This window comes from Streptomyces sp. KPB2 (genome assembly GCF_003950055.1).
GTDB classification, from domain to species: Bacteria; Actinomycetota; Actinomycetes; order Streptomycetales; family Streptomycetaceae; genus Streptomyces; species Streptomyces salinarius.
Genome location: NZ_CP034353.1, coordinates 3830091 through 4057488, shown reverse-complemented (window position 1 = coordinate 4057488; position 227398 = coordinate 3830091). Strand labels below are relative to the sequence as shown.

At 72.7% G+C, this 227398-nt stretch carries 213 protein-coding genes, 2 tRNA genes and 1 pseudogene (2 of these 216 only partly in view); 128 read left to right on the top strand and 88 right to left on the bottom strand.

The window, feature by feature from the left end; all coding sequences use genetic code 11:
- Positions 1-698, bottom strand: partial view of a serine hydrolase gene (locus tag D1J63_RS18000; RefSeq protein ID WP_125629965.1) — the 5' portion only. It extends 244 nt beyond the left edge of the window; 698 of the gene's 942 nt are visible here — the first part of the coding sequence; its start codon is at positions 696-698; its stop codon lies off the left edge, out of view.
- Between the two features lie 219 nt (positions 699-917).
- On the opposite strand from D1J63_RS18000, the gene D1J63_RS17995 reads away from it, so the two are divergent.
- Together D1J63_RS17995 and D1J63_RS17990 are read left to right on the top strand one after the other, a co-directional pair.
- Positions 918-1568: a GntR family transcriptional regulator gene (locus D1J63_RS17995; protein WP_102930331.1), complete on the top strand. Its 651-nt coding sequence runs from the start codon at positions 918-920 to the stop codon at positions 1566-1568.
- Positions 1565-2875, top strand: coding sequence for an MFS transporter (locus D1J63_RS17990; protein ID WP_125629963.1), 1311 nt, complete (start codon positions 1565-1567; stop codon positions 2873-2875). Before D1J63_RS17995 ends, D1J63_RS17990 begins: the two co-directional genes overlap by 4 nt.
- Before the next feature lie 111 nt (positions 2876-2986).
- Here D1J63_RS17990 and D1J63_RS17985 read toward each other — a convergent pair whose 3' ends face one another.
- Positions 2987-3811: a maleylpyruvate isomerase family mycothiol-dependent enzyme gene (locus D1J63_RS17985; RefSeq protein WP_125629961.1), complete on the bottom strand. Its 825-nt coding sequence runs from the start codon at positions 3809-3811 to the stop codon at positions 2987-2989.
- Between the two features lie 182 nt (positions 3812-3993).
- Between D1J63_RS17985 and D1J63_RS17980 the strand changes: the two genes are divergently transcribed.
- Both D1J63_RS17980 and D1J63_RS17975 read left to right on the top strand, forming a co-directional pair.
- Positions 3994-4791, top strand: a complete 798-nt coding sequence (locus tag D1J63_RS17980; RefSeq protein ID WP_125629959.1) for a carbon-nitrogen family hydrolase — start codon at positions 3994-3996, stop codon at positions 4789-4791.
- A 68-nt stretch (positions 4792-4859) separates the two neighbouring features.
- Positions 4860-5318 carry a DUF2867 domain-containing protein gene (locus tag D1J63_RS17975; RefSeq protein ID WP_125629957.1) on the top strand — a complete coding sequence of 153 codons (459 nt, stop codon included), beginning with the start codon at positions 4860-4862 and terminating at the stop codon, positions 5316-5318.
- 52 nt (positions 5319-5370) lie between these two features.
- Here D1J63_RS17975 and D1J63_RS17970 read toward each other — a convergent pair whose 3' ends face one another.
- The 4 genes from D1J63_RS17970 to D1J63_RS17955 all read right to left on the bottom strand — a co-directional run bounded on the left by D1J63_RS17970 (position 5371) and on the right by D1J63_RS17955 (position 9552).
- Complete coding sequence (locus tag D1J63_RS17970) at positions 5371-5865, bottom strand: LURP-one-related/scramblase family protein (protein ID WP_125629954.1); 495 nt, start codon at positions 5863-5865, stop codon at positions 5371-5373.
- Positions 5866-5941: 76 nt separating this feature from the next.
- Positions 5942-6193 carry a DUF6458 family protein gene (locus tag D1J63_RS17965; protein WP_061443540.1) on the bottom strand — a complete coding sequence of 84 codons (252 nt, stop codon included), beginning with the start codon at positions 6191-6193 and terminating at the stop codon, positions 5942-5944.
- A 114-nt stretch (positions 6194-6307) separates the two neighbouring features.
- Entirely contained in the window at positions 6308-7606 is a 1299-nt protein-coding gene (locus tag D1J63_RS17960) for a M18 family aminopeptidase (protein ID WP_125629952.1), read from the bottom strand.
- A 119-nt stretch (positions 7607-7725) separates the two neighbouring features.
- A complete protein-coding gene (locus D1J63_RS17955) occupies positions 7726-9552 on the bottom strand; it encodes an acyl-CoA dehydrogenase (RefSeq protein ID WP_125629950.1) in 1827 nt (608 codons plus the stop codon).
- 149 nt (positions 9553-9701) lie between these two features.
- Between D1J63_RS17955 and D1J63_RS17950 the strand changes: the two genes are divergently transcribed.
- The 3 genes from D1J63_RS17950 to D1J63_RS17940 all read left to right on the top strand — a co-directional run bounded on the left by D1J63_RS17950 (position 9702) and on the right by D1J63_RS17940 (position 12444).
- Positions 9702-10172, top strand: a complete 471-nt coding sequence (locus D1J63_RS17950) for an SseB family protein (protein WP_003975142.1) — start codon at positions 9702-9704, stop codon at positions 10170-10172.
- A gap of 143 nt (positions 10173-10315) precedes the next feature.
- A complete protein-coding gene (locus D1J63_RS17945) occupies positions 10316-11293 on the top strand; it encodes a pirin family protein (RefSeq protein ID WP_102930339.1) in 978 nt (325 codons plus the stop codon).
- A gap of 65 nt (positions 11294-11358) precedes the next feature.
- On the top strand, positions 11359-12444 hold the full coding sequence (locus D1J63_RS17940; protein WP_125629948.1) for an AI-2E family transporter: 1086 nt from the start codon (positions 11359-11361) through the stop codon (positions 12442-12444).
- On the opposite strand, the gene D1J63_RS17935 is transcribed toward D1J63_RS17940, so the two are convergent.
- Positions 12375-14540: a SpoIIE family protein phosphatase gene (locus D1J63_RS17935; protein WP_125629946.1), complete on the bottom strand. Its 2166-nt coding sequence runs from the start codon at positions 14538-14540 to the stop codon at positions 12375-12377. The two genes, D1J63_RS17940 and D1J63_RS17935, sit on opposite strands and share 70 nt — an antisense overlap.
- Positions 14541-14735: 195 nt before the next feature.
- On the opposite strand from D1J63_RS17935, the gene aspS reads away from it, so the two are divergent.
- A complete protein-coding gene (gene aspS, locus D1J63_RS17930) occupies positions 14736-16499 on the top strand; it encodes an aspartate--tRNA ligase (RefSeq protein WP_125629944.1) in 1764 nt (587 codons plus the stop codon).
- A 109-nt stretch (positions 16500-16608) separates the two neighbouring features.
- Here aspS and D1J63_RS17925 read toward each other — a convergent pair whose 3' ends face one another.
- From D1J63_RS17925 to D1J63_RS17915, 4 genes are all read right to left on the bottom strand, one after another.
- Complete coding sequence (locus D1J63_RS17925) at positions 16609-17544, bottom strand: hypothetical protein (RefSeq protein WP_125629942.1); 936 nt, start codon at positions 17542-17544, stop codon at positions 16609-16611.
- Entirely contained in the window at positions 17541-17906 is a 366-nt protein-coding gene (locus tag D1J63_RS37210) for a hypothetical protein (RefSeq protein WP_232249990.1), read from the bottom strand. Before D1J63_RS37210 ends, D1J63_RS17925 begins: the two co-directional genes overlap by 4 nt.
- On the bottom strand, positions 17843-18124 hold the full coding sequence (locus D1J63_RS37205) for a hypothetical protein (RefSeq protein ID WP_232249989.1): 282 nt from the start codon (positions 18122-18124) through the stop codon (positions 17843-17845). Before D1J63_RS37205 ends, D1J63_RS37210 begins: the two co-directional genes overlap by 64 nt.
- A gap of 68 nt (positions 18125-18192) precedes the next feature.
- On the bottom strand, positions 18193-19110 hold the full coding sequence (locus tag D1J63_RS17915; RefSeq protein WP_125629940.1) for a helix-turn-helix domain-containing protein: 918 nt from the start codon (positions 19108-19110) through the stop codon (positions 18193-18195).
- Positions 19111-19401: 291 nt separating this feature from the next.
- On the opposite strand from D1J63_RS17915, the gene D1J63_RS17910 reads away from it, so the two are divergent.
- Positions 19402-20277: a helix-turn-helix transcriptional regulator gene (locus D1J63_RS17910; protein ID WP_125629938.1), complete on the top strand. Its 876-nt coding sequence runs from the start codon at positions 19402-19404 to the stop codon at positions 20275-20277.
- On the top strand, positions 20274-20486 hold the full coding sequence (locus D1J63_RS17905; RefSeq protein WP_125629936.1) for a DUF397 domain-containing protein: 213 nt from the start codon (positions 20274-20276) through the stop codon (positions 20484-20486). Before D1J63_RS17910 ends, D1J63_RS17905 begins: the two co-directional genes overlap by 4 nt.
- Positions 20487-20501: 15 nt before the next feature.
- Here D1J63_RS17905 and D1J63_RS17900 read toward each other — a convergent pair whose 3' ends face one another.
- The 5 genes from D1J63_RS17900 to D1J63_RS17880 all read right to left on the bottom strand — a co-directional run bounded on the left by D1J63_RS17900 (position 20502) and on the right by D1J63_RS17880 (position 27544).
- The gene (locus D1J63_RS17900) at positions 20502-20867 is read right to left on the bottom strand and encodes a PH domain-containing protein (RefSeq protein WP_125629934.1); all 366 of its coding nucleotides are present in this window, start codon (positions 20865-20867) and stop codon (positions 20502-20504) included.
- 136 nt (positions 20868-21003) lie between these two features.
- Positions 21004-23691, bottom strand: coding sequence for an ATP-binding protein (locus D1J63_RS17895; RefSeq protein ID WP_125629932.1), 2688 nt, complete (start codon positions 23689-23691; stop codon positions 21004-21006).
- 9 nt (positions 23692-23700) lie between these two features.
- Positions 23701-24198, bottom strand: coding sequence for a hypothetical protein (locus D1J63_RS17890; protein ID WP_125629930.1), 498 nt, complete (start codon positions 24196-24198; stop codon positions 23701-23703).
- A gap of 196 nt (positions 24199-24394) precedes the next feature.
- Positions 24395-26011, bottom strand: a complete 1617-nt coding sequence (gene metG / locus D1J63_RS17885) for a methionine--tRNA ligase (protein ID WP_125629928.1) — start codon at positions 26009-26011, stop codon at positions 24395-24397.
- A 114-nt stretch (positions 26012-26125) separates the two neighbouring features.
- A complete protein-coding gene (locus D1J63_RS17880) occupies positions 26126-27544 on the bottom strand; it encodes a VWA domain-containing protein (RefSeq protein ID WP_125629926.1) in 1419 nt (472 codons plus the stop codon).
- Positions 27545-27828: 284 nt separating this feature from the next.
- Here D1J63_RS17880 and D1J63_RS17870 point away from each other — a divergent pair, with 284 nt between their 5' ends.
- Together D1J63_RS17870 and D1J63_RS17865 are read left to right on the top strand one after the other, a co-directional pair.
- On the top strand, positions 27829-29037 hold the full coding sequence (locus tag D1J63_RS17870) for an RNA-guided endonuclease TnpB family protein (protein ID WP_125629924.1): 1209 nt from the start codon (positions 27829-27831) through the stop codon (positions 29035-29037).
- Positions 29038-29345: 308 nt separating this feature from the next.
- Positions 29346-31427, top strand: a complete 2082-nt coding sequence (locus D1J63_RS17865) for a PhoX family protein (RefSeq protein WP_125629922.1) — start codon at positions 29346-29348, stop codon at positions 31425-31427.
- 41 nt (positions 31428-31468) lie between these two features.
- On the opposite strand, the gene D1J63_RS17860 is transcribed toward D1J63_RS17865, so the two are convergent.
- The 3 genes from D1J63_RS17860 to D1J63_RS17850 form a co-directional block, all read right to left on the bottom strand.
- The gene (locus D1J63_RS17860; RefSeq protein WP_125629920.1) at positions 31469-31864 is read right to left on the bottom strand and encodes an ADP-ribosylation/crystallin J1; all 396 of its coding nucleotides are present in this window, start codon (positions 31862-31864) and stop codon (positions 31469-31471) included.
- Between the two features lie 44 nt (positions 31865-31908).
- Positions 31909-32838 (bottom strand): hypothetical protein, encoded by a 930-nt coding sequence (locus D1J63_RS17855; protein WP_125629918.1) that lies wholly within the window; start codon positions 32836-32838, stop codon positions 31909-31911.
- Between the two features lie 83 nt (positions 32839-32921).
- Complete coding sequence (locus D1J63_RS17850; protein ID WP_232250421.1) at positions 32922-33449, bottom strand: hypothetical protein; 528 nt, start codon at positions 33447-33449, stop codon at positions 32922-32924.
- A 159-nt stretch (positions 33450-33608) separates the two neighbouring features.
- Here D1J63_RS17850 and D1J63_RS17845 point away from each other — a divergent pair, with 159 nt between their 5' ends.
- Complete coding sequence (locus D1J63_RS17845) at positions 33609-34772, top strand: PP2C family protein-serine/threonine phosphatase (RefSeq protein WP_232250420.1); 1164 nt, start codon at positions 33609-33611, stop codon at positions 34770-34772.
- Between the two features lie 190 nt (positions 34773-34962).
- Positions 34963-36045 (top strand): hypothetical protein, encoded by a 1083-nt coding sequence (locus D1J63_RS17840; protein WP_125629916.1) that lies wholly within the window; start codon positions 34963-34965, stop codon positions 36043-36045.
- Positions 36046-36101: 56 nt separating this feature from the next.
- Here the strand turns inward: D1J63_RS17840 and D1J63_RS17835 are convergent, their stop codons facing one another.
- On the bottom strand, positions 36102-36281 hold the full coding sequence (locus tag D1J63_RS17835; RefSeq protein WP_125629914.1) for a hypothetical protein: 180 nt from the start codon (positions 36279-36281) through the stop codon (positions 36102-36104).
- A 112-nt stretch (positions 36282-36393) separates the two neighbouring features.
- Between D1J63_RS17835 and D1J63_RS17830 the strand changes: the two genes are divergently transcribed.
- Complete coding sequence (locus D1J63_RS17830) at positions 36394-37743, top strand: helix-turn-helix transcriptional regulator (RefSeq protein ID WP_125629912.1); 1350 nt, start codon at positions 36394-36396, stop codon at positions 37741-37743.
- An 18-nt stretch (positions 37744-37761) separates the two neighbouring features.
- Here D1J63_RS17830 and D1J63_RS17825 read toward each other — a convergent pair whose 3' ends face one another.
- The 5 genes from D1J63_RS17825 to D1J63_RS17805 all read right to left on the bottom strand — a co-directional run bounded on the left by D1J63_RS17825 (position 37762) and on the right by D1J63_RS17805 (position 43523).
- A complete protein-coding gene (locus D1J63_RS17825) occupies positions 37762-38520 on the bottom strand; it encodes a hypothetical protein (RefSeq protein ID WP_241235581.1) in 759 nt (252 codons plus the stop codon).
- Between the two features lie 455 nt (positions 38521-38975).
- Positions 38976-40646 (bottom strand): glycoside hydrolase family 13 protein, encoded by a 1671-nt coding sequence (locus D1J63_RS17820; RefSeq protein WP_125629910.1) that lies wholly within the window; start codon positions 40644-40646, stop codon positions 38976-38978.
- A 140-nt stretch (positions 40647-40786) separates the two neighbouring features.
- On the bottom strand, positions 40787-41767 hold the full coding sequence (locus D1J63_RS17815) for a nucleoside hydrolase (protein ID WP_125629908.1): 981 nt from the start codon (positions 41765-41767) through the stop codon (positions 40787-40789).
- A 121-nt stretch (positions 41768-41888) separates the two neighbouring features.
- On the bottom strand, positions 41889-42965 hold the full coding sequence (locus tag D1J63_RS17810; RefSeq protein ID WP_125635562.1) for an aminopeptidase P family protein: 1077 nt from the start codon (positions 42963-42965) through the stop codon (positions 41889-41891).
- Positions 42966-43151: 186 nt separating this feature from the next.
- Positions 43152-43523: a DUF6479 family protein gene (locus D1J63_RS17805; protein WP_102929085.1), complete on the bottom strand. Its 372-nt coding sequence runs from the start codon at positions 43521-43523 to the stop codon at positions 43152-43154.
- 165 nt (positions 43524-43688) lie between these two features.
- On the opposite strand from D1J63_RS17805, the gene D1J63_RS17800 reads away from it, so the two are divergent.
- A complete protein-coding gene (locus tag D1J63_RS17800; RefSeq protein WP_125629906.1) occupies positions 43689-45317 on the top strand; it encodes a right-handed parallel beta-helix repeat-containing protein in 1629 nt (542 codons plus the stop codon).
- Positions 45318-45856: 539 nt separating this feature from the next.
- Here D1J63_RS17800 and D1J63_RS17795 read toward each other — a convergent pair.
- Positions 45857-46735, bottom strand: a complete 879-nt coding sequence (locus D1J63_RS17795) for a serine hydrolase (RefSeq protein ID WP_125629904.1) — start codon at positions 46733-46735, stop codon at positions 45857-45859.
- Positions 46732-47694 carry a LysR family transcriptional regulator gene (locus D1J63_RS17790; RefSeq protein ID WP_125629902.1) on the bottom strand — a complete coding sequence of 321 codons (963 nt, stop codon included), beginning with the start codon at positions 47692-47694 and terminating at the stop codon, positions 46732-46734. The genes D1J63_RS17795 and D1J63_RS17790 overlap by 4 nt, the downstream gene beginning before the upstream one ends.
- A gap of 85 nt (positions 47695-47779) precedes the next feature.
- Here D1J63_RS17790 and D1J63_RS17785 point away from each other — a divergent pair, with 85 nt between their 5' ends.
- Together D1J63_RS17785 and D1J63_RS17780 are read left to right on the top strand one after the other, a co-directional pair.
- The gene (locus tag D1J63_RS17785) at positions 47780-48868 is read left to right on the top strand and encodes a PHB depolymerase family esterase (protein ID WP_125629900.1); all 1089 of its coding nucleotides are present in this window, start codon (positions 47780-47782) and stop codon (positions 48866-48868) included.
- 17 nt (positions 48869-48885) lie between these two features.
- Positions 48886-50529: a penicillin-binding transpeptidase domain-containing protein gene (locus tag D1J63_RS17780; RefSeq protein ID WP_125629898.1), complete on the top strand. Its 1644-nt coding sequence runs from the start codon at positions 48886-48888 to the stop codon at positions 50527-50529.
- Between the two features lie 20 nt (positions 50530-50549).
- On the opposite strand, the gene D1J63_RS17775 is transcribed toward D1J63_RS17780, so the two are convergent.
- The 3 genes from D1J63_RS17775 to D1J63_RS17765 all read right to left on the bottom strand — a co-directional run bounded on the left by D1J63_RS17775 (position 50550) and on the right by D1J63_RS17765 (position 52510).
- A complete protein-coding gene (locus D1J63_RS17775) occupies positions 50550-50786 on the bottom strand; it encodes a twin-arginine translocase TatA/TatE family subunit (RefSeq protein ID WP_125629896.1) in 237 nt (78 codons plus the stop codon).
- Positions 50787-50964: 178 nt separating this feature from the next.
- Entirely contained in the window at positions 50965-51420 is a 456-nt protein-coding gene (locus tag D1J63_RS17770; protein WP_102928683.1) for a tellurite resistance TerB family protein, read from the bottom strand.
- Between the two features lie 73 nt (positions 51421-51493).
- Positions 51494-52510 (bottom strand): sporulation protein, encoded by a 1017-nt coding sequence (locus tag D1J63_RS17765; protein WP_125629894.1) that lies wholly within the window; start codon positions 52508-52510, stop codon positions 51494-51496.
- 293 nt (positions 52511-52803) lie between these two features.
- Here D1J63_RS17765 and D1J63_RS17760 point away from each other — a divergent pair, with 293 nt between their 5' ends.
- The 9 genes from D1J63_RS17760 to D1J63_RS17720 all read left to right on the top strand — a co-directional run bounded on the left by D1J63_RS17760 (position 52804) and on the right by D1J63_RS17720 (position 64188).
- Positions 52804-54210: a hemolysin family protein gene (locus tag D1J63_RS17760; RefSeq protein ID WP_125629892.1), complete on the top strand. Its 1407-nt coding sequence runs from the start codon at positions 52804-52806 to the stop codon at positions 54208-54210.
- Positions 54207-55232: a hemolysin family protein gene (locus tag D1J63_RS17755; protein ID WP_102928685.1), complete on the top strand. Its 1026-nt coding sequence runs from the start codon at positions 54207-54209 to the stop codon at positions 55230-55232. Before D1J63_RS17760 ends, D1J63_RS17755 begins: the two co-directional genes overlap by 4 nt.
- A gap of 205 nt (positions 55233-55437) precedes the next feature.
- A complete protein-coding gene (locus D1J63_RS17750; RefSeq protein ID WP_125629890.1) occupies positions 55438-57522 on the top strand; it encodes a TerD family protein in 2085 nt (694 codons plus the stop codon).
- A 76-nt stretch (positions 57523-57598) separates the two neighbouring features.
- Positions 57599-57958, top strand: a complete 360-nt coding sequence (locus tag D1J63_RS37200) for a hypothetical protein (RefSeq protein ID WP_232250537.1) — start codon at positions 57599-57601, stop codon at positions 57956-57958.
- 95 nt (positions 57959-58053) lie between these two features.
- Positions 58054-58569 carry a hypothetical protein gene (locus tag D1J63_RS17740; RefSeq protein ID WP_102928689.1) on the top strand — a complete coding sequence of 172 codons (516 nt, stop codon included), beginning with the start codon at positions 58054-58056 and terminating at the stop codon, positions 58567-58569.
- A gap of 136 nt (positions 58570-58705) precedes the next feature.
- A complete protein-coding gene (locus D1J63_RS17735; RefSeq protein WP_125629888.1) occupies positions 58706-59959 on the top strand; it encodes a histidine kinase in 1254 nt (417 codons plus the stop codon).
- Positions 59956-60633 carry a response regulator transcription factor gene (locus D1J63_RS17730; protein ID WP_125629886.1) on the top strand — a complete coding sequence of 226 codons (678 nt, stop codon included), beginning with the start codon at positions 59956-59958 and terminating at the stop codon, positions 60631-60633. Before D1J63_RS17735 ends, D1J63_RS17730 begins: the two co-directional genes overlap by 4 nt.
- 136 nt (positions 60634-60769) lie before the next feature.
- Positions 60770-61642, top strand: coding sequence for an ABC transporter ATP-binding protein (locus tag D1J63_RS17725; RefSeq protein ID WP_164712869.1), 873 nt, complete (start codon positions 60770-60772; stop codon positions 61640-61642).
- A complete protein-coding gene (locus tag D1J63_RS17720; RefSeq protein ID WP_125629884.1) occupies positions 61639-64188 on the top strand; it encodes an ABC transporter permease in 2550 nt (849 codons plus the stop codon). Before D1J63_RS17725 ends, D1J63_RS17720 begins: the two co-directional genes overlap by 4 nt.
- A gap of 848 nt (positions 64189-65036) precedes the next feature.
- Here the strand turns inward: D1J63_RS17720 and D1J63_RS17715 are convergent.
- The 3 genes from D1J63_RS17715 to D1J63_RS17705 are packed head-to-tail and all read right to left on the bottom strand — an operon-like array spanning position 65037 to position 68655.
- Complete coding sequence (locus tag D1J63_RS17715; protein ID WP_125629882.1) at positions 65037-67571, bottom strand: ABC transporter permease; 2535 nt, start codon at positions 67569-67571, stop codon at positions 65037-65039.
- A gap of 2 nt (positions 67572-67573) precedes the next feature.
- Positions 67574-68329 carry an ABC transporter ATP-binding protein gene (locus D1J63_RS17710; protein WP_125629880.1) on the bottom strand — a complete coding sequence of 252 codons (756 nt, stop codon included), beginning with the start codon at positions 68327-68329 and terminating at the stop codon, positions 67574-67576.
- Complete coding sequence (locus tag D1J63_RS17705) at positions 68326-68655, bottom strand: divalent metal cation transporter (protein ID WP_232250580.1); 330 nt, start codon at positions 68653-68655, stop codon at positions 68326-68328. The genes D1J63_RS17710 and D1J63_RS17705 overlap by 4 nt, the downstream gene beginning before the upstream one ends.
- Positions 68656-68852: 197 nt before the next feature.
- On the opposite strand from D1J63_RS17705, the gene D1J63_RS17700 reads away from it, so the two are divergent.
- A complete protein-coding gene (locus tag D1J63_RS17700) occupies positions 68853-70106 on the top strand; it encodes a sensor domain-containing protein (RefSeq protein WP_125629877.1) in 1254 nt (417 codons plus the stop codon).
- A 5-nt stretch (positions 70107-70111) separates the two neighbouring features.
- On the opposite strand, the gene D1J63_RS17695 is transcribed toward D1J63_RS17700, so the two are convergent.
- Complete coding sequence (locus D1J63_RS17695; protein WP_241235698.1) at positions 70112-71386, bottom strand: hypothetical protein; 1275 nt, start codon at positions 71384-71386, stop codon at positions 70112-70114.
- A 188-nt stretch (positions 71387-71574) separates the two neighbouring features.
- Here D1J63_RS17695 and D1J63_RS17690 point away from each other — a divergent pair, with 188 nt between their 5' ends.
- A complete protein-coding gene (locus D1J63_RS17690; protein WP_125629873.1) occupies positions 71575-72828 on the top strand; it encodes a molybdopterin-dependent oxidoreductase in 1254 nt (417 codons plus the stop codon).
- A gap of 334 nt (positions 72829-73162) precedes the next feature.
- On the opposite strand, the gene D1J63_RS37665 is transcribed toward D1J63_RS17690, so the two are convergent.
- The 3 genes from D1J63_RS37665 to D1J63_RS17670 are packed head-to-tail and all read right to left on the bottom strand — an operon-like array spanning position 73163 to position 75308.
- The gene (locus D1J63_RS37665) at positions 73163-73954 is read right to left on the bottom strand and encodes a class I SAM-dependent methyltransferase (protein WP_125629871.1); all 792 of its coding nucleotides are present in this window, start codon (positions 73952-73954) and stop codon (positions 73163-73165) included.
- A complete protein-coding gene (locus D1J63_RS17675) occupies positions 73951-74589 on the bottom strand; it encodes a DUF2064 domain-containing protein (protein ID WP_125629869.1) in 639 nt (212 codons plus the stop codon). The genes D1J63_RS37665 and D1J63_RS17675 overlap by 4 nt, the downstream gene beginning before the upstream one ends.
- A complete protein-coding gene (locus D1J63_RS17670) occupies positions 74586-75308 on the bottom strand; it encodes a glycosyltransferase family 2 protein (RefSeq protein ID WP_125629867.1) in 723 nt (240 codons plus the stop codon). The genes D1J63_RS17675 and D1J63_RS17670 overlap by 4 nt, the downstream gene beginning before the upstream one ends.
- Before the next feature lie 114 nt (positions 75309-75422).
- On the opposite strand from D1J63_RS17670, the gene D1J63_RS17665 reads away from it, so the two are divergent.
- Complete coding sequence (locus tag D1J63_RS17665; RefSeq protein ID WP_125629865.1) at positions 75423-76175, top strand: response regulator transcription factor; 753 nt, start codon at positions 75423-75425, stop codon at positions 76173-76175.
- A gap of 2 nt (positions 76176-76177) precedes the next feature.
- Positions 76178-77290, top strand: a complete 1113-nt coding sequence (locus D1J63_RS17660; RefSeq protein ID WP_125629863.1) for a HAMP domain-containing sensor histidine kinase — start codon at positions 76178-76180, stop codon at positions 77288-77290.
- A 599-nt stretch (positions 77291-77889) separates the two neighbouring features.
- Here D1J63_RS17660 and D1J63_RS17655 read toward each other — a convergent pair.
- Positions 77890-78894: an NAD-dependent epimerase/dehydratase family protein gene (locus tag D1J63_RS17655; RefSeq protein ID WP_125629861.1), complete on the bottom strand. Its 1005-nt coding sequence runs from the start codon at positions 78892-78894 to the stop codon at positions 77890-77892.
- A 213-nt stretch (positions 78895-79107) separates the two neighbouring features.
- On the opposite strand from D1J63_RS17655, the gene D1J63_RS17650 reads away from it, so the two are divergent.
- From D1J63_RS17650 to D1J63_RS17630, 5 genes are read left to right on the top strand one after another with little or no spacing between them, the layout of a single operon-like run.
- On the top strand, positions 79108-79494 hold the full coding sequence (locus tag D1J63_RS17650) for an LPXTG cell wall anchor domain-containing protein (protein ID WP_125629859.1): 387 nt from the start codon (positions 79108-79110) through the stop codon (positions 79492-79494).
- Entirely contained in the window at positions 79491-80111 is a 621-nt protein-coding gene (locus D1J63_RS17645; RefSeq protein ID WP_125629857.1) for a class F sortase, read from the top strand. Before D1J63_RS17650 ends, D1J63_RS17645 begins: the two co-directional genes overlap by 4 nt.
- A gap of 46 nt (positions 80112-80157) precedes the next feature.
- A complete protein-coding gene (locus D1J63_RS17640) occupies positions 80158-80649 on the top strand; it encodes an RNA polymerase sigma factor (RefSeq protein ID WP_125629855.1) in 492 nt (163 codons plus the stop codon).
- Positions 80633-81211 (top strand): hypothetical protein, encoded by a 579-nt coding sequence (locus D1J63_RS17635; protein WP_241235579.1) that lies wholly within the window; start codon positions 80633-80635, stop codon positions 81209-81211. The genes D1J63_RS17640 and D1J63_RS17635 overlap by 17 nt, the downstream gene beginning before the upstream one ends.
- Entirely contained in the window at positions 81208-81561 is a 354-nt protein-coding gene (locus tag D1J63_RS17630) for a DUF952 domain-containing protein (RefSeq protein WP_125629853.1), read from the top strand. Before D1J63_RS17635 ends, D1J63_RS17630 begins: the two co-directional genes overlap by 4 nt.
- Before the next feature lie 2 nt (positions 81562-81563).
- Here the strand turns inward: D1J63_RS17630 and D1J63_RS17625 are convergent, their stop codons facing one another.
- The 3 genes from D1J63_RS17625 to D1J63_RS17615 form a co-directional block, all read right to left on the bottom strand.
- Positions 81564-81893 carry an SCO5918 family protein gene (locus tag D1J63_RS17625; RefSeq protein WP_125629851.1) on the bottom strand — a complete coding sequence of 110 codons (330 nt, stop codon included), beginning with the start codon at positions 81891-81893 and terminating at the stop codon, positions 81564-81566.
- 61 nt (positions 81894-81954) lie between these two features.
- Complete coding sequence (locus D1J63_RS17620) at positions 81955-83547, bottom strand: DEAD/DEAH box helicase (protein WP_125629849.1); 1593 nt, start codon at positions 83545-83547, stop codon at positions 81955-81957.
- Positions 83548-83830: 283 nt separating this feature from the next.
- On the bottom strand, positions 83831-84034 hold the full coding sequence (locus D1J63_RS17615) for a cold-shock protein (RefSeq protein WP_003975209.1): 204 nt from the start codon (positions 84032-84034) through the stop codon (positions 83831-83833).
- 411 nt (positions 84035-84445) lie between these two features.
- On the opposite strand from D1J63_RS17615, the gene D1J63_RS17610 reads away from it, so the two are divergent.
- From D1J63_RS17610 to D1J63_RS17590, 5 genes are all read left to right on the top strand, one after another.
- Positions 84446-85204 carry a ferritin-like domain-containing protein gene (locus D1J63_RS17610; protein ID WP_125629847.1) on the top strand — a complete coding sequence of 253 codons (759 nt, stop codon included), beginning with the start codon at positions 84446-84448 and terminating at the stop codon, positions 85202-85204.
- Between the two features lie 155 nt (positions 85205-85359).
- The gene (locus D1J63_RS17605) at positions 85360-87708 is read left to right on the top strand and encodes an FG-GAP-like repeat-containing protein (RefSeq protein ID WP_125629845.1); all 2349 of its coding nucleotides are present in this window, start codon (positions 85360-85362) and stop codon (positions 87706-87708) included.
- 153 nt (positions 87709-87861) lie between these two features.
- The gene (locus D1J63_RS17600; RefSeq protein WP_102929291.1) at positions 87862-88482 is read left to right on the top strand and encodes a VOC family protein; all 621 of its coding nucleotides are present in this window, start codon (positions 87862-87864) and stop codon (positions 88480-88482) included.
- Positions 88483-88560: 78 nt separating this feature from the next.
- The gene (locus D1J63_RS17595) at positions 88561-89850 is read left to right on the top strand and encodes a phosphatase PAP2 family protein (RefSeq protein ID WP_125629843.1); all 1290 of its coding nucleotides are present in this window, start codon (positions 88561-88563) and stop codon (positions 89848-89850) included.
- Between the two features lie 140 nt (positions 89851-89990).
- Positions 89991-90419 carry an ATP-binding protein gene (locus D1J63_RS17590; RefSeq protein ID WP_125629841.1) on the top strand — a complete coding sequence of 143 codons (429 nt, stop codon included), beginning with the start codon at positions 89991-89993 and terminating at the stop codon, positions 90417-90419.
- Positions 90420-90437: 18 nt separating this feature from the next.
- On the opposite strand, the gene D1J63_RS17585 is transcribed toward D1J63_RS17590, so the two are convergent.
- The gene (locus tag D1J63_RS17585; RefSeq protein WP_125629839.1) at positions 90438-91832 is read right to left on the bottom strand and encodes a GAF domain-containing SpoIIE family protein phosphatase; all 1395 of its coding nucleotides are present in this window, start codon (positions 91830-91832) and stop codon (positions 90438-90440) included.
- 258 nt (positions 91833-92090) lie between these two features.
- Between D1J63_RS17585 and D1J63_RS17580 the strand changes: the two genes are divergently transcribed.
- Complete coding sequence (locus D1J63_RS17580; RefSeq protein WP_125629837.1) at positions 92091-92444, top strand: metalloregulator ArsR/SmtB family transcription factor; 354 nt, start codon at positions 92091-92093, stop codon at positions 92442-92444.
- A gap of 15 nt (positions 92445-92459) precedes the next feature.
- Here the strand turns inward: D1J63_RS17580 and D1J63_RS36745 are convergent, their stop codons facing one another.
- Positions 92460-92627 (bottom strand): DUF6126 family protein, encoded by a 168-nt coding sequence (locus D1J63_RS36745; RefSeq protein WP_164712868.1) that lies wholly within the window; start codon positions 92625-92627, stop codon positions 92460-92462.
- Positions 92628-92757: 130 nt separating this feature from the next.
- On the opposite strand from D1J63_RS36745, the gene D1J63_RS17575 reads away from it, so the two are divergent.
- From D1J63_RS17575 to D1J63_RS17525, 11 genes are all read left to right on the top strand, one after another.
- Positions 92758-93381 (top strand): carbonic anhydrase, encoded by a 624-nt coding sequence (locus D1J63_RS17575; protein WP_125629835.1) that lies wholly within the window; start codon positions 92758-92760, stop codon positions 93379-93381.
- 183 nt (positions 93382-93564) lie between these two features.
- The gene (locus D1J63_RS17570; protein ID WP_125629833.1) at positions 93565-94083 is read left to right on the top strand and encodes a hypothetical protein; all 519 of its coding nucleotides are present in this window, start codon (positions 93565-93567) and stop codon (positions 94081-94083) included.
- 107 nt (positions 94084-94190) lie between these two features.
- Positions 94191-95033 (top strand): DUF4097 family beta strand repeat-containing protein, encoded by an 843-nt coding sequence (locus D1J63_RS17565; protein ID WP_125629831.1) that lies wholly within the window; start codon positions 94191-94193, stop codon positions 95031-95033.
- Between the two features lie 94 nt (positions 95034-95127).
- On the top strand, positions 95128-96156 hold the full coding sequence (locus D1J63_RS17560; RefSeq protein WP_241235578.1) for an ATP-binding cassette domain-containing protein: 1029 nt from the start codon (positions 95128-95130) through the stop codon (positions 96154-96156).
- Positions 96153-96941 (top strand): ABC transporter permease, encoded by a 789-nt coding sequence (locus D1J63_RS17555; protein WP_125629826.1) that lies wholly within the window; start codon positions 96153-96155, stop codon positions 96939-96941. Before D1J63_RS17560 ends, D1J63_RS17555 begins: the two co-directional genes overlap by 4 nt.
- 268 nt (positions 96942-97209) lie before the next feature.
- Positions 97210-97299 carry a K(+)-transporting ATPase subunit F gene (gene kdpF / locus D1J63_RS17550; protein WP_037922167.1) on the top strand — a complete coding sequence of 30 codons (90 nt, stop codon included), beginning with the start codon at positions 97210-97212 and terminating at the stop codon, positions 97297-97299.
- Between the two features lie 7 nt (positions 97300-97306).
- Entirely contained in the window at positions 97307-98968 is a 1662-nt protein-coding gene (gene kdpA, locus D1J63_RS17545) for a potassium-transporting ATPase subunit KdpA (RefSeq protein ID WP_125629823.1), read from the top strand.
- Complete coding sequence (kdpB, locus tag D1J63_RS17540) at positions 98965-100995, top strand: potassium-transporting ATPase subunit KdpB (protein ID WP_241235577.1); 2031 nt, start codon at positions 98965-98967, stop codon at positions 100993-100995. Before kdpA ends, kdpB begins: the two co-directional genes overlap by 4 nt.
- 5 nt (positions 100996-101000) lie before the next feature.
- Positions 101001-101678 (top strand): potassium-transporting ATPase subunit C, encoded by a 678-nt coding sequence (locus D1J63_RS17535; protein ID WP_125629821.1) that lies wholly within the window; start codon positions 101001-101003, stop codon positions 101676-101678.
- Positions 101679-101739: 61 nt separating this feature from the next.
- The gene (sigJ, locus tag D1J63_RS17530; RefSeq protein ID WP_125629819.1) at positions 101740-102684 is read left to right on the top strand and encodes an RNA polymerase sigma factor SigJ; all 945 of its coding nucleotides are present in this window, start codon (positions 101740-101742) and stop codon (positions 102682-102684) included.
- Between the two features lie 157 nt (positions 102685-102841).
- Entirely contained in the window at positions 102842-104044 is a 1203-nt protein-coding gene (locus D1J63_RS17525) for an FAD-dependent oxidoreductase (RefSeq protein WP_125629816.1), read from the top strand.
- Positions 104045-104057: 13 nt separating this feature from the next.
- Here the strand turns inward: D1J63_RS17525 and D1J63_RS17520 are convergent, their stop codons facing one another.
- Together D1J63_RS17520 and D1J63_RS17515 are read right to left on the bottom strand one after the other, a co-directional pair.
- On the bottom strand, positions 104058-104834 hold the full coding sequence (locus D1J63_RS17520; RefSeq protein WP_125635552.1) for a polysaccharide deacetylase family protein: 777 nt from the start codon (positions 104832-104834) through the stop codon (positions 104058-104060).
- 106 nt (positions 104835-104940) lie between these two features.
- On the bottom strand, positions 104941-106527 hold the full coding sequence (locus tag D1J63_RS17515) for a PH domain-containing protein (RefSeq protein ID WP_125629814.1): 1587 nt from the start codon (positions 106525-106527) through the stop codon (positions 104941-104943).
- Between the two features lie 367 nt (positions 106528-106894).
- On the opposite strand from D1J63_RS17515, the gene D1J63_RS17510 reads away from it, so the two are divergent.
- Positions 106895-108238: a peptidase gene (locus D1J63_RS17510; protein ID WP_125629812.1), complete on the top strand. Its 1344-nt coding sequence runs from the start codon at positions 106895-106897 to the stop codon at positions 108236-108238.
- Positions 108239-108307: 69 nt separating this feature from the next.
- Here D1J63_RS17510 and D1J63_RS17505 read toward each other — a convergent pair whose 3' ends face one another.
- Positions 108308-109081, bottom strand: coding sequence for an SDR family oxidoreductase (locus D1J63_RS17505; protein WP_125629810.1), 774 nt, complete (start codon positions 109079-109081; stop codon positions 108308-108310).
- 67 nt (positions 109082-109148) lie between these two features.
- Here D1J63_RS17505 and D1J63_RS17500 point away from each other — a divergent pair, with 67 nt between their 5' ends.
- Both D1J63_RS17500 and D1J63_RS17495 read left to right on the top strand, forming a co-directional pair.
- On the top strand, positions 109149-109784 hold the full coding sequence (locus D1J63_RS17500; RefSeq protein WP_125629808.1) for a TetR/AcrR family transcriptional regulator: 636 nt from the start codon (positions 109149-109151) through the stop codon (positions 109782-109784).
- Positions 109785-110227: 443 nt separating this feature from the next.
- Complete coding sequence (locus D1J63_RS17495) at positions 110228-111058, top strand: DUF2182 domain-containing protein (RefSeq protein WP_125629806.1); 831 nt, start codon at positions 110228-110230, stop codon at positions 111056-111058.
- Between the two features lie 191 nt (positions 111059-111249).
- Here the strand turns inward: D1J63_RS17495 and D1J63_RS17490 are convergent, their stop codons facing one another.
- Positions 111250-111906 carry a DUF1326 domain-containing protein gene (locus D1J63_RS17490; RefSeq protein ID WP_125629804.1) on the bottom strand — a complete coding sequence of 219 codons (657 nt, stop codon included), beginning with the start codon at positions 111904-111906 and terminating at the stop codon, positions 111250-111252.
- Between D1J63_RS17490 and D1J63_RS17485 the strand changes: the two are divergent.
- Positions 111879-112556, top strand: a pseudogene (locus D1J63_RS17485) (hypothetical protein); the annotation flags it as partial. The gene D1J63_RS17490 and the pseudogene D1J63_RS17485 sit on opposite strands and share 28 nt — an antisense overlap.
- Before the next feature lie 149 nt (positions 112557-112705).
- On the opposite strand, the gene D1J63_RS17480 reads toward D1J63_RS17485, so the two are convergent.
- Positions 112706-113677, bottom strand: coding sequence for an SDR family NAD(P)-dependent oxidoreductase (locus D1J63_RS17480; protein ID WP_125629802.1), 972 nt, complete (start codon positions 113675-113677; stop codon positions 112706-112708).
- A gap of 55 nt (positions 113678-113732) precedes the next feature.
- Between D1J63_RS17480 and D1J63_RS17475 the strand changes: the two genes are divergently transcribed.
- Complete coding sequence (locus tag D1J63_RS17475; protein WP_125629800.1) at positions 113733-114155, top strand: MerR family transcriptional regulator; 423 nt, start codon at positions 113733-113735, stop codon at positions 114153-114155.
- A gap of 120 nt (positions 114156-114275) precedes the next feature.
- Here the strand turns inward: D1J63_RS17475 and D1J63_RS17470 are convergent.
- Positions 114276-114349, bottom strand: a tRNA-Gly gene (locus D1J63_RS17470).
- Positions 114350-114873: 524 nt separating this feature from the next.
- Here D1J63_RS17470 and dcd point away from each other — a divergent pair.
- A complete protein-coding gene (gene dcd / locus D1J63_RS17465) occupies positions 114874-115449 on the top strand; it encodes a dCTP deaminase (protein ID WP_125629797.1) in 576 nt (191 codons plus the stop codon).
- A gap of 43 nt (positions 115450-115492) precedes the next feature.
- Positions 115493-115990, top strand: coding sequence for a phosphoribosyltransferase (locus D1J63_RS17460; RefSeq protein WP_030401433.1), 498 nt, complete (start codon positions 115493-115495; stop codon positions 115988-115990).
- A gap of 70 nt (positions 115991-116060) precedes the next feature.
- Here D1J63_RS17460 and D1J63_RS17455 read toward each other — a convergent pair whose 3' ends face one another.
- From D1J63_RS17455 to D1J63_RS17435, 5 genes are all read right to left on the bottom strand, one after another.
- On the bottom strand, positions 116061-119294 hold the full coding sequence (locus D1J63_RS17455; RefSeq protein WP_125629795.1) for an FG-GAP-like repeat-containing protein: 3234 nt from the start codon (positions 119292-119294) through the stop codon (positions 116061-116063).
- A 190-nt stretch (positions 119295-119484) separates the two neighbouring features.
- A complete protein-coding gene (locus D1J63_RS17450) occupies positions 119485-120429 on the bottom strand; it encodes a Yip1 family protein (RefSeq protein WP_125629793.1) in 945 nt (314 codons plus the stop codon).
- A gap of 174 nt (positions 120430-120603) precedes the next feature.
- On the bottom strand, positions 120604-121839 hold the full coding sequence (locus D1J63_RS17445; protein ID WP_125629791.1) for an FG-GAP-like repeat-containing protein: 1236 nt from the start codon (positions 121837-121839) through the stop codon (positions 120604-120606).
- Positions 121840-121914: 75 nt separating this feature from the next.
- Positions 121915-123216 (bottom strand): VCBS repeat-containing protein, encoded by a 1302-nt coding sequence (locus tag D1J63_RS17440; protein ID WP_125629789.1) that lies wholly within the window; start codon positions 123214-123216, stop codon positions 121915-121917.
- A gap of 132 nt (positions 123217-123348) precedes the next feature.
- Positions 123349-125631: a (Fe-S)-binding protein gene (locus tag D1J63_RS17435; RefSeq protein ID WP_125629787.1), complete on the bottom strand. Its 2283-nt coding sequence runs from the start codon at positions 125629-125631 to the stop codon at positions 123349-123351.
- A gap of 400 nt (positions 125632-126031) precedes the next feature.
- Here D1J63_RS17435 and dnaK point away from each other — a divergent pair, with 400 nt between their 5' ends.
- The 8 genes from dnaK to D1J63_RS17395 all read left to right on the top strand — a co-directional run bounded on the left by dnaK (position 126032) and on the right by D1J63_RS17395 (position 135161).
- Positions 126032-127885 carry a molecular chaperone DnaK gene (dnaK, locus tag D1J63_RS17430; protein WP_102931236.1) on the top strand — a complete coding sequence of 618 codons (1854 nt, stop codon included), beginning with the start codon at positions 126032-126034 and terminating at the stop codon, positions 127883-127885.
- Positions 127882-128556 (top strand): nucleotide exchange factor GrpE, encoded by a 675-nt coding sequence (gene grpE / locus D1J63_RS17425; RefSeq protein WP_125629785.1) that lies wholly within the window; start codon positions 127882-127884, stop codon positions 128554-128556. Before dnaK ends, grpE begins: the two co-directional genes overlap by 4 nt.
- Before the next feature lie 42 nt (positions 128557-128598).
- The gene (dnaJ, locus tag D1J63_RS17420; protein WP_102931238.1) at positions 128599-129789 is read left to right on the top strand and encodes a molecular chaperone DnaJ; all 1191 of its coding nucleotides are present in this window, start codon (positions 128599-128601) and stop codon (positions 129787-129789) included.
- 5 nt (positions 129790-129794) lie between these two features.
- Positions 129795-130250 carry a helix-turn-helix transcriptional regulator gene (locus tag D1J63_RS17415; protein WP_125629783.1) on the top strand — a complete coding sequence of 152 codons (456 nt, stop codon included), beginning with the start codon at positions 129795-129797 and terminating at the stop codon, positions 130248-130250.
- A 261-nt stretch (positions 130251-130511) separates the two neighbouring features.
- On the top strand, positions 130512-131630 hold the full coding sequence (locus D1J63_RS17410) for a substrate-binding domain-containing protein (RefSeq protein ID WP_125629782.1): 1119 nt from the start codon (positions 130512-130514) through the stop codon (positions 131628-131630).
- 181 nt (positions 131631-131811) lie between these two features.
- The gene (locus D1J63_RS17405; protein WP_125629780.1) at positions 131812-132192 is read left to right on the top strand and encodes a hypothetical protein; all 381 of its coding nucleotides are present in this window, start codon (positions 131812-131814) and stop codon (positions 132190-132192) included.
- Between the two features lie 120 nt (positions 132193-132312).
- Complete coding sequence (locus tag D1J63_RS17400; protein ID WP_125629778.1) at positions 132313-132999, top strand: ABC transporter ATP-binding protein; 687 nt, start codon at positions 132313-132315, stop codon at positions 132997-132999.
- Positions 133000-133031: 32 nt separating this feature from the next.
- Positions 133032-135161, top strand: a complete 2130-nt coding sequence (locus tag D1J63_RS17395) for a hypothetical protein (RefSeq protein ID WP_125629776.1) — start codon at positions 133032-133034, stop codon at positions 135159-135161.
- A gap of 234 nt (positions 135162-135395) precedes the next feature.
- Here the strand turns inward: D1J63_RS17395 and D1J63_RS17390 are convergent, their stop codons facing one another.
- Positions 135396-136115, bottom strand: a complete 720-nt coding sequence (locus tag D1J63_RS17390; RefSeq protein ID WP_125629774.1) for a response regulator transcription factor — start codon at positions 136113-136115, stop codon at positions 135396-135398.
- Positions 136116-136432: 317 nt separating this feature from the next.
- On the opposite strand from D1J63_RS17390, the gene D1J63_RS17385 reads away from it, so the two are divergent.
- The gene (locus D1J63_RS17385) at positions 136433-137470 is read left to right on the top strand and encodes a LuxR C-terminal-related transcriptional regulator (RefSeq protein WP_102931240.1); all 1038 of its coding nucleotides are present in this window, start codon (positions 136433-136435) and stop codon (positions 137468-137470) included.
- On the opposite strand, the gene D1J63_RS17380 is transcribed toward D1J63_RS17385, so the two are convergent.
- Both D1J63_RS17380 and D1J63_RS17375 read right to left on the bottom strand, forming a co-directional pair.
- Entirely contained in the window at positions 137433-138416 is a 984-nt protein-coding gene (locus D1J63_RS17380) for a LuxR C-terminal-related transcriptional regulator (protein ID WP_125629772.1), read from the bottom strand. The two genes, D1J63_RS17385 and D1J63_RS17380, sit on opposite strands and share 38 nt — an antisense overlap.
- Before the next feature lie 26 nt (positions 138417-138442).
- The gene (locus D1J63_RS17375) at positions 138443-139426 is read right to left on the bottom strand and encodes a helix-turn-helix transcriptional regulator (protein ID WP_125629769.1); all 984 of its coding nucleotides are present in this window, start codon (positions 139424-139426) and stop codon (positions 138443-138445) included.
- A gap of 131 nt (positions 139427-139557) precedes the next feature.
- On the opposite strand from D1J63_RS17375, the gene D1J63_RS17370 reads away from it, so the two are divergent.
- The 4 genes from D1J63_RS17370 (at position 139558) to D1J63_RS17355 (ending at position 143664) form a co-directional block, all read left to right on the top strand.
- On the top strand, positions 139558-139725 hold the full coding sequence (locus D1J63_RS17370) for a hypothetical protein (RefSeq protein ID WP_164712658.1): 168 nt from the start codon (positions 139558-139560) through the stop codon (positions 139723-139725).
- A 5-nt stretch (positions 139726-139730) separates the two neighbouring features.
- A complete protein-coding gene (locus D1J63_RS17365; RefSeq protein WP_125629765.1) occupies positions 139731-140066 on the top strand; it encodes a hypothetical protein in 336 nt (111 codons plus the stop codon).
- 291 nt (positions 140067-140357) lie between these two features.
- Complete coding sequence (clpB, locus tag D1J63_RS17360) at positions 140358-142955, top strand: ATP-dependent chaperone ClpB (protein ID WP_125629763.1); 2598 nt, start codon at positions 140358-140360, stop codon at positions 142953-142955.
- A gap of 172 nt (positions 142956-143127) precedes the next feature.
- On the top strand, positions 143128-143664 hold the full coding sequence (locus D1J63_RS17355) for a YbjN domain-containing protein (RefSeq protein WP_102931246.1): 537 nt from the start codon (positions 143128-143130) through the stop codon (positions 143662-143664).
- Between the two features lie 83 nt (positions 143665-143747).
- Here D1J63_RS17355 and D1J63_RS17350 read toward each other — a convergent pair whose 3' ends face one another.
- Positions 143748-144938 (bottom strand): pyridoxal phosphate-dependent aminotransferase, encoded by a 1191-nt coding sequence (locus D1J63_RS17350; protein WP_125629761.1) that lies wholly within the window; start codon positions 144936-144938, stop codon positions 143748-143750.
- Positions 144939-145130: 192 nt separating this feature from the next.
- On the opposite strand from D1J63_RS17350, the gene D1J63_RS36740 reads away from it, so the two are divergent.
- The 20 genes from D1J63_RS36740 to D1J63_RS17250 all read left to right on the top strand — a co-directional run bounded on the left by D1J63_RS36740 (position 145131) and on the right by D1J63_RS17250 (position 166024).
- On the top strand, positions 145131-145424 hold the full coding sequence (locus tag D1J63_RS36740) for a hypothetical protein (protein WP_164712867.1): 294 nt from the start codon (positions 145131-145133) through the stop codon (positions 145422-145424).
- Positions 145425-145823: 399 nt separating this feature from the next.
- The gene (locus D1J63_RS17340; protein ID WP_164712866.1) at positions 145824-146360 is read left to right on the top strand and encodes a DUF2617 family protein; all 537 of its coding nucleotides are present in this window, start codon (positions 145824-145826) and stop codon (positions 146358-146360) included.
- A 110-nt stretch (positions 146361-146470) separates the two neighbouring features.
- Positions 146471-148306, top strand: coding sequence for a polyamine aminopropyltransferase (locus D1J63_RS17335; protein WP_125629759.1), 1836 nt, complete (start codon positions 146471-146473; stop codon positions 148304-148306).
- Positions 148307-148566: 260 nt separating this feature from the next.
- The gene (locus D1J63_RS17330; protein ID WP_125629757.1) at positions 148567-149727 is read left to right on the top strand and encodes a sensor histidine kinase; all 1161 of its coding nucleotides are present in this window, start codon (positions 148567-148569) and stop codon (positions 149725-149727) included.
- A complete protein-coding gene (locus D1J63_RS17325; protein ID WP_102929732.1) occupies positions 149724-150467 on the top strand; it encodes a response regulator transcription factor in 744 nt (247 codons plus the stop codon). The genes D1J63_RS17330 and D1J63_RS17325 overlap by 4 nt, the downstream gene beginning before the upstream one ends.
- Positions 150468-150519: 52 nt before the next feature.
- The gene (locus D1J63_RS17320) at positions 150520-151371 is read left to right on the top strand and encodes an SRPBCC domain-containing protein (RefSeq protein ID WP_164712865.1); all 852 of its coding nucleotides are present in this window, start codon (positions 150520-150522) and stop codon (positions 151369-151371) included.
- 47 nt (positions 151372-151418) lie between these two features.
- The gene (locus D1J63_RS17315) at positions 151419-152216 is read left to right on the top strand and encodes an aldose 1-epimerase (protein WP_125629752.1); all 798 of its coding nucleotides are present in this window, start codon (positions 151419-151421) and stop codon (positions 152214-152216) included.
- 10 nt (positions 152217-152226) lie between these two features.
- The gene (gene pyrE / locus D1J63_RS17310; RefSeq protein ID WP_125629750.1) at positions 152227-152775 is read left to right on the top strand and encodes an orotate phosphoribosyltransferase; all 549 of its coding nucleotides are present in this window, start codon (positions 152227-152229) and stop codon (positions 152773-152775) included.
- Between the two features lie 154 nt (positions 152776-152929).
- Complete coding sequence (fbaA, locus tag D1J63_RS17305; RefSeq protein ID WP_125629748.1) at positions 152930-153961, top strand: class II fructose-bisphosphate aldolase; 1032 nt, start codon at positions 152930-152932, stop codon at positions 153959-153961.
- Positions 153962-154035: 74 nt separating this feature from the next.
- On the top strand, positions 154036-155505 hold the full coding sequence (locus D1J63_RS17300; RefSeq protein WP_125629746.1) for an MFS transporter: 1470 nt from the start codon (positions 154036-154038) through the stop codon (positions 155503-155505).
- Between the two features lie 327 nt (positions 155506-155832).
- Positions 155833-156246: a DUF3151 domain-containing protein gene (locus D1J63_RS17295; RefSeq protein ID WP_125629744.1), complete on the top strand. Its 414-nt coding sequence runs from the start codon at positions 155833-155835 to the stop codon at positions 156244-156246.
- A 149-nt stretch (positions 156247-156395) separates the two neighbouring features.
- Positions 156396-157211, top strand: coding sequence for a tryptophan 2,3-dioxygenase family protein (locus tag D1J63_RS17290; RefSeq protein ID WP_102928623.1), 816 nt, complete (start codon positions 156396-156398; stop codon positions 157209-157211).
- Entirely contained in the window at positions 157204-158415 is a 1212-nt protein-coding gene (gene kynU, locus D1J63_RS17285; protein WP_125629742.1) for a kynureninase, read from the top strand. The genes D1J63_RS17290 and kynU overlap by 8 nt, the downstream gene beginning before the upstream one ends.
- A gap of 170 nt (positions 158416-158585) precedes the next feature.
- A complete protein-coding gene (locus D1J63_RS17280; RefSeq protein ID WP_125629740.1) occupies positions 158586-159488 on the top strand; it encodes an alpha/beta hydrolase in 903 nt (300 codons plus the stop codon).
- Positions 159489-159648: 160 nt separating this feature from the next.
- A complete protein-coding gene (locus D1J63_RS17275; protein ID WP_125629738.1) occupies positions 159649-160638 on the top strand; it encodes an alpha/beta hydrolase in 990 nt (329 codons plus the stop codon).
- Entirely contained in the window at positions 160631-161836 is a 1206-nt protein-coding gene (locus D1J63_RS17270) for an acyltransferase (protein ID WP_125629736.1), read from the top strand. Before D1J63_RS17275 ends, D1J63_RS17270 begins: the two co-directional genes overlap by 8 nt.
- Positions 161829-163241 carry a sensor histidine kinase gene (locus D1J63_RS17265; protein WP_125629734.1) on the top strand — a complete coding sequence of 471 codons (1413 nt, stop codon included), beginning with the start codon at positions 161829-161831 and terminating at the stop codon, positions 163239-163241. The genes D1J63_RS17270 and D1J63_RS17265 overlap by 8 nt, the downstream gene beginning before the upstream one ends.
- Positions 163238-163924 (top strand): response regulator transcription factor, encoded by a 687-nt coding sequence (locus D1J63_RS17260; protein WP_061443419.1) that lies wholly within the window; start codon positions 163238-163240, stop codon positions 163922-163924. The genes D1J63_RS17265 and D1J63_RS17260 overlap by 4 nt, the downstream gene beginning before the upstream one ends.
- A gap of 13 nt (positions 163925-163937) precedes the next feature.
- Positions 163938-165362, top strand: coding sequence for a histidine kinase (locus D1J63_RS17255; RefSeq protein ID WP_125629732.1), 1425 nt, complete (start codon positions 163938-163940; stop codon positions 165360-165362).
- Positions 165359-166024, top strand: coding sequence for a response regulator transcription factor (locus D1J63_RS17250; protein WP_102929861.1), 666 nt, complete (start codon positions 165359-165361; stop codon positions 166022-166024). Before D1J63_RS17255 ends, D1J63_RS17250 begins: the two co-directional genes overlap by 4 nt.
- A gap of 107 nt (positions 166025-166131) precedes the next feature.
- Here the strand turns inward: D1J63_RS17250 and D1J63_RS17245 are convergent, their stop codons facing one another.
- Entirely contained in the window at positions 166132-167271 is a 1140-nt protein-coding gene (locus D1J63_RS17245; RefSeq protein ID WP_125629729.1) for an endo-1,4-beta-xylanase, read from the bottom strand.
- A gap of 155 nt (positions 167272-167426) precedes the next feature.
- On the opposite strand from D1J63_RS17245, the gene D1J63_RS17240 reads away from it, so the two are divergent.
- Entirely contained in the window at positions 167427-168683 is a 1257-nt protein-coding gene (locus D1J63_RS17240) for a cytochrome P450 (RefSeq protein WP_125629727.1), read from the top strand.
- On the opposite strand, the gene D1J63_RS17235 is transcribed toward D1J63_RS17240, so the two are convergent.
- The 4 genes from D1J63_RS17235 to D1J63_RS17220 all read right to left on the bottom strand — a co-directional run bounded on the left by D1J63_RS17235 (position 168666) and on the right by D1J63_RS17220 (position 172137).
- Positions 168666-168932 carry a hypothetical protein gene (locus tag D1J63_RS17235; protein ID WP_125629725.1) on the bottom strand — a complete coding sequence of 89 codons (267 nt, stop codon included), beginning with the start codon at positions 168930-168932 and terminating at the stop codon, positions 168666-168668. The two genes, D1J63_RS17240 and D1J63_RS17235, sit on opposite strands and share 18 nt — an antisense overlap.
- Before the next feature lie 64 nt (positions 168933-168996).
- Positions 168997-169461 carry a cupin domain-containing protein gene (locus D1J63_RS17230; RefSeq protein WP_125629723.1) on the bottom strand — a complete coding sequence of 155 codons (465 nt, stop codon included), beginning with the start codon at positions 169459-169461 and terminating at the stop codon, positions 168997-168999.
- A gap of 133 nt (positions 169462-169594) precedes the next feature.
- Positions 169595-171214, bottom strand: coding sequence for an ABC transporter permease (locus tag D1J63_RS17225; RefSeq protein ID WP_125629721.1), 1620 nt, complete (start codon positions 171212-171214; stop codon positions 169595-169597).
- On the bottom strand, positions 171211-172137 hold the full coding sequence (locus D1J63_RS17220; protein WP_125629719.1) for an ABC transporter ATP-binding protein: 927 nt from the start codon (positions 172135-172137) through the stop codon (positions 171211-171213). The genes D1J63_RS17225 and D1J63_RS17220 overlap by 4 nt, the downstream gene beginning before the upstream one ends.
- Positions 172138-172225: 88 nt before the next feature.
- On the opposite strand from D1J63_RS17220, the gene D1J63_RS17215 reads away from it, so the two are divergent.
- Positions 172226-172726, top strand: a complete 501-nt coding sequence (locus tag D1J63_RS17215; RefSeq protein WP_176154466.1) for a MarR family transcriptional regulator — start codon at positions 172226-172228, stop codon at positions 172724-172726.
- 12 nt (positions 172727-172738) lie between these two features.
- On the opposite strand, the gene D1J63_RS17210 is transcribed toward D1J63_RS17215, so the two are convergent.
- Together D1J63_RS17210 and D1J63_RS17205 are read right to left on the bottom strand one after the other, a co-directional pair.
- Positions 172739-173167 carry a DUF6086 family protein gene (locus tag D1J63_RS17210; protein WP_125629717.1) on the bottom strand — a complete coding sequence of 143 codons (429 nt, stop codon included), beginning with the start codon at positions 173165-173167 and terminating at the stop codon, positions 172739-172741.
- A 79-nt stretch (positions 173168-173246) separates the two neighbouring features.
- Complete coding sequence (locus D1J63_RS17205) at positions 173247-174143, bottom strand: diacylglycerol kinase family protein (protein ID WP_125629715.1); 897 nt, start codon at positions 174141-174143, stop codon at positions 173247-173249.
- Between the two features lie 185 nt (positions 174144-174328).
- Between D1J63_RS17205 and D1J63_RS17200 the strand changes: the two genes are divergently transcribed.
- From D1J63_RS17200 to D1J63_RS17180, 5 genes are all read left to right on the top strand, one after another.
- Positions 174329-175612: an adenylosuccinate synthase gene (locus D1J63_RS17200; protein ID WP_003975310.1), complete on the top strand. Its 1284-nt coding sequence runs from the start codon at positions 174329-174331 to the stop codon at positions 175610-175612.
- Positions 175613-175743: 131 nt separating this feature from the next.
- Entirely contained in the window at positions 175744-176235 is a 492-nt protein-coding gene (locus D1J63_RS17195) for a DUF3515 family protein (RefSeq protein ID WP_125629713.1), read from the top strand.
- Between the two features lie 58 nt (positions 176236-176293).
- Positions 176294-176494 carry a hypothetical protein gene (locus tag D1J63_RS17190; protein WP_102929870.1) on the top strand — a complete coding sequence of 67 codons (201 nt, stop codon included), beginning with the start codon at positions 176294-176296 and terminating at the stop codon, positions 176492-176494.
- An 85-nt stretch (positions 176495-176579) separates the two neighbouring features.
- On the top strand, positions 176580-177464 hold the full coding sequence (locus D1J63_RS17185) for a sigma-70 family RNA polymerase sigma factor (RefSeq protein WP_125629711.1): 885 nt from the start codon (positions 176580-176582) through the stop codon (positions 177462-177464).
- Positions 177465-177502: 38 nt separating this feature from the next.
- A complete protein-coding gene (locus D1J63_RS17180) occupies positions 177503-177793 on the top strand; it encodes a hypothetical protein (RefSeq protein WP_102930194.1) in 291 nt (96 codons plus the stop codon).
- Positions 177794-177835: 42 nt separating this feature from the next.
- Here D1J63_RS17180 and D1J63_RS17175 read toward each other — a convergent pair whose 3' ends face one another.
- The 3 genes from D1J63_RS17175 to D1J63_RS17165 all read right to left on the bottom strand — a co-directional run bounded on the left by D1J63_RS17175 (position 177836) and on the right by D1J63_RS17165 (position 180848).
- Positions 177836-178486, bottom strand: a complete 651-nt coding sequence (locus D1J63_RS17175; RefSeq protein WP_125629709.1) for a hypothetical protein — start codon at positions 178484-178486, stop codon at positions 177836-177838.
- Between the two features lie 126 nt (positions 178487-178612).
- Complete coding sequence (locus D1J63_RS17170) at positions 178613-179341, bottom strand: GntR family transcriptional regulator (RefSeq protein WP_125629707.1); 729 nt, start codon at positions 179339-179341, stop codon at positions 178613-178615.
- A gap of 151 nt (positions 179342-179492) precedes the next feature.
- Complete coding sequence (locus D1J63_RS17165) at positions 179493-180848, bottom strand: aspartate aminotransferase family protein (RefSeq protein WP_102930192.1); 1356 nt, start codon at positions 180846-180848, stop codon at positions 179493-179495.
- A 193-nt stretch (positions 180849-181041) separates the two neighbouring features.
- Here D1J63_RS17165 and D1J63_RS17160 point away from each other — a divergent pair, with 193 nt between their 5' ends.
- A complete protein-coding gene (locus tag D1J63_RS17160; RefSeq protein WP_125629705.1) occupies positions 181042-183321 on the top strand; it encodes a serine/threonine-protein kinase in 2280 nt (759 codons plus the stop codon).
- Between the two features lie 27 nt (positions 183322-183348).
- On the opposite strand, the gene D1J63_RS17155 is transcribed toward D1J63_RS17160, so the two are convergent.
- Positions 183349-184113, bottom strand: a complete 765-nt coding sequence (locus tag D1J63_RS17155; protein ID WP_125629704.1) for an SLATT domain-containing protein — start codon at positions 184111-184113, stop codon at positions 183349-183351.
- A gap of 273 nt (positions 184114-184386) precedes the next feature.
- Between D1J63_RS17155 and D1J63_RS17150 the strand changes: the two genes are divergently transcribed.
- From D1J63_RS17150 to D1J63_RS17140, 3 genes are all read left to right on the top strand, one after another.
- Positions 184387-184734: a YbaB/EbfC family nucleoid-associated protein gene (locus D1J63_RS17150; protein WP_087808112.1), complete on the top strand. Its 348-nt coding sequence runs from the start codon at positions 184387-184389 to the stop codon at positions 184732-184734.
- A gap of 85 nt (positions 184735-184819) precedes the next feature.
- A complete protein-coding gene (gene recR, locus D1J63_RS17145; RefSeq protein WP_102932840.1) occupies positions 184820-185419 on the top strand; it encodes a recombination mediator RecR in 600 nt (199 codons plus the stop codon).
- A complete protein-coding gene (locus D1J63_RS17140) occupies positions 185412-186071 on the top strand; it encodes a DUF5063 domain-containing protein (protein WP_102932839.1) in 660 nt (219 codons plus the stop codon). Before recR ends, D1J63_RS17140 begins: the two co-directional genes overlap by 8 nt.
- Here the strand turns inward: D1J63_RS17140 and D1J63_RS17135 are convergent.
- Positions 186064-186699, bottom strand: a complete 636-nt coding sequence (locus D1J63_RS17135) for an ankyrin repeat domain-containing protein (RefSeq protein WP_125629702.1) — start codon at positions 186697-186699, stop codon at positions 186064-186066. The two genes, D1J63_RS17140 and D1J63_RS17135, sit on opposite strands and share 8 nt — an antisense overlap.
- A gap of 333 nt (positions 186700-187032) precedes the next feature.
- On the opposite strand from D1J63_RS17135, the gene D1J63_RS17130 reads away from it, so the two are divergent.
- The 6 genes from D1J63_RS17130 to D1J63_RS17105 all read left to right on the top strand — a co-directional run bounded on the left by D1J63_RS17130 (position 187033) and on the right by D1J63_RS17105 (position 193613).
- The gene (locus D1J63_RS17130) at positions 187033-188028 is read left to right on the top strand and encodes a hypothetical protein (protein ID WP_125629700.1); all 996 of its coding nucleotides are present in this window, start codon (positions 187033-187035) and stop codon (positions 188026-188028) included.
- 50 nt (positions 188029-188078) lie between these two features.
- Entirely contained in the window at positions 188079-188657 is a 579-nt protein-coding gene (locus tag D1J63_RS17125) for a Uma2 family endonuclease (RefSeq protein ID WP_125629698.1), read from the top strand.
- 198 nt (positions 188658-188855) lie between these two features.
- Positions 188856-190133 (top strand): aspartate kinase, encoded by a 1278-nt coding sequence (locus tag D1J63_RS17120; RefSeq protein ID WP_125629696.1) that lies wholly within the window; start codon positions 188856-188858, stop codon positions 190131-190133.
- Positions 190133-191221, top strand: a complete 1089-nt coding sequence (locus tag D1J63_RS17115) for an aspartate-semialdehyde dehydrogenase (protein WP_102932836.1) — start codon at positions 190133-190135, stop codon at positions 191219-191221. The genes D1J63_RS17120 and D1J63_RS17115 overlap by 1 nt, the downstream gene beginning before the upstream one ends.
- Positions 191222-191778: 557 nt before the next feature.
- A complete protein-coding gene (locus D1J63_RS17110; RefSeq protein ID WP_030183825.1) occupies positions 191779-192351 on the top strand; it encodes a SigE family RNA polymerase sigma factor in 573 nt (190 codons plus the stop codon).
- On the top strand, positions 192348-193613 hold the full coding sequence (locus tag D1J63_RS17105) for a hypothetical protein (protein ID WP_241235576.1): 1266 nt from the start codon (positions 192348-192350) through the stop codon (positions 193611-193613). Before D1J63_RS17110 ends, D1J63_RS17105 begins: the two co-directional genes overlap by 4 nt.
- A 10-nt stretch (positions 193614-193623) precedes the next feature.
- Here D1J63_RS17105 and D1J63_RS17100 read toward each other — a convergent pair whose 3' ends face one another.
- A complete protein-coding gene (locus tag D1J63_RS17100) occupies positions 193624-194481 on the bottom strand; it encodes an SURF1 family protein (RefSeq protein WP_241235575.1) in 858 nt (285 codons plus the stop codon).
- 144 nt (positions 194482-194625) lie between these two features.
- Between D1J63_RS17100 and D1J63_RS17095 the strand changes: the two genes are divergently transcribed.
- On the top strand, positions 194626-196518 hold the full coding sequence (locus D1J63_RS17095) for a prolyl oligopeptidase family serine peptidase (protein WP_164712864.1): 1893 nt from the start codon (positions 194626-194628) through the stop codon (positions 196516-196518).
- A 323-nt stretch (positions 196519-196841) separates the two neighbouring features.
- Here the strand turns inward: D1J63_RS17095 and D1J63_RS17090 are convergent, their stop codons facing one another.
- The 3 genes from D1J63_RS17090 to D1J63_RS17080 all read right to left on the bottom strand — a co-directional run bounded on the left by D1J63_RS17090 (position 196842) and on the right by D1J63_RS17080 (position 200532).
- The gene (locus tag D1J63_RS17090; RefSeq protein ID WP_125635546.1) at positions 196842-198728 is read right to left on the bottom strand and encodes an NAD(P)-binding protein; all 1887 of its coding nucleotides are present in this window, start codon (positions 198726-198728) and stop codon (positions 196842-196844) included.
- Between the two features lie 349 nt (positions 198729-199077).
- Positions 199078-200184: a helix-turn-helix domain-containing protein gene (locus D1J63_RS17085; RefSeq protein WP_241235574.1), complete on the bottom strand. Its 1107-nt coding sequence runs from the start codon at positions 200182-200184 to the stop codon at positions 199078-199080.
- 102 nt (positions 200185-200286) lie between these two features.
- Positions 200287-200532, bottom strand: a complete 246-nt coding sequence (locus D1J63_RS17080) for a zinc-ribbon domain-containing protein (protein WP_102932832.1) — start codon at positions 200530-200532, stop codon at positions 200287-200289.
- Between the two features lie 363 nt (positions 200533-200895).
- Between D1J63_RS17080 and D1J63_RS17075 the strand changes: the two genes are divergently transcribed.
- The 4 genes from D1J63_RS17075 (at position 200896) to D1J63_RS17065 (ending at position 204484) form a co-directional block, all read left to right on the top strand.
- Complete coding sequence (locus D1J63_RS17075; RefSeq protein WP_102932831.1) at positions 200896-201186, top strand: DUF3040 domain-containing protein; 291 nt, start codon at positions 200896-200898, stop codon at positions 201184-201186.
- A 72-nt stretch (positions 201187-201258) separates the two neighbouring features.
- Positions 201259-202800, top strand: a complete 1542-nt coding sequence (locus D1J63_RS17070) for a potassium/proton antiporter (protein WP_125629691.1) — start codon at positions 201259-201261, stop codon at positions 202798-202800.
- Between the two features lie 31 nt (positions 202801-202831).
- On the top strand, positions 202832-202981 hold the full coding sequence (locus D1J63_RS36735; RefSeq protein ID WP_164712863.1) for a hypothetical protein: 150 nt from the start codon (positions 202832-202834) through the stop codon (positions 202979-202981).
- Positions 202982-203266: 285 nt separating this feature from the next.
- Positions 203267-204484 carry a cation:proton antiporter gene (locus D1J63_RS17065; RefSeq protein ID WP_125629689.1) on the top strand — a complete coding sequence of 406 codons (1218 nt, stop codon included), beginning with the start codon at positions 203267-203269 and terminating at the stop codon, positions 204482-204484.
- A gap of 36 nt (positions 204485-204520) precedes the next feature.
- Here the strand turns inward: D1J63_RS17065 and D1J63_RS17060 are convergent, their stop codons facing one another.
- A complete protein-coding gene (locus D1J63_RS17060; protein WP_102932828.1) occupies positions 204521-205009 on the bottom strand; it encodes a TrkA C-terminal domain-containing protein in 489 nt (162 codons plus the stop codon).
- A 120-nt stretch (positions 205010-205129) separates the two neighbouring features.
- Between D1J63_RS17060 and D1J63_RS17055 the strand changes: the two genes are divergently transcribed.
- Positions 205130-205909 (top strand): MBL fold metallo-hydrolase, encoded by a 780-nt coding sequence (locus tag D1J63_RS17055; protein WP_125629687.1) that lies wholly within the window; start codon positions 205130-205132, stop codon positions 205907-205909.
- Positions 205910-205959: 50 nt separating this feature from the next.
- Here D1J63_RS17055 and D1J63_RS17050 read toward each other — a convergent pair whose 3' ends face one another.
- On the bottom strand, positions 205960-206868 hold the full coding sequence (locus tag D1J63_RS17050) for an endonuclease/exonuclease/phosphatase family protein (RefSeq protein WP_241235697.1): 909 nt from the start codon (positions 206866-206868) through the stop codon (positions 205960-205962).
- A 282-nt stretch (positions 206869-207150) separates the two neighbouring features.
- On the opposite strand from D1J63_RS17050, the gene D1J63_RS17045 reads away from it, so the two are divergent.
- A complete protein-coding gene (locus D1J63_RS17045; RefSeq protein WP_102930107.1) occupies positions 207151-207846 on the top strand; it encodes a response regulator transcription factor in 696 nt (231 codons plus the stop codon).
- Positions 207839-208933, top strand: coding sequence for a HAMP domain-containing sensor histidine kinase (locus D1J63_RS17040; RefSeq protein WP_125635540.1), 1095 nt, complete (start codon positions 207839-207841; stop codon positions 208931-208933). Before D1J63_RS17045 ends, D1J63_RS17040 begins: the two co-directional genes overlap by 8 nt.
- A gap of 28 nt (positions 208934-208961) precedes the next feature.
- On the opposite strand, the gene D1J63_RS17035 is transcribed toward D1J63_RS17040, so the two are convergent.
- From D1J63_RS17035 to D1J63_RS17025, 3 genes are all read right to left on the bottom strand, one after another.
- A complete protein-coding gene (locus D1J63_RS17035; RefSeq protein WP_125629683.1) occupies positions 208962-209537 on the bottom strand; it encodes an SLATT domain-containing protein in 576 nt (191 codons plus the stop codon).
- Between the two features lie 110 nt (positions 209538-209647).
- Positions 209648-210961 (bottom strand): PQQ-binding-like beta-propeller repeat protein, encoded by a 1314-nt coding sequence (locus tag D1J63_RS17030; RefSeq protein ID WP_125629681.1) that lies wholly within the window; start codon positions 210959-210961, stop codon positions 209648-209650.
- Positions 210962-211090: 129 nt separating this feature from the next.
- Complete coding sequence (locus D1J63_RS17025; protein ID WP_125629679.1) at positions 211091-211795, bottom strand: nucleotidyltransferase domain-containing protein; 705 nt, start codon at positions 211793-211795, stop codon at positions 211091-211093.
- 166 nt (positions 211796-211961) lie between these two features.
- Between D1J63_RS17025 and D1J63_RS17020 the strand changes: the two genes are divergently transcribed.
- Positions 211962-212618 carry a ScbR family autoregulator-binding transcription factor gene (locus D1J63_RS17020; RefSeq protein WP_125629677.1) on the top strand — a complete coding sequence of 219 codons (657 nt, stop codon included), beginning with the start codon at positions 211962-211964 and terminating at the stop codon, positions 212616-212618.
- A gap of 441 nt (positions 212619-213059) precedes the next feature.
- Here D1J63_RS17020 and D1J63_RS17015 read toward each other — a convergent pair whose 3' ends face one another.
- A complete protein-coding gene (locus D1J63_RS17015; protein WP_125629675.1) occupies positions 213060-213419 on the bottom strand; it encodes a zinc ribbon domain-containing protein YjdM in 360 nt (119 codons plus the stop codon).
- Between the two features lie 155 nt (positions 213420-213574).
- Between D1J63_RS17015 and D1J63_RS17010 the strand changes: the two genes are divergently transcribed.
- Genes D1J63_RS17010 through D1J63_RS16995 form a run of 4 tightly spaced genes read left to right on the top strand, consistent with a single transcriptional unit; the run spans position 213575 to position 216480 of the window.
- Positions 213575-213916 carry a metalloregulator ArsR/SmtB family transcription factor gene (locus D1J63_RS17010; protein WP_125629673.1) on the top strand — a complete coding sequence of 114 codons (342 nt, stop codon included), beginning with the start codon at positions 213575-213577 and terminating at the stop codon, positions 213914-213916.
- An 8-nt stretch (positions 213917-213924) separates the two neighbouring features.
- Positions 213925-215643 carry a SulP family inorganic anion transporter gene (locus D1J63_RS17005; RefSeq protein ID WP_197925340.1) on the top strand — a complete coding sequence of 573 codons (1719 nt, stop codon included), beginning with the start codon at positions 213925-213927 and terminating at the stop codon, positions 215641-215643.
- Complete coding sequence (locus tag D1J63_RS17000) at positions 215640-216041, top strand: pyridoxamine 5'-phosphate oxidase family protein (RefSeq protein ID WP_125629669.1); 402 nt, start codon at positions 215640-215642, stop codon at positions 216039-216041. The genes D1J63_RS17005 and D1J63_RS17000 overlap by 4 nt, the downstream gene beginning before the upstream one ends.
- Positions 216042-216099: 58 nt before the next feature.
- Complete coding sequence (locus D1J63_RS16995) at positions 216100-216480, top strand: ATP-binding protein (RefSeq protein WP_125635538.1); 381 nt, start codon at positions 216100-216102, stop codon at positions 216478-216480.
- 295 nt (positions 216481-216775) lie between these two features.
- Here D1J63_RS16995 and D1J63_RS16990 read toward each other — a convergent pair.
- The 3 genes from D1J63_RS16990 to D1J63_RS16980 form a co-directional block, all read right to left on the bottom strand.
- Positions 216776-216849, bottom strand: a tRNA-Pro gene (locus tag D1J63_RS16990).
- Positions 216850-216916: 67 nt separating this feature from the next.
- The gene (locus D1J63_RS16985; RefSeq protein WP_125629667.1) at positions 216917-217669 is read right to left on the bottom strand and encodes a Pr6Pr family membrane protein; all 753 of its coding nucleotides are present in this window, start codon (positions 217667-217669) and stop codon (positions 216917-216919) included.
- A gap of 151 nt (positions 217670-217820) precedes the next feature.
- Positions 217821-218750, bottom strand: a complete 930-nt coding sequence (locus D1J63_RS16980; RefSeq protein ID WP_125629665.1) for a metallophosphoesterase — start codon at positions 218748-218750, stop codon at positions 217821-217823.
- Positions 218751-218870: 120 nt separating this feature from the next.
- Here D1J63_RS16980 and D1J63_RS16975 point away from each other — a divergent pair, with 120 nt between their 5' ends.
- Positions 218871-219335 carry a GatB/YqeY domain-containing protein gene (locus D1J63_RS16975; protein WP_102929361.1) on the top strand — a complete coding sequence of 155 codons (465 nt, stop codon included), beginning with the start codon at positions 218871-218873 and terminating at the stop codon, positions 219333-219335.
- A gap of 13 nt (positions 219336-219348) precedes the next feature.
- On the opposite strand, the gene D1J63_RS16970 is transcribed toward D1J63_RS16975, so the two are convergent.
- The 3 genes from D1J63_RS16970 to D1J63_RS16960 all read right to left on the bottom strand — a co-directional run bounded on the left by D1J63_RS16970 (position 219349) and on the right by D1J63_RS16960 (position 222791).
- Complete coding sequence (locus D1J63_RS16970) at positions 219349-219639, bottom strand: LuxR C-terminal-related transcriptional regulator (RefSeq protein ID WP_240798742.1); 291 nt, start codon at positions 219637-219639, stop codon at positions 219349-219351.
- A gap of 176 nt (positions 219640-219815) precedes the next feature.
- Positions 219816-220322: a hypothetical protein gene (locus tag D1J63_RS16965; protein WP_125629661.1), complete on the bottom strand. Its 507-nt coding sequence runs from the start codon at positions 220320-220322 to the stop codon at positions 219816-219818.
- A gap of 201 nt (positions 220323-220523) precedes the next feature.
- Positions 220524-222791, bottom strand: a complete 2268-nt coding sequence (locus tag D1J63_RS16960) for a transglycosylase domain-containing protein (RefSeq protein ID WP_125629659.1) — start codon at positions 222789-222791, stop codon at positions 220524-220526.
- A 459-nt stretch (positions 222792-223250) separates the two neighbouring features.
- Here D1J63_RS16960 and wblA point away from each other — a divergent pair, with 459 nt between their 5' ends.
- Complete coding sequence (gene wblA, locus D1J63_RS16950) at positions 223251-223589, top strand: transcriptional regulator WblA (protein ID WP_176154443.1); 339 nt, start codon at positions 223251-223253, stop codon at positions 223587-223589.
- A gap of 28 nt (positions 223590-223617) precedes the next feature.
- Here the strand turns inward: wblA and D1J63_RS16945 are convergent, their stop codons facing one another.
- Complete coding sequence (locus D1J63_RS16945; protein WP_125629656.1) at positions 223618-224988, bottom strand: ArsA family ATPase; 1371 nt, start codon at positions 224986-224988, stop codon at positions 223618-223620.
- Positions 224985-225962, bottom strand: coding sequence for an ArsA-related P-loop ATPase (locus D1J63_RS16940; protein WP_125629654.1), 978 nt, complete (start codon positions 225960-225962; stop codon positions 224985-224987). The genes D1J63_RS16945 and D1J63_RS16940 overlap by 4 nt, the downstream gene beginning before the upstream one ends.
- 177 nt (positions 225963-226139) lie before the next feature.
- Between D1J63_RS16940 and D1J63_RS16935 the strand changes: the two genes are divergently transcribed.
- The 3 genes from D1J63_RS16935 to D1J63_RS16925 all read left to right on the top strand — a co-directional run.
- Positions 226140-226301, top strand: a complete 162-nt coding sequence (locus D1J63_RS16935; RefSeq protein WP_003975360.1) for a DUF4177 domain-containing protein — start codon at positions 226140-226142, stop codon at positions 226299-226301.
- Positions 226298-226765 (top strand): RidA family protein, encoded by a 468-nt coding sequence (locus D1J63_RS16930; protein ID WP_125629652.1) that lies wholly within the window; start codon positions 226298-226300, stop codon positions 226763-226765. Before D1J63_RS16935 ends, D1J63_RS16930 begins: the two co-directional genes overlap by 4 nt.
- A 165-nt stretch (positions 226766-226930) precedes the next feature.
- Positions 226931-227398: the 5' portion of an alpha/beta hydrolase gene (locus D1J63_RS16925; protein WP_125629650.1), read on the top strand. It continues 552 nt past the right edge of the window; 468 of the gene's 1020 nt are visible here — the first part of the coding sequence; it begins with the start codon at positions 226931-226933; its stop codon lies beyond the right edge, outside the window.

Below are 227398 nucleotides of genomic sequence, written 5' to 3'. Positions count from 1 at the left end.
CTCGCCGTGTACTTCTTGGTCTTCACGATGGTGCGGAAGGTGGAGTTCTTCATCGCACTGCTCGCGAGTTTCGTGAGGTCGCGCGGCGTGGAGTAGTTCTTGCCGTTGCCGATGCCGTCGAACGAGTCGAAGTGCGTGTTCTTCATGCCGAGACTCTTGGCGGTCGCGTTCATCTTGCCGATGAACGACTTCACCCGCGCCGCCCGCGTCCTGCCCGAGCCGAACTTGTCGGCCAGCGCGTACGCCGCGTCGCAACCGGACGGCAGCATCAGCCCGTACAGCAGCTGGCGGACCGTCACCTTGTCGCCGACGATCAGGCGGGCGGAGGAGGCGTTCTTCGACACGATGTAGTCGCTGTACGCCATCTGGATCGTCACCTTGGCGTCCAGGTTCAGCTTCGGCTGGGCGAGTACGACCTTGGCGGTCATGATCTTGGTCGTGGAGCCGGTGGAGCGCTTGGTGTCGGCGGCCTTGGTGTAGAGCGACTTGCCGGTCGCGTTGTTCATCACGAAGCCGCCCTTGGCGGCGATCGAGGGCGCGACGGGCGCCCGCACGGCCGCGGCGGGGGTGGGAAGGGCGCGCTCGGCCGCGGCTGCCTGCGCGGGTGCGGTGGCGAGGGCGCCGGTGGTCAGGACGGCGCCGCCGGTCAGGGCGACGGCGAGGGCCCTGCGCAGGCGGCTGCCCGAAATGGTGTTCATTGAGTTGATTACCCCGATTGTGGTGAAATCACCTGAAGTGCGGCCGAGTTGTGGTCGGTGGAGCTGTGGCCGCGTCAGTGCGACACCCGAAGGGGGCGGATGGTTGCACGGCGGGGCGGGGGGAGGTGCCGGGTTCCCCCCGAGGGGTGAGCGGGCGGGCCGGTGTCCGGATGCTGGAACGGATCCCTCTTGTGTCCCTGTTGTATCTATCCTGTCGGCATGACCACGGCAGTGAAGCAACCCCCCGCGGCGGACCGCGTCTACACCCACGTCAAGCAGGGCGTCCTGGAGCGCCGGTACGAGGGCGGGACGCTGCTCACCGAGGGGGAGCTGGCCGAGGCCGTCGGCGTCTCCCGCACCCCGGTGCGCGAGGCGCTGCTGCGGCTGGAGGTCGAGGGGCTGATCCGGCTCTACCCCAAGAAGGGCGCCCTGGTCCTGCCCGTCTCCGCGCAGGAGATCGCGGACGTGGTCGAGACCCGGCTGCTGGTCGAGGAGCACGCGGCCAGGAAGGCCGTACCCGCCCCGCCCGGGCTGGTCGAACGGCTGGAGGAGCTGCTCGCCCGGCAGAAGGAGCAGGCGGCCGCCGGTGACTTCGCAGCCGCCTCCGTCACCGACCGCTGCTTCCACGCCGAGATCGTCCGCAGCGGCGGCAACGAGATCCTCTCCCGCCTCTACGACCAGCTCCGCGACCGCCAGCTGCGCATGGGCGTCGCCGTCATGCACTCCCACCCCGACCGGATCGCCCACACCCTCGCCGAGCACGAGGAGATCCTCGACGCACTGCGCGCCGGGGACGCGGACGCGGCCGTCGGCGTGGTGGCCCGGCACGTGGGCTGGTTCTCGCACCTGGCACGGGGGGAGGTCCGATGAGTACGGCCACCTCGGCCGGCCGGGCCCTGCCCGGTGATCCCCCGGGCGGCCGGCGTGCCGTCGCCGTGTGGGGCATCGGCGTGTCCGTCTACTTCGTCGCCGTCATCTTCCGTACGTCCCTCGGGGTCGCCGGCCTCGACGCCGCCGACCGCTTCCACGTCAACGCCTCGGCGCTGTCCACCTTCTCCATCCTCCAGCTGCTGGTCTACGCCGGCATGCAGATACCCGTCGGCCTGCTCGTCGACCGGCTCGGCACCAAGAAGGTGCTGGGCATCGGCGTCGTGCTCTTCACGGCGGGACAGCTGGGCTTCGCCTTCTCCCCCTCGTACGGCATGGCGCTGGCCTCGCGGGCGCTGCTGGGCTGCGGGGACGCGATGACGTTCATCAGTGTGCTGCGGCTGGGCACCCGGTGGTTCCCGGCCCGGCGCGGGCCGATGGTCGCCCAGCTGGCCGGTCTGGTCGGCATGGCGGGCAACCTGGTCTCCACCCTCGTCCTGGCCCGGCTGCTGCACGGCATCGGCTGGACGGCCGCGTTCGCGGGCAGCGCGCTGGCGGGTGCCGTCGTCTTCGTCCTGCTGCTCCTCTTCCTCAAGGACCACCCCGAGGGGCACGAGCCGGAGCCGCTGCCGCACCAGGGGGCCGCGTACGTACGACGGCAGATCGCCATGTCCTGGCGCGAGCCGGGAACGCGGCTGGGACTGTGGGTGCACTTCACCACCCAGTTCCCGGCGATGGTGTTCCTGCTGCTGTGGGGGATGCCCTTCCTGGTCGAGGCGCAGGGGCTGTCCCGGGCCACGGCCGGCACGCTCCTCACCCTCGTCGTGCTGTCCAACATGGTGGTCGGCCTGGTCTACGGCCAGATCATCGCCCGGCACCACGCGGCGCGGCTGCCGCTGGCGCTCGGCACGGTGGGCGTGACGGCCGCGCTGTGGGCGGTGACGCTGGCCTACCCGGCCGAGCACGCGCCGATGTGGCTGCTCGTGGTGTTGTGCACGGTGCTGGGGGCGTGCGGGCCGGCCTCGATGATCGGCTTCGACTTCGCGCGGCCGGCGAATCCGCCGGAGCGGCAGGGGACGGCGTCCGGGATCACGAACATGGGCGGCTTCGTGGCGTCGATGACCACGCTGTTCGCGGTGGGGGTGCTGTTGGACGCGACGGGGGACGACTACGGCGTGGCGTTCTCGTCCGTGTTCGTGCTCCAGGCGGTGGGGCTGTCGCAGATCCTGCGGTTGCGCAAGCGGGCCGCGCTGCGGGAGCGGGAGCGGTTGGTGGCCAGCCGGGTGGAGACGGTGCACGTGCCGGTGTAGGCACCCGGCGGGCGTGCGGGCCGGGCTGGGGGCTGCCGCCCCCAGACCCCCGCTTCGGCCTGAACGGCCTCGTCCTCAAACGCCGGCCGGGCTGGAGATGATCACCGGCACTTACGGCGTCACCGTGAAGTTCCGCAGGATCGCCTCCGCCAGGTCCGGGTCGCCCTCCGTCTTGATGCGGTCCTTCGCCGCCTCCAGGGTCACGCGGCCGCAGGCCAGGCGGACGTACGTCTCCCAGTCGAGGGTGAGGGTGGCGGCGGGGCCGAGGGCCGGGGACGATTCGAGGGTGCCGCGGCCCTGGATGTCGACGCGGATGGTGCGCAGGAACTCGACAGGGCCGTGGACGTCGAAGACGACGGCCGAGCTGCGCGGCGCGTCCGCCCGGTCGGCGACGACCGCGGGAAGCGCGTCGAGCAGCACGTCACGGGCGACGTGTGCGCCGGGGGAGTCGAGGTTGCCGGGGCGGCCGAGGGCCGTGCGCAGGTCCTGTTCGTGCACCCACACGTCGAAGGCGTGGCGGCGCATCGCCTCCTGGAGGGTCAGCTCGGTGCCGAGCGGGCCGCGCACCTTCGTGCCGGGGTCCCGCGACTCGTTCCGCAGCTGCCGGTTGCGCCGGATGATCATGTACTCCAGCTCGGACGTCATCTCCGGTGCCGTGTGGTGGCGGCGGACGTCGACCTGCATCTCCATGTAGCGCTGGTGGTCGTTGGTGACGTGGTACAGGTCGCGCGGGAGCGTGTGGATGGGGCGGGGGTCGCCGAGCATCTCGGAGTCCCGGCCGAGGACGTGCGAGACGATGTCGCGCACCGACCATCCCGGGCAGGGGGTCCGGCGGTTCCACTCTGCCTCCACAAGCGGCTGGACCAGCTCGGATATCGCCTCGATGGAGTGAGTCCAGGCGTCGGCGTAGGGCTGGAGGGTGGGATGCAGACTCACGGAAACGGGACCCCTCGGCGGTCGGTACACGGGCGGTTGGCGGCGGCGGTGCCAGTGGCGGCGGCGGCAGTCGGCGGGTGTCTTGAGAGGCTAAGTTACGCTGCTGTGCGGCACCCCGGCAGTGCTTTCGTGTGACGATCGTAGGCCCGTGTGGACGGCTCGAATGCCAGGACGGTGGTAGTGTGCGCGCCTCTCTGATCCAAATCGCCGTGAACGAGGACGAAACGGTCGAAGCGCGTCGCCTCCGGGCGGCGGCCCTGGTCGGGGAGCAGGCGGGCGCCGACCTCGTCGTGCTGCCGGAGCTGTGGACCACGGGCGCGTTCGCCTTCGAGGACTTCGACGCGGCGGCCGAGCCGCTGCGCGGACCGACGTACGAGGCGATGGCCAAGGCGGCGAGCGACGCGGGCGTGTGGCTGCACGCGGGGTCGGTCCCCGAGCGCGCCGCGGACGGGCGGCTCTACAACACCTCCCTCGTCTTCTCCCCCGCCGGCGACCTGGCCGCCTCCTACCGCAAGATCCACCGCTTCGGCTTCGACAAGGGCGAGGCCGTGCTGATGGGCGCGGGGCGCGAGCCGGTGACGGTCACGGTGCCGGACACCACCACCCTCGGTGTGGCGACCTGCTACGACCTGCGCTTCCCCGAGCTCTTCCGCGCCCTCGTGGACGCCGGTGCCGAGATCCTCGTCGTCCCGGCGGGCTGGCCTGAACGCCGCCGGTCGCACTGGACGCTGCTGGCCCAGGCACGGGCCGTGGAGAACCAGGCCTTCGTGCTCGCCTGCGGAACGGCCGGGACGCACGCCGGGGTTCCGCAGGCCGGCCACTCGATCGTGGTGGACCCCTGGGGCGAGGTGCTCGCGCAGGCCGGCGCCGGCGAGGAGGTCCTCACGGTGGAGTTCGACCCGGGCAAGGTGGCCCGGACCCGGGAGCAGTTCCCGGCGCTGAAGGACCGGGTGCTGGGGCTGGCGCCGCCGCGCGGCTGAGTGCCCTGTGTGAATGCTCCGTGACTCAGTGTGTTTGATGCTGGGTCGCGACGCCCAGAATTGCGGGTATGGCACGCATCAGTACCTCCGCCATCCGCCGCGTCCGGGTGGAACCCGCCGGTGCCCACTTCGCGTCGGCGTTCGCGCTTCCGCTCGCCGGGCTGCCCCGCCGTACGGCCGAGGAGTGGGCGCGGACCACCTTCGAGGACACTCCCGCGCTGCTGCGCACCCTGCTCCGGGCGGGCTGGTCGGGCGTGCTCGGCCTGCGCCTGGGACCGAGGGTCTCGGCACGGCACGTGATCGGATGGCCCACGGTGGAGTCCGGGCCGGACCGCATCGCCGTGGAGGCCCGCGCCCCGTCGCTGACCGTCCGCAACGTCGTGACCGTCGACGACGCGCGGCTGCTCTGGGCGACGTACGTGAACTTCGAGGGCCGCAGCGGCCGGATGCTCTGGTCCGTGGCCGCGCCGGTGCACCACCTGGCCGTGCCGCTGCTCCTCGGCCGCGCCGTCCGCCGGATGGGCTGAGGAGCCCCGGCGGCCGGGTCTGGGACGAGCGGGTCCGGGACGGGCGGTCCCCTCAGTCCTCCTCCCGCTCCTTCTCCGCCAGGTGGATCACGCACACCGTCAGGGCGATCAGCAGCGCCGGGTCCGCGTCGTCCCGGACGACGTCCACGCCGTAGGTGTCCCGGAGGGTCAGCCACCGCCGGGAGACGACGGCCAGGAGTTCGCCGTCGTACTCGATGGCGAACTCCCGGTCGAGGATCTTGCCGCTGACGTCCAGCTCGGTGCCGTCGGCCAGGGTGACCCGGTAGTGGTTGCGCAGCAGGGAGAGGCGTTTCCGCTTGAGGCGGGCCAGGGGCTCGCCGTCCCGCTCGATCACCATGGTGTCGCGCAGGGCGAACATCTTCTGGTGGATGTCGATGAGGACGCGCCCCTGGGCGTCCTTCAACTCCCAGGTGTCCCGCAGCCGCAGCGCCTTGCCGTCGACGAGGAAGACCTTGTTGCCCCGGTCGTCCTCGATCCAGTAGTCGTCGCCGATGCCGAGGAGCCGGTCGTACACGAGGAATCTCATGCTCTGACCGCTTCCCCGCCGGGCGCCGCGGAACGCGGCCGGTAGGCCGACAGGCTGAGTGCCGGAGCCGGCCGGGTCAGGAACCGTAGCCGTTCTGGTAGCCGTCCTGCGTGTGGTGGTGGGGCCGTTCCTCGACGACCGGCGTCGTCGGTGGCATCACGACGCGGCGGCGCCGGGCGATGCTGCTGAACGTCGCGACGCCGATCAGGCCGACGACCATGAAGATCACACCGACCAGGTCGAGGTTGACGCCCTGCATGTCCCAGTCGGTCGCGAACGTGAGGATGGCTCCCACGGCGATGAGGATGATGCACCCGCCGAGGCCCATGAGTGTTGCCTCCCTGTCAGATCCGGTCGGTTCCGGGTTTCCGGCCGATCCGGTTCCGTTCGGGTACCCCGGGCCCCAACCCTCATGCCGTGGGGACCTGTTGCCCGGCGGGGCCTACGGCTGGAGGAACGCCACCAGCGCGTTGGCCAGCAGATACGGGTCGTCGGTGCCGCACAACTCCCGGGCGCTGTGCATCGACAGGATGGCCACGCCGATGTCGACGGTGCTGATGCCGTGCCGGGCCGCGGTGATGGGGCCGATGGTGGTGCCGCACGGCATGGAGTTGTTGGAGACGAAGGTCTGGAACGGGATGCCCGCCTTCTCGCAGGCCGCGGCGAACACCGCGCGGCCCGAACCGTCGGTGGCGTAGCGGTTGTTGACGTTGACCTTGAGGATCGGGCCGCCGTTGACCCGCGGGTGGTGCGTCGGGTCGTGGCGCTCCGCGTAGTTGGGGTGGACGGCGTGGCCCGTGTCCGAGGACAGGCAGACCGTGCCGGCGAAGGCACGCGCGCGGTCCTCGTAGGAGCCGCCGCGGGCGAACACCGAGCGCTCCAGCACGCCGCCGAGCAGCGGCCCGTCGGCGCCCGTGTCCGACTGGGAGCCGGTCTCCTCGTGGTCGAAGGCGGCCAGGACGGGGATGTACGGCAGGTCGGCGCCGGAGGTCGCGACCGCGGCCAGCGCGGCCGTACCGGCGTGCACGGACAGCAGGTTGTCCATCCGCGGGCCCGCCACCAGCTCCCGGTCGCGGCCCAGGTACGCCGGAGGTTCCACGGAGTGCGTCATCAGGTCCCAGCCGGTGACCTCGCCGCGGGCGAGGCCCGCCTCGTCCTCCAGGAAGGCGATCAGGTCGCCGTCGCGCACGGTGTCGTCCAGGCCCCAGACGGGCTGGAGGTGACGCTGCTTGTCGAGCTTGAGGCCGTCCGCGGTGACGTTGCGGTCCATGTGGATGGCGAGCTGCGGGACGCGCAGCAGCGGACGGTCGACGTTGACCAGGCGGGTGGAGCCGTCGCGCAGCGAGAGGCGGCCGGCCAGGCCCAGGTCGCGGTCGAGCCAGGAGTTCATCAGCGGGCCGCCGTAGATCTCCACGGCGACCTGGCGCCAGCCGTGCGCCCCGGTGTCCGGGCGGGGTTTGACGCGCAGGTTGGGGGAGTCGGTGTGCGCACCGACGATGCGGAAGGGGGTGTGGGCGGCGGCGCCCTCCGGGACGTACCAGGCGACGATCGCACCGCCGCGCAGCACGTACTTGCCGCCGCTCGTCCCTTCCCACGCGTCGGTCTCCGAGACCTGGCGGAAGCCGGCCTTCTCCAGTCGCTCGGCGGCACTCGCCACGGCGTGGTACGGGGTCGGGCTCGCCGACAGGAAGGTCATCAGGTCGTCGGTGTGGCCGCGGTCGAAGCGGGAGGGTGCGCTCATGGGTTCACCTTAACGACGTACGGGGGCCCGCTTCCCGTGGAGCGGGAGCGGGCCCTCGTCAGGGTGTGTGGAATTGGTGGAGGGGGCCGGACCGGACGGCCGGTCCCGGAAGGCCGGTCCTAGAAGGCGGCCTCGTCCAGCTCCATCAGGTCCAGCTCGACGCCCTGGGCGACCTTGCGGGCCAGGGTGAGGCCGGGCAGGACGTTGGCCGCGAAGAACTTCGCGGCGGCGATCTTGCCGGTGTAGAAGGCCTTGTCCTTGGCGGACGCGGTCGGCAGCTTCTCGGCGGCGACGGCGGCGCCCTTGAGGAGCAGGTAGCCGACGATCACGTCGCCGGAGGCCTGGAGCAGGCGGGTGGTGTTGAGCCCGACCTTGTAGATGTTCTTGACGTCCTGCTCGGTGGCCGCGAGGTCGGTGAGCATCAGGCCGACGATGGCCTCCAGCTCGACGGCGGCCTTGGCCAGGTGCTCACGGGCGCCGGACAGCTCCTCGCCGCCGGTGGCGAGCGCCAGGAACTTCTTGATGTCCTCGGCGAGCGAGTTCAGCGCGGCGCCCTGGTTGCGGACGATCTTCCGGAAGAAGTAGTCCTGGCCCTGGATCGCCGTGGTGCCCTCGTACAGGGTGTCGATCTTGGCGTCGCGGATGTACTGCTCGATCGGGTACTCCTGCAGGAAGCCGGAGCCGCCGAAGGTCTGCAGCGACTGGGCGAGCTGCTCGTAGGCCTTCTCCGAGCCGTAGCCCTTGACGACCGGCAGGAGCAGGTCGTTGAGCGCGTGCTCGGCCGAGGCGTCCTCGCCGTTCGCCTCCTTGACCTGGATCTCGTCCTGCACGGAGGCGGTGTACATGACCAGGGCGCGCATGCCCTCGGCGTACGCCTTCTGCGTCATCAGCGAGCGGCGCACGTCCGGGTGGTGCGTGATGGTGACCTTGGGGGCCGACTTGTCCATGAAGTTGGCCAGGTCGGGGCCCTGGACGCGCTCCTTGGCGTACTCCAGGGCGTTGAGGTAGCCCGTGGAGAGGGTGGAGATCGCCTTCGTGCCGACCATCATGCGGGCGAACTCGATGATGCGGAACATCTGGCGGATGCCGTCGTGCTTGTCGCCGATCAGCCAGCCCTTGGCGGGGTGGCGGTCGCCGAAGGTCATCTCGCAGGTGTTGGAGGCCTTCAGGCCCATCTTGTGCTCGACGTTGGTGGCGTAGACGCCGTTGCGCTCGCCCAGCTCACCGGTCTCGAAGTCGAACTCGTACTTGGGGACCAGGAAGAGGGACAGGCCCTTGGTGCCGGGGCCGGCGCCCTCGGGGCGGGCGAGGACGTAGTGGAGGATGTTCTCCGACATGTCGTGCTCGCCGGACGTGATGAAGCGCTTCACGCCCTCGATGTGCCAGGAGCCGTCCTCCTGCTCGACGGCCTTGGTGCGGCCGGCGCCCACGTCCGAACCGGCGTCCGGCTCGGTGAGGACCATGGTGGAGCCCCACTGCTTCTCGACGGCGATCTTGGCGATGTGCTTCTGGACCTCGTTGCCCTCCTCGAAGAGGATGCCGGCGAACGCCGGACCCGAGGAGTACATCCACACGGCCGGGTTGGCGCCCAGGACCAGCTCCGCGTACGCCCAGATGAGGGAGCGCGGCGAGGTGGTGCCGCCGATCTCCTCGGGCAGGCCGAGCCGCCAGTACTCGGAGTCCATGAAGGCCTGGTAGCTCTTCTTGAAGGAGGCCGGGACCGGTGCCGTGTTGGTCTCCGGGTCGAAGACCGGCGGGTTGCGGTCGGCGTCGGCGAAGGATTCGGCCAGCTCGTTCTCGGAGAGGCGGGTCAGCTCCTCGAGGACGCTCTTGGCGGTGTCCGTGTCCATCTCCGCGAACGGGCCCGTGCCGTACACCTTGTCACGGCCGAGCACCTCGAAGAGGTTGAACTCGATGTCCCGGAGATTCGGCTTGTAGTGCCCCATGGCGACGGCTCCGTTGAGAGATCGGCGAGGCACTCGCTCCTCGCATCCGTACACGTACCAACTAGTAGCTACGATGATGCTACCCGCCGGTAATAAGAAGCAACCCCGAGCCGCCCATCTGTGACTCGTTACTCGTTACTCTGTGCTGCATGTACGGCTACGACCAGACCGCGGGCCAACAGCAGCAGCAGTACGCCCCGCCCCCGCAGCAGCCGATGGGCGGCGGGTACGGGCAGCAGCCGCCGCTGTACCCCGAGCCGTCCCCGCCCTCGCTCGCGGACGCGGTGCGCGCCTTCACCACCGGCCAGATGTCCGCCGAGGACTTCCAGCAGATCTTCGCGACCTCGAAGGTCTACTGTCCGCGCGGCGACAACCCCGGCTTCCTCGCGCTGCACAACACCCAGCAGCCGGTGATCCCGATGTTCACGGGACTGAAGGAGCTGCGCCGGTACGCGGGCAAGGAGTCGAAGTACTTCGTGATCACCGGTGCCGAGGTGATCGACCTGCTGCCGACCGGCTACGGCTTCGTCCTGGACATGGAGGGCGAGCACCGGATGGTGTTCGACGCGAAGGCCGTCGAACAGATGGTCGATTTCGCGATGCGCCGGATGTACGGCTAGACGCCGTTGCCGCGCAGACGGCCGACCGGCGCGTCGGCGATCCGCGAGCCCGGAGGGAATGCCCTCCGGGCTTTTGTGGTTCCAGGTGGCAAGAAGTTCAACGCTCAACTAAAGTGGGGCGCACGCCGCCCGAGGAGGTCGACATGCCCGCCGTGACCGTCGAGAACCCGTTGACGCTGCCCCGCGTATCCGCGCCCGCCGACGCCGTCGCACGTCCCGTGCTGACCGTCACGACCGCGCCCAGCGGTTTCGAGGGTGAGGGATTCCCGGTGCGCCGCGCGTTCGCCGGGATCAACTACCGCCATCTCGACCCGTTCATCATGATGGACCAGATGGGTGAGGTGGAGTACGCGCCCGGAGAGCCCAAGGGCACGCCCTGGCACCCGCACCGCGGCTTCGAGACCGTCACCTACATCATCGACGGGATCTTCGACCACCAGGACTCCAACGGTGGCGGCGGCACCATCACCAACGGCGACACCCAGTGGATGACGGCCGGCTCGGGCCTCCTCCACATCGAGGCGCCGCCGGAGCAGCTGGTCATGTCCGGCGGGCTGTTCCACGGACTCCAGCTCTGGGTGAACCTGCCGGCCAAGGACAAGATGATGGCCCCCAGGTACCAGGACATCCGCAGCGGATCCGTCCAGCTGCTCACCTCTCCCGACGGCGGCGCGCTGCTGCGCGTCATCGCCGGCGAGCTGGACGGGCACGACGGCCCCGGGATCACGCACACGCCGATCACGATGGTCCACGCGACGCTGGCGCCGGGCGCCGAGGTCACCCTGCCGTGGCGGGAGGACTTCAACGGCCTGGCGTACGTCATGGCCGGGCGCGGGTCGGTGGGCGCCGAGCGGCGTCCGATCCACCTGGGCCAGACGGCCGTCTTCGGCGCCGGGGGCTCGCTGACCGTCCGCGCGGACGAGAAGCAGGACTCCCACACGCCGGACCTGGAGGTCGTGCTGCTCGGCGGACGGCCGATCCGGGAGCCGATGGCCCACTACGGCCCGTTCGTGATGAACACCAAGGACGAGCTGATGCAGGCCTTCGAGGACTTCCAGAAGGGCCGCCTGGGCACCGTCCCGGCGGTGCACGGGATGTCCGAGGAGGGCCCCGGCGCCTGACCCCGCGTCACCCGGGCGGGCCGTCCGCGCAGGACAGCCCGCCCGGTGCGTGATCGGGTGGGGACGTGCAGTTGCTCCCCGCTCCGGTGCGTCGGTTCGCCGCCTGGTGTGCCGTCATCCTGCTCGCCAGCGGTGTCGTCTACGTCGCCATCCGGCTCTGCGCCGAGTTCCGCACCGCGGTGACCCCGGCGCTGCTCGCGCTGCTCGGCACCGCCCTGCTCCGGCCGCTGCACCGGCGGCTGGTGAAGGCCCATGTGCAGCGGTCGCTGGCCGCCGGGCTGACCTGCGTTGCCGTGCTGGCCGTGGTCGGCGGGGCCGGATACATCGTGGTCTCCGCGCTCATCGAGACCGGCGACCAGATCGTCGCCTCGCTCCGGGACGCGGCGAAGGGCATCGCCGACCACTTCGGCGCGGCCGGCACCTCGCTGGACGACCTCGCCTCCAACGGCCGCGAACTGCTCGGCAAGTTCGGCGGTACGGCCGCCTCGGGCGTGGTGAGCGGGATCAGCGTCGTCGGCGAGATGATGGCCATGGCCGTACTCGCCCTGCTGCTCGTCTTCTTCTTCCTGCGCGACTCCGACCGGGCCGTGGGCACGGTGCGCACCCTCGCCCCGCACGGCAGCGCCGACATGGTCGAGGCCATGGCCCGGCGGGCGTTCGGGGCCGTCGAGGGCTTCATGCGGGGCACCACCCTGATCGCCCTCATCGACGCGGTCTGCATCACCGTCGGGCTGCTGATCCTGCGCGTGCCCGGCGCGGTCGGGCTCGGGGCGCTCGTCTTCGTCGGCGCCTACATCCCCTACCTCGGCGCGTTCATCTCCGGTGCCGTCGCCGTGCTGGTGGCGCTGGCCGACCGGGGGTTCGTCATCGCGCTGTGGGCCCTCGGCGTGGTGCTGGCCGTGCAGGTGCTGGAGGGGCACGTGCTCCAACCGATGATCCAGAGCCGTACCGTCCAGATGCACCCGGCCGTCGTGCTGCTCGCGCTCACGGCGGGCGCCTCGGTGGCGGGCATCCTGGGGATGCTCCTCGCCGTGCCGCTGACCGCCGCGGCGTTCGGGATCGTGCACGAGCTCCAGGGCCGTTACGGGGCTGCGGCGGGCTCCGGGTCGACGGCGGGACCGGCGCCCTCGTCCGGGTCGGCGGACTCGTAGATCTCGTACCAGATGCTCTTGCCCTCGCCGCGCGGGGCGACGCCCCAGGCGTCCGCGAGCAGCTCGATCAGCATCAGGCCGCGTCCGGAGGACGCCATCTCCCCCGGCCGGCGCTTGTGCGGCAGGTCGTCGCCGTTGTCGGTGACCTCGACCCGGATCCGTCGCTCCCCCGGCTCCCCGACGACCTCGGCGACGAGCAGGGCGTCGGTGTCGGTGTGGACCAGGACGTTGGTCAGCATCTCGGAGAGCAGCAGCACCGCCGCGTCCCGCTGCTCCTCGCCCGGCCAGTCGTGCAGCAGGTCGCGCAGGTGCTGCCGGGCGGTGGCGATCCGCGCGGGCTCTGCCTGGGCGACCGTCAGCATCGTGCGGCGCACCGGCGCCCGGGTCGCGGTGGATTCGCCGCAGCCGCAGCCCTCGCCCTGCCGGCACAGCAGCAACAGCGCGATGTCGTCCTCCCGCCGGTCGGACAGCGGGCCGACGGTGTGGTGCGAGGAGGGGCCGTGCACGGCCTGGACCAGCGCGTCGGCCAGCTCCTCCAGGCCGCCCGCGTGTTCCTCCAGGATCACGCGCAGACGGTGCCAGCCGCTCTGCAGGTCGTGGCCGCCGGTCTCCACCAGGCCGTCCGTGCACAGCATCAGGGTGTCCCCGGGTTCCAGGGCGAGCCGTGTCGTCGGGTAGTCGGAGTCCGGGTCGATGCCCAGCGGCAGCCCGCCCGCCGTGGCGAGGATCAGCGCCGTGCCGTCCGCCATGCGCACCACCGGGTCCAGGTGCCCCGCGCGGGCGCTCTCCACGGTCCCGGTGGCGGGGTCGACCTCGGCGTAGTAGCAGGTCGCGAAGCGCTGGTCGCCGGGGTCCTCCTCGGACGCGACGAGGCCGTGGAAGAAATGGGAGGCGCGGGCGAGCACCGCGTCGGGGCGGTGGCCCTCGGAGGCGTAGGCGCGCAGGGCGATGCGCAACTGGCCCATCAGCCCGGCCGCCCGCACGTCGTGCCCCTGGACGTCGCCGATCACCAGGGCGAAGCGGCCCCCGGGCAGCGGGATCATGTCGTACCAGTCGCCGCCCACCTGGAGGCCGCCGCCGGTGGGGACGTAGCGCGCGGCGACGTCCATGCCGGGGATCTCCGGGCCGAGCATGGGCAGCATGGAGCGCTGCAGCCCCTCGGCCAGCTCCCGCTGGTTCTCGGCGGCGCCCGCCCGGGACAGGGCCTGGGCGAGCATCCGCGCCACCGTGGTCAGCACGGAACGCTCGTCGGGCGTGAAGGCCACCGGGTAGGCGAAGGCCGCCATCCAGGCGCCCATGGTGCGGCCCGCCACCGTCAGCGGGAGGAACGCCCAGGAATGGCGGCCGAAGCGTTCGGCGAGGGGCCAGGTGAGGGGGTAGCGGTGCCGGTACTGCCCGGGGGAGGAGAGGTAGACGGCCCGGCCGGTGCGCACCACCTCGGCGGCCGGGTAGTCCGTGTCCAGCGGCATGTCGATGAACGGGTTCATGTCGTTCTGGGGCTGTCCGTGGTGGCCGATGACGGTCAGCCGGTCGCCCGAGACCCCGAACACCGCGAGGCCGTCCGGGGAGAATCCCGGCATCGACAGCCCGGCCGCGACCCGCAGCACCTCCTCGGTGGACCGCGCCTCGGCCAGCGCCCGGCCCGCGTCCAGCAGGAAGGCCTCCCGGGAGCGGCGCCACTCGCCGGTGACCGCGCTGCGCCCGGCGGGGGTGCCCGGCCTGGGCTCGGCGACCTCCTGGAGGGTGCCGGTCAGCGAGTACGCCTTGCGTACGGGGTCGAAGGAGGGCTTGGAACGGCTGCGCACGACCCGGACGACATGTCCGCGCTCGTCCATGATCCGGATCCGGACCTCGGCGAGGGTGCCCTCGGCGACGGCGAGCTGCACCACCCCGGTGATCTCGTTCCAGTCCACCGGGTGCAGCCGGGCCCGTACCTGCGCCTCGGTGAGGGTCGCCGGTTCGGCGGGCAGGCCGAGCAGGCGGGCGGCCTCTCCGTCCACCGTGACCTCTCCCGTGGCGGTGTCCCAGTGCCACAGTCCGGTCGCGAGGGCGGCGAGGACGTCCCCCACCTCGGGCAGGGGCTCACCAGTACGCATTGCCCCACTTTAAGAAGAGCTGATCCGACGCTGCCACCGGTCGCGGCGGTGCCGGGCGGGCTCCGGGCCGAGCCCGGGGCGGGGCCGTGGCGCGTCAATGGGGAAGAGGGCAGGCACGGCCGCCCGGTACGCTGGGGTTGTTTCACGTGAAACGCGAAACGCCATCCCCGATCCGCGAAGGCTGGATGAACGACGATGCATCGGTACAGGTCCCACACCTGCGGCGAGCTCCGCTCCTCTGACGTCGGCACCGACGTCCGACTGAGTGGCTGGCTGCACAATCGGCGCGACCTGGGCGGCATCCTCTTCATCGATCTGCGCGATCACTACGGCATCACGCAGCTCGTCGCCCGTCCGGGCACCGCGGCCTACGAGGCGCTGGACAAGCTGACCAAGGAATCGACCGTTCGGGTCGACGGCAAGGTCGTCTCCCGCGGCGCCGACAACATCAACCCCGACCTGCCCACCGGCGAGGTCGAGGTCGAGGTGGGCGAGGTCGAGCTGCTCGGCGCCGCCCAGCCGCTGCCCTTCACCATCAACACCGAGGACGGGGTGAACGAGGAGCGGCGCCTGGAGTACCGCTTCCTGGACCTGCGCCGCGAGCGCATGCACCGCAACATCATGCTGCGCACGTCGGTCATCTCCGCCATCCGGCACAAGATGGTGACCCTGGGCTTCAACGAGATGGCGACGCCCATCCTCACCGCCACCTCCCCCGAGGGCGCCCGCGACTTCGTGGTCCCCTCCCGCCTGCACGCGGGCCGCTTCTACGCCCTCCCGCAGGCGCCGCAGCAGTTCAAGCAGCTGCTGATGATCTCGGGCTTCGACCGGTACTTCCAGATCGCGCCCTGCTTCCGCGACGAGGACGCCCGCGCCGACCGCTCGCCGGGCGAGTTCTACCAGCTCGACGTCGAGATGAGCTTCGTCGAGCAGGAGGACGTCTTCCGCCCGATCGAGCAGCTCATGACGGAGCTGTTCACGGAGTTCGGCAACGGCCGCGAGGTGACGTCCCCGTTCCCGCGCATCCCGTTCCGCGAGGCGATGCTGAAGTACGGCTCCGACAAGCCCGACCTGCGCGCCCAGCTGGAGCTGGTCGACATCACCGACGTCTTCGAGGGCTCGGAGTTCAAGGCCTTCGCCGGCAAGCACGTGCGCGCGCTGCCCGTCCCGGACGTCGCCGCCCAGCCCCGCAAGTTCTTCGACCAGCTCGGCGACTACGCCGTCTCGCAGGGCGCCAAGGGCCTGGCCTGGGTCCGCGTCGGCGAGGACGGCAAGCTGTCCGGCCCGATCGCGAAGTTCCTCACCGAGGAGAACGTCGCGGAGCTGACCAAGCGGCTCTCCCTGGCCCCGGGCCACGCGGTGTTCTTCGGCGCGGGCGAGTTCGACGAGGTCTCGAAGATCATGGGCGCGGTTCGCGTCGAGGCCGCCCAGCGCGCCGGGCACTTCGAGGAGAACGTCTTCCGGTTCTGCTGGATCGTCGACTTCCCGATGTACGAGAAGGACGAGGAGACGGGGAAGATCGACTTCTCCCACAACCCGTTCTCGATGCCGCAGGGCGGCATGGACGCCCTGGAGAACCAGGACCCGCTGGACATCCTGGCCTGGCAGTACGACATCGTCTGCAACGGCGTCGAGCTGTCCTCCGGCGCCATCCGGAACCACGAGCCGGAGATCATGCTCAAGGCCTTCGAGATCGCGGGCTACGACGCGGAGACCGTCGAGCGCGAGTTCGCCGGTATGCTGCGCGCCCTGCGCTTCGGCGCGCCGCCCCACGGTGGCATCGCCCCGGGTGTCGACCGCATCGTCATGCTGCTGGCCGACGAGCCCAACATCCGCGAGACCATCGCCTTCCCGCTCAACGGCAACGCCCAGGACCTGATGATGGGCGCCCCGACCGAGCTGGACGAGTCCCGCCTGAGGGAGCTGCACCTGACGGTGCGCAAGCCGCAGCCGAAGTAGTCCGCCGAGAGCACGGCAAGGCGTAGGGCCCGGCACCGGATCGATCCCCGGTGCCGGGCCCTCGTTCTTCTCGTGGCCGTTGGCCGACGGCGTCGGACGGGCGCCCTGGTCAGGACTCAAGCGGCAGCGAGGGTTGTTCCGCCGCTGGTCCCAGGTACGTGTACTCCGTCGACCGGGCGATGCCCACCGAGTCCAGGCACTGACGGAAGCGGACCCGGAAGTGGATGTTGTCCCCGAGGCCGGGGCGCATACGAAGCAGTTCCTCGGGTTTGTCGAAGTGGACGTCATAGGCCGGCGCGTTCCTGGACGTGCCCGTCTTGACCTTGACCCAGCCGCTTTCTCGAAGTTCCGTGATGCGGCCGGAGATGATCATCTCCTGGTCGCGAGGTCGGGACGGTTCGCGAAGCCGTTCCACATAACGCCTGCCACGCGCGGTGAGACGCGCCATGCGCATGTCCCCGTCGGCGCCGTACCAGGTCACTCCCAGGTCGAGCTCGTACTTGCCCAAGGCCCGGGCCAGGGCGTCCACCGCGTCGAAAAGGCGCGACCACTCCCGGACGTCCTGCTCGGCCTCCAGTGCGGCGAGCAGATTGGTGAGCGTACGCATGCCGGTGCTCGTGGCGGATGTGACGGGAGCTTCCATGGCTGGAGGCTCAGCGGGGAGGGCAGTAGCCACGGGACGGGCGTGCACCACGGTGCTGCCGGACGAGATGCCGGTCAGTTCCAGCTGGACCGGAGTGCCCGCAGCGACAGAGATCGCGTTCTCCACCGGGTTCAGAAGAGCGTCACCCCACTGGAAACGCAGAGCGCCCCCCTCGGTGTCCGGGCCGGTCAGACGGAGCCGCAGTTCCTCGTCGAGACGAGCGTCCGGCTCGTACGCACGCACCGCCGCTAGGCGGTTTGCCCGGTGCTCTGCCTCGATCTCCTCGTCGTTCCGTTCCTCGGTGCCCATCTCTTCTAGGAGACGCGCGGCGGTCTCGGCGGCTCCCGGATCGTTCCTGAGCGCTGCCCGCCTGCGCTCGCGCCAGCCGTCGCCGGTGGTCACAGTCGCACCTCCAGGTATCCGCGTGCCGGGGCGGCACTTTCGTGCGACGGAGAAAAGTCCGTCTGTCCGGGCAGGCGACAACGCTGCCACCAGTCGTCCCACACACCTCGTTCCATGAAGTATGTCCGTTCCTCGGCGGTGAAGCGCTCGGGTCGGAAGACATGGACGACGGGCTGGTATCCGATTCTGACCGGTGAGACGCCGAACTTGCGCAGCATGTTGGCCCGGCTCTGGAAAGCGGTGGTCAACCATTTGGAGCCAGGCCTGCCGCGAACGGCGCGCTCGGCTTCCACGTCGATCAGGAGCGTCGCGTCGATGTTGCCGGATCGGTCTTCGCGCTCACGAAACTGCCACCGAGCCACACCCGGTGGATGAGCGTGCGCCCGTCCAGGGCGTCGGCGTACAAGTCCTCCAACGCGAAGAACGGCTCCAGATAGTTGTTCAGTCCGTCCCACAGCACCTGTCGTGTGTCGGAGCCCTGAAAGTCAGGCGCGCGGACCAGCATGTCCTCCACCTCGCCGACGGAGAGGGAGTAGCGGCCGAGAGGAAGGAATCCATTCGCGGCGAAGGAAGGCAGCACATGAAGTCCTTGTCGGGTACGGATGTGCGTTGGGGTAGCGCGGGACACGGAGAGTTCGACGGCACGGGTCATCCTGCCGCGCAGAGCGGACCGACGTCAGGAGCTCCAGGCACTCGGTCGTCCACTGTTCGGCACTCACGGCACCTGCCCGGCTGAGGAGCCCGGAAGGCGCGGTCACAGCCGTCGCAGGTCTGGAGGGGGTGCCGTCGCTCCAAGGCCGGTGGCGCCGGGGTCCGGAACGGTGGTGGGGGCGGTAGCTGGGCGGTCAGGCGGTGGGCGAGGAGGGCGGCCGGCCGGATCAAAGGCTCGTTGGGCAGGTTTTCCGTCAGGGCATGGCACACGGCGGTGGCGGTGATCTCGCGTTCCAGCCAGGCGGCGACGCCCGGGGCGAGGTGTTCGGCGTCGGTGGCGGAGAGGAGAAGACGGGGGTCGCGGCGGCGCAGACCGGTAAGAACGTCGACGGCTGCCTGGAGGAGGGCGGGGGCGGGACACGACGGCTGCGGCACGGCGGGGAGGCGCTTGCGCGGCGGCGGCTTCTCCTGGGCCGCGCGTCGGGCGGCAGGGCGGGGCGCCGGATCCCGTGCGCTGCTGCTGCCACTGCCGCTGTGTCCGGGCCGGTTGCGCGAGACCGTGCGCGTGACGACCCGGCCGGTGGACGTGCGGGTACACGTGCGCTCCAGGTAGCCGTGCTTCTCGAGTTCGCGCAGCCCGGCGGCGATGCGGGTGGGGCCCTCGGGGAAGCGGGCGGCGAGGGTCTTGATGTCGACGGAGGTGCCCTGGCGCACGGACTGGATGTAGCAGGAGAGCCCGATGGCCAGCAGGGACAACTCCTTGTGCTGGACGAGGTGGTTGCCGACCACCGTGAAGCTCTCGGTATGGCGGACGTTGTCGTGGACGACGCCCGCGAGGGGCTGCTCGTGGGGGTGGTCTTCGTCCGGGGTTCGGGACGTGGCGGGTGTGGGCGCGTTAGGGTGCTGGGCAGCCATCGGGAAGAGTCCTATCCGTCTTCCTTGGTGGTCAGGCCCTCGCTCTGGGAAGCCACTCCCGGCGGGGGCTGACCTATGTCTGGTGGTGGTCGTTCGCCGCCGAGCGTAGGGCACACAACCTGCCCTTAATCTAGCCAAGTTGGCATATTCACCCGCGTGAGTGACTGCGCCCGACGGGAGGGAGGGGAGGGGTTTGGTGGGTGCTTTTCTCTCCGGTGAGTGGTTCATGGGGGGCGCAGGTGCGACCGGGGCCCGCGTCGTCGAGTTCCGGTGACTGTACGGAGGGCACGCATGTCGGTGGACGGTGAGGTTCGGCAGCTCAGGACCGAGGCTGACGAGCCGGGGTGGGAGGTGGACCCGGACGACGAGTGGGGCGTGGCGGTGGTCGCCACCGTCGGACGGCAGTTGAAGCTACGCCGGGAGGCCGTGGGGATGCGGGCCGGCGAGTTCGGTGAGGCCGTGGGGTACGGAGAGGATCTCGTCTACAAGATCGAGGGTGGCAAGCGGATTCCCCGGCCGGAGTATCTCGACAGGGCGGACGAGGTGTTGGGCGCGGGTGGGCTGCTCGCCGCGATGAAGGAGGACGTGGCCAAGGTCCGTTATCCGAAGAGGGTTCGGGACCTGGCGCAGATGGAGGCGCGGGCGGTCGAGATCGGTGTGTACGTGTGCCACAGCATTAGTGGCCTGTTGCAGACACCTGGACATGCCAGAGCAGCTTTCGAGTCACGGCAACCCCCGTACTCGGAAGAGGAAGTCGAGAGGATGGTCGCCGCTCGCATGGCCAGGCAGTCGGTCTTCGACCGGGACCCTGCCCCTGCAATCAGCTTCGTCCTGGAAGAGGCACCGCTCCGACGACCTCTCGGAGGCACAATGGTGTGGCGACAGCAGCTCGAACGTCTGTTGGAGGTGGGGCGGATGCGTAATGTCGCCCTTCAGGTGATGCCGCTGCACCGTGAGACCCACCCCGGACTGGACGGCAAGATCGAATTGCTGAAGTTCGAGGACGGGACGGCCGTGGCACGCTCCGATGGCGCGTTCAATGGGCGGCCGATCCACGACCCAAGGCACCTCCGCATCCTTGAGCTGCGCTATGGCACCATCCGGGCGCAGGCCCTCCCGCTGGGGGAGTCGCTGGCATTCATCGAGCAATTGCTGGGAGAAACATGATCCGCAAGGCCTCCGCCGGAGATGCCTCCGAACTGGCGTGGTTCAAGAGCAGCTACAGCGACGGCAACGAAGGCGACTCCTGCGTCGAGGTGGCCACCACCCCCGGAACGGTGCACGTCCGCGATTCCAAGCACCGCGACGCGAGCCCCCGCCTCGCGTTGGCGGCGGAGGCGTGGGCAGGCTTCGTGGCGTACGCGTCCGGGAGCTGACGACCGGCCGCGGCCCTACCGCGCCACGAACTGGGTCAGGATCGCCTGGACCTCGTAGATGTCGACGCCCTTGGTGAAGGTCTTCTGGATGGGGGCCTGGGAGCCGGAGAGCCAGATCTTCAGTTCGGCGTCGAGGTCGAAGTGGCCGGCCGTCTCGACCGCGAAGTGCGTGATGCTGCGGTACGGGATCGAGTGGTACTCGGTCTTCTTGCCGGTGATGCCCTGCTTGTCGATCAGGATGAGGCGTCGGTCGGTGAACAGGATGGTGTCGCGGATCAGCAGGTAGGCGGCGTGAATCTGCTCGCCGTGGCCCAGGAGCCGGGCGTACTCCTGCTGGGCCTTGGCCTGGTCGATGCTGTGCGCGTTGCCGAAGAGTGCCATGGAAAGTCCCCCCACGTGTAGCGATGGTGGCCGGACGTCGGACCACTCTGACGCGATCTTCGCAAACCGAGGGGCCGGGTAGAAGAGCCGGTCGTTCCCGGCCCCATGCTGTAGCGAGCGTGTTACGTGCGGGGCCTCAGCCGCCCTGCGGGCGGCGGAAGTGGTAGCCGGGCATGTGACCGAGGCTTTCGTCGCCCACCTCGACACTGTCCGACCAGTCACGCCGCTCGAGAGGAGCCAGGAGGGACTCGAGCGTGCAGGACCAGACCTCGCAGAGGGTGCGGACGAACAGGCCGTACAGGTCGTCCGACATGCGCCACCAGTGCTTCTGCCATGTGAGCGTGGCGTGGTCGCGGGCGAACTCGTAGGCGATGTCCCGATGAGCGGTGGATGGAAACACCTCCGACAGTGGTGAGGAGAAGCCGTACTGCAGGATGAAGACGCAGTTGTCGGGGATGCGGACCCTTTCTCCGGTCAGCCGGTGGCTGAGTTCAGGCGGACGCGTCCGCCAGTTGAGGGGCCACCCGAACCCCACGAAGATGTCGTCGCGCCGACCTGCCCACTCGCGCACGTCGGACAGGCGCAGCACCCCCTGTGACGTCAGTGCGAAGGCGATGTCGTCGGCGAGCGGGTGGAGGGAGCAGTGCAGGGTGTAGGCGAGTTCGAGTTGGAGCGAGTCGTCGAAGAGCCCGGCGTCGCGCAGTCGCTGCTCTTGGGTGCGCATCCACTGCCGCATCTGACTCCGGCCGGCGACCAGCGTGGCCTTGTCCCGTGACGCCCGGCTCGGCTGTCCGACGAGGTAACCCGCGAACGAGACCGAGGTGTCGGAGAGGAAACCGTTGACCGTGACAGTGCCCCGGAAGTCACGTTGGCCCTGGTGCAGCATGCTGCTCCACAGCATGGCGATGCCGATGCGCTGCCCCTTGTCGTCACGCACTTCCGTGGCCCTGCTGACGAAGTCGTCACGCATCCGGAGGCGGAACTTCTCCTCCCCGGCGCGCCCCTTGGCCGCCTGGGGCGGGTATAGACGGTCGAACACCTCCTCCGGTGACCCGGACGCCAGAGAGAACGGTGGGAGGATCTCCGGGTCGGTGGCTCCCGGCTCCCAGGTGTGGATGGGGACCGCGTTCTCCAGGACGAGACGCTGGGCGAGCTGGGCCAGTCGCTCGTCGTAGGTCCGGCTGAACAGCCCCTTAGACGCGTAAGGGCTGGTCTTGAGTCTGACCCGCACCGTCGTGCCTTCGGGAACCCAGCCCTGGCCGGTGACGGGGGTGAGCAGGGGCCGGTGGGAGGGGCCGTCGAAGGTGAGGCGACGGGCGTCCGCGAGCGAGGCGTCGTAGCGGCGGGTGATCAGCTCCACCTGGTCGCCGAGCAGGAAGACGGAGAAGAAGCCGATTCCGAAACGGCCGCTGGGCCGGAATCCGCCGTCGGCCAGACCGGGGAGGCGATTGCGCACACTCGTGGAACTCCAACCGCTGGTCCCGAAGTCGAGCAGACCGTGGACGAGCGTGTCCTCGTCCATGCCGGTACCGTAGTCGCGCACCTCAAGGAACCAGTCCCCGTCGCTCTCGGACAGACGGATCTCCACCCGCCCGAGCGGAAAGTCGGGCTGCAGCGTCTGCCGGGCCAGCACGGCGTCCTGGGCGTTCTGAATCAGCTCCCGCAGAGCGACCTCGGGTTCGTCCCCGTAGAGCTGCTGCCCGCCGAGCGTGCCGACCAGGGCGGGGATGTCGGAGACCTTGACGGTCGCATCGATGGGTCGCCAGTCCTGCACCCGGAACAGTTCCGCGAAGCGTTCCGGGGAGTCGACACCGGCGACGGCGCGCGCCGCGAGCCGGTCCCGGCCGAGGTCGTGCAGGAGGGCGTCGACGGCTTTCAGCTCGCGATCGATGCCGCGCAGGTACTCCAGTGCCATCCACCAGGCGGTGGCGTCCTGCGGAGGAAACGGCCGCAGTGAGCTGTAGGTGACCCGGTCGCCCTTCCGGTAAGGGCGGCTGATGTGTTCCTGGAACCGCCAGTGCTCGCGCGAGACACCACGTGGCCGCCGCAGCGAGAACAGGAAACCGGGTGCGCGCCGGCTGTCTACCTGGGTGGCGTCGGCGAGCCGCAGGATGCAAGCCAGCTTCAGCGGTTCGATGATCCACTCGCTGGGTTGCCAGGGCAGGGACCCGATCGAGTGCCGGAACTCGCCGGCGAGACGGTCTACGGGCCACCAGTGGCTGGCCGCGAGTTCGCCGATCAGCGGGCCGTACCACTCCCGCAGCTGGGTCTCTTCGATGAGGAAGATCTCGTTCCCCGCACTCGACCGCCACGGCTGGTCCACGAGCCGCTTCGCCTGTTCCGCGTGGGTCTCGCGGATCGCGGTCGCCACGCAGGCCTCGGCGATCTCCGTGGGAGGATCACCCAGCTCCTCCCGGTCCGGCCAGCAGCCTTCCCGCTCGTAGTAGGCCAGCGACACGAGATCGTGCCACCGCTGCTGCCCCAGGGCCTCGGGCACGGTCGTCCCATAGGCGGCGGCCCCCATCGCCGCGTCGTGCAGCACGAACGCACAACCCAGGACATAGGCCTCGGCCGGATTCAGGGTGACCTCGTCGCCGCAGACCAGGTCGGCCGTCTCCCACAACGCGTCCACGTGGCTGACGTCGTGCACGGTGAAGTCGGGCATGCTGCGGGCGTTCTCCTCCAGGAGGACGGCCGCCTTCCTCCGCAACTCTGTGTACGACGTGCGCAGCCGCTCCCGCTGTACGGCGTGGGGGTCGTCGTCCGGACGGGCGGCCAGGGCGTGCTGCCACAGGGTCGTGCTCGTGTGGACGTGCTCGGTCACGGGGGACGGTCACCTCATCGCGGGCAGGAGGAACACGGCGGCGAGCGCCCACATGGTGAGCACCGACACGAGGATGAAGAGCACCACGTACGTCTCGTACCAGCGCAGGAAATTGCCGGGCCGTGGGCGCTTGCGAAAGCCGGGCCCGACGATCTCGTCGGTGATGTCGCACTCCTCGTTGCGGTAGTCGATCCAGGCGAGTGCTCCTACCACGATCAGCGTGCCGGTGAAGGCGGCGACCACTGTCGCCAGCGTCAGCAGGCCGACCACCCCGCCTCGGGCGGTATCCGCCGGCAGGTCCCACTTGCGGTACCCGACGAAGAGGGCGAGCGCCGCGGTGACGAGTGCGGTGGCGAGGGTCTGGTAGAGGGCGAGGAAGCGGTGCGCGTTCTCGTTCACGGCGTGGATCTGCTGCAGTAGGTACCGGTAGCGCTCCAAGGCGAACTCGTTGCGGATCGCGGCGGTGTCCGTGGGCGCGTCCGGCTGTGCTTGATCCGGCTGTGCCACTTCCGGCCGCACCTGTCCCGATTCCCCCATTGCCCCCACCCATAGGCCTGCCGTCCACTGACCTATACCCATCCGCCGACGGTCCACCCGATGGCCGCGAGGTGTCACGTCGGACGCACCGGGGAAGGCGTAGGCCCAAGCTCAGAGGGCCCGGGAAAACGATGTTCCCGGGCCCTCTGGACATGCGGCGCACGTCCTACGCGGTCGGCTTCTCCTCGAGACGGGGGAAGAGCACCGCGCCCTTGGTGATCGTGGCGCCGGCGGGGAGCCGGCCCCAGTCCGCCGCGTGCTGGACCTGCTGGTCGGCGAGGGCGCCCAGGGAGGGCTCGGCGCCGAGGGAGTCCCAGAGCTTCTGGGACGTGTCCGGCATGATCGGGTTGAGGAGGACCGCCACGGCGCGGAGCGCTTCCGCGGCCGTGTAGAGGATCGTCGCCAGGCGGGCCTTGCCCTCCGGGCTGTCGTCCTTCGCGACCTTCCAGGGCTCCTGCTCGGTGATGTAGCCGTTGACCTGCTTGACGAAGTCGAAGACCGCCAGGATGCCGCCCTGGAAGTCCAGCTCCTCGCCGATCTTTCGGTCGGCCTCGGCCACGGCCTTGGTCAGACCGTCGTGGATGGCCTTCTCCGCGTCGCCGTCGGCCGTCGCGGCCGGCAGCTCGCCGCCGAAGTACTTGTTGACCATCGCCGCCACGCGGGAGGCGAGGTTGCCGTAGTCGTTGGCCAGCTCGCTGGTGTAGCGGGCGGAGAAGTCCTCCCAGGAGAAGCTGCCGTCCTGGCCGAACGCGATCGCGCGCAGGAAGTACCAGCGGTACGCGTCCACGCCGAAGTGCGAGGTCAGGTCCTGCGGCTTGATGCCGGTCAGGTTGGACTTCGACATCTTCTCGCCGCCGACCATCAGCCAGCCGTTGGCCGCGATCTTCCCGGGCAGGGGGAGGCCCTGCGCCATCAGCATCGCCGGCCAGATGATCGCGTGGAAGCGGAGGATGTCCTTGCCGACCAGGTGCACGTCGGCCGGGAACGTCGACTCGAACTTCTCCGGGTTCTCGTTGTAGCCGACCGCCGTCGCGTAGTTCAGCAGGGCGTCGACCCACACGTAGATGACGTGCTTGTCGTCCCAGGGGACCGGCACGCCCCAGTCGAAGGTCGAGCGGGAGATGGAGAGGTCCTGCAGGCCCTGGCGGACGAAGTTCACGACCTCGTTGCGCGCGGACTCGGGCTGGATGAAGCCCGGGTTGGCCTCATAGTGGGCGAGCAGCTTCTCGCTGTACTCGCTCAGCTTGAAGAAGTAGTTCTCCTCGCTGAGGATCTCCACCGGCTTCTTGTGGATCGGGCACAGCTTCTGGCCCGCGTACTCGCCCTCGCCGTCGAGCAGCTCGCCGGGGAGCTTGTACTCCTCGCAGCCCACGCAGTACGGGCCCTCGTAGCCGCCCTTGTAGATCTCGTCCTTGTCGTACAGGTCCTGCACGAATTCCTGGACGCGGTCGGTGTGCCGCTTCTGCGTGGTGCGGATGAAGTCGTCGTTCGCGATGTCGAGGTGCTCCCACAGGGGCTTCCACGACTCCGTGACGAGCTTGTCGGCCCAGGCCTGCGGGGTGACCCCGTTCGCCTCGGCCGTACGCATGATCTTCTGACCGTGCTCGTCCGTGCCGGTGAGGTACCACACCTTCTCGCCGCGCTGGCGGTGCCAGCGGGTGAGCACGTCGCCTGCGACGGTCGTATAGGCGTGGCCCAGGTGAGGAGCGTCGTTGACGTAGTAAATGGGGGTCGAGACGTAGTACGCCTTCGCCCCCTGCTTCTCTGATCCAGTGGCCGCCATGGTCGAAATCCTACTGGCCCGGTGGAGATCGACTCACACGCGTTTCGGGGGGTGGACGGAGGGATTCCCCTCGCCCACCCCCCGAGGGGCCGTGCGTGCGGCTGTGCGGTCCGGCTACGGGCGCCAGCCGGCCAGGACGCCCTCGTACAGCTCCTTGTCGGTGAGCTCCTTCGGGGTCTCGCCGGCCAGGAGGTGGGAGGCGTTGTCCGTCTTGAGCTTGCGGAGGTAGTCGAAGGCCTTGTTCTCCGGGTCGCCGAAGGCGACGAAGGAGAAGTGGACCTCCGGGTGGTTCGCGGCCGCGGCCGTGAGGGCCTGGGTGGCCGGGGTCTTGGCGTCGGGGGCGCCGTCGGTCTGGAAGATCACCAGGGCGGGGGTGCCGGGTGCCGCTTCCTTGGTGTGGTGGGCGAGGACGGCCTCGACGGCGGCGTGGTAGTTGGTGCGGCCCATGCGGCCGAGCGCTGCGTGCAGCTCGTCGATCTTGTTCTCGTGGTCGGTGAGGGTGAGGTCGCCGGTGCCGTCCACTTCCGTGGAGAAGAACGTGACGTGGACCGTGGCCTCGGGGTCGAGGTGCGCCGCGAGCGCGAGGGTCTGCTCGGCGAGGGCCTGGGCGGAGCCGTCCTTGTAGTACGGGCGCATGGAGGCGGAGCGGTCGAGGACGAGGTGGACCTTGGCGCGGGTGCCGGTGAGGTCGTGCTTCTTGAGGGCGGTGCCGGCGGCCTTGTAGGCGGTGGTGAGGGCGGGGGCGCGGCTGCGGAGCCTTGCGGGGGGTGTGGCCGGCTTCGGCGCCTCGGCTTCGCCCTCGGCGTCCGTGTTCCCACCGGCGGTTGCCTCCGGCAGGGTGGCGGTCGGGGGCGCCTCGGCTTCGCCTTCGGCGTCCGTGTTCCCACCCGCACCACCCGTGCTGGTTTCGTTGTCGGGTGCCGGTGGCCCCTGTGGGGTGTCCTCGCCGTCGGCGGCTGCGGGTTCCGGGGCGGCCGGGGTCTCGGTCGGCTCGGGCTTCTGCTCAGCCTGCGGCTCCGCCTTGGCCTTGGCCTCGGGCTCGGGCTCCGCCTTGGCCTCGGGCTCCGGCTCGTGCTCCGGCTCGGATTTGGCCTGCGGCTCCGGCTCCGGCTCGGACTGCGGCTTGGGTTCGGGCTCGGTTGCCGGTGCCGGCTCGGGTGTCGTCTTGGCTTCCGGTTCCGTCTCCGGGGCCACCTCTGCCTTCGGAGCCACATCCGGGGTCGTCTCCGCCTCCGGGGTCGGCTCCTCGGTCGGTGGGTCCGTCGGCTTGGGGACCGTGATGTTGGTGAAGGCGGCCCTGACGAGGTCGTGTTCGTCGGGGGTGGACTCCGAGCGGGGCTCGGGGATCTGGGAAGCGGCCTCCGGCTGGGCCGGGGGCTCGGCCGGCTCCGTGGGTGCGGTGGGCTGGGACGGGAGCTGCGGCTCCGGCGCGGTGACCGGCGGTGCCGTCTCCTGCGTCGCACCCTCCGCCTGGGCGGCCTGGTCCTTGCGTGACCGGCCGAATGCGTTCCGTAGGAGAGTGAGAAGGCCCATCAGTTTCCTTTCGAGGGGACCACCGGCTTCAACCGGCGGGGGAATCGAATCGGTCGGTGCGCGGCTGAGCCACGCAGCACCCTTCCCTGACGGTGACTGTGCGTCGAAAGTGGTAGCATTCTGGTTGTGGCTAGAGGTGACCGTCGGGAGTCGCTGAATCTGCGCGTTCCCCCGGAATTGAAGCGGCAGGTCGAGGAGTTCGCCGACGCGGCGGGCATCTCGATCAACGCCGCTGCGTGCATCCTCCTGGCCGAGGGCCTACGGGCGGAGCGGAGACGAACGAGGTGATCCGCGCCTACAAGTTCCTTCTCCGCCCCACCGCCCGCCAGGAGCAAGCCTTGGGCGGGATGCTGCGGGACCACTGCTCGCTGTACAACGGCGCTCTGCAAGAACGGCGGGACGCCTACCAGCACTCCTCGAAGAGGACGATCCAGTACGGGCAGCAGTCCGCCCAGCTCAAAGAGATCCGCGCCTTCGACCCGGAACGGCAGGGCCGCTGGTCGTTCTCCTCCCAGCAGGCCACTCTGCGCCGTCTCGACAAGGCGTTCCAGGCGTTCTTCCGCCGGGTCAAGGCCGGGCAGAGCCCGGGCTACCCCCGTTTCAAGGGTGTCGGTCACTTCGACACCATCATCTTCCCCAAGGACGGCGACGGCTGCCGCTGGGACTCCACCCCGCACCATGCGCAGACCCGCGTGCGGCTCCAGGGCGTCGGTCACGTCCGTGTGCACCAGCACCGGCCCGTACAGGGACGCGTCAAGACGATCAGCGTGAAGCGTGAAGGGAAACGCTGGTACGCCGTCCTCGCCTGCGACAACGTGCCCGCCGAGGAACTGCCGTCCACCGGGAGCAACATCGGTATCGACGTGGGCATCGCCCACTTCCTCACCACCTCGGATGGCGAACACGTCGCCAACCCGCGCTTCCTCCAGGCGATGGCCGACGAACTCGCCGAGGCGCAGCGGCACCTCGCAACGTTCCCGAAGCGGACCCGACAGCGCACCAAGCGCCACCGCGCGGCGGTCCGGAAGATCGCCAAGCTGCACCGCAGGATCCGGCGGCAGCGCGCCGACTTCCACCACAAGACCGCACGTGTGCTGATCACCGACCACGACGTGATCGTGCACGAGCAACTGAACACAGTGGGCATGACCAAGAGCCCCGCACCCAAGGCCGACCCCGAGCAGCCCGGCAGCTTCCTGCCAAACGGTGCTGCCGCGAAGACCGGACTCAACCGCAGCATCCTCGACGCGGGCTGGGCGCAGTTCCTCGCAATCCTGGCGAACAAGGCTGAAAGTGCCGGTCGCCTCACGGTTTCGGTGGACCCGCGCAACACCTCCCGCACGTGCCCGCGGTGCGGACACGTCGCGAAGGGGAACCGCGTCACCCAAGCGAGGTTCCAGTGCACGACGTGCGGGTTCGCGGCGAACGCGGACCACGTCGGCGCGACGAACGTCCTCAACAGGGCCGGGCTGGTCCTCTGCGTGGCGGCTTAGCCACCGACACAGGAAGCCCGCGCGTCTACGCGTGGGTGGAGTCACGAGCGCAACCCTTCGGGTGAGTTGATGCCGTCAATCCCTGGCCAGGACGGACACGTAAGGTTAGCGGTCCCGGCTTGTGATCTTGTGCAGGGTCTGGCATGCGGGCGGTGGCGCGTCAAGGGCGGAACGAGTCGTCGTCGTAACCTCCCCACGGCTTCCCCGGGTTCACCCTCCGTTCACCGCGACGCCCGGTCCCCGCACGTATGTGCGCCTACGGTCGCGCTGACACCAGGGCATACAGGGATTCTCAAGGGGAGAACACAGTGCGCAAACTCCTGCCGTTGATCGGAACGCCGTCCGGTTCCCACCCCGGCGGCCGGTCCGCGATGACCTGCCGTTTCCGGTGTGGCGACGCCTGCTTCCACGAGGTGCCGAACACCAGCGACAACGAGTACGTCGGTGACGTCATCGCCGGTGCGCTCAGCCGCCGTTCCATGATGCGGGCCGCCGCCGTCGTCACCGTCGCGGCGGCGGGAGCCGGGGCCGTGGGCGTGGCGGGGGCGCCGTCGGCGCAGGCCGCGCCCGCGGCGGCAGGAAAGGGGCACGGGAAGCCGTCCCGGGACCGCGGTGCGCGCGGGCTGCGGTTCACGCCCGTCGCGCCCAACACCGACGACGCCGTGACCGTACCGGAGGGGTACCGGCAGGACGTCGTCATCCGCTGGGGTGAACCCATTCTGCGCGGGGCGCCGGCCTTCGACCCGGAGAAGCAGAGCGCCAAGGCGCAGGCCGGGCAGTTCGGGTACAACAACGACTTCCTCGCGCTGCTGCCGCTGCGCGGTGAGCACGACCGCCAACTCCTGGTCGCGAACCACGAGTACACCGACGAGGTGCTCATGTTCCGCGGCTACGACCCGGAGAACCCGACCCGCGAGCAGGTCGAGATCGCCTGGGCCGCGCACGGGCTGTCCGTCGTCGCCGTGGAGGGGGAGCGGAGGAGCGGGCGGCTGACGCCGGTGGCGCGGCATCGGCTCAATCGGCGGGTCACCGCCACGACCGAGTTCCGGCTGACCGGCCCGGCCGCCGGGTCCGACTTGGTGAAGACCTCCGTCGACCGCACCGGCCGCAAGGTGCTCGGCACCCTCAACAACTGCTCCGGCGGCACCACCCCGTGGGGCACCACGCTGCACGGCGAGGAGAACTTCAACCAGTACTTCGCCAACAGCAGCCGGGACACCGACAAGCGGTACGGGATCGGGACCGGGGCCACCGAGCGGAAGTGGGAGCGGTTCGACAAGCGGTTCGACGTCGCCCGGGAGCCGAACGAGGTGCACCGGTTCGGGTACGTGGTCGAGCTGGACCCGTACGACCCGGAGTCCACGCCGCGCAAGCACACCGCGCTGGGCCGGTTCAAGCACGAGGCCGCGACCGTGCGGCTGACGCACGACGGGCGTCCGGTCGTCTACACCGGCGACGACGAGCGGTTCGACTACTTCTACAAGTTCGTCGGCAGCAAGCGGATGCGGCACGGCAACTCCCGCTGGGCGCGCGAGCACAACCTCTCGCTGCTCGACGAGGGGACGCTGTACGTCGCCAAGCTCCACGGCGACTCCCCCGCCATCGAGATCGACGGGACCGGGACGCTTCCGCGCGACGGCGAGTTCGACGGCGGTGGCGAGTGGATTCCGCTGGTCACCGCCACCGAGGACGGGGCCGTCTCGCACGTCGAGGGGATGAGCGCCGAGGAGGTCTGCGTCTTCACGCGGCTGGCCGGGGACAAGGTCGGCGCGACCAAGATGGACCGGCCCGAGGACATCGAGCCGTCCCCGACGACCGGCAAGGTGTACGTCGCGCTCACCAACAACTCCAACCGGGGCAAGGCCGGTTACGCGGGCCCCGACGAGGCCAACCCGCGCAACTCCAACAAGCACGGTCACGTGCTGGAGCTGACCGAGCGGTGGAACCGGGCCGACGCCACCCGCTTCGGGTGGTCGCTGTTCCTGGTCGCCGGTGACCCGGAGGACCCGGCGACGTACTTCGCGGGCTTCCCCAAGGACCGGGTCAGCCCGATCTCCTGCCCCGACAACGTCGCCTTCGACGACCACGGCAACCTGTGGATCTCCACCGACGGCAACGCGCTCGGCAGCCACGACGGGCTCTTCGGCGTCGCGACGAAGGGCGACCGGCGCGGTGAGCTGAAGCAGTTCCTGACCGTGCCGACCGGCGCCGAGACCTGCGGCCCGCTCGTCCAGGACCGGCGGGTGCTGGTCGCCGTGCAGCACCCGGGCGAGGTCGACGGTGCCTCCGTGGAGCAGCCGGCCAGCACCTGGCCCGACGGGCCCGGGAAGATCGTGCGCCCGGCGGTCGTGGCGGTCTGGCGCGCGGACGGGCGCGACATCGGCGTCTGAGCCGGTCCGGGCGGCAAGGGGCCCAGGGGGCGTCGGGAGTTCTACGTCTGCGCGTGGAACTCCCGTACGACCTCGATGCGGCCCACGATGTGCCGGTTGAACTCCGTCAGCTCCTCCGCCGGGACCCACAGCTCCAGGATCGTCTCGCCGCCGGCCCGACGGACCGGGTAGCGCTCCAGGAACCCGGCGTCCACTTCGAAACGGGTGACGTAGCCCGAGCCGGAGGCGGGGACGTTCCAGTCGCGGGCGATGCGGACGGCGTAGTCCTCGTTGAGGACCGGGTAGAAGATCGGCTGCTCGGGCAGGCGCGGGGGCCAGGCCGTCCAGCCGGAGGCCTCGACGAGCGCCAGCTCCTCGGGGCCCGTGGGGCGCCACAGCGTCGTCGTCCCGGACCGCGGCACCGGCACGGTCCCGGTCTCGTCGTTCGTCTCGGTCATGGTCGGCGACGGTAGCCGTGGGGCGCGGGCGCCGCCACGTCGTTTCAGCGGCCGGTGCGGGTCGGGCGGGTCGGGCGGGGCGGGGTGGGACCGGTGACGGGCTCCGCGCGGGAGCGGCGGCGCGGGTGACGGCCGTACCGGCCGGTGAGCCAGGAGGTCAGGGCGACCGTGAGGCCGAGGCCGACCAGGAGCCAGGAGGCGGTGCGCAGGGTGGCGGTGAGGGCGTCGTAGACGGCGGCCGCGGCGGGGCCGTCCACCGGGCCGGGGAGTTCGGCGACGGTGAGCCGGCGGCCGACCAGGACGGCGAGGGCGAGCAGCGCGCCGCCGAGCGCGGTGCCGATCCCGGCGGCGGTGACGGCACGGCGGCGGCGGGCGGCGACGGCGATGCCCGCGACCGCGAAGACGACGGCCGCCAGCGGCAGCCAGAGGGCGGCGACGTCGAGCACGTGGAAGCCCTTCCTGAGCCGGTCCGCCTCGGGGGCCGTGAGCACGGTGACCGCGGTGTGCCGGACCGGGATGCGCCGGGCGAAGGGCACGTGGTCCTCGGCGAGCCGGTCCCGCACGCGTTCGGCGACGGGGGCGAGGTCGACGGCGACCGGGTGTCCGGCCGTCCCGTCGTCCCGCAGGGCGCGCAGTACGGCGGTGTGGACGGTGCGGTTGGCCGCGTCCCAGCCCTCGCGGAAGGCGTCCGTCCTGGTGAACGACCGGGCCGCGTCCCGCACGAAGAGCCGCACGGTGCCGTTCACGGGGCCCGCCGTGACCTCGTCGACGATGCCGGCGAATCCGCTGCCCAGGGTGTCGGCGGCCGCGTCCCGCACGTCCGGGTCGTCGGCGAGCGGCGCCACGGCCGCGACGTACCGGCCGGTGTCGGCCAGGGCGTACAGCGCCCAGCCCGCCAGCGTCGCGCACGGCGCGAGCAGGCAGGCGAGGGCGATCGAGGCGGCCGACAGGGCGCCCCTGAGGCGGGGGAACACCCTCCCAGGGAAACCCTCGCGCCGGCCCGGGGCGACCGGCGTGACTGCATATGGCCGCCCGGGGCGAACCGAACCGGTCGGGGTCAGGCGGTGCGGGCCGTCCGGGACGTGTCGGCCGGCCGGGCCGTCCGGGACGCGGCGGCCAGGTGGGCCGCGCGGGCCTCCTCGGCGTCCCGGTGGGTGTAGTAGTGGTACACGAGCGAGCCGGTCACCGCCCCCGCGAGCAGCAGGGACGCCAGGATGGCCGTGAACATGGCGACGCCGCTGCCGGAGTAGATGAACCCCAGCGCGCTGCCCGCGAAGGCTCCCCACAGCGCCGCGTGGGGCTCGGGCGGCAGGCGCCGGCCCACGGAGCGGATCACGAAGTAGAGGATTACGAACGCGAGCGCCGACATGAAGCCGAACAGCAGGTTGGTGCCGGTGATGGGGCCCCCGTGGCGGCGGACGGACGCGACCCAGTAGCCGTAGACCAGCGCGGTCGCGACGGGCATCCCCCACCTCACCAGCAGGTGGGTCTTCCTGCCCAGGACGTCGGGCGTCGTGCGCCCCGGGCCGGCCGGGCCCGTGCGGGCACCGGCGGGTGTTCCGGGTGTGGATACCGCATGAGCCATGAGTTCACTCCTCTGCCTCGTCCCGTCTGCCCGGCCCCCGTCTACCAGGGCACACCCGGGCGGGTCGACCGGCAAGTCCGGATGCGGCCAGGCCGGGCAGGTGCTTCGCTGTTCCCTGTGAGGGGACGCGTGCGGCAGCCGGTGCGGAGCAGGCGGACCTTGTTCGAAGGGCTCGTCAGCGCTCTCGCGCGGACCGACGCCACATCCCGGCACGCCCTGCTGAGTGTGCGCGGTCACAGTGTCGCCTGGCTGGTCCCGTTGCTGCTCCTCGCCGCCATCGTGGTGGCGGACGTGACCACGAACCTGTTCCAGATCATCGCCTGGACGGTGCTGGTCCCCGGGGTCGCCGCCGCGATCTGCGGAGTGCGCAGTACGGCCGTGTTCGCGGTCCTGGCCCTGGTCGTCTACGTCCTCGCCGACACCGTCTGGAAGCACCGTGCGGAGACGGGGCTACCCGGACTGGTGCTCGTCCTGGTTGGAGGGTTCGTCGCCGTGGTCGCGGCGGCGTTCCGGGTCTCGGGCGAGCGGCGCATGCTGCACATGCGGGACATCGCCGAGACCACACGCCGGACCGTGCTGAGGGCGTTGCCGGACGGATTCGGCGGCCTCGAGCACGCTGCCGTGTACCTCTCGGCGGACAGCGACGCCCGCGTCGGCGGGGACTTCTTCGACATCCAGCCGGGCCCGTACGGCACCCGCGTACTCGTGGGCGACGTGCAGGGCAAGGGGCTCGGGGCGGTGGACGCGGCCGCGGCGCTCCTCGGCACCTTCCGCGAAGCCGCCTATCACGTGCCGGACCTCGCCGTGGTCGCCGAGCACCTGGATCTCCGCATGCTCCGCCACCGCGCGCACACGGCGGCTCTCGGAGAGGCCAACGGCGACCGCTTCGCCACCGGCGTCCTGGTCGGCTTCCGCAGCGACATGCCGGACGCCGTGGAACTCGTGAACTTCGGTCACGAGCCGCCGCTCGCGGTCGGCCCGGGCGGCGTCCGCCGGCTGCCGGTGGCCGGCGGCCTGCCCCTGGGCATGCGCGAGCTCCTGCCGGGTGACTTCCTCACGACCGTCCGCGCCGGGCTCGCCGAGGACGAGACGCTGCTGCTGGTCACCGACGGGGTCGTCGAGGCACGCGATCCCGACGGGGCCTTCTACGACCACGAGGCCACCGTCGCCCTGGCCGTCGAGGCCGATCCGTCGGACACCTCGCCGCGGCGGCTGGTGGCTGTCGTACGTGACGGCACGCTGCGGCACTGCCGGGGGCGGCTGACCGACGACACCACGGTCTTCGCGGTGCGGCGGTCGGGGCGGCCGCCGGTGTGGCCGTAGACGTCCTCGGCGGTCCGGTCCCCCGGTTCCCGGCGGGGTGGTGCCCGCCACGGTGGGCGGCGGGGCGGGCGCACACGTGGGCTCCCGAGGCCCCGAGGGCCTCCCTGCGCGGCCGCAGCGGTTACGGTGCTGCCGTACGTGATCGACGGTGACCGACGGGAATCGACGGGAATCCGACAGGGGAGGGGACATGCCCGGAACCGTGCTGCTGCTCGCGGCGTCGCCCGTGGGCCGTGGATGCCTGGTGGACGCCGCCTCCGTGCTCCCCGTGCTCGCGGCCGTGCCGCCCGCCGTGCTCTCCGGCGCGGACACGGCGAACGTCGTCGAACTCGCCGACCCGCTGGAGCCGCAGGCCGTCCTCACCCGGCTGCGGGCCGCGGCGGCGGCCCCCGGACCGCTCACCGTCTACGTCGCCGGGCAGCTCCAGCTGGACCGGCGCCAGCGCCTGCCGCACCTGGCGCTGGCCCGCACGACCCCGGCCAACGTCCGCTACACCGCCCTGCCCTGGCACTGGATCCGCGAGGAGCTGCGGCTGCGGCCGAGCGGCGCGACGACGCTGCTGCTCGATCTGCACGCCGACCACGAGACGTGGCAGTGGCTGCGGACCGGCGTGCTGGACTCCGGGCGCAACAACGCCGTTTACGGTCGCATCGCGCCGCCGCCCGCACGGCGGACGGTGGCCGTCCCGGCGTACATGCGGGCCGTCGCGACGATCCTGCGCAGCGGGCACCGGCCGCCGCCGGACGAGCTGCACCAGCAGGCGCTGGCCCGGGCCGCAGCCGACGCCGCGGGCGGCGGCGCGGTGGCGGCCGGAGCGGACCTGGTGCTGACGGCGCCGGGGCCGGTGGCGGGCGACCCGCACGCCGTCATCGCCGCCGCCGTGCAGGCCGGGCGGCACGGGGACGCCGACGCGCTCGCCGCCCGGCACGAGCGGGCCGCGGCCCACGCGTACGGGCCCGCCTCCGAGGACGCGCTGCACTGGACGGAGGTCCGGGCCGACCTGGCGATGTTCGCGGGCGACCCGGTGCGCAGCTGCCGTGCCTGGCTGACGGTGGCCGAGACCCGGCTCGGCGCCGGGCAGGCCCCGCAGGCGCCCGCCGTGGAGGCGGCCGTCGACCGGGCCCACCACCAGTGGGGCCGCATCCGCGACGCCGGACGCGCCCGCGAACTGGGCGCGCCGCTGGCAGCCCTGCGTGGCCGGGTGCCGGGCAGCCGCGAGGGTGCGCTGGACCACGTCCAACGCGAACTGAGCCGCCTCCAGACGCAGGGGTGAGCGCAGCACCCCGCGGGTCGGTGGGACGACGGACGGGTGGGCGGGCGCGTGGCGGACTAACGAGTCGCGGCGGCCAGGTCGTCCGGGGCGGGGACGGTGTCGGACGCCGGGGCCGGGGCGTCCGGTGTCGCGTCCACGGGGGCCGCGTTGGCGGCCAGCAGCAGGGCGGCCACGGCGACGAGGCCGGCGGCCAGGGCTCTGGCGTAACGTTCGGCGGTGCGGGAGCGTACGGGCACGGTGTCCTCTGCGGCATCAGGGGATGTGTCAAGCACGGTTAAGCGCGCTTAATACGCCGTTTAACCTAGAGCCGTCCGAGCCGAACGGCAAGAGCCACCTGGGGAGTTGGCAGTGGGGGACCGTGACGACCGAAACGCCGTCGGACGCCGGGTGCAGCGGCTGCGCGCCGAACGCGGGATGACCCAGCGCCAGCTCGCGGAACCGGCCTACACGGCCGCCTACATCTCCACCCTGGAGGCCGGCCGCGTCCGGCCCTCAGACGAAGCGCTGCGCCACCTCGCCGAACGGCTCGGCGTCGGCTACGAGGAGCTGGCCACCGGGCGCCCGGCACGGCTCGCCACCGATCTGCGGCTGCGGCTCACCGAGGCGCAGCGCACCCTCGCCACCGAGGGCGCCGAGCAGGCGGCCGGGCAGTACACCGAACTGCTCGCCGAGGCCGAGGCGTACGAGCTGGCCGAGGAGCGGGCCGCCGCCCTGCTCGGACTCGGGGAGTGCGCCGTGGAGACCGGCGAACTGTCCGCCGGACGGCAGTACTTCGAGCGGGCCGAGCAGTGCCTCACCGACGCCGGCGCACCGCTGCCCGTCCGCGTCCCCGCCGTACGCGGGCGCGCCCTGGCCCACTACCTCGCCGGTGAACTGCGGTATGCCGTCTACCTGCTGGAGTCCACCCTCGACGAGCTGAACCGCGGGGGCCTGCACGACCCCGACGCGCTGCTGCTGCTCTACGCCAGCGCCATCGGCCCGTACATGGACATGGGCGCCCACGCGCGCGCCGCCCAGGCCGCCGAACTCGCCCTCTCCCTCGCGCCCAGCGCCGGCGACCCCGCGCTGGTGGCCCGCATGCACCGGTCCGTGGCCCGCACCCTGCTCGCCGAGGGCCGCCTCGCCGACGCCGACGCCTCGCTGGCCAAGGCGGCCGAGCTGTACCGCACGCTGCGCCTGCGCACCGAGCTGGCCAACTGCCACTGGATGCGCGGCTACGTCTGCGCGCAGAACGGCGAACTGCCCCGCGCGGAGGAGGAGATGCGCGAGGCCCTCGGCATGCTGTCGGCCTCCCGGGCCGCCCTCTACAGCAGCCAGGTCGCCGTCGAACTGGCCGACGTGCTGCACCGGCGCGGCAAGTCCGAGGAGGCCGCCGAGCTGCTGCGCGGGGTCCTCGACGACCTCTCCTCCGAACGCGGCGCCGTGCACTCCGCGGGCGCGCACCGGCTGCTCGGCATCATCGCCGAGGACGCCCGGGACACCGAGGCCGCCGAGGAGCACTACGTCCGTGCGCTGAGCCTGCTGGAGCGGGCCGGCGCGGCCGGTGACCTCGCCGACCTGTGCCGGCTCCTCGGCGACCTGCTGCGCCGCACCGGCCGCGTCGAGGCGGCCCTGGACGCCTACCGCACGGGCCTCGGTCACCGCACCGCGCCCGGCACCACCACCCTGGGCCCGGCGCCCGCCCAGCCGCCGCTGTAGCCCTCGCGCGCCCTCCGGCTACACCTGGGCCCGGCCCTGCCGCCGGGCCTCCGTCAGCCGCTCCGTCCCCACCTCGACGGCCGTCCGGGTCGCGTCGTCGGCCGGCGCGTCGAGGGTGCCGTTGGTGAGGCTGAGCGCGTCGTCTCCGACGCGGACGGCGACGAGGTCCACGGTGAGGGTCTCTTCGGCGCGGGTGTCGCTCACCGTCACCCGCAGGCCGCCGCGCGCGTCCCCCGCCTCCGGCGGCGTCAGGGCGGTGACCCGGACGTCGCGGGCGGCGCCCCGGGCGGCCTCGGCCCGCGCCTCGAAGTGCCCGCACGCGTCCGGCAGCGTCGCCAGCCACGCCAGCGTGCCGTCGATGTCGGCGGCGCGGTAGGAGGTGATCCGGTAGTGCAGCTGGGCCCCGCCGTCCGGGTCGTCCAGGGCGACCGTGGCCCGGGGTGCGGTGGTGGCGCTCCCGCCGAAGAGGTCCTCGGTGTAGAGGACGTCGAGGAGGCGCCGGCAGTCGGGCCGGTCGGTCCGTCCCGCCGTGGTCTTGAGCACCTCGTCCCGCCAGGTCGCCGCGCCCCGCGTCGGCTCCCACGCCTCCCCCAGGTCGGCCGCCGTGATCAGGGCCGCCCGCGCCTGCCCCCGGGTGAGCACCGGCGGCAGGGCGGGCGACGGCAGCGTGGCGGGGGACTGCGCGGTCGGCGGCGTGGTCCCCGCCGACGGCCCCGCCCCCCGCCCACCACCCGCCCCACAGGCACTCACCGCCAGCACCAACACGGCCGAGAGCACGGCACAACGCAGCGAACGGCTGGTGGCGGCGGATGCCGTGCGGACGGTGGTGGGGGGCGTCGGGGGTGCGGTGGTGCCGGGCGACGGTCGAGGGGTGGCTGGGGTGAGTGATGCCCGTGTGGTGGTGGCGGGCGTGAGCGACGCGCGGGCCGGGGTGGTGGCGGGCGGTGGTTCTGGGGTGGCCGGGGCGTGTGCGGCGGTGGTGGTCGTGGGGGGTGCCGGGCGGGTGGGGGTGAGCGATGGGCGGGCGGCGGGGGCGTGTTGCATCGGTGCCTCCTGTCGGTGCCTCCTGGAGGGCCGGTGCGACCGGCGCCGTGCGGGATCGGCCACCCCTCCACGGCACCACCGTCGCCGCCCGGCCACCAGCGTGCGCGGCCGTCCGGGTGAGCGCGCCGGGCCGGGGCACGGACCCGGGCGGCCGGTCAGCGGACCCGGGTGGCCGGTCGGCGGGCCGGTCAGAGGGCCAGCCACACCGTCGTGTCCGGGCCCAGCCGGCCGTCCTCCAGCGGCGCGCTGCTCAGCAGGACCTCTCCGGCCGGCAGGTCGACCGCGGCGCCGGAGAGGTTGGTGACGCAGCGCCAGCCGTCCGAGCGGTCGAACCGCAGGACGCCCGCCGGGACGTCGTCCGACCAGGTCAGCTCCTCGCCGTCGAGCAGCTTGCGGCGCAGGCGCAGGGCCGTCCGGTACAGCTCCAGCGTCGAGCCCGCCACCCCGTCCTGGGCCTCGACGGCGTACCGGGCGAAACCCGGCGGCTGCGGCAGCCACGCCGCGCCCGCGCCGAAGCCGTACGACGGCCCGCCGGTCGTCCACGGCAACGGCACCCGGCAGCCGTCGCGGCCCTTGCGGACGTGCCCGGTCTGCTCCCAGATCGGGTCCTGGAGGACCTCGGTCGGCAGGTCGGCCACCTCGGGCAGGCCCAGTTCCTCGCCCTGGTAGAGGTACGCCGAGCCGGGCAGCGCCAGCATCAGCAGTGTCGCCGCCCGGGCCCGGCGCAGCCCGGTCGCCGCGTCGACGGCGGGGGCCTTGCCGCCGGACAGCAGCCACGCGTCGGTGTCCGTGTCCGGGGGCAGGACCAGACGGGTGGCGTGGCGGACGACGTCGTGGTTGGACAGCACCCAGGTCGCCGAGGCACCGGCGGCCCGCGCGTCGGCCAGCGAACCGGTGATGACCTCGCGCAGCTCGGCCGCGTCCCAGCCGGTCTGCAGGTACTCGAAGTTGAAGGCCTGGCCCAGTTCGTCCGGGCGGGCGTACAGCGCGCGCCGGGCGCCCGGGACCCAGGCCTCGGCGACGGCCGTGCGGGGCGGGGTGTACGCGTCGAGGATCTTGCGCCAGTCGCGGTAGACCTCGTGGACGTCGTCGCGGTCGTAGAAGGGGTGGGTGCCCGGCGCGAACCGAGCGAGGGCCGCCTCGCCGCTCAGTTCGGGGGCGCCGAGGTCGCGCAGCGGCTCGGTCAGGTCCTTGACCAGCGCGTGCGCGACGTCGACGCGGAAGCCGTCGACGCCCCGGTCGCACCAGAACCTCAGCGTGGTGCGGAAGTCGGCGCGGACCTGCTCGTTCTCCCAGTTGAGGTCGGGCTGCTGGGGTGCGAACAGGTGCAGGTACCACTGCCCGTCGGGCACCCGCTGCCAGGCGCTGCCGCCGAAGACGGACTGCCAGTCGGTGGGCGGCAGTTCACCGTGCTCTCCCTTGCCGTCCCGGAAGACGTAGCGGTCGCGGGCCGCGGAACCCGGGCCCGCCCGCAGGGCCTCCCGGAACCACGCGTGGCGGTGGGAGGTGTGGTTGGGGACCAGGTCGACGATCACCTTCAGGCCCAGCCGGTGGGCCTCGGCGGCCATCGCGTCGAAGTCGTCGAGCGTGCCGAGACGCGGGTCGACGTCGCGGTAGTCGTCGACGTCGTAACCGCCGTCGGCGAGTTCGGAGGGGTAGAAGGGGCTCAGCCACAGGGCGTCGACGCCGAGGGCGGCCAGGTGGGTCAGGCGCTGGGTGACGCCGCGCAGGTCGCCGAGACCGTCGCCGTCGGCGTCGGCGAAGCTGCGGGGGTAGACCTGGTAGATGACGGCCTGCCGCCACCAGTTGGGGTCCCTGGACGACAGGTCGGGGGTGCCGGCGGTGCTGCGTACGGTCACGCGGCCTCCTTCGCGGTACGTGGTGCGCGTATGCGGTTCGCGGTACGTGGTTCGGGCCACGTGGGACGACACGAACCGATCCGTTACTTCTGTCCAGATCACCCGAAAAGCGAACCCGTGCGCCCGCGACGCGCCGGTGGCTATGCCTCCGTGCGCTCGACCGCGCCGAGGTACAGCGCCACATATCGGGCCACGTCCACGTCCAACGCCACGTCGACCAGCGGCTGTTCGCGCGTGCCGTCGTGCAGCTCGGACTCCCCGACGCGCAGACGGCGGTCGACGAGCGTCTGGCCGCGTGCGGGGCCGGGGGCGAGGGACACCTCGACGGGCAGCCGTCGCGTGGTCAGGCCGCCGGGGTCGATCACCGCGCAGACCGCGCCCGCGTCGCCGAGCCCGCCGCCCGGGTCGGTGACGTCGGTGGCCGGACCGCGGTGGGCGAGCAGGTCGCCGGCGAGCCGGGTGCCGGGCTCGGCGCTCGCGCGCAGCCGCCGTACGTCGGCGCCGGGCACGATCACCCGCTCGAACACGTCGAGGCCGTACATCGTGATCGGCACCCCGGCCGTGAGCAGGATCGCGGCGGCCTCCGGGTCGTGCCACACGTTGAACTCGGCGACCGGCGTCGCGTTGCCGGTGGCCACCGCGCCGCCCATGAACACGATCCGCTCGATGTTGCCGGTGACCTCCGGGTGGGTGCGCAGCAGCAGCGCGATGTTGGTCAGCGGCGCGGTGGGGATCAGGGTGACCGGCCGCGGGGAGGCGAGGATCTCCCGGCGCAGCAGTGTCACCGCGTCCACGCCGGCGGGGGCGCGGGTGGGGGCGGGCAGCCCGAGGTCGCCCATGCCGTCGTCCCCGTGCACGTGCCGCGCGGTGCGCACGCCCTCGATCAGCGGCCGCTCGGCACCCCGGGCGACCGGGACGTCCGGCGCGCCGGCCCGCTCCAGCACGGTCAGCGTGTTCCGGACGACCCCCGCCACGTCCGTGTTCCCGGCCACGCAGGTGACCGCGCGCAGGTCGAGGCGCGGGTGCCGGACCGCCAGCAGCAGGGCCAGGGCGTCGTCGATGCCGGTGTCGCAGTCGATGATCACCGGAATGGGCTGCTGCTGGTCGGAGGCGGTCGTCACGGCGGGCTCCTTACGGTGCGTGTGGTGCGCCGGTGACCCTACGCGGCTTCGGCACGTGACCCCGCGGCCCGGGGCGCGCGCCCCGTCCCCGGGCGGCGGGCGGGGTGTCCGGTGCGGGGCGTCAGTGGACGATCGCCAGTTCGTGCGAGGTGGTGTTGAGGCGCCGGCCGCCGTCGTCCGTGCAGGTCACCACGTCCTCGATGCGGACGCCGAAGCGGTCGGGGAGGTGGATGCCGGGCTCGATGGAGAAGCACATGCCGGGTTCGAGCGGCTGCTCCTCGCCCTCCGCCAGATAGGGCGGCTCGTGGGTGGTGACGCCGACGCCGTGGCCGGTACGGAGCGCGCCGTGCCCGGCGTGGCCGGCCTCCTCGAGCACCGCGCGGGCCGCCCGGTCGACCTCCTGGCACGACACCCCGGGCCGCACCGCCTCGAACGCCGCCCGTTGTGCGGCCCGTACCGTCTCGTGGACCCGGCGCTCCTCGTCCGTCGGCACCCCGACGTGGACGGTGCGGGCGGTGTCGAAGCCGTAGCCGTCGCGCAGGCCGCCGAAGTCCAGGACGACCATGTCGCCGTCCCCGATGACCCGGTCACCGGGCCGGTGGTGCGGGTCGGCGGCGTGCGGGCCGGCGCCGACCACCGTGAAGTCGACCCGGCTGTGGCCGTGCTCGCACAGCAGCCCGGCCAGGTCGGCGGCCAGCTCGCGCTCGCTGCGCCCGCCGAAGCGCAGCCCGAGGACCTCCTCGTACGCGGCGTCCGCCGCCGCTGCCGCGGCTGCCAGCCGGGCCACCTCCTGCTCGTCCTTCACCGCGCGCCGCATGGGCAGCACGACGGACAGCGGCTGGTAGGTGGCGAGCGGAAGGGAGCTCTGGAGGCAGAGCAGGTGCAGCGCCCAGGTCGCGTCGGAGACGGCGTAGCGGCCGTGCGGACGCAGCAGCCCGGCCGCGGCGGCGTAGGCGTCCTGGCCCTCCCACCAGTCGAAGACGCGGAGCGCGCCCGCGCCGGGAGCGGCCTCGGCGGACGGCCGGTCGACCGCCGGCACCAGCAGCCGGGGCTGGGAATTGGCGGTGAGCACCAGGAGGGTGAGGCGTTCGGTGGGCGCGGTGGGCCGGTAGCCGCACAGCCACACCATGTCGGGGCTGGGCGTGACCAGCACCCCGGCGAGCCCGAGGGCGGCGGCCTCGTACGCGGTGCGCTCCATGCGGGCCGCGTACACCTCGTCCGTGAAGGAGGCCGGGGTGTCGTCACCCGCGCCCGGCACGGGCGTCTCACCGGTCCCGCCGGCCTCGCGGGTCCCACTGGTCTCGTCGGTCACGTGTGCCTCACCCGCCTCGGGCGGGCCGTGCGCGGCCGGCGCCGGAGCACGGCCCGCGTGGGCCACGGCGACTCAGACGCGGCCCGGCCCACCGCCGCCGAAGGATCCGCTCGATCCCGGCGACCAGCGGCGCCGGTGCTGGTCGTCGCCGCGGCGGCTGCCCGCGTGGTGCAGCTGGTAGGGCATGAGCCGGGGGCTTCCGTCCTCGTTCAGCGGGATCTCGTCGGGTTCGCGCATCTCCCGTTCCTCGTGGACGGGGCCGGTGTCCGGAAGGTGCGGCTGTTCGTCGGCGCGGGGTCGGTCGGGCTCCCGGATCATGACCCCGATGCCCCTGCGCACGGCCCAGATCAACGCGCCGGCGATCACCAGCCCGATGACGAAGACCACCACCACTTTCAGCCCGCCCGAGGGCGCGGCCAGCAGTACATACGTTGCCGTACTCATGTTCTGATTATGTACCCCCAAATGAGATAAAGCGCCTGATATGTCTGGGGTTCCGTTCCGTGATTGGGGTGGGCCGGGGGCTGGTACCCGGGCGGCACGGGGCGGTGTCGGCCTCGGGCCTCCGTCCCCTCCCGCGTCACCGGAACCGGTGGAAGGAGCACGCCCATGACCGCGCCGCTGACGGCCGACGCCCATGAGTACGGCCTGGTCGGGGACGGCGTCGCCGACGACGGGCCGGCCCTGCAGAAACTGGTGGACGCGCTCGGCGACGCCACCGCCGCCGACGGCCGGCCGCGCACCGTACGCGTGCCCGCCGGGCGCTACGCGGTCCGGGACCGGCCGGTGCTCTGGCGCAGCGGCGTCTCGCTGGTCGGCGCCGGACGCGGCGCCACGTGCTTCGAGCTGTCCAACCCCGGAGCGCCCACCCGGCCGGTGCCGCTGGCCTGGTTCACCACCGCGCAGCACGGCGCGGGCCGGGACCGCCACATCGCCGACGTCACCTTCGCCCACTTCGAGATCGACGGCCTGCGCGTGGAGACCGAGGAGTACGAGGTCCTGGCCAAGGGCCTGGGTCTGCAGTACGTGCTGCGCGGGCGCTTCACCGACCTGTACATCCACGACACCGCCGCCACGGGCTTCGGGTGCGACTTCCTCCAGGACACCGTGGTGGAGGGGGTACTGACCGAGCGGTGCGGGCGGCAGGACCCCGGCGAGGAGATGGGCGGCGCCGGCATCGGGATCGGGGTCGGCGGGTGGGGGCCGGTCGAGCGGCTGGCGGTGACCGACTGCGCCGCACGCGGCAACGGCACCAACGGCATCTTCCTCGAACTCCAGCAGGACCACTGGGTCCCGCCCCGCGGCATCCGCATCACCGCCTGCCACACCGAGGACAACCGCTACGGCATCTCCGACTGGGGCGCCGACGGGCTGATCGTCACCGGCTGCACCATGCTCGGCAACCACGTCGCCGGGTTCGACGTGTCGGCGCAGGGCACGACGAGCGTCGGCGGCCGCGGCGGCATCGTCACCGGGTGCGTGATCGACGCCAACCCCGGGGACGGCATCGCGCTCGGCAACACCCCCGGGCCGTACGGCTTCCACGGCAACCGCGTCAGCAACAACGGCCGGTACGGCTACTGGGAGCACAACCTGGCCGGCGGCGACCAGGAACCCGCCACGGACATCGTCCTGGAGTCCAACGACATCCACGACAACGCGCTGGACGGCATCCGCGTCGACGCCCCACTGCACGAGCCCGCGTTCCTCGGCAACCGGATCCGCGGCAACGGCCGCCGCGCCGCACCTGGAACCCGGGGCGGCGGCGAGGGCGTCCACTGCGGGCCGCTGTCCCTGACCGACGAACGGGCCGACTGGCTCCCCGGCGGCCACCGCGGCAAGGAGCTGACCGTCGGCGGCCCCGGGGAGACCGAGGTCACCGCCGTGGTCGTCGACAACACCGCGACCGGGCTGACCCTCGCCCCGAGGCGCCCGGGTGCCGACACCGCCTGGCCCGACGGCACCCCCGGCCCCGGCACCGCCTACCGCCTCCCGGACTGCCCGGCCCCGCGCACCGGCCTCACCGCCGCGGCCGCCGTGACCCACCCGTACGTCCACGGCAACCGCGTCCGCGACGACGGGCACCCCCGCACCCAGATCCACGCCGTGTGGATCGCGCCCGAGGCCACCTGGACCGGCGGCCGCGTCTCCGGCAACGACTTCAGCGGCAACGCCGCGGCGCCCACCCGCTTCGACTCGGCACCGAGCGGCGGCCGCTGGCGCGACAACGCGGGCTGAGGGCTCGGCGCGGACGGTGAGGTGACGCGGGCTGGCGGGTCGGCGCGGCCCGGCGGTGGCGACGCGGGCCGGCGGGGACGGCGTGGACCGGCGCGGCGGCGCGGGCCGGCGGGGTCGGCGGTGTGTGGTGTGGGCTGAAGCCGCGACCTGGGCTGATGGGTCGGCGCGGACGGTGAGGCGACACGGGCCGGCGGGTTGGCGCGGCCCGGCGGGGGCGACGCGGGCCGGCGGGACGGCGCGGATCGGCGGGGTGACGCGGGCTGGCGGGACGGCGTGGGCCCACGCAGGTCGGCGGGGCGACGTGGGCTGGCGGGTTGGCGCGGGACGGCGGGACGGCGTGGGCCGACGCAGGTCGGCGGGGTGACGTGGGTCGGCATGGGCGGCGCGGGCTGGCGGTGTGGCGTGGGCCGAAGCCGCGACGTGGGGCTGATGACTCGGCGCGGACGGTTAAGGCGACGCGGGCCAGTGCGGCGGCGTGGGCCGGTGAGGGGGCGTGGGGCGGCTCGGCGGCGTGGGGCGGTGTGGTGGTCTCCGTGTTGTCAGGGTGCTCGCAGCGCGTCCACCGCGATCCGGGCCGCGGTGCCGATCACCGCGTCCGCTGCCGGGAGCACGGCCGCCGTGTGGGCGGTGCGGGTGAAGACGGCGACGGCGTAGCGGCCGCCGTCCGGGTACTCGACGACGCCGATCTCGTTGCGCAGCGTCGGCAGGCTGCCGGTCTTGCCGGCCACGTGCACGTCGTCGAAGGGGAAGCCGGCGGCCAGACGGTGCGGCCACACCTGGAGGCCCATGATCCGGCGCATCGCGGCGCCGTACTCCGGCGGGCAGGCCTCGTCCCGCCACACCGCGCCGAGCAGGCGGGTCATGTCCCGGGGCGTGCTGCGGTTGGTGCGGGCCGGGTCCAGGGCGCGCAGCCGGGTGATGACGTGCGGGTCGGTCAGCGCCCGGGCACCGTCGGGCCCGGCGTCCTCGCGCATGGTGCCCAGCATCTCGCCGAAGCCGTACACCGCCCGCGTCCGGGTGAGGCCGAGCCGGGCGGTGGTGCGGTTGACGGCGTCCAGACCGACCCGGCGCAGCAGCAGGTCGGCGGCGGTGTTGTCGCTGACGGACATCATCAGGTACGCCGCGTCGCGCAGGGACAGCCGTACCGGGTCGAGCATGGCCGCGAGCCCCGTGGGCCCCGGGGTGCGTCCGGCGGGCGGGCACTCGACCTGCTCGGTCAGGTCCAGCGCCCCGGCCGCCGCCAGCTCGTGCAGCGTCACCAGTACACACGCCTTGTGGACGCTCGCCGTGCACACCGCCTGGTCCGCCCCGGTCCCGACCTGCGCCCCCGAGTCGATGTCCACGGCGTGCAGCCACCCGGTGACCCCGGCGTCGGCGAAGGCCGCGTCGAGCCGGGCGGCGGTGGCGGTGTCGGTCATAGCCAGAACTCCGATGCCGGACGAAGGTGCAGCGGCCGGGCGGCCGTCTCGGCGTGGGCGCCGGCCGTGGTGCGCAGGGCGTGGGTGGCCGCGTCCGCGAAGGCGCCGACGGCGGCGTCGCCGCGCCCCCTGGGCCAGGCCGCGGAGTGCCGCCACGCGGGCGGCGCCCCGGCCAGCGGGCGCCAGACCAGGTCCGGGTCGCCGGGGGTCACGAGCCGGGTGTCGCGGGGGCCGAGGGCGACGGCCCCGGACGACAGGACCAGCCCGCGGACGAAGCTGGCGCCCTGGCCGTGCCGTACGGCCGGGGGCGTGTAGCCGCCCCGGGCGCAGGCGGTGAGCAGGTCGTCGTAGACCGCGGGGGCGTCGGCGCGCGGGAAGAGGACCAGGTCGTAGCCGGTGAGGGCGGCGAGCGGCACCTCGTCCAGCCCGGTCTGCGGGGCGCCGCGCGGCAGCAGTACGCCGAGGTCGCGGCGGAGCACCGGGCCCAGCTCCAGGCCGGTGACGTCGCAGGGGTGGTGGATGAGGCCGACGTCCAGCTCGTGAGCGGCGAACCCGGCGAGCTGCTGGGCGGTGGTCAGCTCGTGCAGCTCCAGTTCGAGCCCCGCGTGCCGGCGCCGGAAGCCGGCCAGCAGCGCGGCGACGGTCTCGCCGGAGATGTCGGGGGACAGGGCGGCACGCAGCAGGCCGCTCTCGCCGTCCCGGATGCGCCGCGCGGCGGTCCGCAGGGACTCGGCGCGGGCCAGCAGCTCGCGGGCCTCGGCGAGCAGCAGCGTGCCCGCCTCGGTGATCGTCACCTGGCGGCTGGTGCGCTCGAAGAGCCGGACACCCAGCTCCTTCTCCAGCCGCTGGATGCGCTGCGACAGGGGTGGCTGGGCCATGCCGAGCCGGGCGGCGGCACGCCCGAAGTGTGACTCTTCTGCAACAGCCACAAAGCACTCCAGGTGCCGCACCAGGTCCACGACCAGTAATCATATCGGGGATTGATCGATCCGACATCCATATCGGTCTTGGACAGGGGCTCCGCGGGGTTGCTCTCCTCGGGCCATGCTCTCCTTTGGTGAACGTTCCCGCCGCTGGCCCGGCGTGCTCGCCCTCGCCCTCGTCCTTCCGCTGGCCGGCTGCGCCACCGACGCCGACCGTCCGGACGCGGCACCGCCGTCGAGCGGGTCGTCCGGCACCAGTAGCGGCACCGGCGGCGGCACCGGCGGCGGTACGGGTACGGCTACCGCGGCACCCGGAACCCGCGAACAGCTCCGGGTGGACGGCGACGTCCGCCAGTACCTCCTGCACCGGCCCGCCTCCACCCCCGCGTCCGCCACCGCCGACGGCCCGCGGCCTCTCGTAGTCGCCTTCCACGGCCGCGGCGCCGACGCCGCCGAGCTGCGCGCGAAGACCCGGCTGGAGAAGGCGGCCACCGCGCGGGGCATGCTCGTCGCCTTCCCCGAGGGCCTGGGCCACGGCTGGGGCGCGGGCACCCGGGCGACGAAGCAGCGCCCCGATCCCGACCTGGACGTACGGTTCACCGAGGCGCTGATCAAGCACTTGGTCCGCACCGAGCGGGCCGACCCCGAGCGGATCTACGTCGCCGGGTTCTCCAACGGCGGCTCGATGGCCCTGCGCATGGCCGCCGAGCGCCCCGCCCTGCTCGCGGGCGCGGCCTCCGTCTCCGGCCAGCTGCCCACGGGCGACGCCGCGGTGGAGCCCACCGGGCCCGTCCCGGTCATGGTCGTCTACGGCGCCGACGACCCCGTACGGCCCCTCGCCGGTCTGCCCACCCCGCCGCCGGACCCCGAGGAGCCGATCCTGCCGACCCGGTCGGCCCGGGACACCGCGGCGGCGTTCGCGCAGGCCGGGGGCGCGGGCGAGCCGGTCACACGGGAGGAGAAGGGCTACGACCGGACGGTGTGGCGGTTGGCGGCCGACGCCCCCGGCGGCGACCGGCGGCCCGACGGCACCGTGCAACTCCTCGTGGTCCACGACGCCGGTCACACCTGGCCGGGCTCGACCGTGCCCCCGCCCGAGGGATTCGGCCCGGTCGGCAAGGCCCCGAACGCCACCGACACGATCCTCGACTTCTTCACCGACCCCGGCCCCGACTCCGACGCCGACCCTGACCCCGGCCCCGGCCGCTGACCGACAAGGACCTTCCCATGTCCGACTCCCCCTACCTCGCCTCCCCCCGCCGCCGCAGGCCCCGCAACGGTGTGCGGGCCGTCGCCGCCGTCGGGGTCGTGCTCGCGATCGCCGCGGGCGGCTCGTACGCCGCCGGGTTCGGCCCCTTCGCGCGCGGCGACGACGGCCCCGACCCCGCCGCGATGAAACAGGCGCGCGCCTTCCTCGCCGACTGGGCCGCCGGGCGCCTGCCGAGCGCGGCGGGCCGCACCACCGAACCGGACAAGGCGCAGGAGGTGCTGCAGAGCTTCACCGCGGGCCTCGACATCGAGAAGCCGAAGCTGACGGCGGCGGACGACGGGGTGAAGGAGGACGAGGACGGCACCCTCGGTGTCCCGTTCACCGCGAGGATGCCGGTCACCGGCCTGGGCACCTGGACGTACGAGTCGCGGCTGCCGCTGCGCGAGCAGGACGGCGGCGGCTGGAAGGTGGACTGGCGGCTGTCCCTGGTGCACCCGAGGCTCAGTGACACCGAGAAGTTCCGCCTGGAGCGCGAGGAGACCGCCCCGCCGAAGGTCACGGACCGCGAAGGCACCTCCCTCGTGGGCGCCGACTACCCCTCCCTGGCCCCGCTCCTGGGCCGGCTCGCCGGTGCCGCGGGCGGTGGCGGCGGTCCGCGCGGCGCGGTCGAACTGGTCGACCGGGCCAGCGGCCGGACCGTGCGCACCGAGGCCTCCTTCGGCAAGAAGCCCGACCCGGCGACGGCGGACCGGCCCGTACGCACCACCCTGGACGCCACCTGGCAGGCGGCCGCCGAGAAGGCGCTCGGGAAGGCCGACGGCAAGAACGCCGCCCTGGTCGCCCTGCGCGTCGACAACGGCGAGGTGCTCGCCCTCGCCAACTCCCCCTCCTCCGGCTTCAACCGCGCCGCCTCCGGCACCTACGCGCCCGGCTCCACCTGGAAGATCGTCACCAGCAGCGCCCTGCTGCTCAAGGGCGCGGTCGCGCCCGACGACGTCGTGGACTGTCCCAAGTACCTGACGGTGGGCAAGGAGTTCCACAACGTCGAGACCTCCGAACACCCGGGCGCCACCTTCCGCAAGGACTTCACGGAGTCCTGCAACACCGCCTTCATCAGCCTGCGCGGCAAGCTCGACGACGGGGAGCTGGGCAAGGTCGCCCGCACCTACTTCGGGGTCGGCCAGGAATGGCACGTCGGCATCCCCACGTACGACGGCTCGGTGCCGGCGCCCAAGGACGCGACGGAGAAGGCGGCGTCGATGATCGGGCAGGGCCGGGTCCAGGCCAACCCGCTGATCATGGCGTCGGTGACGGCCACCGCGGTCTCCGGCGAGTTCCACCAGCCGTCGCTGACCGCGGGCAACCAGGACGGGACGCGCACCGAGCCGCTCCCCGACGAGGTCGTCGCCCAGCTGCGCGAGCTGATGCGGGCCACCGTCACCGACGGCACCGCGCGCGTGCTGGCCGACCTGCCCGGCGAGGTCGGCGCCAAGACCGGCACCGCCGAGGTCTCCGACGACCAGGACAACAACGGGTGGCTCGTCGCCCACCGGGGCAACGTGGCCGTCGCCGTCGTGGTCGAGGAGGGCGTCACCGGCGGCGGCTCGGCGGGGCCGGTCGTGCACAGCCTGCTGTCGGCCGTACCGGAGGACCCGTCCTGACCGGGCCGGCGGGAGGCGGGTCAGCCCCGGGGCGTGTCCTGGGTGCCGGTGCCGGTGTCGGGGTCCTCGCGCCGGACCGCCTCCCCCTGGATGACGCGCGGGGTCCCCGGCTCGTCCGCGTCCCTCGCGGCACGGGCCTCGGACTTGAGGATGCGGGCCGACTTGCCCGCCGAGCGGGTCAGCTCGGGGAGCTTCTTGATGGCGAGGACGGCGGCGACGACGATGAGAATGATCGCGAGTTCGCTGAGTCCGAACACGGTGCTCCCCTGGTGAACGTGCGGTGCGGGCCCGCGGCACGGGCCCGCACACGGAATCTACGGCAAGGTCGGCGGTCCCGGCGCCGCGGGCCGGGGCCTCGCAGGTCGCGGAGGCCCCGGGGGCTTCAGTGCCTCAGGGGCCGCAGAGGCCGCAGAGGCCTCAGGGGCCTCAGGGGCCTCAGAGGTCGAACTCGTGCGGCGGCAGGTCCAGGGCGTAGCAGGCCTCGCGGACCACGGCGCGCTCGTCCTTGTCGAAGTCCCCGTCGGCACCGCCGATCACGATGCCGATCTGCACCACGGCCCGGGCCTCGGCGGGCTTCTTCTTCGCCTTGGCGATCTCCTGGAGGATGCCGACCTTGCCGAAGGCGAAGTCGGCGGTCAGCTTGTCCAGATTCTCCTCGAACCGGCGGCGCAGGTCGTCGGCGGGGAAGTTCTGCAGCACCTCGTTGGTCGAGATCAGCTGGGCGACCCGCTGCCGCTCCGAGGGGTCGACGGTGCCGTCGGCCGCGGCGACCAGCGCGCACATCGCCATGCTCGCGTCGCGGAAGGCACCGCTCTTGAGGTCGTTCTTCTTCGCCACGAGCTGCGTCTGCATCTGCGACGCGGACTCCTTGAAGCGGTCCCACAGGGCCATGAGAACTCCGTACTCCGTACCGGTCGGAAGGGAAAGGGGGTGATCCTGACCCTCTACAGCACTGTAGAAGTTATCAGTCCTCCTCGTCCTCCGAGTCGCCCTCGAAGAAGTCCCCCACCTCGTCGACGACTTCCGCCGCCACCATCCCCCCGGCGATCCCCGCCGCGCCCGCGACGACGGCGGCGCCGATCCCGGGCCCACCGCCCGAGTGCCCCGACCCGTGATCGCCGTATCCCGACTCGTGACCGGCGTACCCGGACTCGTGGCCGTACACCGCGTGGGAGCCGTACGACGCACGGTGCTCGACCAGCTCCTGGATCCAGCCGTCGACGAGGGCGTTCCAGTCCTGCGGTCCCGCGGGGCCCTCGTGCGGCACGGAGAAGCGGCTGAGCGCGTCGTGGCCGCCGTGACCCTCGTGTCCGTCGGCGAACGGGCCGCCTCGCTTGTCCGCCTCCAGCACCACCTCCAGGGCGCCTGGAACGGCCAGGAACGTCAGCTCGATCTCGTTGACCTGGTGGGCGTAGCGCGGGGGCGGGGTCAGCTCGATCTCCTGGTAGAAGGGCAGCTGCTGACCGGTGCCGCCGATGCGGCCGTACTCCAGGTCGGCGGAGCGGAAGCCGAAGCCGAGCTGTCCGAGGGCCTCCAGGACGGCCTCCTGGGCCGGAAGCGGCGCCACGGTCAGCGGGTCCAGGTCGCCCTTGTCCCGGGCGCCGGCGACCGCCAGCTCCGTGCGCACGCCGAGCACGATGCCCAGGGGCTGCCCGTGCAGCTCTGTGGCCGGGGTCTCCCAGGGCAGCGGCACCGCGAACGGCAGGCTGGTCTCCTCGCCCGCCGCGAGCCGGAAGGCGCCGCCGACGACGTGCCGGTCGAAGGCGATCACGCCCTCTCCGTCGCCGTGCTCCTCGTGCTCGGTCTCCACGCGGGCCACCAGCTCCAGCGCGACCTGCTCGACGTCGTGGTCGACGGTGCCGCCGACCAGGTGGACCCGGCCCGACAGCATGCCCCCCGGTCGGGCGGCGCCCGGGTCGAGGACCGTGTCCACCGTGGGTCCGCCCACACCGAGGGAACCGAGCAGCCGCTTGAACACCATCGAGGCGTTCACTCCTTCACGTTCGTGCGGGAACTCCTGCGAGAGCACCCGTGGGAACAACCGGAATCCTCCGGCCGTTCTCTACAGGCGAGTAGAAGCATAGGGGTCTCAGGACTCCCGATCTTTTTGCTCGTCCTTTACCATGAGGGAGAACCCTCGGGTGCCCGGCTGGTACCGGCGCCCACCGACCCCGTTAAGGAGTCCCGTTCCGTAATGGAGCCCCCTAGTACCGGCCGTGCCACGGCCGGCCCGTCTGTTCCCCCGGTTACGCGTGAGGGAAGCGGGGTGGCACGGTGACCGAGGTCCTGCTGCTCCTGCTGGCCCTCCTCCTCACCCTCGCGTGCGCGCTCTTCGTCGCGGCCGAGTTCTCCCTCACCACCGTCGAGCGCGGTGACCTGGAGCGGGCCGCCGAGTCCGGTGAGCGCGGCGCCGACGGCGCCCTGAAGGCCGTACGCTCGCTGACCCTCCAGCTGTCCGGCGCCCAGCTCGGCATCACCGTGACCTCGCTGGTCATCGGCATGCTCGCCGAGCCGTCGATCGCCGTGCTGCTGCGCGGCCCGTTGACGGCGATCGGCCTGGGCGGCGCCGCCTCCACGGTGGCGACCCTGCTCGGCGTGATCCTGTCCACCGTCGTCCTGATGGTCGTCGGCGAGCTGGTCCCCAAGAACTGGGCGATCTCGCGTCCGCTGGCCGTCGCGAAGGTCGTCGCGGGCCCGCAGCGCGGCTTCACCACCGCCTTCGGCCCCTTCATCCGGCACCTGAACAACACGGCGAACCGCTTCGTGCGCCGCTTCGGCCTGGAACCGGCCGAGGAACTGGCGTCCGCCCGCAGCGCCGAGGAACTGGTCGCCCTGGCCCAGCACTCGGCCGCGGAGGGCGCCCTGGAGGCGGACTCGGCGGAGCTGTTCGTCCGTACGCTCCACCTGAGCGAGCTGACCGCGGAGAACGTCATGACCCCGCGCGTGGACGTCAAGGCCCTGGAGGCCCACGCCACCGCCGCCGACGCCGCGAACCTCTCGCACGCCACCGGCCTGTCCCGCTTCCCGGTCTACCGGGACAGCCTGGACGACGTCGTCGGCACGGTCCACATCCGCGACGTGCTGGCCCTGGAGCCGGACGAGCGCCGGACCACCCCCGTCACCGAGCTGGCCACCGCGCCCCTCCTGGTGCCGGACAGCCTGCCCGCCGACCGCCTCCTGGAGCGCATGCGCGCCACCCGCACCATGGCCGTCGTCATCGACGAGTACGGCGGTACGGCGGGCGTGGCGACCGTCGAGGACATCGTCGAGGAGGTCGTCGGCGAGGTGCGCGACGAGCACGACCCGGTCGAGATACCGGACCTGCTGCCCGCCCCCGCCGACGAGGACGGCCGCGCGGCCTGGGAGGCCGACGGCTCGCTGCGCCTGGACCACCTGGAGCGCATCGGCCTGACCGCGCCGGAGGGCCCGTACGAGACCCTGGCCGGCCTGGTCGCCACCCACCTGACGCGCATCCCCGCCAAGGGCGACGTGGTCGCCCTCGACGGCTGGCGCATCGACGTCCTCGACGTCGACCACCACCGCGCCGACCGCCTGCGCGTCACGGCCCCCGCGCCGGACGACGCGTCGCCGGCGCACGGAGACGCGGCGCCCGAGGACGCGCCGCGCGAGCAGTCGGCCGGCGACCGGTCGGCGCACGAAGAGCGGGAGCTGGCCCGATGACCGTCGTACAGCTCTTCATCGGCGCGCTGACGCTGCTGACCAACGCGTTCTTCGTGGGCGCCGAGTTCGCCATGATCTCGGTGCGCCGCAGCCAGATCGAGCCGCGCGCGAAGTCGGGCGACAAGCGGGCCCGGATGACCCTGTGGGGCCTGCGGCACATCTCCCAGATGATGGCCACGGCCCAGCTCGGCATCACCGTCTCCTCCCTGGTGCTCGGCGCGGTCGCGGAGCCGGCCATCGCGCACCTGATGGAGCCGGTGTTCGAGGCGGTCCACATGCCGCACGCCCTGGTCCACCCGGTCGCCTTCGCCATCGCCCTGACCCTGGCGACGTACCTGCACATGCTGATCGGCGAGATGATCCCGAAGAACATCGCGCTGGCCGCCCCGGCGACCACCGCGCTGCTCCTCGGCCCGCCGCTGGTCGCCCTCACCCGGGCCCTGAAGCCGGTCGTGTTCGGCATCAACGCCTTCGCCAACACGCTCCTCAAGCTGCTGCGGGTGGAGCCGAAGGACGAGGTCGAGGCCGTCTTCACCGACGACCAGCTGGCCCGCATGGTGGTCGACGCCAGCGAGGCCGGACTGCTCACCCCGGCCGACGGCGAACGCCTGCGCGACGCGCTGGAACTGGGCACCCGCCCGGTCGGCGAGATCCTGGTCCCGGTCCAGAAGATGCGCACGGTCCCGCACACGGTCACCCCGGCCGAGCTGGAACGCCTGGCCGCCCACGCGGGCTACTCCCGCTTCCCGGTCACCGGCCCCGGCGGCACCGTCCTCGGCTACCTGCACATCAAGGACACCCTGGGCCTGACCGACCGCGAGAGCCCCTTCCCGCGCACGGCCCTGCACCGCGTCACCCGCGTCCGCATCGACACCCCCCTGGACGACACCCTCACCGCCCTGCGCACGGAGGACAGCCACCTCGCCGCCGTCACCGGCGAGACGGGCGCGGTCCTGGGCTTCGTCACGATGGAGGACGTCCTGACGGAACTGGTGGGCCCGACGACCCCGGTGGCGCCCTAGCGGGCCCCGACGCGGCCGGCCGCCCCACCGGCCGGCCGCGCACCGGTGCCCCGAACCGGGCGCCTTGCGTACTCCGCCCCCGATTGCCCCCACCACGCATTAGAGTGCCGCCGTGCGTTGACTGTGCCGTGTGTCACACAGCGCGTGATGGCGGACGGGCGAGGGGAGCCCGTCCGGGCTCGAGAGCAAGTGTCTGGGGGGTTCCATGCACGACATGGTCAAGGGGTCCAACATCGCCCTGTCGGCGCTGAGCGACAGCGTCGGCTCGGTGATCGTGAGCCTGGGGTGGGCCAGCCCGACCGGCGAGGGCGACGCGGACGTGTCCGTTCTCCTGCTGGGCGGACAGGGGAAGGTGCGCAGTGACGCCGACTTCTACTTCTACAACAATCCGGTCGCTGCCGACGGCAGTGTGCAGCTCCTGGGCAAGGGCCCCGCGGGTGAGGGGAGCGAGGACCGCATCGTCTTCGACCTGACGGCGGTCGCGCCGGACGTCGAGCGCGTGGTCGTCGCGGCGAGCCGGTACGAGGGCGCCAGTTTCGGGGAGCTGGACGACCTCCGTATGACCTTGGCCGACGGAACCGGCGACGACCTGTTGCGGTTCGAGATCGAGGACGCCGGGTCGGTGAGCGCCTTCATCTTCGGCGAGCTGTACCGGCGTGGTGAGGACTGGAAGTTCCGGGCCGTCGGCCAGGGATACGACAACGGCCTGGCCGGGCTCGCGACGGACTTCGGCGTGGACATCGAGGACGACGCGGCCGCTGCGGACGAGCAGCCGGACGAAGAGGCGGAGGACACCGCGCGGCCCGCGTCCGGCACCGAGGAGCAACCGACCCGTGCCGGGCAGCCGGAGCCCTCGCCCGTGGCGTCGGCGGAGCAGGTGCCGCCCACGACGTTGGAAGCGGTTCCCGCTCCCCGGCGGTCCGAGGAGGACGCGCCGCCGAAGAAGGCCACCGCACGGCCGCGCACCGCCAAGAAGAAGGTCACCCTGCCCAAGGTGGTGAAGAAGTCCCTCGCGGAGAACGACTCCTGGAGAGAGGCGAGGCTCTTCCCGGTGTCCGCGCTCAAGAGCGACCGGGATCGTGAGATGCGCGCCACCTCGGTGCTGCTGTCGGTGATGGCGCAGGTGCCCGAGTTCGGCAGGAGACTCACCGCCGCCTTCGGCGCTCCGGCCGGCCGCATGGAGACCTTCACCGAGGTCTCGCTGCCGCACGGCGACACCCCGCGCCGTCCCGACGGCGTGATCCGGGTCGAGCGGGCCGGCAAGTTGTGGACCGCGCTGGTCGAGACCAAGACCAATGGCAACGCCCTCAAGCCCGAACAGGTGCAGGCGTACGCGGACATCGCCGCGCGTCGTGGCTACGAGGCCGTCATCACGCTGTCCAACGACGTCGCGCTGGAGGGCAGCCCACTCGTCGACATCAAGATCGACGGCCGGCGCAAGCACAAGGTCGCCCTGTGGCACCTGTCCTGGGCCGAGGTGGCCCACCAGGCGCAGATGCTGCTGCGGCACGAGGGCGTCGGCAACGCCGCACACGCCTGGCTGCTGCAGGAGCTTCTCCACTATCTCCAGCACGAGAACTCGGGCTGCCACGGCTTCCAGAACATGGGGGCGGCCTGGGTGCCCGTGCGCCGCGGCATCGACGACGAGACTTTGTGCCAGGGCGACCCGCGCCTGCTGGAGGTGGTCGAGAGCTGGGAGCGTCTCATCAGGCAGGTCTGTCTGGGACTCGGCGGTGAGCTCGGGCACAAGGTGCTCCCCGTACGGCGTGCCAAGCGCGGAGCCGACCCCGAGGCACGGCGGGCCGACATGGCGGACCGCCTCTGCACGGACGGCAGACTGCACGCGGAACTGCGCATCGAGGGCACCCCGGGCGTCCTGGCGATCACCGCCGACCTGCGCACCGGCAAGCTGCGCACGTCCTTCGACATCCCCGCACCCGAGCAGGGCTACCCCCTGACCTGGTCCAAGCGCCTCATCAGGCGGCTGGCCGAGGCACCGGCCGACCTGCACGTCGAGACCCTGGTCGAGGGGGAGGCGGGCGGACCGCGGGGCACCCTGGAGCGACTCCGCCCGGAACCCGGGGACATGCTCCCGAAGAACGGCGCCCAGATCACCGGCTTCCGGCTCTCCCTCTTCAAGGGCATGGGCAACTCCCGCGGCAAGACCGAGTCGGGCTTCATCCGCAGCGTCGACGACGCCGTGCATCGGTTCCACGGCTCCGTCATCGCCTCTTTGGACCGGTCGGCTCCGCGACCGGCGCCCTCGGCGGAGCGCGCCGCCGCGACCTGATCACCGAACGGAGCCGAGGAGCCCCGGCCACGCGGGCGGCCGGGGCTGTTCCGCGCCGGGGAGTGAGACTCGGTGCGTGTTCGAGACGATCTGGTGGCGTTGCCACATACGTGCCAACGACCGGCGCGCGGCCGAGCGTGTGGTCGGCCGGCTTGCGGCCCGGCTGGACCGGCCTCTCCGGACCGAGACCTACGAGCGGTACGGGAGATACCCGGAGCTGGCGCAGCTGTGCCTGATGTCGCCGCTCGGGGCGGTCGGTCCGGCGGCCGCGCTCCACACCGTTCTGCGAAGCGCCTGGCTGCTCGCATCGCCCTGGGCGTTGGGCGCCCCGACGGCGGACGGTGAATTCGACGGGGTGGCCTCGGTGAGCATCGGGTCCCGTTTCGTCGTCCCGGGAGTCGAGTGGATGGAGTTCCACGTCAATGACCTGCGGTGAAGGGAGCGTTGACGTTCCCGGCCGGGGGGAACCTGCGCGTGATCGCGTTCGTCTCCCCCCACGACAGCGAAAACCGCACCGCCGGGGAGACACCCATGACCATGGTCGGCCTGTTCTGGATCACTGAGGAGTGCGTGTACCTGGGTGCCGAACCCACCGGTACGGCGCCCGGTGTGCGGCTGACCGAGGGTGGGGTGGAGGTCCTGGGGCAGGAGCAGGACGGGCGGTCCTGGGGGTGGGACGAGGTGCGGGGGCTGGACGTGCGGGACGTGGCCGTGCGGTCCGAACGGCGGCGGCTGGCGTCCATGGCGTTCGACTCGTTCGTCGTGCTGTTCACGGGCGACGGCGAGCTGCCGCCGCAGTTCACGGTGTGCGTGGAGACGGAGGGCGACGGCACGGTCGAGGCGAGCGTCCTGGCGGCCGTCACCGGTGGTATCCACACCCCGGACGAGTACGAACTCTCCCGCACCCTCCTCGCCCGCCTCGCCGACGGCACCACCACCGTCGGGGAGCTGGTCGGCTGGCGCCGGGAGGAGCCCGAGGACGTCGCCCCCACCCGGGAACAGCGCCTGGCGCTGCTGCGGGAGTGGACGGCGGCGGCCTCCGTCTGACCGGCCGGCCGGAGTGACCCCCCTCGACCCACTTCGGTACGGTGGCCCCGCCGCACCCACCCCCTACCGGGGTATCACTGCGGGTTGGCTCTCCAGGGGGACGGCGCGGCGCGGCCGGGCACCTAGTCTGGTGACCATGACCTCAGTGGAGGAGGAGCGCCCCCGCGCGCTGCTCGCGGGGGCTTCGCGGCGGTGGGTGCGGGCGTTGCCGTGGGCCGTGGCGTTCGTGCTGTGCGTCGTGCTGCTGCCCACCACCATCGTGGTCCTCACCGCCGACTACGGCTTGGGCGGCCCCGTCGCGAGCGCGCTGGCCGTCGCGCAGGCGGCCCCGCTGCTCCTGGCCGTCGTACGCCCGCTGCACGCCTGGTACGTGGTCGTGCTCGCGGACGTGGCCGGGGCGCTCGCCCTGCTCACCGCCGACTTCGAGGAGCGGCTGCTGTGGCCGTTCCCGCCGATGGAGCTCGTCGGGTACATCGCCCTCTGCCTCGCCCTCGGCCTGCGCGAGCGGCGCCGGACGCTGGTGCTGGTCTGGCTGGTGACGGCGGCCGCCAACATCGGCCTGGGCTTCGCCGCCCCCCACGGCTTCGGCGCCCGCGAACTGCTGTTCACCATCCTCGGCGGCGTCGCGCTCCTGCTGGGCGGGGTGCTGCGCGAGCGGTACGAGGTGCAGCGCAGGCTGGCCGAGCAGGAGACCATCAGCGAGGCCGAGCGGGGCCGGCGCACGCTGCTGGAGGAGCGCGCCCGCATCGCGCGCGAGCTGCACGACGTGGTGGCCCACCACATGTCCGTCATCACGGTCCAGGCGGACACCGCGGAGTACCGCCTCGCGACGCTGCCGCCCCACGTGCGGGAGGAGTTCACGTCCATCGCGGCGACCGCCCGGGAGTCCCTCGGCGAGATGCGGCGGCTCCTCGGCGTCCTGCGCAGCGAGGAGGCGCCCGGCGAGCTGATGCCCCAGCCGGGCCTTGCGCAGATCGGGCAGCTCGTGGAGGCGACGGCGCGCACGGGCGCGCCGGTCGACTTCACCCCCTGCGACCTCTCCCGCGCCGCCGAGGTGCCCGAGGCGGTGGGGCTGTCGGCGTACCGGATCGTCCAGGAGGCCCTGGCGAACGTCGTACGGCACGCGCCGGGCGCCGCGACGCGGGTGTCCCTGGCCGTGTCGGAGCCCGCCGGCGACCGGGGTGGGGAGCGGCTCACCGTCCTGGTCGTCAACGGCCCGCCGCCCGAGCCGCCCGCCGGGCCGCTCGAAACGGGCGGCACCGGGCACGGACTCGTCGGCATGCGCGAGCGGGTGCGGCTCGTCGGCGGCACCCTCGACGTGGGCCCGCTGCCGGACGGCGGCTTCCGGGTCGCCGCACACCTTCCCCTGACCGAAGAGGACTTCACGTGACGACGCGCGTCATCATCGTCGACGACCAGGCCATGGTGCGGGCCGGATTCGCCGCGCTGCTGGCCGCCCAGAGCGACATCGACGTGGTGGGCGAGGCCCCCGACGGTGCGCAGGGCGTCGAGCTGAGCCGGCGTACACATCCGGACGTCGTGCTGATGGACGTGCGGATGCCCGAGATGGACGGCCTGGAGGCCGCGCGCCGGCTGCTCGCGCCCCCGCCCGGGGTCACGCACCGGCCGCGCGTGCTCATGCTCACCACGTTCGACGTCGACGACTACGTCTACGAGGCGCTGCGGGCGGGCGCGAGCGGCTTCCTGCTGAAGGACGCGCCGCCCGCCGACCTCATCGCCGCCGTACGGGTCGTGGCCGCGGGCGACGCGCTGCTCGCCCCCTCCGTGACGCGCCGCCTCATCGCGGACTTCGCCAAGCAGCGCCCCGTCGCCCGGGGCAACCCGGCCCTGCGGCTCAAGGCTCTGACGGAACGCGAGACCGAGGTCCTCACCCACGTGGCCCGCGGGCAGTCCAACTCGGAGATCGCGCGGACGCTGGTGCTGGCCGAGCAGACGGTGAAGACCCACGTCAGCCGCGTCCTGACCAAGCTCGACCTGCGCGACCGGGCCCAGGCGGTCGTCTTCGCGTACGAGTCGGGCCTGGTGGCCCCCGGAGAGCAGTAGTCCGCCCCCCCGACCCCGACCCCCTACCCGGGTATCGGTCCCACATTGGTTCCCGGGTATGACGCCCGGCGGGCAGCCGGCCCCGCACTCTTCACCCCGTCACGCCAGCAAGACGTACGGATGAGGAGACGGGACCATGAGGCTACGCAAGGGCAAGCGGCAGAAGGCCGGCGACCTGCCAGGGGCGGACGGCCTTCCCGGCGCCCCGGCCGCCACACCCGGTCTCGCCGTCGAACTGCGCGGCGTGCGACGGCAGTACGGCCGTGGCGCGGGCGCCGTGCACGCGCTCGCGGGCGTCGACCTCGCCCTCCCGCGCGGCACCTTCACCGCCGTCATGGGACCGTCCGGGTCGGGCAAGTCCACCTTCCTGCAGTGTGCGGCCGGGCTCGACCGGCCGTCGGCGGGATCCGTGCGGCTCGGCGGCACGGAGATCACCGGCATGAGCGAGAACGAGCTCACCGAGCTGCGCCGCAGCCGCCTCGGCTTCGTCTTCCAGGCGTTCAACCTGCTGCCCTCGCTGACCGTGGAGCAGAACGTCCTGCTGCCCGTGCGCCTCGCCGGCCAGCGCCAGGACCACCGTCGCGCGGCCGAGGTGCTCGCGCGGGTCGGGCTCGCCGACAAGGCGCGGCGCCGGCCCGGTGAGCTGTCCGGCGGGCAGCAGCAACGGGTGGCCGTCGCCCGCGCGCTGGTCACGTCCCCCGACGTGATCTTCGCGGACGAGCCCACCGGCGCCCTCGACACCGGCACCGCCGCCGAGGTCCTCGGGCTGCTCCGGCACGCGGTGGACACCCTCGGCGCCACCGTCGTCATGGTCACCCACGATCCGGCGGCGGCGGCCTGGGCCGACCGCGTGCTGTTCCTCGCCGACGGTGCCTTCGCCGACCACCTCGAACGGGGCTCGGCCGAGCGGATCGCGGCGCGCATGACGGCCCTCACCGGTCGTACGCGAGCGGGAGCCGGAACCGGGGCCGGAGCCGGAGCCGGGATCGGGGCGGGGGCGGCGGCATGAGTCTCAAGCCCAACGGCCTCGCGCGCGCCGCCGTGCGCTTCAAGCCCGCCTCGTTCGTGGGCACGTTCGTCGCGCTGATGATGTCGGCGCTGGTCGTCGCGGCCTGCGGCGTACTGCTGGAGACGGGCATCCGTGCCTCCGTACCGGCGGAGCGGTACGCGAACGCGCCGGTCGTCGCGGCGGCCGACCAGTCCGCGCGGGTCGTCGCCGACACCGTCGACGGTCCCGAGGTGACCGAGTTCCCGCTGCCCGACACCGCCCGCGTGGACACGGGGCTCGCGGCGAAGGCCGCCGGGGCGCCGGGTGCGGCCGCCGCCGTACCGGACTTCACCTTCCCGGTGCACGGCCTCCCGGAGAACGGCTTCCCGGAGAACGGCGGCGACGGTCCGGCGGGCGCGCTCACCGGCCACGGCTGGGGCTCGCACGTCTTCACCGGCACCGCGCTCTCCCAGGGCGCCGCACCGCGCGCCGGTGAGGTCGTCCTCGGCGCCGACGCGGCCCGTGCCGCCCGGGCCGGCGTCGGCGACACCGTCGTGCTGGAGACGGCCGACGGGCGCGCCGGCTTCCGGGTGTCCGGGCTGGCCGAGGCCGGTGCCGGCGACACCGCGCGGGACGGGGCGGGCGGTGGCGGGGCCACGGCCTGGTTCGCCGACGCGGAGGCGCCCGTGCTGGCCGGTCATCCCGGCAAGGCCGACGCCATCGCCGTCATGGCCGAGGACGGCGTCGACCCGCACGCCCTCGCCGTCGCCGTCGAGAAGGCGCTCACCGGTTCCGGCGCGCAGACGCTCACCGGGGACGACCGGGGCGAGGTCGAGGACCACGGGCTGGCGTACGCCAAGGAGACGCTCTTCGCGGTCGGCGGTTCCTTCGGCGGGATCGCCACCCTGGTCGCGGTGTTCACCGCGGCGGGCACGGTCGCCCTCTCCGTCGGCCAGCGCACCCGCGAGTTCGCGCTGCTGCGCGCCGTCGGCGCCACTCCGCGCCAGATCCGCCGGGCGGTCGCCGCCGAGGCGCTGCTCGTCGCCCCGCTCGCCGGGCTGCTGGGCTGCCTGCCGGGGATCGGGCTCGCGCACTGGTGGTTCGGGCAGATGCAGGACCGCGGGGCGGTCCCGGAGGCGGTCGAGGTGCATGTCTCCGGGTTCCCGCTGCTCGCCGCCGTCGGTCTCGGGCTGCTCACGGCGCTGGGCGCCGGGTGGGCGGCCGGGCGCAGGCCCGCGCGGATCAAGCCGGGTCAGGCGCTCGCCGAGGCGTCGGTGGAGCGGCTGCGGCCGGGTGTCGTCCGTACCGTCCTCGGTCTGGCCGCGGTCGGCGGCGGGTCGGTGCTCGCCGGTGTGGCCGCCTCCTCCGCCGGTGCGGACGCGGCCAACGCCTCCCTCGGCGTCGTCATGCTCTTCATGCTGGCCGTCGCGCTCCTCGGGCCGATCCTGGCCCGGCTGTGCTCGGCGCTCTTCGGTCTGCTGCTGCGCGGCGGGGGTGCCTCGGCGTCGCTGGCCGCCGCCAACTCCCGTACGAACTCCCGCCGGCTGGCCTCCGCGATCACCCCGATCGTGCTCGCCATGGCCTTCGCCTCGACGCTCGTCTTCATGCACACCAGCGAGAGCCACGTCGCCTCGGAGCAGCTCCGCGACGGCATCACGGCCGACCACGTGGTGACCGCCCCGGCGGGACTGCCCGGCGATGCCGTCGCACGTGCCGCCCGCGCGCCCGGTGTCGACGCGGCGGTGAGCCTGCTGGACACGCAGGTGCTGGTGCCGGTCCGGGGCGGCGGCGAGACGTCGTTGCAGGCCACGGCGGTGCAGGGCGTCTCGGGCTCCGTCGCCCGGCTCGCGCGGGTGCAGGACCTGGATGTGCGCGAGGGCAGCCTGGACCGGGTGGGGGAGGGCCGGGTCGCCATCGACAGGACCCTCGCCACGGCGGCGGACGTCGGGCTCGGCGACGAGCTGTCGCTCCTCCTCCCCGACGGCACGAAGGCCGCCCCGGAGGTCGTCGCGGTCTACGGCCGGGGCCTGGGCCTGCCCGCGGTGACCATGGACCGCGCGTCCCTGGACGGGCACGTCACCTCCGCCTTCGCCGACACGCTGCTGGTCAGCGGCGGAGACGCCGAGTCGCTCGGCGCGCTGGGCGAGGTCACCGACGCCTCGGGCTACGCGCTCGCGCAGAACGTGGACCGCGAGTTCGGCGCCTGGGCCAACTACATGATGGCCGCCGTCCTGGGCGGCTTCGCCGCCGTCGCGGCGGTCAACACCCTGGTGATGACGGTCCTGGACCGCCGCCGCGAACTGCGCACACTGCGCCTCGTCGGCTCCACCCGGCGCCAGGTGCTGCGCATGCTGGGCTGGGAGAGCCTGCTGGTGTCGGCGGCGGGCGTCGCTCTGGGCACCGCCATCGCCATGATCACGCTGACCCCGATGATGCGCGGCCTGACCGGCGAACTGCCGCACGTTCCCCCGCTGCTGTACGCCGCCTTCGCCGCGACGGCGGCAGCCCTCGCCCTCACCGCCGCGATCCTCCCGGCCCGGGCGGCACTGCGGGAACGGGGGGCGTGAGGTCCGGTCGGGTGACGGGGGTCGCGGGGACCGCCCGGCCGTGTGCCCCGTCCCGGGTGCGGGCCCGCCCGTGCGCTGAACGACGCACGCTCACCCGCGACACCGACCCGCGCCCGCCCGGCGCCGCGCGGTCCCACTCCGGCCGGGCGGCCCACTCCGGTGCCGGGCAGGCCCCGCCTGGCCGCCTCGGGGCCGCGAGCCGCGAGCCGCGAGCCGTCAGCCGCGCCGCCGCTCTGTTGCCGGGGGCGGGCTCCGGTCAGGGGCGAAGGCCTGCACCTGGCCGGGCCCGGGAGGTGGTGGGGGCCACTCGGGTGGGCCCGGGCCGCCCGCCCGGGCCGGTCGGGGAAGGTCCGGTGCGGGGGCGGCGCCCCCGCGATGCCGGCGCGCGAGTCGACGCCCTGCCGGGCAGGCCCGCCCGGCCGGTTCGGGGCCGTGAGCCGTCAGCCGCGCCGCCGCTCTGTTGCCGGGGGCGGGCTCCGGTCAGCGGCGAAGGCCTGCACCTGGCCGGGCCTCGGCGCGTGGTGAGGGGCCGCTCGGGTGGGCCCGGGCTCCCCGTCCGGGCCGGTCGGGGAACGTCTGGCGCGGGGCGGCGCGCCCGCGATGCCGGCCCGGGCCCGTGCCGCGCCGCGAGGCCCCGCTCCGGTGCCGGGCAGGCCCGCCCGGCGACGCGTGAGTCGGCTCCGTGCCGGGCAGGCCCGCCCGGCCGCTTGGGGGCCGTAAGCCGTGAGGCCGCGCCGCCGCTCCGTCGCTGGGGGCGGGAGCCCGTCGACGGCGGGGCACCGTGCGTCGCTGGGGGGCGGACGTCTGCCCGTGGCCGGCGCCCGGCGGGTGGTGAGGGACCGCTCGGGTCATCCCGTTCGCAGGCCCTCCGCCGGAGGTGTGCGCAGGGCGTGGCGGGTGGGGAGTTCGATCGTGAGGTACGCCGTCGCCGTCACCGTCGCCGCCACCACCGGCAGGAGCCAGACCGGGCCGGCCGGCCACGGGTGGCCGAGGAAGCCCTGGCCGAGGAGGGCCAGCGGTACGGCGGACAGCAGGAGACCGCAGGCCAGGGCCGCGGCGGCGACGACCGCGGCCTCGCGGCGCATCATCGCGCGGATCTGCCGCGGGGTCGTGCCGACCAGGCGCAGCGCGGCGATCTCGGTGCGGCGCTGGGCGGTGGCGGCGACCAGCTTGTTGGCGATGCTCAGCAGCAGGTAGCCGAGGAGCACCACGACCACCGCCAGGTTGATCCACACCTCGGGCGGCGTGTCCGCGCCGGAGGCGTCCGGGGCGGTGCTCGCGAGGGTGAGCCCGGGACGGTCGGCGGCCAGCGCGGCGAGCCCCCGCCCCGCCTGCGCCGTGCCGTCGGTGCGGACCAGGACCCGCTGGTCGAGGCCGGTCGTGGTGTGCCCGGCGGCCAGTTCGCGGGAGAGGACGACCGGGCCGAAGCCCAGCCCCCGGTCGTAGACGGCGACGACCCGGGCCTCGACGCGCGCCCCGTCGCCGAGCACCAGGCGTACCCGCTTCCCGACCCCGGCGTCCCGGTTGCGCGCGGCCTCGCCGCTCACGGCGACCGTGGCACCGGTCAGCCGGTCCAGGTCGCCGTCCGTCACGCCGAGGTCGAGGACGCCCCGGGCGTCCGGCGCGAGGATCGACGCCGGGGCCGACTCGGCCGCGGGGTCGCCCAGTTCCTCGTACTGCCACACCACCGTGGTCGTCCCGGCCGGTGCCGCGGCCCGTACGCCGGGCAAGTCCCGCACCGCGGAAAGGGTGCCGTCGGGCAGCCCGCCCAGCGCGGGTGCCGTCAGCTCGTACTGGGCGAGCGTGCCGGTGCGGGTGTCGTCGGAGGTGGCGGCCAGCACCGTGGTCTGGGTCAGGGTGTACGTCAGGACGAAGACGACGCCCATCGCCAGCGGGCTGACCACCCCCGACAGCCGCAGCGCGTACGCCCGTACGTTGGACAGCGCCAGCCACGTCGGCGCCGCCGCCCCGGGCCGCAGGCGCCGTACGGCGGCCTCGCCCGTGCTCCGGACCAGCGCCGGACTCGACAGCGCCAGGCCGATCGCGGCGATGATGCCCGCCATGGAGGTGACCGAGGCCCCGAGGACCGTCCGGGACAGCAGCGGCACCACCGACAGCGCGCCCGCGCCGAGGATCAGCAGCAGCCCGGCCAGGGTCCGCCCCCGCGACGGTGTGCGCGGCTCGCTGCGGGACTCGGCGACCGCCTCGGTGGCCGGCATCCGCGAGGTGCGCCAGGCCGCGCACCGGGCGGAGAGCCGTACGGCCGTCACCACCAGGAGCACCGTGGCGAGCGCGGGCAAGGGACTGAAGGAGAGGGGGAGTTCGGGCGGGAGCACGCCACGGCCGGCCAGCAGCTCGCGGAACCGGCCCGCCAGCAGGTAGCCGACGGCCACGCCCGGCACCAGGGCGATCGCCGCGACGACCGTCGACTGCGCGGCGGCCAGGCGGCGGATCTGCTTCGGCGTCGCGCCCACGGCCCGCATCAGCGCCAGGTCGCGGCGCTGCCCGGCGATGGTCACGCCCAGCGCGCCCGCGACGACGAACCCGGTGATCAGCAGCACGATCCCGCCGAGCGAACCGGCGAGCAGGATCAGCAGCGAGCGCGCCGAACCCACGCCGGGCGCCACCGCCTCGCCCCGGTCCGCGCCCGTGGTCACCTCCAGGCCCGTGCCGGCCACCGCCTCGCGCACCGCGGCGGCCACCCGAGCCCCGGCACCCTCGTCGGCCCGCAGCCCGATGAGGTCCACGGTCCCGGCGCGCGGACCCTCGCTCCCCGCGTCGCGTGCGGCCAGCCGGGCGGCCGTGCCGTCCGCGAAGTAGACGCCGGCGCCCGGGGCGTCGACCAGCGCGGAGACCCGGTAGGACGCGGAGGGGCGCCCGTTCGCCACGACGTCGACCCGCTGCCCGACCGCGAGGCCCGTGCCGGCGGCCACCGCGACCTCGTCCCCGCCGGACGGCGCCCGGCCCGCCACCCGTGCGTGCGCCAGGAGCCGGGTCGAGGACCAGCCGTGCCCCGCCGTCCCCGGATCCTCCTCGACCGGCGTGATGCGCCCACGACCGTCGACCAGCGCCGCCGGGAAGCCGATGTCGCCGACGGCCGCCGTGACGCCGGGCAGGGCGGCCAGCCGGTCGACGAGCCGGGCCGGGACGGTCGCCCGCTCGGGCAGCGCGAGGGGGAGGTCCCCGCTGGGGCGGAACTCCTGGGCGGCGGCGACCACGACGTCCGCGCCGCCGAGCCGCCCGGGCGGCAGCTGCGAACGCAGCCCGGACTCGGCGAGTACGCCGGTGGTGGTGATCAGGGCCGCGCCGCCGAGCACCGCGCACGCCACGGCGAGCAGGGCGGTGATCCGGTGCGCGGCCATCCGCAGCGCGAGACGCAGCACGGCTACCGCTCCCCCAACGCCACGAGACGGTCGGCCAGTCGGGGCGCGGTGGGCCGCTCCAGGGCCTCGACCACCCGCCCGTCGGCCATCACCAGCGCGCGGTGGGCGCGGGCCGCGGCGGCCGGGTCGTGGGTGACCATGACCACCGTCTGGCCGAGGTCGTCGACGAGCGCGCGCAGCAGGTCGAGCACCTGGTGGGCGCTGCGCAGGTCCAGCGCGCCGGTCGGTTCGTCCGCGAAGACGACGGCGGGCTTCGCCGCCAGCGCCCGTACGACGGCGGCGCGTTGCTGCTGGCCGCCGGAGAGCTCGGCGGGGCGGTGCGACAGCCGGTCGGCCAGCCCGACCCGCTCGGTCAGGGTGCGCAGCCACTCCCGGTCCGGGCGCCGGCCGGCCAGGCGCAGCGGCAGCGTGATGTTGTCCTCGACGCTGAGCGAGGGGATCAGGTTGTAGGCCTGGAACACGAACCCGACGCGTTCGCGGCGCAGTTCGGTGCGGCGGGTCTCGTTCAGGCCGGAGATCTCCTGCCCGTCGATGCGGACACTGCCCGACGTGGGGGAGTCCAGCCCGGCGGCGCAGTGCATGAGGGTGCTCTTGCCGGAGCCCGAGGGCCCCATCACCGCGAGGAACGTGCCGTGTTCCACGGTCAGCGACACGTCGTCGAGGGCCCGGACGCCGCCCGGATAGGTGCGGGCGACGTGGTCCAGCGCGATGGCGGGCGCCCTGCGCGCGGTGGCGGTGGCGAGGGCGGCGGTGCTCATCGCCGCCCCCGCAGCGCGCGTACGACGAGGGTGCCGGCGGCGAGCACGGTGACCACGCCGGTGGCCAGGTGGAGCGGGGTGGCGGCGCCGGCGAAGGAGAGCGCCATGTTGGCGACGGCGCTGAGCACCACGACGGCCCACAGCAGCGTGCGCAGGACGTCCCCGCGAGAGACAGCCCCCGGGCCGTCACCGGGTGCGGAGGCGGCCCGGGGGGTGCCCAGGCGGTAGGGGTCCGGATGCCCCCGGTGCTCCTGCCGGCCCCGGTGCTCCTGATCACCCCGGTACTCCTGCTGGTCCCGGTGCTCTCGGTGGTCCTGGTACGTCATGGCTGCGGCCTCCGTCGGCGTCGCTCGCGGTCGTCTCCGACGCTATGGAGCAGGGCACCCGCCCGCCGATCCCGTGAGCCGCCCGGTTCGAGGTACAGCAGGCTGTACCTTCCGGCTCCGCACCCGCCGGCTCACCGTCCCGCGGCTTAGGGTCGGGCACGTCGGCGTTGGCCACAGGGCCGGAGGGAGGCAGGCGGATGACGGTCGTCGAGGGCACGTCCGTGCGGGAGACCGCCGTACGGACCCTGCGCGCCGCCCGCGCGGCGACGGGGCAGCTCGTCGGCGGGCTCGGTACGGCGTTCCAGGCGCTGGGCGTGCTGCTGCTGGCGGCCGTGGCCGCCGTGACCGCGCCGGCCGGGGTGGGGCTGCTGCTCGCGCCGCTCGTGCTGCGCGCCCTGCACGCGCTGGCCCGCCGGGAACGCGAACGCCTCGCCCGCCGGGGCGTCGACATCGTCCCGCCCGATCCGCCGCCCGTCCGGCTGAGGTCCGCGCTGGCCGACCCCACCACCCGGCGGGAGCTGGGCTGGCTGGTGCGGCACGGCACGCTGGGGCTCCTGCTCGGCCTGCTCGGTCTCCTGCTGCCGCTCTGCGCCGTCCGGGACGGCACGTTCCCCCTGTGGTGGCGCCTGGTACCCGAGGACGCCACGACCACCTCCATCGGCGTCGGCACCGCGCACACCTGGCTGGACGCGGTCGCGGCGCTGCTGCTGGGTGTGGGCTGGGCCGCGATCCTCCTGGGCCTGGGGCCCGGCATGGCGCGGCTGCAGGCCGCCCCGGCCCGGCGGCTGCTCGCGGCGGGCCCGGACACGGACCTGTCGCTGCGGGTGGCGGAACTGACCGCGACCCGGGCCGCCGCACTGGACGCGCACGCCACCGAACTGCGCCGGATCGAGCGGTCCCTGCACGACGGCGCGCAGAACCGGCTCGTGTCGGTCACGGTGCTGCTGGGCGCCGCGCGGCGGATGGCGGCGCGGGACCCCGCCGGGGCCGACGAACTGCTGGAGCGGGCGCAGTCGGCCGCGGAGCAGGCGCTGGCGGAACTGCGGTCGGTGGCGCGGGGCATCCTGCCGCCGGTCCTGGCCGACCGCGGCCTGGCGGGCGCGCTGTCGGGCCTCGCGGCGGACTGCGGGGTGCCCTGCCGCGTCGAGGCGGACGTGCCGGAACGGTGCGCGGCCGCCGTCGAGGCGACGGCGTACTTCGTGGTCGCCGAGGCGCTCACCAACGTCGCCAGGCACAGCGGGGCCGGGCGGGCCTCGGTCACGGTCCGCGCCCGGGGCGGCCGGCTGCGGCTGCTGGTCGAGGACGACGGGCGGGGCGGCGCCGACGCGGACGGCGGCTCGGGCCTGACCGGCATCCGCCGCCGGGTGGCGGCCCTGGACGGCACGCTCCGCCTGACCAGCCCGCCCGGCGGCCCGACCGTCCTGGAGGTCGACCTGCCCTGCGGCGGCTGACCTCCTCACCAGCCCGTCGCCACCAGGTGGTTGAGGAGGAGGGCGAGTACGGCCTGCGCCGCCAGCCAGGCGCGGGGGTGGGAGAGGAAGGCGCAGGAGGGGAGGAGCCACAGCGCGAAGGGCAGCCAGATGCGCTCCGTCTCCGCCTTGCTCATGCCGGACAGGTCGGCGGCCAGCAGGGCGAGCAGTCCGGCGGCCACCAGGAACGCCAGCCGCAGCTCCTGCGCGCCCGAGTCCCCGCGCCGGACCAGCACCGCCCCGGTCCGCCGCAGGCCCGCCGCCGTCGCCAGGCCCGTGATGAGCACCGTGCAGGCGAGGTTGGCCCACACCCAGTAGCCGTACGGGCGGACACCGGCCGCGCCCTCGTAGTAGCGGGTGACCAGGAGGCGGTACGCCTCCCACCAGTCGAAGCCCATCGCCGTGAACGCCACCGGCACCACCGCCGCCCCCGCCAGCAGCGGCAGGAACAGCACCGGCCGCTCCCGCACCCCGCGCCGGCCGAGCAGCAGCACCGCCGCCGCGACCACCGCGAACAGCGTGAGGCCGTAGGAGAGGTAGCAGGTCAGCCCGAACAGCAGTCCCGAGCCCGCCGCCCACCCCGCCGACCGCCGGGTGACCGCGAGGGCCAGCAGCGCCACCGCCCACGCGGCGACCGCCGCGAAGTACGCGTCGGCGGACGTGCCCAGCCACACCGCCGCCGGTGCCAGTACCAGGAAGGGCGCCGCCCGCCGGGCGAGCCGCTCCCCGGCCAGGGCACGCACCGTCATCAGCACGGCCACGCACCCCGACGCGCCCACGGTGATGCACCAGACGCCGGCCCAGCCTCCGCCGCCCAGCCCGATCCGGTCGAGCAGCACGAAGGTGAGCGTGGCCGCCGGGGGGTGACCGGCGACGTGGGCGGGCCAGTTGTCGGGGGAGTGGATCAGGATGTGCCCGGTGAAGTCGCGCAGGGTCGCAGGGATGTCGTGCCAGCGGCCGATGACGGTGAGGTACTCGTGGCGGGTGGTGAGCCGGCCGGCGACGCCCGTTTGCCAGCCGTCGATCAGGGCCAGCGACCAGATCCAGGCGAGCGACACGCCCCACGCCGCGGGCAGCAGCGCGCGCCAGGGCAGCCGGGCGGCGACGGCGGGGCCGCAGGCCACGACCGCTGCCGCGACCAGGACCGCCGCCGGGGTGCCGGGGCCCAGGTGAGGGCCCCAGCGGCCCAGCAGGGGCGGCCAGCCGACGATCAGGTCGTCGTACGTGTACACGTACCGGCCGACCAGAACGGCGGCCGTCACGAGCAGCGCGGCGGCCGCGGCGGCGCCCAGGTCGCGGCGGACGGAGCGGCGGCGGGCGGAGGGGAGGTGGCTCACCCCGGCACGGTAGGCCGGGGGATCACGCGGGGGGCGGTGCGCGGGGCGGACGTCAGCGTTTCGTCATGGGTCGCGGACCGTCCGCAGGGCGTCCCGCGGCCTACGGTCGGGACATGCGCGACCTCGCCCCACGGCTTCCCTCCTCCCCGGGTTTCTGGCGCAGCCCGCTGCGCGGGCCCTGGTTCACGTCGGTGCTCGGCCTCGTCCTGCTCGTCGGCATCACCGTGCTGTTCGTGACCGGGCTGCTGTCGTACGCCGCCTACAACCCGGATCTGTCGCCGGTCAACGACAAGACCCCGGACAAGGGGATCCTCGGCTTCTACCTCTTCGACTGGCCGACCGACCCGCCCTGGCTGTACCGCCTCACGCAGGGCGTCCACGTCACCCTCGGGCTGGTGCTGATCCCGGTGCTGCTGGCCAAGCTGTGGTCGGTGGTGCCCAGGCTGTTCACGCTGCCGCCGGCCCGCTCGCTCGCCCACGCGCTGGAGCGGATCTCGCTGCTGCTGCTGGTCGGGGGCGCGCTGTTCGAGTTCGTGACCGGGGTCCTCAACATCCAGCTGGACTATCTCTTCCCCGGCTCCTTCTACCCGCTGCACTTCTACGGCGCCTGGGTCTTCTTCGCCGCGTTCGTCGCGCACGCCGTGCTGAAGGCGCCGGCCGCGCTGCGCAACGTACGGCGCATGCGCGCGGGGGACGTCCGGGAGCCGGACGACGGCCTGCGGTCGCCGCGGCCCGACGCGCCGACGGTGTCGCGGCGCGGGGCGCTGTGGACGGTCGGCGGGGCCTCGCTGCTGCTGTTCGCCACCAGCGCCGGGCGGTCCTTCGACGGGGCGGCGCGGGCCACCGCCCTGCTCGCACCGCACGGCGGGGCCGAACCGGGCAGCGGCCCGAACGGCTTCCAGGTCAACAAGACCGCCGCCTACGCCGGCATCCACGCGGCCGAGACCCGCGAGGAGGCCTGGCGGCTCGTGGTCGTGGGCCGTACCGGCACGGTCCGCCTCTCCCGCGCCGACCTGCTCCGACTGCCGCTGCACAGCGCCGCGTTGCCCATCGCCTGCGTCGAGGGCTGGTCGACCTCCGACCAGTGGTGGCGCGGGGTGCGGCTGCGGGACCTCGCCGCGCTCGCCGGCTACGACGGCGACCCGCCCGACGTGCTCGTCGAGTCCCTCCAGCGGCGCGGCGCCTTCCGCCACGGGGCCCTGCGCGCCAACCAGGTGGCCGACCCGCGCTCCCTGCTCGCCCTGTACGTCAACGGCGAGACGCTGAGCCCGGACCACGGCTACCCGGCGCGGATCATCGTGCCCGCCGCGCCCGGCGTGCTGAACACCAAGTGGGTGGCCCGGATGACGTTCGGAGGGCTTGGATGAATCGCGTGCGCGGGATGTGGCCGCCGCGTCGGCCCTCGATCGGCAGTCCCCTCCAGATCCTGCTGCTGTGCTGCTCGTTCGCGCTGGCGGGGTACGCGGGGGTGCGGCTGCTCGCCGGTGACTGGTTCGGCGTGGCGCTGTGGTTCGTGGGGGCGGCGCTGCTGCACGACCTGGTGCTGCTGCCGCTGTACGCGGCGGCCGACCGGGCCGTCGTGCGCGGGCTCGGGGCGGTGCGCCACCGGGCCTGGGTGCCGTACGTCCGGATTCCGGCGGCCTTCTCCGGGCTGCTCCTGCTGGTGTGGTTCCCGTTGATCGCCGGGCGGGTGGACGCGCGTTACCGGTCGGTGGCCGCGTTGTCGGCGGACGGCTTCCTCGCCCGCTGGCTGCTGATCACGGCCGTGCTGTTCGGCGGCTCGGCGCTGCTGCTCGCCGGGCGGCCGCTGCTGCGCAGGGCGACGAAACGGCGCTCCCCCGACGTCCACTGACCGGCGCCGAGCCAGCCGGCGGCGCCCGCGCGGCGCAGCAGTGCGCGGGTGCCGATCCGGGCCCAGGGGAAGGGGTCGCCGGACGCCGCGCGGCCGTCGGTGACGTCGACGACCTGCACGTGGGCGCGTTCGTCGACCTCGACCGGGGCCGTCTCGGCGATCAGCAGACCGCCGGGTGCGAGCAGGGCGGCGACGCGGGCGAGCAGGGCGCGGGGGTCGCCGCCGATGCCGACGTTGCCGTCCATGAGCAGGACGGTGTCCCAGCGTCCCTCGCCCGGCAGCGGCTCGAAGACGGAGCGCCGCAGCGAGTGGCCCCCGGTCCGTACGGTGCGGTCGACGGCGGCCTCGCTGACGTCGATGCCGAGGACGGTCCGGCCCCGGGAGGCGAGTTCCGCCACCAGCCGTCCCGGCCCGCAGCCCACGTCGAGCACGGCGCCCTCGCACCGGTCGAGCACCTCCAGGTCGACCGCGTCGGCCCGCGCGCACCAGCGCTCCACGTCCAGCGGCAGCAGCCAGCCGTCGGTGCGGCGCAGGAACAGCGGACCGCGTCCCGAGCGCAGGGCCGCGGCGTAGGGGTCGGAGGCCTCCCAGGCGCGAGCGACGGCGGGCCGGCCGGGGGCGAGTCGCGCGGCCCCGGTCACCGGACCGCCCGCCGCTTTGCGGCCGGGGCGCAGGCCGCGAGCCGGGCGGCGAACCGGCCGTGCGGGGCCAGGGCGGCCACGGCGCGGGCGTCGGCGGCGGTGTCGACGTCACGCAGGCGCGGCAGGTCCCGTACCCGCAGCCCCGCCGCCAGGAGCCGCTCACGCTGCACCGCCCCCGTCACCGGGGTCGACATGGGAACGCCCCGGACGAGGGCGGGTTCCGGCCGGGCCAGCCCCAGGGCCCAGAAGCCGCCGTCCTCGGCCGGGCCGAAGCAGGCGTCGTGGTCGCGGAGGTCCACGTCGAGCAGGTCCGGCGTCACCTGCGGGGTGTCCATGCCGATGAGCAGGGCCGGACCCGCGCACCCGCCGAACGCCTCCGCGAGCCGCTCGTCGAGGCCGCCCGCGCACTGCGGTACGACGTCGAAGCCGGGCGGCAGCCACGGGCCGGGGGCGCCGTCGAGGACCAGGACCCGGCGCCGCGCGGGCGTCGCGGCCACGGCGGCCAGGGTGTCGGCGAGGGCCGCCTCGGCCAGCGCGGCCGCCTCGACCGGGGTGAAGGGCGGAGTGAGCCGGGTCTTGACCCGGCCGGGGCGCGGCTCCTTGGCGATGACGAGGAGCGTCGTGTCGGCGGTCACCGGACGCCACCCCCCTCGCGGGCGCCTGGGTGGACGGCCGGCGGCTCGGCCAGGACGCGGCGCATGTCCCGCACCGCCTGCCAGGTGCCGCGCCAGGTGCCGGTCACCTTGGAGGCGCCGGTGCGGGGCAGGTAGGGGACGTCGTGCTCGGTGACCCGCCAGCCCGCGTCGGCGGCTCGCACCACCATCTGCAGCGGGTAGCCGCTGCGCCGGTCGGTGAGGCCGAGGGACAGCAGCCGCTCGCGGCGGGCGGCGCGCAGCGGGCCCAGGTCGTGCAGGCGCAGGCCGGTGCGGCGGCGCAGCATCCGGGCGAGGGCGAGGTTGCCGGCCCGGGCGTGCACGGGCCACGCGCCCCTGGCCTGCGGCCGGCGACGGCCGAGCACCAGGTCGCAGGCGCCGGCGCGGATCTCCCGTACGAACGGCGCCAGCAGGCCCGGATCGAGGGAGGCGTCGCAGTCGCAGAAGCAGACGACGTCGGCGGTGGCGGCGGTCAGTCCGGCGTGGCAGGCGGCGCCGAAGCCGCGGCGCGGCTCGGTCACGACCGTGGCGCCGAGCGAGCGGGCGAGGTCCGCGGAGCCGTCGGTGGAGCCGTTGTCGACGACGAGCGCACGCCAGCCGGCCGGGACGCGGGCCAGGACCCAGGGGAGGGCCGCGGCCTCGTTCAGGCAGGGGAGCACGACATCGACGTCCGGAGCGGGCGAGGTGGTCACGGCGTTCACCCTACGAAGCGGAATCGGACGAATCGGACTTCCACTCCTTACGAAACACGGACGTCCGGGTCCCGGCCCCGCTCGGCGGGGACACCGGAGGAAGGGCGGTGCGAGGCTGGTCGCATGCACCAGCCGCCCCCCGACCCCACCCGATCGACCACACCCCCGGCGGATCCTCCGGCCCCGCCCCCGCGGATTCTCGTCGTGGACGACGATCCCACCGTCGCGGAGGTCGTTGCCGGGTATCTCGACCGGGCCGGTTTCCGCGTCGAGCGGGCCGGGGACGGTGCGGACGCGCTCGCCCGGGCCGCCGCGCGCCGGCCCGACCTGGTGGTGCTCGACCTCATGCTGCCCGGCATGGACGGCCTGGAGGTGTGCCGGCGGCTGCGGGCCCGGGGGCCCGTGCCGGTCGTCATGCTGACCGCCCGGGGCGACGAGGACGACCGCATCCTCGGCCTGGAGGTCGGCGCGGACGACTACGTGACCAAGCCGTTCAGCCCGCGGGAGCTGGTGCTGCGGGTGGAGTCCGTGCTGCGCCGCACCCGGCCGGCCCCGGCACCGCGCCCGCCGTCCGCCGCCGGTCTCACCGCCGACCCGGCCGCCCGCAGGGCCACCAAGCACGGCACCGAACTGGCCCTGACCCTGCGCGAGTTCGACCTCCTCGCCTTCTTCCTGCGGCATCCGGGGCGGGCGTTCTCCCGCGAGGAGCTGATGCGCGAGGTGTGGGGCTGGGACTTCGGCGACCTGTCCACGGTGACCGTCCACGTCCGGCGGCTGCGCGGCAAGGTCGAGGACGACCCGGCCCGGCCCCGGCTGATCCAGACGGTCTGGGGCGTGGGCTACCGCTTCGACCCCGCGGTCCGGGAGGCGGACTGACCGTGCACGCCACCCTCCTCATCGCCCTGTACGCCTTCGCCGGCGCCGCCGCCACCGGCCTGGTGGGCGCGGCCGTGCTGCGGCTGATCCGGCGGCGCTCGCTGACGGCGTCGCTGGCCGTGGTGGCGGCGGTCGCCGTCCTCGCGATGCTCGCGGGCACGCTGGCCGTCGCGTGGGCGATGTTCCTGTCCCCGCACGACCTGTCCGTCGTCACCACCGTCGTGGCGATGGCGGCCGTCGTCTCCCTCGCCACCGCGCTGCTGCTCGGCCGCTGGGTGGTCGCCCGCAGCCGCGAACTGGCCGCCGCTGCACGGTCGTTCGGCGACGACGGCGGCTACGCGGCCCCCACCACACCCGCGACCGCCGAACTCGACGCGCTCAGCCGCGAACTGGCGGCCACCAGCGCCCGGCTCGCCGAGTCCCGGCAGCGGGAGCGGGCCCTGGAGACCTCCCGGCGCGAACTGGTCGCCTGGATCTCGCACGACCTGCGGACGCCGCTGGCCGGTCTGCGCGCCATGTCCGAGGCGCTGGAGGACGGCGTCGCCGCCGACCCCGACCGCTACCTGCGGCAGATCCGCGCCGAGGTGGAACGCCTCAACGACATGGTCGGCGACCTCTTCGAACTCTCCCGCATCCACGCCGGCACCCTCGCCCTCACCCCGGCCCGGATCTCCCTCTACGACCTGGTCGGCGACGCCCTCGCGGGCGCGGACCCGCTCGCGCGCGAGCAGGGCGTACGGCTGGTCGGCCACTCGGTGGCGGCCGTGCCGGTCGAGGTGGACGGCAAGGAGATGAGCCGGGTCCTGGGCAACCTGCTGGTCAACGCGATCCGCCGCACCCCCGCCGACGGCACGGTCGCCGTCGCCGCCGAGCGGTCCGCCGACGGTGTGGTGGTCTCCGTGACCGACGGCTGCGGCGGCATCCCCGAGGAGGACCTGCCGCGGGTCTTCGACACCGGCTGGCGCGGCACCCACGCCCGTACGCCCCCGGCCGGAGCGGGCCTCGGCCTCGCCATCGTCCGGGGCATCGTCGAGGCCCACCGCGGTCGCGCCACGGTCCACAACATCCCCGGCGGCTGCCGCTTCGAGGTGACCCTGCCGCTGGCGGAGGCCTGACCGGGCACGGGACCTGCCCCCCGAGGGGGGACTGATCCGGACGCGCGCGATCCCGGCGGCGAGGCTCGCCAACTCCGCGACCGGGGACCGCCTACCCGCCGCGCACCCTTCCTGCCGGCGCCCCTCCTGCCGCGCGCCACTCCTGCCGTGCACCTTCCTGCCGGCGCCCCTCCTGCCGCGCGCCACTCCTGCCGTGCACCTTCCTGCCGGCGCCCCTCCTGCCGCGCGCCACTCCTGCCGTGCACCTTCCTGCCGGCGCCCCTCCTGCCGCGCGCCACTCCTGCCGTGCACCTTCCTGCCGGCGCCCCTCCTGCCGCGCGCCCCTCCTGCCGTGCACCTTCCTGCCGGCGCCCCTCCTGCCGCGCGCCCCTCCTGCCGTGCACCTTCCTGCCGGCGCCCCTCCTGCCGCGCGCCACTCCTGCCGTGCACCTTCCTGCCGGCGCCCCTCCCGGCGCGCGCCCCTCCTGCCGCGCGCCCCTCCCGGCGCGCAGGCCCGGCGGCCACGGCCACACGCCCGGCCACGGCCACAGGCACGTGCTCGCGCGGTGCCGGGCAGGGGGCGGTCCCGCGGGGTCCCGGAGGCGTGGCCCCGCGTCGGGTCACTCCCCGCGCAGGCCCGCCCGCGCGAACTCCCGCATGCCCTCCGCGAATCCCACCTGGGGACGCCAGCCCAGTTCGGTCCGCAGGCGGGTGGAGTCGGCCGTGATGTGGCGGACGTCGCCGAGGCGGTACTCGCCGGTGACGACGGGCTCGGGGCCGCCGTGGGCGGCGGCCAGGGCGGTGGCCATCTCGCCCACCGTGTGCGGCTCACCGCTGCCGGTGTTGTAGGCGCTGAGGGCGCCCCGGGGCGGCCCGGCGGCCTCCAGCGCGGCGAGGTTCGCCGCGGCCACGTCCCGCACGTGCACGAAGTCCCGGCGCTGGCGGCCGTCCTCGAAGACGCGCGGGGCCTCGCCGCGGGCCAGCGCGGAACGGAAGAAGGAGGCGACCCCGGCGTAGGGGGTGTCGCGGGGCATCAGGGGGCCGTACACGTTGTGGTAGCGCAGCGACACCGCCGTCGCACCGGTCGTCCGGGCCCAGGCGGCGGCCAGGTGCTCCTGGGCCAGCTTGGTGGTGGCGTACACGTTGCGCGGGTCGGCCGGGGCGTCCTCGCCGACCAGACCGGGCGACAGGTCCGCGCCGCACTCCGGGCACGCGGGCTCGAACCGGCCCGCGTCCAGGTCGGCGACGGCGCGCGGCCCCGGCCGCACCACGCCGTGCCGGGGGCACGCGTACCGCCCCTCCCCGTACACGACCATCGACCCGGCGAGCACCAGCCGCCGTACCCCCGCACCGGCCATCGCGGCGAGCAGGACGGCGGTGCCGAGGTCGTTGCGGGAGACGTACTCGGCCGCGTCGGCGAAGCCGTTGCCGAGACCGACCATCGCCGCCTGGTGGCACACGGCGTCCACGCCGTCCAGCGCCCGGGCAACCGCCGCCGGGTCGCGCACGTCGGCGCCCGGGTCCTCGCGGACGTCGTAGCCGACGGGCTCGTGCCCGTGCTCCCGCAGGGCCTGGACGACGTGGGACCCGATGAAACCGGCACTGCCGGTGACCAGTACGCGCATGCGCCCCACGCTAGGTCGGCGGGGCCGCGGGACGGGGCGCCCCGACCGGCACGTCACGGGTTCGTAAGGGGCGGCGCCGGCCGAGCCCGTCCGGGCGAGGCGGCTTTGCCATTCCTTTACAACCCGCCCGGCCCCCGCCTCGTCTCTCCGTCCGATCCGTCCCGCACCCCCACGCGGTGCGCCGACGCGCCGACGACGAGAGAGAGCGACCCGATGCGCCGAACCATCCTCAGTGCCGTGGCCCTGGCCTGCACCGCCGTACTGGCGGGCACCGCCCCCGCGTTCGCCGACGACCCCAGCCCGGTCCCCTCCGCCCCCGCCGAGAGCGCCCCGAGCGCCACCGCCGAACCGACCGAGGCGACCCCCGTGCCCTCCGTCAGCGTCCCGGCGGAGGAGCCCACCCGGGCGGCCCCGGCGCCCGCCGACGGCCAGGTCTCCGTCGTGCCCGAGGGCGCGGCCGACACCGGGGTGGCGTCTCCCGCGGACACGTCGGGCACCGACCAGGGGCTCGTCGGCGCCGGTGCCGGCGGGGTGCTCCTCGCGGGCGGCGCGGTCCTGTTCGTCGTACGCCGTCGACGGTCGGCGGCGACCGGCGCATGATCCGGCGCCCCGGCCGCGTCCTCGCGACCGCCGCCCTGGCCGCGCTGCTCGCCGGCTGCGGAGGGGCCCAGGGGGACGGCGACACCGCTCCCTCGGCGACCGCGAAGAACACGGCGCCGCACGCGCGGGCACCGGCCGAGTCGGCGCGTCCCCTGGCGCGTTCGGTCCCGGTGGGGCTGCGCATCCCCGCCCTCGGGGTCGACACCCCGGTGATGGACCTGGGGCTGGCGTCGGACGGCACGGTGGAGGTCCCGCCCGTCACGGACGACGACCGCGCCGGCTGGTACCGGCACTCGCCGACCCCTGGCCAGGTGGGGCCGTCGGTCATCCTCGGCCACGTCACGGTCGGCCGGTACGGCGACGGGGTCTTCCGGCACCTCGCGCGGCTGCACCGCGGCGACCGGATCGAGGCCCGCCTGCGCAACGGCACCGCGGCGGAGTTCGCGGTCACGGCCGTACGGACGGTGGCGAAGGCCGACTTCCCCACGGACGACGTCTACGGGGACGTGGCGGGGCCGGAGTTGCGGCTCATCACCTGCGGCGGCCCGCGCGACGGCGAGGAGTACCGGGACAACGTCATCGTCTTCGCCGAACTGAGCGCCACCCAGGGCGCGTAGCGCCCCGCGGGCGCGCCCCGCACTACCCTCACGACCATGGAGAGCGTTGAAACGGTCCCGTGACAGGGCGGCGTCCGAGCTGTTCGCCGCCCTGTATCCGCGCCTCGCCGGCTGGTGCCGCCGGCTCGTCGACGACGACGAGACGGCCCACGAGATCGCCTCGGAGGCGTTCACCCGGCTCTGGGCCCGCTGGACGTCCGTGGAGGAGCCGCGCGGCTTCCTCTACGTCACCGCCGCCAATCTGGTCCGGGACCACTGGCGCAAACTGGAGCGCGAGCGCCGGGCGGTGCGCCGGGTCACCGCGGAGGTCGCGGTGCGCCCGCACCCCGAACAGGCCGACCCCTCGGTGCGGTTGCTCGTACAGTCCCTGCCGGAGCGGTTGCGCGTGCCGATCCTGCTCCACTACTACGCCGACATGCCGATCCGGGAGGTGTCCGCGGCGACCGGGCGCAAGGAGGGAACCGTCAAGGCCGATCTGCACGCGGCCCGCGAACTGCTCCGCGTCCACCTGAGGAGAAGCCTTGATCGCACGCCTTGAGGACGGACCGGACGGGCCGGACGACCGGGACGGGCCGGGGTCCGGGCCGGACGGCGACGATCCGCTGCTGGTCCTGCTGCGTCCGGGCGCCGACTTCCTGGGCCCACCCCCGGGCCGCTACGAGGCGATCCGCCGGACGGCGTCCCGCCGGCGCCTGCTGCGGGCCGCGGCCGGTGCCGCGGCGACCGCTGCCGCCGCCGCCCTGATCGTGCTGCCGATGCAGTGGACGTCCCCCGCCCCGCCCGCGCGCCCGGCGCCACCGCTGGCCCCGGCCGGTCCCACGCCGGAGGCCTCACCGAGCCCGGCCCCGACCCGCGACGCCGGCCGCACGCCCGGCCCGAGCCCCGAGCTGCCGACCGAGGCCCCCGCGACGACCGCCGCCACGCCGTCGCCCTCCACGCCACCCGCGCGGGCGCCGTCGGCCGGACCGAGCGACCGGCCCGTACGCCGGGCACCGTCGAGCGCACCCGGCGACGTGAGGCCCACACCCTCGGCTCCCGGCCCCGCGGAGCACGACGGCACCGCCGCCGCGGCGGAGACGGCTGCTACAACGGGGCGATGATCTACCACGTGGTGCCGCTCGCCGACTGGAACGCCGACCCCGGCCGCCCGTACGTGCCCGCCTCCCTGACGGACGACGGCTTCGTCCACTGCTCGCCCGACGAGGAGACCACCCTCGCCGTCGTCAACGCGTACTACCGCGACGCGCCCCGGCCGCTGGTGGCGCTGCTCCTGGACGAGGACCGGCTCACCGCGCGGTGCGTGTGGGAGCCGGCCGACCCCGCCCCACCGCCCGGCGTCGCCGAGGGCACGCTCTTCCCGCACGTGTTCGGCCCCGTCGACCGCGCGGCCGTCCGGCGTGTGCTGGAGGTCCACTGGGACGACGGGGGCCGGGCCTCCGGGCTGCGCTGAGTTCAGAGTTCCCGCGGCGTCGCGGGGGCGCCGCCGAGCAGCGCGGACGCCGTCTCGACCGCCGTGGCGGCGGGCGCCGGCGGCGCGGGCTCGGCGCCCGGGGCGGGGTGGCAGGTGAAGCCGAGGCGGGTCATCGCCCGGATCACCTCGCCGCCGGAGAAGTCGCGGCGGTCCTGCCGGGTGACGACCTCGCCCACCTGCTTGACGGGGTAGCGGCGGCGGCCGATCGTCACGGACTCACCGGTGACGGGCTCGGGCGTGACGCCCTTCATCGAGTCCACCACCCCGCCCTTGGTGAGGTCGAACGGGTACCGGGCGATGACACAGCGCATGATGCCTCCACAGGGGGAGGGGACGGACGGGGCCCGTCCCCGGGGATGTGCCGGGAGTGTCCTAGGCCGCCGTGCCGGTCGAGCCGCCGGTGGACTGGCGGCGCGGCCTGCGGCGCGGGGTGTCGCCGGTGGGCCGGCCCTGCCCGGTGCGGGGCTGGGCGGCGCCCGTGCGGTTCGACGTGCCGGACGCGCCGGCACCCTGCCCGCCGCCGCGTCCCGAGGAGCGGCCGCGGCGGCCGCGGGACGAGGAGCCGGAGCCCGAGGCGGCGCGGCGGGGGCGCTCCACCACCGGTGCGGCGATGACGACGGGGACTCCGGAGGGGGTCTGCGCACCGGTGATGCGCGCCAGCTCCGACTCGCCCGAGCGGACCGGGGTGACCTGCGGGGTGATGCCGGCCAGGGACATCAGGCGGGTCATGTCGCGCCGCTGGTCCGGCGTCACCAGGGTGACGACGCTGCCGGACTCGCCGGCCCGGGCCGTACGGCCGCCCCGGTGCAGGTAGTCCTTGTGGTCGCCGGGCGGGTCCACGTTGACGACCAGGTCGAGGTTGTCCACGTGGATGCCGCGGGCCGCGACGTTGGTCGCCACCAGCGCCGTCACCTGCCCGTCCTTGAACTGGGCGAGGGTCCGGGTGCGCTGCGGCTGGGACTTGCCGCCGTGCAGCCCGGCGGCGCGCACGCCGCTCTTCAGCAGCTGCTTCACCAGCCGGTCCACCCGGTGCTTGGTGTCCAGGAACATGATGACCCGGCCGTCGCGCGCCGCGATCTCGACGGTGGCGCGCTGCTTGTCCTCGTCCTGCACGTGCAGCACGTGGTGCTCCATCGTGGTGACGGCACCGGCCGACGGGTCCACGGAGTGCACCACCGGGTCGGTCAGGTAGCGGCGGACCAGCTTGTCGACGTTGCGGTCGAGGGTGGCCGAGAACAGCATCCGCTGCCCGTCCGGCGCGACCTGGTCGAGCAGCGCGGTGACCTGCGGCATGAAGCCCATGTCGGTCATCTGGTCGGCCTCGTCGAGGACCGTGATCGTGACGTCGCCGAGGGCGCAGTCTCCGCGGTCGATGAGGTCCTTGAGCCGTCCGGGCGTCGCGACGACGACCTCCGCGCCGGAGCGCAGCGCCCCGGCCTGCCGGCCGATCGACATGCCGCCGACCACGGTGGCCGACCTGAGGCCCACGGCGCGGGCGTACGGCGTGAGCGCGTCGGTGACCTGCTGGGCCAGCTCACGGGTGGGGACGAGGACCAGGGCGAGCGGACGCCGCGGCTCGGCGCGCTTGCCGGCCGTACGGGCCAGCAGGGCCAGGCCGAAGGCGAGCGTCTTGCCCGAGCCGGTGCGGCCGCGGCCGAGCACGTCCCGTCCGGCCAGGGAGTTCGGCAGGGTCGCCGCCTGGATCGGGAACGGCACGGTCACGCCCTGGTCGCCGAGCGCGGTCAGCATGCGGGCGGGCAGGTCGAGTTCGGCGAAGGTCTCGACGGCGGGCAGCGCCGGCGTGATCGTCTTGGGCAGGGCGAACTCGCCGCCCTGGGGTGCGGCGGCGGGGCGGCGGCCGGAGTTCTGCGGGCGGCCCGCCGAACGGGACCGCCTGGGGCCGTCGTTGGAACGTCGGGAGCCGTCGCCGGAGCGTCGGCGGTCGTTGGTGCGTGCGCGGTTCATGGGGAACCTTCCTCGATACGGCACGTATCAAGGGAGACCCGCAGCGGACGAGCGGCGCAGGGAATCGCAAGAACGAGCCGGCCCGGTCGATTTCGGCTCGGCAGGCCGAGCGGACCGGGAGAATTGGTGAATACGGTGAACGCGGGGGGCGCGTGGAACGCGGTGAAAACGAATGCGCGGGGCGGAATCCGTGATCCCCGCGGGGCGCGGCGCGCCCGGAAACGCGGCGAGCTGGGGCCCGCACCCCAAGGTGCGGGCCCCAGCTGCGGAGTGTGCGAGAGCGTCAGGCCGGGGTGATGTTCTCGGCCGTCGGGCCCTTCTGGCCCTGCGCGATGTCGAAGGTCACCTTCTGACCCTCGAGCAGCTCGCGGAAGCCCTGGGCGTTGATGTTCGAGTAGTGGGCGAAGACGTCGGGGCCGCCGCCGTCCTGCTCGATGAAGCCGAAGCCCTTTTCGGCGTTGAACCACTTCACGGTGCCGGAAGCCATGTTTTCTCCTTCGGGACGGTGCTCGGAGTTCACCCTGTGTGCACTCCGGTCGCCGCGATGATCACCCCGTCGGAAAAACCTTCAGGCAACCACAACTGCAACTTCCCTCGACAGTAGCACGCCGTGATCGAGCGGGTGCCGGCGAAAATCCGGGCCCGGGGCGGCCGTCCGGGAATATTCCCCCGCCGACGGCTGATTTTCTCCCGCCTGCGCGGTGGATATCGCCGGACCGGGGCGTGGAAACCCCCGTACCGAGACAAAAGACACGTCGGAGCGGGCGGGCGGTCGGAGGCCTCGGTGTCCCCGCCCCGGTGGCCCGAGGGCCGAGGGGCCGAGGGGGAACGGTCCGGCGTCCGGGTGCGTCGTCCCCTTCCGGGGGACGGCGGCCGTGCCCCGGAGAGGGGGCGGGGAGTGGGTACGGACGGGTTCGCCAAGTGGACACGGCACTTCGAGGACGAGCGCGAGCGCAGACGGGCGCAGGGCGACCCGGACTGGGCGCGGGGCGCGGTGCTGCACCGGGCGGTGTGGGCGGGCGTCCAGCGCTTCCAGGTCGGCGAGGACGGTGACGGCGCGAACCTCGTCGCCAAGGCCGAGCAGGCGGGCGACGCCGACTACGCGCGGGCGGTGCGGCTCTTCGTCGCCGAGGAGCAGAACCACGCCCGGCTCCTCGCCCGGCTGCTGGCCGCGGGCGGCAGGCCGACGCTGAGCGGCCACTGGAGCGACACCGTCTTCGTACGGCTGCGGCGGCTGCTGGGCCTGCGCACCGAACTGCTGGTGCTGATGATCGCCGAGGTCGTGGCGCTGCGGTACTACCGGGCCCTCAGGGACGGCACCGACGACGCGCTGACCTCGGAGGTGGCGGGCCGCATCCTGGCCGACGAGCGGCGCCACGTCCCCTTCCACTGCGCGCGGCTGCACGACTCGCTGGCCGAGCTCCCCGCCGTGACGCGCCGCCCCGTGCTGGCCCTGTGGCGGCTGCTCCTGCTCGCCGCCACCGTGGTCGTCGCCGTGGACCACGGCGCGGGGCTGCGCCGGCTCGGTGTCGGGCGGCGCCGTTTCGCGACCGACGTCATGGCCTCGTCCGCCGAGGTGGTCCGCGCCGTACTCGCCCCGCGACCGGACGCGTGGACCGGCGCCGGCGGGGAGTGGGCGCCGGACGCCGGGCGGTAACACCGGTGACCTCCGGTAAGCGCGCTGCTATCCTCCAGCGGATCTTCGCGTGAGGCGACGTACCGGTTGAGGGGGGTCCCAGCCGGTCGCCCGCGCGCATCCGGCCGTGTGCGTCCGTCCTCCGCCGCGGTCATCCACTGGGGAGGGACCGTACGTTGCACCGTTCTCGTGTTTCCCGGCTGCGCCTGACCGTGGCGATCGCCGCCGTGCTCGCCACCGTGTCGGCCGGCGGCCAGGCCGTGGCCGCCCCGGCGTCCGCACGCGCCTTGGCGCCGACCGCCGCACCCGCGTCCGCGCCGACCGCCGCACCCGCGTCCGCGCCCTTGTCCGCGTCCGCCTCGACGAGCCTCGCCGCGACGGCGGCCGACGGCACCCAACAGGCGGCGGTGCCGTATCCGGCCGGCCGGAGCCAGTTGGCGGGCGTCGGCTCGACCGGGTTCCTGACCTGGGGCGAGGGCGGTGCCGGGGATGTTCTGTGGACCAGCTTCGCCGACGGTTCGACCACCGACCCGAGGGAGGGCTGGTCCGCCTGGGTCGCCCTGGGCACCCAGGCGTCGGACGCGGTGGTGCTCCTCCTGTCCGACGGCCGCGTCGAGCTGCGCGACATGCGGACGAAGCAGTCCGTGATGGTCGTGGACCCGGACGCCTTCGGGCCCTCGGGCCAGTCCCTCGGCGCGGTCGGCACCACCCTCGTCGTCGGCACCGCGAACGACGCCGGAGGCCAGGACGTCCACCTCGTCGACATGGTGGACGGCACACCGACCGGGCGCCCGGTGACCGGTCTGCCGCGGGACACGGACAACCCGCACCTCGTCGCGGGCACCTCCGACCGCGCCGTACTGACCTACCGGACGGCGGGCACCTGGCAGTGGGCGCTGGTCGACCTGGCCGACGGTGCCGTCGTGCGGCGTCACGACACGGCCTCCGCCCCCGCCTCGGTCACCCTCTCCGAGACGCACGTGGCCTGGGCCGAGACGGATGCCCAGGGCAGGAGCCACGTGGTCGTCGCCCCGCGCGGCACCGGCGCCGACCGGCGCTTCGCGATCGGGCAGGCGTCCGGCGGCGTGCGGGTCGGCCTCGTGGGCGACTGGGTGACGTACGGCGTGAGCAGCGAACTGACGGCGCAGGACCCGGACCCGCTGTACGCCCTGATGGCCCGTCCCCTCGTCACCGGTGCCCCCCGCACGCTCCTCGACCACACGCGGCAGACGGCCACGGCACCCGACGGCACCCTCTACGTCAGCGGCGGCACGGCGGCCGGCGGCGAGGGCCTGTACCGGATCGCCCCCGGCGCCGACGGGGCGCCGGTCGCCACCCGGGTGGCGAGCAGCGGCGAGCCGACGAAGGTGACGCTGCTCGGGGACGACATTCCCGACGTGGTCGACCTCGACCGGAACAAGGGCCGGTTCCGCCTGGAGTGGAGCCTGTCCCGGGTCAACGTGGCGATGGACATCACGCTGCGCAACACCCGCACCGGCGAAGTGAAGCGGGCCGACGTGTACCCCCTGTCGACCGGGTACGGCGACCCGCACCGCGTCCGCTTCGACTGGGACGGCGACGTGGAGTGGAACGGCACCCGCGGCATGTACTCCGCCGCCGGAGCCGGCCCGTACACCTGGCGCATCGAGGCCAGGCCGCTCAACGCAATCGGCCCGAAGCTGGTCTCCTCGGGCACCTTCACGGTCGCCCGCGAGCCCGGCCTGCACGACTACGACGGGGACGGCGCCCCCGACGTCCTCGCGCGGGACACGGGCGGCCGGCTGTGGCTGAACGACACCTTCGACTCCCGCGAGCAGTACGCCTACGTGCAGAACCCGGAGCAGCTCGTCGGCGGCGGCTGGAACGCCTACGACCGGATCGAGGGCGCCGGCAACCTCGGCGGAGCCCCGGTGAGCGACCTGGTGGCCAGGGACCGCTCCGGCGTGCTGTGGCTGTACCTCGGCAAGGGCGACGCCGAGTCCCCGTTCACCTCCCGCAGCAGGATCGGCGGGGGCTGGAACGTCTACCGTCAGATCACCGGCGGCAGCGACCTGAACGGCGACGGCCGGGCCGACCTCGTCGCCACCGACACCTCCGGCGCCCTGTGGCTGTACAAGGGCACCGGGAACTGGCGGGCGCCCTTCGCCAAGCGCGTGAAGATCGGTACGGGCGGCTGGGGCGCGTACGACCAGATCACGGCGACCGGCGACATCGCCGGGGCCCCGGCCGGTGACCTGGTGGCCAGGGACCGCTCCGGCGTGCTGTGGCTCTACCTCGGCTACGGCGACGGCCGTTTCGCGCCCCGCACCCGGATCGGCGGCGGCTGGAACACCTACGAGCACCTGGTGGGCATCGGCGACGCCGACCATGACGGCCGGGCCGACCTGTACGCGACCGACGTGCGGCCGCAGAACCAGGACCCCTACCTGTACAGGAGCACGGGCGCCTGGCGGACGCCGTTCGCGGGCCGCGCCGAGGTCGCCTGGACCTTCATGGAGCGCCGGGACTACAACCTCTTCGCCTGACGCCGGGGGGCGGCGGGGTCTCGCGGGGCCCCGCCGCCGGCCCGTCCCGTGCGCGGCCCGAGTCCGCCCCGCGGGAGGGGGTTTCGGCGGGGCGGGGCGGTCCGTCAGTTTTCGAGAAGCACCGCGGGCCCGGCCGCGCCTACCTTCGAGGACATGAACTCCATCGACGCCATCACCCTCGAAGTGGCCGACACCGAGGCCGCCGCCCGCTTCTACTCCGACGCCTTCGGACTCGACGAGTCGCGGGTGCGCCTGTGCGCCTCCGACAGCCCGACGACCGGCTTCCGCGGCTTCACGCTGTCCCTCGTGGTGGCCCAGCCCGGCAACGTCGACGCGCTCTTCACCGCCGCGGTCGACGCCGGCGCCACCGTCCTCAAGCCCGCCGCGAAGTCGCTGTGGGGCTACGGCGGGGTCGTGCAGGCGCCGGACGGCACGGTCTGGCAGATCGCGACCTCGGCGAAGAAGGACACCGCCCCGGTCACCCGCGACGTGGACGAGATCGTGCTCCTCCTGGGCGTCGAGGACGTCAAGGCCACCAAGCGGTTCTACGTCGAGCAGGGCCTGACCGTGGGCAAGAGCTTCGGCGGGAAGTACGTCGAGTTCGCCACCGGCCCGGGCACCGTCAAGCTCTCCCTCTACAAGCGCCGTGCGCTCGCCAAGGTCGCGGGCGTGGCCGCCGAGGGCACCGGCTCCCACCGTCTCGTCGTCTCCGGCGGCAGCCGCCCGTTCGCCGACCCGGACGGCTTCGCCTGGCAGCCGGAGCCCAGCCACTGATGGGCTAGTTTCCTGTGCATGTCATCACGGGAAACTCCGCGAATACCCAGGGGCGGGACGCGGGCGAGACTCTGGGCCGTGGCGGGTGCGGCGACCCTCGCGTTCCTCATCGCCCTGGAGATCGCCGCGCGCCGCTACGGCCTGCCGGGGCCGATGACCAACCAGGCCAAAGAGCTGGTGTTCGCCCCCGCGTCGGGGCCCCTGCTCTACGCCGGTCTGGCGCTCACGATGGTGGTCCTGACCTGGCGGGAACGGTTCGTCGCGGCGGCCGCCGCGGTCGGCATCGACCTCGCCGTCGCGCTGGTGCGGTGGGCGGCGGACGCCCCCGCGTCCGGCACCCACACCTTCGGCAACGGCGCGCTGTGGGCGGTCCTGGGCTGCGCGGTCGTCGCCGTGACGCGGCGCACCGGCCCGGAACGGATCCTTCTGCTGAAGGGCGCCGGGCTCGGCCTCCTGCTGGTGGCCGGCCGCAAGACCGGCGACGCCTGGCTGCTGATCACCTCCAAGACCCGGCCGGACGTCCTCGACCCGTACGTGGCGACCGCCGACCACGCGCTGGGCAACCCGTCCTGGCTGATGGGCCGGGCCGTCGAGGCCACCGGCCCGGTCGGTGAGCACCTGCTGGACTGGGTCTACGCCCAACTCGCGGTGGCCGCGGCCGTCGTCGCCCTGTACCAGCTGCGCAAGGTGGGCGCCGAGCGCCGCTTCCCGCGCCACCACCTGGTCCGCACCTTCCTGCTGATAGGTCTGCTCGGACCCGGCGTCTACATGATCTTCCCCGTGGTCGGCCCGGTCTTCGCCTACGGCACCGGCGCCTTCGGCACCGGCGGCGAGGAGTGGGCGATCGCCAACCTGTGGCCGCACACGCTGCCGCCGATCGGCGCGCCGCACCCCTTCACGTACGACGGGGTCACCCCCCGCAACTGCATGCCCAGCCTGCACACGGCGTGGGCCGTGGTGATCTTCATCCACTCCCGGAAGGGGCCGCGCGTCCTGCGCTGGGCGGGGGCGTTCTGGCTGGTCGCCACGCTCACCGCCACGCTGGGATTCGGCTACCACTACGCCATCGACCTCGTCGCCGGTGTGGTGTTCGCGGTCACCGTCGAGGCGGGGCTGCGCGCCCTGGACCGCGGCTGGGACCGGTCGGGGACCGTGCTGGTCGCCCACGGGGTGCTGGTGTTCGCCGCGATCCTGGCGGCCACGCGCTTCATACCGCTGGAGATGGCCCGGCACCCGTGGGTCTTCGGGCCGCTCCTGCTGCTGTCGATGGCCTCGGTGGTGCACGGCTACGTACGGACGACGAAGGGGTGGGAACCGGCGACGGCGGCGGCGCCGACGCGACCGGAACCGCGACTCGAGGCGGCCTGAGACGGTCTGGGGCAGCCCGGGGCAGCCCGGGGCGGCCCAAGTGCCGCAGGGCTGCTGAATTGCGAAAGTTCGCAAGTCGTTGGATGCTGGGAGCCCGGGTCCGCAGGTAGCCGCGGACCCGGTTCTCTTGTGGAGACGCGATGAGCCCCCTGCGCCAGCACCTGCCCCACCGGCACGTGCTCACCCTGCCGGCGACGCCCCCGGCGGTCCGGGTGGCCCGGGAGACCGCCGAGCAGGCGCTCGCCGAGTGGGGCGTGAACCCCGGGCACCGTGCCGTGGCACCCGCCCTGCTGATCCTCAGCGAGCTGGTCACCAACAGCGTCCGCCACGCGTCGCCGCTCAGCGAGCAGGTGACCGTCACGTACGCGGTCGGCGACGACTGCCTGGCCTTCGCCGTGCACGACCGGCACCCCCACCGGCCCCGGCTGAACGGCGCGGGCACCGGTGGCCGCCGGAGAGGGGGCCTGGCGACCGTCATGGAACTCACCGGCGAGCTGGGCGGCACCGCGGTGGTCCGCGGCGACGACGACGGCCGGGGCAAGAGCATCTGGGTCACCCTCCCCCTGTGACGTGCGCACCGGCCGGGTTCAGGAGGCGCCGTAGCTCGTCAGGGGCGGAGTGCGCAGGGCGAGGACGGCCTTGTCGTCGTGTCCGTTGCCGGGCCGGTGGGTGACCAGGGCACGGCACAGCTCGTCGGGCGCGAGTCCCACCAGCCGGGAGGCGGTCACGGCCAGGGCGTCCAGGCCCCGGTCCAGCGGCTGGCCGGGGACCTCCACGAGGCCGTCGGTGAACAGGATGACGGTGCTGTCCACCGGCAGCGGCCGGCAGTGGTCGGGCCGGGGCAGTTCGGGCGCCACCCCGAGGGGGAGACCCGGCTCCACGTCCAGGTAGTGCACCCGCCCGTCGGGCAGCAGCACGAGCGGCGGCGGGTGCCCCGCGCTGGACCACCGCAGCTGCCACGCGCCGTCGGCGGGCTCCAGCCGCGCGAGCAGTGCCGTGGCGACGGGGGCCTCGTCCAGGGCGGCGTTCATGATCCGGTCGAGCCGGGCGAGGGAGGTGCTGGGCGGGGCGCTCGGGTCGTAGTACAGGGCGCGCAGCATGTTGCGGATCTGCGACATGTCGGCCGCGGCCCGCAGGTCGTGTCCCACGACGTCGCCGATCACCGCCGCGCAGGCTCCGTCGGGCAGCAGCATGGCGTCGTACCAGTCGCCGCCCACGGCCGCGGGCGCGCTCGCCGGGCGGTAGGCCGCGCCGGCGGTGAAGGGCCGCAGGTCGGGCAGGCGGGGCAGCAGCAGGCGCTGGAACTGCTCGCTGCTGTGCTGGACCTGCTGGTAGAGGCGGGCGTTCTCGATCGCGACGCCCGCCGTGCCGGCCAGCGCGCGGATCACGCCCTCGTCGTGCCGGTCGAAGGGCTGGCCGTCCCTGCGTTCGGAGAGGTAGAGGTTGCCGTAGATCCGGCCGCGCACGCTGATCGCCACCCCGAGCAGGCTGCGCATCGGCGGGTGTCCGGGCGGGAAGCCCGCCGACTCCGGGTGGCGCGAGATGTCCTTGACCCGCAGCGGCTCGGGATGGTGGATCAGGTGCCCGAGCAGCCCCCTGCCCCTCGGCAGCTCCACGCCCTCCAGGTCCCCCAGCTCCTTGGCGGTGAGCCCCAGGGGGATGAACTCCTCCAGGAGCCTGCCGTCCTGGTCGAGGACGCCCATGGCCCCGTAGCGGGCGCCGACCAGGTCCATGGCGGTGCGTACGATGCGGCGCAGCACCGCCGGCAGCTCCAGCTCGCTGGTGATGTTCACCACGGCCTGGAGCAGCCCCTGCAGGGTGCTCTGGGCGCGGGCCAGGGCGTGCAGCTGCTCGCCGATCCGGTTCAGGTCGGAGCTGAGCGGCAGGTCGAGGAGCGAGGCGTACGGCTCGTCCGGACCGGCCTCGGAGCTCTCGTCGGCCGGGGTCGCCCCGTCGGGTGAGCGCTGCCGTTCCTCCGCCATCGCGCGTGCCTCGTTTCCCGCCGTGCGGATCGCCTTCCGCCCACTGTGGCCCGGCGGGCGGGCGGTCGCCGTCCGTCCGCAGCCGGTCGGAGTAACCCGGCACCGGCCGGGTGGGACGGAGTTCGTCCCGGCGGATTCGGCCTGACGGGTGGCTCGGGCGAGGATGGGCGGCATGCTGATGAGGACGGGACGGGCGCGACGCGCCCAGGGCGGGGCGGCCGGCGCGGGTTGCCGCGGCGCGAGAGAGCTGAGGGCACGATGAGCACGCCGCTGTACCAGTTGAAGGCCGAGTTCTTCAAGACGCTCGGCCATCCGGCGCGCATCCGCGTCCTGGAGCTGCTGAGCGAGCGGGAGCACGCGGTGGCGGAGATGCTGCCCGAGGTGGGGATCGAGCCGGCCCACCTCTCCCAGCAGCTCGCGGTGTTGCGCCGGGCGAACCTCGTGGTGTCCCGCAAAGAGGGATCGAACGTGTACTACTCCCTGACCAGCCCCCAGATCGCCGAGCTGCTCAAGGTCGCGCGCGGCATCCTCTCCGGTGTGCTCGCCGGGCAGGCCGAACTGCTCGCGGACCTCCGGGCCGGACAGCCCGAGCCGGAACCCCCACCGGCCTAGCGGCGCGGCGCCCGGTCACTTGTGGGCGTGTTCCCCCACGTAGAAGAGCAGCCAGATGAAACCGGCGAGGAGATGCGTGCCGAAGATGTAGAAGCCCGCCCGCAGGGCGACACCGCGCTCGAACCGGCGCTCGGAGGTGTCGCGTTTGTCGCGCGCCTCGCCGCCCGACGACGGAACCGGCATCCCGATCACCTCTTGTCCGCTCGTGGGGGAATTAGGAATCCAGGCAATTGATGAATTGCAGAACTCTGCAAGTCTTTTCCACTGTACCCGCCTGCACGTCCTCGCGGGGCCGGGCCAGTACCTTGCTCCCATGCCTGATCTGAGCCCCTCCTCCCCCGCCGAGGCCTACACGGCCCTGCTGCAGGGCAACGCCCGTTTCGTGAGCGGTGACCGCCTGCACCCCAACCAGGACGCCGACCGCCGGTCGGAGCTGGCACCGCGGCAGCATCCGTTCGCGGTGCTCTTCGGGTGCTCGGACTCGCGGCTGGCCGCCGAGATCATCTTCGACCGGGGTCTCGGCGACCTCTTCGTGGTGCGGACGGCGGGTCACGTGGCGGGCGCGGAGGCGCTGGGCAGCGTCGAGTACGGCGTCAAGGTGCTGGGCGCGCCGCTCGTGGTGGTCCTAGGGCACGACTCCTGCGGCGCGGTCACCGCGGCCGCCGAGGCCGTGCTCGGCGGCACGGCGCCGGCCGGCTACATCGGGGACGTCGTGGAGCGGGTGATCCCGAGCGTGCTCGCGGCCCGCGCCCAGGGCGACGACGGGATCGACCGGTTCGTGGACGAACACATCCGCCGGAGCGTGGACGGCCTGGTGGGACGCTCGGCGCTGCTGGCGGACGAGGTCGCCGCCGGCCGCTGCGCGGTCGTCGGCCTGTCCTACCGCCTGGCCGGGGGGACGGTGAAGCGCGTGGCGGCCCACGGGCTCCCGGAGTAGGCGACCGGCAGTCGTAGCCCCTTGGCGTCACTCGCACCTTTGTGGCGCCATTCATGATGCCAAGGTGGCGCACGCCGCTCTTTAAGGTATCGATGCAGGTCGGAGGAGTGATTGGCTCTACCCTCTCGATTCCTGCGTCGTTGAGGCTTGCTAATGACGCCATTGTGGTGCCATCATGGCGTCATGGACCTCACTCCGTATGTCGACACCCTCCGGCGCGAACTCGCGGTGGCCGCCGAAGCCGGTGGTGACGAAGCCCGCGAACTGGCCGAGCGGCTCATCGCTCCGCTGGAGTCGGCGACCCGGCTGACCATGCTCAACGTGCTCTCCGCCGCCATGGACGAGATCACCCGCGAGCTGGCCCCCGGGTCGGTCGACGTACGGCTGCGCGGGCTCGAGCCCGACTTCGTGGTGACACCGCCGCCCACCGGGGGCGGTGGCACCGCGGAGCCGGCCGCGCCCGTCGAGACCCTCAAGGCGCCGGCGCCCGCCGACGCCGACGAGGGCGGCACCGCCCGCGTCAATCTGCGCCTGCCGGCCCACCTCAAGACGCGCGCCGAGGAGGCCGCGAGCCGTGAGGGGCTGTCCGTCAACGCCTGGCTGGTGCGCGCCGTGTCGGCCGCGGTCGACGGCGGCGGCACGCCGCGTACGCCGGAGCGGGCGCGCAACGTCGGACAGAGCTTCACCGGCTGGGTGCGCTAGCCCCGGGGCCCGCACCCGCACGCGCGCGCCGGGAGAACCGCAGCACGGCGCTCACACCACGTCCCACCAGCGGGGACACCCCACGGACTCACGAGGACGGTACAGCCATGCCTTCTTTCGACACTCCCCGGCCGATCGCGGTGACCGCCCACGTGGGCGCCGGTTCCGTCCGGTTCACCGCCGGCGACCGGCTCGACACGGTCGTCGAGGTGCGGCCCGGCGACCCCGAGCGGGACAAGGACGTGCGCGCCGCCGAGCAGACCGAGGTCGCGTATGCGAGCGGGGTCCTGACGATCAGCACGAAGGAGCGCCGCTTCATCGGCCCCACCGGCGCCGTCGACGTGACGGTGGAGCTGCCCGCCGGGTCGCGCGTCGACACGGTCGGCTCCTGGACCCAGGTCCTCGGCGAGGGCCGGCTCGGCGAGGTCCGGGTGAAGACGCCGGGTGGTGACGTCCGCCTGGACACGACGGGGCCGCTCCAGCTCACCGCCTCCCACGGTTCGGTCACCGTGGACCGGGTCGAGGGTTCGGCCGAGATCACCACCAGCTCCGGCAGCGTGCGTGTCGGCGTCGTCGAGGGCCCGGCCGTCGTGAAGAACTCGCACGGCTCCACGACCGTCGGCGTCGCGCACGGCGACCTGCGCGTGAAGAACGCCAACGGCGACATCAACGTCGCCCGCGCCGAGGCCTCGCTCACCGCCACCACCGCCCACGGCACCCTGCGGGTGGACGAGGTGGCCCGCGGCGAGATCCGGCTGGAGACCTCCTACGGCGCCGTCGAGGTCGGCGTCCGCGAGGGCACGGCCGCCTGGCTCGACCTCCACTCGGGCGGCGGGCAGGTGCGCAACACCCTCACCGCGTCCGGCGGCCCCGCCGAGGACGAGGAGACCGTCAAGGTCCAGGCCCGTACCCGGTACGGCAACATCGACGTCCGCCGCGCCAAGGCCTGAGCGCCGCGCCCGCCCTTCCGGCCACCGCCGGCCCCGGTCTTCACCTCCGTCGTCCCGTCATCACCTTCGACATCCCCTCGAACGGGAGGGCTCCATGCCTTCATCTGTCATGCCCACGACCATCCCGGGTTCCGGTCCGCAGGCGCCCGCCGCCGTGTCCGCCGTGGGACTGCGCAAGTCGTACGGCGACAAGACCGTCCTCGACGGCATCGACCTGCGCATCCCGGCCGGGTCCGTGTTCGCGCTGCTCGGGCCCAACGGCGCCGGCAAGACCACCACCGTCAAGATCCTCTCCACCCTCGTCCCGGCCGACGGCGGGCAGGCCCAGGTGGCGGGCCACGACCTCGCCGCCGCCGCGCAGGACGTGCGGGGCGCGATCGGTGTCACCGGTCAGTTCTCGGCCGTGGACGGTCTGATCACCGGCGAGGAGAACATGCTCCTCATGGCGGACCTGCACCTGATCCCCCGGGGTGAGGGCCGGCGGATCGCGGCCGAGCTGCTGGAGCGCTTCGGTCTCACCGAGGCCGCCAAGAAGCCCGCCTCCACCTACTCCGGCGGCATGAAGCGCCGCCTCGACATCGCCATGACCCTGGTCGGCGACCCCAGGATCATCTTCCTCGACGAGCCCACCACGGGCCTGGACCCGCGCTCCCGCCACACCATGTGGCAGATCATCCGCGAACTCGTCACGAGCGGCGTCACCGTCTTCCTCACCACCCAGTACCTGGAAGAAGCCGACGAACTCGCCGACCGCATCGCCGTCCTCCACGACGGAAGGATCGCCGCCGAAGGCACCGCCGAGGAGCTGAAGCGACTCGTCCCCGGCGGCCACGTCCGGCTCCGCTTCACCGACCCGGAGGTCTACCGCGCCGCCGCCACCGCACTGCCCGGCAGCACCGCCGACGACGAGGCACTGGCCCTGCACATCCCCAGCGACGGCAGCCAGCGCGCCCTGCGCACCGTCCTCGACCACCTGGACGACGCGGGCGTCGAGGCCGACGAACTCACCGTCCACACACCCGACCTCGACGACGTCTTCTTCGCCCTCACCGACGGCGCGGGCGTCCCCGGCCAAACCGCCCAGTCCGCCCAGTCCGACGCGACCAAGGAGACGGTCCGATGAGCACGCTCGGCCTCGCCGCCCGCAACTCCTCCACCATGCTGCGCCGTAACCTCCTGCACGCCCGCCGCTACCCGTCCCTCACCCTAAACCTCCTGCTCACGCCGGTCATGCTGCTGCTCCTCTTCGTCTACGTCTTCGGGGACACGATGAGCGCCGGCATCGGCGGCGGCGCCGACCGGTCCGCGTACATCGCGTACCTCGTGCCGGGCCTGGTGCTGATGACCATCGGGTCCACGACGATCGGCACCGCCGTCTCCGTCTCCAACGACATGACCGAGGGCATCGTCGCCCGCTTCCGCACCATGCCCATCCACCGCGGCTCGGTGATCACCGGGCACGTGATCGGCAGCGTGCTGCAGTCGGTGATCAGCGTCGTCCTCGTCGGCGCCGTCGCCGCGGCCATCGGCTTCCGGTCCACCGACGCCACCCTCCTGGAGTGGCTCGCGGCCCTCGGCCTGGTCACCCTGTTCGCCACCGCGCTCACCTGGATCGCGGTCGGCATGGGCCTGGTCAGCCCGAACGCCGAGGCCGCGAGCAACAACGCGATGCCGCTGATCTTCCTGCCGCTGATCTCCAGCACCTTCGTGCCCATCGACGCCATGCCGGGCTGGTTCCAGCCGATCGCCGAGTACCAGCCGTTCACGCCGGCCATCGAGACCCTGCGCGGCCTGCTCCTCGGCACCGGGATCGGCCGCAACGGCTGGCTCGCCCTCGGCTGGTGCCTCGCCCTGACCGTGCTCGGCTACGTCTGGTCGAAGTCGGTCTTCAACCGCGGCGCGAAGTAGCGCGGGCCGCGGCGGCACCACCCCGCGGCGCCGCCCGGCACCCCGTCGGGTGGCGCCGTACGTCGTCAGAGAGGTGTCAAAGGCGAGCGCGCCGCCGTATGGAAGCCATCAACGGCGGCCGAAAACGGTCGGAAGGGGGCTCTCATCTCCCTGTCAGCTTCTCTTCCGCACCTCATTAGGAGCTCGCGATGGCCGACGTGGCCTTCGTCGTCACCACGCTCGCGGTGTTCGCGCTCGTGGCCCTCGTCGCCAAGGGGGTGACGAAGCTGTGACCGCCGAGAACATCGTCGGGCTGATCGTGGCCGTCGCCCTGCTCGGCTACCTCGTCCTCGCCCTGATCCACCCGGAGAGGTTCTGAGCGCCGCATGAGCCCCGTCCTCTCCGGCGTGCTCCAGCTGCTCGCGCTCGTCGCCGCGCTGGCCCTCGCCCACATACCCCTCGGCACCTACCTGGCCAGGGTCTACTCCTCGCCCCGGCACCTGCGGGTCGAGAAGTGGATCTACAAGGGCATCGGTGCCGACCCGGACACCGGGATGCGCTGGCCCGCCTACCTGCGCGGCGTCCTCGCCTTCTCCCTCGCCGGTGTCCTCTTCCTCTACCTGCTCCAGCGGCTCCAGGGCGTCCTGCCCGGCTCGCTCGGCTTCGCCTCCATCGACCCGGACCAGGCGTTCAACACCGCCGCGTCCTTCGTGTCCAACACCAACTGGCAGTCGTACTACGGCGAGCAGGCCATGGGCCACGTCGTGCAGACCGCCGGTCTGGCCGTGCAGAACTTCGTCTCGGCGGCCGTCGGCATCGCCGTGGCCGTCGCGCTCGTACGAGGCTTCGCGCGGTCCCGCACCGGTGAACTCGGCAACTTCTGGAGCGACCTGGTCCGCGGGGTCGTCCGCGTCCTGGTGCCCCTCGCGTTCGTCGGCGCGGTGATCCTGGTGGCCTGCGGGGTCGTCCAGAACTTCTCCGGCATCCACGAGGTCGGTCAGTTCATGGGCGGCCCGCAGCAGTGGAACGGGGGAGCGGTCGCCTCGCAGGAGGTCATCAAGGAGCTGGGCACCAACGGCGGCGGCTACTTCAACGCCAACTCCGCCCACCCCTTCGAGAACCCGACGCCGTTCACCAACCTGTTCGAGATCTTCCTGATCCTGCTCATCCCGGTCTCCCTGACCCGGACCTTCGGCGTCATGACCGGCTCGGTGCGCCAGGGCTACGCGATCCTCGGCGCGATGGCGGCCATCTGGGTCTCCTTCGTCGCCCTGATGATGTGGACCGAGTTCGCCCACCACGGCCCCGCGTTGCAGGCGGCCGGGGGCGCGACGGAGGGCAAGGAGCTCCGCTTCGGCATCGGCGGCTCGTCGATCTTCGCGGTGTCGACCACCCTGACCTGCACCGGTGCCGTGGACTCCTTCCACTCCTCCTACACCGGACTCGGCGGCGGCATCACCCTGCTCGGCATGATGCTGGGCGAGATCGCGCCCGGCGGGGTCGGCTCCGGGCTCTACGGCATGCTGGTCATGGCGGTCGTCGCCGTCTTCGTCGCCGGACTGATGGTCGGCCGTACGCCCGAGTACCTGGGCCGGAAGATCGGCACCCGCGAGATCAAGTACGCCGCCTGCTACATCCTGATCACCCCGGCCCTGGTGCTGGTCCTCACCGCCGCGGCGATGGCCCTGCCCACCCCGGGCGACTCGATGACCAACGGCGGGGCGCACGGCTTCTCCGAGATCCTGTACGCCTACACCTCCGCCGCGAACAACAACGGCTCGGCCTTCGCGGGCCTGAACGCCGACACCCAGTGGTTCAACACCACCCTCGGCCTCGCCATGCTGCTCGGCCGGTTCCTGCCGATGGTGTTCGTCCTGGCCCTCGCGGGCTCGCTCGCCGGGCAGCAGCCGGTACCGGCCGGCGCGGGCACCCTGCGCACCGAGAAGCCGCTGTTCAGCGGCCTGCTGGTGGGTGCCGTCCTGATCATCACCGGCCTGACCTACTTCCCGGCCCTCGCCCTGGGCCCGCTCGCCGAGGGGCTGGCATGAGCACCGAGACACGGAACACCCTCTTCGACCCGAAGCAGCTGGTCGCGTCGCTGCCCGACGCGTTGCGCAAGCTCGACCCGCGGGTGATGGTGAAGTCGCCCGTCATGTTCGTCGTCCTCGTCGGCTCCGTCCTGACCACGGCCTTCTCCCTGACCGACCCCGGTGACGGGTTCGGCTGGGCGATCAGCGCCTGGCTCTGGCTGACCGTGCTCTTCGGCAACCTGGCGGAGGCGGTCGCCGAGGGCCGCGGCAAGGCCCAGGCCGACACCCTGCGCCGGGCCAGGACCGACACGGTCGCCCGCCGCGTCGACGGCACCACGGTCCCGGGCACCGACCTCACCGTGGGCGACCTGGTGGTCTGCGAGGCCGGGGACGTCATCCCGGGCGACGGCGACGTCGTCGAGGGCGTCGCCTCGGTCGACGAGTCGGCGATCACCGGGGAGTCGGCGCCCGTCATCCGCGAGTCCGGCGGCGACCGCAGCGCCGTCACCGGCGGCACCAAGGTGCTCTCCGACCGCATCGTCGTCCGGATCACCACCAGGCCGGGCGAGACCTTCATCGACCGGATGATCGGCCTGGTCGAGGGGGCGGCACGGCAGAAGACGCCGAACGAGATCGCGCTGAACATCCTGCTGGCCTCGCTGACCGTCGTCTTCCTGCTGGCCTGCGCCACCCTGCCGTCGTTCGCCGACTACGCCGGCGTCCGCCTGAGCATGGTCGTGCTGGTGGCCCTGCTGGTCTGCCTCATCCCGACCACGATCGGCGCCCTGCTCTCCGCGATCGGCATCGCCGGCATGGACCGCCTGGTGCAGCGCAACGTACTGGCCAGGTCGGGCCGCGCCGTCGAGGCCGCCGGCGACGTCTCCACGCTGCTCCTCGACAAGACCGGCACGATCACGCTGGGCAACCGGCAGGCGGCCGCGTTCGTGCCGGTGCGCGGCACCACCGAGGCCGAGGTCGCCGACGCCGCCCAGCTCTCCTCACTCGCCGACGAGACACCCGAGGGCCGCTCGGTCGTCGTCCTCGCCAAGGAGAAGTACGGCCTGCGCGAACGGCACCAGGGCGAACTCGTCGGCGCCGAGTGGGTCGCGTTCACCGCGCAGACCCGGATGTCCGGCGTGGACGTCGACGGCCGCAAGGTCCGCAAGGGCGCGGCCGGTTCCGTCCTCGCCTGGGTCGAGGAGCGGGGCGGCACGGTCGCCGGGGACGCGGAGGCGGCCGTCCGGGGCATCTCCGAGGCCGGCGGCACGCCGCTGCTGGTCGCGGTGGAGGACGGGCGCGGCGCCCGGGTCCTCGGCGTGATCCATCTCAAGGACGTCGTCAAGCACGGCATGCGGGAGCGGTTCGCGGAACTGCGGCGCATGGGCATCAGGACCGTCATGATCACGGGTGACAACCCGTTGACGGCCAAGGCGATCGCCGACGAGGCGGGCGTCGACGACTTCCTCGCGGAGGCCACGCCCGAGGACAAGATGGCGCTCATCAAACGGGAGCAGGCCGGCGGCAAGCTGGTCGCGATGACCGGCGACGGCACCAACGACGCCCCGGCGCTGGCCCAGGCGGACGTCGGCGTGGCGATGAACACCGGCACGTCGGCCGCCAAGGAGGCCGGCAACATGGTCGACCTCGACTCCGACCCGACCAAGCTCATCGAGATCGTCGAGATCGGCAAGCAGTTGCTGATCACCCGCGGGGCGCTCACGACGTTCTCCATCGCCAACGACGTCGCCAAGTACTTCGCGATCATCCCGGCGCTCTTCGCGGCCGCCCACCCGGGCCTGGACAGGCTCAACATCATGGGGCTGTCCTCCCCGTCCTCCGCGATCCTGTCCGCGGTGATCTTCAACGCGCTCGTCATCGTCGTGCTGGTCCCGCTCGCGCTCAGGGGCGTGCGGTACCGGCCCATGAGCGCCGACCGGCTGCTGCGCCGCAACCTCGCCGTCTACGGACTGGGCGGGCTGATCGCCCCGTTCGTCGGCATCAAGCTCATCGACCTGATCGTCTCGCTCGTCCCCGGGATCGGCTGACCGACATGAACACTTCCCTCACCAACGCCGCCCGGCTGTTCGGGGCGGGCCTGCGCGCCCTGCTCGTCCTGACCGTGGTCACCGGCATCGTCTACCCGCTCGTCGTCACGGGCGTCGCGCAGGGGTTGTTCCCCGGGCAGGCGAACGGCTCCGAGATCAAGGCGGACGGGAAGGTCGTCGGCTCCTCCCTCATCGGCCAGTCCTACAACCTGCCGCTGAAGGAGGGTCAGGAGACCCCGGCGCCGGACCTGAAGTGGTTCCAGGGCCGTCCCCGGAACGGCCTCGGCACCAACACCGTCAACACCCAGTACGACCTCATCCTGTCCGGCGCCACCAACCGCGCCGCCGACAACCCGGAACTCCTCCGGTGGGTGAAGGACGCCAAGGCCGCCGTGGTGAAGGACAACTCCGTACCCGGCCACCCGGTGAAGCCGTCGGACGTGCCCGCGGACGCCGTCACCTCCTCCGGCTCCGGCCTGGACCCGCACATCTCCCCCGAGTACGCCGACCTCCAGGTGCGCCGGGTCGCCGAGCGCAACGGCCTGCCCGTCGCACGCGTCCAGCGGCTCGTCGACACGCACACCACCCCCCGCACCCTCGGCTTCATCGGCGAACCCCGGGTCAACGTGCTCGAACTGAACATCGCGCTCAAGGACTTGAAGGGAGGGACGGCCGGTCACTGAGGCGCGCCCCCGGGCCTGCCCTCCCCCGGGGCAGGGACCGCGTGTGACTACAATCCGGGCCATGCCCCTGACCGTGAGCGACGTCGAGCGGTTCGAGGCCTCCAGGCCCCGTCTGGAGGCCATCGCCTACCGCCTCCTCGGATCCGCGAGCGAGGCCGAGGACGCCGTGCAGGAGACCTTCCTGCGCTGGGAGGCGGCCGACGTCGAACGCGTCGAGGTCCCCGAGGCCTGGCTGACGAAGGTCCTCACCAACCTCTGCCTCAACCAGCTCACGTCCGCCCGCGCACGGCGTGAGACCTACGTGGGCCAGTGGCTGCCCGAGCCGCTGTTCGCCGGCGACCCGATGCTCGGCCCGGCGGAGACGGCCGAACAGCGCGAGTCGGTCTCCTTCGCGGTCCTCGCGCTGCTGGAGCGGCTCTCACCGGGCGAACGGGCGGTGTACGTGCTGCGCGAGGCGTTCCAGTACACGCACCGGGAGATCGCGGAGATCCTCGACGTCACCGAGGACGCCAGCCAGCAGACCCTGCACCGCGCCCGCAAGCACGTCGCACAGGGCAGGGCCCGCACGGAGATCGACGAGGCCGCGGCCCGGCGGATCGTCGACGAGTTCCTCGCGGCGGCCACCAGCGGCCGGACCGAACCGCTGGTCCGTCTGCTCACCCAGGACGCCGTGGCGATCGGCGACGGGGGCGGCAAGGTCCCGGCCCGCGCCAAGGCCTTCGAGGGCGCCCGCGCCGTGGCGACGTTCATGCGGGGTCTGTTCAAGCCCGGCAAGGCCAAGCGCGACCTGGTCGGCGGCAGCGCGGAGATCTACCCGGCGGTCGTCAACGGCGACCCCGCCGTGGTGGCCGTCGTGCACGGCCGGGTCGTCGGGATCATGTGCCTGGAGATCACGCCCGAGGGGATCGCGGCCTTCCGCAACCAGGTCAACCCCGACAAGCTCGAACGCGCCACGCGCCGGTGGGCGGCGACCGACCACGGAGAACCCCTGTTCAGGGCCTTCTGACGCCTGCTGACGTCGGCTGCCGCCTTCTGGCGGACGCCGTCCGGTTCGGCAGGTGACGTACGTCACTCCCCGCTCCTGTCAGGAAACGGCGGGCTGCCCGGTTCAAGGGGCGAGTCCCGCTGGAGAGCCGCAGCGGCCGGAGACAAGGGAGCACGTCATGCAGCACGCCACGCAACACCGCATCGTCGTCCTGGGCGCCGGATACGCCGGAGCCGTCGCCGCCGGGCGGCTCGCCCGGCGACTGCGCCGCGAGGACGCGGCCATCACCCTCGTCAACGCCGAGCCCCACTTCGTCGAACGCGTCCGGATGCACCAGCTCGCGGTCGGCCAGGACCTCGCGCCCCGGCCACTGGACGAGATGTTCGCGGGCACCGGCGTCGACCTGCGCATCGCGACGGTCACCGGTGTCGACGTCGACCGCAGGACCGTCGCGGTCACCGGCCCCGACGGCACCGGGGAACTGGCCTACGACACCCTCGTCCACGCCCTCGGCAGCACCTGGAACCACCAGGACGTGCCGGGTGCCGCGGAGCACGCGCACGAGATCGCCGGCCGGCCGGGAGCCCTCCGGCTGCGCGACCGCCTGGCCGGTCTGGAGGCCGGCCGGCCCGTGGTGGTGGTCGGCGGCGGGCTCACCGGGCTGGAGGCCGCGTCCGAGATCGCCGAGGCCCGCCCGGACCTCGACGTCGCGCTCACCGCCAGTGCCGGGCTCGGCGACTGGCTCTCCCCGAGGGGCCGCCGTCACCTGCGCAAGGTCTTCGCTGACCTGGGCGTCACGGTGCACGAGAACGCCCAGGTCACCGAGGTCGCCGCGGACCACGTCCGCACGGCGGACGGGACGCGCGTCCCGTCCGAGGTCACGGTGTGGACCACCGGCTTCGCCGTCCACCCCCTGGCGCGGGCCACCACGCTGGAGGTCACCGACTCCGGCCGGATCGTGGTCGACGGGACCATGCGCTCGGTGTCCCACCCGGACGTGTACGCCGTCGGCGACGCGGCCCTGGCGGCGGGCCCCGGCGGCAAGCCCCTGCGGATGTCGTGCGCCTCGGGCGTCCCCAGCGCCTGGCAGGCCGCCGACGCCGTCGCGGCCCGCCTGACCGGCCGGAAGCTCCCGGAGACGACGCCGCGCTACTTCAACCAGTGCATTTCCCTGGGCCGCAGGCAGGGCCTGATCCAGTACGTCACCGCCGACGACCGTGCCGTGCGCGCGGCCCTGACCGGGCGGTTCGCCGCCCTCTACAAGGAACTCGTCTGCAAGTCGGCGGCGTGGGGCGTGGCCAACCCGACCCTCGGCGTCCCGACCCGCCGCCGTCCGGTCGTACCCGCGACCCCGGAGCCGGCCCCGGCCCCGGCGGTCTGAGCGGCGGCCGCGCTCAGCGCACCGGGAAGCCGAAGTCGTACCCCTGCTCCTGGAGCCGGGGCAGGATGCGCCGCAGCGCTTCGACGGTCTGGGTGCGGTCGCCTCCGGCGTCGTGGAAGAGGATCGTCGGCCCGTTCGGCAGCTCCCGCTGGACGGTGGCGACGATGGCGTCCGTGCCCGGCCGCTCGAAGTCCTTGGTGTCCACGTTCCAGCCCAGCGGACGCATGCCCCGGGACGCGGCGAGCTTGCGGCTGTAGGGGGTGAAGGCGCCGCCGGGCGCCCGGTAGTACATCGGCCGCACGCCGCCGGACGCCTGCGTGATCATGCGCTCGGCGTCGAGGATCTCCTTGGACTGGTAGGCCTCGGACTTCTTGTCCATCGTGGTGTCGTGCGACACCGAGTGGTCGCACAGCCGGTGCCCGGCCGCGACGACGTCCTTCACGAGGTCCGGGTGGGCCTGGGCCTGAAGGCCCGTCATGCAGAAGGTGGCCTTCACCCCGTACTGGTCGAGCAGATCCAGTACCCGGGGCGTCCACGTGGGGTCGGGGCCGTCGTCGACGGTGATGTTGACGCCGCGCGGACCCGCGTCCGAGGCGTGCGCGATGCTGATGTCGACCGGCTCGGCGTCCTGGCCCGGTGTGGCCGACGCGGCCGCCTTCGGCGTCGCACCGGCGTCGACGGACTGGGCCTGCGCCGTCCACACCGAGGCGCCGACGGCGAGCACCGTCACCCCGAGCGCCGCCCCGACCACCTTGCCGTACCAGCCCCGTCCACCACCGTGCCGCGCCATGTCCGCCGCCCCGCCTTCGCGTAGTTCCTCGCCGCCGGTCCCCGACCGGGACGGGGACCACATGACAGGACGGGAGAAAACGGCCGCGGGATCCGTCCGTTACCGATCACGGACAATTCCGGGGAAGTTCGTGGACAACAGGACGCGTGGCCGGTGCGGACGCCCGCGCGGCGTCCAGTGCGCCAAGGACGCGGCGCAGGTCGCCCGGGGCTGCCGCGAGGCGGACCGGGACGCCCGCGTCGTCGAGTTCGGCGACGTGCCAGCCGCGGGGGACGGTGTCGCCGTCGCCGCCGCGCGGGCGTCGCACACGCCCGACGGTGAGCCGCCGCACCGGGATCGGCCGCGCCGCGAACCGCCCCGGGCCGGGGTGGGGGACGACCGCGGGCGGGCCGTCGCCGAGCACGATGTGGGTGCCGAAGCGGTTCGGGTTGTAGTCGGTGCTCTCCAGGAAGCGCGCGGCGAGGAACACGTCCTCGCCCGTGGACTCCCGGGGCTCCGCCTCGTCCGACGCGGCCGGACGGGGCGCCCGGACGCGGGTCGCGCGCCAGGCCAGGACGAGCAGGCCCGAGGTGCCGGCCGTCCCCGCGGCCGCCCACGCGAGGGGACCGGCGGAGGCCGGCGGCCCCGTCGGGTGGAGGTAGCAGAGCGGTACCAGCCAAAGGGCCGTGGCGGCCAGGACGCCCAGGAACGGCAGCACCGACGGCAGCACCTCGTCGTCGGCGAGCCGACGCCCGCGCCGGTGCACCAGCAGCCGGGCGCCCGGCCAGCCGGCGCCGAGGGCGAGCAGGGCCGCGACGACGGCCACCGAGTCGGCGCCGGTGAAGTGCTCCCGCCAGACGTGGTGTTCCCCGGCGACCACCCTCACCTGCCCCCGCCACAGGGTGAGTTCGACGCGGTCACCGGCCCGGAACCCCTCGGCCCCCTCCTGCGAGACCGTGAGCCGGTCCAGGGGCCGGTCACCGGCGAAGTACAGCCGACTGGCCTGCTTCCCCCTTCCCACCTCGGTCCGTTCGATCACGGCGTCCAGGGACGTCAGGCACTCACCGCGCTCGGCGGACGGCGTCCCGGCGGCGCAGGGGACGGCCGACGTCCACGCCTCCTTCGTCGCCCCGACGACCGGCACCAGCCAGGCGGCCAGCCCCGCGCCCGCGAGCAGCAGGACGCACAGGACCAGCGGCCCGGCGACCCCGCGCCCGGCGGTGTGCCGCGAGATGACGGCGAGGTGGTCCGACTCCGGTTCCCCGTAACGACGGTGCAGCGCCCGCAGCGCGTCCAGTGTCGCGTCGAAGTCCGGCCGGTCCGTCCCGGACCCGGACACCGGCAGGGGCAGCCGCCGCCTCCGGCCGTCGCGCAACAGCATGTCGACGCGGACGTACTGCTCCCCGTACCGCCCGTACTGGATGTGGACGCGCAGATCGGCGACGTCGTGCCACGGCACGCTCCGGCGGCGGCGCAATCGTGAGCCGGAGTGCACGCCGTACGCGTCCGCGCTCACCCGAAGGGTGATCCCGTGGAGGGACGCGACCCCCAGCAGAGCGGCCGACAGCCCGCCGCCCACCCACCAGTCCGCCCACTCGCCCGAGTACACCAGGCGCCCCGCGGCCACCACGGCCCCGACCGCGCCCAGCCCGGCGAAGACCCACAGGGCCTGCGTGTGCCGCGGGCGGCAGATCACTTCCTCGCCGTCGGTCATGTGCGCAGCGTGCCACCGCCCGCACCGCGGCCGCCTGTACGGCACCCGGCAGACTTCCGGCCCGCGAGGCTGCCGGGGACCGGCGGGAGGGCGGCGCGAGGGCCGGGGCCGGTGGGGACGCGGCCCCGGCCGGCCCCCGACTGATCCGGCTGATGACATGCGTCACACAAAAAGTGCGGCCTACGCGGGCAACTGTGCCCATGTGCGCGACTTGTCCGCGTGCCGCCGCGCCTTTTCCGGTACGGCCGCGAAAAGTCACCTGTGGCGGTGATCAAGCAGGTCATACGATCGCGTGGGCGTCGTCCCGCGTGAGCACTCCGCAGGCACGGCGCCCGTCACACCTTTCGCCACCCGATCAGGGGTCCATGTGAAGATTCGCCGTGTTCTCGCCACCGCCGTCGCCGCCGCCGTGATCTCCCCGGTCGCCCTCCTGTCCGCCGCCCCGGCCTTCGCCGACGAGAAGCCCGCCACGCAGCAGACGCAGGAGGCGAAGCCGACGATCGAAGAGCTCGAGCAGGCCGTCGAACGCGCGCAGAAGGAGTACGACGCAGCCGTCGTCGCGGTGAACGACGCCATCACGTTCCTCACCGAGGACATGGCGGCGGACACCTACCCGGCCAAGGCCGCGGTCATCGAGACCGAGAAGGCCGCAACGGCCGCAGCCCAGGCCAAGACCGAGGCCGACCAGGCCGTCCTGGACGCCCGGGCCAAGCTGGAAGCCGCCGCCACCGACGAGGACAGGGCCGCCGCGCAGACGGCGCTGGACGAGGCCGAGAAGGCCGCCGAGGAGGCCGCGGACGCCAAGACCGCCGCCGACGCCAAGGCCACCGAGGCGAGCACCGCCTACGACGACGCCCGCGTGGAGCAGACGCGGAAGATCGGCCTGCTCCAGAAGGCGAAGAAGGAGGCCAAGGCGAAGCTGACCGACGCCGAGAAGGCGCTCGCGGACGCCAAGGCCGCCGCCGAAGAGGGGGAGGAGAACGGGGAGGACGGCGAAGACGGGGAGGAGCCGGTCGCCGACTGCGTCCCCGAGCCCGGGCTCACCGCCGTCGTCACCGGCCTGCCGGACAAGGTCGTCGGCGGCACCACGGAGTCCTTCACCCTCCGCGTCACCAACGGCACCGGCGAGACGATGGACGCGGTGTACCCGTACGTGGGCGTCCACGCCTTCGACGTCAAGGGCCTCAAGGAGCTCGACTCCTACCTGGACCTGGAGTGGTCCACCGCCGCGAACCCGACCTGGCGCGACGCCGACCTGATCGACGCGACCTCGCTGGGCTCCCTGAAGGCGAAGGCCTCCGTCGACGTCAAGCTGCGGCTGAAGGTCGACCCGGACATCCCGGCGGGCCAGGGCGCCGCGTTCGTCACCGCCGACTACGTCAACGAGGACGGCTCGTGCGGCGGTTACCCGGACCTCGACCACCACGAGTTCCAGATCCTCGCCAAGTCCGACGACGGCGGTGACACCCCCGGCAAGGACGACGGCACCAAGGACGAGTCCGGCGACCACACCACCGAGCAGGGCGGCGCGTCCACCACTCCGGTGAACACGTCCGGCGGCAGCGGCAGCGGCAGCGGCGGCGGCTCGCTGGCCCACACGGGTTCCGGCGACGCCCTGCCGAAGGTCGGCCTGGCGGGCGGCGCGGCGCTCGTCCTCGGTGCGGGCGCGGTACTCGTCGCCCGCCGCCGCAGGACGACCACCGAGTCCTGACCGACCCGACCACACCGGCCGGCGCCCCCTCCGGAAGGGCGGCGCCGGCCGCGTCTTTTCGTCCCGCGGTCAGGCGCGCGGTCCGAGAAAGAGGCCACCGCTCGCGTCGATGACCTGCCCGGTGATCCAGCGCGCCGCGTCGGAAGCGAGGAACGCGACCACGTCGGCGACGTCCTCGGGCCTGCCCAGCCGGTCGAGCGCCGTCGTGCCGGCGATGAGTTCCGCCAGGCCCGGTGCTGCGAAGGACGCCCCGTTGGTCGCGGTCCGGGTGGCGCCGGGAGCAACCGCGTTCACTGTGATTCCCCGTACGCCCAGCTCGTTGGCCAGCGTCATGCTCATGGTCTCGACCGCCCCCTTCGTCATGGCGAAGGAGGTCTGGGAGGGGTTGGCCATCCGGGTCGCCACGGACGAGACCGTGATGATGCGGCCGCCGTCGGGGATGAGGTCCAGCGCGCGTTGGACGATGAAGTACGGCGCTCGCACGTTCACCGCGAAGAGGTGGTCGAACTCCCTGCGCGTCGTGGCCCCGATCGGTCCGGCGGGCGCGGCCGCCGCGTTGTTGACGAGGACGTGGAGCGACCGCCCGGCCAGTGCGGCCCCGACTCCCGCGAAGAGCGTGTCGACGTCGTCCTCCACGCCCAGTTCCGCCCGGACGGCGACCGCGGTTCCCCCGGCGCGCTCGATCTCGTCGACCGTCGCTGCCGCACCGTCCTCGTCCGTGCCGAAATGCACGACGACCGCAGCCCCCTTCCGCGCCAACCGGACCGCGATCGCCCGTCCTATGCCGCGCGACGCGCCCGTCACCAGAGCCGTCCTGCCGGTCAGGTCGTCTGCGTCCTTCATGCCCACCCCGCTCATCAGTGAGTGACTACCAATCTGGTAGTCACTATCAGACGGTAAGGTCTACCAGATGGTGGGTCAGCACTCAACACTGCGAGCGCAACGACGAGCGGAGACGCAGCGCACGATTCAGGCGCTCGCGGTCCGGCTGTTCGTCGAGCGCGGATACGACGCCACGACCGTGACCGACATCGCCGAAGCCGCAGGCGTGTCGCCCATGACCGTGTACCGGCACTTCCCCACGAAGGAAGACCTGGTGCTCGTCGACCAGAAAGGCCCGCTCGTCGCCGAGCGGATCGCCGCCACGTCCCCGGCGCAGCCCCTGGTCCGCCGTATCAGCAGTGCGCTGGTCGACGCGGCCGCGGCGCTGACCGACGGCGGTCGCCCGGACGACCCGGCGGCGGGCGACGCGTTCCTGCTCGCCCGCCTCCGCCTGATGATCTCGACGCCTGCCCTGCGAGCCAGACACCTGGACAGCCACTACGCCCTTCAGCAAGCGATCGTCGACGCCCTGGGGGACGAGGTCGCCGATCCCGATGCGGAGTTCCGCGCCCGGGCGGCGGCCGGCGCCTGTCTGGCTGCCATGCACACGGCACTGGTGCGCTGGGCCGAGGACGAAGGGCGGACCGAGCTGCCCGGTCTGATCGCGCAGGCGCTCGTCGCCGCCTTCGGCGCCGATGCCGTCGACATCGGCCCGGCCGGGTGAGGAACTCGCGTCAGCCGGCCGCGTCGGCCGGGCGGAAGACGCGGTTGAGCCGGTCGTCCAGGATCGCGGCGGCCGAGTCGGGACTGCGCTGACCGACGAGTTCCTGACGAAGGGCCGCAGAACGAGGAAAGCCCGTGGCGCGAGAGCGGCGGCTGGCGCCCCGGGTGCATGGCCGGACCCCCGGTCGCCGGGGAGACGGCATGACCGCGCGGGGGCCGTTTCGGCACCGTGGTAGTCGTGGGAACGGGAGGGAAGGCGCACCATGCGCGACTGCTCTTATCGAACTCGCGCTCCCGTTCGGGCAGCGACGGTGCGACCCCCGACCCGGCTCGTTCGGACCTCCCCCTGACGCCTTCACGCTCGTGCAGATGGCGCCCACTGTGCGCGGTGGCGCCGCAGAGGGATGAGTGCTGTCCTGGAGACAACCGCAGGAGTACAAGCCGATGCGTCCCAGCCGGACTTCCGCCCTCGCATCCGCCCGGTCGCCCGCACCGACCGGAGCGGGAGGACGATTGCTGCCGACTCGGGAGCTCGTCCTTGCCTGGTTCCTGATCATCCTCGTGGCGGTGCCCGCCTGGGTGCTGACGATCGGGCAGGCCCGCGGCATGGGGGCCGAGCCCGGCACGATGGGGATGGCGCTGCCGCTCTTCCTGTTGCTGTGGCTGACGATGATGGCGGCCATGATGCTGCCGTCCATGGCGCCGGTGGCCATCACCTGGGTGCGCGGGATCGGGCGACGGTCTTCCGGCAGGACGCGGGCCGCGCGCACCGTCGAGTTCGTGGGCGGGTATCTGCTGGTGTGGACCGCCTTCGGTCTGCTCGCCTACGCCGTCCTGGCCCTCACCGGCGGCCTCGTGGACGACCATCCGACCGCCGGACGCTGGATCGGTGCCGTCACCTTCGTGGTCGCGGGCCTGTATCAGCTCGGCCCCCTCAAAAACGTCTGTCTGCGACACTGCCGCGACCCGATGAGCCAACTGGTGCGCTACGCCGGTTTCCGGCAGCCGGCCCGTGACCTCCGGGTGGGAGTCCATCACGGCGCCTACTGCGTCGGCTGCTGCGCGGGACTGATGATCGTCCTGGTCCCGCTCGGAGTGATGAACGTGGCGGCGATGGCCGGGCTGGCCGTGGTGATCTTCGTGGAGAAGCTGTGGTCCCGTGGTCCGCTGCTCGCCCGGGTCGTGGGCGTCACGCTTCTCGTGCTCGCCACGCTCGCGCCGTTCCAGACCTGGCTGCTCCCCGCCCTGTCGGTGCCGGCGATGGACGGTATGTGACTCACCCGGCGTGCGAACACGGTGCGTTCGCCGACGGGGCGTCGGTGACCGAACGATCCCGCCCGGGCACGCAGAACCGCTGGGGAGAGCACACCCCGAGCAGGAGACAGCCGGAGTGCCTCGTCCGGCACCGGCGTACCTGCGACCTCGGAGCGGCGCGTGCTCTCAGTCAGTCCGTTCAGTCCGCTCCATCAGTCGGGACCGCTCCAGTCGAAGGGGAAGTGCTTACTCGACTTCCCCGAGCGTTCCCAGGAGAAGCCGAACGCGTCGGCGCGGTCGGCGGTGGCCCGTCCCCAGGTGGCGACCTGGCCCGGTCCGACCTCGGCGCCCGGGGCGTTGTGGACCTGGACACGTGCGCCGTCCGGCGTCGTCGGACCGGTGAGCGCCTCGGCGGTGGCCATGACCCGGCCGGGGACCTCGGCACGCCAAGTGGTGAGGTCCTCGTCGATCTCGACGTGAACGGGGGCGAAGTCCATGCCGCGCATCTCGGGGTGCAACATCTCCACGAACCGGGCCGGCCACCCGCCCGCCTCACCGCCGAACACGGCCCCGAGGGCGGCACGCTGCTCCGGGTCGGCCCGTTCGTCGAGGAAGACCGCGGCGTACGGTTCCGAGTGCGTGTCCGTCCACGGGTTGCCCACGAAGGAGCCGAGCATCAGGACGTTGAAGTCGTCGAGCCGTACGTCGCCGTAGCTGCCCTCCCGGATGTGCCAGACCAGCACGCCTTCGCAGTCGCCGTAGGTCGGGGGCTGGGCGAACGTGCAAGGGCACGGTATGGCGCACTTGCACACATCGAACCAATCACCAGCCAGGCGCCAGCGTGTACCGGTGGTTACTTGATCCGTCATCTCGCTTCCCTCCTGCCGAGCTCAAGAGCTCACTCGGAGTGGCGAGACCGCGCGTCCCGAGCCCGCGCCCTGTGACGAGGCGGCCTCCCTTCCAGCCTGCACCCGATGGTCCGGCAGGTAAACAGGAGGGAGAAGCCGCGGAAGCGGAGGCCCCGGATGTGCAGGCTTGTGACGCGGTGTATCACTGCCGAGCGCGCCCGGGTCGTGCCGGCGCCTACGAGCCATGCGAGCGAGGGCCGAATGTTCGACTTGAGCGCGCCGATTGTGACCATGTTCCTCGTGTATGTGGCCGCCATGATCGGAACGGGCGTCTGGACCTACGCCCGCACACAAACGTTCACCGACTCCGCCCTCGGAGGCCGCAGGCTCAGCGCGCCCGTCGCCGCCCTGTCCGCGGGGGTCAGCGACATGGCCTGGTTGTTCCTCTCGCTCCCGGGAGCGGTGCACGCGGCCGGCGTCGGCGCCGTCGTCTCGCTGCTCGGCTGGGGCTGGGCTGCTTCGGCCAGCCGCACATCCTGGCCCGCTTCAACGGCATCCGCAGCGTCCGTGCCATCCCCGCGGCCCGCCGGATCGGCACGCTGTGGGTCGTCGTACTGAGCGCCGCCACGCTCGTCGGACTCGTCGGGATCGCACGGCTCGGCACACCGCTGGCCGAGCCGAACACCGTGTACATCGTCCTGAGCCGAACCCTGCTCAACCCCTGGATCGCCCGGCATCCGAGAACCCCGCCGAGGAGAGCGCACCCGACGTGCTGTGACGCCTGCCGCGAAGGCGTTATGACGATGTCCAGCGCGTGGGTTCACCGGGTGATCGGCTTGGCGCCGGTCACGGCGACGGACAACTCCCAGAGCCGGGCGGCCTCCTCGGAGTCGATGGCGTACGCGCGTACGCCGCCGTCATCCATGGCGGTGCCGGGCGCTGAAACGCGGGCGATGTCGCAGTCCTCCAGGTAGAGCCCGCCGCGGCCGTCGAGGAGCGGGGACGTGGCGGCCCACAGGCCGGTGGCTGCCCCCTGGGAGGGGGTCTTGAAGTCTGCGCCGATCACGTTGCCGTGCTCGTCCACCCACCCGCGGTCGATCTGCTCCTGGAGCGTCATCTCCCGCTGCAGTCCGGTGATGATCTTCCCAGGGTGGAGGCTGAAGGCCCGGACGCCGTCGCCTTGCCCGAGGGCATCGAGGTGCACGGCGAACAGGGCGTTGGCGGTCTTGGCCTGGCCGTAGGCGAGCCACTGGTCGTAGCCGGTGCGGAAGTGCGGATCGTGCCAGCGGATGCCGGTCAAGGTGTGTCCGGCGGAGCTGTTCACCACGACGCGCGCGCCGCCTGCGGCGGCCAGGAGTGGGTAGAGCTCGCAGGCGAGGGTGAAGTGTCCGAAGTGGTTGGCGGTGAGCTGGCCCTCCCAGCCGGGCCCGACGCGCCGTTCCGGGGTGGCCATGACGCCGGCCACGGCCATCAGGAGGTCGAGCCGGTCGATACGGCTGCCGATGTGCGCGGCGGCCGAGTGGACGCTGTCGAGGTCGGTCAGGTCCATGGGGACGACCTCGCTGCCCTTCACCTCCTGGAGAGCGGCACGGGCGACGTGGGGGCGGCGGGCGGGAACGATGACCCGGGCCCCGGCGGTTGCCAGCGCCCGGCTGGTCTCCAGGCCGAGCCCGGAGTAGCCCCCGGTCACTACCGCGGTCGTGCCGGAGAGGTCATGGTCGGCCACGATGTCCTCGGCGGTGGTGGCAGCGGAGAAGGGCGAGCCGAGCGGCTGCTGATCGGTAAGTGGCATGCCGCCGACGCTACGATCTAGAGCGAGGTCTAGATCAAGTCCAGGAGTGAGCGGCATGACCACCACCGAAGCCGCCGAGCAGCCGCTGAGCATCGGTGAGGTGGCCGAGCGGACCGGACTGAGCGTGCACGCTCTGCGCTTCTACGAGCGCGAGGGCCTGCTCGTCGGGCCCGTCCGGCGCACGTCGGGCGGCAGACGGCGCTACACCTCTCTCGATGTCGACTGGCTCCTGATCTGCGTCAAGCTCCGCGAATCCGGCATGCCGCTCGCCGACCTCAAGCACTTCGCCGAACTGGTACGCCACGGACCGGGCAACGAGGCAGAACGCCTGCGCCTGCTCGACGCCCACCGCCGGCGCGTCGACGCGCAGATCCAGGCACTGGAGGAGTGCCGATCCGTCATCACTTGGAAGGTCGGCGTCTACGCCGAGCACCTCGCACGCGGCGAGGCCGGCGGGCTCTGGGACCCGACCGCCTGAGGCAGGCGTGGACAGCCGCGTCGTGGCTCCCGTTCCAACACCGGTGCCGCGACCGCAACGCAGGGCGCCGCGGGACTGGACAACAAGTAAGGCCCAAGTCGCTGACTTGGGCCTTCTTTATGGAGCGGGTGACGAGAATCGAACTCGCGCTCTCAGCTTGGGAAGCTGATGTTCTACCATTAAACTACACCCGCGTAAGACGCCGACCACGGCCGGTGTCTGGACGCTCGGTCACTCTACCCCATGCCCGGCCCCCGGTGTTCGCACCGTGGGGCCGGTGGTCGTCGGGGGGTGCGGATGCGGCTGCGGGGGGCCGGGGTTGGGGCGTACGGTGAGGGCTTCGGAGAGGGTGTGCGTGAGGGCGGAGTGCCGCCTGGAGAGTCGTCTCTTTCATCCCGTACTGTGGCTTTTGTCGTCAGGGTAGTAAGCCAGACGCGGCTCTTGGGGAAGGGACTTGAAGGACTTGATGGAGCGCACCGTCGTCCGCTGTGCCGATGGGCACGTGTTCACCGCCACCTCGTTCCCGATGCAGCAGGCCGAGCGACTCGGCCCCGGCCGGCTCGTCCGATGTCCGCGGTGTGCGCGGCTGCGGAGCGCCGTGCCCGTGGGTGCGCAGAAGAGGTAGCGAACAGACGCGGCAGCACAGACGCAGAGCGGTTCGGGCGCGCGGCGCGGCGGCGGTTGTCGTTGCTCCGCGCGCCTTGCGTATCCTCGGTGCGTGCTTCTCTCAGACAAGGACATCCGGGCCGAGATCGACGCCGGTCGGGTGCGGATCGATCCGTTCGACGACTCCATGGTGCAGCCGTCGAGCATCGACGTGCGCCTCGACCGCTATTTCCGGGTGTTCGAGAATCACCGGTACCCGCACATCGACCCCTCCGTCGAGCAGGTGGATCTGACCCGGCTCGTGGAGCCGGAGGGCGACGAGCCGTTCATCCTGCATCCCGGTGAGTTCGTGCTGGCCAGTACGTACGAGGTCATCACGCTGCCGGACGATCTCGCCTCGCGGCTCGAGGGGAAGAGTTCGCTCGGGCGGCTCGGTCTCGTCACGCACTCCACCGCCGGGTTCATCGACCCGGGCTTCTCCGGGCACGTGACGCTGGAGCTGAGCAATCTCGCGACCCTGCCCATCAAGCTGTGGCCGGGGATGAAGATCGGGCAGCTGTGCATGTTCCGGCTCACCTCGCCGGCCGAGCACCCCTACGGCAGCGAGCGTTACGGGTCCCGCTACCAGGGCCAGCGGGGGCCGACGGCCTCCCGGTCCTTCCTCAATTTCCATCGGACCCAGGTGTGAGCGGCCGGGGTATGAGCAGCAAGAACGCAGGCGGGACGCGCGCATGAGTGATGTTCGGGAGAATCTGACCTACGAGCAGTTCGGCGTCGCCGTGCGCGAGCTGGCCCAGGCCGTCGCCGACGACGGCTACGAGCCGGACATAGTGCTGTCCATCGCGCGCGGCGGTGTCTTCGTCGCCGGCGGGCTCGCGTACGCGCTCGACTGCAAGAACATCCACCTCGTGAACGTCGAGTTCTACACGGGCGTCGGCACCACCCTCGACATGCCCGTCATGCTCGCGCCGGTCCCGAACGTCATCGACTTCTCCGACAAGAAGGTCCTCATCACCGACGACGTCGCCGACACCGGCAAGACGCTCAAGCTGGTGCGGGACTTCTGTCTCGACACGGTCGCCGAGGTCCGCAGCGCGGTGATCTATGAGAAGTCGCACTCCCTCGTCCAGTGCGAGTACGTGTGGAAGCGCACCGATGACTGGATCAACTTCCCGTGGAGCGTCCTGCCGCCCGTCGTGCGGCGGGACGGGCAGGTGCTCGACGCCTGACGGCCGGAGACGAGAGAGGGGCCCTCGGCGTGACCGCGTCGCGCCGAGGGCCCCTCTCTCCGTGCTCGGGTCAGTACAGGCCCTTGTACGTGTTCCAGCCGCCCGTGCCCACCAGCACCCGGCCGCCGTACGTACCGTCTCCCGCGGACGCGTACCGCCACAGCTTCCCGGCGGTGTCCCGGGCGAGCAGGTCGGTGCGGCCGTCGCCGGACAGGTCGCCGGTGCCGGCGAGGGCCGAGTAGACGTTCCAGCCGCCGCCGACCCGCTCCCGCCTGGTCACGCTGCCCGCCGCCGTGCCGTAGTACCGCCACAGCACACCGGCGGAGTCCTGCCCGAGCAGGTCGCCCCGCCCGTCGCCGTTGAGGTCACCGGCGCCGGTGATCCACTTGTACAGCTTCCAGTTCGCCTGGATCCGCACCCGGGTCTTCAGGTGGTGGTCGGCGGTGCCCGCGTAGAAGTAGATGTCGCCGGTCGTCCGCTGGCGGGCGATCAGGTCGACGAAGCCGTCCCCGTTCATGTCGCCGGGCGACGTCAGCTGGTCGTACTGCCCCCAGCCCTTGCCGATCAGCGTGTACGGCGACGAGGCGCCGACGACCTTGCCGCAGCCGGGGCGGTAGGCCCGCAGCTCGTCGCCGACCCGTACCAGTACGTCCGCGCACCGGTCCCCGTCCACGTCGCCGACGGGCACGAGCACCGAGCCGGCGGGGAACGCGCCGGACGACCCCGCGATGCGGGACGAGACCCCGCCGGTTCCGTTGCCCCGGTACATCGACACGGCACCGGCGCCGTCCACGGCCAGCAGGTCGCCGAAGCCGTCGTCGCCCGCCAGGTCCCGCCAGACGGCGGCGCCGCCGGTGACCGGCACGGTCCCGGAGACGGACAGGTCGGACCCGGCGCCGTCGGCGGGCTTCGCGGTCAGCGTCCAGGTGTAGGCGCCGTTCGGGACGGGGGCCCCGGCCGCGTCCCTGCCGTCCCAGGAGGCCGAGAGCACGCCGCGGGCCTCGCCGCCGGACACGGTGCGCACGGTCTTGCCGCTCGCCTTGTTCCTCAGCGTCAGCGACCAGGAGGCGGCGGGCTTGGACAGCCACCAGCGCGACGTCCACTTCGCCCCGGCGGCCCTGAGGTCCAGGGCGGGTGTCGTCTCCGCGTCGATCACGGCGATCCGGGAGGCCGGGACGCCCGACGGGACGATCCGCACCCGGCGGTCCGCGCCGATGTAGGCGACGTGGCCGCCGAAGCGGTCCACCGTCCAGCCGGCCCGGCGCACGGTCCGGTCGCCCAGCTCGGCGGCGCCGACGATCACGCGCCGGGGCAGGTCCGCCTCGGTGGCGCCGGCCGGCAGGCCCTCGTGCAGGTCGACGAGGGTCAGACCGGTCGTGTCCGACTGGCGGACCAGGTAGCCGTCGCCGAGGAGCGTCTTGTCGGTGCCGAGCCGCACCGTGCGCTTGGTCTGACGGTCGTAGACGCCGCCGCCCGGGTAGTTGGGCCAGGAGTCGTCGCACTGCCAGTACACCCAGCGGCCCACGGCCTGGAGCTCACGGGGCACGCACCCCGCGTCGAAGGTCTCGCCGGCGGCGTTCGTGGACAGGTTCTTCGCCGTGACCGTGGTCGGCAGGTCCAGGCGCACGTCGTACCAGCTGCCGGTGGCGCTCCACAGGGTGTCGCCCCAGACGGCGGCCGCGACGACCTCCCGCTTCTGCAGGACGTCGCCGGTGTCGCCGTCCCTGAACCGGAGGACGGCCTGCGCGCCGCCCGACGCCTCCTCCACGATGCCGTACCGGCCGGACAGGTCGACGAGTTCCGGGCTGTAGAAGCCGGAGGTCACCCGCGGGCCCCAGGACTCGTCGCCGTTGGCGTAGAGCATGGTGACGCCCCGTTCGGTCGCGGTCTCGCGTCCGTGGTGTCCGTCTCCGCTCGCGAACATGGTCACGCAGTAGCCGTACTCGGCGCCGCCGCAGTCGCTGTCGCTGCCCGACACGAGGCCGTCGACGGTCGAGTTCAGCTCCTCGGGGCGGCCGGAGGTCTTCAGCCAGGTGCTGCGGTAGGCGCCGACGTAGGTGTGCGGCATGAAGAGCTTGGAGTCGTCGGCCGTGGTGAGGATGCCGCTGCCCAGCGAGATGCCGGCCGGGTCGGCCTCCCGGTCCTCGATGTCCGCGACGCGCTTGCGGGTGACGGTGCCGTCGGCGGCGGGCGTGAGGAGGTAGTACCCCCAGTCGAGCGGGCCGTAGTCGGTGTCCTTCTCGGCGCCGGTCACCAGCAGCGAACCGTCGGGCGTGCGGTGCACCGAGGGGGAGGCGACGGTCAGCAGGGACTTCCAGTTGCCCTCGGCGTCTCTCAGGGTGAGCGCGTTGCCGCGGTACTCGTTGTTGCCGCCGTTGGGCGGGGTCACGGTGGCGAAGGCCCCGGCGAAGGGCACGGCGACGTCGTCGTACGCGTACACCTCGCGCAGGTCCAGGGTGGTCGGCTCGGCGTCCAGGTCGTCCCGGCGGTACACCTGGGCGGCGTCCTGCTCCGGGGCGCCGAGGTGGTAGACGGTGTCCTGGTCGAACCAGACGCGCTCGCCGTGCGTGGAGAGCGTCTTCAGGGACCCGGTGGCGAGGTCGACGACCCACCACCCCTGGGACATCCTGGTGTCCTCCCACTTGATGGCGCGGACGGCCACCGACCGGGCGTCGCCGCTGCTGATGCTGAGATGCCACCCCTCCGGCAGCCCCTCCAGCTTCCGGTCCCGCACCTCGCCGTTCTCCAGGCGCAGCAGGTGCAGGCCCGTCGCGGCGTCCTCGGTGCCGGTGCGGGTGATGACGGTGTCGCCGTAGGTCGCGACGTACGTCTGGCCGTCCGGGACCGGGATCGTGACGGTCGGGCCGTCGCCGGCCCGCTGCTGGAGCGTCACGTGCGGGGACGGGGACGCCGCGTAGAGGGCGACGGTGTCGGAGCCGTGGCCGAAGTCGCCGGGGTACCGGTCGAAGCGGAAGTCGTCGACGTCGTAGCTCAGCGGCTCGGGCAGCCGGTGGTCGAGGACGGTCGTCGCGCCGGTGGCGTAGTCGATCCAGCGGAGGCGGTCGTCGCCCTCCTGCGCGGTGAGGAAGCCGGTCTCGCCGGCGTTCAGGACGAGGGTGGCGCGGGGCACGAAGCGCGCGCCCGGGCTGACGACGACGGGGTCGGCGGACGCGGCGGGGGTGTCGGCGGCGGCCGTCGCCGTGGCGGTGCCGATTCCGGCGGTCACGGCGAGCGTGACGGTGAGAGCGATACGGCCGAGCGCACGCCGACGGCGCACGGCCCGCTTGTTCAGCGGACGAATCACGAAAGGAGTCCCTCCCCAGGGCGGTCACGCAGGGGGGCGTTTCACGTGTTCGCCGCTCGTCCCGCGTGAGCAGGCCGACAGTAGCAGGAGGTGATCACGGTGCGGCAGGGGAAGGGCCCCGGTGCGATGCGCACCGGGGCCCTTTCGCACGTCTTCGACTGGATCGTGCCCGGCTTCCGTACGGCTGCGGCTAGAACGTGCCCAGCTTCACGATCGACAGCAGGGCGATCAGCTGGATAGCGGACGCGCCGAGCGCCTTGGGCCAGGGCAGGTCGTGGGAGCGGCTGACCATCAGGGTGAGCAGGGCGCCGGCCGCGACCCAGGTGGCCCAGCCGAGGATCTGCACGAAGGGGGCGTCGCCGCCCGCGAACATGGCGACGACCAGGCGCGGGGCGTCGGTGAGGGACATGATCAGCATGGAGAGGCCGACCGTGGGCTGCCAGGCGCCGTCGCCGCCCAGCTGGCGGGCCAGGGTGTGGGTGACCACGCCGAGGACGAAGGCGCTGAGCACCAGCGCCACCGCCGTGGTCAGGACGATCGGGACGGCGTTGGAGAGGGTGGCGTTGATCGCCTCCTCGCGGGCGCCGTCGAAGCCGAAGACCGCCAGCAGGCCGTAGAGGAAGGTCACGATGAGCGCCGGGACCCACATCGCGTAGTCCCGCATCTGGAGGAAGGTCTGGTTGGGCGCGAGGATCACGCCCTTCAGGAGGTCCTTCCAGTGCAGGCGGGGGCCGACCGGGCCGGGCGCGGGAGCGGAACCGGCGCGGTAGGTGTCGCCCTGGTTGTAGGGGTCGTCGACCGTGAACGCCTGGGTGTGGCCCGGGTTGTTGGCCGCGTACGGGTCGTACGGGGCCTGCTGGGGATGTCCGCCGGGCCCGTAGCCGCCGTCGCCGAAGTACTCCGGCTCGCCGTGGCCGCCGGCGTGACCGCCGCCGGGCGCCTGGGGCCACGGGGATCCGCCGGGTGCCGGGCCGGGGGCGCCACCTCCGTACGGCGGCTGCGGGTACGGCTGCCGAGGCGTCGCCGGGCCGCCGTACGACGGTCCCTGGGGCGCCTGCTGTCCGTACGGGGGGCGTTGCGGTCGCGCGTTTGGAGCGCCGTTGTCCCGGCCGCGTCCGATCCTGAATCCAGCCACGCCTTCGAACGTACCTGGTCCCGGAGAGTGACGTGCGGGGCCCGGCCGTTCGGGGGTCCTTTGCTGCCGAGCTGTGACATCCCTTACGGGGGTTGACCGGGGCGTCCCCTAGGGGCCGTACGGCGACCGTACGGCCCCGGTGGGCAGGTGCTTGGGGGCCAGAAGGCGCGTTCGTCAGCAGAAGGCGGTGAAGCCCCACCAGCCGTCCTGGAGGCGCCACGCGTCTCCGAGGCGGCCGTCGCCGCGGCCCGCGTAGGTGATCTGCCAGCCCGCGCCGTACGAGGAACCGCCTTCCCTGTAGCTGTCGTTGGTGACGGCGATGAGGTCGGGGGCCCCGGCGACGGTGAAGTCGCCTACGGCCAGGAGGTGCCCCATGGCGTTCCAGCCGCCGGTGCCGATGAGCCGGCGGGTGCCGAGGGCGCCGGTGGACGTGCCCGGGTAGAGCCAGAGCCTGCCGGTGGACGCCTCACGGGCGTACAGGTCGGGCCGGCCGTCACCGTTGGTGTCGCCCATGCCGACGAGGGCGTTCATGGCGTTCCAGCCGCCGGTGCCGATGAGCTTGCGCGAGCCGAGGGTGCCGGTGGAGGTGCCGGGGTAGAGGTACAGCTTGCCCGTGGACTTCTCGGTGGCGACCAGGTCGGAGCGGCCGTCGCCGGTGAGGTCGCCGAAGGCGGTGATGGTGCGCATGCCGTTCCAGCCGCCGGTGCCGATCAGCTTGCGGCTGCCGAGGCTGCCGGAGCCGGTGCCGGGGTAGAGGTACAGCTTGCCGGTGGCGGTCTCCCGGGCGATGACGTCCTCGCGGCCGTCACGGCTGAAGTCGCCGTGCCGGGTCAGGGCGCTCATGCCGTTCCATCCGCCGGTGCCGATGATCCGGCCCGGCTGGCCGCTGCCCGGGCTGAACCACAGTCGTCCCGCCCGGTCGCGGCTGACGACGTCGGACCGGGTGTCGCCGTCCAGGTCGCCGAAGTCAGGGGTGCCGGAGGTGGCCGATGAGGCCCAGGACGGGTAGTCGTGCACGTCGCACTCGTGCGGGTCCTGGACGAACTTGATCGAACGGATCACCGAGGAGTTTTCCCCGTAGTACATCCATGCCTCGCCGTCGGCGCGCTCCGTGTACCAGAGGTAGCTCGACCGGTCGTAGTTCCGCTCGGCGTACAGGCAGGCGTCCGCGGTCTCGCGGTTGTTGGTGTACGAGTGGATGTCGTCGGCCCAGCGGCCCAGGTCCGCGACGTTCTTGTTCGTCTTCCACATCGTGCCGTCGGCGTCGTCGCCCGTCCAGGCGCAGAAGTAGCCCTTCGGGCAGTCCTCCACGTGCGCGGCGGCCGGCGCGGCGTTCACGACGGCCAGTGCGGAGCCGGCCAGTACGAGGCCGGTGAGCGCGGAGACGGCCCGGGTGAATCGGTTCGTCATGTGTTGTTTCCCTCCCCTGTGGTGCGGAGGCACCCTAGCCGTGCCGCGCACCGCCCGTGACGCCGGGTCGGTCACCTACGGGGTCAGGAACTGCGACGTCGAGAAGGCGACCGCGGGCTTCGCCGTCACCACGTCCTTCGCCGTGCCCCGGTGGACCTCGACGGTGTCCTCGGTGTCGCCCCGGTGGGTGCGCAGGACCAGGTCCGCCAGGCCGTCGCCGTCGAAGTCGGCGGCCGTCAGCACCCGCGTCGTACCGGCCGACGCGGGCCGCACCGTGACCGCGCCCCGTGTCGTGGGGCCCGTCGCGCGGCCGGGGTACACACGTACCGCGGAGCCGCTGGAGACCAGTTCGCTCAGGCCGTCGCCGTCGAAGTCGGCGGCGTCGAGCAGGGAGCCGGGGGTGTCCAGACCGCCGCGTGACGCGGTGGGGAGGTCGTAGCGCAGCGCCGTGGTGTCCGGGGTGCCCACGGCCGCGTCCAGCGCCTTGCCCTTGCCGAAGGCGCCGAGGGCGACGTCGACGCCCGTGGGCAGGGTGACCCCGGTGCGGGCCGGGCCGTCGGGACCGCCGAGGACGACGGCCGCCTTGCCGGGGCCCGCCGAGGTGCGGACGACCAGGTCGTCGTATCCGTCGCGGTTCACGTCGGCGGCGGGGCCGGTCGGCGCCTCGCCGGGGGAGGGGAGGGGCGCGCCGGCCTTCCGGGGGGCGCCCTCGCGGGTGAAGGGGCCGCGCAGGTAGCTGAGGCGGCCGGCCGAGGCGTGGACGACCAGGTCCTCGGCGCCGTCGCCGTCGAAGTCGCCGCACACCGGACGCTCGGGCCAGTCGTTGCCGTACCGGGCCCGGTCGGGGATGGTCAGCGGGACCGCGCGGCCGGCCAGGCCCGACGGGGAGCCGAAGAGGAGCTGGAGCGGGACCGGGGGGCGGCCCTGGCCGTCGTAGGGCGGGTCGGTGGTGACGACCAGGTCGGTGAAGCCGTCGCCGTCGAGGTCGCAGCTCGCCTCGGCCTCGAAGACGGCCGGCAACTGGCCGTCCACCGGCGCCGCGTACTTCTCGGGGCCGAGCAACTGCCGGGCTCCCGGTACCAGTCCGCGGGGCGAGCCGTAGACCACGCCGATGCCCGCGTCGTCCGCGTGGCTCTCCGCCGTGACCAGGTCGTCGAGGACCAGGTCGCGGTGGCCGTCGCCGTTGAAGTCGTCGGGGACCTCGCTGCCCCCGCCGCGCGGTACGGGGAGCAGGGCGGGGGCGTCGGCGGCGCGTACGGGGGTGGGCGCGGCGGTGTCCTCCGCCGCGGGCGCCGGGCCGTGGCCGCAGGCGGCGAGCAGCAGCAGGCAGCCGACGGCGGCCGTGCCGGTCAGGGTGCTTCTTCGCAGGCGCCGCACCGTTCACCTCGTCCGTATCGACCCGTACCACCATTACCGACAACGACCGGGTAATGATGCACGTGTTCGACATACGGCGACACCCCCGGGTCCGGGAGGGACGCGGGGGTGTCGGTCGAGCGGGGACGGCGGTTACTTCACCGGCTCCGGCGTCGGCTCGCTCTCCGGCTCCGGCTCGCCGGTCGGATCGGCCGGGGTCTTGACGGAGTCCAGCAGGAGCTGGGCGACGTCGACGACCTGGATGGACTCCTTGGCCTTGCCGTCGTTCTTCTTGCCGTTCACGGAGTCCGTGAGCATGACGAGGCAGAAGGGGCAGGCGGTCGAGACGATGTCGGGGTTGACCGACAGGGCCTCGTCGACGCGCTCGTTGTTGATGCGCTTGCCGATCCGCTCCTCCATCCACATCCGCGCGCCGCCGGCGCCGCAGCAGAAGCCGCGCTCCTTGTGGCGGTGCATCTCCTCGTTGCGGACGCCGGGGACGGCGGCGATGATCTCGCGCGGGGGCGTGTAGATCTTGTTGTGGCGGCCCAGGTAGCAGGGGTCGTGGTAGGTGATGATGCCCTCGACCGGGGTGACCGGGAGCAGCTTGCCCTCGTCGACCAGGTGCTGGAGCAGCTGGGTGTGGTGGATGACCTCGTAGTCGCCGCCGAGCTGCGGGTACTCGTTGCCGAGGGTGTTGAGGCAGTGCGGGCAGGTGGCGACGATCTTCTTCGCCGACTTCGGCTTGCGGGACTCCTCGGTGACCTTGCCGTCGTCGTCCATCTCCTCGCCGAAGGCGGCGTTGAGGGTCATGACGTTCTCCATGCCGAGCTCCTGGAACAGGGGCTCGTTGCCCAGGCGGCGGGCGGAGTCACCGGTGCACTTCTCGTCGCCGCCCATGATCGCGAACTTGACGCCCGCGATGTGCAGCAGCTCGGCGAAGGCCTTGGTGGTCTTCTTGGCGCGGTCCTCCAGGGCGCCGGCGCAGCCGACCCAGTAGAGGTACTCGACCTCGGTGAGGTCCTCGATGTCCTTGCCGACGACCGGGACCTCGAAGTCCAGCTCCTTGAGCCACTCCAGGCGCTGCTTCTTCGCCAGGCCCCAGGGGTTGCCCTTCTTCTCCAGGTTCTTGAGCATCGTGCCCGCCTCGGACGGGAACGCGGACTCGATCATGACCTGGTAGCGGCGCATGTCGACGATGTGGTCGACGTGCTCGATGTCGACCGGGCACTGCTCGACGCAGGCGCCGCAGGTGGTGCAGGACCACAGGACGTCCGGGTCGATGACGCCCTGCTCCTCGAGGGTGCCGATCAGCGGACGCTCGGCCTCGGCCAGCGCCGCGGCAGGCACCGAGGCGAGCTGCTCCTCGGACGCCTTCTCCTCGCCCTCCATCGTCTTGCCGCCGCCGGCCAGCAGGTAGGGGGCCTTGGCGTGCGCGTGGTCGCGCAGGGACATGATCAGGAGCTTGGGGGAGAGCGGCTTGCCGGTGTTCCAGGCGGGGCACTGCGACTGGCAGCGGCCGCACTCGGTGCAGGTGGAGAAGTCCAGCAGGCCCTTCCAGGAGAACTGCTCGACCTGGGAGACGCCGAAGACGTCGTCGTCGCCGGGGTCGGTGAAGTCGATCGGCTTGCCGCCCGAGGTCATCGGGAGCAGCGCGCCGAGGGCGGTGCCGCCCTTCGCGTCGCGCTTGAACCAGATGTTGGGGAAGGCCAGGAAGCGGTGCCAGGCCACGCCCATGTCGGTCTTCAGGGCGACCGTGATCATCCAGATGAAGGAGGTCGCGATCTTCAGGCCGGCGAAGAAGTAGACGAGGTTCTGGAGCGTGCCGAGGTCCACGTCCTGGAGCGCGGAGACGACCGGGTACGAGATGAAGAACGACGCCTCGTAGCCGTCGACGTGGTGGAGGGCGCCCTCCAGCGCGTGCAGCATGAAGATGCAGACGCCGACGATGAGGATGACGGCCTCGACGAAGTACGCCTGGCCGAAGTTGGAGCCGGCGAAGCGGGACTTGCGGCCCGGCTTGCGCGGGTGGGACAGCTGCCGGATCACGATCAGGACCAGGATGCCGATCACCGTCATGGTGCCGATGAACTCGACGAAGACGTTGTACGGCGCCCAGTCGCCGATGACCGGCAGGATCCAGTCGGCCTGGAAGAGCTGGCCGACGGCGTTGACGATGGTCAGCAGCAGGGAGAAGAAGCCCACCGCGACGAACCAGTGCGCAACACCGACGATGCCCCAGCGGTTCATCCGGGTGTGGCCGAGGAACTCCCTGACCACGGTGACGGTGCGGTCCACGGGGGCGTTGGTCCGTGTTCCGGCCGGCACCGGCTGGCCCAGCCGCATGTAGTTGACGATCTGCAGGACGGCGCGGCCGAACAGTGCGACGCCGACCACGATCAGGACCAGCGACACGATGATCGCGGCGAGTTGCATTTGGGGGCTCCTCGGGCCTGCGAGGTTACGAGGGGGCGGTGATACGTGCGGTGATACTCGGTATTACTAAGCGGTAACTTAATCAGTCCGTTCGAGACTACCCCCATCCTCTGCCGCACTGTAGTCGGACGTGCGGTGATCTGCGTCGCTGAGGCGACCCTGACCCCGATGTGTCCCGGGTGCCCGGTGGGGCAACCGGAGGGCCGGACGGTGCGCCCCTTCGGGTGGCGATTTTTCCGGTTCGTCGTACCCCGTGTGCCGAGAAAGTGCAGGTCGGGGCGCCGTTGCGCGTAAGGAACGGATAAGAGTTGAGTCTGCCCGGCTCACCTCTGTTGACCCGATGCCGGGCGTCATGCACACTTGAGCCTGTTCCACTCAAGTCAGCTGGAGGTTATTCACCATGGCACGTGCGGTCGGCATCGACCTGGGCACGACTAACTCCGTCGTCAGCGTTCTGGAGGGCGGCGAGCCCACCGTCATCACCAACGCCGAGGGCGCCAGGACCACGCCGTCCGTCGTCGCCTTCGCCAAGAACGGTGAGGTGCTCGTCGGCGAGGTCGCCAAGCGCCAGGCGGTCACCAACGTCGACAGGACCATCCGCTCGGTCAAGCGCCACATGGGCACCGACTGGAAGGTCAACCTGGACGGCAAGGACTTCAACCCGCAGCAGATCAGCGCCTTCGTGCTGCAGAAGCTGAAGCGGGACGCCGAGTCCTACCTGGGCGAGAAGGTGACCGACGCGGTCATCACCGTCCCGGCGTACTTCAACGACGCCGAGCGCCAGGCCACCAAGGAGGCCGGTGAGATCGCGGGCCTCAACGTCCTGCGCATCGTCAACGAGCCGACCGCCGCCGCGCTGGCGTACGGCCTGGACAAGGACGAGCAGGTCATCCTGGTCTTCGACCTCGGTGGCGGCACGTTCGACGTCTCGCTGCTGGAGATCGGCGACGGCGTCGTCGAGGTGAAGGCCACCAACGGTGACAACAACCTCGGTGGTGACGACTGGGACCAGCGTGTCGTCGACTACCTGGTCAAGCAGTTCCAGTCCGGCCACGGCGTGGACCTGGCCAAGGACAAGATGGCGCTGCAGCGCCTGCGCGAGGCCGCCGAGAAGGCGAAGATCGAGCTGTCCTCGTCCACCGAGACCACGATCAACCTGCCCTACATCACGGCGTCCGCCGAGGGCCCCCTGCACCTGGACGAGAAGCTCACCCGCGCCCAGTTCCAGCAGCTGACCTCCGACCTGCTGGAGCGCTGCAAGACGCCGTTCCACAACGTCATCAAGGACGCCGGCATCCAGCTGTCCGAGATCGACCACGTCGTCCTCGTCGGCGGTTCCACCCGTATGCCCGCCGTCGCCGAGCTGGTCAAGGAGCTGACCGGCGGCAAGGACGCCAACAAGGGCGTCAACCCGGACGAGGTCGTCGCCATCGGCGCCGCCCTGCAGGCCGGTGTCCTCAAGGGCGAGGTCAAGGACGTCCTGCTGCTCGACGTCACCCCGCTGTCCCTCGGTATCGAGACCAAGGGCGGCATCATGACCAAGCTGATCGAGCGGAACACGACGATCCCGACCAAGCGCTCGGAGATCTTCACCACCGCCGAGGACAACCAGCCCTCCGTGCAGATCCAGGTCTACCAGGGCGAGCGCGAGATCGCGGCGTACAACAAGAAGCTCGGGATGTTCGAGCTGACCGGTCTGCCGCCGGCGCCCCGCGGCGTCCCGCAGATCGAGGTCGCCTTCGACATCGACGCCAACGGCATCATGCACGTGACCGCGAAGGACCTGGGCACGGGCAAGGAGCAGAAGATGACCGTCACCGGCGGCTCCTCGCTGCCGAAGGACGAGGTCGACCGGATGCGCCAGGAGGCCGAGAAGTACGCGGAGGAGGACCACGCCCGCCGCGAGGCCGCCGAGTCCCGCAACCAGGGCGAGCAGCTCGTCTACCAGACGGAGAAGTTCCTCAAGGACAACGAGGACAAGGTCCCCGGCGAGGTGAAGACCGAGGTCGAGTCCGCCGTCGCCGAGCTGAAGGAGAAGCTCAAGGGCGAGGACACCGCCGAGATCCGCACCGCCACCGAGAAGGTCGCCGCCGTCTCGCAGAAGCTGGGCCAGGCCATGTACGCCGACGCCCAGGCCGCGCAGGCCGCCGGCGGCGAGGCCCCCGGCGCGGGTGCCCAGGCCGGTGACAAGGCCGACGACGACGTCGTCGACGCCGAGATCGTGGACGACGAGCGCAAGGACGGTGCGGCGTGACCGAGGAGACCCCGGGCTTCGACGAGAAGCCCGACGTCCCCTCTGGCGCCACCCCTGACGCCGCCGAGCCGCAGGCCGCCTCCGAAGAGGGGGCGGCCCCGGCCGGGGACGCAAGTGAGAACGCGGGCCTGGTGGCCCAGCTGGACCAGGCACGTACGGCGCTCGGCGAGCGCACGGCGGACCTCCAGCGCCTCCAGGCCGAGTACCAGAACTACCGCCGCCGGGTCGAGCGGGACCGCGTCGCGGTCAAGGAGATCGCCGTCGCGAACCTCCTGTCCGAGCTGCTTCCCGTACTCGACGACATCGGCCGCGCCCAGGAGCACGGCGAACTGGTCGGCGGCTTCAAGTCCGTCGCGGATTCGCTGGAGACCGTCATCGCCAAGATGGGCCTCCAGCAGTTCGGCAAGGAGGGCGAGCCCTTCGACCCGACGATCCACGAGGCCCTGATGCACTCCTACGCACCGGACGTCACCGAGACGACCTGCGTGGCGATCCTGCAGCCCGGGTACCGGATCGGCGAACGCACCATCCGCCCCGCGCGGGTGGCGGTCGCCGAGCCGCAGCCGGGCGCCCAGACGGTCAAGCCGGCCGAGGACGCCACCGACGCGCAGGACGCCGAGGCGAAGGACAACGGCGGCAACAAGGAGAGCGGTGGCCCGGACGAGGGCTGAGCTCGAAGTGACACGTAGGGCGCGAGAGGAGGGACGTCGGGGATGAGCACGAAGGACTTCATCGAGAAGGACTACTACAAGGTTCTCGGCGTCCCCAAGGACGCCACCGAGGCCGAGATCAAGAAGGCGTACCGGAAGCTCGCCCGCGAGAACCACCCGGACGCCAACAAGGGCAACGTCAAGGCGGAGGAGCGCTTCAAGGAGATCTCCGAGGCCAACGACATCCTCGGTGACCCCAAGAAGCGCAAGGAGTACGACGAGGCCCGCAGCCTCTTCGGCAACGGCGGCTTCAGGCCGGGGCCGGGCGCGGGCGGCGGCACCTTCAACTTCGACCTGGGCGACCTCTTCGGAGGCGGCGCCCAGGGCGGGGGCCAGGGCGCCGGCGGCTTCGGCGGCGGCCTCGGGGACGTCTTCGGCGGCCTGTTCAACCGCACCGGCGGCTCACCGGGCGCCGGCACGCGCACGCAGCCGCGGCGCGGGCAGGACATCGAGTCCGAGGTCACCCTCAGCTTCATCGAGGCCATCGAGGGCGCGACCGTGCCGCTCAGGATGTCCTCGCAGGCTCCCTGCAAGGCCTGTTCGGGCACCGGCGACAAGAACGGCACGCCGCGCGTGTGCCCGACCTGCGTCGGCACCGGCCAGGTCGCCCGGGGTTCGGGCGGCGGCTTCTCGCTCACCGACCCGTGCCCCGACTGCAAGGGCCGCGGCCTGATCGCCGAGGACCCCTGCGACGTCTGCAAGGGCTCCGGACGCGCCAAGTCCTCGCGGACGATGCAGGTCCGCATCCCCGCCGGGGTCTCCGACGGGCAGCGCATCCGGCTGCGCGGCAAGGGCACGCCGGGCGAGCGGGGCGGTCCGGCGGGCGACCTGTACGTGGTCGTGCACGTCAAGGAACACCCCGTCTTCGGCCGCCGGGGCGACAACCTCACCGTCACCGTACCGGTCACCTACGCCGAGGCGGCCCTCGGCGGCGAGGTCAGGGTCCCGACCCTGGGCGGTCCGCCCGTCACGCTGAAGCTGCCGGCGGGCACACCCGGCGGCCGGACCATGCGGGCCCGGGGCAAGGGCGCGGTCCGCAAGGACGGCACGCGCGGCGACCTTCTGGTCACCGTGGAGGTGAGTGTTCCGAAGGACCTGACGGGGAAGGCTCGTGAGGCGCTGGAGGCGTATCGCGAGGCGACCGCGGACGAGGATCCGCGGGCGGAGTTGTTCCAGGCCGCGAAGGGAGCTTGACGGGAATGGACGGTCGTCGACGCAACCCGTACGAACTGACCGAGGACACCCCGGTCTACGTCATCTCGGTGGCGGCCCAGCTCTCCGGACTGCACCCGCAGACGCTGCGGCAGTACGACCGCCTCGGCCTGGTCTCCCCGGACCGCACCCCCGGCCGCGGCCGGCGGTACTCGGCCCGCGACATCGAACTGCTCCGGCAGGTGCAGCAGTTGTCGCAGGACGAGGGCATCAACCTGGCCGGAATCAAGCGCATCATCGAGCTGGAGAACCAGGTCGCCGCCCTCCAGGCGAGGGCGGCCGAGCTGGCCGCCGCGCTCGACGGCGCGGCCACGGCGATGCGCCAGCGCGAGGCCGCGGTGCACGCGTCGTACCGCCGTGACCTGGTCCCCTACCAAGAGGTACAGCAGACCAGCGCGTTGGTGGTCTGGCGTCCCAAGCGCCACGGCCAGTCCCCGGACTGACCGGGACCGGCAGGCGGCACAAGGGAATACGGCATCGACAGCCCCGGAGGACCACCCCGTCCTCCGGGGCTGGTTCACAACGGTGCTGTCTCATTGGTCTAGTACTTCTTGACGATTTGGTGAAGACAGCGTTGGCTTCCTTCACCGGGGGTCGCCGGGGCCCCAGGGGGCACCGGAGCCACTTGGTCCGCTCGGGCCACCCGGTCCGCCCGGGCCCACCCGGTTCGTCCACCACACCCGTGTGTCGGAAGGCAAAGCGCAGTGAGTAGCCGTCCCCGTCGTATCGCCATATCCGTGGCCGCGTCCCTGATGACCTTCTCGCTGGCCTCCTGCGGTGTGCTGGGCGCTTCGGAGAGCAGCGACGACGCGAGCCCGACCAAGGGCAACGACATCACCGTCGGCCTGCTGCTGCCGGAGAAGGAGAACACGCGCTACGAGCAGTTCGACTACCCCTTCTTCAAGGCGAAGGTCGGCGACCTCACGCGCGACGAGGGCAACGTCAAGTACGCCAACGCCGAGGCCAGCGCCACCAAGCAGGCCGACCAGATGCAGCAGATGATCAACGACAAGGTCGATGTGATCGTGCTGGACGCGGTCGACGCCCACGCCATCGCGGAGGGCGTGCAGAAGGCCAAGGACGCCGGCATCCCCGTGATCGCCTACGACCGGCTGGCCGAGGGCCCGATCGACGCGTACATCTCCTTCGACAACGAACTGGTCGGCGAGGTCCAGGGCCGTTCGCTGATCGAGGCGCTGGGCGGCGACCCGTCCAGCTCCGACAAGATCGTCATGATGAACGGCTCGTCCACCGACCCGAACGCCAAGCAGTTCAAGGCGGGCGCGCTGTCCGAGCTGAACGGCAAGGTGACGATCGCCCAGTCCTTCGACACCAAGGACTGGAAGCCGGAGAACGCCGAGGCGAACATGACCGAGGCGATCGGGAAGATCGGCAAGAAGAACATCGCGGGCGTCTACTCCGCCAACGACGGCATGGCCGGCGGCATCATCAAGGCCCTGGAGGACGCGGGCGTCACGGACCTGCCCCCGATCACCGGCCAGGACGCGGAACTCTCCGCGGTGCAGCGGATCGTCACCGGCGAGCAGTACATGAGCGTGTACAAGTCCTACCCGCAGGAGGCGGAGAACGCCGCGGAGATGGCCGTGGCCCGCGTCCAGGGCCGCGACATCCAGTTCGAGGCGCTGGCCCGCGACAAGGTCGACAGCCCCACCCACAAGGGCATCCCCGCCCAGCTCGTCCCCGTCGTCGCCCTCACCAAGGACAACATCGAGGACACGGTCATCGCGGACGGCTTCTACAAGCTCACCGACATCTGCACCGCGAAGTACGAGGACGCGTGCGCGGAGGCGGGGCTGAAGTAGGTCCGACGCCCCCCCCGAGAGGGTGGGGGATACGGACATACCCCCCAACAGGTGGATTCTCCGGTCGGTCGTCCCGGAGCAGTCTGACAGTCACAGGAACCGCACAGCTTTCTCCCGTGCGGTTCCCTCCCGGCCGCCCATTGCGGTCAGGGGACTCCGTCAGACGAGGGGACGCAGTTCGGTGAACGTCAGAATCGCACGACGGCTGGGGGTCGGGGCCATCGCCGCCCTGGCTCTGAGCACGGCTACGCCTGCCTTCGCGTACGAGATCGGCCCGCACTCCTACAGCGGGGAACTCCGCTTCTGGACCGAGGGCAACCGCTCGATCATGAACATCAAGGACACCGGTTCCAGCCACTGGGTGAAGGCGGAGTACTACCGCGTGGCCCACTCGGGTACCAAGCTGACGCTGTGGAACAAGGGCGGCCCGAGCGGTCCCTCCGACAACGACGGCAACAGGGGCACCGTCGAAAGCGGCAGGCACTCCGAGATATTCAAGGCCCGCGGCACCGTGTCGCGCAACAACCTGCCGGACTGGCACACCAGTTGGTACTCCGACTGACGGGCCCGCCCGCACAGCTCGACCACAGCCTGACCGAGGGGCCGACCGGCCTCTCGGTCAGGCGTGCGTTGCCATCGCCGTCCACATCGAGTGATCCCCCTGCGACCAAGGGAGTTCCGCGTGTCCTCAACCCCCGTGCCACTTGCCCTGCGTCTGAACGAGGTGGTCTACGGCGTGTCCGGCCGGAGCCTGCTGGACGGTGCCGACCTCGCCGTCCCGGCGGGCAGTTCCGTGTCCGTGATGGGTCCCTCCGGTAGCGGCAAGTCCACCTTGCTGATGTGCGTCATGGGGCTGATCCGCCCGCAGTCGGGGCGCGTCGAGGTCGTGGGACAGGACGTGACGCGGCTGTCCGCGCGTGCCCTCGCCGCTCACCGGCGCCGGCACGTAGGCATGGTCTTCCAGTTCGGCGAGCTTCTCCCCGAACTCACCTCGGTGGAGAACGTGATGATCGCGAGCCTGCTGGCCGGCGACGCGGTCAACGAGGCCCGCTCCCGCGCCGAGTCCCTGCTCACCCGACTGGGAGTCCCCGAGGCCACGGCCACCCAGGACCTGTCGGGCGGGGAGAGGCAGCGCGTCGCCGTGGCTCGCGCCCTGGTCAACATGCCGGAACTGCTGCTGGCGGACGAGCCGACTGGTGCACTCGACGGTGAACAGCGGGAAGCCGTGGCCGACCTGCTGTTCAGTACCCCGAGGGAGCACGGGTGCGCCCTGGTGGTCGTCACGCACGACCCGATGGTGGCCGGTCGTGCCGACGTGCGGCTGCACCTGCACGAGGGGCGCCTGGTGCACGCCCAGGAGGCGCGGTGAACGGCGGCGGTCTGCGACGCACGCTCCTGCGCATGGGACGGGCAGCGTCCCGATCGGCCGAGGCCGGCCGCATTCGCTACTTCGCGTTGTTCGCGGCCACCACGGTGGCGGTCCTCGCGGTCTGCGGATTCCTGCTCGCCGCGTCCTCTTTCGACGGTCGCACCGAGCGCAGCCAGGCCCGCTGGCCGCAAGTCGCGGACGACGGCTCCGCCACGCTGCTGTGGAGGGCGACCCTGGCGAGTGTCGACGACCGCCAGTACGACGTGGTGTACATCGAGCCCCTCACGTCCGACGCACCGCTGCCGCCGGGCCTCAACCGGTGGCCGAGGCCCGGCGAGGCAGTGCTCTCCCCGGCACTGAAGGCAGCCGGACCTCGGCTGAGCGAGGAGTACGGACGGGCCGAGGGCACCATCGCTGCGGGCGGCCTGGAGTCGCCGAGCGAGTATTTCGCGTATGTACGGCCGACGGCCGAGCGGCTGGACCCTGAGGAGATGACCAGGGCCTCGGGATTCGGCGTCTCCTGGACGCCTTCGCTCGGGGAGCACATGTACAACTTCGGCTCCAAGGAGTTCTACTGGGCCTACCTGGCGTTGGCGGGCCTCCCCGCCGGACTGTTCGTCGTGATCGCCGCCCGGGTCGGCGCCGCGGCCCGGGACCGTCGTTCCGCCGTCCTTACCGCGCTGGGCGCATCCGGCGGTGCCCGGGCCTGGTTCACGGTGGGCGAGGCGGTGCTGCCCGTGGCCCTCGGCGCGTTGGCGGCGGCCGGGGCCGTCGCTCCGGTACTCCTCACCGACACACCGCTGCCCGTCGTCGACTTCGTGCTGTACGTCGCCGACGCCCGCGCGGCGCTCCCCGGCCTGGTGGGCGCAGTGGTGGGAGTGCCCCTGGCCGTGCTCGCAACCCTGGTGCTGCTCCAGCCGCGCTACCGACCCGGTGCCTCGACCCGGCCCGTGGCCGCCAAACGGCGCCGCGAGTGGATGCTGTGGCTGTTTCCCGTGGCGCTCTTCGGCACGGTGCGGGGTACCGATCTGGCGCCGTACGACCTGCGTCTGCCCGTTCTGGCGGCCGGCAGCGTGATCACGATCGCGTTGCTGCCCGGGGTGGCCGGTGCGGTGGTGTCGGCGGCGGGACCCGCACTGGCCAGGCTCGGTGCCGCGCGGGGCCGGGTGGGCATGCTGGTCGCCGGTCGTCGCCTCGCGGTGGGCGCCCGTCCGGTCGCGCGACTGGTGGCTGCGGTGGTCGTTGCGGTGGGTCTCGCCGCACAGGGGCAAATCGCTATCAGTCTGTTCACGGACATGAGCGACCGCGTCGAGGCCGTCGAAGAACACCTGGGCACCAGCGTGGTGCAGGTGTCCACGACGCTGTCCACGACCACTGCCGACGTGGCGTCCTTCGAAAGGGACCTGGGGACGGGAGTGCATGCCCTGGCCATGACGAGGGACCCCCGGTCGGGGCGGATCGACCTCGTCGCGGACTGCTCGGTATGGCGAGACCTGGGCACCAAGTGCCCTGCCACGGCCCCCGTCGAGCTGCGTACCCGCCACGCCGGGCTGGCCCGGGCGGCGGAGCTGGAGCGATCGGTCGGGGTGCGTCTTCACGCCCGTACCGGAGACGTGTCCAAGACGGTGCGTACGTCCGAGGAAGCGGCCCTGGTGGTGCTGGCGCAGGACGGACGGCAGCTGTCCCTGTCACGGGTGCACCGGGCCGCCAACGCGCATGTGGCCATGGCGACGGATGTTGAGGTGTTCGCGATGGCAGGCACCTTCGGAGGCAGCGGGGAGGGCATCGCGGCCGGGCGGTGGCTGGAGTTGCTCTCCGTCGCGGGCGTGCTGGTGATCGTGGTTGTGGCCGGGGTCGGCGCCGTGGCCCAATTCGTCCGAGCGGGGCGCGAGTTGGGCCCGGTGTCGGTATTGAGCGGCAACGGCCGCGTGTACTACTCGGTCTCCGTCTGGTCCTTGCTCGTGCCGACCGCATTCGCCGTGTGCGCGGCCGTCGCCGTGACCTGGTACGTGACGACACCGCTGATGGCGGACTCCGCCGACCGGCTGTCCGCGCTGTCGGCGGTGGGCGCGGCCGGGTTGGCGTGCGCGGCGGTGATGGCCTGGTGGGGCGCGCGTACGGCGTCCGCGGCGGGGCTGGTGTGGCGCCCGCGCAACGACTGACCAACGCGTCGCGACACATCCGAGGGGTGCGGGGACACACGGCCCGCACCCCTCGGCCGCTTCCCCTGGACGAACGAGCCCTGACCGAGCACGGTGTAGAGCCGCCCTTCCGCCCGAGTGCGGCCACGGCGTTCTGCACCGTGCTCGGCGCCACGTCCAGTCCGGCCGCCAATTCGTTCACGGCGGGGAAGCGCCCGCCGGGGGCGTACTGCCGATGACAGCGGCACGGGGCGATTACGGCATCTGGCGGTCGTCGCAGGTGACCGAGTCCTGTGCCTGCGCAGTTGCCGGCTGAGCACGCACCTGTGCCTGCCACACGATCCGGGAGGCCTGCACACGGTTGTCCACACCAAGCTTGGTGTAGACCCCGCGGATGTGGTCCTTCACCGTGTGGGTGCTGATCCCCAGAGTCTCGGCCATGTCGGGATTCGAGACGCCGTCCGCGAGCAACCGCACGATCTCCCGTTCCCTGGAGCTGAGCTTCTTCAGCATGTTGCGCGCACTGGCCACCGCGTCGGCGGCGCGGCCGGGCTGAACGTATTGGTCGACCAGGAACTGGGCGGCGACGGGTCCGAGCGCGACCGTGCCCGCGGCTGCCGCTCGTATCGCCCAGGGAAGGTGCTGCACGGAGTTGCCGCGCAGCAGGATCCCGCGGGCCCCGTGATGCAGCAGCATGCGCGTGGCGTGTTCCGACAAGTGGTCGACCAGTACGACGTGCGCCGGATGGGAGACGGGGACGTTCGCGGCTTTCGGCCCGGCCGCCTTCGGTAACCGAAGGGTGTCGAGCGCGTCGTCCGTGCTGGCATGACTGCTGACCAGGACATCCAGCCGGACAGCCCGCACCAGGTGCGACTCCGCTTCCGATGCCTCGCCGACGACCCGGATCCTGCTGTCCGCCTCCAGGACGCGTCCGACGCCGGCCCGTTCCAGCGGCTCCCGGCCGAGAATGCCCACGCGTATCACGATCTCTGTCCTCCCCCACTTGTCCGCCGGCTCGCCGGTCCGAAGGCCTCGCCCTCGCTGACACGACGGCAGCCGGGGCTCCCGGTACGACGGCGGAGTCGGTCAGGCCCCGCCGTTACCCAGCATGCACGCTGCGTACATGTCTCCGGCACCTTCAGCTTGTTGCAATGAGGGGTAGCGGAGGGTGGGCGTAAGGGTGGATTCCCATACATACAAGGCCTCGGTGGCGGCGGAGCCGTGTTGCGGAGCCGGTCCCGGCCGCGCATAGTTGCGCTGCGGAAGGGCCGGAACCGGGGGTGGAATGGGCGATGACCGGGCACGGGGCTCAGGAGCACCCGCACGGGGCAGACCGGCTCTGCGCGGCCGGGGACCGCGTCTACTCCCGGGCCGTGCGACGCGGGAGGGTGCCGCGCCGTGACGCCGAGCCGGTCCCCTGCCTCCTCGAACTGGCCCTGCTGCACCCCGACCCCGACGACATGGACTGGCTGGTGCCGACCTCCCCGCAGGAGGTCATGACACGGCTGCTGCGCGGCGTCCAGGAGGAGGTCAGCGCGAGTCAGCGGCGGGTGGGCTCGGCCGTGGAGGCCTTCGAGTGGTACGCCGGGCTTGGCCGCCTGCTCCAGCCCCCGGCCGGCCCCGAGTCGACCGCAATCCGCGTCCTCGACGGCCTGTCCCGCATCCAGGCCGCGATGGACGAGGCGACGGCCGTCTGCACGACGGAGGTGCTCACCGTCCAGCCCGGCGGCATCCGGCGCGAGCACGAGCTGTCGGAGGGGCTCCACCGGGCGCTGGCGCTGCGCGGGCGCGGGGTGCGGATGCGGGACCTGTACACCCACGTGGCCCGGCACGGGCAGGGGCTGCTCAACTACCTGGAACTCATGGGTGACGCGGTGGAGGCCCGCACCCTGGACGAGGTCATCGACCGCCTCATCCTCTTCGACCGCACCGTGGCCTTCATCCCCGCCAACACCGACCGCACGATGGCCCTCGAACTGCGCCACCCGGCCCTGATCGCCTACCTGGTCACGGTCTTCGAGCGCCTGTGGCGCCTCGCCATCCCCCTGACGGCTCCCCTCCCCGACACCGGCATCGAGGGCATCTCCCACCGCGAGCAGTCCATCGCGGCGCTCCTCGCGGAGGGCCACCAGGACGCGGTGATCGCGGAACGCCTCGGCATCAGCGTCCGCACGGCCCGCGCGCACATCGCCCGCCTCTCGGAAACCCTGGGCGCGGCCAGCCGCACGCAGTTGGGCGTCCGGATAGCCCAAGCCGGCCTGGACGGCTCCCCGCGGACGTCTCCCGCCCCCGTCATCCTTCCCGGTCGAGAATCCCCGACTGCCCGATGAGATACCCGAGCTGAGCCCGGCTCTCACTCCCGAGGGTGGCGGCGAGCTTGGCGATGTGGACGCGTGCGGTGCGGACGTTCATGCCGAGGCGGTCGGCGATGTCGGAGTCGGTGTGGCCTTCGACGAGGAGGGCGGCTATGGCGCGTTGGCGGGGGGTGATGCCGTTGAGAGTGGGTTGCTGGACGGCTTGGGGGTGCATGGGGGTGGCGAGGTGCCAGAGGCGGTCGAAGATGTTGACGAAGTAGGCGATGAGGGCGGGGTGGCGGACTTCGAGGGCGAGTGAGCGGTCGGCGCTGGCGGGGATGAAGGCCACGGTGCGGTCGATGACGATGAGGCGTTCGGTGACCTCGTCGAGAGTGCGGGCCTCCACGTCGCCGGTCAGGTGTTCGTAGCGGGCGCGCGTGTAGGGGGCGTGGCGGATGGTGTGCTGGTACAGCGCCCTTATCCGGGCGCCGCGGTCGAGGAAGTCCTGGTCCCGCTTCATGGCCCCTTCGAGAATGTCGGGGCGCTTGGAGACTTGCGCGTCGTGCGGCTGGATCGCGAGGAGCTCTTCTCTGCCCTCGGCCATGGCCTCCTCGATGGCCTGGCCCGTCCGTCTCTTGCTGCTGAGGATCCTGAGCGCCGGGGTGTCCTCGGTGGCGATGCTGGGCGCTCCCAGACGCATGAGGGGCTCGAAGATATCGGCCATGCGTTGCCCGCGACGCCGTTCGTTGGCGATGCGGTCCTCCGAGAAGCGGAGCAGGCGCTGTAGCGCGACGGTGGGTGGGACGGGCTCCAGCCGGCCTAGATCCTCGACTGCGGGGTGGAGCATGCCGTTGTCGATCAGACAGGGTGCCATGGCCGCCGAGTCGCTGGACACATGTCCTTCGCGCAGCGCACGGGCGTAGAGCTCCAGGCCCGCGTCACACAGCTCCTCCGATCCGTGGCTGTGCACCTCTGGGGTCACGTGCGGCTCTCTTCGTCTACGTGGGATCAGTGATCCTTTTCCAGGATCCCGGACCGGGCTATGAGGTAGCCGAGCTGGGCACGACTGCCGCTTCCGAGGGCCAAGGCCAGTTTGGCGATGTGGGCCCGGCACGTACGGACGTTCATGCCGAGACGTCGGGCGATGGCCTCGTCGACATGCCCTTCCACCAGGAGCTTGGCGATGGAGTGCTGGATGTCGGTGATTCCGTCCGGCGCGGTCTCGTACGGCGTTCCCACCTTCAGCGGCACCGCGCGCGCCCACATGAACTCGAACACCTTGGTCAGGTACCGAACCAGCCCGGGATGACGCAGCTCAAGGGCGACCTGGCGGTCTTCTCGTATCGGTATGAAGGCAACGGTCTCGTCGCAGATGATGAGTCGCTCGACCAGTTCGTCTATGGTGCGGACCTCGACCTTGCCGCTGGCGATCTGATCCACGTAGGCAAGGGTCTCGGGGCTGTGACGGGCGGTGTGCTGGTACAGGGTCCGCAGCCGCACGCCACGCTCGATCAGTGGTCTGTCGCGTTCCAGGCCCTTGAGGAGGTTGCTTTCCATACGCCGTTTGCCGGGCTGCACGGTGAGCACCTCGGTGTGGCATTCGGAGGTGGCGAGATTGAGCGCCGCGTTGATCCGGTCTCTGCCTTCCAACACGGTGATGGAGTGGGTGGACGTCGTGCTCTGGGCACTCGCGGCCATGAACGGCTCGAAGGCGTCTGCCAACTGGACCGACAGACGCCTGCGTTCTGTGATTTCCCGTTCGATGGGATGGAGGCGCTGCGCCAGGGCTACCGTCGGAGGGACGGGACGCAGCCAATGGGCGTCGTCGGGATCCGGGTGGAGCAGGGCGAATTCCATCAGGCAGGGGGCCGATTCGACGTCCGATCGAGCGATGCGTCCCGCACGCAAGGCGCTGACGTACAGCCGACTGCCTTCGTCACACAGTTCGGTGACGGCATGGGGATGTGCCGCATGTGTCTCTTGTGTCCCCATTTATCCACCCCCCAGGGTCCTGAACGTGCAGGAACATGATGCACCGATTGTGTGGCCATGACGTGCCTGAATGAGCCATCGTCTTATCCGACGGGGGAAGAGGAGACCATCGAGTGAGGACGAAGCCGACTATGAGTAAGAGAATGCTTCGCTCGGTACTTGCCGCTGCTCTTTCCGCCGTCGTGGTGCTTGGGGTCGCGAGCGGCCTGGCCGGCAAGTCCAGTGAGGTTCAGGCGAAGGTGGCATCGGCCACGGTGGTTGCAGGGGTCGACCGCGCCGACGACACGTCCTGGGACTGAGTGCGATGACGACGCCACCTGACGACCGCTCCTTCCGTCGAGAAATGGCCACCGCCTACCGCTCCGGCTGGCACTTCATCGACCTGGTCACCGCGATCCCGCACGCCGGTGACTCCCTGATGGTGACCGTCTTCGGCGAGCCGGTCGTCGTCACGCTGGATGAGGACGGCGACGTGCGGGCGTACCGGTGTCTGCGGCGGCCTCGGGGGGCGCCGCAGCCCGTGCGGTGTGCCATCCGGTACGGAATGATCTTTGTGAACCTGGACCAGCGGGACCACCGGCTCGAGCAGCCGGACGCCCCCGAAGTGAGGACCATCTCGGCCACCCCCCGCAGTGCCTGACGCGATTCCCCCGTCGTAACAGATCGCTCAGGTGCTTCCCCCCGGCAGCGGCGTCACCGTGACCTGAACACGGTGACGCCGCTGTCGCATGTGCGGACATCTCGCGATACCGGCCGGCTCTGCGACTGGCCGAAAAGGCACTCGTGCGGACGGGCCCGGACCTCTTCCCGGCCCCTTGTCGACGATCCCGGAGGTCTCCGGCGGAGACGTACAGGCTCCGCCTTGAGTGGGGCAGGCTCAACTTTGTGTACGCTGGATGAGTCAGCACTACGCGAGGAGGAGAGCCAGAACGTGGACGCCGAGCTGACCAACCGGAGCCGGGACGCGATCAACGCGGCCAGCAACCGGGCCGTGACCGAGGGAAACGCCGACCTCACCCCCGCCCACCTGCTCCTTGCGCTGCTCCAGGGGCAGGACAACGAGAACATCACCGACCTGCTCGCCGTCGTCGAGGCCGACCTCGCCGCCGTACGCTCCGGCGCCGAGCGCATCGTCGGCGGGCTGCCCAGCGTGACCGGGTCCACCGTCGCGCCCCCGCAACCCAGCCGTGAGATGCTCGCCGTGGTCGCCGACGCCCAGGCCCGCGCCAAGGAACTCGGGGACGAGTACCTCTCCACCGAGCACCTGCTCCTCGGCATCGCCGCGAAGGGCGGCGCGGCCGGTGAGGTACTGGAGGGGCAGGGAGCGAGTGCGAAGAAGCTGCAGGAGGCCTTCCGCAAGGCGAGGGGAGGACGCCGCGTGACCACTCCCGACCCCGAGGGCCAGTACAAGGCCCTGGAGAAGTTCGGCACCGACCTCACCGCCGCCGCACGGGACGGAAAGCTCGACCCCGTCATCGGCCGCGACCAGGAGATCCGCCGCGTCGTGCAGGTGCTGAGCCGGCGGACCAAGAACAACCCCGTGCTCATCGGCGAGCCCGGCGTCGGCAAGACCGCCGTCGTCGAAGGGCTCGCCCAGCGGATCGTCAAGGGGGACGTGCCCGAGTCGCTGAAAGACAAGCGGCTGGTGGCGCTGGACCTCGGGGCGATGGTCGCCGGGGCCAAGTACCGGGGCGAGTTCGAGGAGCGGCTCAAGACCGTCCTCGCCGAGATCAAGGACTCCGAGGGGCAGGTCGTCACCTTCATCGACGAGCTGCACACCGTCGTCGGCGCCGGCGCCGGCGGCGACTCCGCCATGGACGCCGGGAACATGCTCAAGCCCATGCTCGCGCGCGGCGAACTGCGCATGGTCGGCGCGACCACGCTCGACGAGTACCGGGAGCGGATCGAGAAGGACCCCGCCCTGGAGCGCCGCTTCCAGCAGGTGCTGGTCGCCGAGCCGACCGTCGAGGACTCCATCGCGATCCTGCGCGGGCTCAAGGGGCGCTACGAGGCCCACCACAAGGTGCAGATCGCGGACAGCGCGCTGGTGGCCGCCGCCGGCCTCTCCGACCGGTACATCACCTCCCGCTTCCTGCCCGACAAGGCCATCGACCTCGTCGACGAGGCCGCCTCCCGGCTGCGCATGGAGATCGACTCCTCGCCCGTCGAGATCGACGAACTCCAGCGCGCCGTCGACCGGCTGAAGATGGAGGAGCTGGCGATCGGCAAGGAGACCGACGCCGCCTCCCTCGAACGCCTGGAGCGGCTGCGGCGCGACCTCGCCGACAAGGAGGAGGAGCTGCGCGGCCTCAACGCCCGCTGGGAGAAGGAGAAGCAGTCCCTCAACCGGGTCGGCGAGCTGAAGGAGAAGCTCGACGAACTGCGCGGGCAGGCCGAACGCGCGCAGCGCGACGGCGACTTCGACACCGCCAGCAAGCTGCTCTACGGCGAGATCCCCACCCTGGAGCGGGACCTGGAGGCCGCCTCCGAGGCCGAGGAGGAAGTGGCCAGGGACACCATGGTCAAGGAGGAGGTCGGCGCCGACGACATCGCCGACGTCGTCGCCTCCTGGACCGGCATCCCCGCCGGGCGCCTCATGGAGGGCGAGACGCAGAAGCTGCTGCGCATGGAGGACGAGCTGGGCAAGCGGCTCATCGGGCAGACCGAGGCCGTGCGGGCCGTCTCCGACGCCGTACGGCGCAGCCGGGCCGGGATCGCCGACCCCGACCGCCCGACCGGTTCCTTCCTCTTCCTCGGCCCCACCGGTGTCGGCAAGACCGAGCTGGCCAAGGCGCTCGCCGACTTCCTCTTCGACGACGAGCGGGCCATGGTCCGCATCGACATGAGCGAGTACAGCGAGAAGCACAGCGTGGCCCGGCTGGTCGGCGCCCCGCCCGGATACGTCGGGTACGAGGAGGGCGGCCAGCTCACCGAGGCCGTGCGGCGGCGGCCGTACACCGTCGTGCTGCTCGACGAGGTGGAGAAGGCGCACCCCGAGGTCTTCGACATCCTGCTCCAGGTGCTCGACGACGGGCGCCTCACCGACGGGCAGGGCCGCACCGTCGACTTCCGCAACACCATCCTGGTGCTCACCTCCAACCTGGGCAGCCAGTACCTGGTCGACCCGACCACCGGCGAGGCGGAGAAGAAGGAGCAGGTCCTGGAGGTGGTGCGGGCCTCCTTCAAGCCGGAGTTCCTCAACCGGCTCGACGACCTGGTGGTCTTCTCGGCGCTCAGCAAGGACGAGCTGAGCCGCATCGCACGGCTGCAGATCAACGGCCTGGCCCGGCGCCTCGCCGAGCGCCGCCTGACCCTGGAGGTCACCGACGAGGCCCTCGCCTGGCTGGCGGAGGAGGGCAACGACCCGGCCTACGGCGCCCGCCCGCTGCGCCGCCTCGTCCAGACCGCGATCGGCGACCGGCTCGCCCGGGAGATCCTCGCCGGCGAGATCAAGGACGGCGACACGGTCCGCGTGGACCGCTTCGGCGACGACCTGATCGTGGGCCCGGCGAGTGGCAAGACGCTGTAGTCGTCACGCCACGCCCGCTCCGGCGACCCGTCCCTTCGGGTTGCCGGGGCCCCGCGGGGGTACCCGACCGGCCGGATCAAGTCAGCCCTGGGCTGACAGGGCCACGGCGGGCTTGCCAGGCCCCTCCCCGCATGGTGGAGGATGGCCTGATCCGTACGAAGGGAAATTCACGGTGAGCATCGACCCGTCCTCGATTCCGAACTTCGGGGGCAAGCAGCCCGAGCCGCAGCCCCAAGGACCGGCGGGCCCCGTCGTCCCGGATCAGGATCTTGTGAAGCAGCTCCTCGAACAGATGGAGCTGAAGTACGTCGTCGACGACGAGGGCGACCTCGCGGCGCCGTGGGAGCAGTTCCGTACGTACTTCATGTTCCGCGGAGAGGGCGACCAGCAGGTCTTCTCGGTGCGGACGTTCTACGACCGGCCCCACCAGATCGACGAGAAGCCCCAGCTCCTCGAGTCGGTCGACGACTGGAACCGGCGCACCCTGTGGCCCAAGGTGTACTCCCACACCCACGACGACGGCACGGTCCGCCTGATCGGCGAGGCCCAGATGCTGATCGGCATGGGCGTCAGCCTGGAGCACTTCGTCTCCTCGACGGTCAGCTGGGTGCGGGCCGCCATCGAGTTCGACCGGTGGCTCGTGGAGCAGCTCGGTCTGGAGCAGGACGTCGACGAGTCGGAGAAGCCGACCGACGAGGACGGCGAGTAGTCCGTCCTCGCGGCTGAGCCAAGGAGAGCCCGGACCCCGGCACCACCGGGGGCCCGGGCTCTCGTCGTACCGGTACGGGCGCCCTACCCGGCCAGGGCCTTCAGGCGCTGTACTGCCTCCTGAAGCACCGGGACCCTCTTGCAGAACGCGAACCGCACGAACGGCGCCCCCGCCTCCCGGTGGTCGTAGAAGACCGCGTTGGGGACGGCGACGACGCCCGCGCGCTCCGGCAGGGAGCGGCAGAAGGCGATGCCGTCGCTCTCGCCGAGCGGGCGGATGTCGGTGGTGACGAAGTAGGTGCCGGCGGGCCGGTACACGCCGAGGCCCGCCTCGGCGAGCCCCGCGGCCAGCAGGTCCCGCTTGGCCTCCATGTCCTGTCGGTAGGCGGCGAAGTACGCGTCCGGCAGCGCGAGCGCCTCGGCGACCGCGTACTGGAAGGGGCCCGCGCTGACGTACGTGAGGTACTGCTTGGCCGAGCGGACCGCCGTGAGCAGGGCCGGCGCGGCGGTGACCCAGCCGACCTTCCAGCCGGTGAACGAGAACGTCTTGCCGGCCGACCCGATGCTCACCGTGCGCTCCCGCATGCCCGGGAAGGTGGCCAGGGGGATGTGCTCGGCGCCGTCGAAGACGAGGTGCTCGTAGACCTCGTCGGTCACCACCAGCAGATCCCGCTCCACGGCCAGCTCGGCGATCGCGGCCAGTTCCCCGCGGGTGAGGACCGTGCCGGTCGGGTTGTGCGGGGTGTTCAGCAGCAGGAGGCGGGTGCGGTCGGTGACCGCGTCGCGCAGCTCGTCCAGGTCCAGTCGGAACGCGCCCTCGTGCGGGCGCAGGGTGACGGGCACGCGCGTGCCGCCCGCCATCGCGATGCAGGCCGCGTACGAGTCGTAGTACGGCTCCAGCGCGACGACCTCGTCACCGGGCTCGACGAGGGCCAGCAGGGCGGCGGCGATGGCCTCGGTGGCGCCGGCGGTGACCAGGACCTCGGTGTCGGGGTCGTAGGACAGGCCGTAGCGGCGCCGCTGGTGGTCGGCGACGGCGGTGCGCAGCTCGGGGACGCCGGGGCCCGGCGGGTACTGGTTGCCGCGCCCGTCGCGCAGCGCCCGTACGGCGGCCTCGCGGATCTCCTCGGGGCCGTCGGTGTCGGGGAAGCCCTGACCGAGGTTGATCGCCCCGGTCGTCACCGCCAGGGCGGACATCTCGGCGAAGATCGTCGTCCCGAACTCGGCGAGCCGGCGGTTCAGGAGGGGGCGGGCGCTGGAGCTCATCGAGGTCATGGCGGCCATCCTGCGCCGAAGCTCTGGACTTCCTCAACTCTGCTTTGGGGCGTGGCGGCGAGGGGCATCTCCCGTGCACGCCGCGAGCTTCACGGCGCGAACCACAGGCAATCGACACACAGCGAGGCGTCCGACGGGGGATTGCTTCGGGGGACTTCCGGGCGCGGCCCGGAAGGGAAGGAGGGTGGAGCCGTGGTCACAGGCATCATCCTGTTCGTGCTCGCAGCCCTGCTGGTCAGGGTGTTCGTGGTGGGGCGGCGCACGTCCCACCCGGTGCGGACGAGGAGCGGCAGGGGGGCGCGCCGGCACGGCACCGGCGGGGGCGGCGACAGCGGGGGAGGCACCAACAGCTGGTGGGTCGGCGACGGGGGCGGCTCGTCCTCGGACGGACACCACTCGGGCCACTCCTGCGGTGGCGGCTCGTCCTGCGGAGGCGGGTCGTCCTGCGGGGGAGGAGGGGGCGGCGGATGCGGTGGAGGCAGCTGACACGGGGCAGCTGAGCTCCTGCAGGGGGAACCGCATCCGGCTCCGCGGGGTCCGCGCCTGGGACCGGGCCCCGCGCCCCCACGCGGAGCGCCCGCCGGGCCGCCCGCCCGGTGGGTGCTCCCGCGCACCGGCGCACTCCGTACGGGCGGGGTGTGCGCCATGGTTGAACAGGTGAGCTGTTGAGCCCCCTGAGGGATGGAAACGCCACGAAGTTGGGTAAAAACGCTGTGGCGGCACCACCGTTCATGATTCGCTCTTGTTCATCAACGCAGCTCCTCGGACGACCTGTTGACCCCCCTCCTGACCGGCCGACTGGGCTGAGCGGGCCGCATCCCCGGCAGTGCCCCGGATGCGCAGGCCCCACACCTTCCTCTCCTTGTGTGCTTGCGGAGCCGATCCATGCTCACGACCCTGACAACCGCCTACACCGACACCCGCGCCGCCGACCTGGCCTGGGCCCTGGGGCGCGAGCCGCTGCCCGCGCTCGCCTGTCTCGACGTCGAACTGACGGACGCGAAACTGCAGTTGAGACTCCTGGGGGCCTCTCATCAAGTCCTGCTGGAGGAGGAGCGGGGCAGCTGTTCGGAGACGGTGGCGTGCATCCCGGGCAGCAGTACCCCCCTTCCGCTGGGCGTCGCCAAGCGGGTGGGCGACTGGGAGTACGAATTCGCCGCCCGCGTGGAGGTGCTGACGCCGGGCTCCTTCGCCGGCCGCGCCCAGGAACTGATCGCCCTGGTCTCCGACCACCCGCACGGCCTGGCCGGGGTCTTCCCGGGCAGTCCGCACGCCTTCACGGCGCTGCTGGCCCAGCGGCACGAGGGGCAGGTGCACTGGCGGACCTGGCACGCCTATCCGCAGGACGGCCAACTGGTGGCGACGCGGACCCGGGTGGGCGTGCGGGTGCCGGCGTCGCAGCTCAGCCGGTCCGCGGTGTGAGCGGGCCGGTGCGCTGGTGAGGGCCGGATAAACCTGTGGTGCTCAGCAGGACCCGAGTTTCACACGTGTGGGTGACGATGCGCCGTGCGGGTGTGACGTAACGTCACTGCGTGATCGAACCGCACGTGCCCGCCCCGCCCGGCTCTCCGCCGTCCTGGGGCGGCCCCTGCGGTTCCGGTGGGCCCAGTGGCTCCAGCGGGCCAGGTGGTTCCAGTGGTTCCAGCGGGCCAGGTGGTTCCGGTGGTTCCAGCGGTCCAGGTGGTTCCGGTGGTTCCAGCGGTCCCGAGGCGCCCGCGCGGCTGCCCGTCCGGCCGGCCGTCGGACGGTTCCTGGTCCTGGCGGGCGTGTTCGTGTGCGCGGCCTGCGGGCTCGTGTACGAACTCGAACTCGTCGCGCTCGCCTCGTACCTGATCGGCGACTCGGTCACCCAGGCGTCCGTCGTCCTGTCCGTCATGGTCTTCGCCATGGGCATCGGCTCGCTCGCCGCCAAGCGGCTGCGCGGCCTCGCGGCGGCCGGCTTCGGCGCGCTGGAGGCCGTCCTCGCCCTCGTCGGCGGCTCCAGCGCGATGGTGCTGTACGCCGTCTTCGCCTGGACCGGCGGCTGGGGCGGCCTGTGGGCCGACGGCCCCCGCGTCCTGCTGGTCGCCTTCTCCCTGGCCATCGGCGTGCTGATCGGCGCCGAGGTGCCGCTGCTCATGGAGCTGATCCAGCGGGTGCGCAGACAGGACCCGGGCGGTGCCGTCGCCGACCTGTTCGCCGCGGACTACGTCGGCGCGCTCGTCGGCGGCCTCGCCTTCCCCTTCGTCCTGCTGCCCTTCCTCGGCCAGCTCACCGGCGCGCTGCTCACCGGCACCGTCAACGCGGTCGTCGGCGCCGCCCTGGTCCTCGGCCTGTTCCGGCGCGACCTGACCCGCCGGGCGCGCTGGCTGCTGCTGACCGCCAACGCGGTCGTCCTCGCGCTGCTCGCCACGGCGACCGTCCTCGCCGACGACTTCGAACGCGCGGCTCGGCAGGCCGTGTACGGCCAGGACGTCCGCGTGGCCGTGCGGACCGACGTGCAGGAGGTCGTCCTCACCGGCGACGCCGACGGCCGGCCCCTCGACCTGTTCCTGGACGGGCGGCTGCGGGTGCGCGGCAGCGACGAGCGGCGTTACCACGAGGCGCTGGTGCACCCCGCCATGAACGGCCCCCACGCGCGCGTGCTCGTCCTCGGCGGCGGCGACGGCCTCGCCGTCCGGGAGGTCCTGCGCCACCCCGGCGTACGCCGCGTCGACGTCGTCGAGCTCGATCCCCAGCTCGCCCGGCTGGCCCGGCAGGACCCCGGCCTGTCCACCCTCAACGAGCACGCCTACGGCGACGCGCGCGTCCACGTCGCCCCGGGCGACGCCTTCCACCGGCTGCGCTCGACGCCCTCCGCGACGTACGACGTGGTGATCTCGGACCTGCCCGACCCGTCCGTCACGGCCAGTACGAAGCTGTACTCGCAGGAGTTCTACGGCCTGCTGCGGCGGGTGCTCGCGCCCGACGGGCGGCTGGTGGTGCACGCGGGCCCGGTCCTCGCCGCCCCCCGGGCCTTCTGGACGGTGGACGCCACCCTCCGCGCGGCGGGCCTGCGGACCGTCGCCTACCGCGTCGCCGCCGACGATCCCGGCGCGGCCGCCTCCGACAACGGTTCGGCATCGGACGCAGGGACGGCCTCCGGTCCCGGTCCCGGTCCCGCGCCCGGACTTGAGCCCGAGCCCGACCGCGCCACCGCGGCCCTGCGCGCCCCCCGCGGCTGGGGCTTCCTCCTGGCCGCGCGCACGGCCCCCACCCTGCGTCCCGACCCGGCGCCGCCCCGCCCGCGCACCCTCACGCCGGACTCCCTGGCCCGGGACGCCCGCGACGCGGCCCGCACCCGGATCCCCGGGCTGCCGCCTTCCACGCTGGTGCATCCGCGGTACTGAGCCCGGCGCGCGGGTGCCGCGACCGCGAGCGGCCACGTCCCCGTGCGGCGGCCCGACCCTCCCCCGGGTACGGGACGGACCGCCACACCCCCCTGTGGACCGCTCGCACCGAGAACCTACGGCCGCCCCGCGCGTCCCGGAATCCGGCGGTGGGTGGAGACCGGACCCAACCCGGTGCGGTATCCGGCCGGTTCCTGCAACTTCCGCGGTACGGCAGAAGGATGACGCCGACCCCGGGCGGGCGGACCTACGCTGCGGGAATGCGCCTGCACCCCCTGGCGGCCGACGGCCTGATCGCCGCGGCGCTGACGACCGTGGCCGTCCTGCTCGGCACCGAGGCCGTCGCCCAGGGGTGGCCCGCGCTCGACCCGCTCGCCTGGACGCTCGTCGCCCTGCTGACCCTCCCCCTCGTCCTGCGCACCCGCGCCCCCGTCACCGTCTGCCTCGCCGTCCACGCCTGCTGGGCGGTCTACGTCACCCTCGACTACTGGCCCGTCGTCGGCTCCTTCGGCCCCATGCTCGCCGTCTACACCGTCGCCTCCCTGCGTCCCACCCGCACCGCCGCCGCCTGCGCTGTCCTGCTCGCCGGCGTGTGGATCTACGCCGGGCTGCGCAGCGACACGGGATCGATGGCCTCGGTGGCGGGACAGGCCGTGGGCTTCCCGCTCGTGCTGTGGCGGTTCGGGTACGTGGCCCGCAGGACCGGCGAGCTGACGCTGCGGCTGCGGGCCGAACAGGCCGACCGGGCCCGGCGCGAGGTCGCCGAGGAACGCGTGCGGATCGCCCGCGAGCTGCACGACGTGGTCGCCCACCACATCGCCGTCATCAACGTCCAGGCGGGCCTGGCCCGTTTCGTCTTCCGCTCCGACGCCCGCACCGCGCGCGAGGCCCTGGACACCATCGAGGGCGCCAGCGGCGAGGCCCTGGCCGAACTGCGCCGCATGCTCGGCCTGCTGCGGGCCGACGGCGTGCAGGGTGCGGACGGCGCACCCGCCCCCGGCCTCGACCAGCTCGACGAGATGGTCACCCGGGTGCGCACCGGCGGCGTCGGCGTCGAACTGCGCGTCACGGGCACCCCGCGCCCCCTGCCGCCCGGCGTCCAGCTGTGCGTCTACCGGGTCGTGCAGGAGGCGCTCACCAACGTGCTCAAGCACGCGCCCGGCGCGGAGGCCGCCGTGGAACTCGCCTACCGCGCGGGCAAGGTGACGGTGTCGGTGACCGACGACGGGCCGGTGGAGGGGCTGGATCCGGTCACACCTGCCGAGCGGGGCGGACACGGCTTGATCGGGATGCGGGAGAGGGCCAAGCTCTACGGCGGGACGATCCTCGTCGGCCCGCGCAGCGAGGGTGGATTCGGCGTGCGCCTGACCCTGCCGACGCCGGTACAAGCCGCACGCAGGGGAGACGCCGTCACGGAATGACCGACGCAGACCGCCCGACGGACGGGCCGCACCACGACACCGCCGGGCCGATACGCCTGCTCGTCGTCGACGACCAGTTCCTCGTCCGCAGCGGCCTCGCCACGCTGTTGCGTGCCGCACCCGGCATGGAGGTCGTCGGCGAGGCGTCCGACGGCGCGGAGGCGGTGGCGCTGGCCGCGCGGACCCGGCCGGACGTCGTCCTGATGGACATCCGCATGCCCGGCCTCACCGGCATCCAGGCCACCGAGCGGATCATCGCCGAGGCGGAGGACCCCGCGCCCCGCGTCCTCGTCCTGACCACCTTCGACCTCGACGAGTACGTGTACGGCGCCCTGCGGGCCGGTGCCTCCGGCTTCCTGCTCAAGGACGCCGGACCGGAACGGCTGCTGGCCGCGATCACCGCGGTGCACGGCGGCGACGCGCTCTTCGCCCCCGCGGTCACCCGGCGTCTGGTGGAGGCGTTCACGCGGATGACGGACACGGGGCGCGCCGAACCCCCGGACGCCGGCCCGCCGCCCGCGCTGACGGCGCTGACCGGGCGTGAGGCCGAGGTCCTGCGGCTGGTGGCCCGGGGGCTGAGCAACGCCGAGGCCGCCGACCGCCTGTTCATCAGCGAGGCCACCGTGAAGACCCACCTCAACCGCACGATGACCAAGCTGGGCCTGACCAGCAGGGCCCAGGCGGTGGTCGTGGCGTACGAGACGGGACTGGTGACGCCGGGGGCCGCGGGCGGCGGGTGACTTTGTGCCGACGGGGGGTGCGCCGGGCGCCCGCTGGGTAGGGTGCCGTGACATGGAGCATGAGGTGTTCGTTCCGGTTCCGGCCGAGCGGCTCAGGGACGTGCTGGCCGACCCCGTCCGGGTCGCCCGGGCGGTTCCGGGGCTCCAGCAGGACGCCGGTGCCGAGCCCGTCGCGGGCCGGCTGAAGGTGCGTATCGGCAGTCACTCCATCACCTACCGCGGGTCCCTGCGCCTGTCCGCGCGCGAGGACGGCACGTACGCCGTCGAGGGCGAGGCCACCGAGTCGCGCGGCACCGGCACGGTCACGCTCGCGCTGACGCTGCGCGCGGACGACGCCGACGGCGGCGCCACCCTCGGCTTCACCGGGACGGCCACCGCGGACGGTCGCGTGACGGAACTGCCGGAGGAGTCGGTCACGTCGGCCGCGACCCGGCTGCTGACCCGGTTCGCGGAGAACCTGGCCACGGCGGCGCGGACCCCCCAGCAGCCGGAGCCCGAGCCGAAAACGGAACCGGAGCCGGAGCCGGAGCCGGAGCCGGAAACGGAGCCCGGGCCGGAGGGGCACTCCGAGCCGCGCCACACCTCCGTCTTCGACACCGAGGTCCCCCCGTCCTCCCTCATGGACACGGACGAGGGCGACGAGGGCGACGAGGAGGACGAGGACGCGCCCGGCGCCGCCGAGCCGGTCGTCCAGCCCCCCGCCGAGGCCGCGCACGCGCGCCGCACGATGATCGGCCGCAGCGCCGAGGAGGTGGACCACGCCCCGCCGCGCGGCCGGTACGCCCCCGTACCCGCGCCCCAGCCGAGCGCGGTCGGCGCCCCCCTGCGCTGGGCCGCTCCGGCGGCCGCACTGGTCGTGGCGTCGGCGATCGTGGTGGGCCGCGCCCTGCGCAAACGCCGCTGACCGCCGGCCGAGTGGGGCGCCCCTGATCGCCCCAGTAGGGTCGTGGCGTGAGTAACGAACCCATCACGCTGACCGCGGGTGACGCGGAGGCGACCGTGCTGCCCGGCAACGGCGGACGGATCGGCGGGCTCCGCGTCGGCGGCACGGAGCTGCTGCGCCAGGGTGAGCGCTACGGCTGCTTCCCGATGGTCCCCTGGTGCGGGCGCATCCGCGACGGCCGCTTCAGCGACGGCGCCGTGGTCCACCAGATGCCCCTGAACTCCCCGCCGCACGCCATCCACGGCACCGCCCGCGACGCCGCCTGGCGCACCGCCCGCGTCACCGCGAACGAGGCCGTCCTCACGTACGACCTCACCGACCCATGGCCCTACACCGGCCGCGTCACCCAGGTGATCGCCCTCGCCGGGGACGCGCTGACGCTGACGATGTCCGTGGAGACGTACGAGTCGTCCTTCCCGGCGCAGGTCGGCTGGCACCCCTGGTTCAACCGGACCCTCGACGGCGAGAACGGCACCGGCGTGGAGATCGCCTTCGACCCCGCCTGGCAGGAGGAGCGCGGCGACGACCACCTCCCCACCGGCAACCGCGTCGACCCGAAGCCCGGCCCCTGGGACGACTGCTTCGGCATGCCCGACGGCGTCGACGTCACCCTCACCTGGCCGGGACGGCTGGAGCTGAAGGTGACCAGCCGGGAGCAGTGGGCCGTGGTGTACGACGAGCAGGAGGCCGCCGTCTGCGTGGAACCGCAGACCGGCCCGCCCAACGGCCTGAACACCCTCCCCCGCCTGGTCACCCCCCTGGAGCCGCTGGAGGCCACGACCACCTGGCGCTGGACCCGGCTCTAAGCTGGGGGGCATGACGGACGTACGCGGCGAGCTGCTGCAGCAGATCAAGGACAAGGCCGTGGTGCACGGCAAGGTGACCCTCTCCTCGGGCCTGGAGGCCGACTACTACGTCGACCTGCGCCGCATCACCCTGGACGGCGAGGCCGCGCCGCTGGTCGGGCAGGTGCTGCTCGACCTGACCGCCGACCTGGAGTTCGACGCGGTGGGCGGGCTGACCATGGGCGCCGACCCGGTCGCCGCCAGCATGCTGCACGCCGCCGCCGCCCGGGGCCGCAAGCTCGACGCGTTCGTCGTCCGCAAGGCCGCCAAGGCGCACGGACTGCAGCGGCGCGTCGAGGGCCCGGAGATCAAGGGCCGCCGCGTCGTGGTCGTCGAGGACACCTCCACCACCGGCGGCTCCCCGCTCACCGCCGTCGAGGCCGTGCGCGAGGCCGGTGCCGAGGTGGTCGCCGTCGCGACGATCGTCGACCGGGCGACCGGTGCCGCCGAGAAGATCCAGGACGGCGCGGGGGTGCCGTACCTGTACGCGTACGACAAGGACGAGCTGGACCTGGACTGACACCAGGGGTACCAGGGGCCGAGACGGGACCGGGGTCCACTCGGGGATTCCCCTTTCGTCTGGAAGGATGGGGCCGACGATGACGTCGCCCCCCAGTCCTAGGTCAGGGCCATAAGCAACAACACGCCCACCCGCACATACAAGGAGCGGACAGATGCCCATCGCAACTCCCGAGGTCTACAACGAGATGCTGGACCGGGCGAAGGCAGGAAAGTTCGCCTACCCGGCCATCAACGTGACCTCTTCCCAGACGCTGCACGCGGCCCTGCGCGGTTTCGCGGAGGCGGAGAGCGACGGCATCATCCAGATGTCCACCGGCGGCGCCGAGTTCCTGGGCGGCCAGCACAACAAGGACATGGTGACGGGCGCCGTCGCCCTCGCCGAGTTCGCGCACATCGTCGCCGAGAAGTACGACGTCACCGTCGCCCTGCACACGGACCACTGCCCCAAGGACAAGCTCGACGGGTACGTCCGCCCGCTGCTCGCGGTCTCTGAGGAGCGTGTGAAGGCCGGCCGCAACCCGCTCTTCCAGTCGCACATGTGGGACGGCTCCGCCGAGACCCTGTCCGACAACCTCGCCATCGCCCAGGAGCTCCTGGAGCGCGCCCGCGCCGCCAAGATCATCCTCGAGGTCGAGATCACCCCGACCGGCGGCGAGGAGGACGGCGTCTCCCACGAGATCAACGACTCCCTCTACACCACGGTCGACGACGCGGTCCGCACCGTCGAGGCCCTCGGCCTGGGCGAGAAGGGCCGCTACCTGCTCGCCGCGTCCTTCGGCAACGTGCACGGCGTGTACAAGCCGGGCAACGTCGTGCTCCGCCCCGAGCTGCTCAAGGAGCTGAACGAGGGCATCGCGGCGAAGTACGGTCAGCCGGCCGGCAGCAAGCCGTTCAACTTCGTCTTCCACGGCGGCTCCGGCTCCACCGCCGAGGAGATCGCGACCGCGCTGGAGAACGGCGTGGTCAAGATGAACATCGACACGGACACCCAGTACGCCTTCACGCGTCCGGTCGTCGACCACATGTTCCGCAACTACGACGGCGTCCTGAAGGTCGACGGCGAGGTCGGCAACAAGAAGACCTACGACCCGCGCACCTGGGGCAAGCTGGCCGAGGCCGGCATGGCCGCGCGCGTCGTCGAGGCCTGCGGCCACCTGCGTTCGGCGGGCCAGAAGATCAAGTAACACCCGGCCGTCCGCACGGCCTTTTGCACGAGCCCGGCGCCCCCGCGCGCCGGGCTCGCTGTATACCTGGAGCCATGCCCGACGTCCGGCTGGCCTCACCGCAGGGCAAGTGGATCCTGCTCACCACCGTCCTCGGCTCCAGCATGGCCCTGCTGGACTCGACCGTCGTCAACGTCGCGCTGCCCCACATCGGCCGCGACCTCGGCGCCGACCTCGCCGCACTTCAGTGGACCGTCAACGCGTACATGGTCACGCTGGCCGGTCTCATCCTGCTCGGCGGCGCCCTCGGCGACCGGTTCGGCCGCCGCCGGATCTTCGTCCTCGGCGTGCTGTGGTTCGCCGCCGCGTCCCTGCTGTGCGGCCTCGCCCCGAACGCCGGTGTGCTGATCGCCGCCCGTGCCCTCCAGGGTGTCGGCGGCGCGCTGCTCACGCCCGGCTCCCTCGCCCTCATCCAGGCCTCCTTCCACGCCGACGACCGGGGGAGGGCGGTGGGCCTGTGGTCCGGGTTCGGGGGCGTCGGCGCGGCGGTGGGGCCGTTCCTCGGGGGCTGGCTGGTGGACGGCGCGGGCTGGCGCTGGGTGTTCCTGCTCAACGTCCCGCTGGCCCTGCTGTGCGCCCCGATCGCGCTGCGGCACGTACCCGAGTCCTCGGACGAGCGCGCCCACACCCGCTTCGACGTGCTCGGCGCGGCCCTGTGCGCGGCGGCCCTGGCGCTGCTCACCTACGCGCTGATCGAGGCCCGTACGGCGTCCTGGACGGTGGCGCTCAGCGCGGTGGCCGGGGTGGTGGCCGCCGTGGCCTTCGTCCTCGTCGAGCGGCGCGGCAAGGACCCGATGATGCCGCTGGACGTCTTCTCCTCCCGCCAGTTCACGGCGGTCAACATCGTCACGCTGTGCGTGTACGCGGCCTTCGGCGGCTTCTTCTTCCTCGCCGCGCTGCAGCTCCAGGTCGTCGTCGGCTGGTCCGCGCTGGCCGCCGGTACGGCGCTGCTGCCGACCACCGTCCTGATGCTGCTGCTCTCCGCCCGCTCCGGAGAACTCGCCGAGCGCCTCGGCCCGCGCCTCCAGCTCACCGTCGGCCCCCTGCTCTGCGCCGCCGGGATGGTACTGATGCTGCGCGTGGGTCCCGGCGCCTCGTACCTCGCCGACGTACTGCCCGCCCTGGTGGTCCTCGGCCTCGGCATGGTCACCCTGGTCGCCCCGCTGACGGCGGGCGTGCTGGCCGCCGTGGACACCTCGCGCGCCGGTCTGGCCAGCGGCATCAACAACGCGGCGGCCCGTGCGGCGGGGCTCGTCGCGGTCGCCGCGCTGCCGCTGCTCACCGGCATGGGCGAGGAGGCGTACCGCTCGCCCCGGGCGTTCGACGACGCGTTCGGACCGGCGATGCTGATCTGCGCCGGCGTCCTGGTCGTGGGCTCGATGACCGCCCTCACCACGGTGCGCCGCCCACCCCCGGACTGCCCCCACCCCGAGTGCCGCACCCACGGCTCGGTCCTGACCCCGCCCCTGGAGCAAGGAACGCCGGAAACCACGCACGACAGATGACGCAGGGCACGACCCCCGGGTCACGCCTTCAAGGGGCGCGGGGAACCGCGCACGGAAGGAAACGCGGGGCTCGGCCCTGACCGACGTCAGGGTGACGCCCTCAAGGGGCGCGGGGAACCGCGCACGGAAGGAAACGCGGGGCCCCGCCCTGGCCGACGTCAGGGTGACGCCCTCAAGGGGCGCGGGGAACTGCGCGCTCAACCACAACGCACCCGCACTCGACAACGCACCCGCCCTCGACAACGCACCCGCCCTCGACAACGCACCCGCCCTCGACAACGCACCCACCCCGCCCAGCCGCCGCAGGCAATACCGCAGACTTGTCCCATGCCCATTCACGAGAACCTCCTCGGGGGACCGCCCCCGACCCACCTCCCCGACGACCCCGGCCCGCGCGAGCTGCTGGCGGCCGGCACCACCCCCGCCGACGTCGCCGCGAAGTACCCGACGTCCTCGCTCGCCTGGGCCCGCCTGGCCGACGAGGCGTTCGAGCGCGGCAGCGTCGTGGAGTCGTACGCGTACGCCCGTACGGGCTACCACCGCGGCCTCGACGCCCTGCGCCGCAGCGGCTGGAAGGGCCATGGCCCGGTGCCCTGGGAGCACGAGCCGAACCGCGGCTTCCTGCGCGCCCTGCACGCCCTCGCCCGCGCCGCCCAGGCGATCGGCGAGAAGGAGGAGTACGAGCGCTGCAGCGAGTTCCTGAAGGACTCCTCGCCGAGCGCGGCCGAGGTGCTGGGCTGACCGGCCCCCGCGCCCCCGGGCCCGTCCGCCGTGCGCGGGCGGGCCTTGCGGTTTCCTGCGACGATTGCGGAGGATGCCGTTGGGGACCGGGGCCCCGTGCCGGTAACGGCAGGGCGGACCGCTACCCGTAGTGCCATCAGGAGACAGCGATGTCCCACGACGCCCCGAATCTCGACTTCGAGGGCAGCACGCCGTACGAGGACTACGTCAAGGCGGACGTGCTCACCCACCTCCAGCACACCCTCTCCGACGATCCCGGAGAGATGGTCTTCCTGGTCACGACCCAGGTCATGGAGCTGTGGTTCACCGTCATCGTCCACGAATGGGAGACCGCCGCCCGCGCCCTGCGCGAGGACCGGATCCCGGTGGCCACCGACGCGCTCAAGCGCTCGGTGCGCGAGCTGGAGGCGCTCAACGCCTCCTGGACCCCGCTGGGGCAGCTCACCCCGGCCCAGTTCAACTCCTACCGGTCCGCCCTCGGCGAGGGCTCCGGCTTCCAGTCGGCGATGTACCGCCGCCTGGAGTTCCTGCTCGGCGACAAGTCCGCGTCCATGCTCGTCCCGCACCGCGGCGCCCCGCGCGTCCACGCGGAACTGGAGAAGGCGCTGCACGAGCCGAGCCTGTACGACGAGGTGGTCCGGCTGCTCGCCCGGCGCGGGTACGACATCCCGGACGCCGTGCTCCAGCGCGACGTCACCCAGAAGTACGAGGCCGCCGCCGAGGTGGAGGCCGCCTGGACGGCCGTCTACTCCGGCGACCAGAACGGCGAGCTGGCCCGCCTCGGCGAGGCCCTCACCGACGTCGCCGAGCTGGTGTGGCGCTGGCGCAACGACCACCTGGTCGCCACCCGCCGCGCGATGGGCTCCAAGACCGGCACGGGCGGATCCGCCGGGGTCGCCTGGCTGGAGAAGCGGGCCCGCAACAACGTGTTCCCCGAGCTGTGGACGGCGCGGTCGTATGTCTGAGCCGAGGAGCCTCGCGGGCGAGGCGGAGCAGCTGGACGCCGTCGACGGGCTGGCGGCGGTGCGCGAGCGGTTCGTCCTCGACGACGTGACCTACCTCGACGGCAACTCGCTGGGCGCCCTCCCCGCGCACGTCCCCGCGCGCGTGGACGACGTCGTACGGCGTCAGTGGGGCGAGCTGCGCATCCGGTCCTGGGAGGAGAGCGGCTGGTGGACCGCGCCCGAGCGGATCGGCGACCGGATCGCCCCGCTGGTCGGCGCGGCCGCAGGGCAGATCGTCGTCGGCGACTCGACCAGCGTCAACGTCTTCAAGGCGCTGGTCGCCGCGGTGCGCATGGCGCAGGAGGACGGGCCCGGACGGGACGAGATCCTCGTGGACGCCACCACCTTCCCCACGGACGGGTACATCGCCGAGTCGGCGGCCCGGATGACGGGGTGCGCCCTGCGTCCGGTCGCCCCGGCCGAGGTGCCGTCGGCGCTGGGGGACCGTACGGCGGCCGTACTCCTCAACCACGTCGACTACCGCACGGGCCGACTGCACGACCTGCCCGCGCTCACGGCCGCGGTGCACGCGGCGGGGGCGTACGCGGTCTGGGACCTGTGCCACAGCGCGGGCGCGCTGCCGGTCGGGCTCGACGAACACGGCGTCGACCTGGCGGTCGGCTGTACGTACAAGTACCTCAACGGCGGCCCCGGCTCGCCCGCCTACCTGTACGTGCGGCGCGACCTCCAGCACCGGTTCGACTCCCCGCTGCCGGGCTGGAACTCGCACGCCGAGCCGTTCGGCATGCGGTCCGGCTACGCCCCGGCCTCGGGTGCGGTGCGCGGGCGGGTCGGCACGCCGGACATCCTCTCCCTGCTCGCGCTGGAGGCGGCGCTGGACGTGTGGGACGAGGACGGGGTCTCGGTGGCGGCGGTGCGGGAGAAGTCGCTGGCCCTGACGGACTTCTTCCTGCGCTGCGTCGAGGCGTACGTCCCGGCCGGCCGCGTGGAGTCCGTGACCCCGGCGGCGCACGGAGAGCGCGGCAGCCAGGTCGCGCTGCGCTGTGACGACGCGGGCGAGGTGATGAAGCGGCTGATCGAACGCGGGGTGGTCGGCGACTACCGCGCCCCCGACGTGCTGCGCTTCGGCTTCACCCCGCTGTACGTCGGCTTCGCGGACGTGGAGCGGGCGGCGCGGGTGCTGGCGCGGACGCTGACGGGCTGAACCGCGCACCGGTGGCCTTGGCCACCGGGTGGGGGCCGGACGCGTCGTTCCGGCCCTCACCCAGCGTCACATCCCCATGTCCGCGCACGTCATCGGCCTGATAACGTCCCGCCAACGGCCGATTTCCTTCCCCGGTCCGCCAACACCGTTTCGTCGCTGAGAGGTTGAGCATGCCGGACGCCGCCGCAGAACCGGGCACCGCTGCCGCGAGGAACGCGGCGGAGGAGAAATCGGCCTTCTCCCACTCCGCGGTCGAACCGGACTCCACCGCCGGTTACGGCGACCACCCCGACCAGGTGATCGACTTCTACGCGCCGCGCGGCGTTCCGGGCCCGGGCGAGGCTGCTCCCGTCGTGGTGGTGCTGCACGGCGGCTCGTGGCGCGCCCCGTACGACCGGCGGCACATCAGCCCGTTCGCCGGCTTCCTGGCCGAACGGGGCTTCGCCGTGGCCAGTGTGGAGTACCGGCGCGGGGCGGCGGGGACCGGTCCCGACGGTTCCGGGGAGCCCGTCGCGGGGCGCTGGCCCGACACGTTCGACGACGTGGCCGCCGCGCTGGACGCGCTGCCCGAGCTGGTCCGGCAGCACCTGCCGCGGGCCGACGCCCGCCGTACGGTACTCACCGGCCACTCCGCCGGCGGCCACCTGGCCCTCTGGGCGGCCGCCCGGCACCTGCTGCCCGCCGACGCCCCGTGGCGGACCGACCGCCCGGCGCCGCTGCGTGGCGTGGTCGCCCTCGCGCCGATCGCCGACTTCGAGGTCGCCGACAAGCTCGACGTGTGCGGCGGCGCGGCGCGCCAACTGCTCGGCGGCGGCGAGCTGTTCGCCGAGCGGCGGCGGTACGCCGACCCCGCCCTGCTGCTGCCCACCGGCATCGCGACGACCCTCGTGCAGGGCCGCGCCGACGTCGACGTCCCGCAGGCCGTCGCCGAGGCGTACGCGGACGCGGCGGCCAAGGCCGGGGAGGTGGTGGGGGTGACGCTGCTGGAGGACGTCGGGCACTACCCGCTGATCGATCCGGCGGCGGACGCTTGCGCGGTGGTGGCGGAGGAGATCGCGCAGCTGGCCTGGTAGGTGACTCGCTCGACCGGCGGTGCCTGCGGCCTGTCGTACCCGTAATACCTGAGAGCTACCCGGCAGGTGAGTTCCCTGGCGGGACGCGGGTTACCCGGCCCGATTCATAACTTTCCCTGCAGACGCGCCCGATGGGTGGGCGGGCTGGAGGGGAGAGGCCATGGGGCCCGGGACGACGGTACGTTGGCGGCGGCGTGTGCGCGGATGGCGCCGCGCCGGTTGCGCCGCCCTCATCGCCGGCGCGGTGGCCCTCCCCCTCTCCGGGGCCGCGCGGCCCGAGATCCCCGCCCCGGCGCCCGCCGCTCTCGCGGCCCCGACGGCCGCCACCCTGGAAAAGGCCTACGCCGCCAACCGGGCCAACGCGGCTCAGGCGTCCCGGATGGCCGCCGACCACGGCGACCGGCACCGCGCGGCGGCGGACCGTGCGATGGCCGCCCCGTCCCGTCACCTCCTCGCCTTCGACGGCCGGGGCGCGGGGCTGGTCACCGAAGTCCTCGGCGACCTGGCGCACGCCGGCCGCGTCGCCGTGCTGGTCCCGGGCTCCGACACCTCCATCGACACCTACGGCCGCTTTCGCGCCGCCGCCCTCGCCCTGCACCGGCAGCTCGTCGCCGATGCTCCCGCCGGGACGCGCACCGCCGTCGTGGCCTGGCTGGGCTACGAGACACCGGGCACCGTCAGCACCACCGTCGCCACGACCGGCCGCGCCGACCGGGCCGCCCCCGGGCTGCGCGACCTGGTCGACGACCTGCGCCGGATCGCGGGCCCGGACACCCGCGTCGCCCTCCTCTGCCACTCCTACGGCTCGGTGGTCTGCGCCCGCGCCGCCGACGGCCTGGCCGTCTCCGACATCGCCCTGGTCGGCAGCCCGGGCACCGGCGCGGACACCGTCGCCGGCCTGCGTGCCGACGCCCGGATCTGGGCGGGGCGCGGCAGCGACGACTGGGTGGAGCACGTTCCGCACGTCAGCGCCGACCTGTTCGGCACCACCGTCGGCTTCGGCACCGACCCGGTCTCCCCGGACTTCGGCGCCCGGGTCTTCGACGCCGGAGACGGCGGCCACAGCGACTACTTCGACACCGGCTCCCTCTCCCTGACGAACCTGACCCGGATCGCCCTGGGGGAGACCACGGAGGAGACCCATGGCTGACCCGACCCCGGCGCCCCCGCGCGGCGCCCTGCGTGCCGCCGTCGCCCGCATCGACGCCGCCACCCCCAAGGAGCGGGACCGGGCCGTGGACGCCCTGCGCGCCCTCGCCATCCTCGGGGTGGTGCTCGGGCACTGGCTGGTGACGGCCCTGGTCGCCGATGGCACCGGCCTGCACGCGGCCAGCCCGCTGCAGGACATGCCCTGGCTGGCCCCGGTCTCCTGGGCCTTCCAGACCCTCGCCGTGTTCTTCCTGGTCGGCGGCCACGTCGCCACGCGTGGGTACGCGTCGGCCCGTGCGCGCGGCGAGACCTACGGCCGCTGGCTGACCGCCCGGCTGTCCCGGCTCTTCCGGCCCGTCCTGGCCGTCCTCACCCTGTGGACGGTGACGGCCGCGCTGCTTCTGCTCACGGGCGCGGACTACCCGACCGTCCACACGCTGGTGAAGCTGGCGCTGTCCCCGATGTGGTTCCTGCTGGTCTTCGCCGCACTGACCGCGGCGACCCCGTTGCTGACCCGGCTGCATCCGCTGTGGCCACTGGTCGTCGTCCTCCACGTGGACCTGCTGCGGTTCGGGCTCGGTGCCCCGTCCTGGCTCGGCTGGGTCAACCTGGCGGCCGGCTGGCTCGTCCCCTACACCCTCGGCGCCGCCTGGACCCGCGGCGAACTGGACCGGCGGCGCGCGGGCTGGCTCCTGCTGACCGGCGGCACGGCGGCCACGGCGGCGCTCGTCGCCTGGGCGGGCTACCCGGCGTCGATGGTCGGTGTCCCCGGCGCGTCGGTGTCGAACCTCAACCCGCCGACGCTGGCCGCCGTCACCTTCGGCCTGGCCCAGTGCGGGCTCGCCCTGCTGCTGCGCGAGCGGCTGCGCCGTGTGATGCGGCGCCCCGTGGCCTGGGCGGCGGTCGCGCTGGTCAATCTCTCCGCGATGACGATCTTCCTCTGGCACCAGACGGCGCTGATGGCGACCACGGCCACCGGACTCCTCGCGGGCCGCCTGCCCGGCCTGCACACGCTCCCCGACGGCCTGGACTGGGTCGCGGCCCGGCTCGTCTGGCTCCCGGTGTTCGCGCTGGTCCTGGCCTGCTGCTGGGCCACGTTCCGCTCCTGCGAGCACGGTGGCGTACGGCGCGGCACCCGGGTCGTCCGTGCGCACAGCCCGCGGCGCCGGGGGACCACGGCGGGTGCACGTCATGTCTAGGGTGGAGCCCGTGAGGCGATGGGGGAAACGGCAGTGGGCCCGGTCCCGGGTCCGGGCCGGGCGCGTGCTGCGCGTGCTCCACGACGACCTGTGGACCTGGCGGGCCGACCCGTTGCCGCCGTCGGTGTGGCTGCGCTGGTTCCCGCACGGGGTGGTGTGCCTGGCGGCGCTGGGGGTGCTGCTCGGAGACGCCGCGCAACTCGGTGACAACGGCAGGGTCGAGCCGGGCTTCGCCTTCCTCATCGCCGTCGCCCAGGCCGGCGCGATGGTGCTCGCGCTGTGGAGGCCGGTCGCGGCGTGGTGGCTGTCGATGGCGGGCATGCTGGTGGGAGCCTTCGCGGTGCGGGCCCAGATGGTGGTGGGCGGTTATGAGTTCACCTGGCCCTGGACGGCCGCCGGGCTCATCGGGCACCTGTTCGTGATGCTGCTGCTCGCCCTGCGGGTCCGGACCCGGGTGTCCGTGGAAGCGCTGCTCCTCACGGCCTTTCCCACCTACGTCGTGCAAGGCCTGGTGGGTGCCCCGAACTACCTCCCGACGGGCCAGCTCGCGGTCATCCTCTTCGCGGTCGTCGTCCTTCTCGGCATCGCCCTGCGCGGCCGCAGAGAGGCCCGCACCCAACTGGCCGAGCAGACCTCGCTCACCGCCGAGGAGAGAGCCCGGCGCACCCTGCTGGAGGAGCGCGGCCGCATCGCCCGCGAGCTGCACGACGTGGTCGCCCACCACATGTCGGTGATCTCCATCCAGGCCCAGGTCGCTCCCCTCCTCGTCGAGAACCCGCCGGACGAGCTGAAGGAGAACCTCGCCGGCATCCGGCAGAACGCGCTGGAGGCGCTCACCGAGCTGCGCCGGGTGCTGGGCGTGCTGCGCGCCGAGCACCCGAACGCGCTGGAGGCGCCCGAGGGGAGCGACGCCGCCCCGCACGCCCCGCAGCCCACCCTGGACCGGCTCGACGCGCTGGTGGACAACATCCGGGCCGCCGGACTGACCGTCGCCCTGGACAGCAGCGGGACGCGCAGACCACTGCCGCCCGGCGTGGAGCTGTCGGCGTACCGGATCGTGCAGGAGGCGCTCAGCAACGTGCTGCGGCACGCACCGGGCGCGACCGCCCGCGTCCACCTCACCCACCTGCCGATCGGGCTGCGTGTGGAGGTCTCCAACACCCGGCCGAAGCGCGCCCCCGCGCCCTCGCAGGGGGCCGGGCACGGGCTGCTCGGCATGCGGGAGCGGGTGGCGATGCTGGACGGCACCCTGACGGCGCACCCACTGCCGGGCGGCGGCTACCAGGTGGCGGCCTTCCTCCCGACCGACGGCCCCGACCTGCCCGCCGGGCCCTTCCCCGACTCTCCCACCGACCCGTTCGCCGACCCTTCCACCGAACCTTTCACCAAGGACGACACCCCATGACGACCAGCAGCAACGGCCGCGTGATCCGCGTGCTGATCGCCGACGACCAGCAGATGGTCCGGCAGGGTTTCACCGTGCTGCTCAACACCCAGCCGGACATCGAGGTGATCGGGCAGGCGGTGGACGGCCTGGACGCCGTGGCCAAGGTCGCCGAGCTGGCGCCGGAGGTCGTCCTGATGGACATCCGCATGCCGGAGCTGGGCGGTATCGAGGCCACCCGGCGCATCACCGGCGCCACTCCGGAGGTCAGGGTGCTGGTGCTGACCACCTTCGACCTCGACGAGTACGTGTACGAGGCACTGCGGGCAGGGGCCTCCGGGTTTCTGCTGAAGGACGCGTCCGCCGACCAGCTGGCCGAGGCGGTGCGGGTGGTGGCCGCCGGCGACGCCCTGCTCGCGCCGGGGATCACCCGGAGGCTGATCGCGGAGTTCTCCCGGCTGGACGACCGTCCGCGCGCCCCGTTGAAGACCCGCGTCGGCGAGCTGACCGAGCGGGAGACGGAGGTGCTCGCCCTCATCGCGCAGGGCCTGTCGAACGCGGAGATCGCCCAGCGCCTGGTGGTCGCCGAACAGACGGTGAAGACCCATGTCGGCAGGATCCTGGTGAAGCTGGGCCTCCGGGACCGCACCCAGGCGGCGGTGTTCGCCTACGAGTCGGGGCTGGTGCGCCCCGCGGGCTACTGAGGAGCGAGGCGCAGTGGCCCCCGTAGTACTTGAGAGGGATGCCGCGGAACCCCTCTCCACGGGGACGACCGGCCGCTCCCGGTCGGCCTACCGTGTGAGCGTGACCGAGACGACCCACCAGCAGCACGAGGGCGAGACCCGCAGCCAGGAGTACCGGCTGGCGCGGACCTCCCTGCGGGGCCTGCGCCAGGATCTGTTCCACGACCCCTTCGCCTACCGCCGCCTGCCGCCCCGGCCCACCGACGGCCCGTTCGTCCGCCGGCTGCCCGGCAGGCTGCGGACGGACGCGCAGTACCTTCCGCACGCGGTGGTGGGGGCGATCGCGTTCATCGCGTTCGTCGTCGGCTCGGTCTCGGGGGACCTGCCCGGCGGTGACGTACCGGCCCTGCTGTCCGGCATCCTGTGCGCCCTCCCGGTGCTCGCCACGCTGCTCCGGCCGATCGGTGCCTTCTGGATGTCCCTCGCCGTCACGCCGCTGGTGGCGCTCATCAACGGCGCCGGGTGGGACTGGCCCTGGATGCCGGGCGCGTTCATCTGCCACCTCGCGGTGCTGATCATCGTGGCGCTGCGCACCCGGCCCCGCACCGCCGTCTGGATGTGGGTCCTGACCTGCGTGTACGCCTTCTTCGCGGACGTCTTCTTCGGCGGGGCGTACTACTACACGAACAGCGCGCCCATGATGGTGACGTCCGCGTTCGCCCTGCTCCTGGTCTGTCTCTGGCACATACGGCAGACCGCCCGCAAGGAGGTCACCGCCCAGCAGACGGTCACCGCGCACGAGCGCTCCCGCCGCACCCTGCTGGAGGAGCGCACCACCATCGCCCGCGAGCTGCACGACGTGGTCGCCCACCACATGTCGGTCGTCGCCATCCAGGCCGAGGCCGCGCCCTACCGGGTGGAGAATCCGCCCGAGGAGCTGGAGCGTGCCTTCGCCACGATCAGGGAGAACGCGGTGGCGGCCCTCACCGAGCTGCGCCGCGTCCTCGGCGTCGTCCGCGCCGAGGACTACGAGGCCCCGGACGCCCCGCAGCCGACGCTCGCCGACCTGGACGCCCTGCTCGCCAATGTGCGCGAGGCCGGTCTGACGGTCGACAAGGCGGTGACCGGCGCGGTGCGCGAGCTGCCGCCCGGCGTGGAGCTGTCGGCGTACCGGATCGTGCAGGAGGCGCTGAGCAACACCCTGCGGCACGCCCCAGGGGCGACCGCCCGCGTGGAGGTCTCCTACGTCCTGGGCGGCCTGGGCCTGCGTGTGGTCAACACCGCGATTCCGCCGAACACCCTGGTCAAGCCGTCGCCCGGCGCCGGCCACGGCATCACTGGCATGCGCGAACGCGTCTCGATGCTGAACGGCGGGATGACGGCGGGGCCGACCGACGACGGAGGGTACGAGGTGACGGTGTTCCTGCCGGTCACGGTGCAGACCGAGGACGAGGCATGACGATCCGCGTACTGATCGCCGACGACCAGATGATGGTGCGCGAGGGCTTCTCGGTCCTGTTGAACGCGATGCCGGACATCGAGGTCGCCGGTGAGGCGGTCAACGGCCGGGAGGCGGTGGCCAAGGTCCGCGAGCTCGCGCCGGACGTGGTCCTGATGGACATCCGCATGCCCGAGCTGAACGGCATCGAGGCGACCCGGGAGATCGTCGCGGCGGACGGCACTTCGAAGGTGCTGGTGCTGACCACCTTCGACCTCGACGAGTACGTGTACCAGGCACTGCGCGCGGGCGCGTCCGGCTTCCTCCTCAAGGACGCCTCGGCCCGTCAGCTCGCCGACGGTGTCAGGGTGGTGGCGGCCGGCGAGGCCCTTTTGGCGCCGTCCATCACCAAGCGTCTGATCACCGAGTTCTCCAAGCTGTCCGACGCCCCGCGCCTGATGCCCTCGGCGCAGGCGGCGTACGGCGACCTGACCGAGCGCGAGACGGAGGTCCTGGTCCTGATCGCGCAGGGCCTGTCCAACGCGGAGATCGCCGAACGCCTGGTCGTCGCCGAGTCGACCATCAAGACCCACGTCAGCCGCGTCCTGGTCAAGCTCGGCCTGCGCGACCGCACCCAGGCGGCGGTCTTCGCCTACGAGGCGCGGCTGGTGACGCCGGGCTGACCGGCACCGAGCTCGCACCATACGTATGCGCAGAGAGGCCGACCCCGCCGCGGAGTGTGGGGCGACGGCCCCGCGGCGGACCCGGCAGACCCGGCGGACGGCGGGCGTCAGTGCTTGCGTGCCGCCGCCTTCAAAGTGTCCCGCAGGGCGTAGAAGGCGGGCTTGCGGTGGAAGTCGTCGGTCATGACCGTCGCGGAGCCCTCGCCCTCGAAGAACACCGGCACCCACGAGTACTTGTCGGTGAAGCCCCAGATGGTGAACGAGTTGCAGTCCTCGACGGCCAGGCACGCCGACAGCGTCCGCCGGTAGTAGTCGGCCTGCTGCTTCTGCTGCGCGGCGGTGGGTTCACCGTCGGCCGGCAGGTCCATCCGTACGTCCAGCTCGGTGACGGCGGTTTCCAGGCCCAGCGCGTCGAAGCGCCGCAGGTTCGTCTCCAGGTCCGCGGGGAAGCCGTACCGCGTGCTCAGGTGTGCCTGTACGGAGAAGCCGTCCACCGGCACGCCCTGCCGGCGCAGGTCCCGGGTGAGGGCGTAGTAGGCGTCGCTCTTGGCGTTGACGCTTTCGACGCCGTAGTCGTTGAAGAACAGCTTCGCCTTCGGGTCGGCCTCGTGGGCCCAGCGGAAGGCGTCCGCGACGATGCCCGGGCCGAGCTCGCGGATCCAGATGTTGTCCTGTGTACGGAGCTTGCCCTGGTCGTCGAAAATCTCGTTTGCGACGTCCCACTGCTGGATCCGTCCGGCGTACCGGCCGACGACGGTGGTGATGTGCTCGCGCAGGATCGCGCGCAGTTCGTCGTCGGAGAAGTCGCCCTGCTCCAGCCACTGCGGGTTCTGGCTGTGCCACAGAAGCGTGTGACCGCGCACGACTTGGCGGTGGCGCTCGGCGAAGTCGACGATGGCGTCCGCCGCCGCGAAGTTGTACCGGTCGCGCTCGGGGTGGATGAACTCCCACTTCATCTGGTTCTCGGGGGAGACCGAGTCGAACTGGCGCCCCAGGACCTTCCGGTACTCCTTGTCCGAGGTGAACGGGTCCGGGTAGTCCTGCTCCAGGTGGTGGCCGCCGCCCGCCACGGCGGTGCCCACGTGGAAGCCCTCGGGGGCGGCTTCGCGCAACCGGTCGAACTTGGCGTGGGAGTGCGGTGCGGGGTGCCGGCCGGAAGACGGGCCGGCCGCGGCGGTTCCCGCGACGAGCGGCAGCGTCAGGGCGGCGGTGGCGAGGGCCACGGTGGCGAAACGAACGGATCTCATTGCGGGGCGTCTCATTCCGTCGTACCGAATGTTTCGGAGGGCTTTCCGAAATATTGGTCAAGGAAGCTAAGGCTCCAGCGGCGCGAGGTCAAGACCCCTCACACGGGCGGTCGGCACTCTGGGCACAGGGCCGGTCGAGGTCCTACTGTCCGTCCATGACGGCTGCATCCGACTCCGCGACCGGTCGCGCGTCCGACCCCGCGTCCGGACTCGCGTTCGACCCCTGGGACCCGGCGTTCGTCGCCGACCCGTACCCCGCCTTCGCCGAGCTGCGGGCGAAGGGGCGCGTGCTCTACTACGAGCCGAGCGACCAGTGGCTGGTCCCGCACCACGCGGATGTCTCGGCGCTGCTGCGCGACCGCCGCCTCGGGCGGACCTACCAGCACCGTTTCACGCACGAGGAGTTCGGGCGGACCCCGCCCCCGCCGGAGCACGAGCCCTTCCACACGCTGAACGACCACGGCATGCTCGACCTGGAGCCGCCGGACCACACCCGTATCCGGCGTCTGGTGTCGAAGGCGTTCACGCCGCGCACGGTGGAGCGGCTGCGGCCGTACGTGCACGGTCTGGCGGACGACCTGGTGGCCCGGCTGGTGGCGGCGGGCGGCGGCGATCTGCTGACGGACGTGGCCGAGCCGCTGCCGGTCGCCGTGATCGCGGAGATGCTGGGCATCCCGGAGTCCGACCGGGCCCCGCTGCGCCCCTGGTCGGCGGACATCTGCGGGATGTACGAGCTGAACCCGTCCGAGGAGACGGCGGCGAAGGCGGTCCGGGCGTCGCTCGACTTCTCCGACTACCTGCGCACCCTCATCGCGGCCCGTCGCAAGGACCCCGGCGACGACCTGATCTCGGGCCTGATCGCGGCGCACGACGAGGACGACGACCGCCTCACCGAGCAGGAGATGATCTCGACCTGCGTCCTGCTCCTGAACGCCGGTCACGAGGCCACGGTGAACGCGACCACCAACGGCTGGCTGGCCCTCTTCCGCCACCCCGACCAGCTGGCGGCTCTGCGCGCCGACCACTCGCTCGTCCCGTCGGCCGTGGAGGAGCTGATGCGCTACGACACCCCGCTCCAGCTCTTCGAACGCTGGGTCCTGGACGAGATCGAGATCGACGGGACGACCCTGCCGCGCGGCGCGGAGGTGGCGATGCTGTTCGGTTCCGCCAACCACGACCCGGCGGTCTTCCCCGACCCGGAACGCCTCGACCTCACCCGCCGGGACAACCCCCACATCTCCTTCAGCGCCGGCATCCACTACTGCATCGGCGCCCCGTTGGCCCGCATCGAGCTGGCGGCGTCCATGACGTCCCTGCTGGAGCGGGCCCCCGGCCTGCGCCTGGCGGCGGAACCGGAACGCAGGCCGAACTTCGTGATGCGCGGCCTGACGGAACTACGCGTGGAACTGTGACTCCCGGGGGCGTCGGCGCCGCCCCAGCAGCCAGGCGCCGAGCCCCCAGACGGCGGCGGGCACGACGGCCCCGGCGAGGAAGACGAACGGCAGCTCGGTGAGGACGGCGCCGAAGTCCTGCCCGTTGTTCTCGAACCCGTTGCCGAGGTGCCGCTGCGTGCGGTCCGAGGCGCCCCACAGCCATACGGCGCCCACGACACCCGCCGCCGACACCAGGCACCCGCCACCAGTCACCGCGTCTCGCTTCATGCCCACGAGGACGCCGCCGGCCCCCGCGCCGGTTTCCGCACGGCGCGGGAGGCGGGGGGAGGTGCTAGGCGTGGGGCGGGTCGTCCAGGAGGGTCACCCCGTACCGGGCGAGTCCGTCCACGTGGTCCAGGTCGTGCCGGGCGTCGGCGTGTCCGACCGAGCGGAAGTAGCCCTCGATCGCCCCCGGGTTGTTGATGACCAGCACCTCCGCCGTCGTGGTGAGCGGCTGGAAGGTGTGGGGGACCGACCGGGGGCCGAAGACATAGGCGCCGGGTCCGGCGTCGTGGACCTCGCAGGCGTCGAGCGAGGCCGAGCCGACCCAGAAGCGGAGGCGGCCGGACAGCACCACCCAGCTCTCGTCCTCGTGGCTGTGCACGTGCAGGGGCGGTGCGTCCGCGCGGCGCATGGTCAGCCGCGCGACGCTGACGACTCCCTGCGTCTCGGTGTGCGACACGACCTGTTCCTGGACGCTGTCGTAGTAGCGGTAGTGGGTGCCTTCGCCGGGGTTGCGTACGAGCGCGACGCTCATGTGGGTGCTCCCCTCCCGTTGTGGTTTAGCGTTCAACTATTTCCGTTGTGTCGCCTCCCCGCAAGGGGCCGCCGCGATCCGCCGCGATCTGTCCGGATCCCGACGTCTGCGGCCCGGACCGGCCCCGCGAACGTCACGTCAGGTCCCGCCGCCGCAACCCGGCGAGCCCCGCCGCCACCAGCGCCGCCGCGATCAGGACCAGCACCAGCACCGGCGACCAGCTCATCTCCCCGCCGGGCAGCTTCGGCAGGTGTCCGAACGGGGACAGGTCCAGCACGGTCTGCGGCACGTCCAGCGCCGGTCCGACCCACCCCAGCAGCAGTACGGCGCCCGCGACGGCCCACGCGGCCACCGCCGCCCGGGGCAGCAGCCCGTGCAGCAGCACCGCCGCCCCGCCGATCACCCACACCGCCGGGAGCTGGACCAGGCACGCGCCCAGGATCGCCCCGAAGTCCTGCCCGTACCCGGCGGCGAAGCCGAGCCCGGCGAGCAGCATGATGAGCGCCGCGCCGCCGAAGGCGATCACCAGGTGGCCCGCGGCCCACCGCAGCCGGCCCACCGCACCCGCGAGCACCGGTTCCGCGCGCCCGGACGTCTCCTCGCCGCTGAGCCGCAGCACCGACGCCACGACGTAGAGCGCGGCGATCAGCCCGAGCATGCCGACCATGGCCGACACGAACGCGTCGGTGAGCCCGGCCTGCCCGCCCATCCGCTCGATGATCTCGCGGGCCTGTTCGTTGTCCCCGACCAGATCGGCCGCGCCCTCCGTCATCCCGCCGTAGACGACCCCGGCGGCGAAGAAGCCGATGCTCCAGCCGAGGACGCTGCCGCGCTGAAGGCGCCAGGCCAGCGCACCGGCCGTACGCAGGCGCCCGGCGGCCGGTCCCGGCCGGGTCGGCAGGAAGCTCATGCCGAGGTCCCGGCGTCCGGCCAGGGTGTAGGCCACCACCCCCTGCACGGCCGCCGCGCCCGCGAGCAACAGCAGTACCCACCACCGCTCGTCGGCGAAGGCCCGCACGTTCTCCAGCCAGCCCAGCGGCGACACCCAGGTCAGGACCGACGAACCGTCGTCCGTCGCCGAGTCGCCCGCCGCCCGCAGTACGAAGGCCCCGCCCAGCACCGCCGCCGTCAGCCCCCGGGCCAGCCGCGCGCTCTCGGTGAGCTGGGCGACGATCGCCGCCATGGTCGCGAAGAGCATCCCGACGCCCGCGACCCCGAGCCCGAGGGCCGGCGCGCCGGCCGCCCCCTGTCCGGCCAGTCCGACGGCGATCAGCAGCGCCAGTACGGCGTTGGCGACCGCCGCCGCCAGCAGCGCCGCCGTGAGCGGGGCCCGACGGCCGACCATTCCGGAGGCGACGACCTCCTGCCGCCCGCTCTCCTCCTCGTCGCGGGTGTGCCGTACGACGATCAGCAGGCTCATCACGGCGGCGAGCGCACCGGCGTACAGGCCCACGCGCCAGGCCGTGAGCGCGCCGAGACCGTCGTCGAAGACGGGGCCGACCAGGGCGCGGAGCGAGGCGTTGGTCTCCATCTGCCGCATCAGGTCGGCGCGTTCGGCGGCGGTGCCGTACAGGCCCTTGATGGTGCCCGGCATGGACAGCACCATGAGCGCGTTCACCCCGACCCAGACGGGGATCAGCACGCGGTCGCGGCGCAGGGCGAAGCGCAGCAGCGTGCCGGTGCCGGCCAGTTGGCGCGAGCCGCCGGACCGGGCCGCGAAGGCCGTGGCGGTGGCGTCGGCGGTGGCGGTCATCGCGCCGTCACCTCCGCCCCGGACTCCGCGCCCTCGGCGTCCTCGGCCTGGTAGTGCCGCAGGAACATCTCCTCCAGCGTCGGCGGCGTCGACGTCAGCGAGCGCACGCCGGTCTCGCTCAGCGACCTCAGGACGGCGTCCAGCTTGTCGGTGTCGACCTGGAGCCGGACGCGGTGTCCCCGGACGTCGAGGTCGTGGACGCCCGGCAGGTGGGCGAGCCCGTTCGGGGCGCCCGCGAGTTCGGCGGTGACGCTGGTGCGGGTCAGGTGGCGCAGGTCGGCGAGCGAGCCGCTCTCGACGGTCCGCCCCTTGCGGATGATGCTGACCCGGTCGCACAGCTCCTCGACCTCGCTGAGGATGTGGGAGGAGAGCAGCACCGTCCGGCCGCGCTCGCGCTCCTCCGCCACGCAGCGCTGGAAGACCTCCTCCATCAGCGGGTCGAGTCCGGAGGTGGGTTCGTCGAGGATCAGCAGGTCGACGTCGGAGGCGAAGGCGGCCACCAGGGCCACCTTCTGGCGGTTGCCCTTGGAGTAGGTGCGGCCCTTCTTGGTCGGGTCGAGTTCGAAGCGTTCGACCAGCTCGGCGCGGCGCCGGGAGTCCAGTCCGCCGCGCAGGCGGCCGAAGAGGTCGATGACCTCGCCGCCGGAGAGGTTGCGCCACAGCGTCACGTCGCCGGGGACGTACGCGATCCGCCGGTGCACCTCCACCGCGTCCGCCCACGGGTCGCGGCCGAGCACCTGGGCGGCGCCCGAGTCGGCACGCAGCAGGCCGAGCAGGACCCGGATGGTGGTGGACTTGCCCGCTCCGTTGGGCCCGAGGAACCCGTGGACCTCGCCGGCCCCGACCTCCAGGTCGAGACCGTCCAGCGCGTGCGTGCGTCCGAACGCCTTGTGCAGTCCGGAGACGCTGATTGCCTTCGTCATGATTCGGAACGTACGCTTCTTTCAGAAATTTGTGAAGTTAAGAAACCGTCAGGATGAGGGGTCGCGCCGGGTGAGGGATGATCGACGGATGACGACGGAACCAGCGGAGGCGGGGCGCGACCCCGAGGCGGTGTCGAAGTTCGTGGAGGGCTTCGCGGCCCAGCTCGTCGAGGCCGGGATGCAGCGCATGCCGGCCCGGGTCTTCACCGCCCTGCTGGCCTCCGACTCGGGCTCACTGACCTCCGCCGAACTCGGCGAGAGCCTTCGGGTCAGTCCCGCCGCCGTCTCCGGCGCCGTGCGCTACCTCTCCCAGCAGCACATGGTCGCGCGCGAACGCGAACCGGGCTCGCGCCGGGAGCGCTACCGGGTGCACAGCAACCAGTGGTACGAGGCGCTGACCAACCGCGAGGCCGTGCTCAAGCGCTGGGAGAGCGCCCTGCGCGAGGGCGTCGCCAGCCTCGGCGCCGACACCCCGGCGGGCCGGCGCATGGCCGAGACGCTCGCCTTCTTCGAGTTCGTGGACGGGGAGATCGCGGCGATGATGGAACGCTGGCGGGTGCACCGGGAGAAGACCTTCGGCGCCGGCTGACGGCGGGGCGGCTCAGCGGGGCATGGCGCGTTCGACGGCCGCGGCCTGCTCGCGCAGGTGTTCCTCCCACTCCGAGTGCCGGTGCGCGGGTGCCGGTACCTGCACGTCGGCGCGCCCCTCCAGTCCGCCGTCCGCACCGGCGTCCGGGAAGCGCACCTCGGCCCCCGCCCGGTTCGCGAGGGCCAGGGCCGTGACGACGAAGCCGCGGGCGAGGGTGTGGATGATCCGGTGCCGGGTGCCGTGGTGCCACTCGACCAGGACGTTCACGAACCTCTCGTAGGCGCCGGTATCGATCTGGCACTCGTCGTTGATCATCTCGCCGACGCCCGACGGGGTGCCCAGCTCGGCCTCGTACACGGCCACGTGTCGCAGGAACAGCCGCGCCGCCCCGTTGGACGGATTCCACAGCGTCTCGTCGCCCACGTCGAAGTACTGGCTCACGCGCCCCCCTGATCAGGTCCGACGGAGAGCGTAGGCGCCCGCCTCGGGCCCGCGCACGCCGTTTCCGCCCGTCGGCGCCCTACCCCGCCGGCAGCGTCAGCCCCCACGCCCCCTCGCGCGCCACCCACGTCCGCGTCCCCACCGGTCCGCACACCACCGCGTCGGCCCGGTACCGGAAGTGCGCCCCCGACACGGTCACCGTGCGTCCGCTCGCCGTCAGCGGCGCCGCCTGCGCGCCCACCGACAGCGGCCGCGCCTCCACCACCGCGACCCCTCCGCCGCCCGGCATCACCGTCAGCGCCTCCACCGGCTGGTCCAGGTCCACCAGCGTCACCCCGTCCACCTCCACCCGCAGCCGGGCCGGACCGGCCACCCCCGGCGCCACGGCGGTCCGCGCCGGACGCGAGGACGCCAGCGTCCGTACGAGCGACTGACAGGTCCGCAGCCAGGGGCGCAGCGGTCCCGCGCCGGGATCCCCGTCGGCCCGCTCCGGTGCGGGGACCGGACCCGGCGGAATCCCCACCGCCCCCAGCACCACCCCGTCGCTGTCGTCGACGAGCAGGTCCAGGCGCCGTTCCGCCCCGTCGAGGACGGCCCGCGCCGCCGCCACCGCCCCGGTCGGCAGCCCCAGGGACCGGGCGAGACCGAGCGCCGGGCCCACCGGCACCACCGACAGGGCGCAGCCCGCCAGCTCCCGCCGCCGGTGCAGCAGGGCCACGGCGCGCAGCAGCGCGCTGTCGTCGCCGATCACCACCGGACGCCGCGAGCCACGCCGCCCGAGCGCCCGCGCGAACTCCTCCGGGCCGTCCGGCAGACACACCTTCGTGTGCGAAACACCCGCGCTGAGCACGTCCTTCGCGATCCGGACGGACTCCCCGTCCAGCCGCCGGGCGGCCGGATCGACGACCACCAGAAGCTGATCGGGCCTCGCGGAAGGGTTCGCGGAAGAGCTCGCGGAAGTCGCCACCTCGGCCATGCCTCACTTCCTCGGGTAGCATCTTTGTGCAAGAGCCCCTTGCGCTGTTGCGCCAGGGGCTTCGTCTATTCCGGGGCACCCGGTCCGACGGTTGGCGGCCAACGACGGTCGCGGTGTACGTGGCGGAAACCCGTCGCATACGCCCTCGACCATGGACATGCCCCGCCCGGAAGGGGTGTACGCGCGTGCCCGCACTTGTGCTGCTCGGTGCTCAGTGGGGTGACGAAGGCAAGGGAAAGGCGACGGACCTGCTCGGTGGTTCCGTCGACTACGTGGTGCGCTACCAGGGCGGCAACAACGCCGGCCACACGGTAGTCGTGGGCGACCAGAAGTACGCCCTCCACCTGCTCCCTTCCGGGATTCTCTCCCCCGGCTGCACGCCGGTCATCGGCAACGGCGTCGTCGTCGACCCGTCGGTCCTGTTCTCCGAGCTGAGCGGGCTGAACGAGCGCGGCGTCGACACGTCCAAGCTCCTGATCAGCGGCAACGCTCACATCATCACGCCGTACAACGTCACCGTCGACAAGGTGACGGAACGCTTCCTCGGCAAGCGCAAGATCGGCACCACCGGGCGCGGCATCGGCCCGACCTACGCCGACAAGATCAACCGCGTGGGCATCCGGGTCCAGGACCTCTACGACGAGTCGATCCTCACCCAGAAGGTCGAGGCGGCGCTCGACGTCAAGAACCAGATGCTCACCAAGCTCTACAACCGCCGCGCCATCGCCACCGGCCAGGTCGTCGAGGAGCTGCTGGGCTACGCCGACAAGCTCGCCCCGTACGTCGCCGACACCGTCCTGGTCCTCAACCAGGCCCTCGACGACGACAAGGTGGTCCTCTTCGAGGGCGGTCAGGGCACGCTCCTGGACATCGACCACGGCACGTACCCCTTCGTCACCTCGTCGAACCCGACCGCGGGCGGCGCCTGCACCGGCGCCGGCGTGGGCCCGACGAAGATCAGCCGGGTCATCGGCATCCTCAAGGCGTACACGACCCGCGTCGGCGCCGGACCGTTCCCGACCGAGCTGTTCGACGAGGACGGCGAGGCCCTGCGCCGCATCGGCGGCGAGCGCGGCGTCACCACCGGCCGCGACCGGCGCTGCGGCTGGTTCGACGCGGTGATCGCCCGCTACGCCACCCGCGTCAACGGCCTCACCGACTTCTTCCTCACCAAGCTCGACGTCCTCACCGGCTGGGAGCAGATCCCGGTCTGCGTCGCCTACGAGATCGACGGCAAGCGCGTCGAGGAGCTGCCGTACTCGCAGTCCGACTTCCACCACGCGAAGCCGGTGTACGAGACGCTGCCCGGCTGGAGCGAGGACATCACCAAGGCGAAGTCCTTCTCCGACCTGCCGAAGAACGCCCAGGCGTACGTCAAGGCGCTGGAGGAGATGTCCGGCGCCCCGATCTCCGCGATCGGCGTCGGCCCGGGCCGGGACGAGACGATCGAGATCAACTCGTTCCTCTAGGTCCACGGACCCTCACCGACGGCCGGGACCCCGCACGGGGCCCCGGCCGTCGCCGTCGGGACGGCGGATACGCTGGCCGGAGCCGCCCTCCCGGCGGACGAACGGCACGGACAGCACGGAGCGAGCGGAACATGCGGAAGCCCACCACCCGGACGTGGATCTGGCTGACCGCGGCGGGCGTCGTCGTGACCGGCGGTGCCTTCTACGTCGACGGCCACCGCGTCTCCGCCGCCCCGCACGCCGACGACCCCAAGTGCGACAAGGTGATCTCCCGCCTCCCGGACGACATACCCGGCGCCTCGCGCGACTGGGCGCTGGGGAACGCGGTCGCGTCCTGGGGCGGCCAGAAGGCCGTGTTCCGCTGCGGCGCCGACGAACTGCAGCCCAACGTCAACCTCTGCGTCACCGCGGACGGCGTCGACTGGGTCCTGGACGAGGCACGGCTCAAGCGGGACGGCGTGAGCGTCCTGCGGACGTACGGCCGCTCACCGGCCGTGGAGTTCACGTACTCCGGTCCCCGCGAGGAGGTCGGCGGCATCCTCGCCACCCTGGATCCCGCCGTGAAGTGGATCCCGCAGGAACGCAAGTGCATCGGCCTGGACGACGCCGCCACCGCCCTGTAGCCCTTCGTTCGGCCCCCTTGGCCGGGCGCAGCCGGGCCCGGTGGTGTCGGATCGGGGCATGACCGACCGTGACCGCACCGCCGTCTGCCGGGGCCCGTACGGCGGCGAGAACGGAGTCGAGGACTGCGGCGACCCGGTCCGCTTCGAGGTCGCCCGGCACCTGCGGGCGCCGCTGCGGGTGTGCCCCGTCCACCTGGGACCGGCGCTGCTGCTGGCCGCCGGGGTGCTGTGGCCGCCGGGGATCATCCTGGTCGGGTGACGGGCCCTTGCGCGGGCGCGTACGCCGGGTGGTTGACTGGGGGCCCGCCCCCGCAGGGCCGGTGGACGCGGAAGGAACCCGTACGGTGCCCGGAAGACCCGACGACATGGCCCGGCAGTTCGAGCGGGACCGGCCCCGGCTGCGCGCGGTCGCGTACCGGATCCTCGGGTCGCTCAGCGAGGCGGACGACGCCCTTCAGGAGGCCTGGCTGCGGGCCGACCGGGCGGACACCTCCGGGGTGGACAACCCCTCGGGCTGGCTCACCACGGTCGTGGCGCGGGTCTGCCTCAACCTGCTCCGCACCCGCGACACCCGCCGCGAGGAGCCGCTGGACGACGGGGCCCGTACCCGAGTGGCCCGTACCGGTACCGCTGCCGACCCGGCCGAGGAGGCGCAGCTCGCCGAGGAGGTCGGGATCGCGCTGCTGATCGTGCTGGACACCCTCGGGCCCGCGGAGCGGCTCGCGTTCGTCCTGCACGACATGTTCGACGTCCCCTTCGACGACATCGCCGCCATGCTCGACAAGACCCCCGCCGCCACCCGCCAGCTGGCCAGCCGCGCCCGTCGCCGGGTCCGGGGCGTCCCCGCGCCCGCCGCCGACCTGCCCCGCAGGCGCCGCGCGGTCGACGCCTACCTGGCGGCCACCCGCGGCGGAGACTTCGACGCGCTGGTGGCCCTGCTCCACCCGGACGTCGTGCTGCACGCCGACGCGGCGGTCGTCCCGACGCCCGAGCCCTTCGCCGTCAGCGGTGTGGAGCCGGTGGCCAGGGGCGCGATGGCCTCGATGGCACGCGCCCGGTTCACCGGCGCGGTCCTCGTGGACGGCCGGGTCGGCCTGGCGATGGCCGAGCACGGCAGGCTGCGCGTCGTCCTCCGCTTCGACTTCGCCGCCGACGGCCGCATCACCGGCATTGACGTGATCGCCGAACCCGCTCGCCTGAACGAACTGGACATCACGGGCATAGGCTGAGGGCGTACACGTCGCGTCGGCAGAAGAAGGTGAGTGCGATGCGCGTGCTGCTCAGGGCGACGCTGGACACGGAGAAGGCGAACGAGGCGATCCGCAGCGGGAAGCTGCCCGAGGTGATCAGCCGGACGCTCGACCAGCTCAAGCCGGAGGCCGCCTACTTCGGCCCCGTCGGCGGCCGGCGGACCGCCCTGCTGGTCTTCGACATGCAGGACAGCTCGGAGCTGCCGCCGACCGGTGAGCCGTTCTTCACCGAGCTGAACGCCGAGGTCGAGGTCTCCCCGATCATGAACGCGGACGATCTGCGCAAGGGCCTGTCCCAGCTCGGCTGACCGGCCCGGGTCGGCCGAAGAACCGGTCGGCCGAAGGACCGGTCAGCTGAAGACGATCATCGACCCCTGCGCCAGGCTCCGCGTCGCCGCCGCGTGCAGGCCGAGCCACACATGGCGCTCCCGGGCGAACGGGCTGGCGTCGTACGGCGCGGGCACCGCCGGTTCCTCCAGCTCCGTCGGGCCGAGCGGCGGTTGCGGCGGGGCCGGGGGGTTGGCCGGGTCGATGCCGAGGGCCGGGGCGACGGCCTCCAGTTCCCGCAGCAGGGTGTGCGAGGAGCCCAGGGGGCCGCCGCCCGCGAGGAGTTCGTCGTCGGCGAGCGGGTGCGGGAAGTCGACCGGGACGTAGGCGCCCGCGTGGTCGTAGTGCCACACGAGGTGGGACTGCTGCGCCGTCGACTCGAACATCTCCAGCAACTGCTCGTAGTCCCCGCCGAGTTCGTCCACCGGGGTCACCGGCAGACCGCACACCTGGAGGAGGTACGCCCGGCGCAGGAAGTGCAGCGCGTCGTAGTCGAAGCCGGCCACCGGCGCGACCTCGCCGGACAGGCCCGGCATGTACTGGTACACCGGCACCGGCGGCAGCCCGGCCTCGGCCAGCACCTTGTCGTATTGCGCGAGTTCGTCGGCGAACGGGTTGTCCGGCGTGTGGCACAAGACGTCGACGAGCGGTACCAGCCACAGGTCACAGGCCAAAAGAGGGCTCCTCACACAGGACGGTGGTCAGGGAAGCGTAGTCGGTGGGCGCGGGTGTGCGCCGGTGCGCGGTGCGTGCAGGTCCCATACCCATCTGGGGCCGGACCACGACACGTCCGGCGTTGGTCATCCGCCGGTGAGGTCCTCGGTGAGGCCCTCGGCGGAGTCCTCGGTGAGCCGCTCGATGAGGGTGAGCGAGTGGGTGTTGTACGCGTCGACGAGCGCGCGGGCGCCCGGCACGTCGCGGTGGGCGAGGGCGTCGACCAGTTCGGTGTGCCCCGACCACAGCGTGCCGCGCAGGTCGCTGAGCCGGCGCAGGTGCTGCACCGTGCACACCCAGCTCTGCACGCGCAGCCGGTGCAGGAAGTCGGACAGGTAGGCGTTGCCGAAGAGGGCGGCCAGTTCGCGCCAGTAGCGCAGGTCGTAGCCGATCAGGACGGTCAGGTCCCCGGCCGCGGCGGCCCGCTGGGCCTCCTCGCCGCGCCGCCGGACCCCGGCGAGGGCGGCGGTGATGCGCGGGTCGCCCGGCTCCGGCAGGTCCGCGGCGAGGGCGAGGAACATCCCGTCGGTCACCATGCTGCGGGCCTCGATCATGCCCCGGAAGTCGTCGACCGAGTACTCGTGGACCCGGAAGCCGCGGTGGTGGTCGGCGTCCAGGAGCCCCTGCGCCGACAGGTCCACCAGGGCCTCGCGCACCGGCGTCGCGGACACCCCGTACTGCTCGGCGATCTCCTTGACGGTGAACTCCTGCCCCGGCTGGAGCCGCCCGGCCAGCACCTCGTCACGGAGCGCGTCGGCGATCTGCTGCCGCAGGGTGCTGCGCGTGACGGCACCGGTACCGCTGGGGCCGGGCATGATCGGGCGTCTCCTCGTCGCGTTCGGGGCGTCGCCCTGGGGCGTCGTCGGTGGGCGCGTGCTCGTACACATGTCTACCGTGTACGAGCACGCAACCCTACGCGCTCCGGCCCCTGACCCGGTCCCGCTCGGCCCGGTACCCGGCCTCCGCCTACCGCGTGTACTCGTCCGCCACGGACAGTGCCGTGTCCAGGGCCGCGAGGCCCTCCTTCAGCTCCGCCTCGGTGATGTTGCACGGCGGGACCACGTGGGTGCGGTTCATGTTCACGAACGGCCACAGACCGTGGGCCTTGGCCGAGGCGGCGAACGCCGACATGGGCGCGGCCGCCTGTCCGGTCGCGTTGTACGGCACCAGCGGTTCCCGGGTCTCCCGGTCCTTGACCAGTTCCAGCGCCCAGAACATGCCAGTGCCGCGCACCTCGCCCACGCTCGGGTGGCGCTCGGCCAGCTCCCGCAGCGCCGGTTCGACGACCTCGGCGCCGAGCCGCGCGGCGTGCTCGACGACGCCCTCCTCCGCCATCACGTTGATCGTGGCGACGGCGGCGGCGCAGGCCAGCGGGTGCCCGGAGTAGGTCAGTCCGCCGGGGTAGGGCCGCTCGGCGAAGGTCGCGGCGATCTCGCCGGAGATCGCGACGCCGCCGAGGGGCACGTAGCCCGAGTTCACGCCCTTGGCGAAGGTCATCAGGTCGGGCACGACGTCGTACAGACCGGCCGCGAACCAGGTGCCGGTGCGTCCGAAACCGGCCATGACCTCGTCGAGCACGAAGACGATGCCGTACTTGTCGCAGATCTCGCGCACCCCGGCCAGGTAACCGGCCGGCGGCATCATGATCCCCGCGGTGCCCGGGATCGTCTCCAGGACGATCGCGGCGATCGTCCCAGGACCCTCGAAGGCGATCGTCGTCTCCAGGTGCTCCAGCGCCCGCGCGCACTCCTGCTCCTCGGTCTCGGCGTAGAAGCGCGAGCGGTACAGGAACGGCGCCCAGAAGTGCACGACCCCGGCCGTGCCGCTGTCGGAGGCCCAGCGGCGCGGGTCACCGGTGACGTTGACCGCCTGCTGGGTGCCGCCGTGGTACGAGCGGTACGCGGAGAGCACCTTGGGGCGGCCCGTGTGCAGCCGGGCCATGCGCAGGGCGTGCTCGACGGCGTCGGCGCCGCCGTTGGTGAAGAAAATCTTGTCCAGGTCGCCGGGCGTCCGCTCGGCGATCAGCCGGGCCGCCTCCGAGCGTGCCTCGACGGCGAACGCGGGCGCGAACGTCGTCATCCGCGCCGCCTGCTCCTGGATCGCGGCGACGACCTTGGGGTGCTGGTAGCCGATGTTGGTGTAGACCAGCCCGCTGGAGAAGTCGAGGTACCGCTTGCCTTCGTAGTCCCAGAAGTAGGACCCCTCGGCGCCGGCGACGGCGAGCGGGTCGATCAGCTCTTGGGCTGACCAGGAGTGGAAGACGTGCGCGCGGTCCGCGGCCTTCACGGCGGCGCCGGCCTGGGGGGAGGGCTGAGGGGTCATGCGGCCGAGGGTAGATGTCCGCGATGCGGAAACGGAATCGGCGTCCTGTCTGCGGTCGAGGGCTTTCCACGACAGGTTGTCGACGGGGGAAGCCGCTCCTGTTACGGAACCGTGGACAACGCCCGCGGACCGCACGACCGCCTCCGCACTATCCTCGCCCTGTTGTTCATGTGCGGGGGGAAGGCGGCGCGGCATGCGGAAACTGGGGGGCGGGGACCCACAGCACATCGGGGCCTACCGGCTGCTGGGGAGGCTGGGCGCGGGCGGCATGGGGCACGTCTACCTGGCCCGTTCGGACCGCGGGCGCACCGTCGCCGTGAAGCTGGTGCGCGAGGAGCTGGCCGCGCTGGAGGAGTTCCGGGAGCGGTTCCGGCAGGAGGTCGAGTCCGCGCGCCGGGTCGGCGGGCACTGGACGGCGCCCGTACTCGACGCGGACACCGAGGCCGCGGTGCCGTGGGTCGCCACCGGGTACGTCGCGGGGCCCAGCCTCCAGCAGGTCGTCGGGCACGATCACGGTGCCCTGCCGGAACGCTCGGTGCGCACGCTGGGCGCCGGTCTGGCGCACGCGCTCCAGGACATCCACGCCGCCGGGATCGTCCACCGCGACCTCAAGCCGTCCAACGTCCTGGTCACCATCGACGGCCCCCGGGTCATCGACTTCGGCATCGCCCGCGCCCTGGAGACGGTGACCGACGGCGGCGTCACCCGTACCGGCGCGCTCGTCGGCTCGCCCGGGTTCATGGCGCCCGAGCAGGTGCGCGGCGACCGTGTCACGCCCGCGTGCGACGTCTTCTGCCTCGGCTCGGTCCTGGCCTACGCGGCCACGGGGAACCTGCCCTTCGGCAGCGCGAACAGCGGCGTGCACGCGCTGATGTTCCGCATCGCCCAGGAGGAGCCCGACCTGACGGGCGTGCCCGAGGGCATCGCCGACCTCGTACGCGACTGCCTGAGGAAGGACCCCGCCGCGCGGCCGGGTCTCGCCGAGGTCCTGGAGCGCACGGGCGCGCAGGACACGGTCACCGGCGGCCGCTCCCGCGACCCGTGGCTGCCCAGCGCCCTGGTGGCCCAACTCGGCCGCCACGCGGTAGGCCTCCTGGACACGGAGAACCCGGAATCCCCGGGGCCCCCGGGCGCGCCCGGGTCCGCCGCACAGGGCCCCGGCGTGGCGCGGGGCCACGCGGGGCCGGGTGGCGTGGCGCCGGCCGGCGCAGGGCCCGACGGCGCGGGCTCCGGCGGCGGGGTGCCGGGTGGGGCGGGAGCTGTCGGTGCGGTGCCGGGTGGCGTGGTGCCCGGGGCTGCGGGGCCTGCCGGCCCGGTGTCCGGGGGCGCCTGGCCTGGCGGCCTGGGGTCCGACGGTGCGCCTGGTGGCCCGGCGTCCGGAGTACCCGGCGGTGCGGGTCCGGGTGGTGCCGGGGCCGGTGGCGTGGTGCCCGGTGCTGCGGGGCCTGCCGGTCCGGTGTCCGGGGGCGTCTGGCCTGGTGGCCCGGGGTCCGACGGTGCGTCTGGTGGCCCGGCGTCCGGAGTGCCCGGCGGGGCGTCTGGGGGCCCGGCGTCCGCTGGTGCCGTGACCGGTGGCGCGGGTGCCGGGGACGCGGATGTCGCCCCGGGAGACGGCTCGGCGCCGGGTGGGCCGCCGCCCCCGCGGGAGCCGGGCACCGGTGGCACCCCGCTGAACCACCTCCCCACCCTCGTCGCCGGCCAGGGCCCGCCGACACCCCCGCCCACCACTCACGCCCACCCCCATCCGTCCGCCCCGGGACACGCCCCGGCCCAGGACCCGGCCTGGCCGGCGCATCCCGGGTACCAGCACCCGGGGCACCAGCAGCCGTACGGCGGCGGCCTCGGTCCGACGCCGCCCCAGGGGCCCCCGCTCCCGTACGGCCCCCCGGCCGAGCCGCCCCGCAGCGCCCGCTCCACCGCGCTGCTGGTCGTCGTCGCCCTGGTCGTCGCGCTGGGCGCGGGCGGCACGGTCTACGCCCTGATGCGCGGGGACGGCGACAGCACCGCGGGCGGCGATCCGACGCCCACCCGGTCCACCGGCGCGCCGCGGAATCCCGGCACGTCCGACCCCGCGGCGGGCCAGTCGCCGTCGACCGGCTCGACCGCTCCGGCCGCCGACGAGGGCGCGGTGCCGACCGCGTACGTGGGCGACTGGACGACCACCATCGACAACGCCTCCGGCACCCACCCCCGAAGCCTGACCATCGCGCAGGGCGAGGTCGGCGACACGGTGATGACCCTCGTGGCGGACGGCCCGACGGACACCGGCAGCTACCACTGCGTGTTCGACGCGACCCTCGCCGCCGAGCCCAGCGCGGACGGCCCGCTGCGGCTCGGCCCGTCCCAGGTCAGGACCGGCCCGGCCACCAGCTGCGCCCCGGGCGGGTCCACCACGGTCACCCTGCTGCCGGACGGCAGCCTGCAGCGCACCAACGACGACACGGGCGAGTCCCTGGTCTACACCCGCCGGTGAGCGAAGCCGCGGTCCCGTCGCCGACGGTCACCGGGGCTCCGGCGGGCGCTGGCGGGGCATGTTCGGACGGGTGCCGTTCTGCGGGGGGACGGCGAACCGCCCGGTGCCCCCCGTGCCCCCGCCCTCGGGGCGCGGCCCGTCCGCCACCGCGGCGGCGTGCGGCCCCAGGGGCGCCGGACCCGGCCGGAAGCTCACCATCCAGTCCGACGTCTCCGCCCGCACCAGCTCCGTCACGTCCTCCGAGAATCGCCGCAGCACCAGCAGGCACCGCTCCGCGGCCTCGCTCGCCGTCCCCTCGGCCGGCCCCAGCACCTCCCGTACGCTCTCCGACGCCCAGTCGAACTGGAGCGCCTGGAGCCGGCGCTGCACGGCCTGTGCCGTGGCCACGTCCCGCATCCACCCGGACGTCACCCCGAAATACCGGTCACCCGCCACGCACGCCACCGCCCACAGCAGCGCCAGATACCCCCAGCCCGCGACCCCGCCGCCCATCACCCCGGACAGGTCGAGCAGCGGCAGCGCCGCCCCGGCGACCGCGCCCACCGCGGCCCCGCACCGCAGCAGCACGGCGCCGCGCCGCTTCCACACCCGGTCCGCGAGATACCAGGCCGCCGTGTCCAGCGCGCCCCGCTCCACCCACCGGTACAGCTCGTCGAGGCGCTCGGCGGGCAGCGTCCAGTCCCCGTGGGGAAACGCCCGCCCGGTCAGGTCGCCCGGCAGCGGTCCGGCCGCCGTCTCGCCGTCCCGCCCGTGCTGCGGCGGCCCCTCGGGCCGCATCTCCGGCTGACCCACCCGGCACTCCCTACTGCTCGCCGTACCGCTTGCCGTCCGCGAGGACTCATGCGCCGGAATCCTGCGCCGGAACACTGTGCCGAAACCCTTCCTACCGCCCAATGGGTGGCGAAGAGCCGGGTTCCGCCGCTTTTCCGCCCGGAAGAGGGCGTTGATCAGGTATAGGGCGACGACGGCATCACTCGAAAGAGTGCTGGGGCGAGGGCCGCCCGGACCACGTAGGCTCGTGCCGAACGGCAAAACCGTCGTGACCGGACTTGATGGGAGCTGAACGTGATCCCCGGTGGTGGCCAGCCCAACATGCAGCAGCTGCTCCAGCAGGCCCAGAAGATGCAGCAGGACCTGGCGAAGGCCCAGGAGGAACTGGCGCAGACCGAGGTCGACGGCCAGGCGGGCGGCGGCCTCGTGAAGGCCACGGTCACCGGCTCCGGCGAGCTGCGCGGCCTGAAGATCGACCCGAAGGCGGTGGACCCGGAGGACACCGAGACCCTCGCCGACCTCATCGTCGCGGCCGTCCAGGCGGCCAACGAGAACGCGCAGAACCTCCAGCAGCAGAAGCTCGGCCCGCTCGCCCAGGGGCTGGGCGGTGGCGGCACCGGCATCCCCGGCCTGCCGTTCTGAGCCGTCTCTCCGGTTCGCCTTTCTCAGACCGGCCGGAGCCATCTACCGTACGTAGTGCACGAACCTCAGGAAGGACGGCAGTCCGTTGTACGAAGGCGTGGTCCAGGACCTCATCGACGAACTCGGGCGGCTGCCCGGCGTCGGTCCCAAGAGCGCGCAGCGGATCGCCTTCCACGTCCTGCAGGCCGAGCCGGCCGACGTACGGCGGCTCGCCCAGGCCCTCATGGAAGTGAAGGCCAAGGTCCGCTTCTGCGCGACCTGCGGAAACGTCGCGCAGGAGGAGCAGTGCAACATCTGCCGCGACACCCGGCGCGACCCTTCCGTCATCTGCGTGGTGGAGGAGCCGAAGGACGTCGTCGCCATCGAGCGCACCCGTGAGTTCCGCGGGCGCTACCACGTGCTCGGCGGCGCGATCAGCCCGATCGACGGGGTCGGCCCCGACGACCTCCGCATCCGTGAGCTGCTGGCCCGCCTGGCGGACGGCACGGTCACGGAGCTGATCCTGGCCACGGACCCGAATCTGGAGGGCGAGGCCACGGCCACGTACCTCGCCCGCATGATCAAGCCCATGGGCCTCAAGGTCACCCGCCTGGCCAGCGGCCTCCCAGTGGGTGGCGACCTGGAGTACGCGGACGAGGTGACCCTCGGCCGCGCCTTCGAGGGGAGACGACTCCTAGATGTCTGACGCCACGCTGCACGCGACCGACCAGAACCCGGACGACTTCGCGGTCCAGATCGCCGACCAGATCGAGAGCTTCCTGGTGGCCGTCACCGAGGTGGCGAAGGGCGACGAGCCGGACTCCGCCGTCCCCTTCCTCCTCCTGGAGGTCTCCCAGCTGATGCTGGCCGGGGGCCGCCTGGGCGCCCACGAGGACATCGTCCCCGACGAGCGCTACGAGCCGGACCCGGGCCCGGAGCAGGACGTGGACCAGCTCCGCGAGAACCTGGCCCGCCTCCTCGACCCGATCGACGTCTACTCCGAGGTCTTCGACCCCTACGAGCCGCGCAAGGCCCCGGTCCCGGCCCGGATCTCCGACGACCTCACCGACGTCATCACCGACCTGCGCCACGGCATGGTCCACTACAAGGCCGGCCGCACCACGGAGGCCCTGTGGTGGTGGCAGTTCTCCTACTTCTCCAACTGGGGCTCCACCGCCTCCGCCACGCTGCGCGCCCTCCAGTCGGTCGTCGCCCACGTCCGCCTGAACCAGCCCCTGGAGGAGCTGGACGGCCTCGACACCGACCAGGAACTGGGCGACGAGACCCTGGAGTCGGAGGCCGGGCGGGTCATGGTCCGGGAGATCGCGGGCCCGCTGGGCCTGCGCCCGGTCAAGTAGCGGCCGTCCGGCCACGCGCGAAACGCAGCGCCCTGACGACCCGCCCGTAGCGCTCGCGCTCCTCCTCGCCCCGGTCCGCGTGGCGCAGCGCGCAGCGCAGGGCCGCGTCCGTGGCCTCGGCCCCCCGCTGCAGCAGCACGACCACCGACTCGACGGACCCGCGGCAGGCCGCCCATTCGAGCGCCGTCCGCCCCTTCATGGCCCGGTCCTCCAAATCGGCCCCCCGGTCGATCAGCAGAGCGACGGTCTCGGGATGGTTGTCGCCCGCGGCCACCACCAGCGGCGTGTACGGGATCCGCTCCTGCGCCCCCAGGGACACCCCGGCGTCCAGCAGCGCCGCGACGGCTTCCGTACTCCCGGACATCGCCGCGCAGGTCAGCGGCGTCAGGTCGTGGTACGTCCCGGCATGCGCCGCCGTGTCCGCACCGGCCGCAAGCAGCACCCGCACGACGTCCGCGTGGTTCTCCTGCGCGGCCAGGTCCAGCGCCGTGCGCGCGTCGTCGTCGAGGGCGTCCACGGGGACGCCGGCGTCCAGCAGCCGGACCACCGCAGCCGCGTCCCCGTCCCGCGCCGCCCGCGGCAAGTCGTTGGAACGCGGCGCGGGCGGATTCTCCTTAGACCTGGTCATGCCGTGATCATGCGACGCCCGACACGACCGCCGCACGCGATTTCATCGCCGCAGTTCAGCCCGGAGCTTGAGCCTCGGGACCCGAGCTCTTCCCTTGGTTTTCTGGTCCGGTTGAAATACCCAACCAACCAAGTCTGAGCGCGAGTTGATGCGTCGTACCTCGATAGGGCGACGATCCGTGAAGCCGCCCTAGGTTCGCGGCAAACGACCACAAAGGTCGGCCCCGGCGGTGCGCCAACACCAATCCGGGACCTGACCGACGCATCGAAGGACGCAACTCCGATGGTGGCTTCGGCCAAGCCTAGTCCCGCCCTCCCCTCCCCGTCCCACCCGATGGCCAATTCGGGCTACGGAAAACGTCTCGCGGGCGACGAAGACCCGCACGCCGACCCGGACTTCGCACACCTGCTCCCGCGTGACGCCGAAGTCGCCGTCTTCATCGACCACCTCGACAGCGGCCACGCGATGGGCCACAAGGTGATCGCGGCGGAGCACCCGCGCTACGGCCAGCAGGCGACGCGCTCGTCGCTGACCCGCATCACCGAAGCCGGCCACCTGCGCTGGATCAAGGAGCACATCACCGTCGAGGACAACACCATGCGGTGGGTCACGCGGACGTACTGGTCGCGTACGCGCAGGTCGGCGGCGTGGTGGGCGGAGTTCGCGCGGCGGCGCAACGGCCGGATCGTGCCCGGTGACCTCCGCCCCGGCCTGGCCCGCACCGACGAGCCCGAGCTGCCCGAACCGGAGCCCGAGCCGCGTCCCGAGGCCGGGGCGGAGGCCGGGGCGGACCCGGAGTCCAGGACCTCGTACCTCGCCCTCGCCGCGATCCGCGACGCGGAACCCCGCATGCGCCTGTCCGAGGCGGACTGCCGGTCCCTCGCATCCCTGGCCGAGGAGTGGCTGACGCGGGGCGCGACACCCCAGGACATCACCCGCGCGGTGACCGACGGCCTTCCCGCGACCGTGAACAATCCGGGCGGACTCGCCCGCAACCGACTGGAGAACAGGATGCCCCCGAAGAAGGCGAAGATCCGTCAGAAGGCAGCTCCGCGCCGGGCTCGGGTGACCCGCGCCGTCATGGCCTGCATGAGCTGCGACGCGGACGAGCGGACGACGGAGATCAGGGGCGGTATGTGTTCCGAATGCCGCGCCGAGTACGAGGCGGCCGTGGGCGCCGAGGAGGCCGGTCTGCTGGATGCCGGGTACGTGCCGGACACGTTCCTGGCCGCCCCCGACGCGGTGTACGAGGTCGTGGACGTCCCTCGCCGCGCGGCGGAGGTGCGCGCGGCGGCCGGCCTGCCGCCGAGGGCGGAGCGGGCGCTGTGAGCGTGCGGGAGGCGCCGGCCGGGGCACCATGGTGTCGAGGAGGCGACGCCATGACCCCCAGGACCGAGCACCGGCCCGATATGTCCGTCGAGGAGTTCGAGGAGCTCGACCGCCGTGCACCAGAGCCGGTGCGACTGGAGTTCATCAGGGGAAGGGTCGCGGTCAAGCCCATGCCGGACGGCAACCACAGTGAGATCGTCGCTTGGCTGCAAAGGCTCTGTATGCAGCACCGCCCCGATCTCTGGCTGCACGCGGAGCGAGGTCTCAAGACGGAGGCGTACCGCAAGGGGCGAGCACGAGCGGACGGGGTACTGGTCCCCCCGGGCGCCTTCAAGGGACACGGTGAGTGGTCGGCGCCCGACGACGCACTGATGGCCGTGGAAGTCACCTCGTGGGACGCGGATGCCGCGCGGCGGGACCGTGTGGACAAGCCCGACGGGTATGCGGCCGCCGGGATCCCGGTCTACCTCCTCATCGACCGGGAAAGCTGCTCCGTCGTCGTGTTCAACCAACCGGAGAACGGCAGCTACCAGCACGAGGAGAGGTTGCCCTTCGGCGCGACCGTGCATCTCCCCGCCCCCGTCGACATCACCCTCGACACCGAGCCCCTCAAAGAGCTGGCGGACTGAGGCCTCTCACTTGTGAACGTGTGATGCACGGCACTTTTCCGAGTGACCCGCCGCCCCCTGGGCATGAGCCAGCCTGAGCGAGTACCCGGGTCTCACCATGCGATACCGCAGGGGGGAAATCCGGACGCTCGGTAAAATGAGCCGACCGCAGTACATATACGTACGTGCGGAAAGAGACGGATTGAGCGAGGAGCGCACGTGGGCCTTGTCGTGCAGAAGTACGGAGGCTCCTCCGTAGCCGATGCCGAAGGCATCAAGCGCGTCGCCAAGCGGATCGTGGAAGCGAAGAAGAACGGCAACCAGGTGGTCGCCGTCGTTTCCGCGATGGGCGACACGACGGACGAGCTGATCGATCTCGCCGAGCAGGTTTCCCCGATCCCTGCCGGACGTGAACTCGACATGCTGCTGACCGCCGGAGAGCGTATCTCCATGGCGCTGCTGGCCATGGCGATCAAAAACCTGGGGCACGAGGCCCAGTCGTTCACCGGCAGCCAGGCCGGAGTCATCACCGACTCGGTCCACAACAAGGCCCGGATCATCGACGTCACGCCGGGGCGCATCCGCACCTCGGTGGACGAGGGCAACGTCGCCATCGTGGCCGGCTTCCAGGGCGTCAGCCAGGACAGCAAGGACATCACCACGCTGGGCCGCGGCGGCTCCGACACCACGGCCGTCGCCCTCGCCGCCGCGCTCGACGCGGACGTCTGCGAGATCTACACCGACGTCGACGGCGTGTTCACCGCCGACCCGCGCGTGGTGCCGAAGGCGAAGAAGATCGACTGGATCTCCTTCGAGGACATGCTGGAGCTCGCTGCCTCCGGCTCCAAGGTGCTGCTCCACCGTTGCGTGGAGTACGCCCGCCGGTACAACATCCCGATCCACGTGCGGTCCAGCTTCAGCGGACTGCAGGGCACGTGGGTCAGCAGCGAGCCGATCAAGCAAGGGGAAAAGCACGTGGAGCAGGCCCTCATCTCCGGAGTCGCGCACGACACCTCCGAGGCCAAGGTCACGGTTGTCGGCGTGCCCGACAAGCCGGGCGAGGCGGCCGCGATCTTCCGCGCCATCGCCGACGCCCAGGTCAACATCGACATGGTCGTGCAGAACGTGTCCGCCGCCTCCACCGGCCTGACGGACATCTCGTTCACGCTGCCCAAGAGCGAGGGCCGCAAGGCCATCGACGCGCTGGAGAGGAACCGCCCGGGCATCGGCTTCGACTCGCTGCGCTACGACGACCAGATCGGCAAGATCTCCCTGGTCGGCGCGGGGATGAAGAGCAACCCGGGCGTCACCGCCGACTTCTTCACCGCGCTCTCCGACGCCGGGGTGAACATCGAGCTCATCTCGACCTCCGAGATCCGCATCTCGGTCGTCACCCGCAAGGACGACGTGAACGAGGCCGTGCGCGCCGTGCACACCGCCTTCGGGCTCGACTCCGACCGTGACGAGGCCGTCGTCTACGGGGGCACCGGGCGCTGATGTCCGCCGCGGAAGGCACCGGCCCGGGCGGCGGGCGCACGGGCCGGCCCACGCTCGCCGTCGTGGGCGCGACCGGTGCCGTCGGCTCGGTCATGCTCCAGATCCTGTCCCAGCACGCGGACGTCTGGGGCGACATCCGCCTGATCGCCTCCCCGCGCTCGGCCGGCCGCAAGCTGGCCGTGCGCGGGGAGGAGGTCGAGGTCGTCGCGCTGAGCGAAGAGGCCTTCGACGGGGTCGACGTCGCCATGTTCGACGTGCCCGACGAGGTCTCCGCGCAGTGGGCGCCCGTCGCCGCCGCCAAGGGCGTGGTGGTGGTCGACAACTCGGGCGCGTTCCGGATGGACCCGGACGTGCCGCTCGTCGTGCCCGAGGTCAATCCGCACGCGGTGCGGATGCGGCCGCGCGGGATCGTCGCCAACCCGAACTGCACGACGCTCTCCATGATCGTGGCGCTGGGCGCGCTGCACGCCGAGTTCGGGCTGCGCGAGCTGGTCGTCTCCTCGTACCAGGCGGTCAGCGGCGCGGGGCGGGACGGCGTGGACACGCTGCGGCGGCAGCTGTCGCTGGTGGCCGGCACCGAGCTGGGGACCCACCCCGGCGATGTACGGCGGGCCGTCGGCGACGACACCGGGCCGTTCCCGGAGCCGGTCGCGCTGAACGTCGTACCGTGGGCCGGATCGCTGCGGGAGGACGGCTGGTCGTCGGAGGAGATGAAGGTGCGGGACGAGTCCCGCAAGATCCTCGGGCTGCCGAACCTGCCGGTCGCGGTGACGTGCGTACGGGTGCCGGTCGTCACCACCCACTCCCTGACCGTGCACGCCCGCTTCGAGGGGGAGGTCAGTGTCGAGGGGGCCCGGGAGATCCTGGCCACCGCGCCCGGCGTCGTCCTGTTCGACAACCCGGCCGCGGGGGAGTTCCCCACGCCCGCCGACGCGGTCGGCACCGACCCGACCTGGGTCGGCCGGGTGCGCCGGGCCCTGGACGACCCGACCGCGCTCGAACTCTTCGTATGCGGGGACAACCTGCGCAAGGGCGCCGCGCTGAACACCGCGCAGATCGCGGAGCTGGTGGCGGCCGAGTTCGCCTGACCGCCGGTCAACTGTGGATCGGTGGGCGAAAAGCGCTGGCCGTCGTGGGTTTCGTTTGTAGGATCCGTGGACGAGATGTGATCCGGAAGTTGGTCCGGACTACTTGTACCGGGCACCCGTGCCGTCAGAGGATTTCCTCCCCGCCCTCCGCAACCGCGCGAGCGGCGGGGAGCGTCTTTGCGGTCACCCATTCGGGGCGCGGGGACGCGTGGGTCGGCGTGGGGACGCCGAGGACGGGCGTGGGGACGCTCGTTCACACGGGACATAGGGGAAGAGCGGACGATGACGGCCTATGACGTACCGTCAGGCGGGCGGCTGCCCGGGAGACTCCCCGGGCAGCGGTCCGGACGGCTGCCCGGGGGACTGTCCGGGCGGCGGTCCGGCGGCGGACACGGGAACGTGACGCCCGGCACGTACAACCCTCCCGGGGGTCGACGTGTCCAACTGGCGTGGCAGAGGTTCTCGAATTCACCGCAGGGGCACGGGGCGCGGCGCTGCGCCCGCACGTCCCGCCCGCCCGGTCCGTCCGTCCCCGTGTGGCCGGTCCGGCCGGTGGCATGCCGGTGATCGCGCCCATGCCCGCAGCGCGGCCGGCCCGCATATCGAACCAGCGCGACGGCGCCGAGGACGTGGCGGCGGGTACCACCGTCGACCACCTCACCGAGACGTACCGGGCGCACTACCGCTCGCTGCTCGGCCTCGCCGCCCTCCTCCTCGACGACACGGCCTCCTGCGAGGACGTGGTCCAGGAGGCCTTCATCCGCGTCCACTCGGCGCGCAAGCGCGTCCGGGACCCGGAGAAGACCCTGGCGTACCTGCGCCAGACCGTCGTCAACCTCTCGCGCTCGGCGCTGCGCCGCCGCATCCTCGGCCTCAAGCTGCTCTCCAAGCCGATGCCGGACATGGCGAGCGCGGAGGAGGGCGCCTACGACCAGCTGGAGCGGGACTCCCTGATCAAGGCGATGAAGGGACTGCAGCGCCGGCAGCGCGAGGTGCTGGTCCTGCGGTACTTCGCCGACATGACGGAGGCCCAGGTCGCCGAGACGCTCGGCATATCCCTGGGCTCGGTCAAGGCGTACGGTTCGCGCGGGATCGCGGCGCTCAGGGTGGCCATGGAGGCGCCGGCATGAGCGACGGCAACGACGCGCGACGGGACGACGACCACGAGGACGAGGGTCACGCCGCGCGACCGGACGCCCGCGACGCCCACGATGCCCGCGACGGGCACGACGCGTCCGCCGGGCCGGACGGGTCGGAGCAGTACAGGCACAGGCACACGCACGCTGGGAACGGAACTGTGAACCACGGCCCCGCCGAGCAGGGCCCCGACGCCGAGGGACCCGACAGGCCGGCCGCCGACGGGGCGGCCGTCGACGAGGCCGCCCTGCGCGCGATGATGCGGCGGGCGGTCGGCGAGATCGAGCCGAGCGACGGCACCCTGGAGCACCTGCGGCGCGCCGTGCCCGCCCGGCGGGCCCGCAAGCGGCAGGCCTTCGTCGGCGCGGCCGCCGCCGTCCTCTTCCTCGGCACGGCGGTCCCCGCCCTCGTGCACGTCTCCAACTCCGGCGGCGCGGGTGCCGACCCGTCCGTCGCGGGCAACGCCTCACAGGCCCAGGGCGGCGCCTCCCAGGGCAAGGACCCGGCCGGCGGCCAGAGCGGCATCGCCGGTTCCGGGGACACCGCCGAGGGCAAGGACAAGGCCGGTCCCAAGGAGACGCCGGGCGGCAAGGAGAGCGGCGCCGCGGCGGGCACGTCCCCCACGGACGTCCCCAGCGCCTCCAGCCCCGCCGACGTCCCCGCCTGTGCGCCGGGCTCGCTCGGCCCGGCCGTCGCCAGCAGCGCGGCCCCCGACTCCACGGGCGTGGTCTACGGCTCCTTCCGGGTCACCAACGTCTCCTCCGACGGCTGTACGGTCACCGGTCCCGGCAGCGTCGTCACCGCCTCGCTGGGCGCCGCGGACGCCGACCGGATCGGCACCGCGCGGCACGCCGCCGGGGACGCCGCGGCCGGTCTGCCCGACCCGTCGCTGGAGGCACCCTCGCTGACCCTGGCGCCGGGCGCCGCCTACGAGGTGCAGTTCGCCTGGGTGCCCTCGGAGACCTGTCCCACCACCGGCGGCCCCACCGGCGGCGGCACGGGCGGGCCCTCGCCCGATCCCTCGCCCACCGGGGACACGACCACGTCGGCGGGCAGCTCCGCAGGAGGCAGCGGCGGTGGCGGCGGCGAGGCGGGGCCCACGACCCAGCTGGTGACCGCGGACGGCCCGGCAGAGGGAAGCGTGTCGGTGACGTACACCCCCGAGGGCGGCTCCGGCTCGGCGACGGCCACGGTGTCCAACGCGTGCGTGGGGACCGTGTACTGGACGGGGCTGCTGGCGGACCCGGCGGCGTGACCCCAGGGGGTCAGGAGGTGAGCCCCGCCCTGGGCTCACCCACCTCGTCCCCGGAGGGCTCGGACTCGGCGGACTCACCGGCGTCCCCGGTCCCACCGGGCTCCTCGTCCTCCGTGACGATGCCCAGCTCCGCGTCCCGGGCGAGTTCGAGCTCGCGGCGCGCCAGCCGGAACCACATGAAGACGACGAAGCCGACGAAGGCGAACCACTCGGCGGTGTAGCCGAGGTTCTGGAAGGCCTTCAGATCGAGCCCCGTGCCCTGCGGCGCACTCACCGGCACGGCCCGCATCCCGGAGTCGCCCTCGTTCAGCGTGACCCACGCGTCGTACACGTCGTACGGCACCAGGTTGAGCAGCGTCGCCGCGTTGATCGCGCCGGTCTGCCCGGCGGGCCACCCGGAGCGTCCGCTGACACCGTTGCTGCCGGGGGACTCGGCGGCCTGGAGCGCTCCGGTGACGGTGACCTCGCCGGTGGGCGGGGCCGGGGCCTTCGCCGGGTCGGGCTCGCCGGGCAGCCAGCCGCGCACGACGGGCAGCGCCCTGCCGCCGTCGGTGCGCAGCAGGGTGAGGACGTAGAAGCCCTCCCGGTCGTCCAGCTTCCGCTCCGGGACCAGCAGCTGATCGTCGTACCGGCCGGTGACGGTGGTCTGCTTGCCGACCGTCGCCTTGTCCACGGGCAGCAGCTCCGCCAGCGGGCGCGCCGCTTCCCGGCGGGCCGACTCGTGCTGCGTGGTGGCGGTCTCGTGGTCCTGCACCCGGTCCTCGAAACGGCCGAGCTGCCAGGAACCCATGAAGATGCAGAAGGGGATGGCCAGGACGACGAAGATGTTGATCCCCCACCATCGGGGCGTCAGCAGAAACCGGTACACGCCTTCCACGGTACGGTGCGCGCCCGGAGCGCTCTGCCGCGGGGCTGTGGAAAACGTGGGGGAGGAGGAACGGGCCGGGGGAGGTTGTCCACAGGCTGGGGATCTCTTCTGCGCGTTGTCGCCCGGTCGGGGCAGTATGGGGCCATGACTGAGAGCAACGGGTCCGTTCCGCCGGACATGGATACGGCCGTGGACGCGGACAGGGACGAGCGGACCGTGGACGGGCGGGACGTGGACGGACGGCGCGCGCGGGACGAGCAGGCGCCCGACTGGGAGAAGCGCTTCCGGGCGCCGAGGGTGTCGCTGCCCGACTGGGCCGAGGACGCCCCGGACCGCTCCCTGTTCGTGTCGAACGCGACGGGGACGTACGAGCTGTACGCCTGGGACCGCGCGAGCGGCGAGCAGCGCCAGGTCACGGACCGGCCCAACGGCACGACGGACGGGGCGCTCGCGCCCGACGGCGAGTGGATCTGGTGGTTCGACGACAAGGACGGCGACGAGTTCGGCGTCTGGCGCCGCCAGCCCTTCGCGGGCGGCGAGGACGAGCTCGCCGTGCCGGGCCTCGACCCCTCCTACCCGGCGGGCCTCGCCCTCGGCCGGGACGGGCGCACGGCGGTGATCGGCCGCTCGACGGACGAGGACGGTACGACGATCCACCTCGCCCACGCGGGCGGGCCCCCGGCGGAGATCTACCGGCACCGCGAGTCCGCGGGCGTCGGCGACCTCTCAGACGACGGCTCCCTCATCGCGATCGAGCACACCGAGCACGGCGACGCCATGCACTCGGCGCTGCGCGTCCTGCGCCCCGACGGCAGCACGGTCGCCGAGCTGGACGACACCGAGGGCGGCGCGAAGGAGCTGGGCCTGGAGGTCCTGGGCTTCGCGCCGGTCGACGGCGACACCCGGCTGCTCGTCGGCCACCAGCGCCGGGGCCGCTGGGAGCCCCTGGTGTGGGACGTGGCGACGGGGGAGCAGACCGACCTCGCGCTGGAGCTGCCGGGCGACGTGAGCGCCGAGTGGTATCCGGACGGCTCCGGCCTGCTGATCGTGCACGGTTTCGAGGCCCGCAGCGAGCTGTTCCGCTACGACTTCGCCGAGCGCGGCCTGACGGAGATCGACACCCCCGCCGGCACCGTCTCGGGGGCCACGGCCCGCCCCGACGGCAGCGTGGAGTACCTGTGGTCCTCGGCCGCCGAGCCGTCGGCCGTCCGCTCCACCACCGGCCGCGTCGTCCTGGACCCGCCCGGCCTGAAGTCGCCCCGCTCGGTCCCGGTGGAGGACGTGTGGGTGGAGGGGCCCGGAGGCCGCATCCACGCCCTGGTCCAGAAGCCGGCCGGGGCGGCCGGTCCGCTGCCGACGGTCTTCGACATCCACGGCGGCCCGACCTGGCACGACAGCGACTCCTTCGCCGCCGGCCCGGCCGCCTGGGTCGACCACGGGTACGCGGTGGTGCGCGTCAACTACCGGGGCTCCACCGGGTACGGCCGCGCCTGGACCGACGCCCTCAAGCACCGGGTGGGCCTCATCGAGCTGGAGGACATCGCGGCGGTGCGGGAGTGGGCGGTGACCTCGGGCCTCGCGGACCCCGAGCGCCTGATCCTCACCGGCGGCTCCTGGGGCGGCTACCTCACGCTGCTCGGCATCGGCACCCAGCCCGAGGCGTGGACGCTGGGCATCGCGGCGGTGCCGGTCGCCGACTACGTCACGGCGTACCACGACGAGATGGAGGGGCTGAAGGCCCTCGACCGCACCCTGCTGGGCGGCACCCCCGAGGAGGTCCCCGAGCGCTTCGAGGCCTCCTCACCGCTGACCTACGTCGACGACGTCAAGGCCCCGGTCTACATCTCCGCCGGGGTCAACGACCCGCGCTGCCCGATCCGCCAGGTCGAGAACTACGTCGAGCGCCTGGAGGCCAGGGGCGCCGTCCACGAGGTCTACCGCTACGACGCGGGCCACGGCTCCCTGGTCGTCGACGAACGCATCAAACAGGTCGCCCTGGAACTGGACTTCGCAAGAAGGCACTTGCCGAAGCCGTGAAGCCCCCGGGCCGACCGGGACATCCGTCGGGGCGCCCTTTCGGCCGACCGGGGCGTTCGTCGGGGTGGCTGCTTGGCCGACCGGGGCGTTCGTCGGGGTGGCTGCTTGGCCGACCGGGGCGTTCGTCGGGGTGGCTGCTTGGCCGACCGGGGCGTTCGTCGGGGTGGCTGCTTGGCCGACGGAGGCGTTCGCCGGGGTGATCTCTCGGCCGCCCGAGGCGGTCTTCCGGGTGGCTGCTTGGCCGACCGAGTCGGGTGGTGGGTGGGCATAGGCCGGGGGTCCAGGGGGCGGAGCCCCCTGGCGGGGTCGTAGGGGCAGCGCCCCTACACATCCGCCCCCCGCCGCACCACCCGCCGCCCCAGCAACTCCGCCAGCCCCCGCCGCGTCGCCGCCAGCACCACCCGGTCCGATCCCCGCAGGACATACGAGTCGGGCAGCTCCCACACCAACCGAGACTCCCGCGCCCCCTCCGCGCCGGCACCCCCCACCCGCTCACCGTCGGAGACACCGTCGGACACCTCCAGCGCCAGCACCCGCCACGCCCCCGCCCGGAACGCCTCCCCGACCGTCTTCCCCTCCAGCTGCGGATGCCCCGCCACCCGCACCGCCGCGAACAGCAGCACCCGCCGCTCGACGGGGATCGCCCCCAGGATCTGCCGGCCCATCATCGCCCCGGCGAAGGACGGCGCCGCCAGATGCGTCACGCTCCGGCTCCGGGTGAGCGCGCGGGGGTGCGCGGCGCGCAGGGTGCGGTACACGGCGGTGGCGAAGTCGTCGTCGTACAGCCGCAGCACCACCCGCAGCCGCGACCGCACGGACCGCGCGTACAGCACCGCCTCCAGGTTGGTCGTGTCCACACTGGTCAGCGCGAGCAGCGAGTGCGCCCGGTGGATCTTGGCGGCCTCCAGGACGCCCTCCTGGGTGACGTCTCCGAGCACCACCGGCACCCGCAGCCGTCGCGCGGTCGCCATGCCGCGCGCCTCGGGGTCGGCCTCGACGCACACCACGGGGATGTCCATCTCCCGCAGCCGGGTCAGCACGCGCGTGCCGATCTTGCCGAGACCCAGCAGGACGACGTGCCCGCCGAGCCCGCGCGGCGGCTTCCGCAGGGACGACGCGGTGCGGAAGGTGCCGAGGGCCTCCAGCACGGCCGCCAGCAGGACGGGAAGCAGCAGCAGCCCGACGAAGCCGGACAGCAGCTGGAGGATCTGGCGCCCCCTGTCGTCGTTGTGCGCGGGCTCGTTGATGGCGAAGAGGTCGAGCAGCGTCACGTACGTGGCGTGCACCGGGTGGTCGCCGGTGACCACCATCAGCGCCACGGCGAGGGCCACCACGCACGCCGCCAGACCGGCCAGGGACCACCGCAGCCGGCGCGAGAACAGCTCGCCGAAGGCGGGCACACCGGCGCGCCCGGCCGGCAGCGGCGGCCCGGAGTACGAGACCTGCTCCAGGGCCACGGTCCCGCGTCCGGTGGCCGCCTCCACCGCCGCCGCGTCGGGCAGCAGCTGCGGCCCGTGTTCGCCGCTGCCCTCCGAACCGTCCGCGCCGGCGGGGTCGTTGCTCGTCGCGGAGAGCAGCGCGAGGGTGCACAGTCCCGGGTCGGCCACCTCGCCGGGGCGCGGCGGCTGCCGTTCGACGGCGCGCAACAGGATGCCGTCCGTCTCGACGATCTTGCTGGTGCCGACGAGCGCGGTGGCCGCCAGCGCCGGCGCGGCGGTGTCGGCGTCGGACAGCACGGTCGTGGACCCGGAACCGGAGCCGTGACCGTCGCCGGTGGCGAGCGCGGCGCTCTGGTCGAGGAGTTCCTCGATGTGCTGCCCCAGCCGCCGGTTGTACAGGCGCAGGACCAGACGCAGTCGGGGGTTGAGCCGGCGAGCGGTCAGGGCGGCGCGGATGTTGGTCTCGTCGTCGTCGTACACGAGGGCCAGCGCGGTGGCCCGTTCGACGCCGGCGTCCGCGAGCACGTCCTCGGTCGGCTCGGTGGCCTCCAGTTCGCGGTCGGCGTCGGCCGCGTCGCCGTTGCCGGCCCGGTTGACGGCCGCGTTGACCATGTCGAGCAGCGCCGCCGAGGCCGCGCGGGCCCGCCCGACGACCGGCTGACGCACCCGGCGCCCGGAGGGCGGGACGACGAGTGTGACCTGTTCGCGGTAGACGCCGCGCAGTTCGGCGGCCAGCCGGTGCGCCAGCCCGTCGTCGCCGCACACCACCATGTGCGCGTATCCGTCGCCCTGCGGAACCTGGTTCGGAACGCTCCCCGTATGAGTCCCCATTTGAGGAAGGACAGTACCGGCACCGGGTGCGGTTCCAGGGAGCCGCCGGCGATCGAGGGCGGCATGGAAGACGCGCGAAGATTGCCGGAACTCGGCAGTGACCTGCTCTCGCGCCACGTGTGACGATGCGTCTCACCGAAGCTCAGCGACGGGCGGGACGGGGGACGGCACGCACGGTCCGGTTCCCGGACCGAGTGGGCACGGGGACACGGGGGACACGGGGGAGTGTCACGGGGGACGTGCCGCCCGCCCTGTCGCTGGACTTCGGCGGATTGTCGGCGGGCGCGGCCTAGATCTCCTGCGCGGGCCACCCCAGCAGCCGGGCGCCGATGACCGCGGTCTGCAGTGTGTAGCGGTGCACCGGGTCGGAGGCGTCCGCCCCGGTCAGCTGGTGGATGCGGTCCAGCCGGTAGGTGAGCGCCCGCACGCTGAGCGCGAGCCGCCGGGCGGCCTCGGCCGCGGTGCAGCCGGCGTCGAAGTACACCTCCAGGGTCCGCAGCAGCGGCTCCGCTCCGCCGCGGGCGTCGCGCAGCGGACCGAGGACGCTCAGCACCAGGTCGGCCATCGCCTGCCGGTCCCGGGCGAGGACCGGGTAGACCAGCATGTCGGCGGCGCGCACCACGGGCTCGTCCAGCCCCAGCCGCTCGGCGAGTTCGAGGGTGCTGAGCGCCTCCTCGTAGCTGTGCACCACGCCGCCCGCGCCGCTCTGGGGGCGTCCGATGGCCACCCGGTTGCCGTCCGTGGCGGCGTAGGCCTGCTTGGCGAAGAAGGACAGGACGTCGTCCTGGTCGCCGGGGGCGATGCAGATCAACTGCCCGTTCTTGGTGGTGATCAGGACGCGCCGGTCGCCGAAGCGGGAGATGAGCGCGGTCTCCACGACCCGGGTGACCGGGGCGGTGTCGTCGTACGCCTCGGGGCCCTCGGCCACCGCGACGGCGTGGGCGCGGGAGAGGACGAGCCCGAACCGCTCGGCCCGTTCGGAGAGGCGGCCCAGATCGCTGCGCCCGTAGAGCAGGTCGTCGATGAACTCCCGCCGCGCGGCCTCCTCCTGGCGCACGGCGAGCCGCTGAGCGCGTTCGTACCCCTCGGCGAAGGCGTCCACGGCCTGCGCGACGGCGGCGAGCACGCTGCCGGTGACATCGGAGCCCGCCCCCGCCGAACCGCCGCCGGGCCAGGACGTGCGCGTGGCGTCCAGATGCAGCCGTACGAGGCTGCGCAGACTGTGTCCCGCCTCCGCGGCCTGCTCACCGAAGAGCCGCCGCTCCTCCAGCTCGTCGCGGGTCAGCCGGCGCCCCGTGTCGGCGACCCCCGCCAGGATCTCCGCATACCCGGTCAGGTACGTCTCCTGCCGGCCCGCCCGCTCGTCCACCCGCTGGTCCGTCTGCAGGTCCCTCACCCCGCGCCTCCCCTGCCGTTCACGCCCCGTGCGCGGTGTCCGGCAACGTGAGGGTAGTCAACACTGCCGGAAACCGGCAACGCGGAAGGCAGGGGGCAGCCGCTAGCCTCGCCCGGCCTCCTGCGCCTGGAACCGCTCCGCCTGTTCGCGGGTCACCTGCTGCTCGGCGCCGCAGAACGTGCACTGCGTCGCGTACTTCGTGGAGACGGGGAACAGCGGCACGAAGAACAGCGTGAACTTCGTGACCCGCTTGCGGAGTGCGTGCGCGGAGGGGTTGCCGCACCGGCCGCACACCAGCGTCAGTATCGCGAGCTGGTAGAGGTATCCCTTGGTGCCGAAAATGATCACGAGCTGGGTCCTTCCGGGTCGGCCCCCGCGAGCGCGCAGGACACGCAGATCTTCTCCCAGGTTGCGCCGGAACATGACCCGGAGCCACTCACCTCCCGCGCGGCGGGTCGACGGGGTGCGGTGACGGGGTGAGGCGCCGGGGTGACTCGCGCCCTACAGGTCGCACGCCCCGGTATTTGGGTGCCACCCCGGATGGCCCGAAGGCCTTCGTACGGGCGACTGTGGAGGCCACTCCCCTTACCCGGCCCCACCCGGCGGCTCCGTCCCGGTGTGCTCGGGACGACCCGCCCCGCGAGGAGAGCACATGGCCCGCCCCACTGACCGCGTCGCCCACCCGGGGTCCCGCGGCGGGAGGAGGACCTCATGCCCGTACCCGACGACCGCAGGCTCACCGAGATCGAGACCCGGCTGCACCGCGAGGATCCCCGCTTCGCCCGCGCCTTCGCCGACGGCCGCCCCTGCCGCCCGCGCGAGTACCGGTACCGCCGGGCCTGGCTGCTGCTCGCCGTCGCGCTCGGCGCGCTGGCCACCGGCGTCTTCCTGGCCCACGGGCTCCTCATCGCCGCCGGGCTGGTCTTCGCCGGCGTCGCCGGTGAGCTCTTCGACCCGCACCGACGCGAACGCCCGACCCGGTGCCCGCCGTCCGGGTCCTGACCCGGGAGGGGGCCGCGCGAGGGAAGCGACGGCGCCCCGGGGCGCGTGCGGGTACGACCCGGAGCCCGCCCGATGACCCTCTCCGAGCTGTACGTGATGCTGCTGATCGGCGGCACGGTGCTGCTGGCCAGCATCGCCGCCGCCCGCGCCGCCCACCGCATCGGCCTGCCCAGCCTGCTGCTGTTCCTGTGCGTCGGCCTCGTCGCCGGAGAGGACGGCCTCGGCCTGCGGTTCGACGACGCCCAGCTCGCGCAGGCACTGGGCGCCGCCGCCCTCGCGCTCATCCTGGTCGAGGGCGGCCTGACCACGCGGTGGAGCGACGTAAGGCGCCTGCTCGCCCCCGCCGGCGTACTGGCCACGGCGGGCGTGGCGATCTCCGTCGTGGTGACCGCGGCGGGCGCGCACTGGCTGCTGGGCATCGACTGGCGCCTCGCCCTGCTGATCGGCGCGATCGTCTCCTCCACCGACGCCGCCGCCGTCTTCTCCGTACTGCGCGCCCTGCCGCTGCCGCGCAAGGTGAGCGTGCTGGTGGAGGCCGAGTCCGGCTTCAACGACGCGCCGACCATCATCCTGGTGCTGCTCTTCTCCACCACCGCCGACCTGCCGGGACCGCTGCCCGTCGTGGGCAACCTGCTCTTCCAGCTCGTGGTCGGCGGCGTCCTGGGCGTGGTGATCGGCCGTCTGGGCGTCGCGGCGCTGCGGCACATCGCCCTGCCCGCGACCGGCCTGTACCCGCTGGCCACGGTCGGCTTCGGCGTCATCGCCTTCGCCGCCGCCGGAGCCCTGGGCGCCAGCGGCATCATCGCCGCCTACCTCTCCGGCCTCGTCCTCGGCAACGCCAAGCTGCCGCACCGCGCGGCCACCCGCTCCTTCTCCGAGGGCGTCGGCTGGCTGGCCCAGATCGGCCTGTTCGTCATGCTCGGCCTGCTCGTCGACCCCAGCGAGCTGCCGTCGGCGATCCTCCCGGCCCTGGTCGTCGGCCTGGTGCTGCTCCTGATCGCCCGCCCCGTGTCGGTCCTGCTCTGTCTGCTGCCGTTCCGCGTGCCCTGGCGCGAGCAGGTCTTCATCTCCTGGGCCGGTCTGCGCGGCGCGGTCCCCATCGTGCTCACCACCTTCCCGGTGGTGGCCGGGGTGACCGGTGCGCGCGACGCCCTGAACATCGTGTTCGTGCTCGTCGTCCTGTTCACCCTGATCCAGGGGCCCACGCTGCCCGCCGTCGCCCGGTGGACGCGGGTGACCCGTCCGGACGCGCTGCGCGAGATCCAGGTCGAGAGCGCGCCGCTCGACCTGCTCGACGCCGACCTGCTCACCGTGTCCGTCCCGCCGGGCTCGCGGCTGCACGGCGTCACCGTCTCCGAACTGCGGCTGCCCCACCCGACGGTGGTGTCCCTGGTCGTCCGCGACGGCAGCACCCTCGTACCCGACCGCGAGACCGTGCTGCGCGCCGGTGACGAACTGCTGCTCATCACCACGCCCCAGGTCCGCGAGGCCGCCGAACGCCGACTGCGCGCCGTCGGCCGCCGGGGCAAACTGGCCCGCTGGCTGGGCGAGTCCGGCACTCCGGAGTCGGAGCCGTTGCTCCCGGTTCACCCCGGAAAGCATCACAATGCGTGATAAGTGATGCGGTAAACTTCTTTACCGAGCCGTGACCGTGCGGCAGTTCGAGAAGACGGGGGTACGCCAGATGCACCAGCTGCACCGAGCGACCCCGGCCGTCATTCCCGCCGGTCCCCCGGGCGCCGTCCGCACCGCCCGCATCGACAACACGGCCCGAGACAGCGTCCCCGAATCCTGACGCGTCTCCCGCCGCAACAGCCTCCCGCCCAGCCGCGGGCAGTCCGCACCCCGCCAAGCTGCGGGCAGTCCGCATCCCGCCCAGCTGCGGGCAGTCGTGCCGCTGGGGCGGCACGGGTGGGCGCAGCGGCACCCCGCAACGCCGGGCAGCGCACATCCCGCCGCACCAACACCCCCCCCCGCACCAACACCCCCCCGCACCAACACCCCCCCCGCACCAACACCCCCCCGCACCAACACCCCCGCACCCGCGCCCCGCCGCCCAACCCCCGGAGGACAGCCGCCCGTGCACAACACGACCGCCGTGCTCATCGAACTCGGAGCGATCATCCTCGCTCTCGGACTCCTCGGCCGCATCGCCGGCCGCGTGGGCTTCTCGCCCATCCCCCTCTACCTGCTGGCCGGCCTCGCCTTCGGCCACGGCGGCATCCTGCCCCTGCAGGCCAGCGAGGAGTTCACCGCCACGGGCGCGGAGATCGGCGTCATCCTGCTGCTGCTCCTGCTCGGCCTGGAGTACAGCGCCTCCGAACTGGTCACCAACCTCAAGACCCAATACCCCTCCGGCGCCGTCGACTTCGTACTGAACGCCGTACCCGGTGCCGTGGCGGCACTGATCCTCGGCTGGGGCCCGGTGGCCGCCGTCGCGCTCGCGGGGGTCACCTGGATCTCCTCCTCCGGGGTGATCGCCAAGGTCCTCGGCGACCTGGGCCGGCTCGGCAACCGTGAGACCCCCGTCATCCTCGGCGTCCTCGTCATCGAGGACCTCGCGATGGCCGTCTACCTGCCGATCCTCACCGCGCTGCTCGCCGGTGTCAGTCTGGCCGGCGGCACCGTCACCCTGCTGATCTCCCTGGGCACGGTCGGCGCCGTCCTCTACCTCGCGCTGCGCCACGGGCGGCTGATCAGCCGCGCGGTCTCCTCCGACAGCGCGGAAACGCTCCTGCTGGTGGTCCTCGGCCTCACCCTCGTCGTGGCCGGCCTCGCCCAGGAGCTCCAAGTGTCCGCCGCCGTCGGCGCGTTCCTCGTCGGCATCGCCCTGTCCGGCGAGGTCGCCGAGGGCGCCAGCAACCTGCTCACCCCGCTGCGCGACCTGTTCGCCGCCGTCTTCTTCGTCTTCTTCGGCCTGTCCACCGACCCGGCCGACATCCCGCCCGTCCTCGTCCCGGCCCTGATCCTCGCCGTCGTCACCGCCCTCACCAAGGTCGCCACCGGCTGGTACGCCGCGCACCGCGCCGGACTGCGGGGCGCGGGCCGCTGGCGGGCGGGCGGCACGCTGGTCGCGCGGGGCGAGTTCTCGATCGTCATCGCCGGACTCGCGGTGGGCGTCGAGCCGCGCATCGGCCCGCTGGCGACGGCGTACGTGCTCATCCTCGTCGTCCTCGGCCCGCTCACGGCCCGCTTCACCGAGCCCCTCGCCCGCCGCCTCACCCGCGGCCCCGGCAAGGCGGCCGGGACCGCGACCGCACCCGAGACCACCACGGAGTCGACGCACGCCCACGCGTAAGGCCGGCGGCCCGCACCCTCTCCCGATCCCCGGGGCTCACTCCCGCCCGAGGATCTCCGCGGCCGCGTCGACGCCCTCGCGCGTACCGATCACGATCAGCGTGTCACCGCCGGCCAGCCGGAAGTCCGGACCCGGCGACGGCAGCGCCTCGGTCCGCCGCAGCACCGCGACGATCGACACGCCGGTCTCGGTACGGGTACGGGTGTCGCCCAGCAAGCGCCCGTTCCAGTGCGAGGACTGCGACAGCCCGACGCGCTCCGCGACCAGCCCCAGCTCGGTCGTCGACAGCAGGCTCGGACTGTGATGGGCGGGCCTGAGCGCGTCGACGACCAGGGCCGCCTCCTGCGCGTCGAGCCGCACGGACAGCGCGGGGTCGTCCTCCGGACCGTTCCTGCGGTACGCGCTCAGCGTCCGCGCGCCGTCCTTCTCCGCCACCACCGACAGCCGACGCCGCTCGCGGGTGACCAGGTCGTAGCGCACGCCTATCCCCGGCAACGGCGTCCTGCTCGTACGCGCAGCACCCACGGCCGCCTCCCTGTCTGCCCAGGCCAGTCCTTCCGGCAACCCGGGACACCTTAGAGCCCGGCCCGTGCGTCCCACCCTCCGCCCCGTCGCTCCGTGCCGTCCGCCATAAACTCCGTGATCATGACGGACGTTCTGCGCCTCACGGTCCTCGGCAGCGCGAGCCCGTACCCCCGGGCGGGGAACCCCTGCTCCGGGTACCTGGTCGAGGGCGGCGGCACCCGTCTGTGGATGGACGCCGGGAGCGGCACGCTCGGCGCCCTGCGCGAGCACGTGGGCCTAGGCCGGCTCGACGGCATCTGGATCTCCCACCTGCACGCGGACCACTGCGCCGACCTGCTGACGGCGTACTACGGCCTGCTGTACGCGGACGTCGAACTCGCCGCCCCCGTCCCGCTGCTGGCGCCGCCGGGCATCGCGGACCGGCTCGCCGGCTTCCTCACCAACGGCCCGCGGCGCAGCCCCGTCGAGGACGCCTTCCGGATCGTCGAACTGCACGACCGCCATCGGGCCCACCTCGGCGGCCTCACGCTCACGAGCCGGGCCGTGTCGCACGGGATGCCCGCCTTCGGGCTCCGCGTCGAGACCGAGGACGGCGCCCGTCTCGCCTACTCCGGGGACAGCGCACCCTGCGACGCCCTCACCGCGCTCGCCGACGGCTGCGCGACGCTGCTGTGCGAGGCCGACCTCGCACAGCCGTCACCGGCCGGCGCCGAGGCCGTGCACCACACCCCGGAGGACGCGGGCAGGACCGCGGCCACCGCCGCCGCGCACCGCCTGGTCGTCACCCACCTCGGCCCGTTCCTCGACCCGTCGGAAGCGGTGCACCGCGCGGCGACGCACTACACCGGTCCGGTGGAGTACGCGGCACCCGGCCGCACCTTCGAGGTCGCGAGGCCCTGAGACCCCGCTCGGCCCGGGGGCGGCCTGTCGCGTGGCCCGCCCGGCGACGCTCACCAGCCGATACGCGCCGCCACCGGCAGGTGGTCGCTGCCGGTGGCGGGCAGCACCCACGAACTGGCCGGCTCCACGCCCCGCACCAGGATGTGGTCGATCCGCGCCACCGGAAACCGCGCCGGCCAGCTGAACCCGAAGCCGTCGCCGGCCGCTTCCTGGACCGAGCGCACCTGTGAGGTGACGCTGTCGAAGGCGCGGTCGTCCAGGCTGCCGTTCAGGTCGCCGAGCAGCACCACCCGCTCACTCCGGTCGGCGGCGAGCACATCGCCGAGCGCTCGAATGTTCCGGTCGCGCGAGTCGGTCCAGAAACCCGACCGGGGGTTCAGCCGTACGGAGCCCAGGTGGACCACGTACACCGTCAGCGGGCCCCGGTCCGTGGCCACCGTGGTGCGCAGCGCCCGGTTGGCGGCCGTCCGCACGTCGGCCGGTTTGGTCGCCGCCAGCGGCCCGACGTCGGTCGCGATGTCGACCGGCCGCGTGTCCGACAACGGCAGCCTGCTCCACACCCCGACGGTGCCCACCACCGCGTGGTACGGGTACGCCGCCGCCAGCTCCTCCACGTACACGTCCCGGTCCTGGTCGGTGATCTCCTCCAGGGCCAGCACGTCCGCCCCGGAGGTGGCCAGCCCGCGGGCGGTGCCGGCCGGGTCCGGGTTGTCGGCGCCGACGTTGTGGGTGGCCAGGGTGAGGTCGCCGCCCGGGTGGGACTTGTCGGCGAGCAGCCCGCCGAAGAGGCTCAGCCACACGGCGACCGGCAGCACCAGCGCGATCACCGCGGCGGGGGAGCGGCGCCACAGCGCCCCCGCCGCCAGCACCGGGACGAACAGCCCGAACCACGGCAGGAACGTCTCGACCAGGCTGCCGACGGTCCCGAACCGGTTCGGGACGTACGCGTGCAGCAGCATGACCAGGCCCAGCAGCAGCGCCGACCCGGTGAGCACCGGGGCGCGTTTCCAGACCCCCGGCTCGACGGCGCGGCGGAACACCTCCCGCGAAAGCCGGCGCGGCGCCGGGGCCGGAGCTGCGGTGGGGGCAGGGGCAGGGGCAGGGGCAGGGGCCGGGGCAGGGGGCGGGGCTGACGGTGATGACGTCTGAGACATGTCGCCAGTGAAGGAAACGCGCCGTTGCGAGGGCGTATGCGGTTTTGGATACGCCGACGATACGTGCCGGCTCGTAACCTCGACGGCATGCGTGTGCTGATCGTCGAGGACGAGCCCTACCTGGCGGAAGCGATCCGCGACGGCCTGCGCCTGGAAGCGATCGCGGCCGACATCGCCGGAGACGGCGACACCGCGCTGCGCCTCCTCGACGTCAACACCTACGACATCGCCGTCCTCGACCGCGACATCCCCGGTCCGTCCGGAGACGAGGTCGCCGCACACATCGTCGCCTCGGGCAGCGGCCTGCCGATCCTCATGCTCACGGCGGCCGACCGCCTCGACGACAAGGCCTCCGGCTTCGGACTCGGCGCCGACGACTACCTCACCAAGCCGTTCGACCTGCGGGAACTCGCGCTCAGGCTCAGGGCCCTGGACCGCAGGCGCGCCCACAGCAGGCCGCCGGTGCGGGAGATCGCCGGTCTGCGCCTCGACCCGTTCCGCCGGGAGGTCTACCGGGACGGCCGCTACGTCGCGCTGACCAGGAAGCAGTTCGCGGTGCTCGACGTGCTGGTCGCCGCCGAGGGCGGTGTCGTCAGCGCCGAGGAACTCCTGGAACGCGCGTGGGACGAGAACGCCGACCCGTTCACCAACGCCGTCCGCATCACCGTGTCGGCCCTGCGCAAGCGTCTCGGCGAGCCCTGGATCATCGCCACCGTGCCCGGCGTCGGCTACCGCATCGACACGGGACCCGTCCCGGAGCGCGGCGGCGGTGACCGTGAGTAGGCGGCCCGGCCCGAGCGTCCGTCTCAAACTCACCCTCAGCTACGCCGGGTTCCTCATGCTCGCGGGCGCGCTGCTGCTCGTCGCCGTGGGCGTGTTCCTCGTGCAGCAGGGCTGGTTGCTCACCAACGAACGGGGGGCGGTGCGAGCGACTCCGGGCACGATCTTCCTCCGCGATTTCGCCCCGACGGCAGCCGCGGTCATGGTCTTCCTCCTGTTCTTCGGCCTCCTGGGCGGATGGATCCTCGCCGGCCGCATGCTCGCCCCCCTGGACCGCATCACCCAGGCCACCCGCACGGCCGAGGCCGGCTCGCTGTCCCACCGGATCCGGATGCCGGGCCGCAGAGACGAGTTCCGGGAACTCGCCGACGCCTTCGACACGATGCTCGCCCGCCTCGAAGCGCGCGTCGCCGAACAGCAGCGCTTCGCGGCCAACGCCTCGCACGAGCTGCGCACCCCGCTCGCCGTCTCGAAGGCCCTGCTCGACGTGGCCCGCACCGACCCGGACCAGGACACCGGCGAGATCATCGACCGCCTCCACACCGTGAACACCCGGGCGATCGACCTCACCGAGGCCCTGCTCCTGCTCAGCCGGGCCGGACAGCGCTCCTTCACCCGGGAACCCGTCGACCTGTCCCTGCTGGCGGAAGAGGCCACCGAAACCCTCCTGCCCCTCGCCGAGAAGCACGGCATCACTCTGGAGACCGGAGGCGACGTGACCCTCACCCCCGGGTCGCCCACGCTCCTGCTGCAACTGACCACGAACCTCGTCCACAACGCGATCGTCCACAACCTCCCGGAACACGGCATGGTCCGGGTCCGCACCACCACCGGCCCGCGCACCGCGCAGCTCACCGTCGAGAACACCGGCGAACGGATCAGCCCCCAGCAGGCCGCGACCCTCACCGAACCCTTCCAGCGCGGTACCGAACGCGTCCACACCGACCACGCGGGCACCGGCCTGGGCCTGGCCATCGTCGCCACCATCACCGAGGCCCACGACGGCATCCTCACCGTCGCCCCCCGCCGCGACGGCGGCCTCCGCGTCACCGTGCAACTGCCGACGGCCTCCCCGGGCCCCGGCGGCTGACGCCCCGGCTCACCGGAGGCGGCCGGCGTCACTCCGGTGCGCGCTCGCCGGGCGCCTGGTGGGGCTGGTACGGGACGGATGCGGCCAGCGGTGTCCGGCTCAGGCTGCCCCAGTTGCTGGCGTCCTGGCTCAGCGTCGCGTCGAGCAGTTCCATCGCTTCCTGCGCGATGAGCTGCCGGTCGTCGCCCGAGGCCTCCCGGCGCTCGACATTCCTTATGATGCGCTGGAGTTCGGCGAGTATCAGGCTGCGCTGCTGCCACAGTTCGTGGTGCCGCATGAGGCCGCTCCACGCCGAGATGACACCGACGACGCCGGCCACGGCCGTGCTCGCCAACCCGAGCCAGGCCGCGTAGTCCCGCCAGGCCGCGACCGCCACGCCGAGCACGGCGATGAGTCCGTTCAGGGCGGCGATCCCCACGGTGGACCGCCGGGCCTTCTTCTTCATCAGCTCGCGGGTGCGCGTGTATTCCTTGCGGAAGTGACTCAGGTAGTGGGTGGTCACTCCGAGGGCGTCCGAGCCGGCCGGGGGCGGTTCCATCGGCCGCATACCGGTGAACTTCTGCTGCGCTTCAGCCTGTTGCCCCGCAACCGTCCGCCGCCTCATGCCCCGGATCCTAGCCGCGGCAGCTCCGGCAGCTCCGGCAGCTCCGGCAGTGTCCCGGTTCCCGGGCGCGGAAGGCCTCCGCTCGGCCCTCAGCCCTCAGCCCTCGGCCCTCAGCCCACCGCGCGGCGCGCTTCGATCTCGCCGATGGACCCGCCGAACAGGCCGACGTACTCGTTCACCAGGAAGGGAGTGCCCCCACTGTCCGCGGACCTGTCCTTGCCCGTACGCGCGTCGAGAATCACCGAGCCGTTCTCGGTCGTGCCGTAGACGGCTCCGTGGAAGACCGTGGAGACGCTGGGCATGAGGCGGCTTTCGTCGTCGTCCGCGACGGACCACAGTTCCGTCCAGGTGCCGGGATCGACTGCCACCAGTCTCTTGTCGAACTTCTCGGCGACGGCGCACAGAAGGGCGGTGTCTTCAGCGTTCCAGCACGTCAGGTCCGTCGGGTCCCCGAACGGCTTGGCCGCCCGGAGCTTCGGGGGCTCCTTGCCGGTGTCCGTCGTGAGCAGAGTGGCGATGTCGGTGTCCCGCTCGAAGGGCGCGTCGACGACGGCCGTGAACAGACCGTCACCGGCGGGCGAGAGCTCGGCACTGTTCAGGCGTTCCTTGTACGTCCACATCTCGGAGCCGTCCGCGATGTTCCGTCCTTCGACGGACACGCCTCCGCCGAGCACACTGTCGGCGCCCCCACGTCCGACGACCACGCTCCCGTCGACGAAGTCCGCGTAGAAGCCCTCCTCCGTCCAGGACGTCTTGCGGGTGTCGAGGGACACGCCCATGGTCACCGCGCTGCCGTTGCCCCCGAAGGAGAAGACGACGGCGGAGTCGTCGACCCCGGCCACATAGGGCTCCCCTTCCTCCTCGCCCTCCGGGCGTTCGAGCTCCGTGGTCCACAGCCGCTTGCCGGAGTCGGCGGCGACTGCGGTGAGTTCGATCAGCTGACGGTCCGGCGTCGTGCCTGTGCCGGGCCTGGTGATAGAGAACGCGGCGAGGACCGCCGTCCGCCCATCGAGTTCGACGAGTTCCGGCCCGCCCACGGCTTCCGTGCCGTAGTCGGTGTCCTCGGCGGGGCGGCCCTTCGGCTTCACGCTCCACAGCTCCTCGCCGTCGAGCACGTTCATGGCCCGGACCTCGTCGTCGGAGGCGGCGTACACCGTGGTGCCCTTCAGCCTGACGGACCACTTGCCCTCCCCGGTGCCGCCCGCGACGTACTGGGCCCCGCCGTCGTCCTGGAACTTCAGGGGCGGGTCGTAAGCCTTGACGCGGCCGGGGGAGTGCTTGTCGCCGCCTCCCTCTGCACCCCCGGCGGGAGGTGTGGCCCAGCTCGGTCCGTCTCCGTCGCCCGAGCCGCCGCACGCCGTGGTCAGGCCCAGAGCGAGCCCGGCCACCAGCAAGAGACGACAGCCGTCCTTCACCCGGAACATGCGAATCCCCCCGCAGAACAGTCGTGTTGAGGCCCGTAACCCGCCCCATCCGTCCTGATCATGTCAGAGGCGCCGGACCACGGGCATCCGCAATTCACCGGCGGCCCGTTCCGTCCGGAGGGGGACCGTTCAGGGGGTTCCAGCACGCTTGTAGCCGACCCACAACCGGCCGCCGGCCCGCGCGAGCACCTCGTCGACGACGGTCACGAGGGGCTCCGCCCTTCCGTCCAGCACCTCCCTCAGGCCGTGATGGAAGCGGGCGTTGAGTTCCGGCGCGGTCGTCTCCAGGCGGCGAGCCAGCCACTTCCCGCCGCCGCCCCACGATCCGGCAACCGCCAGCGCCAGCTCTCCGGTCCGACGGACCAGCTCGGTCGCGATGAAGAGACGCTCGCTCGGGTCGGTGCTTCCCGCGAGGTCGTCGAGGAGGTCGGTGATCGCGTAGCGGCAGTCGTCGATCTCGTCCGCCGGCACTGGGGGAGGTCCTGCGGCGACCAGAGCGCGGGCGTGTGCGGCGAGGCGCGCTCCGAGCCCGTCGGTGTCGAAGAGCAGCAGCCCGTCGGCACACATCCACAGCAACGGCGAGCGGCGCGTGGGCAGTTCCCGTTCGATGTACGCACGCCACGTCGCTTCGGTGTGCACGAACATCTCCACCGGCCAGTCGGCGTACTGGAGGCTCTCGCGGTAAGGGGCCGGTGCGCCGTGGAGCAGCACCACGACGTCGAGGTCCGACGTCGCCGTGCCGCGACCCGTCGCGACGCTGCCGCCCAGGAACGCGGTACGTGCTTCGGGGTGCTGTTCCTCTACGACGGCGCGTGCGGCCTCGATGGCATCCATGTGCCAACTCTGACCACTGGACCGGCCGTGCGCATGCTGTTTTCCCGCTTTGGTGAGAGCGGGCACTGGGCCTGCCCCGATGGGCAGTTGGCCGGTGAGCTATCGTGTGCGGGGAGTATGAGCAGGCACACGGTCTGTTGAGTCCCAGCCCGGGAGAATCCAGCCGATGGCGAGGCAGCTACGCGCCGAGCGGACCCGCGCGACGATCGTCGGTGCGGCGGCCGACCTGTTCGACCGCCAGGGATACGAGTCGACGAGCCTGAGCGAGATCGTCGCCCACGCCGGCGTCACCAAGGGCGCCCTGTACTTCCACTTCGCGGCGAAGGAAGACCTCGCCCACGCCATCATGGAGATGCAGTCCCGTACCTTCCGCCGGCTGGCGACGGACCTGGACGGTCGGGGCTACTCGTCGCTGGAGGCGCTGATGCGCCTCACCTTCGGCATGGCCCGGGTCTACGAGGAGGGTCCGGTGCTGCGGGCCGGAATGCGACTCGCCACCGCGGGGGTACCCGTGCGGCCGCCCCTGCCGCACCCCTTCACCGAATGGCGGGAGATCGCCACGTCACGGCTGCTGAACGCGGTGCAGCAGTCGGATGTGCATGCGGACATCGACGTCGACTCCATCGCCCACACCCTCGTCTCCTCCGTCGTCGGTACCTGTGTCGTGGGCGGCACTCTCGAACCGTCCGGCCGCCAGCCCCGCCGCCTCGCGGAGATGTGGCACATCCGGATCCGGGGCATGGTCCCGGTGCCCCGGCGCGCCCGCTACCTCACCCTCGCGGCCCGCCTGGAACAGGAGACCGCCACGGCCTCGGTCCGGTGACGGGCGGCCGGCCGGGCGTCGGGGGCTCCGGCCCTGAAGCCGGTTCCCCAACGCTCCCAGAACGGCCCCCCAAACACAGCCCAGGCCCGGCACCGATTTCTCAGTACCGGGCCTGACCCGGTGTTTCACTGTCGGGGAGCGGGATGAGGAGATGTTCTCCCAGATTTCTCCCACGAGGCCGGACTCCGGGCGCGGTGGGCGCAGACATGCTGGATGTCGCCGCAGCAGGTTTGCGCGAGTGGACTTGTCTTGTGCTGGGTGGCTTCGGCCACTCTTCGCCCTGTGCCGCGGCCTTCAGGACATCCCCTAGCCGGCAACCATGTGGTCGGGCCGGAGCAGGAAGTCGGGTGGGTGGCCACGCGGGACCATGCATCGTCGTCGGTGCCGAGTGTTCCTGGGCGCGGAAGACGCAGGTGCATGCCCCTTGCCGTCAGCCGGGGATCACGCCTTCTTGACCACGCTGGACTTGAGTTGCATGGCGCCGAATCCGTCGATCTTGCAGTCGATGTCGTGGCCGTCGACGCCGTCGACGAGCCGGATGCCGCGCACCTTGGTGCCGGCCTTGATACCCGAAGGACTGCCCTTGACCTTGAGGGCCTTGACGACCACCACCGCGTCGCCGTCCATGAGGACGTTACCGACGGCGTCCTTGACTACGCGCTCCCCGGAGTGGCCCTCGTCCTTGGCCTCCGTCTCGGCGGGAACCCACTCGTGCGCGCACTCGGGACACACCACGAGGGAGTTCATCTCGTAGGTGTACTCGCACGAGCACTCGGGGCAGGGAGGAAGGTTCTCGGTCATCCGGGCAGGCGCCTCTCTCGATCTCTTGGACTCCTCGCACGGTAGCTGCCATCTTTCGTAATTGCTAAATTTAGCAATTGACTACATGCTGGGGTGGCCGTGCCCGGAAGCAGCCGGGGATGCGGAGCGCCGAAGGGAAGCCGAGGAGTACGGGCATGTCCGTCCCGCTGTATCAGGCCAAGTCCGAATTCTTCCGGATGCTCGGCCATCCCGTACGGATACGGGTGCTTGAGCTGTTGCAGGACGGGCCGATGCCGGTGCGGCAGCTGTTGGCCGCGATCGAGGTGGAGCCGTCGGCGCTGTCACAGCATCTGGCCGTTCTGCGCCGCTCTGGCATCGTGCGCTCCGAGCGCGAGGGTTCCACCGTCGTCTACGAGCTGGCGGGAGGGGACGTCGCGGACCTGATGCGGGCCGCGCGCCGGATCATCACCCAGGTGCTGGCCGGGCGCAACGAGCTCCTGACCGAGCTGCGGGAAGCCGAGGTTGCCGCGCAGTGAGCACCTTGATGAACCGGGCGGTCCGCTCGGTGGGTTCCCTGCTGCCCGCCCGTGCCGATCTGGCCGACGCCCGCCGTGATCCACGGCGTGATCTGCTTGCCGGTCTGACGGTGGCCATCGTGGCGCTGCCACTCGCGCTGGGCTTCGGTGTGTCCTCGGGGCTCGGCGCGGAGGCGGGCCTGACCACCGCTGTGATCGCGGGAGCCCTCGCGGCGGTCTTCGGCGGCTCGAATCTGCAGGTGTCAGGGCCGACCGGTGCCATGACCGTCGTACTCGTGCCGATCGTCGGCCAGTACGGAGCCGGGGGCGTCCTGACGGTCGGCCTTGTGGCGGGCGTGATGCTGGTCGCGCTCGCGGTGCTGCGGGCAGGGAAGTTCATGCGGTACGTGCCCGCCCCGGTGATCGAAGGCTTCACGCTCGGCATCGCCTGCGTGATCGGCCTCCAGCAGGTGCCGAATGCGCTGGGCGTGGACAAACCCGAGGGCGACCGTGTGCTGGTGGTCACCTGGCGGGCGGCAGAGGACTTCGCGAAGTCCCCGAACTGGACGGCTGTCGGTCTCGCCGTCTCGGTGGCCCTGGTCATGCTGGTCGGCGCCCGGTGGCGGCCCACCATCCCGTTCTCCATCGTCGCCGTGATCGGCGCCACGCTCGTGGCCCAGCTGGCGGGTCTGGACGCGGCCCGGCCCATCGGCGACCTGCCGTCCGGCCTCTCCGCACCCTCGCTCTCCTTTATCGACGTGAGCGCACTCGGCTCGCTGCTCGCGCCCGCCGTGGCTGTGGCTGCGCTCGCCGCGCTGGAGTCGCTGCTGTCCGCCTCGGTGGCCGACGGCATGACGGTGGGACAGAAGCATGATCCGGACCGGGAACTGTTCGGCCAAGGACTCGCCAATATTGCCGCTCCGCTCTTCGGCGGCGTCCCGGCGACCGGCGCCATCGCGCGCACTGCGGTCAATGTCCGCACCGGCGCCCGCTCCCGGCTCGCCTCGCTGACCCACGCCGCCGTCCTCGCCGTAGTCGTCTTCGCCGCCGCCCCGCTCGTGTCCAGGATCCCCCTCGCCGCGCTCGCCGGTGTGCTCCTCGCCACCGCGATCCGCATGGTGGAGGTCGGCTCGCTCAAGGCCATGGCGAAGGCGACACGATCGGACGCGCTCACGCTCGTCCTGACCGCCGCCGCCACGCTCGCCCTCGACCTCGTGTACGCCGTCATCATCGGGCTCGTGGTCGCCGGCACTCTCGCCCTGCGGGCGGTGGCCAAGCAGGCCCGACTGAACCAGGTCTCCCTGGACCGGGGCGATCACAGTGCGGACGAGCACGACCTGCTCGCCGAGCACGTCGTCGCCTACTGTGTCGACGGCCCCCTCTTCTTCGCCGCCGCGCACCGTTTCCTCCATGAGCTGAGCGAAGTCGCCGGCGTACGCGTCGTCATCCTGCGCATGTCGCGGGTGAGCACGATGGACGCCACCGGCGCGCTGATCCTCAAAGACGTGGTGGAGAAGCTGGACCAGCGCGGCATCGTCGTCATGACCTCCGGGATACGGCCCGGGCATCGCCAAGTCCTGGACTCTGTGGGTGCGTGGGATCTGCTTCGCTGCGAAGACCGCGCGTACGCCACAACGCCCGAGGCCGTCCAGGGTGCCCGGGACCATCTGGAGGGCGCGGGGATTCTGCCCGTCGCTTCCCCGGCCCGGAAAGTGGTCGGCGCCGTCAGCGAGGAAGCAGCACGATGAGTACGGTCCCGTTGCGCATGAGTGAGGTGTCCGGCCCTGAGGCCCTGTGGCTGCTGAAAGGCAGCAGTCTGGGCCGACTGGTCTACGTCCAGCGAGGGCTGACCGTGGTCCGTCCGGCCCGGCATGTGTGGGGGGTGGGCCGACTGATCATCCGTACCCCGGCCCAGGCCGTCGCGGTGCCCGCCACCGCGACCTACCACGTGGACGATGTTCACGCCGCCAGCGGCACTGGCTGGAGCGTCACCGCCAACGGCCCCACAGAGGTCATCAACGACCCTGACGAGACCGCCCACTACCGGCGTACCCTCAGTGGTTGGTCGCACGGTCCGCACGACACGATCGTGCGCATCCGCCCGCAGACCGTGACCGGCTTCCGCCTGGCCCCGGCGGGGAGCTGACGTGTCCGTGCCCCGGAGTGCTGGGCTGGAAGCCCTGCCCCATCGCCATGTCCTGACCATGCCGACGACGCCGTCTGCGGTGCGCACGGCCCGCGAGACCGCCGAGCAGGCCTTGACCGAGTGGGGTGTCGGTGTGCGCCATCCCACGGTCGGACCGGCCCTGCTGATTCTGAGCGAACTGGTCACCAACGCCGTACGGCACGCTGCGGGGCGCTCCCCGCAGACGACGGTCGTCTACGCGGCAGGCGAGGACTGCCTGGTCTTCGCCGTGCACGACCGTCACCCCTACCAGCCACCTCTTTACGGGGCGGTCACCGGCGCTGGTGCGGGTGGCCTGGCCACCGTCATGGAACTCACGCTCGGGTTGGGTGGAACCGCCGTCGTACGCGGCGACGCCGACGGCAAGGGCAAGTCCATCTGGATCACGCTGCCCCTCTGACCCCCCGCCAGATGACTGCCGGCCGCACGCGGGAGGGACCGGCCGGCGGTCAGCCTCGTCGGCCCGCCACATCACCGGGCAGTCGTATCCCGCCAGACCACGCATCCCCGAGACCGCGCGACGAGCCCAGAACCTCGTCTACCGGCCCTACGCGTAGGTCAACAGCCTGGCTCGTGGGGACCGGGAGCGAGATGCACGAGCCGCAGCAGGGGACCAGTCAGAGGTCGTCCACAACAAACAGCTCAGGGGCCCGACCCGCACGCGGATCAAGCCCCTGCCCTGGTGTTTCTCTCTGTCGGGGTGGCGGGATTTGAACCCACGACCTCTTCGTCCCGAACGAAGCGCGCTACCAAGCTGCGCCACACCCCGATCGTCGCTGCTCGTCGCGGCGACGTCGTTTACTTTAGCCCACCGGTGGCCGGAGACGAAATCCGGTTTAGCGGGGGCGGCGGAACGGGCTCGGGCGGGCGTGGTCCAGGGCCACCAGGAGGACGGCCAGGGCGTACAGGGCGAGGCCCACGAGGAGGGCGTTGCCGAGGACGCCCTTGTAGCCGTGCTGGTCGACGTCGAGGAAGGGGTAGAGGTAGCGGTCCTGGGAGCCGGACGGGAGCAGCGCGCCGCGGGTCAGGGCGAAGGCCAGGTAGGCCAGGGGGTAGAGGAGCCACGCGGGGGCCTGGCGCAGGTGCAGGTGGCCGGGGGCGGTGAAGAGGAGCCAGTCCAGGGCCGCGGCCAGCGGCACCGCCGTGTGGAGGATGTGGGTCGCGGCGGCCTGCCAGGTCGGGCCGGCCGCGTCCGGCGTCGTGAACAGGGGTGACGCGCCCTCCGGGAGCAGGTGGTGGACCAGGCCCGCGGCGACGACGTAGAAGAGGGCCGCTCCGGTGAGGGCGCCCGGCAGGGGGTGGTGGGCGGACCAGGCGCACCGGGCGGAGACGAGCATGACCAGGGCCAGCAGGATGCCGCTCTGGACGGTGAAGTGGCTCAGGGCCGTCGTGGGCGGGCCGTCGGCGGTGAGGAGTGTGATCGTTGCGCCGGTCAGGGCCAGCAGGGCGATCGCGCCGCGGTAGGCGGCCACCAGGCGGCGGCGGGCCGGGATCAGTACGGCGCGGGCCGGTACGACGGTGGGCGGCAGGACGACGTGACCCGGGATCGGGGGGAGGTCCGGGATGTCCCTGGGTATCGGGGCTGTCATGGCCCCAACGTAGGCAGAACGGACATAGCGGTCTATGTGGGTGGGCCGTGTGGGTTACCCCGCTACCCCGCCCCGGCAGCCAGCCGTCCCCGGTCACCCGTCCCCCGTCCCTGCCCCCCGTCCCCGGCCTCCCAGCCCACCCGGGACCCGTTCAGTCGTCCCGGCCCACCAGCGTCAGCAGGGTCGCCTCCGGTGGGCAGGCGAAGCGGAACGGCGTGTAGCGGTTCGCGCCGCAGCCCGCCGAGACGTGGAGGTAGGAGGTACGGCCGCCGGACGTGTGCGTGGACAGGCCCTTCACGCGGTCCGTGTCCAGGTCGCAGTTGGTGACCAGGGCGCCGTAGAAGGGGATGCACAGCTGGCCGCCGTGGGTGTGGCCGGCGACGATCAGGGGGTAGCCGTCCGCGGCGTAGGCGTCCAGTACGCGCAGGTACGGGGCGTGGACGACGCCCATCGAGAAGTCGGCCGTGTCGGAGGGGCCCCCGGCCACCTCCGTGTACCGGTCCCGCTTGATGTGCGGGTCGTCCAGCCCCGTCAGCTCGACCGACACGCCCTCGATCTTGAGCGTGCCGCGGGTGTTCGTGAGGTTGTGCCAGCCCGCGGCGTCGAAACCGTCGCGCAGGTCCTCCCACGGGTTGTGGACGGCGCCCACGACGGGCGGGTTGCCGTTCAGCCCGTGGCGGCCCTGGACCTTCTCGAGCAGGTACCGGGCGGGGTTGCGGGGCCGGGGGCCGTAGTAGTCGTTGGAGCCGAAGACGTAGGCACCCGGGAACTCCATCAGGGGGCCCAGGGCGTCCAGCACCTCGGGGACGCCCTCCGGGTCGGACAGGTTGTCGCCGGTGTTGAGCACGAAGTCGGGGCGCAGCCCGGCCAGCGAGCGCAGCCAGCGCTGCTTCCCGCGCTGACCGCCGACCATGTGGATGTCGGAGACCTGGAGTACGCGCAGGGGGCGCATGCCGGACGGGAGGACGGGGACCGTCACCCGCCGGAGGCGGAAGGAGCGGGGCTCGATCCCCGCCGCGTAGATCAGACCGGCGGCGCCAACCGCCGTGATTCCCAGGGGTACTCCGTATCGCGCGCGCATACGTCCATCGTGTCAGAAGAGGGAGGGAAGGAGCGGCGGGCGGTCCGCCGGGGCCCGCGTTCTCCGGGGGCGCGTAAATCAGCGGGCGCCGGCCCGCGCGCACCTGCGACAATCAGGTCCATGACCACGCTCAAGTCGAAGCTGCACGACGACCTCAACTCCGCGATCAGGGAGCGCGACGAGCTCCGCTCCTCGACGCTCCGGCTGACGCTCGCCGCGATCACCAAGGAGGAGGTCGCGGGGAAGGAGAAGCGGGAGCTCTCCGACGACGAGGTGCAGAAGGTGATCACCCGCGAGGCGAAGAAGCGCCGTGAGGCCGCCGATGCCTTCGCCCAGGGCGGCCGCCCCGAGCAGGCCGAGCGGGAGAAGGCGGAGGGCGAGGTACTCGCCGCCTACCTGCCGAAGCAGCTCTCCGACGACGAGCTGAACGCGATCGTCGCGCAGGCCGTCGAGGAGGCGAAGGCGGCCGGTGCCGAGGGGCCGCGGGCCATGGGCGCCGTGATGAAGATCGTGAACCCGAAGGTGGCCGGTCAGGCCGAGGGCGGCCGGGTCGCCGCGGCGGTCAAGAAGCTCCTGGCCGGCTGAGCCCGACGGCTCCTCACGGGTTGCGGGAGGGTGTCCGCCGCAGCGGACGCCCTCCCGACTCGTACGGCGGGCGCAGGGCGCGGAGCAGGCCCAGCTCCTGCGCCCGCGCGCCCAGCGCCACTCGTCCGTTGGCCCGCAGCCGCTCCATGAGCCGCTGGATCCTGCGCTGTACCGTGCGGTGCCCCATGCCGAGCCGCCGGGCGATCGAGGCGTCGCTGAAGCCCGCGTACAAGAGGTGCAGAATTTTTCGGTCGTCGTCGCCGACGGCGGAAAGGTCGGCGCAAGGCTCCGGTCTGGCGGTCAAAAGAACCCCGATGTGATGTGCGGCTGTTATATGCCTGTTCGGCATGATCCATTTTAAATGAACGCTGCCGCGCGGGGAAGATGAACAAATGAAAGATGGGCGACAAAAGGGCGGAACGATGGAATTCCATCATTCCGCCCGCGGCGGGGCGCCGTGGTCGCGGCGACCGGGCCGGCTCAGTACCAGGGGGTGCAGCTCTGGTCGCCCGACGGGTCCTCCACGCAGGCCCGCATCATGTGGGTCGAGGGGTTGTAGTACATCGGGGTGCGCGTCCAGTAGTAGTTCGTCCCGCTCGGGATCTTGGCGGTCCAGCCCGAGGCGCCGCCCTTCTTCAGGCCGAGCCGCCAGTAGCACTCGGACTGGTCCTTGGTGCAGCGCTGGACGTACACGCTCCAGTCCTGCTCGTTGGAGCCGCTGATGTAGTGCAGCCGGGCCCAGCTGTACTGGTCGCCGTCGGTCTTGCCCCACCGCAGCTCGTACAGGAAGGAGCTGCCGAGGTTGTAGGGCCCGTAGGGGCTGACCGGTCCCGTCTGCCACGTCTGGATGTTCGGGTCGTGACCGTCGCAGCCGAATCCGTAGCACGCCTGGGCCCGCGCCTGCGCCGAGCCGGGGAGCATGAGCACCAGCGTGAGTGCGCTGAGCAGTGCGCCGAGCACGGCCCCGATCCGTGAGCCGAGTTTCATTTCCCCTCCATGGGCATCGGCAATAAAAGGCACCCGGTGGCGGGGCCAGACGCGACTATGTCACGGCGTCGCGCGGACGGAATGACTCTCTCGTCGGCTGGCGTAATCACGTCGAATAGGTTTGAAAACAAAAGGAAACGGTCCCTCCCCGGATTTGGGGAAAGGACCGTTTCGTCCGGCCGTGGCTGTCGCCGGGGTGGGTCAGCGCCGCCCGCCCGGCCCGTTGCCCGGGCCCTGGATCAGGTTGCCGCCGGGGAAGCCGCCCGGTCCGCCGTCGCCGGTACCGCCGTCGGTCAGGCCGCCGATGAAGCCGTCGTCGCCGTTGTTCCCGTCGTCGGGCTTCTCCTTGTCGCGGTCCTTGTCCTTGTCCTTGTCCTTGTTTTTGTCCTTGTCCTTGTCCTCGTCCGGGATGTTGACGAGGTTGAACGAGGGGGAGTCCTTGCCCGCGAGGGCGCCCGTCATGGCGTCCTTCCAGATGGGACCCGGGACCGCGCCACCGAAGACCAGATCGTGGTACTGCCCGCCGATGGTGATGTTCTTCATCTGCACCTGCTGCGAGGCGCTGCCCACCCAGACGGCACCCGACAGGTTCGGCGTGTAGCCGACGAACCAGGCGTTCTTGCGCTCGTCGGTCGTACCCGTCTTGCCCGCGTTGGCACGGTCGGTGAGACCGGCCGCCTTACCGGTGCCGGAGTCGACCACGCCCTGCAGCAGGGTGTTCACCGTGTCCGCGGTCTTCTCGCTCATCGCGCGCGAGCAGGTCGACTTCGGCACGTCGAGCGACTTCTGCTTGTTGCCGATCTTCTGGGTGATCGACTCGATCACGATCGGCGTGCAGTACATGCCCCGGGAGGCGAAGGCGGCGTACGCGCTCGCCATCGTCAGCGGGGCCACGCCCTTGGAGCCGAGGGAGACGGCGGGGACTTCCGGGAGCTTGTCGCCGCTGCCCTGCACGACGTGCAGGGCGTCCGTCATCTTCATCACCGGGCACAGACCGATGTCCGCCACCATCTGGACGAAGTAGGTGTTGACCGAGAGGGCCATCGCCTCCTTCAGCCGGTACGGGCCGACCTCCGACTCGCTCTCGTTGGGGACCTTCTCGCCGGCCGTGTTCATCCAGGGCTTCCCGCTGCACGTCTGCACGGGCTCGGGATAGGGCATCTCGTACGGCGACGAGTACTCCTGGGTGGCCGGGCGGCCCTCCTCCAGCGCGGCCGCCGCGACGAACGGCTTGAACGTGGAGCCGGTCGGGAAGCCGTAGTTGGAGCCGCCCATGCCGTGGTCGACCGAGTAGTTGATCTCGGTCTCGTTCTTGCCGTAGCCGTACGGCTTCGTCTGGCCCATGGCGAGGACCTTGCCGGTGCCGGGCTCGACCAGGGTGCTCGCGGCGGCGACCGAGTCCGACTGGTTCACGTGGTCCTTGAGCGACTGCTGCACCGACGCCTGGGCGTGCGGGTCGAGCGTGGTGCGGATGGTCAGGCCGCCCTGGTTCCAGACCTTGGCCCGGTCCTTGCGGGTCTTGCCGAAGACCTTGTCGCTCAGGAACACCTCGCGCACGTAGTCGCAGAAGAAGCTGGCGTTCTTCACGGCCGTGATGCAGCCGTTCTTGGGCTTGCTGACCTTCAGCCCGAGCGGTGCCTTCTTCGCCTTCTCGGCCTCGGCCGTGGAGATGTCGCCGACCTGGGCCATGCGGTTCAGCACGACGTTGCGCCGCTTGGTGGCCTCGGCCTCGTCGTTGACCGGGTCGTAGCGGCTGGGCGACTGGACGATGCCGGCCAGGAGGGCGGCCTCCTGGACGTTGAGGTCCTTGGCGTGCTTGGAGAAGTACCGCTGGGAGGCGGCCTCGACGCCGTAGGCCTGCTGGCCGAAGAACGTGATGTTCAGGTAGTTCTCGAGGATCTTCTTCTTGCCCAGCTCCTCCTCGACCTGGATCGCGAGCTTCAGCTCCTGGATCTTGCGGCCGATGGTCTGCTGGGTGGCCTGGGCGACCTTCGTCGGGTCGTCGCCGGCCTCCTCCACGAAGACGTTCTTGACGTACTGCTGGGTCAGCGTGGAGGCGCCCTCGGAGACCTCGCCGCTGCGCGCGTTCTTGTTGAGGGCGCGCAGGACGCCCTTGAGGTCGATCGCGCCGTGCTCGTAGAAGCGCGAGTCCTCGATGGCGACGATCGCCTTCTGCATGTAGGGCGAGATGTCCTTGAGGTCGACCACCGTCCGGTCGCGCGAGTAGACCGTGGCGATGGTCCCGCCCTCGGCGTCGAGGATGGTGGTGCGCTGGCTCAGCGGGGGAGTCTTCAGGTTGGCCGGGAGGGCGTCGAAGCCCTCCACCGACCCCTTGGCGGCCAGCCCCAGCGCGCCCACGGCGGGCAACGCGATGCCGGCCAGCACTGCTCCCGCGAGCACACTGACACCGAGGAACTTGGCGGCCTGTTGCGTTGGCGACAGACCACCGCCCGAGCGCTTCTTTGGCATGGAGGCAGCCTACGTTCTCATTCGCCGGACACGCGTATATGCCTTGGCCTAAGCTGCACTCAACTGTCACAGCAGTGAGGCCACGTATCAATACGTCCGGAGACCCCGAATCGTTCCGGATCTGCTCGATTTTTTTCGAGGGGCCCCGCTGGGGGGCGCGTTGGTGTGTACCGGTGCGTGCCACGGCGTGTGGGATGCGTGTCCGAATCCGCCTCGTGTGTCAATCGGTGTCCGTTGTGGCGAAACAGAGATGACCCGTATGTCGGGATAGTCGCGCATGTCGCCAGCTCACTCCCCCGGGTGATCTGCCGTTTACCCATAGTCCGTTCGGGCCATTCAAGATTGGGCCCGAAGGGGGTGTTGCGCTGTGCCCACCTTCCGTAACGTCCTCAACTGGCGGCGGTGAATATGCCGCTGCCGCCGTGGGGGAGCCTCGATTCGGGAGAGGACGGCGCCGGTATGGGCTGGGTAACCGACTGGAGTGCGCAGGCCGCCTGCCGCACTACTGATCCGGACGAACTGTTCGTTCAGGGAGCAGCGCAGAACAGGGCCAAGGCGGTGTGCACCGGATGTCCGGTGCGGACCGAGTGCCTGGCCGACGCGCTCGACAACCGCGTCGAGTTCGGCGTGTGGGGAGGAATGACGGAGCGGGAACGCCGCGCGCTGCTGCGCAGGCGGCCCACCGTGACCTCCTGGCGCCGGCTCCTCGAGACGGCGCGGACGGAGTACGAACGAGGGGCCGGCATCGTGCCCCTCGAGGACGACGAGGTGTACGAGAACTACGCGGCCGTGGGCTGAGCCCGGCCAGGGCTTCCCCAGGGACGGATCAGGCGCCCGGCTCGGGCAGCTCGGGCCGGCCGGTCGCCAGGCGTGCCCCGATGTCCCGCAGGCCCGCGAGGTCGTGCACGTCGCCGGGGAGCGCGGCCACCTCGGTGACCGCCACCTCGGGGTGACGCGCGGTGAAGCGGTCACGTGTGCGCTGCTCTCGGGCGAGCAGGTGCATGCGCTCCGCGTGCAGCCGCAGCAGTCCGGCGGCGAGCGCGTCGACGGAGCGCTCCGGTGTGTCGGTCGGTCCTTCGGCCGGTGCATCACCTGTGGTGTCGAGGGACGGGTCGCCGGGTTCTTGGTCGGCCGATCCTGAACTGCCGTCAGTCTCGGGAGAGTTGCCGGGGGAGGTACGAACTCCAGCTTTCCCGTCGTCCTGATCCACAATGCGGGGATCCTCAAGATTTTCCGCGGCGGCGAGTGCCCGCTCGGCCGACAGCCGGTCGGCCCCGCTGCCGTGGACCCGGTTGAGCACCAGACCGGCCAGCGGCATGTCCTCGGCCGCCAGCCGCTGCACGAAGTACGCGGCCTCGCGCAGCGCGTCCCGCTCCGGCGCGGCGACCACCAGGAACGCCGTCCCGGGCGCCTGGAGCAGCTTGTACGTCGCGTCCGCGCGCGTGCGGAACCCGCCGAACATCGAGTCCATCGCGGCCACGAAGGTCTGCACGTCCTTGAGGAACTGCCCGCCCAGCACCTTCCCCAGGACGCCGGTCATCATCGACATGCCGACGTTCAGGAACTTCATGCCGGCCCGGCCGCCGGCCTTCGCCGGGGCCAGCAGGACGCGGATCAGCTTGCCGTCCAGGAAGGAGCCGAGGCGCTTGGGCGCGTCGAGGAAGTCCAGCGCCGAGCGGGACGGCGGCGTGTCGACGACGATGAGGTCCCACTCGTCCTTCGCCCGCAGCTGCCCCAGCTTCTCCATCGCCATGTACTCCTGCGTGCCCGCGAAGCCCGCAGAGAGCGACTGGTAGAAGGGGTTGCCCAGGATCGCCGCGGCCCGCTCGGGGTCCGCGTGGGACTCGACGATCTCGTCGAAGGTCCGCTTCATGTCGAGCATCATGGCGTGCAGCTCGCCGCCGGCCGCGTCGTCGACGCCCTTCACCCGGCGCGGGGTGTTGTCGAGCGAGTCGATGCCCATGGACTGGGCGAGCCGCCGGGCCGGGTCGATGGTGAGGACGACCACCTTGCGGCCGCGCTCGGCCGCGCGCAGGCCCAGGGCCGCCGCCGTGGTCGTCTTGCCCACCCCGCCCGAACCGCAGCACACGACGATGCGGGTCTGCGGGTCCTCCAGCAGGTGGTCGACGTCGAGCACGCGCGCGGCCGTCAGGGGCCGCGCGCCCTCCCGGTGACGGGCCGGGTCCTCGGGACTCATGCGATCCCCTGCTTCCGCAGCTCGGTGGCCAGTTCGTACAGGCCGGCCAGGTCCATGCCCTCCGCCAGCAGCGGCAGTTCGTGCGTCGGCAGGCCCAGCTCGCCGAGGACCGCCCGCTGCTCCTGTTCCAGCGCGTACCGCTCCGCGTACTCCCCGGCCTGCGCGAGCAGCGGGTCCACGAGACGCTCGGCGTGCCCGCCCCGCCGCGCCCCGCCGAGCCCGGCCCCGGACAGCGACCGGGCCAGCGCCGTACGCGGGGTGTCCCGGACGAGTTCCAGGTCGGTGGCGTCCAGGACCTGGGGCCGGACCATGTTGACGACGACCCGGCCCACCGGGAGCCGCGCCGTGCGCAGCTCGGCGATGCCGTCCACGGTCTCCTGGACCGGCATCTCCTCCAGCAGCGTCACCAGGTGCACCGCGGTCTCCCGCGACTTCAGCACCCGCATCACCGCCTGCGCCTGATTGTGTATCGGGCCGACCTTCGCGAGCCCGGCCACCTCGTCGTTGACGTTCAGGAAGCGCGTGATGCGGCCGGTCGGCGGGGCGTCCATGACGACGTAGTCGTACACGAACCGTCCCTTTTTGTCCTTGCGTCGGACCGCCTCGCACGCCTTGCCGGTCAGCAGGACGTCCCTGACCCCCGGCGCGATGGTCGTCGCGAAGTCGATGGCGCCGAGCTTCTTCAGGGCCCGTCCGGCGCTGCCCAGTTTGTAGAACATCTGGAGGTAGTCCAGAAGGGCCAGTTCGGCGTCGATGGCGAGGGCGTACACCTCCCCGCCACCCGGAGCGACGGCGATCTTCCGCTCCTCATAAGGCAGCGCCTCCGTTTCGAAGAGCTGCGCGATGCCCTGGCGGCCCTCGACCTCGACGAGAAGCGCGCGCTTCCCCTCGGTGGCCAGGGCCAGCGCGAGGGCCGCGGCCACCGTGGTCTTACCGGTACCGCCCTTGCCGCTGACGACCTGGAGCCTGCTCACGTATTCGAGCGTAACCAGTCCGCGCGCGGAGTACGCCGGTGGCTGTGGACAACGTCGCTCCGGCCGGCCCGCCGAGGAGCCCGGACCGGGGTCGCGGAAGGCCCCTGGACCCAGGCCGCGGACGGCCCCCGGACAGCGGTCGTGGAGGTGCCCCGGCCAACGGCTAGAGTCGGCCGCATGACCAAGTGGGAATACGCAACCGTGCCGCTGCTCGTCCATGCCACGAAGCAGATTCTGGACACCTGGGGCGAGGACGGCTGGGAGCTCGTCCAGGTCGTGCCCGGGCCGAACAACCCCGAGCAGCTCGTGGCCTACCTGAAGCGGGAGAAGCAGGCGTGAGCGCCGTCGAGGCGAAGCTCGCCGAGCTCGGTCTGACGCTGCCCGAGGTCGTCCCGCCGCTGGCCGCCTACCAGCCGGCCGTGCAGTCCGGCCCGTACGTCTACACCTCCGGCCAGCTGCCGATGCTCGGGGGCAAGCTCCCCGTCACCGGCAAGGTCGGTGCCGAGGTCACCCCGGACGAGGCCAAGGAGCTGGCCCGCACCTGCGCGCTGAACGCCCTGGCCGCCGTGAAGTCCGTCGCGGGCGACCTGGACCGGGTCGCGCGGGTCGTCAAGGTCGTCGGCTTCGTCGCGTCGGCGGCCGACTTCACCGGCCAGCCCGGTGTGGTCAACGGCGCCAGCGAACTCCTGGGCGAGGTCCTCGGCGACAAGGGCGTGCACGCACGCAGCGCCGTCGGCGTGGCGGTCCTCCCGCTGGACGCGCCGGTGGAGGTCGAGATCCAGGTGGAGCTCGTCCAGTCGTAGCGGACGCCGGGTGCGGCGCGCGTTGCCAGGCCGGCAACAAAGCTCGCACCCGCCGCTTGGACCTCGCAGGATCGGTTCCGTGCCCCGTACGGAGCGGGCGCCGGCCCCGGTCGGCGGCCCCGGCCCGTACCGGGGCCGTACCGACCGTATGCGCCAGGAGGAACCATGCCGCAGCCGCCCGTGACCGCCCAGCCGGCCGACCAGCCCGTTCACCGCCTGGTGCCCTCGCCCGCCGGCCGGATCCACCTGGTGGAGCAGGGCAGCGGGCCGCTGGTCCTGCTCGTGCACGGCTTCCCCGAGTCCTGGTACTCCTGGCGCCACCAGCTGCCCGCCCTGGCCGCCGCCGGGTTCCGCGCCGTCGCCGTCGACGTGCGCGGCTACGGGCGCTCCTCCCGGCCCGACGCCGTCGAGGCGTACCGGATGCTCGACCTGGTGGCGGACAACGTCGCCGTGGTGGAGGCCCTGGGGGAGAGCTCGGCCGTGATCGTCGGCCACGACTGGGGTTCGAACATCGCCTCGCACTCCGCGCTGCTGCGGCCGGACGTGTTCCGCGCGGTGGGCCTGCTCAGCGTGCCGTACACGCCGCCGGGCGGGCCGAGGCCGAGCGAGGTCTTCGCCGGCATGAGCGACCCG

Bases quoted from the DNA above. Each gene is read 5' to 3' on its own strand.
- D1J63_RS17265 (WP_125629734.1), top strand. From the start codon at position 161,829: ATGTCTAGGGTGGAGCCCGTGAGGCGATGGGGGAAACGGCAGTGGGCC.
- D1J63_RS17055 (WP_125629687.1), top strand. From the start codon at position 205,130: ATGACGGACGTTCTGCGCCTCACGGTCCTCGGCAGCGCGAGCCCGTAC.
- D1J63_RS17735 (WP_125629888.1), top strand. From the start codon at position 58,706: ATGACCTCAGTGGAGGAGGAGCGCCCCCGCGCGCTGCTCGCGGGGGCT.
- D1J63_RS17480 (WP_125629802.1), bottom strand. From the start codon at position 113,677: ATGCCACTTACCGATCAGCAGCCGCTCGGCTCGCCCTTCTCCGCTGCC.
- D1J63_RS17050 (WP_241235697.1), bottom strand. From the start codon at position 206,868: ATGCTGCTGCACGCGTACGTCCCGAACCGGTTCGGGACCGTCGGCAGC.
- D1J63_RS17195 (WP_125629713.1), top strand. From the start codon at position 175,744: ATGCGGAAGCCCACCACCCGGACGTGGATCTGGCTGACCGCGGCGGGC.
- D1J63_RS17645 (WP_125629857.1), top strand. From the start codon at position 79,491: ATGATCCGGCGCCCCGGCCGCGTCCTCGCGACCGCCGCCCTGGCCGCG.
- D1J63_RS17620 (WP_125629849.1), bottom strand. From the start codon at position 83,547: ATGAACCGCGCACGCACCAACGACCGCCGACGCTCCGGCGACGGCTCC.
- D1J63_RS17700 (WP_125629877.1), top strand. From the start codon at position 68,853: ATGACGGTCGTCGAGGGCACGTCCGTGCGGGAGACCGCCGTACGGACC.
- sigJ (WP_125629819.1), top strand. From the start codon at position 101,740: ATGCCCCTGACCGTGAGCGACGTCGAGCGGTTCGAGGCCTCCAGGCCC.
- D1J63_RS17020 (WP_125629677.1), top strand. From the start codon at position 211,962: ATGGCGAGGCAGCTACGCGCCGAGCGGACCCGCGCGACGATCGTCGGT.
- D1J63_RS17215 (WP_176154466.1), top strand. From the start codon at position 172,226: ATGACGACGGAACCAGCGGAGGCGGGGCGCGACCCCGAGGCGGTGTCG.
- D1J63_RS17095 (WP_164712864.1), top strand. From the start codon at position 194,626: ATGACTGAGAGCAACGGGTCCGTTCCGCCGGACATGGATACGGCCGTG.
- D1J63_RS17370 (WP_164712658.1), top strand. From the start codon at position 139,558: ATGAGTAAGAGAATGCTTCGCTCGGTACTTGCCGCTGCTCTTTCCGCC.
- D1J63_RS17000 (WP_125629669.1), top strand. From the start codon at position 215,640: ATGAGTACGGTCCCGTTGCGCATGAGTGAGGTGTCCGGCCCTGAGGCC.
- D1J63_RS17075 (WP_102932831.1), top strand. From the start codon at position 200,896: ATGCCCGTACCCGACGACCGCAGGCTCACCGAGATCGAGACCCGGCTG.
- D1J63_RS17955 (WP_125629950.1), bottom strand. From the start codon at position 9,552: ATGGGGCACTACAAGCCGAATCTCCGGGACATCGAGTTCAACCTCTTC.
- kdpB (WP_241235577.1), top strand. From the start codon at position 98,965: ATGAGCACCGAGACACGGAACACCCTCTTCGACCCGAAGCAGCTGGTC.
- fbaA (WP_125629748.1), top strand. From the start codon at position 152,930: ATGCCCATCGCAACTCCCGAGGTCTACAACGAGATGCTGGACCGGGCG.
- D1J63_RS17030 (WP_125629681.1), bottom strand. From the start codon at position 210,961: ATGTTCCGGGTGAAGGACGGCTGTCGTCTCTTGCTGGTGGCCGGGCTC.
- D1J63_RS17475 (WP_125629800.1), top strand. From the start codon at position 113,733: ATGACCACCACCGAAGCCGCCGAGCAGCCGCTGAGCATCGGTGAGGTG.
- D1J63_RS17325 (WP_102929732.1), top strand. From the start codon at position 149,724: ATGACCGACGCAGACCGCCCGACGGACGGGCCGCACCACGACACCGCC.
- kdpA (WP_125629823.1), top strand. From the start codon at position 97,307: ATGAGCCCCGTCCTCTCCGGCGTGCTCCAGCTGCTCGCGCTCGTCGCC.
- D1J63_RS17655 (WP_125629861.1), bottom strand. From the start codon at position 78,894: ATGCGCGTACTGGTCACCGGCAGTGCCGGTTTCATCGGGTCCCACGTC.
- D1J63_RS17965 (WP_061443540.1), bottom strand. From the start codon at position 6,193: ATGGGCCTCGGCGGGTGCATCATCCTCATCGCCGTGGGAGCCATCCTC.
- D1J63_RS17025 (WP_125629679.1), bottom strand. From the start codon at position 211,795: ATGGATGCCATCGAGGCCGCACGCGCCGTCGTAGAGGAACAGCACCCC.
- D1J63_RS17035 (WP_125629683.1), bottom strand. From the start codon at position 209,537: ATGAGGCGGCGGACGGTTGCGGGGCAACAGGCTGAAGCGCAGCAGAAG.
- D1J63_RS17445 (WP_125629791.1), bottom strand. From the start codon at position 121,839: ATGACGAACCGATTCACCCGGGCCGTCTCCGCGCTCACCGGCCTCGTA.
- D1J63_RS17725 (WP_164712869.1), top strand. From the start codon at position 60,770: ATGAGGCTACGCAAGGGCAAGCGGCAGAAGGCCGGCGACCTGCCAGGG.
- D1J63_RS17460 (WP_030401433.1), top strand. From the start codon at position 115,493: ATGAGTGATGTTCGGGAGAATCTGACCTACGAGCAGTTCGGCGTCGCC.
- D1J63_RS17525 (WP_125629816.1), top strand. From the start codon at position 102,842: ATGCAGCACGCCACGCAACACCGCATCGTCGTCCTGGGCGCCGGATAC.
- D1J63_RS17590 (WP_125629841.1), top strand. From the start codon at position 89,991: ATGAGCCCCCTGCGCCAGCACCTGCCCCACCGGCACGTGCTCACCCTG.
- D1J63_RS17915 (WP_125629940.1), bottom strand. From the start codon at position 19,110: ATGGCTGCCCAGCACCCTAACGCGCCCACACCCGCCACGTCCCGAACC.
- D1J63_RS17115 (WP_102932836.1), top strand. From the start codon at position 190,133: ATGTCCGCCGCGGAAGGCACCGGCCCGGGCGGCGGGCGCACGGGCCGG.
- D1J63_RS17245 (WP_125629729.1), bottom strand. From the start codon at position 167,271: ATGAGATCCGTTCGTTTCGCCACCGTGGCCCTCGCCACCGCCGCCCTG.
- D1J63_RS17005 (WP_197925340.1), top strand. From the start codon at position 213,925: ATGAACCGGGCGGTCCGCTCGGTGGGTTCCCTGCTGCCCGCCCGTGCC.
- D1J63_RS17170 (WP_125629707.1), bottom strand. From the start codon at position 179,341: ATGCCCGGCCCCAGCGGTACCGGTGCCGTCACGCGCAGCACCCTGCGG.
- D1J63_RS17705 (WP_232250580.1), bottom strand. From the start codon at position 68,655: ATGACGTACCAGGACCACCGAGAGCACCGGGACCAGCAGGAGTACCGG.
- D1J63_RS17140 (WP_102932839.1), top strand. From the start codon at position 185,412: ATGTCTGACGCCACGCTGCACGCGACCGACCAGAACCCGGACGACTTC.
- D1J63_RS17770 (WP_102928683.1), bottom strand. From the start codon at position 51,420: ATGGCCCTGTGGGACCGCTTCAAGGAGTCCGCGTCGCAGATGCAGACG.
- D1J63_RS17230 (WP_125629723.1), bottom strand. From the start codon at position 169,461: ATGAGCGTCGCGCTCGTACGCAACCCCGGCGAAGGCACCCACTACCGC.
- D1J63_RS17165 (WP_102930192.1), bottom strand. From the start codon at position 180,848: ATGACCCCTCAGCCCTCCCCCCAGGCCGGCGCCGCCGTGAAGGCCGCG.
- D1J63_RS17565 (WP_125629831.1), top strand. From the start codon at position 94,191: ATGCCTTCTTTCGACACTCCCCGGCCGATCGCGGTGACCGCCCACGTG.
- D1J63_RS17365 (WP_125629765.1), top strand. From the start codon at position 139,731: ATGACGACGCCACCTGACGACCGCTCCTTCCGTCGAGAAATGGCCACC.
- D1J63_RS17180 (WP_102930194.1), top strand. From the start codon at position 177,503: ATGCGCGTGCTGCTCAGGGCGACGCTGGACACGGAGAAGGCGAACGAG.
- D1J63_RS17205 (WP_125629715.1), bottom strand. From the start codon at position 174,143: ATGGCCGAGGTGGCGACTTCCGCGAGCTCTTCCGCGAACCCTTCCGCG.
- D1J63_RS16975 (WP_102929361.1), top strand. From the start codon at position 218,871: ATGACCACGCTCAAGTCGAAGCTGCACGACGACCTCAACTCCGCGATC.
- D1J63_RS17630 (WP_125629853.1), top strand. From the start codon at position 81,208: ATGATCTACCACGTGGTGCCGCTCGCCGACTGGAACGCCGACCCCGGC.
- D1J63_RS17860 (WP_125629920.1), bottom strand. From the start codon at position 31,864: ATGACCGAGACGAACGACGAGACCGGGACCGTGCCGGTGCCGCGGTCC.
- metG (WP_125629928.1), bottom strand. From the start codon at position 26,011: ATGGCGGCCACTGGATCAGAGAAGCAGGGGGCGAAGGCGTACTACGTC.
- D1J63_RS17795 (WP_125629904.1), bottom strand. From the start codon at position 46,735: ATGACCGACACCGCCACCGCCGCCCGGCTCGACGCGGCCTTCGCCGAC.
- D1J63_RS17665 (WP_125629865.1), top strand. From the start codon at position 75,423: ATGCACCAGCCGCCCCCCGACCCCACCCGATCGACCACACCCCCGGCG.
- dnaJ (WP_102931238.1), top strand. From the start codon at position 128,599: ATGAGCACGAAGGACTTCATCGAGAAGGACTACTACAAGGTTCTCGGC.
- D1J63_RS17780 (WP_125629898.1), top strand. From the start codon at position 48,886: ATGTCCGACTCCCCCTACCTCGCCTCCCCCCGCCGCCGCAGGCCCCGC.
- D1J63_RS17500 (WP_125629808.1), top strand. From the start codon at position 109,149: ATGGTGGGTCAGCACTCAACACTGCGAGCGCAACGACGAGCGGAGACG.
- D1J63_RS17960 (WP_125629952.1), bottom strand. From the start codon at position 7,606: ATGAGCGCACCCTCCCGCTTCGACCGCGGCCACACCGACGACCTGATG.
- pyrE (WP_125629750.1), top strand. From the start codon at position 152,227: ATGACGGACGTACGCGGCGAGCTGCTGCAGCAGATCAAGGACAAGGCC.
- D1J63_RS17010 (WP_125629673.1), top strand. From the start codon at position 213,575: ATGTCCGTCCCGCTGTATCAGGCCAAGTCCGAATTCTTCCGGATGCTC.
- D1J63_RS17560 (WP_241235578.1), top strand. From the start codon at position 95,128: ATGCCTTCATCTGTCATGCCCACGACCATCCCGGGTTCCGGTCCGCAG.
- D1J63_RS17375 (WP_125629769.1), bottom strand. From the start codon at position 139,426: ATGGGGACACAAGAGACACATGCGGCACATCCCCATGCCGTCACCGAA.
- D1J63_RS17220 (WP_125629719.1), bottom strand. From the start codon at position 172,137: ATGACGAAGGCAATCAGCGTCTCCGGACTGCACAAGGCGTTCGGACGC.
- D1J63_RS17270 (WP_125629736.1), top strand. From the start codon at position 160,631: ATGGCTGACCCGACCCCGGCGCCCCCGCGCGGCGCCCTGCGTGCCGCC.
- D1J63_RS17160 (WP_125629705.1), top strand. From the start codon at position 181,042: ATGCGGAAACTGGGGGGCGGGGACCCACAGCACATCGGGGCCTACCGG.
- D1J63_RS17905 (WP_125629936.1), top strand. From the start codon at position 20,274: ATGATCCGCAAGGCCTCCGCCGGAGATGCCTCCGAACTGGCGTGGTTC.
- D1J63_RS17290 (WP_102928623.1), top strand. From the start codon at position 156,396: ATGTCCCACGACGCCCCGAATCTCGACTTCGAGGGCAGCACGCCGTAC.
- D1J63_RS17320 (WP_164712865.1), top strand. From the start codon at position 150,520: ATGGAGCATGAGGTGTTCGTTCCGGTTCCGGCCGAGCGGCTCAGGGAC.
- D1J63_RS17880 (WP_125629926.1), bottom strand. From the start codon at position 27,544: ATGGGCCTTCTCACTCTCCTACGGAACGCATTCGGCCGGTCACGCAAG.
- D1J63_RS17690 (WP_125629873.1), top strand. From the start codon at position 71,575: ATGCGCGACCTCGCCCCACGGCTTCCCTCCTCCCCGGGTTTCTGGCGC.
- D1J63_RS17755 (WP_102928685.1), top strand. From the start codon at position 54,207: ATGACCGTCGTACAGCTCTTCATCGGCGCGCTGACGCTGCTGACCAAC.
- D1J63_RS17995 (WP_102930331.1), top strand. From the start codon at position 918: ATGACCACGGCAGTGAAGCAACCCCCCGCGGCGGACCGCGTCTACACC.
- D1J63_RS17070 (WP_125629691.1), top strand. From the start codon at position 201,259: ATGACCCTCTCCGAGCTGTACGTGATGCTGCTGATCGGCGGCACGGTG.
- D1J63_RS17330 (WP_125629757.1), top strand. From the start codon at position 148,567: ATGCGCCTGCACCCCCTGGCGGCCGACGGCCTGATCGCCGCGGCGCTG.
- D1J63_RS17250 (WP_102929861.1), top strand. From the start codon at position 165,359: ATGACGATCCGCGTACTGATCGCCGACGACCAGATGATGGTGCGCGAG.
- D1J63_RS36745 (WP_164712868.1), bottom strand. From the start codon at position 92,627: ATGCCGGTTCCGTCGTCGGGCGGCGAGGCGCGCGACAAACGCGACACC.
- D1J63_RS17235 (WP_125629725.1), bottom strand. From the start codon at position 168,932: ATGAAGCGAGACGCGGTGACTGGTGGCGGGTGCCTGGTGTCGGCGGCG.
- D1J63_RS17415 (WP_125629783.1), top strand. From the start codon at position 129,795: ATGGACGGTCGTCGACGCAACCCGTACGAACTGACCGAGGACACCCCG.
- D1J63_RS17850 (WP_232250421.1), bottom strand. From the start codon at position 33,449: ATGGCTCATGCGGTATCCACACCCGGAACACCCGCCGGTGCCCGCACG.
- D1J63_RS17810 (WP_125635562.1), bottom strand. From the start codon at position 42,965: ATGGAGCGCACCGCGTACGAGGCCGCCGCCCTCGGGCTCGCCGGGGTG.
- D1J63_RS17720 (WP_125629884.1), top strand. From the start codon at position 61,639: ATGAGTCTCAAGCCCAACGGCCTCGCGCGCGCCGCCGTGCGCTTCAAG.
- D1J63_RS17520 (WP_125635552.1), bottom strand. From the start codon at position 104,834: ATGGCGCGGCACGGTGGTGGACGGGGCTGGTACGGCAAGGTGGTCGGG.
- D1J63_RS17110 (WP_030183825.1), top strand. From the start codon at position 191,779: ATGCCGGTGATCGCGCCCATGCCCGCAGCGCGGCCGGCCCGCATATCG.
- D1J63_RS17045 (WP_102930107.1), top strand. From the start codon at position 207,151: ATGCGTGTGCTGATCGTCGAGGACGAGCCCTACCTGGCGGAAGCGATC.
- D1J63_RS17950 (WP_003975142.1), top strand. From the start codon at position 9,702: ATGTACGGCTACGACCAGACCGCGGGCCAACAGCAGCAGCAGTACGCC.
- D1J63_RS17580 (WP_125629837.1), top strand. From the start codon at position 92,091: ATGAGCACGCCGCTGTACCAGTTGAAGGCCGAGTTCTTCAAGACGCTC.
- D1J63_RS16995 (WP_125635538.1), top strand. From the start codon at position 216,100: ATGCCGACGACGCCGTCTGCGGTGCGCACGGCCCGCGAGACCGCCGAG.
- D1J63_RS17350 (WP_125629761.1), bottom strand. From the start codon at position 144,938: ATGACCTCGATGAGCTCCAGCGCCCGCCCCCTCCTGAACCGCCGGCTC.
- dnaK (WP_102931236.1), top strand. From the start codon at position 126,032: ATGGCACGTGCGGTCGGCATCGACCTGGGCACGACTAACTCCGTCGTC.
- D1J63_RS17800 (WP_125629906.1), top strand. From the start codon at position 43,689: ATGACCGCGCCGCTGACGGCCGACGCCCATGAGTACGGCCTGGTCGGG.
- D1J63_RS17585 (WP_125629839.1), bottom strand. From the start codon at position 91,832: ATGGCGGAGGAACGGCAGCGCTCACCCGACGGGGCGACCCCGGCCGAC.
- D1J63_RS17910 (WP_125629938.1), top strand. From the start codon at position 19,402: ATGTCGGTGGACGGTGAGGTTCGGCAGCTCAGGACCGAGGCTGACGAG.
- D1J63_RS17515 (WP_125629814.1), bottom strand. From the start codon at position 106,527: ATGACCGACGGCGAGGAAGTGATCTGCCGCCCGCGGCACACGCAGGCC.
- D1J63_RS16960 (WP_125629659.1), bottom strand. From the start codon at position 222,791: ATGCCAAAGAAGCGCTCGGGCGGTGGTCTGTCGCCAACGCAACAGGCC.
- D1J63_RS17225 (WP_125629721.1), bottom strand. From the start codon at position 171,214: ATGACCGCCACCGCCGACGCCACCGCCACGGCCTTCGCGGCCCGGTCC.
- D1J63_RS17575 (WP_125629835.1), top strand. From the start codon at position 92,758: ATGCCTGATCTGAGCCCCTCCTCCCCCGCCGAGGCCTACACGGCCCTG.
- D1J63_RS17710 (WP_125629880.1), bottom strand. From the start codon at position 68,329: ATGAGCACCGCCGCCCTCGCCACCGCCACCGCGCGCAGGGCGCCCGCC.
- D1J63_RS17750 (WP_125629890.1), top strand. From the start codon at position 55,438: ATGCACGACATGGTCAAGGGGTCCAACATCGCCCTGTCGGCGCTGAGC.
- D1J63_RS16945 (WP_125629656.1), bottom strand. From the start codon at position 224,988: ATGAGTCCCGAGGACCCGGCCCGTCACCGGGAGGGCGCGCGGCCCCTG.
- D1J63_RS17295 (WP_125629744.1), top strand. From the start codon at position 155,833: ATGCCCATTCACGAGAACCTCCTCGGGGGACCGCCCCCGACCCACCTC.
- D1J63_RS17340 (WP_164712866.1), top strand. From the start codon at position 145,824: ATGCTCACGACCCTGACAACCGCCTACACCGACACCCGCGCCGCCGAC.
- D1J63_RS16980 (WP_125629665.1), bottom strand. From the start codon at position 218,750: ATGCGCGCGCGATACGGAGTACCCCTGGGAATCACGGCGGTTGGCGCC.
- D1J63_RS17275 (WP_125629738.1), top strand. From the start codon at position 159,649: ATGGGGCCCGGGACGACGGTACGTTGGCGGCGGCGTGTGCGCGGATGG.
- D1J63_RS17785 (WP_125629900.1), top strand. From the start codon at position 47,780: ATGCTCTCCTTTGGTGAACGTTCCCGCCGCTGGCCCGGCGTGCTCGCC.
- D1J63_RS16935 (WP_003975360.1), top strand. From the start codon at position 226,140: ATGACCAAGTGGGAATACGCAACCGTGCCGCTGCTCGTCCATGCCACG.
- D1J63_RS17105 (WP_241235576.1), top strand. From the start codon at position 192,348: ATGAGCGACGGCAACGACGCGCGACGGGACGACGACCACGAGGACGAG.
- aspS (WP_125629944.1), top strand. From the start codon at position 14,736: ATGCATCGGTACAGGTCCCACACCTGCGGCGAGCTCCGCTCCTCTGAC.
- D1J63_RS17765 (WP_125629894.1), bottom strand. From the start codon at position 52,510: ATGGTGTTCAAGCGGCTGCTCGGTTCCCTCGGTGTGGGCGGACCCACG.
- D1J63_RS17570 (WP_125629833.1), top strand. From the start codon at position 93,565: ATGGACCTCACTCCGTATGTCGACACCCTCCGGCGCGAACTCGCGGTG.
- D1J63_RS17990 (WP_125629963.1), top strand. From the start codon at position 1,565: ATGAGTACGGCCACCTCGGCCGGCCGGGCCCTGCCCGGTGATCCCCCG.
- D1J63_RS17015 (WP_125629675.1), bottom strand. From the start codon at position 213,419: ATGACCGAGAACCTTCCTCCCTGCCCCGAGTGCTCGTGCGAGTACACC.
- D1J63_RS17900 (WP_125629934.1), bottom strand. From the start codon at position 20,867: ATGGCACTCTTCGGCAACGCGCACAGCATCGACCAGGCCAAGGCCCAG.
- D1J63_RS17555 (WP_125629826.1), top strand. From the start codon at position 96,153: ATGAGCACGCTCGGCCTCGCCGCCCGCAACTCCTCCACCATGCTGCGC.
- D1J63_RS17260 (WP_061443419.1), top strand. From the start codon at position 163,238: ATGACGACCAGCAGCAACGGCCGCGTGATCCGCGTGCTGATCGCCGAC.
- D1J63_RS17490 (WP_125629804.1), bottom strand. From the start codon at position 111,906: ATGACGGATCAAGTAACCACCGGTACACGCTGGCGCCTGGCTGGTGAT.
- D1J63_RS17805 (WP_102929085.1), bottom strand. From the start codon at position 43,523: ATGAGTACGGCAACGTATGTACTGCTGGCCGCGCCCTCGGGCGGGCTG.
- D1J63_RS17970 (WP_125629954.1), bottom strand. From the start codon at position 5,865: ATGAGATTCCTCGTGTACGACCGGCTCCTCGGCATCGGCGACGACTAC.
- D1J63_RS17190 (WP_102929870.1), top strand. From the start codon at position 176,294: ATGACCGACCGTGACCGCACCGCCGTCTGCCGGGGCCCGTACGGCGGC.
- D1J63_RS17935 (WP_125629946.1), bottom strand. From the start codon at position 14,540: ATGCGTACTGGTGAGCCCCTGCCCGAGGTGGGGGACGTCCTCGCCGCC.
- D1J63_RS17615 (WP_003975209.1), bottom strand. From the start codon at position 84,034: ATGGCTTCCGGCACCGTGAAGTGGTTCAACGCCGAAAAGGGCTTCGGC.
- D1J63_RS17125 (WP_125629698.1), top strand. From the start codon at position 188,079: ATGACCCCCAGGACCGAGCACCGGCCCGATATGTCCGTCGAGGAGTTC.
- D1J63_RS17385 (WP_102931240.1), top strand. From the start codon at position 136,433: ATGACCGGGCACGGGGCTCAGGAGCACCCGCACGGGGCAGACCGGCTC.
- wblA (WP_176154443.1), top strand. From the start codon at position 223,251: ATGGGCTGGGTAACCGACTGGAGTGCGCAGGCCGCCTGCCGCACTACT.
- D1J63_RS16965 (WP_125629661.1), bottom strand. From the start codon at position 220,322: ATGAAACTCGGCTCACGGATCGGGGCCGTGCTCGGCGCACTGCTCAGC.
- D1J63_RS17650 (WP_125629859.1), top strand. From the start codon at position 79,108: ATGCGCCGAACCATCCTCAGTGCCGTGGCCCTGGCCTGCACCGCCGTA.
- D1J63_RS17240 (WP_125629727.1), top strand. From the start codon at position 167,427: ATGACGGCTGCATCCGACTCCGCGACCGGTCGCGCGTCCGACCCCGCG.
- D1J63_RS17090 (WP_125635546.1), bottom strand. From the start codon at position 198,728: ATGGTGGTGTGCGGCGACGACGGGCTGGCGCACCGGCTGGCCGCCGAA.
- D1J63_RS17975 (WP_125629957.1), top strand. From the start codon at position 4,860: ATGGCACGCATCAGTACCTCCGCCATCCGCCGCGTCCGGGTGGAACCC.
- D1J63_RS17130 (WP_125629700.1), top strand. From the start codon at position 187,033: ATGGCCAATTCGGGCTACGGAAAACGTCTCGCGGGCGACGAAGACCCG.
- D1J63_RS17395 (WP_125629776.1), top strand. From the start codon at position 133,032: ATGGGACGGGCAGCGTCCCGATCGGCCGAGGCCGGCCGCATTCGCTAC.
- D1J63_RS17945 (WP_102930339.1), top strand. From the start codon at position 10,316: ATGCCCGCCGTGACCGTCGAGAACCCGTTGACGCTGCCCCGCGTATCC.
- D1J63_RS17135 (WP_125629702.1), bottom strand. From the start codon at position 186,699: ATGACCAGGTCTAAGGAGAATCCGCCCGCGCCGCGTTCCAACGACTTG.
- D1J63_RS17505 (WP_125629810.1), bottom strand. From the start codon at position 109,081: ATGAAGGACGCAGACGACCTGACCGGCAGGACGGCTCTGGTGACGGGC.
- D1J63_RS17840 (WP_125629916.1), top strand. From the start codon at position 34,963: ATGCCCGGAACCGTGCTGCTGCTCGCGGCGTCGCCCGTGGGCCGTGGA.
- D1J63_RS17535 (WP_125629821.1), top strand. From the start codon at position 101,001: ATGAACACTTCCCTCACCAACGCCGCCCGGCTGTTCGGGGCGGGCCTG.
- D1J63_RS17435 (WP_125629787.1), bottom strand. From the start codon at position 125,631: ATGCAACTCGCCGCGATCATCGTGTCGCTGGTCCTGATCGTGGTCGGC.
- D1J63_RS17300 (WP_125629746.1), top strand. From the start codon at position 154,036: ATGCCCGACGTCCGGCTGGCCTCACCGCAGGGCAAGTGGATCCTGCTC.
- D1J63_RS17495 (WP_125629806.1), top strand. From the start codon at position 110,228: ATGCGTCCCAGCCGGACTTCCGCCCTCGCATCCGCCCGGTCGCCCGCA.
- D1J63_RS17740 (WP_102928689.1), top strand. From the start codon at position 58,054: ATGACCATGGTCGGCCTGTTCTGGATCACTGAGGAGTGCGTGTACCTG.
- kynU (WP_125629742.1), top strand. From the start codon at position 157,204: ATGTCTGAGCCGAGGAGCCTCGCGGGCGAGGCGGAGCAGCTGGACGCC.
- D1J63_RS17280 (WP_125629740.1), top strand. From the start codon at position 158,586: ATGCCGGACGCCGCCGCAGAACCGGGCACCGCTGCCGCGAGGAACGCG.
- D1J63_RS17600 (WP_102929291.1), top strand. From the start codon at position 87,862: ATGAACTCCATCGACGCCATCACCCTCGAAGTGGCCGACACCGAGGCC.
- D1J63_RS17625 (WP_125629851.1), bottom strand. From the start codon at position 81,893: ATGCGCTGTGTCATCGCCCGGTACCCGTTCGACCTCACCAAGGGCGGG.
- D1J63_RS16985 (WP_125629667.1), bottom strand. From the start codon at position 217,669: ATGACAGCCCCGATACCCAGGGACATCCCGGACCTCCCCCCGATCCCG.